The following is a 225,503-nucleotide window of genomic DNA, read 5'->3' on the forward strand; positions in this document are numbered from 1 at the left end:
CCCCGGGTGGCCGTGGCCCCACCGCGTCCGGCGGCACCTCCGCCACGCCCGGCGGCCCCGCCGCCTGCCGCCAAGAAGTGTCCGCCCAACCAGCCGAAGTGCTAGATGGTACGGCGGTACTGACGGAATAGGGGCCTTTCGCGGGCGAAAACCGCCCCCGAAAGGCCCTTATTTCCTTGCTTCTGGCCGAAATTGCGCTATAGAGCGCGCCATCTCACACGGAAACATGGCTCACAAGGCCGTCCGGTGGCAACCGGGGCGAGAAGGCTCCGTTTTGCTCACACGTTTCCGGAGGAACCAACCGGAGAATTAGAAACATGGCACTGCCCGATTTCACTATGCGTCAGCTGCTCGAAGCTGGCGTGCACTTTGGTCACCAGTCTCACCGCTGGAATCCGAAAATGGCTCCGTTCATTTTCGGCACCCGCAACAACATCCACATCGTCGATCTCGCCCAGACCGTGCCGATGCTGCACCAAGCCCTCCAGGCCGTCAGCGACACGGTGGCCAAGGGCGGCCGCATCCTGTTCGTCGGCACCAAGCGCCAGGCGCAGGACGGCGTTGCCGACGCGGCCAAGCGCTGCGCGCAGTATTTCGTCAATTCGCGCTGGCTCGGCGGCACGCTGACCAACTGGAAGACGATCTCGGCCTCGATCAAGCGCCTGCGTCACCTCGACGACGTGCTCTCGGGCGGCGAAGCCAATTCCTACACGAAGAAGGAGCGCCTCACGCTTCAGCGCGAGCGCGACAAGCTCGACCGCTCGCTCGGCGGCATCAAGGACATGGGCGGTCTGCCCGACCTGATCTTCGTGATCGACACCAACAAGGAAGACATCGCGATCCAGGAGGCCCAGCGCCTCAACATCCCGGTCGCCGCGATCGTCGACACCAACTCGGACCCGAAGGGCATCACCTATGTGGTCCCCGGCAATGACGACGCCGGCCGCGCCATCTCGCTGTATTGCGATCTCATCGCGCGTGCGGCCATCGACGGCATCTCGCGCGCCCAGGGCGATTCGGGCATCGACATCGGTGCTTCCGCTCGTCCGCTCGCCGAAGAGCTGCCGGCGGCGTCCTCGAGCGGCTTCCAGGGCCTCGCTGGTCCCCGCGGCACCGCCGACGACCTCAAGAAGCTCCCGGGCGTGTCGGGTGCGATCGAGAAGAAGTTCAACGACCTCGGCATCTTCCACTACTGGCAGCTCGCCGAGCTCGACCACGACACCGCGCACACGATCGGCGAAGAAGTCGGTCTGCCGAGCCGCGCGGATGCGTGGGTGGCCAAGGCCAAGGCGCTGACCGCGGAAGCGGAATAGTCAAAACGAGCGATGGGTTGGCCGGATAGGATCCGGCCACCATTTCAGTTGACGCGAATCCCTGAGATGGACCGCGGCGGGGCGATTGGATGCCACGCCGCGGCAAACCGGCAGGCACAAAGGATTTTCAACGATGGCAACGATCACAGCTGCGATGGTCAAGGACCTGCGCGAATCGACCGGCGCGGGCATGATGGACTGCAAGGCCGCGCTCACCGAGAACAATGGCGACATGGAAGCGGCGCAGGACTGGCTGCGCAAGAAGGGCCTGTCGAAGGCCGCCAAGAAGTCGGGCCGCGTCGCGGCCGAGGGCCTGATCGGCGCGCTCACCAAGGGCACCAAGGGCGTCGTGGTCGAGGTCAACTCCGAGACCGACTTCGTCGCGCGCAACGGCCAGTTCCAGGGCCTCGTCAAGATGATCGCCCAGGTCGCGTTCGACGCCGGTGCCGACGTCGAGAAGATCAAGGCCGCCAAGGTCGGCGACGTCACGATCGAAGCCGCCATCAATGATGCGATCGCCACCATCGGCGAGAACATGACCCTGCGTCGCGCTGCTGCCCTCGAGGTGAAGCAGGGCGTGGTGTCGCACTACGTCCATGGCGCGGTCATCGACGGCGCCGGCAAGATGGGCGTGATCGTTGCGCTGGAATCGCCCGGCAAGGCCGACGAACTCGCAGCGCTCGGCCGCCAGATCGCGATGCATGTCGCCGCCGCCAACCCGCTGGCGCTCGATCCGTCCGGCCTCGATCCGGCGGTGGTCAAGCGCGAGAAGGACGTGCTCGCCGACAAATATCGTCAGCAGGGCAAGCCCGAGAACGTGATCGAGAAGATCGTCGAGTCCGGCCTGAAGACCTACTACAAGGAAGTTTGCCTGCTCGAGCAGGCCTTCATCCACGACACCGGCAAGTCGGTGGCGCAGGCGGTGAAGGAAGCCGAGGGCAAGGTCGGCGGCGCAGTGAAGATCGCCGGCTTTGTGCGCTATGCTCTCGGTGAGGGAATCGAGAAGCAGGAAAGCGACTTCGCAGCCGAGGTCGCGGCGGCCAGCGGCAAGAAGTAAGCGCCGGAACGTTCCTTCCGGCGTGCCGCCGGAAGCGGCGCCCGGACAAGGAAAGTGCTCATGACTGATCCGGTCTATCGTCGCGTCGTGATCAAGCTGTCCGGCGAATATCTCGCGGGACAGCAGGGGTTTGGCATCGATCAGCCGACCGTGGACCGGGTTGCGGACGATCTGATCGCCGCCCGCAAGCTCGGCACCGAGGTGGCGGTCGTGATCGGCGGCGGCAACATGGTCCGCGGCGTCGAGGTCTCGTCCCGCGGGGTCTCGCGCACCACCGGCGACACCATGGGCATGCTCGCCACCATGATGAACTGCCTCGCGCTGGAAGCGGCGATCGAGCGCAAGGGCACGCCGGCGCGGACGCTGTCGGCCTTCGTCATGCCCGAGATTTCCGAGCTGTTCACCCGTACCGCGGCGCACAAATACCTCGCCGAAGGCCGGATCGTGCTGCTCGGCGGCGGGACTGGCAACCCGTTCTTCACCACCGATACGACCGCGGTGCTGCGCGCCGCCGAGATCGGCGCGGAGGCGGTCCTGAAGGCGACCAATGTCGATGGCGTCTACTCGGCCGACCCGAAGAAGGATCCGAGCGCCACGCGATTCGACCGGCTGACGCATTCGCAGGCGATCGAAGGCGGCTACAAGGTGATGGATGCGACCGCCTTCGCGCTTGCCCGCGAGACGTCGCTGCCTATCATCGTGTTCTCGATCGCGGAGCCGGGCTCGATCGGTGCGATTCTGCGTGGTGTCGGCCACGGAACCATCGTCGCCGGCTGACGGCTCAGCTGCCGTGCCTCAAGGGAAGGCACGGTGAGGTCGCCGGGATTTTGAAGGAGAAACGTGATGGCCACGGGTAATTTCGACCTCAACGAAGTGAAGCGCCGCATGCAGGGCGCCGTCGCCTCGCTCAAGCACGAGCTTGGCGGTCTGCGCACGGGGCGCGCGTCGGCCTCGATGCTCGATCCCGTGCAGGTCGATGCTTATGGCAGCCACATGCCGCTCAATCAGCTCGCCACCGTCAGCGTGCCCGAGCCGCGCCTGATCTCGGTGCAGGTCTGGGACAAGTCGATGGTCAAGGCGGTCGAGAAGGCGATCGTCGATTCCAATCTCGGCCTGTCGCCCGCGACCGAAGGCCAGGTGTTGCGCCTACGCATCCCCGAGCTCAACGAGGAGCGCCGCAAGGAGCTGGTGAAGGTGGCGCACAAATACGCGGAAGCCGCCAAGGTCGCAGCGCGCCACGTCCGCCGCGACGGTCTGGACGTCCTCAAGAAGCTCGAGAAGAATCACGAGATGTCGGAGGACGACCAGAAGCGTCATGCCGACGAGGTGCAGAAGGCGACCGACGGCACCATCGCCGAGATCGACCAGCTGCTCGCCGCCAAGGAAAAAGAAATCCTCACCGTTTGAGGCATCGCCTTCATGTCCAACGTCGCCGCGCCAGCAACGGAAGGGCCTGACCGGTCCGACGCGCCCGCGCATGTCGCCATCATCATGGATGGCAACGGGCGTTGGGCGGCCGCGCGCGGCCTGCCGCGTGCAGAGGGGCATCGCCGCGGCGTCGAGGCCCTGCGCCGCGTGGTGCGCGCCTCGCACGAGCTCGGCATCCGCTATCTCACCATCTTCTCCTTCTCGTCGGAGAACTGGTCGCGTCCGGCGAGCGAGATCGGCGATCTCTTCGGTCTGCTCCGCCGCTTCATCCGCAACGATCTGGCGAGTCTGCATCGCGACGGCGTCAAGGTCCGCATCATCGGCGAGCGGGACGGGCTCGAAAGCGATATCTGCGCGCTGCTCAACGAGGCCGAGGAGCTGACGCGCGACAACACGCGCCTCACGCTCGTCGTCGCCTTCAACTACGGCTCGCGGCAGGAGATCGCAAAGGCGGCGCAGAAGCTGGCGCGCGAGGTTGCCGAAGGCAAGCGCGATCCTGCCACGATCGATGCCGAGACGCTCGGCGCGCATCTCGATGCGCCCGACATTCCCGATCCCGATCTCATCATCCGCACCAGCGGCGAGCAGCGCCTGTCGAATTTCCTGATGTGGCAGGCCGCCTATAGCGAGCTCGTGTTCGTGCCGATCCACTGGCCCGATTTCGACAAGGCGGCGCTGGAGGGCGCGATCGCCGAATTTGCCAGGCGCGAGCGCCGTTTCGGCGGCCTGGTCGCGAAAACCGCCTCGTGAGCGAATCCGACACCGCACCGGCGGGCGCCAAGCCTGCCCCGAGCAATCTCGTGCTGCGCGTCCTCGCAGCGCTGGTGCTGGCGCCGCTGACCATTGCGATCGCCTATGCCGGCGGCTGGCTGTGGGCGCTTCTCGTCACCCTGGTCTCGATCGGGCTGTTCGCGGAATGGCTGATGGTGGTGGGCGCGGGATCAGCCGCGCTGACCGGGGCAGGGACGATCGTCATCGCCATGATGGGAGCCGCCGTCGCTTTTGGCGCGCTCAAGACCTCCGTCGTCACCGGCCTCATCGGCGGTGCGATCGTGATGCTGATCGCGCGGGGCAAGTTCTTATGGGCAGCCACCGGTTTCGCCTATGCATCGGCGGCGCTGCTGGCCTCGATCCTGGTGCGGAAGGACCTCGTCAACGGCTTCTCCGCACTGATGTTCGTGCTGCTCGTGGTGTGGGCGACCGATATCGGCGGCTATTTCGCAGGCCGCGGCATTGGCGGGCCGAAGCTGTGGCCGCGGGTGAGCCCGAAGAAGACCTGGGCCGGAGCCCTCGGCGGCTTTGCCGCCAGCCTTGCGGTCGCCACCGGCTTTGCGGCTTTCGGGGTCGGGAAGGCGATCCCGCTGCTGCTCGTCAGCGCCGTGCTCTCGGTGGTGTCGCAAGCCGGCGACCTGTTCGAATCCGCGGTGAAGCGGCGGTTCGGCGTCAAGGATTCCAGTCACTTAATTCCCGGCCATGGCGGGCTTATGGACCGCCTGGACGGCTTTGTTGCCGCCATCCTGGCGGCCTGGTTTATCGGCTTTCTCCGTCACGGTGTGCATAGCGCCGGAAGCGGTCTTATGGTTTGGTGAGGATATGAGCGCCGTTCCCTTGCGTAATAACAGGCTTGCTGCGTCCGACATTCGCAGCGTCACAGTCCTCGGTGCGACCGGTTCGATCGGCGACAGCACGATGGATCTGCTGCGCGCCTCGCCCGAGCGCTACCGCGTCGAGGCCTTGACGGCGAACGGCAATGTCGAGGCGCTGGCCAAGCTCGCGAAGGAATTCAACGCCCGCTTCGTGGCGATCGCGGACAGCTCAAAGCTCGGCGAGCTCAAGGCTCTGCTTGCGGGAACGAGCACCGAATGCGGCGCCGGTGAAAGCGCGGTGATCGAGGCTGGCGCGCGTCCCGCCGATTGGGTGATGGCAGCCGTCAGCGGCGCTGCCGGGCTGAAGCCGGCTCTCGCCGCAGTCGATCGCGGCGCGCATGTCGCGCTCGCCAACAAGGAATGCCTCGTCTGCGCCGGCGATTTCTTCATGCAGCGCGCGGCAAAAGCAGGCGCCTGCATCCTGCCGGCCGATTCCGAGCACAATGCGCTGTTCCAGGCATTGGCATCGGGCAATCGCGACGAGCTGGTCCGGGTCATCATCACCGCCTCGGGCGGCCCGTTCCGGACCTGGAAGCCGGCGGACATCGAGCAGGCGACGCTCGAACAGGCGCTGAAGCATCCGAACTGGAGCATGGGCCAGAAGATCACGATCGATTCCGCCTCGATGATGAACAAGGGCCTCGAGGTGATCGAGGCGTCCTATCTGTTCGCGCTCTCGCCCGACGAGATCGACGTGCTGGTGCATCCGCAGTCGATCATCCACGGCATGGTCGAGTTTTCCGACCGCTCGGTGATGGCGCAGCTCGGCGCGCCCGACATGCGCACCCCGATCGCCCACTGCCTCGGCTGGCCCGATCGCATCAAGGGCCCGGCCGCCAAGCTCGACCTCGCCAAGATCGGCCAGCTCACCTTCGAGGCGCCGGATTTCGAGCGGTTCCCGGGACTGCGGCTGGCCTACGATTCGCTGCGGACCGGGAAGGGGGCCACCACGGTCTACAATGCCGCCAACGAGGTCGCGGTCGCGGCCTTCATCGCCGGCAAGATTCGGTTCGGCGCCATTGCCCGGCTGGTCGAGGCGACCCTGGATGACTGGATCCGGGGCGGGAACCAGGCGCCCCTGACGTCAGCCGATGATGCAATCTCTGTTGACCATGTTGCTCGAAATAGAGCTGCCGCCCTATTGCCTCAAATTGCCTTAAAGGCATCCTAGTTGGTTCGGGGCCAGGGCCTTGCGGCGCTGGGTGAGGGAAATCGATGATCGACTTTTTTGTCCATAGTTTCAATGCATTGAGCCATGGGCTCCTCGGCTACGCGGTTCCCTTCCTGTTCGTCCTGACCATCGTGGTGTTCTTCCACGAACTCGGCCATTTCCTGGTCGCGCGCTGGGCGGGCGTTCGGGTGTTGACCTTTTCGCTCGGTTTCGGACCGGAGCTGATCGGTTTCAACGACCGCCACGGCACCCGCTGGAAGATCTCGGCGATCCCGCTTGGCGGCTACGTCAAGTTCTTCGGCGACGAGAGCGAAGCCTCGACACCGTCGGCCGAGACGCTTGCGGCCATGACGCCCGAGGAGCGTGCCGGCAGCTTCCACCATAAGAAGGTCGGCCCGCGCGCGGCCATCGTCGCGGCCGGACCGATCGCCAATTTCATCCTGGGCGCGCTGATCTTCGCCGGCATGGCCCTGTACTACGGCAAGCCGAGCACGATCGCGCGCGTCGACGGCGTCGTCGCCGATGGCGCGGCGGCGGCGGCCGGCTTCAAGATCGGGGACGTCGTCGTTCAGATCGACGGCAAGCCGATCGAGAGCTTTGCCGACATGCAGCGAATCGTCGCGATGAACGCCGGTTCGACACTTGCGTTCCAGGTGAAGCGTGACGGCGCCATCGTGTCGCTGTCTGCGACCCCGGCGCTGCTCGAGCGCAAGGATCCGTTCGGGAACAGCCACCGTGTCGGCGTGCTCGGCGTCGAGCACAAGACGCAGGCCGGCGAGGCCTCGACCGCACCCGTCGGTGTCGGTGAAGCGCTCAAGATCGGCGTGGAACAGGTCTGGTTCATCATCACCAGCACCTTCAAGTTCCTGGGCTCGCTGTTTGTCGGGCACGGTAACCCGAACGAGGTCAGCGGCGTCCTTGGCATCGCGAAGATGTCGGGGCAGGCGGCCAGCGCCGGGTTCCAGTTCGTGATCAACCTCTGCGCAGTGCTGTCGGTGTCGATCGGTCTCTTGAACCTGTTCCCGATCCCGCTGCTCGATGGCGGTCACCTTATGTTCTATGCGGCCGAAGTGGTTCGCGGCCGGCCCTTGTCCGAGCGGACTCAGGAGATGGGGTTCCGAATCGGGCTGGGTTTGGTGCTGATGTTGATGGTGTTTGCGACCTACAACGACATCCTGCGGATGGCAGCTTCCTGATAGGGGCTTTTTTGTGGCGTTGCTGTTGAGCAACGTCCTGGAATGAAATTGAAATTACGGCGCTTTCGGCCGTTTGCGGCGTCGGCGAAATTGGCTACAAGCGGCCTGAACTTGGGGAATCTCCAGACCGGCGTTGGGGTGGGTCTGGCACGGAATGATAAGGGCGCGTTGCGCATGAAGTTTGGACTGCGACTCCGGGGGGGCTTGCTCGCAACCCTGATCATGTTCGGCGCGCCGGTGGTTGCCCCGGTCGGGGCTGTTTTTGTGTCTTCGTCTGCGCTCGCTCAGACCGTCCAGTCGATTTCCGTCGAAGGAAATCGCCGCGTCGAGGTGGAGACGATCCGCTCCTATTTCAAGCCGGGTCCGGGCGGCCGCCTGGATCAGGGCGCCATCGATGACGGCCTCAAGGCGTTGATCGAGACCGGCCTGTTCCAGGACGTCAGGATCAACCGCGGCTCCGGCGGCCAGATCATCGTCTCCGTGGTGGAAAACCCGGTGATCGGGCGCATCGCCTTCGAGGGCAACAAGAAGATCAAGGACGAGCAGCTCACCTCCGAGGTCCAGTCCAAGGCGCGCGGAACCTTCTCCCGCGCCATGGTGCAGTCCGACACGCTGCGAATCGCCGAAATCTATCGCCGCTCCGGCCGCTACGACGTGCGCGTCACGCCCGAAGTCATCGAGCAGCCGAACAATCGCGTCGACCTCATCTTCACGATTGTGGAAGGCTCCAAGACCGGCGTGAAGTCGATCGACTTCGTCGGCAACGTCGCGTTCTCGTCCTACCGCCTGCGGGACGTCATCAAGACGCGCGAATCGAACCTTCTCAGCTTCCTCGCCAGTGGCGACATCTACGATCCCGATCGTGTCGAGGCTGACCGGGACCTGCTGCGCCGCTTCTATCTCAAGAACGGTTTCGCCGACGTCCAGGTCGTGGCCGCGCTCACCGAATACGATCCGGAGAAGAAGGGCTTCAACGTCACCTTCAAGATCGAGGAAGGCTCGCAGTATCGCGTCGGCGCGGTCGATTTCCGCTCCAGCATTCCGAACTTCGATCCGTCTTCGATGCGGGCCTATTCGCGCGTCGGTGTCGGTTCGCTCTACAACGTCGAATCGGTCGAGAAGTCGGTCGAGGAGATGCAGATCGAAGCCTCGCGCCGCGGCTATGCCTTCGCCGTGGTCCGTCCCGGCGGCGACCGCAATTTCGAGGCGCACACGGTGTCCGTCGTGTTCAACATCGACGAGGGCCCGCGCACCTATATTGAGCGCATCAACCTGCGCGGCAACACCCGCACACGCGACTACGTCATCCGCCGCGAGTTCGATATCTCCGAGGGCGATGCCTACAACCGCGCACTGGTCGATCGCGCCGAGCGGCGCCTGAAGAACCTCGACTATTTCAAGAGCGTCAAGATCACGACCGAGCCCGGCTCGTCGAGCGACCGCGTCATTCTGATCGTCGACATGGAAGAGAAATCGACCGGCGACTTCTCGATCTCGGGCGGTTACTCCACGACCGACGGCGCGCTCGCCGAAGTCTCGATCTCCGAGCGCAACCTGCTCGGCCGCGGCCTGTTCGCCAAGGCGTCGGTGACCTACGGCCAGTATGCGCGCGGCTATTCGCTGTCGTTCGTCGAGCCCTATCTGCTCGACTATCGCGTCGCGCTCGGCCTCGACCTCTATCAGCGTCAGCAGCTGTCCAACAGCTACATCTCCTACGGCACCAAGACGCTCGGCTTCTCGCCCCGTCTCGGCTTCTCCTTGCGTGAAGATCTGGCGCTCCAGCTGCGCTACTCGATCTATCAGCAGGAAATCACGCTGCCGTACTACCTGGCGAACTGTAACAACAATCTGGGCACGTCGGCATTCAACCCGAGCCCGGCCTTCGCCAATGCGCAGACGCCGCCGATCGACCTGAGCTCGACCAACGGCCTCGGCTGCTACTTCGACGGCGAGGCCTCGCTGCCGGTGCGCAAGGAGCTTGCCAACGGCAAGACCCTGACCTCGGCGCTCGGCTACACGCTGACCTACAACACGCTGGACAACAACAAGAACCCCACCGACGGTCTGCTCGTCGACTTCCGCCAGGACTTCGCCGGCGTCGGCGGCGACGTCTCCTACCTGAAGTCGGTGATCGACGCGAAGTACTACACCCCGCTGGTGTCTGACATCGTCGGCCTCGTGCACGTGCAGAGCGGCATGCTGAACAAGATCGGCAGCAACGATCTGCGCATGCTCGATCACTTCCAGATGGGCCCGAACCTCGTCCGCGGCTTCGCCCCGAACGGCATCGGTCCGCGCGACATCAACCCGTACGACACGCAGGACGCGCTCGGCGGCACCAAGTACTGGGGCGCTTCGCTCGAATTGCAGATGCCGTTCTGGTTCCTGCCGAAGGAAGTGGGTCTGAAGGGCGCGGTCTATGCCGACGCCGGCGGTCTCTACGACTACAAGGGACCGACGACGTGGAGTGTGACTAACGAAATGACCACGCCGTCCAACTCGGGCTGTACTCCGTCGACGACCAATCCGGCGACGCCCGGAACCTGTACCGGCCTGATCTATGACGACAGCAGGGTGATCCGCTCATCGGTGGGTGTCGGCCTGATCTGGCAGTCGCCATTCGGTCCGCTGCGCTTCGACTACGCCGTGCCGCTCAGCAAGGGCAAGTACGACCGTACCCAGGAGTTCCGGTTCGGCGGCGGCACCACCTTCTAATTCGAACAGCATGGCATGATCCGGCCCCTCAGTTTTCCTGGGGGGCCGATCTCTAAAAAGATCGTGCTCAGTCCATGAGATAAGGCATGATGCGGCCTGACCGCTTCATGCCGAAGCCGGACCGCGACGGGGTGGAATGGCGCAGCCGACCTTCTTCACAAAGCCGCCTGCCACAGCGTTGGCCGACATCGCCACGCTGACCAAGGCGCAATTGGTTGACCCCACGAGGGCCGGCCACGTCATCACGGGCCTGGCTTCGCTGGACGAAGCCGGCCCGATGCACTTGGCGTTCTTCGACAACCTCAAATACGTCGATCAGCTCAGGGCGACCAAGGCCGGGGCTTGTCTGGTGAGCCCGCGCTTCGAGGCCCAGGTACCTGCCCATGTCGCCGTGCTGCGGGTGGCGCAACCGTTCCGCGCCTTCGTCGGGATCGCCCGGCAGTGGCACGGCGATGCGCTGCGCCCGCAGTCCTGGTTCGGCAATGAGGGTATCGCACCGTCCGCCATCATCGACCCCTCCGCCCGGCTCGAGGATGACGTCGTCGTCGAACCGCTGACCGTCATCGGTCCAGATGTCGAGATCGGCAGCGGCACCGTAATCGGCGCCGGCGTGGTCATCGGCCCCGGCGTCAAGATCGGCCGAGATTGCAATGTCGGCGCCCGCACGGCCATCCAGTGCGCGCTGATCGGCAACGACGTGCTGATCCATCCGGGCTGCTCGATCGGCCAGGACGGCTACGGCTTCATCTTCTTCGGCCCCGAGGGCCACCTGAAGGTGCCGCAGACCGGCCGGGTGCTGATCCAGAACAACGTGGAGGTCGGCGCTGGCACCACCATCGATCGCGGTTCCTTGCGCGACACCGTGATCGGTGAGGGCACCAAAATCGACAATCAGGTCCAGATCGGCCACAATGTGACGATCGGCCGGAACTGCCTGCTGGCGGCCCAGATCGGCCTCGCGGGCAGCCTGACCATCGGCGACAACGTGGCGCTGGGAGCAAAGGTTGGCATCAACAATCACCTCAAGATCGGCGATGGCGCCCAGGTCACGGCGATGAGCGGGGTCAAGGACGACATCCCGCCGAACGGTCGCTGGGGTGGCTTCTTTGCCAAGCCGACCAAGCAGTGGTTCAAGGAAATTATCGCGGTGGAGCGCCTGGTACGCGACAGCAGGGCCGATCCGAAGGACGAGGGACGGGAATGACGGAGGAATCGCCTATCAAGTTCGAGCTGGTGGATATCAACGCGATCCTCCAGACGCTGCCGCACCGCTTTCCGATGCTGCTGATCGACCGCGTGATCAACATTCGCGCCGATTACAGCGGCATCGGCATCAAGAACGTCACCTTCAACGAGCCGGCCTTCCAGGGGCATTTCCCCGAGCGTCCGGTCTATCCCGGCGTCATGATGATCGAGGCGATGGCGCAGACGGCGGGCGTGATCGGCATCAAATCGGTCGAGGGCACCGAGAAGCCGCGCGCGGTGTATTTCCTCACGATCGACAAGTGCAAATTCCGCAAGCCCGTGCTGCCCGGCGATACCATCGAGTATCACATGCGCTCGCTCGGCCGCCGCAAGACCATGTGGTGGTTTCACGGCGACGCCAAGGTCAACGGCCAGGTGGTTGCGGAGGCCGACGTCGGCGCCATGCTGACGGATTGAGGGAGCAGCTTGCGCGAACGGATTCACGCGTGGCAGTCGTAGCGGCTGCCCGCGGTCGCGCGCCTGATATTTTGGTTGAAGAACTGGCCCATGGACGGTGCGCCCAGGAGGCGGTCGACCGTCTCGGCCGTGACGCCGCAATAGCGGTCATAGGCGCCGCCCGTCACGACGACGAGGTCCTGCCGCGCGCGATCGTAGCAGACCCGCTGGAGCACCGTGCTGCGGGTGATGTCGCGGCACTCGAATGTCCCGAGATCGACGCGGTGGCGCTCGCCGATCTCGATCGTCTCGGAGACAACAGGCGCAGCCGCGAGCTGCGCGAGCAGAACTGCCAGGGCCCTGACCATGATGACTTCAAGCTCCACATGAACACGTTGAAGGGCCGGGACGGCGGCCTCATCCGGCACTTGAAACACGACGAGATGATACGTCACTGGACAGATCGGGCATAGTCGCGCTAACCACCGGAAAACCGAGCGACTTCAACACATAAGCAGATCTTTTTGATGAGTAAGATTGATCCCACCGCACGGGTCGCGGACGGCGCCGTGATCGGCGAGGGCACCGAGATCGGGCCCTTCTGCATCATCGGCCCGAACGTCGTGATCGGCAAAAACTGCAAGCTGATCGGCCATGTGCACGTCACGGCTCAGACCACCATTGGCGACGATTGCACCATCTATCCCTTCGCCTCGCTCGGCACGCCGCCGCAGTCGCTCAGCTATCGGGGCGAGCTGACGAAGCTCAAGATCGGCGCAGGCTGCACCATCCGCGAATCCGTGACCATGAACGCCGGTACCGTCGCCGGCGGCGGCATCACCACGGTCGGTGACCGCGGCTACTTCATGAACTGCAGCCATGTCGGCCATGACTGCCATGTCGGCAACGACGTGATCTTCGCGACGTCGGCAACGCTCGGCGGTCACTGCGAGATCGGCGACTTCGTCTTCATCGGTGGCTTGTCCGCGGTCCATCAGTTTACCCGCATCGGGCCGCAGGTCATGGTGGGCGGCGTCTGCGGCGTGCGCGACGACATCATCCCGTTCGGGCTGGTCAACGGCCAGTATGCGGTGCTCGAGGGTCTCAACATCATCGGCATGAAGCGGCGCAAGTTCACCAAGCAGCGGCTCGCGACGGTGCGCGGCTTCTACCAGAAGCTCTTCCACGGCCCCGGCACGTTTGCCGAGCGGCTCGAGGCGGCGCGGCCGCTCGCAGGGGAAGATCCGGCCATCGCGGAAATCCTCGACTTCATCGGCAAGGGCAAGCGCCCGCTCTGTCTTCCCGCCATCGCGAAGTGAAACCGGGATGGCCGCGGACATGACATCGGCGGCTTCTGAGATTTCATCGCCGGTCGGCGTAGTTGCCGGCGGTGGCGCAATGCCGTTCGCCGTCGCTGAGTCGCTCGCCGCGCGCGGCATCACGCCGGTGCTGTTTCCGCTGCGCGGGGCCTGCGATCCGTCGCGGGTGGAGAAGTTTCGCCACCGCTGGATCTCGGTCGGCCAGCTCGGCCGCGCCATGCGGCTGTTCCGCGAGGAGGGCTGCCGCGACCTGATCTTCATCGGCACCCTGGTGCGGCCTTCGCTCTCCGAGATCCGGTTCGACATCAAGACGCTGCGCCTGCTCGGCAACGTCATCCGCGCGTTTCGTGGCGGCGACGATCATCTTCTCTCCGGTGTCGGCCGCATCCTGGAGCAGGACGGCTTTCGCATGGTCGGCATCAAGGATGTCGCGCCCGACCTCTTGATGCCCGAGGGCTCCATCAGTCGGGCCTGGCCGAACGACAACGCCAAGGCCGACATCGAGCGTGGGCGTGCCGTGCTGACGGCGCTCGGCCCGTTCGATATCGGTCAGGCTGCCGTCGTGATCGACGGCCATGTGGTGGCGGTCGAGGACATCGAGGGCACCGACGCGCTGCTGGCGCGCGTCGCGCGCCTGCGCGAGGAGGGCCGCATCCGCGCAGCCACCGGCCGCGGCGTGCTGGTGAAGGCACCGAAGAGCGGCCAGGATCTGCGCTTCGATCTGCCGACGATCGGCCCGCGCACCATCGAGGGCGTCGCCAAGGCCGGCCTTGCCGGCATCGCCGTCATCGCCGGCAACACGATTGCCGCAGAGCCGCAGGCGATGATCGCGATTGCCGACGCCAAATATCTCTTCGTCATCGGCCTGCCCAAATGATGCAGACTCGCGATCCCAAGCGGAAGATCTTCCTGATCGCGACGGAGGAGTCCGGCGACCGGCTCGGCTCGGCCCTGATGAAGGTGCTGCGCCAGCGCCTCGGCGACGGCGTGCAGTTCGAGGGCGTCGGCGGCCGCACCATGGCGCGCGAGGGACTGGAGACGCTGTTTCCGATCGAGGAGCTGTCGATCGTCGGCTTTGCCGCAGTGGTGCAGCAATTGCCAAAAATCCTGCGGCTGATCCGGCAGACCGTGGACGCCGTGACCGAGGCCGCGCCGGACGCGCTCGTCATCATCGACAGCCCCGACTTCACCCATCGCGTCGCCCGTCGCGTGCGCGCGAAGAATCCTGCGATCCCGGTCGTCGACTACGTCTCGCCGCAGCTCTGGGCCTGGCGGCCGGGACGGGCGCGGACCATGCTCGGCTATGTCGATCACGTGCTCGGCCTGTTGCCGTTCGAGCCGGAGGAATACCGCAAGCTCGGCGGTCCGCCCTGCAGCTATGTCGGCCATCCCCTGATCGAGCAGTTGGCGTCGCTGCGACCGAATGCGGAGGAGCAGGCGCGCCGCAATGGCGAGCCGCCGGTGCTGCTGGTGCTGCCCGGCAGCCGCCGCAGCGAGATCCGGCATCATCTCGACGTGTTCGGCGCAACGCTTGGACGGTTGCAGGCCGAAGGCCGCGCGTTCGAGCTGATGCTGCCGACCATGCCACATCTTGAAACCACCGTGCGCGAGGGCACCGCGAGCTGGCCGATCAAGCCGCGGATCGTGGTCGGCGAGAACGAGAAGCGCGCCGTCTTCCGCCTTGCGCATGCCGCGCTGGCAAAATCCGGCACCGTGACGCTGGAGCTCGCTCTGGCGGGCATTCCCATGGTGACGGCCTACCGTGTCGGCGCGATGGAAGCCTTCATCCTGCGCCGCGCGATCCGCGTTTCCTCGGTGATCCTCGCCAATCTCGTGATCGGCGAGGACGTCATCCCGGAGTATCTGCAGGAGGACTGCACGCCGGAGAAGCTCGCGATGGCACTGTCGGAGGTGCTGACCGACACGCCGCTGCGCAAGCGGCAGGTCGAAGCCTTCGCCCGGCTCGATCAGATCATGTCGACCGGCAACAAATCGCCGAGCGTGCTCGCTGCCGACGTCGTGCTGGCGACAATGCGGAAGGCACGGCGGTAAGCGACGGTCCCGTAGGGTGGGCAAAGCGCAGCGCGCCCACCATTCCCTGCCCGTTGCAGAGAGATGGTGGGCACGGCGCTTTGCGCCTTTGCCCACCCTACGATACCGCACCTGTTGCGCCAGCGCGGCCGGATCGTTCCTAGGCCAATCCGCCGTCGACCCGGAAACATTGACTGGTGATGCGCTGGCTCTCGTCGGATGCGAGAAACAGCGCCGTCCGCGCGATGTCCTCGGGCGTCACCGCATCGGGAATGGCCTGGCGGGTGCGAAATTCGGCGATGACCCGCTCGTCCGGGTACCACAGCCGGCGCTGGCGCTCGGTGATCACCATGCCCGGCGCGATCGCGTTGACGCGGATACGGTCGGGGCCGACCGACCGCGCCAGCGAGTTGGTGAAGCCGACGATGGCTGCCTTCGCAGCGGCATACACCGGCAGCGCCGGCGCGCCGCGCATCCAGGCGATCGACGACATGTTGATGATCGAGCCGCCGCCGCGCGCCTGCATCTGCGGCACCACGGCCTGTGCGGCAAAGAAGACGTGCTTGAGGTTGACGCCGATCGTCCAGTCGAACTCGGCGGGCGTCACGTCCGCGAGCACCTGACGCTGGTCGTTGGCGGCATTGTTGACGAGCACCGCGGCGTCCCCGAGCTTTCGGCGGACCTCGGCCATGGCGGTGTGCAAGGCATCGATGTCGAGGAGGTCGCAAGGTACGAACAGCGGCGCCGTGCCGGACGCGGCCGCCACGTCCGCCACCAGCGCCGCGCCGGCTGCTTCGTCGATGTCGAGGAATGCGATTCGGGCGCCCTGGCCAGCGAAGGCGCGCACGAAGGCGGCACCGATGCCGCTGGCGCCACCGGTAATCAGCACCACGCGGTCCGCGAGGCCGGCATAGCTCGTCATTGTCATGCGATCAGTCGCTCCGTCTCGGGGTCGAACAGGCAGATGCGGCGGGTGTCGAGCGCGAAGGGCGCCACGTCACCCGGCGCGGGGCGGACGTCCGGCGAGATGCGCGCCTGCGCGGGCTCGCCGCCCAGCCGCAGCAACACGATGGTCTCGGCCCCGGTCGGCTCGACCATCTCCACCGGTGCATTGACGAGGATGGGCGCCTCGCCGGAAAACACGCGGCCGCCCTCGGCGATGCATTCCGGCCTGATGCCGACGATCACGTCGCGGCCGACATAGGGCACCGCAACGTCATAGGCCTGGAGGCGCAGACGGACCTCGTCGGGCCGTCCCGCGCCGATCGCGGCCACCAGCCCGCCGGAATCGGTCTCGAGCCGTGCCGGTATCGTGTTCATCGGCGGCGAGCCCATGAAGCGGGCGACGAACAGATTGGCAGGATAACGATACACGGTGTCGGGATCAGCAAACTGCTGCACTACACCCCGATGCATCACGGCGATGCGCGTTGCCATCGTCATCGCCTCGATCTGGTCGTGGGTGACATAGATGATGGTGGCGCCGATACGCTGGTGCAGGCGCTTGATCTCCATCCGCATTTCGACGCGCAGCTTGGCATCGAGATTGGAGAGCGGCTCGTCGAACAGGAAGAGCAGGGGATTGCGCACCAGTGCCCGGCCCATCGCCACGCGCTGGCGCTGGCCACCGGAGAGCTGCGACGGCTTGCGGCCGAGCAATTGCTCGATCTGGAGCAGTTTGGCGACGTTCGCGACCGCCTTCTCCTGCTCGGCCTTGGCTACGCCTCGGCATTCCATGCCGAAGGTGATGTTCTGGCGTACCGTCATCGAGGGGTAGAGCGCGTAGGACTGGAACACCATGGCGATGTCGCGGTCTTTCGGCGGGACATCGTTGACCACGCGCCCGCCGATCTCGACGGTGCCCGCGCTCGGCCGATCGAGCCCGGCGACGATGTTGAGCAGGGTGGACTTGCCGCAGCCGGACGGCCCGACCAGCACGGTGAACTCGCCGCTCTCGATGTCGAGATCGATGCCCTTCAGCACCTCCAGATTGGCGTAGCGCTTGGACAGGGCGCGAATGCTCAGTGCTGCCATGGCAACTCCATTGACGGCAACTCCATCATTTCACGGCGCCGGCGGTGAGGCCGCGTACGAAGTACTTGCCGCCGATCAGATAGATCAGCAGGGTCGGCAGGGCGGCGATCATCACCGCGGCGCTTTGCACGCCATGCTGAGGGATATCGGCGACCGCGGCCGACAGCGCGATCAGCGCGGCGGTGACCGGCTGCTGCTGACCGGTGGTGAACGTCACGCCATAGAGAAACTCGTTCCAGATATGCGTGAACTGCCAGATCACGGTGACGACCAGGATCGGCGGCGAGAGCGGCAGGATGATGCGCCAGAAAATGCGAAAGAACCCCGCGCCATCGATACGCGCGGCTCTGATCAGCTCCTGCGGGATGGCAACGTAGTAGTTGCGGCAGAACAGGGTGGTAAAGGACAGCCCCTGGATCGTGTGGATCACGACCAGCCCCGTCAGCGTGTTCATCAGGCCGGTGTCGCGCAGTACGATGGTCCAGGGCAGAAGGCGCATCTGCTGCGGAAGGAAGATGCCGAGCGTGACGATACCGTAGATCCAGCTATCGCCGCGGAAGCGCCAGAGCGAAACCGCGTAACCGGCGACTGCGCCAAGCAGGGTGGAGAAGATGGTGGCGGGAATGGTCACGAGCGCGGAGTTCAGCATGTACGGCCGGATTCCCGCGCACGTCTCGGCGACGCAGAAACCGCTCCAGGCGGCGGCGTAGTTGCTCCAGGCCAGATGTTGCGGCCAGCCGATCATCGAGCCCTGTGCGATCTCCTCGTTGGTCCGGAGCGAGTTCAGCACGACAACAGCCAATGGCGCGAGCCATGCTGCCGCGATCAGCGAGACGATGAGATAGATCAGGATCCGGCCCGGGGCGAAGGTGTGCTCACGCATGGATCGCCCGCCGCCGCTGGACATAACGCCACGCTGCATACGGCAGCAAGACGGCGAGAAGAATGAGCAACATGAGGACTGCCGCCGCCGCTCCCCGTCCGAGCAGGCTGCGCTGGAACATCAGGTCATAGACGACGAGGGCCGGCAGCTGGGTCGCGATTCCGGGCCCGCCATTGGTGAGCGCGCGGACGAGGTCGAAGGTCGAAATCGCGAACTGCAGCTGGATGACGATGACGGTGATGGTGATCGGCCAAAGCGTCGGCAGGATGACGCGCCGGTACATTCGGATCGGTCCGGCGCCGTCGATCTGCGCGGCCTTGATCAGGTCCGCATCGACCGAGCGGAGGCCGGCGAGGAAGAGCGCCATGGCAAAGCCCGAGGATTGCCAGATCGCGGCGATGACGATGGTCCAGATCGCCATGTCACGGTCGATCAGCCAGTCGAACCGGAAGGAGGTCCAGCCGAGGTCGTGGACCAGCTTCTGGATGCCAAGGCCGGGATTGAGCAGCCAGCTCCAGACCGTGCCGGTGACGACGAACGACACCGCCAGAGGATAGAGGAAGATGGAGCGCAGTACGTTCTCGCCGCGAATGCGCTGATCGAGCAGGATGGCAAGGATCAGGCCGGTCGCCAGGCTCAGCAACACGAAAGCGCTGCCAAACAGCAGCAGATTGTCGAGGGCGATCTGCCAGTTGCGCGATGCCGCGACCGCTGAATAGTTGCGCAGACCCACCCAGCCCGTAACAGGGACCAGAGTGGATGGTGTGAACGATATCCAGATCGTCCACAGCGAGAACGCAATGAGATGCGCGGCGGACAACAGCAGCGGCACCCAGATCGTCAAATATTCGGGCAGCCGGCGGACCATTTCAGAAGCCGCCGGCCGGCCCGGTCTCGTCGAGACGGCGATGGTCAACGTGCGCTCTCGACGGCGTCGGCGAGGCGTGTGGCCGCCTGCTCCGGCTTGATGGTCTTGTTCTTCACGTACTCCGTGATCACGTCGTTCATCGCGGCGGTCATGCCGTTTTCCTGCGCCATGTTGTGCGCAAGACTGAGGACGGCCTGATTGCTGGCGATCGCGTCTTTGAGAGCTGCTGCGGTCCGCCGTTGGCCGTCCGACCAGCCTTCGCCGGACAGATCGACATCGGTGCGCACCGGGATCGATCCCGTGATCTGCGAATACATGGTCTGGATCGCCGGATCCATGACGAGCTGGGCCATCAGCGTCTGGCCGGCTTGCAGGTCCGCCTCCTTGCGCTGCCAGAAGATGAAAGCATCGGCATTCAGCAGGAAGACCGGCTTGCCATTGTCGCTCGGGCCCGGGGCGATCACGAAGTCCTCGAACTTGAAGCCGGCGTTGCGCAGCACGCCTTGCGCCCAACCGCCCATGATCATCATGCCCATGTCGCCGTCGACGAAGCGCTTCAGGTTGGTGGAAAAGTGCTGGGCGCCGACGTTGGGGTCCATCCAGTCGGCGATCTTGCGGACCTGCACGAACGCAGCCTTGATCTCGGGGCCCTCCAAGGCCTTTTTCTCGAGATTCATGATCGCTGCGCGGTACGCGGTCGGGCTGATGCCGGCGAGAGAGGCCTCGAACTTCTGCCCGTCGTCGGGGCGGGTGCCGCCGTTGGCGACGGGATAGGCGACGCCGCCCGATTTCATTTTTTCGGCGAGATCGTTGAACTCGGCCCAGGTGACGGGGATCTTGTCGGCCTTGGCCTTGTCCATCGCGCGTTTGGAGAGGAACAGCATGTTGGTGCTGTAGATCTGCAGCGGCAGCGCGATCCACTTGCCGGCCGGCCTGTGCAATTTGGCAAGGTCGGGCGCGACGACCTTTTCGTAACCGGCGGCCGCGACGACCGCGTCGAGATCGACGGTCGGGGCGATCTTCGACCAAGCCGCGATCTCCGGGCCCTTGAGCTGCGAACAGGCCGGCGGATCGCCGGCGATGATCTGGGCGCGCAGCTTGTTCATCATCTCGGTGGTGAAGCCGGGGACCGGCGAGTGCTGCCAGACCCCGCCTTTCTCCTCGAACTTCTTGCCGAGTGCCGTGATGGCCGCTCCGTCGCTGCCTGCGGACCATTGCGAGATCGCGGTCAAGCGTGGCTTGACCGCGCCTTGGGCACGGGCAAAGGACGGCAGCGCGAGCGCGGCAACGGATCCAGCGAGCAGACGACGCCTTGTTGTTGTGATCGGCATGGCAGTTCCTCCCGGTGTGAACTTTCGTGGCGCGTGCAGACGGCGCGGCTTTAGGGCATGTCAGGCAGCCTCCGTCGATGCGGCGGGCATGCCGCCGCTTCTGGCGAGGCAGAAGGCGGCGAAGGCAAGCGCGGCCTGCGGATCGTTGCCGGTCGAGGGCGGCACGAAGGCGAGGGACACTTGCGCCAGTTTGCGACCGCCCAGCAGGCAGGCGTCGATCCCCTCGACCACGGCCTTGCGTTCGTCCTCGGCGAGAAGCGACGGCCAGCCGCTGATCGCGACCCCGCCGCAAGGCTTCACGTTCAGCGTGTTGCCGATTGCAAGGCCGAGCCGGAACAGCCGCCGGCGCAACTCCTGGCGAACGCGCGATGAGAGCGGGATGGTGTTGACCCATTCGTGGCCGAGCTGAAGCAACTCGGTTTCGGAAACGCCAAGAAGATCGGCCAGGGCCGGCAGCGACGTGTAGGCCTCGACGCAGCCATGATGTCCGCAGCGGCAGCGCGGTCCATCCGGACCGAACACCATGTGGCCGAGCTCGATCGGCTGCAGGGCATCGCCTTCGGCCGGATCATCCATCCAGGCGCCGGCAACGCCTTGGCTCACAAGGACGAAGAGATGCGTATCGCCGAACGGATAGTTTTCCGTGCGACAGCGGTGAAAGGTGGCGTGCGCGACGACCGAATTGGTGAATTCAATCGGCACGCCCGCGAACGTCGCGCCGAGCATGTCGCCGATGCGCCCGACATCGCAGGGAATGATCGGATTGGCCGATATGCTCAACCGGCCGAGGCCTGGAATCGAGACGCCGATCTGCGCGAGGGTGATGCGGCGGCGGCGCGTCCAGTCGCGCAGCAATGTCATCGCCTCGCGAAACACCCGCCCGACGGACTCGACGGTCGGCGTTTTCGGCAGCGGTACACGCTCGGTGTAGTGCAGCTCGCCCGACAGGCTGCCAACGCCGACGCTGAGCCGCTGAGCGCTCAGCTCGAAAGCGGCGAGCGCCACCGAGCCATCGAGTGCGACGAGCGCCGTGGGGCCGCCGACGTAAGGGGCAGGGCGCCGCACTTCCTCGATCAGGCCTTCGGCCTTGAGGTCGAACAGGATGCGCGACAGGCTCGCTTCGGACAGGCGAACGGCCTTCGCCAGCGGCGGGCGAAACGAGCCGCCCGACTGAAGCAGATGAGTCAAAATGGCGGCGCGCGTCTGCCGCCGACTTCTCGGCTGCTCCGGCATTTCCATCCCTGTCGTCATTCTTACTTAGTGTAAGAATTTGCGCGCTGAGCGTTTCGACTGTCAAGCCTTTGCCGACGTGAGGCGGCGACTTGTTGTTGTGCGCGGCAGCAAAGGCGGAGAGAGTGACGCCACTCAGGACAGACGCGCGACGTCGACGATGATCCGTTTGCGGTTGTCGGGATCGACGAGGACAGGCAACTCGACCCCAGCGGCGGTGCGGCTCTTGCGTCGGCTTGAGCTGCTGAACGACATGCGCGTGACCGCGTCCCAGGCGGCTCCGCCGTTCGGGTCGTTCACCGCGACGGCGATGTCCCACGTCCCGCCCGTTGCACTGCTCGGTTGCACTTCACGCGCGCTCAGGACCTTCGCTGTCGTCGGAACCAGGCCGAGCGCGGCGGCGCCGCCAGCCAGCGCAATCTCCGTCTGCTGCGGCGTGAGCCCATAGATCAACGCCGGCGAGGACGCAGCATGTTCTATCTCGCGCCAGACGCGGGGAGACGGGCGACAACCCGGCGTGTCGGCTTGCTCCTCGCCACGCAGATCTGCCGCCAGCTTTTCGGCGACTTCGCGCCCGGTCGGCACCCGATCCCATTCGATCCTGAACCGCGTGGGATCGGCGAGGTCCACGGTCAGAGGAAGCATCATCCCGGGACGCGGCCATTTCGCCTTGGGAACGTCGTAGCCGCTGTATTGCACGGCAGCCGCCGCGAGGCGCTCCGCAGTCACCACCCCGTCAATGTCGCATCTGGGATGAAGCACCATCTCGCCGGCGGCATCGGGGAAGGGCGAACAGGCCACGACCTGCAACAATCCGTTGACCGGGTTCGTGATCCGCATCCGCTTGTCCTGCGCTCCGCTTGCTCTGTCGGACCCTGCCAAACAAAAACGGCGCCATCGTGAGAGGGCACCGTTTCGGACCGCTCGCTGTTTTGCGGATCATGGGGCGGCTGGCGGCGTGCCTTCCGGCCATTCCGGCAACTCAGCCTTCGGGTCGTACCAGTTGGCGGCGTCCGATCGCCAGATGTGGACCTCGGGCCGTTCTGCGATCGGTGTGTCCAGGCAACCCATTCGAAGCAGGACCGTGCTCTTGCCGTCGCGCGCGGCGACGATGTGCGATCCGCATTGCGAGCAGAAATAGCGGGTCTTGCCGGGTGAGGATTCGAAGCCGCGCAGCAGCTCTTCGCCCTTGGTCCAGCGAAAGCGATCGCGAGGGACATTGGTGACGGTGGAGAAGGCGGAGCCGTGCTTCTTGCGGCAGGTCCGGCAATGGCAGTGGACGATCATGCTCGGGGCGGCGTCGACCTCGTAGGCAACGCCTCCGCAGAGGCAGCTTCCGCTCAGCATCAGGGTGTCCTTTCCATTGGAGGCCGTAGGGTGGATTAGCCGAAGGCGTAATCCACCAGCTTTGTCGCCGCGCGAGAAGTGGTGGGGTGGGTTAGCCGAGCAGATGCGCTTCGCGCATCTGCAGGGCTAACCCACCCTACGAGGTCAGGGCACAAATAAAAACGGCGCCATCGTGAGATGGCGCCGTTTCGAAAGCCGTAATGGCCGGTTCTTACTTGCGATCCTTGATCGGCACGTAATCGCGCTTGGTGACGCCGGTGTAGAGCTGGCGCGGACGGCCGATCTTCTGCTGCGGGTCCTCGATCATCTCGCTCCACTGGCTGATCCAGCCGACGGTGCGGGCGACCGCGAACAGCACGGTGAACATCGAGACCGGGAAGCCCATCGCCTTCAGCGTGATGCCCGAATAGAAGTCGACGTTCGGGTAGAGCTTGCGGTCGATGAAGTACTGGTCGCTGAGCGCGATCTTCTCGAGCTCCATCGCCACCTTCAGCATCGGATCGTCGCCATGGCCGGTCTCCTTGAGCACGGCGTGACACATCTTCTGCATGATCTTGGCGCGCGGATCGTAGTTCTTGTAGACGCGATGGCCGAAGCCCATCAGGCGGACTTCGGAGTTCTTGTCCTTCACCTTGGCGATGAATTCGGGAATCTTGTCGACCGTGCCGATGTCGTAGAGCATGTTGAGCGCGGCTTCGTTGGCGCCGCCATGCGCCGGGCCCCAGAGGCAGGCGATGCCGGCGGCGATGCAGGCGAACGGGTTGGCACCCGAGGAGCCGGCGATGCGCACCGTCGAGGTCGAGGCGTTCTGCTCGTGGTCGGCGTGCAGGATGAAGATCTTCTCCAGCGCGTCGGCGAGAACCGGGCTGACCTTGTAGTCCTCGCAAGGCACCGCGAAGCACATGTTCAGGAAGTTCTCGGCAAAGCCGAGCGAGTTCTTCGGATACACGAAGGGCTGGCCGACGGTGTACTTGTAGGCCATCGCGGCCAGCGTCGGGATCTTCGCGATCATGCGCATGGAGGCGATCATGCGCTGCTTGGGATCGTTGATGTCGGTGGAGTCGTGGTAGAACGCGGCGAGGGCGCCGACCGCCGCCACCATGATCGCCATCGGATGGGCGTCGCGGCGGAAGCCCTGGAAGAAGCGGGCCATCTGCTCGTGCACCATCGTGTGATGGGTCACGCGGTAATCGAAATCCTTCTTCTGCTCAGCGGTCGGCAGGTTTCCGTAGAGCAGGAGGTAGCAGGTCTCCAGGAAATCGCCGTGCTCGGCCAGTTGCTCGATCGGGTAGCCGCGGTATTCCAGCACGCCGGCATCACCGTCGATATAGGTGATCTTGGACTGGCAGCTCGCGGTCGAGGTGAAGCCGGGATCGTAGGTGAACAGACCGGACTGGCCGTAGAGCTTGCCGATATCGACGACATCGGGCCCGACGCTGCCGCTGAGGATCGGGAGATCGTAGTTCTTGTTTCCGACCGTCAGCGTGGCGGTCTTTGGGCTTTCTTTAGCGTCCATCAGAGGTCCCCGATGTGTGGTGAAACGGGCCGGACCCGGAAGGCCCCGATGAGATGCCGGGGCAGGCCGGATGTTCCAGAAGGTACGGGGGAGATGGGTATATTATTGCTGTGTGCGCTGCAAGATCATGGCAGCCATGGCCTACCTACGTCGTAGACTGATCCTTGAGCCGCCCCAGGCTTTCCTGGCGTCCCAGCACGTCCAAAACCTCAAATATACCAGGCGATGTCGTCCGCCCGGTCAGCGCCGCCCGCAAGGGCTGGGCGACCGCGCCGAGCTTGAGACTATTTTCCTCGGCAAAGGCGCGCAGCGCAGCTTCCGCGCTGGCCGCACTCCAAGTCTCGACTTTCTCCAGCGCGGAATGAAGCTGGCCGATCAGCTTGCGGTTCTCGGGCGTCAGCAGCGCCTGTGCCTTGGGATCGAGCTGCAGCGGCCGGTCGGCGAAGATGAAATAGGCGCCGTCGATCAGCTCGAGCAGCGTCTTGGCGCGCTCCTTCAGGGCCGGCATGGCCTTGAGAAGCTGCGCCCGCGTGGTGTCGTTTAACTTCGCCTTAATCTCGTCGCGGCTGGGCACGACGTGGTCGAGCACGTCCTCGAACATCCTCACGAGTGATTGATCGTCGGCGTGACGGATGTAATGGCCGTTGAGGTTTTCCAGCTTGGCGAAGTCGAAGCGGGCGGCGGCCCGGCCGACGCTGGCGAGGTCGAACGCTTCGATCATCTCCTCGGTCGAGAAGATCTCCTGATCGCCATGGCTCCAGCCGAGGCGGACAAGATAGTTGCGGAGCGCGGCCGGCAGGTACCCCATGGCACGGTAGGCATCGACGCCGAGCGCGCCGTGCCGCTTCGACAGCTTCGAGCCGTCCGGGCCGTGGATGAGGGGGATGTGCGACATGCTTGGCAGCGCCCAGCCCATCGCGTCGTAGATCTGCTTCTGGCGGGCGGCGTTGATCAGATGGTCGTCGCCGCGGATGACGTGGGTGACGCCCATGTCGTGGTCGTCCACCACCACGGCGAGCATGTAGGTCGGATTGCCATCGCCGCGCAAAAGCACGAGATCGTCGAGGTTCTCGTTCTGCCAGACCACGCGGCCCTGGACCTGGTCCTCGATCACGGTCTCGCCGGTCTGCGGCGCGCGCAGGCGGATGGTGGGCTTGACGTCGCTCGGCGCCGTGGCCGGGTCGCGGTCGCGCCACATGCCGTCATAGAGACGGGTGCGGCCCTCCGCGCGGGCCTTCTCGCGCATGGCGGCGAGCTCCTCCGCCGTGGCGTAGCAGCGATAGGCCTTGCCGTCGGCGAGCAGCTGCTCGGCGACCTCGCGGTGGCGGGCGGCGCGGCTGAACTGGTAGATGACCTCGCCGTCCCAGCCGAGCTCGAGCCACTTCAACCCGTCGAGAATGGCGTCGATCGCCGCCTCCGTGGAGCGCTCCCGGTCGGTGTCCTCGATCCGGAGCAGCATCTTGCCGCCATGCTTCTTGGCGTAGAGCCAGTTGAACAGCGCCGTGCGGGCGCCCCCGATATGGAGGAAGCCGGTCGGCGAGGGGGCAAAGCGGGTGACGACGGAATCGGTCATTCTTGGCAGGGCCTATGCATTGGAGGCGGTGGTGTATAGCAGGACCGGAGCATAACTAAAGCCCGACGGCGGACGGCTGAAGGCCTTGGCGCGGCCTCCCGAATTTGGCAGAAGGACCGCTGATTTCCCTACAGGATTTTCGTAATGACAGAACCGGTGGCACCTGAGGTTGGGCGCGATTTCATTCGTGACATCATCCAGGCCGACCTCGATCAGGGCAAGTACAAGGAGATCGTGACCCGGTTCCCGCCGGAGCCGAACGGCTACCTGCATATCGGTCACGCCAAGTCGATCGCCCTCAATTTCGGCATCGCCCAGGAGTTTCCGGGTCGCTGCCACCTGCGCTTCGACGACACCAACCCGGTCAAGGAAGAGCAGGAGTACATCGATTCCATCCAGGCCGACGTGCGCTGGCTCGGCTTCGACTGGGGCAAGAACCTGTTCTTCGCCTCCGACTATTTCGACCGCCTGTACGAATGGGCGGAGAAGCTGATCCGCGACGGGCTCGCCTATGTCGACGACCAGACCCAGGAGGAGATCCGCACTTCGCGTGGCTCGCTGACCGAGCCGGGCAAGAACTCGCCGTTCCGCGACCGGAGCGTGGACGAGAACCTCGACCTGTTCCGCCGCATGAAGGCCGGCGAATTCCCCAACGGGGCGCGCGTGCTGCGGGCGAAGATCGACATGGCCGCGGGCAACATCAATCTGCGCGACCCCGTGCTGTACCGCATCCTGCATGCGCATCATCCGCGCACCGGCAACGCATGGTGCATCTATCCGAGCTACGACTATGCCCACGGCCAGTCGGACGCCATCGAAGGCATCACGCACTCGATCTGCACGCTGGAGTTCGAGGACCACCGGCCGCTCTATGACTGGTTCATCGAGAAGCTGCCGGTGCCGTCAGAGCCGCACCAGTACGAGTTCGCGCGGCTGAACCTGACCTACACGGTACTGTCCAAGCGCGTGCTGACCCAGCTCGTCCGCGACGGCCACGTCGCCGGCTGGGACGATCCGCGCATGCCGACGGTGGCGGGGATGCGCCGCCGCGGCGTGCCGCCGGCGGCGCTGCGTGAATTCGTCAAGCGCATCGGCGTCGCCAAGGCCAACAGCGTGGTCGACGTCGGCATGCTCGAATTCTGCATCCGCGAGGAGCTGAACCGCACGGCGCAGCGGCGCATGGCGGTGCTCAAGCCGCTCAAGGTCGTGATCGAGAACTACCCGGAAGGGCAGACCGAAGAGCTCGAGGCGATCAACCATCCCGACGACGCTAGCGCCGGCACGCGCAAGATCACGTTCGGCCGCGAGCTCTATATCGAGCAGGACGACTTCATGGAGAACCCGCCGAAGAAGTTCTTCCGCCTGTCGCCGGGCAACGAAGTGCGGCTGCGCTATGCCTATTTCGTCAAGTGCACCGGCGTGATCAAGAACGAGGCAGGCGAGGTGGTGGAATTGCGCTGCACCTACGATCCCGCGACCAAGGGCGGCAATGCGCCCGACGGCCGCAAGGTCAAGGCGACCATGCACTGGCTGCCGGCGGCGGCGTCGAAGCCGGCGGAGATCCGCATCTACAACCAGCTGTTCTCCAATCCGAGCCCGGACGCCTCGAACTTCGCGGCCGATCTCAATCCGAATTCGCTGGAGATCCTCTCCGATGCGCGGATTGAGGCTTCCGTGGCCGAGAGCAATTCGACGGAGCCGATGCAGTTCGAGCGCCAGGGCTATTTCGTGCGCGACAAGGACTCGACGCCGGGCAAGCCGGTGTTCTCGCGCACCATCGGCCTGCGCGACACGTTCGCGAAGGAAGTGGCCAAGGGCTGAGGCGGACATGAGCAGCGAAGCCGACGCCATCGTTTCCGTCATCATCGCGAAATGGTGCGCCGGCTTCGCGACGCTCGACGCGGCGGCGCTGTCGTCGCTGTATTCGAAAAACGCGTTCTTCTTCGGCTCCAACCCAAAACTCTATCGGGGCCGGGACGGCGTCGCCGATTATTTCAACGGCCTGCCGCGCTGGCGCAAGCCGAGCGCGGTGTTCTCCGAGGTGAACGCAGCGCAGGCCGGCCCTGATCTGATCAACATGGGCGCGACCATCTCGTTCGATCTTGCGGGCGAGCGGGACGATCTCGTCGTCAAGATGAGCTGGGTCATCATCCGCGAGGACGGTGACTGGAAGATCGTCAATCACCACGCCTCGTCGAAGGCGCCGCTGATCTAGCTAGATGTCGTAATACAAATGGAACTCGTAAGGATGCGGTCGCAGCCGGATCGGGTCGACCTCCTTCTTGCGCTTGTAGTCGAGCCAGGTTTCGATCACGTCGGCGGTGAAGACGTCGCCGCGCAGCAGGAAGGCGTGATCGCGCTCGAGCGCGTCGAGCGCCTGATCCAGCGATCCCGGCGTGGACTTCACCTCCTTCGCCTCCGCAGGTGGGAGGTCGTAGAGATTCTTGTCGATCGGGCTGCCAGGATCGATCCGCATGTCGATACCGTCGAGACCGGCCATCAGCATCGCGGCGAAGGCCAGGTAGGGATTGCAGGACGGATCGGGTGAACGAAACTCGACGCGCTTGGCGCGCGGATTCGGCGAATACATCGGGATCCGGCAGCAGGCGGAGCGATTGCGCTGGGAGTAGACGAGGTTGATCGGAGCTTCATAACCCGGCACCAGGCGCCGGTAGGAGTTCGTGGTGGGCGCGCAGAGCCCGCACAACGCCCAGGCGTGGCTCAAAAGCCCGCCGATATAGTAGCGCGCGAGCTGGCTCAGCTCGGCGTAGTCGCCCTTGTCGTAGAACAGATTGGTCTCGCCCTTCCAGAGCGACTGGTGAACGTGCATGCCCGAAGCGTTGTCCTCGAACAGCGGCTTCGGCATGAATGTCGCGGTCTTGCCGTGCTGATGCGCGGTGTTCTTGACCACGTATTTGTAGATCATCAAATTGTCGGCCATGCGGGTCAGCGTGGTGAAGCGCATGTCGATCTCGTTCTGGCCGCCGGTCGCGACCTCATGGTGATGGGCTTCGATCTGGATCCCCAGAGATTCCATCGTCATCACCATTTCGGTGCGTAGCGCCTGCATGCTGTCGGTCGGAGGAACGGGAAAGTATCCCTCTTTCGGGCGCGGCTTGTGACCGAGATTCGGTCCTTCATCCGTGCTGGTGTTCCAGCTGCCTTCGCTGGAGTCGATCGCGTGCATGGCGAAGTTGATGCCCTGGCCGTAGCGGACCTCGTCGAAGACGAAGAACTCGGCCTCCGGGCCGAAATAGCTCGTATCGGCACGCCCGGTACCCCCAAGGTAGGTTTCGGCCTTCTGGGCGATGTAGCGGGCATCCCGGCTATAGGATTGGCCGGTCACGGGGTCGCGGATGTTGCAGATGAGAACCAGCGTCTTGGCCGGACTATAGGGGTCGACGAAGGCCGTCGTCGGATCCGGGACGACGAGCATGTCGCTTTCCTGGATCTCCTGGAAGCCGCGGATCGATGAGCCATCGAATCCAATGCCCTCATTGAGTGCATCGGCATTCACCGCGCTCGGCGGGACGGAAAAATGTTGCCACACCCCTGGCAGGTCGGTGAACCGCAAATCGATCATCTGGACTTTCTCGTCCGTGATCGCCTTCAGGAGGTCTTCGGCTGTCGTACATTTCGCAACCATGGCTTCGCTCCCAGGTCAGCGTCCCGAGATCGCGTAGCCGTTCGGCCGCAACCTAGCGGCTCGCGACGGACTGTGGTCCACGTTCGGCGTTGTCGCCGCAGTCAGGCAAGCTTTCCGCGCGCCGGCAGTCAGCTTTGGTGTGGCCCGCGCATCATCTTCATCGCATCTTCGATGTGCCGCCAGGTTTTTGCCAATTCGAGCTCGCCCTTCTGCTCGAGGTCGATGGCGTTTTGAGCGGCTTCCGCAATGGCCTTGGGGCCATGGGCTTCCAGCAACTGCCGCGCATAGTCGTGGATTTCCATTTCTCGCATGGCGTCATCTCCCTCTGCTCCGGGCGCGAACTTCCGCGGCACCGGGAACGGTCGACATTGACACCTGTCAAGCGGCGACAGTCTGCATCCGGGTGCGCCGCACTCGCAAGGGCCCTCTCCGGGCATGGGCGGCCTGGCTTGGACGCCGGCTCTGGACCGGCCTTGGACCGGCGCTCGCGGCAACACAACGCAGGCCGGACGGATGGTTCATCACCGGTGCGCTCCCCATATGAACACCAGAAGGGAGGTGAGCATCATGCGCATCCAACATTGGCAAGACGCTGCCAGTCTGTTGGTGGGCATATGGCTGGTCCTGTCGTCCTTTGTCCTCGGCTTATCCGGGGCGGCGGTCTGGATCACCATCGCACTCGGGCTAGGCGTCATGCTGTTTGCCGTGGAAGCCTTTGTCATCCCGTCCGATCTAGAAGAATGGGGCGAAATGCTGCTGGGACTGGCTCTGGTGGCGGCTCCCTGGTCCGTCGGCTACGAGTCCGCATCCGCCACGGTCAGCAGCGTCGTGTCCGGCCTATTGGTGATCTTGCTCGCTGTCTGGGAATTGATGACCGATCGCAACTTCAGTGCCTGGTGGCACGATCACTGGCCTCACTGGCCTCACCGCGCCGGCTGAGGCGAGAAGGTTGCCGGCTCTTCTCCGACCGCCATCGTCTGGCGGCCGGAGGAGAGGCGATCACGTTACGATGCGGTTCTGGGCTCGACCGGTTGCCAGATGCTGATCTTGCGCGTCTCCGGCATCAGGAACAGCGCGAGCAGGAAGCACACCGCGGGGACCGCAATCGGGTAGATCAGCGCGTAGCCTATGCTTCCGGTCGCCGCGAAGGCCGCCGACGTGATGAACGGCACCAATCCGCCGCCCCAGCCGTTGCCGATGTGATACGGCACCGACACCGACGTGTACCTGATCCTGCCGGGAAAGAATTCCGCCAGGAACGCACCGACCGGCCCGTACACCATCCCGACGTAGCAAACGAGGATGAAGATGATGAAGATCGCGGTCGGATAGTTGATGTTGCCGGGCTGCGTGACCGCTCCCAGCCATAGATACAGCGGATAGTACGTGATCGCGGCGAGCAGCATGCCGCCCAGGATGACCGGCTTGCGGCCGATCTGATCCGACAGCCAACCGAAGAAAATCAGGCTCGGTGTGGCAATCAGCAGCGCTGTACCCACGATGTAGGCGGAGGTCAGCGCGTCCACCTTGGAGACCTGCTGCAGGAAGTACAGCGCCCAGAACTGACCGCTGTACCAGACCACGCCCTGACCGATCAGGACCACAACGGCAATCCCGATGTATTTGATGTTCGAGCTCAGGAAGGCCTCCTTCCAGGGGTTCCTGGTCATCTGCCCGCGAGCCTTGATCTCCTGGAAGATCGGCGTCTCCTGGAGCTGGAGACGGATATAGATGGCGATGGCGACCAGCAGGAAGGACACCAGGAACGGAACGCGCCACGCCCATTCGTCGAAGGCCTGATTGCCGAACCAGGTCCGTGTCAGGATGATCACGGCCAGGGACACGACGATGCCGAGAGTTGGCGAGGTCTGCAGCCAGCCGGTGTAGTAGCCGCGCTTGTCGTCCGGAACATGCTCTGCGACATAGGTGATGGCGCCGCCATATTCGCCGCCCAGACACAGACCCTGGATCATGCGCAAGCCGAATAAAAGGAACGCCGCCGTCAGACCGATGGACTGGTAGGTCGGGATCAACCCGATTGCCCCGGTGCCCAGTCCCATTCCGCTCAGCGTGATGAGGAACGTATATTTTCGTCCGACCCTGTCGCCCATCCATCCAAAGAGGAAGGCTCCCAGCGGGCGGATCAGGAAGCCCGCAGTGAACAGCGCAATCGTGCTGAGGAGGGCTGCAACCGGGTGGGACTGCTCGAAGAACTTGACCGACAGAACTGCGGCCAGGCTGCCAAAGATATAGAAATCATACCATTCGATGACGTTTCCCACCGACGCAGCAACAATCACGCGACGAAAATCGCTCGGTACTTGAACTGCCATGTGCTGCTCCTATCGAATTCAAACGCTACTCCTGGCGCTCTTCAGCGCCCATTCGCTCGCGGAGTACGTTTGGTGCGCGTCGCCACAGGCGAAAATTGCGAGTTGCGTCCGCAACGCCTAATCTCAGGGAGGCCTGAGCCATCTGAGAAGAGCTCCAGCGGTCACTTCGGTACCGCGAGCTATCACGACCTGCCCGTCTGCCGGGGAGGCGGTGAAGCAGTGTAATCCCGCCGGGGCTGGCGTCTTATGAGACTTTCGGCTCAATCGATCTAAATCGAGGCTGATCCGTCCTGAGATGGAACGGGCGCCCATCGTGCCGGGCAGTTTTGTCACGAACGAACGGAAAAGCCTCTCAGGCGTTGTGTGGGTCCAACCAGGAGCCCACTATGCAGAACATCGCAGAGCATATGGAAGTCATCGGCGCCGACGGCGTCCATGTCGGCACGGTCGACCGCGTCGAGGGCAACCGCATCAAGCTGACGAAGAAAGACAGCGGCGAGGGCAGCCACAAGGGCCATCATCACTTCATCGACAAGGGCCTCGTCGCCGGTGTCGAAGGCAACAAGGTCCGCCTGTCGGCCAAGGCGGCTGTCGCCGTGACGATGGAAGAGGAAAAGTAGGGCGCATCCCTCTTCGTTCCTGGTCTGTACCGCTATTCGGCCTCCTGCACGTTCCGGTAGCCTCTGCGCCTGTCGCGTATCTCAGGGGTTGCTAGGGAATGGCGGAGCCGGGCCGGCCGCAGCGTGTCTCGCAAGGGATCGCAGGAACCTGGCCGGCGGGCCGCACCGCGTCGGCGGGCGGCTTTGCACCGGTAGGCTTTGGTGCCTGGCCCGCGCTCGTCGAGACGCTGCGCCAATGGGCCAGCGCCGAGGCCGGCGCCGGGCGGCTGTTGCCGTGGGTGCCCATCGCTCTCGGCAGCGGCATTGCGCTCTACTTTGCGGCCGATCACGAGCCGGTGCTGTGGGTGACCGCCGCGACGGCTATCGCGCTGATGCTCGGCGCCGTCCTGTTGCGGCGAAGCCGGCTGTTTGCGCCTGCGCTTCTGATTGCGGCGGTCGCGGCCGGCTTTGCCATCGCGACCTGGAAGACGGCGCGCATCGCGCACACCGTTCTGGCGAAACCGCTCTATTCGGTGTCGTTGTCGGGCTTCGTCGAGACGCGCGACATCCGCGAGCGCACCGATCGCTTCGTGCTGCGCGTCACCGCGATGGAGGCGCAGCGCAGCGACGTCAAGCTCGAGCGCGTGCGCCTGTCGGTGCGCAAGGGGACCGCGCCCGAGGTCGGCAGCTTCGTGCAGCTCAAGGCGCGGCTGATGCCGCCGATCTCGCCGGTGCGCCCCGGCAGCTATGATTTCTCGCGCGACATGTTCTTCCAGGGCATCGGTGCCTCCGGCTTCGTAATGGGCGCGATCACGGCTGCAGTGCCGCCGGATGCCGGCGGCTTGCGGCTGCGCTATGCCGCCTTCATGCAGGGCCTGCGCGATGCGATCGATGCGCGCATTCGTGCCACGCTCGAAGGCGACAACCGCGCGATCGCGACCGCGCTATTGACCGGCCGGCGTGATGCGATCACTGCGCCCGTCAATGACGCGATGTTCGTCTCGGGGCTCGGCCATGTGCTGTCGATCTCGGGCTATCACATGGCGGTGGTCGCCGGCGTCGTGTTCTTCGCGGTACGCGCGCTGCTGGCCTTGATCCCGGGACTGGCGGTCGGCTTTCCCATCAAGAAATGGTCGGCGGCCGCGGCGCTGGTTGCCGCGGCGTTCTATCTGCTGCTGTCGGGTGCGGAGGTCGCGACGCAACGCTCGTTCTTCATGACCGCGGTGGTGCTGATCGCGGTCATGGTCGATCGCCGCGCCATCACGTTCCGCACGCTGGCCGTGGCCGCGCTCATCGTGCTCGCGGTCGCGCCGGAGGCGCTGGTTCATCCGAGCTTCCAGATGTCGTTTGCGGCAACGCTCGGGCTGGTGGCGCTGGTGCAGATCGGCATGCCGAACCTGTTTGCCTCGCCCGACCATTCCGCGACCGCGCGCATCGCGCTGTGGGGCGGCCGCGAGATCGCGATGCTGTTTCTTGCTTCGCTGATCGCGGGGCTTGCGACCACGCCCTATGCCGCCTTCCACTTCCACCGGGTCACGCCGTATGGCGTGCTCGCCAATCTCGGCGCGATGCCGGTGGTCTCGGCGCTGGTGATGCCGGCCGGATTGTTGGGCCTGCTGGCCGCTCCCTTCGGGCTCGATGGCGTGTTCTGGTGGCTGATGGGCTTCGGCATCGACTGGATGGTCGCGGTGTCGCGCTGGGTGGCGGCGCTGCCGGGCGCGGTCGGGCGCATCCCGGCGTTCGGCATCGCGCCGCTGATCGCGGCCAGTCTCGGCATCATTGTCATGGGCCTCTTGCGCACGCCGTTGCGCTGGTCCGGCGGGCTGGTGCTGCTGGCGGCGATCCTCTGGGGCCTGTCGGCGCGGCCGCCGGACGTCCTGATCGCCGGGGACGGCGCGAGCGTCGCGGTGCGGGGCAGGGACGGGCACCTCCACATGATCCGGGCGAGCAAGGACAGCTTTCTGCTGAAGGAGTGGCTGGCTGCCGACGCCGATCCGCGCGATGCGGGCAGTGCCTCACTGGCCGACGGCGTGTCGTGCGACGAGGCCGGCTGCGTGACGCCGCTCGCCGACGGTCGCCTCGTCGCGCTGGCTTTGCGCATCGATGCACTCGCGGACGATTGCAGCCGCGCCGCGCTGGTGGTGACGGCCCGGCCCGCTGCGCCGGATTGCGCGGCGATGGTGGTGGATCGGCAGCGTCTCGCCGCGCAGGGCGCGCTCGCGCTGACGCGGCGAGGCGACGGCTTTGCGGTCCAGGCCGTGAAGACTGGAGGCGCAGACCGCCCGTGGGCACCGGCAACCGCCGGCGAGGGTGATTACGGCGCGAGCCTTGCGCCGCCGGCGCCGGCTTCCCGCAGCCGGGATGCGACGCCGTCCGAGGCCGATATGCAGGCTGAGGATTGAGCGGACGGGCTACAGGTACCAGGCCAGCACGGCGTCGAGCCCGGCGCTCCCGATCACCGGCAGGGCCACCAACTGGCTCAGCCCGGACGCGCGGGCCTCAGCGGCCGCGATCGATTTGTCATGCGCGAGATCATCGTTGAGCGCGGGCATCCCGGTGGCCCAGGCGCCGCCGATGCTGCCGTCACTGCTGGCAATGGATTTGTCCGCATAGAGCGCGGCAAGGTCGGTCTGGGCGCTGCAATCGCCGGCGCGGAAGACCAGCGCAGAACGGGTCTCGTTCGGCACCCAGATCTCGAAGCGCCGTGCAATTGGCGTCGCCTGCGCGGAGAGGAAGGTCAGCACCCAGGTCTGGTCGGTGCCGGTCCGGTAGGGCACGCCGACGCCGAGATTGATCCCGACCTCGGCGGCGTCTTCCCAGCGCAGAAAGCTCTTGGCGTTGTGCAGGTCCTTGATGATCAGCGGCAGGCCGGCTTTCCAGGTGCGTCCGGGCAGGCCGAAGCCGCGCGGAAACCTGGTGTGACGGGAGTTGAACTCGAACATGTCGGCGGTGCCATAGTAACCGTCGACCAGTCCCATCTCGTGGGAGGTATCGGGGTCATTGTGCCAGAGCTCGATCGCGCCGACATGCGCCTCGTCGTCGCCGCAGAACAGCACCATCACGGCCTGCAGGAATTCGCCTGAGAACACCGGCACCGCCACGCCGCAGGTCAGGCCCGCCGCGAGCGCCTGGTCGGTCCGCTTGAAATAGGAGTTGGCGAATTTGGTGAGGATGACGGGATGGCCGGAAGCCCAGGCCTTGCCGGGAAGGCCCTCATCCCGACCGAAGCGCAGATCTTCGCTTGCGGCCCTGAACGCGGACAACCCTTCGCCGTAGAGGCCGCCGCCGAATTCCAGCCGCATGCGCGTCCGGTCGGGCACCCAGAGTTCAACGACGCGAATGAAGGTCTTCATCGAACGTGCCCGCTGCCTCAAGCCTCCTGGCAGCATCGGCCATTTGCCTGCAGAACGGACGTTCAAAATTCAGGCAGGGCAGCGCAAACTTCGTGCGACGGAGAACAGCGGCGGGCGAGCCGGCGAAGGTATTTTCGAAGATGCAAACCTCACCATCTCGCCGGCCGCGGCCGGCGATGGCGATTTCAATCTTGGCCCCGACCCGCGAGCCGGGGGGCAGCTAGGTCAGCCAATCGGCAGGCGTGTGATCGTCGGCCTGTCGGCGGTGATCTGCGGCTTGTGCTCGCGCTCGCCGAGTGGCTGGGTCACCGGCAATTGCAGCACGGTTGCGCGCTGGCCTTCCACGAGCTGAGTCACCAGCACGTATTTGCCGTCGGGGAATTCGATCGCATCGTGATGGCGATCCGGAATGTGCGGATCGATCTTGCCGAACTTGCCGACGCGCGAGTTGATGGTGCGCGTCCAGATCCAGCGATTGTCGTAGCGGACATTGTCGGCGAAGGCGAGCTCCGTTCCCGGCAGCAGGCATACCGCGACCGACATGTCGGCTTCGGAGGCGAAGCCGCGTGTCGAGGTGCCGCGGAAGGTTGTCGTGACGATCGTCTCGCCGACTTCGGCGGGACGCGTCGCGACGGCGTGCAGGCTGTAGTCACACATCGGGGTGCTCCTCATTCGAAGATAGCGACCCGCGCCTCCTGTCGAGGCACAGGCCTCTATCAGAGTGGAAGCATACAACGGTCTGCTTGGTTGTGGGCAAATCTGCGGCTTTGGGTCCGCAGGCCGCCATCACAATATCTTTTTCAGATGCACGAGGAACAAAGCCTGCTCCCGTGCATTCGGCATGCTTCGTCGTCAGCGGCCAGCAGGTGCCGACCAGCCTGAATACGGCCAGGCGGGTTGCGACGGCGCTGCAATGGCTCCGCGTGCGTTGCGGAATTGCTCGCTCGTCGTCGGCGGCGTCGCCTTGCGGACATGATGCGACTGTGCGGCGACGGCCTGTGACACTGACGTTGCGATCAGCGCCATCGTGACGATGCTCAAGACGATCTTGCGCATGGTTGTCTCCTCGGTTTCTCACAAGGCCTGCGAAGCGATGAGTGCTTCGTGCGGCGTGCCGAGGATCTAGCGCGGGAGAGGTGGCCGGATAATCTGTGCAGAACCAGAAAGACTATCCAGCCGGAGCGGACAATCGTCCGCTCCAACGCGTGTCGAACGATCGCGAGGTCAGCTCAGTACTTCCGGTACAGGCCGATCAGCTTGCCCTGAATCTTCACCCGGTTGGGCGGCAGGATGCGGACCTCATAGGCGGCGTTGGCGGGCTCGAGCGCGATCGAGGCGCCGCGGCGGCGGAAGCGCTTCAGCGTCGCTTCCTCGTCGTCGATCAGCGCCACCACGATGTCGCCGGTGTCGGCGCTCTCGTTGCGCTGGATCAGCGCCATGTCGCCGTCGAGGATGCCGGCTTCCACCATCGAATCGCCGCGCACTTCGAGCGCGTAGTGCTCGCCCGAGCCGAGCATGTCAGGCGGCACGCTGATGGTGTGGCTGCGGGTCTGCAGCGCCTCGATGGGCGTGCCGGCCGCGATACGGCCCATGACAGGCACGGCGACCGGACGCTCACCCTCGTCGGCGGGCGGGCTGGAGGTCGTGCGCACCTTGCCGAGATTGCCTTCGATGACGCTCGGCGTGAAGCCGCGACGGTTGCCGGCGGCCGCCTGAAGCTCGGGCAGCTTGATGACCTCGATCGCGCGGGCGCGGTTGGGCAGGCGGCGGATGAAGCCGCGCTCCTCGAGCGCGGTGATCAGGCGATGGATGCCCGATTTCGACCGCAGATCGAGCGCGTCCTTCATCTCGTCGAAGGAAGGCGGCACGCCGCTTTCCTTCAGTCGCTCGCTGATGAACCGCAGGAGCTCGTATTGTTTGCGCGTTAACATCTCGACCAAAATCCCCCGGTTGATGTCGTTCGATTCCGAGACGCTCAGTTCAGCGATAAGCCGCTGCATGCTCGAAACAAATCATGAACGGACACTATATGTTCGATACATGTTCCGCAACTGCTTAATTTACCGTGAACGCGACAAAGTTCGCGGAACGCGTGTGGTGACGGCGCTCAGACGGGCAGAGGCAGCACCTCGCATGGCGAGCCGGCTTCGGCCTTCGGCGCGAACGGTGCGCGCACGAGAAGTGCCTGTGCCGCAGCGAGATTCGCAAGCAGCGAAGAATCCTGGTGATCGACGGGAAGGGCGATCAGCGTGCCGTCGTCGCGCCGCTCCAGCCGTGCGCGCAGATAGTCCTCGCGGACATCGTTTGCGCCGAGGTCGCGGCCGAGCACGGCGCGCTCGCGCCGATGGTGAATCACGGCGCGGCCCGACAGCGCGCGAATCAACGGCACCATGAACAGGAAAGCGCAGACGTAGGACGACACGGGATTGCCGGGCAGGCCGATGACGCGCATCGCGCCGAGCCGGCCGTGCATCATCGGCTTGCCCGGCCGCATCGCGATCTTCCAGAACGACATCGCGATGCCCTCGGCCTTGAGCGCCTGCTGGACCAGGTCGTGGTCGCCGACCGAGGCGCCGCCGCTCGTGACCAGGATGTCGGCGCCGCTCTCGCGGGCCCGGCGTATCCCGGTGGCGGTGGCCTCCAGCGTATCGGCGGCCACGCCGAGGTCGACGGTATCGGCGCCCTCCTGGCGGGCGAGCGCGTGCAGGGCATAGCCGTTGGAGTAGACGATCTGACCGGGGCCGGGCATTGCGCCCGGCATCACCAGCTCGTCGCCGGTGGCGAGGACCGCGACCTTTGGACGGCGTTGGACGGGTAAATGCGGGTGATTCATCCCGGCGGCGAGAGCGAGATCGCGTTCGGTGAGCCGGGTTCCCTTGCGCAGCAGCACGTCGCCCTCGGCGAAGTCGATCCCGGCGCGCCGGATATGCCGTCCGGGAATCGCTGCTTCCTTGATCGTGATGCGCTTGCCGTCCGCGGCCGTGTCCTCCTGGATCACGACCGCGTCTGCGCCGGCGGGAACGACGCCGCCGGTGAAGATCCGGACTGCTTCGCCGGCGCCGACCGACCCGGCAAATGGCCGTCCGGCCGCAACCTCGCCAATGACCGTCAGCTGGGAATCGATCGTCGCCGCATCGGCCGCACGCACGGCATAGCCGTCCATCGCCGACATCGCCTCCGGCGGCTGCGTGCGCCGCGCCGCGACGTCGCGCGCGAGCACGCGATGGAAGGCTTGGTCGAGGGGGATCGTTTCCTCAGGCAGCGGCTCCGCGCCGGCGAGCACCGCGGCAAGCGCGTCAGAAACCGGCATCAAGGCCACGGCTGAAAACTCCTGCTGCGCACGTTCGGCAAATCGGCGGCCAGAGTTCTAGCCGAGTGCGGGCGCAGAGGCAAAACAGCGGAGGTGCGGGATGATTCAGCCTGCGTTGTCCGCTCTGTCCTGAAAGATGGACGTCAAATCCTCCGCGGCATGATCCGGAAGGCGAGGCAGACCGGCACAAGGACGGCCATGGCAAGCACGAGAAGAACGAGCGCCACGGCCAGCATCGGTCAACTCCTGGCCGGTTCGTCCGGACTGACGTCCGGCGCTTTGGGACCCTGGTCCTTGTCGGGCAGCGGGTCGGCCTGGGATTTCAGGTCGGCGGCCTTCCTGATCAGCTTGGCGGATAGGTCGGAGTCCGAAGTGATTCTTGCGAACTCGAGCAGCAGAGAGGCTTGCTTGGTGAGGTAGGATTTGCCCAGCACGTCGATCGGTCCAATGCAGAAGTCCCAACGGACTCAAGAGTCCGGAAGGGCCGATTTCGTTCCCGGAACTCCGTACAAAAATGCACAAAGTGATTTGGTTCCTCATTTTGGGCAAAAACCGGTTCCTGGAACCGCGTCCGCCAGGAGGCGGATCCGTTCAAATCCCGAGCTTCTTCAGCGCATCGCCGACGTCACGGGGCGAGGTCACATGCACCGCGGTCAATCCGCGCGCCCGGGCTCCTTCGATGTTTTCTGCGAGGTCGTCGAAGAAGACGATGCGGCTTGCCGGCACGCCCATCGCCGCCACCACGTGATCGAAGGCTTCCGCATCCGGCTTGCGCAGGCCGATGCTGGACGACAGGTAGAGCTCGCGGAAATGGCCGAGCAGGCCGGCATATTCCTTCGAGAAGTAGTCGACATGCGGCCGATTGGTGTTGGAGAAGGCGTAGACCGGCATCTGCTTGGCCGCACGCGGCAACAGCTCGGCGATGTCAGGCATCTCGCCGGCGAAGATCGCGTTCCAGCCCTCCAGGAACTGCGCATCGGAAATCGCGATCCCGAGCGATGAGCGAAGCGAGGCGAAATAGTCCTCGTCGCTGATCTTGCCGACCTCGTGCAGCCGGTAGGCTTCGCTGTCGCGCACATATCGCGCGACGATGGCTTCGGGCCGGCAGCCGGCATGTCCCGCCCAGCAGGCGATTGCCTTCGAGAAATCGATGTCGAGCACCACGCGCCCGAGATCGAACAGAAGCGCATCGGCGCTGCCGGGAGAGAGCGAGGTCACTTGTGTCCTTTCACTCAATATCGGTACGGGTCATGATCGAACAGCGGGAACGCGCTGAACACGCTCGGCGCGTTGGTCGCGGTTGCCGGGTGCAGGCAGGACTTGCCAACCTCGGCAAACGAGGTAGCGCCCAAGAGTCCGAGGCAGCGCAGCACTTCGTCTTCCAGCAGCTCCAGCATTCGCGTCACGCCGGCTTCGCCGGCCGCCGCCAGCGCCCAGCATTGCAGCCGGCCGATGCCGACGAGGTCGGCGCCTGCCGCAATCGCCTTGACGATGTCGGTGCCGCGGCAGAAGCCGCCATCGACCATGATCTTGGCGCGGCCTTTCACGGCGTCGACGATTTCAGGCAGCACATGCATGGCGCCGCGGCCGTGATCGAGCTGGCGGCCGCCATGGTTGGAAACGTAGATCCACTCGACGCCGTGATCGAGCGCGATCAAGGCATCCTCGGCGGTGGCGATGCCCTTGAGGATCAGAGGGATCTTGAACTTATCCTTGATCATCTTCACGGTCCGCCACTCCAGTCCCTTCTGGTAGTCGCCGCCGGTGGCGCGCAGGCGGCTCTCGCGAACATAGCGCTTGGCGATGTCACGTTCGCGACGGCTGTAATGGGCGGTGTCCACGGTCAGGCAGAAGGCGGCGTAGGCGTTCTTCTCGGCGCGGCTGACGACATCGGTGACGAAGGCGTCGTCGCCGCGCACATAGAGCTGGAACAGGCGCAGCGCATCGGGGGCGGCTTCGGCGGTTTTCTCCAGCCCGGGTTCGGTTACCGAGCTCAGCATGTGTGCCGCACCGAAGGCGCCGGCGGCGCGGGCGACGGCTGCCGCGCCGTGCGGGTCGAAGACTTCCAGCGCCCCGACCGGGGCCAGCACCACCGGCAGGCGCATCTTGCGGCCGAACTGCTCAACGGAGCCGTCGACCTCATGCACGTCGCGCAGCACGCGCGGGCGAAAGGCGATCTCGTCCAGCGCCATGCGGTTGCGGCGCATCGTGGTCTCGGTCTCGGCGGCGCCGACGATGTAATCCCAGGCGTTCTGGTTGAGGTTGGCGCGCGCCTTCTTGATGAATTCGTGCAGGTTCTGGAACGGCTCGTTGCTGGAGCCGAGTTCGACGTTCCGTTCCGGCCGGATGCGAGGCGCTTCGTTCATTGTTATCCTCCCGAGAATTTGAAGCCTTGTGTCATCGCCTAACCCGTCCGCCTCTCCAAAACCATCCTAAAATCGCATAGCTGCGAGGCGCGGACCGGCCGACCGATTCCCGCCTTTCGCGCGAGACGGTTTCGGAACGTTGCCAAAAGTTTAGGCCGGGACGAAGGGATTTTTGCAAGTGCCCCGCCGGCGTTGCGGGCCGGCCTTGAAGAAACCTGAATGGTATTGTGAGAACCGGGCTGGATCGCCATTTGCATGGCGGCTCCCGAGCCCCGAGCAAGAAGGCTAACCCATCCATGCGGAAATCCCTGCTGTTCCCCCTTGGCGCGCTCACCGGAGTGTGCCTGACCCTTCTGGTATCCGGTCCGCAGGGCGGGCTATGGGCGGCGAGGGCGGCGGCGGGCGCGGACGATGCTTATTCCAAGCTAAACCTGTTCGGCGAAGTGTTCGAGCGCGTGAAGGCCAGCTATGTCGAGAAGCCGGACAATTCCAAGCTGATCGAAGGCGCGATCACCGGCATGGTGACCGCGCTCGATCCGCATTCGCGCTACATGAACGACAAGGCCTGGACCGAGATGCAGGAGACCACCTCCGGCGAGTTCGGCGGCCTCGGCATCGAGGTCACGATGGAGGAGGGCCTCGTCAAGGTCGTCTCGCCGATCGACGACACGCCGGCCTCGAAGGCCGGCATCATGTCCGGCGACCTCATCAGCAAGATCGACGGCGAGGCCGTGCAGGGCATGACGCTCGAGCAGGCCGTCAACAAGATGAAGGGCCCGGTCGACACCAAGACCAAGCTCACCATCGTGCGCAAGGGCGCGGACGCTCCGCTCGACGTCGCGATCACGCGTGAGATCATTCATGTGCGCCCCGTCCGCTTCCATGTCGAGAATGGCGACATCGGCTATATCCGCGTCACCTCGTTCAACGAGCAGACCACCGACGGCCTGAAGAAGGCGATCGCGGCGATCTCCAAGCAGGTGCCGCAGGAGAAGCTGGTCGGCTACGTGATGGACCTGCGCAACAATCCGGGCGGATTGCTCGACCAGGCCGTGTCGGTGTCGAGCGCCTTCCTGCAGCGCGGCGAGGTCGTCTCGACGCGCGGCCGCAATCCGGAAGAGACCCAGCGCTTCACCGCGCATGGCGGCGACCTCACCAAGGGCAAGCCGCTCGTGATCCTGGTCAACGGCGGCTCGGCTTCGGCCTCGGAGATCGTGGCCGGTGCGCTGCATGACCACAAGCGTGCCACGATCATCGGCACGCGCTCATTCGGCAAGGGCTCGGTGCAGACCATCATCCCGCTCGGCTCCGGCAACGGCGCGCTGGCGCTGACCACAGCGCGCTACTACACGCCGTCGGGCCGCTCGATCCAGGCCCAGGGCATCGCGCCCGACATCGAGATCCTCCAGGACGTGCCGCCCGAGTTGAAGGGCCGGATGGACACCATGGCGGAGTCCCAGATGCGCGGCCATCTGCAAGCCGCCGACGGCACCGAGCAGACCGGATCGCAATCCTATGTCCCGCCGGAAGAGAAGGACGACAAGGCCCTGCACGCGGCTTACGACTTCCTGCACGGCGTCACCGCGAACGCAGTCGCCGCAAAGCCGGCGCCGAAGGCTGCGGTGCCGAACTAGAATCTTACGATCTCCAGACATCGATCGCCCGGGAGTGGATGACCGCTCCCGGGCGATTCTGTTTTGGGGGGCTGTCGCAGTGATCTGTAGCCCGGATGGAGCGCAGCGCAATCCGGGTCCCTGTCGCGGCGAACGATCGGCCCCGGATTACGCTTCGCTCCATCCGGGCTATGTTCGCGACATTCCGACCTAACCGGCCTCGCGCCGGCGGCTCTCGCTGCCTTCGCGCCGGGCGAGCCGGCTGCGATGCAGCGCGAACAGCTCCAGCATCTTGTCGGCGGGCTTGGCGGCACTGAACAGGTAACCCTGCATCTCGGAGCAGCCGAGCGCGCGGAGCAGGCGCTGCTGCTCCTCGGTCTCGACACCCTCGGCCGTGGTGGTCATGCGGCGCGCGGTCGCCAGGTTGACGACGGCCTGGACGATGCTGGCGGAGCCGTCGGGCCCGGCGATGTCGTCGACGAAGCAGCGGTCGATCTTGATCTTGTCGAACGGGAAGCGGTGCAGATAGCTCAGCGAGGAATAGCCGGTGCCGAAATCGTCGAGCGCGATACGCACGCCGATGGCGCGGAGCTGGTGCAGGATCGCAAGCGCCGTATCATCGTCACGAATCAGCACCGCTTCGGTGATTTCGAGCTCGAGCCGGCTCGCCGGCAGGTTGGAGGCGGCGAGCGCCGCCATGATCTTCAGCGCCAGCGTGCCGCTCTTGAACTGCACCGGCGAGACGTTGACGGCAAGGCGGATGTCGTCGGGCCAGCCGGCCGCATCCCGGCAGGCGGTCGCCAGCACCCATTCGCCGATCTCGTTGATGAGACCGGTGTCTTCGGCGATCGGGATGAACTCGGCCGGCGAGACCATGCCGCGCTCGGGATGGCGCCAGCGTACCAGCGCCTCGCAGCCGGTGATGCGGTCGTCCTTCAGGCCGAGACAGGGCTGGTAATAGACCTCGAGCTCGCCATGGGCGATGGCGTGGCGCAGGTCGATATCGAGCTGCCGCCGCTCGCGGACCTTGGCATCCATCTCGGGCTCGAAGAAGCGGTAGGTGCGGCGTCCTGCGGATTTGGCGGCGTACATCGCAAGGTCCGCGTTCTTCAGGATCTGGTCCAGCGCCGTGCCGTGTCCCGGCGCCAGCGCGATGCCAATGCTGGCGTCGCTGGTGAGATGATGACCCATGCAGTCGAACGGCGTGCGGATGGCCTGAAAGACCCGGGCGACGAGATCGTTGACCTGGTCCGGCGACGTCACCGCGCTCTGCACGATGGCAAATTCGTCACCGCCGAGCCGCGCCACGAAATCGGTCGGGCCGGCGCAGCGGCTGAGGCTGGTTGCGACCAATTTCAGCAGCTCGTCGCCGACGAGATGGCCGAGCGCGTCGTTGACGCCCTTGAACTCGTCGATGTCGATATAGTGCACCGCGACCTCTTCGCCGTCGGCGATGGCGGCCAGCTCCTGCCTCAGATGCTCGTGGAACATGGCGCGGTTGGGCAGATCGGTCAGCGCGTCGTAATGGGCAAGATGGATGATGCGCTCCTCGATGCGCCGGCGCTCGGTAATGTCCTCGTGCGTCGCCACCCAGCCGCCGTCCGCGAGCGGCTCGTTGAGAACCTGGATCGAGCGGCCGTCCGCGGTGTCCACCACCATGGAATTGCGCACATGGATGTCGCGCAGCACGCGTTCGACATATTGATCGACGTCGCCGGTGAACGAGCCGGTCGTCTTGCGATGGGCGATGATGTCGTGGAAGCTGCAGCCCGGCGTCACCACGGCGGCCGACAGGCCGTACATGTCGATATAGCGCTGGTTGCACACCACGAGCCGGCGGTCCGCGCCGAACAGCAGCAAGCCCTGGGTCATGTTGTTGACGGCGCGGTCGAGGCGTTGCTTCTCCAGCGTCAGCCGCTCCCTGGAGAGGCGGTGCTGCTCCAGAAGCTTGCGCACGATCGCGATCAGAACGCCGGCGATGGCGAGCGCGGAAGAGGCGGCGACCGAGATCAGGATGCCGATCTGCTCACGCCAGTCGGTCAAGGCCGCCGCGCGTGTCGTGGTGGCCATCATCAGGATCGGGAAGTGGGGCAGGGCGTGCGAGGCGATCAGGCGGTCGTCGCCGTCGATCGGGCTCATGAAGCGTCCTGCGAAGTGATCGAGCCCGAAGACCCGCTGCTGCGCGAAGGAACCGGTCTTGAAATTCCGCCCCATCAATTCGCTGGAATGGGGATAGCGGGCGAGCAGCGTGCCGTCACGATGCAGCATCGAGATCGTCGCGCCTTCTCCGAGCACGACGGACTCGAAGAACTTCTCGAAATTGGCAGGCTCGATGCCGCGGCCGACCACGCCCATGAACTCGCCGTTCGGGCCCACGATCTTGCGGACGAGCAGGATGGTCCAGGCGCCGGAGATGCGGCTGTGCAGTGGCTCGATCAGGACATCAGGCGAATAGGGATCGTACTTGAAGGTGCGGAAATAGGCGCGATCGGCGACGTTCACCTTGGGCGCCGGCCATGCCGTCGACGAGTTGATCACGTTGCCGTCGGCATCGATGATGTTGACGCCGCCGATGTAAGGCAGCGCCTCGATCTTCGAACGCAGCATCCGGTGGATGTCCTCACCCGAGAGACGCTTGCGATAGTCTTCCGCGCTGGAAACCCCGATCGCGCGGACGTGGCCGACGAAATCCTTCTGGATGACCGCGAAATCCTGCAATTGCTGATCGAAATGATGGGCCAGCATCAGCACGGTGTTTTCCAGCTCGCGGCCGGAATTGCGCAGCGCGCGTTCGCGGAAATTCTGCGCCATCAGCGTCGCGCCGACGGCAATTGCGGCGATCAGCAGCGCGCCGCCCACGACCAGCCAGCGGATCGGTCCGCTGCGCACGAAGGCCTGGTCAAAGAGGCGACTGCCGTATTTCGTCATCATGTCGATTGTTGCCGCGCACACGCCAGGATCAATTCTTGATCCTCAAGACATCCGTTGGTTTACGGGAACGGTATGGAGGCGAAGTTAGGAAGCGCGGTTAACGCGACATGAATCGCCGCACACAAAAGCGATCGATACGCGGCGTGCAAGCCGTGCAGGAATTGCCGCAAGACACCTGCGATGCCGGTCAGTTCCTGCCGGCTGGATCAAGTTCAACCAAGGCTTAACCATCTAAGGCGTTGGCGATCCTCAAGTCGCCATTGGCACGCGATTTGCGAACATGCCTGCCGACGACACAGTGAGGAGTTGATCATGAAAACCGTTTTGAAGAACTTCATTGCCGACGAATCCGGTGCGACCGCGATCGAATACGGCCTGATCGCCGCCGGCATCGCGCTTGCGATCATCGCCGTGGTCAACAATCTCGGCTCGACGCTGAAGCTGAAATTCGGATCGATCAGCACGTCGCTGAAATAGGCGTGCACCAGAGCGCTTCGAGCGAGTGCTAGGCGCGGTAATGGCCGGACTTGCCGCCGAGCTTCTCGACGAGATGGATGCCCTCGATGCGGACGCCGCGCTCGACTGCCTTGATCATGTCGTAGATCGTGAGGCAGGCGACCGACACGGCCGTGAGCGCCTCCATCTCGACGCCGGTCGGACCTGTCACCTTGACGCTGGCGCGCACGAGACATCCCGGCAATTTCGCGTCCGGCTCGATGTCGACGGTGACCTTGGACAGCGCGAGCGGATGGCAGAGCGGGATCAGCTCGGAGGTGCGCTTCGCGGCCATGATGCCGGCTATGCGCGCGGTGCCGAGCACGTCGCCCTTCTTGGCGTTGCCCGAGACGATCAGATCGAGCGTCGCCCTGGTCATGACGACACGGCCTTCAGCGACCGCGAGCCGCTCGGTCGCGGGCTTGGCCGAGACGTCCACCATCCGCGCTTCGCCGGAGGCGCCGATATGGGTGAGGGCAGGCCCGGCCTTGGTCTTCGATGGCTTGGTCGTGGAAGCCTTGCGCGCCATGTCAGCGCGTACCGGTCGCGCGCGCGCCGGTCTCGCGCGCGAGCAGCGTGCGCGTGGCCGCGGTGACGTCGGCCTGCCGCATCAGGCTCTCGCCGACCAGGAAGGTCGACATGCCGACGCGCTCGAGCCGGGCGAGATCAGCCGGGGTGAAGATGCCGCTTTCGCCGACCATCAGCCGCCCCTCGGGGATCAGCGGCGCCAGCGTCTCGCTGGTCGCGAGCGTGGTCTCGAAGGTGCGCAAATTGCGGTTGTTCACGCCGATCATCGGCGAACGCAGTTTTAGCGCGCGGTCGAGCTCGGCGCGGTCGTGGATCTCGATCAGCACATCCATGCCGTACGCGAGGGCCGCGTCTTCGAGGTCCTTGGCGGTGGCGTCGTCGAGCGCGGCCATGATGATCAGGATGCAGTCGGCGCCATGCGCGCGCGCTTCCGCCACCTGATAGATGTCGAACATGAAATCCTTGCGCAGCACCGGCAGCGAGGTCGCCGCGCGCGCAGCCACCATGAAGTCGAGATGGCCCTGGAACGAGGGCGTGTCGGTCAGCACCGAAAGGCAGGCGGCGCCGCCGGCCTCATAGGCCCTGGCGAGGAGCGGCGGATCGAAATCCGCGCGGATCAATCCCTTCGACGGCGAGGCCTTCTTGACCTCGGCGATCAGCGCGTAGTCGCCGTTGGCATGCTTGGCCCTGATCGCACGCACGAAGCCGCGTGCAGCGGGCTGCGTCTTGGCCTTCGCCTCCACCGCCGACAGCGGCTGCGCGCGCTTGGCGGCGGCGATCTCCTCGCGCTTGTACGCCTCGATCTTGGTCAGGATGTCCGACATGTCAGGCTCAGCCGTTGGAGACCGCGATCAGGTGCTTCAGCCGCGCGTTCGCCGCGCCGCTGTCGAGCGATTTTGCGCCGATCGCAACGCCCTCCTTGAGGTCCTTGGCACGGCCGGCCACGACCAGTGCGGCGGCGGCGTTCATCAGCGCCACGTCGCGGTAGGGGCTCGGCTTGCCGTTGAGCACGCTTTGCAGCGCGATCGCATTGGCGTCGGCGTCGCCGCCCTTGAGCGCACCGGTCTCGCAGCGCGAGAGCCCGGCTTCCTCCGGTGTCACTTCGAAATTCTTGATCTCGCCATTGTGGAGCGCGGACACGAAGGTCGGGCCGGTGAGGGTGATCTCGTCGAGACCGTCGGAGCCGTGCACCACCCAGGCGGATTCGGAGCCGAGGTTCTTGAGCACCTGCGCCAGCGGTTGCACCCATTGCCTGGAGAACACGCCGACCATCTGCCGCTTCACGCCGGCCGGGTTGGACAGAGGGCCGAGCAGGTTGAAGATGGTGCGCGTGGCGAGCTCGACCCGCGTCGGGCCGACGTTCTTCATGGCGGGATGGTGGGCGGGAGCGAACATGAAGCCGATGCCGCATTCACGTACGCAGCGCCCGACTTGCTCCGGCTTGAGGTCGATCTTCACCCCGAGCGAAGCCAGCACGTCGGCAGCGCCCGAGCGCGACGACAGCGCGCGGTTGCCGTGCTTGGCCACCGGCACGCCGGCGCCTGCAACGATGAAGGAGGCGCAGGTCGAGACGTTGACCGAGCCGGAGCCGTCGCCGCCGGTGCCGACGATGTCGACGGCGTCGGGCGGCGCCGTCACGGTCAGCATCTTGGAGCGCATCGCCGCGACCGCGCCGGTGATCTCGTCCACGGTCTCGCCGCGCACCCGCAGCGCCATCAACAGGCCGCCCATCTGCGAGGGCGTAGCCTCGCCCGACATCATGGCGTCGAAGGCGGAAGCGGCTTCGTCACGCGACAGGCTGGCGCCGGTCGCCACTTTTCCAATGATCGATTTCAGGTCGTCCATCGCGTGCTTTCAACTCACTGGTTCGCGCCGGTCACCTGCGCGAAGGCGGCCTGATTAATGGTGGTCCCGATGTCGGTTTCAAGCTTGTTGACGTAGGCGGCGACCTGCTCCTCGATCTGGGCACGGTCGAGGCTGTCCTTCAGCTTCTTGACCGCGTCGGAGGCGGCATCGACCGCGGGATCGATGATGTCGGTGACGCGGAACACGATCACCTCGCTGCCGCCGCTCACGGGCGTCTGTCCGACGCCGTCCTTGACGGTGCGGAATGCGGCCGCCACGACGGTGCCGGGCACGCCGGCGGGCGAGTCGTCGCGCTTGAAGCCGGTCGCGGTCTCGACCTTGGCGCCGATGGCGGCCGCCTCATCCGCGAGCTTGCCGCCCGCTTCGAGCTTCTGCACCATCTCGGTTGCCTTGGCCTTCAGCTTGGTCGCGATCTGGTCCTGGCGCCAGCGCGCCTCGACCTGGTCGCGGACCTCGTCGAGGTTGCGGTCGCGCGACGGCGTGATGGCAATCACGTCATACCAGACATAGCCGCCCTTGAACGAGATCGCGTCGTTGTCGACGCCGACATCGGTGTTGAAGGCCTGCGACACCACGTCGAGGCCCTGCGGGATGTTGGCCACCGGCTGGCCATTCGGGGCGCGGCCGGAGCGGTCGACGGCGTCGATGGTCACGGCGGTGAGGCCGAGCTTCTGCGCCGCGTCGATCACGCTGGAGCCGCCGCCGCGCTCGTCTTCCATCTTGTCGCGGAGTTCGGCGACCTTGACGCGCGCGCGGTCGGCCGCGATCTCGCGCTTGATGTCGCCGGCAAGCTTCGCATAGTCGGCCTCATTGCCCGGCTCGATCTTGTCGACCTTGACGATGGAGGTGCCAAGAGCGCCCTGGACCGGCTGGCTGATCTCACCGGCTGGAAGCGCGAAGGCAGCATTGCCGACCGCAGGGTCGAGCGCCGACTTGGTCACCAGTCCAAGGTCGACGTCGGAGGTGCTCAGCCCGCGCTCCTTGCCGAGATCCTCGAACGACATGCCGCCAGCGAGCCGCTCGCGCGCGGTCTTTGCCTCAGCTTCATTGGGAAACACGATCTGGTGGATCCGGCGCTTCTCAGGCGTGCCGAGCCGGTCCTTGCGCTGCTCGAACAGCTTCTTGGCGTCCTCGTCGGAGACCTCGGTCCATTTGCCGATCTCCTCCGGCGAGATCACGACGAAGGCGATCTTGCGAAATTCGGGCGCGCGGAACTGGACCTTGTGGTCCTCGAAATAGGCGGCGAGCGCCTCGGGCGAGGGCGCGTCGATGGTACCTGCCTGGGCGGTGTCGAGCCTGATGAACTCGATGGAGCGCTGCTCGTTCTGGAAGCGCGTCAGCACATCGATCATGGCCTTCGGCGGCTCGAGGCCAGCGCCGATCGTGCCGGTGATCTGCCGACGCAGCGACACCTTGCGCTGGTCGGCGACGTAGCGCTGCTCGGTGTAGCCGAAATTGCGGATCATGGCCTGGAAGCGGTTTGCATCGAAGTTGCCGCCGACGCCCTTGAAGTTGGGGTCGTTCATGATGACCTGGCGGATCTGCTCGTCGGACTGGCCGAGCCCGAGACGGCGCGCCTCTTCGTCGAGGGCGGCTTCAGCAATGGTCTGCTGCAGCACCTGCCGGTCGAGGCCGAAGGCACGGGCCTGGTCGGGCGTCAGCGGCCGGCCGAACTGGCGGCTGATCTGCTGCAGGCGGTCGGTGTAGATCTGCCGGAACTCGTTCAGCGAGATCTCGGTGCTGCCGATCTTGGCCACGGTGGACTGTCCGAAGCCCTTGAAGATGTCGGCGATGCCCCAAATGCCGAAACTGACGATCAACACGCCCATCACCACGGCCATAATGGTCTTGCCGAGCCAGTTCGATGAGGCCTTGCGCATTCCTCGAAGCATTTGGTCCAACTTGTTTGGTCAGGAGGGGAACGGGAGCGCGTCTTAATGCAGATTCCGCAAAAGCGCGTCACCAAATTGATAGATCATCATAAAGTGGCGGCTTTCCCCCCGCAACCTCAGGTCATGCGACGGCGAGAAGCTGCGGTTAAAAGCCCCAAAGCGTTTTCTGTCAGGAAAACGCGTCAGAACAAGAATCTGGAACTGCGGCAGGTCCTCTGCTAGCGCATGAACAAACCCTCATATCGCTGGAAATTGACATGACCGACGCCATCCGACCGCTGATCGCCGGCAATTGGAAAATGAACGGCCTGAAGGCCCAGGCTGCCGAATTCGACGCCATGCTCAATGGCGCGGCAGATGTGGTCGCCAAGGCCGACCTGCTGGTCTGCCCGCCGGCGACCCTGGTTGCCGCCTTCGCCGAGAAGGCACGCGGCAAGAAACTTGCGGTGGGGGCGCAGGACTGCCATCCGAAGGCATCCGGTGCCCATACCGGCGATATCGCCGCCGAAATGCTGGCGGATGCGGGCGCGACCGCCATTATCGTCGGCCATTCCGAGCGTCGCGCCGATCACGGCGAGGGTGACGCCCTCGTCAGGCAGAAGGCCGAAGCGGCCTGGCGGGCGGGGGTCACGGCGATCGTCTGTATCGGCGAGACGCAAGGCCAGCGCGACGCCGGCCAGACCCTGGACATCCTCCGCGGTCAGCTCCAGGGCTCGCTCCCGGATGCCTCGACCGCCGCCAATCTGGTCGTGGCCTATGAGCCGGTCTGGGCGATCGGCACCGGCCTGACTCCTACGGCCCAGGATGTCGAGCAGATTCATGGGTTTATCCGGGAACTCCTGACCTCCCGGTTCAAGGCCGATGGCGCCAGGATGCGGATCCTCTACGGTGGCTCGGTCAAGCCCTCGAACGCGGCCGAGCTGATGGCCGTGAAGAACGTCAACGGCGCGCTGGTCGGCGGCGCCAGCCTGAAAGCGGCCGATTTCCTTGCCATTGCCAAGGGCTGTCCCTAGCTAACCCAAAGCTTTGGCAGTCCTAAGCTAAGTCTTGGACCGATCGGGGGTGGCAATACCCCCTCCGATCGTGTAACACCGCGCAACTTCAGGAAAGCCCGCGAAGCGCGATCGGCCGCCGTCAGGCGCCGCCCGCTTGTGACGGAAGGACACTATGCAGACCGTTGTCATCGTCATTCACCTCATGATCGTCGCCGTCATGATCGGCGCCGTCCTGCTCCAGAAGTCGGAAGGCGGCGGCCTCGGCATGGGCGGCGGCGCGGGCTTCATGTCCAGCCGCGGCACCGCGAACCTCCTGACGCGGACCACCGCGATTCTGGCTGCGGGCTTCTTCCTGACCAGCATGTTCCTGTCCTGGCACGCGGGCTACAGCCGCGCGCCGTCGTCGATCATCGGCACGCCGGCGTCGCAGGGCCAGCCGGCCGGCGGATCGCCGATCGCGCCGCCGACCTCGGGCGGCATCCTGGATTCGCTGAAGAAGGCCGACGAGCAGCAGCAGGCGCCGGCTCCGACCGGCCCGCAGGTACCGCGCTCGCAATAAAGCAGGGGGGCCATGCAGGGCGGTGGCTACCGTCCTGCATCAACAATCCCCATCAAGGCACTGTCACCACTCTTAGTTCTGGCTCACCCACAGGCCCGCAAAATCTTTGGGGCGGAAGACGAATCGCTTTGGCGAATCGAATTCGAGGGATTAGAGGTTAAGTCCCATGGCGCGGTACATATTCATCACCGGCGGCGTGGTTTCTTCGCTCGGCAAGGGTCTGGCTTCAGCGGCACTCGGTGCCCTGCTGCAGGCCCGGGGCTACAAGGTCCGCCTCCGCAAGCTCGATCCCTATCTCAACCTCGATCCCGGGACGATGTCGCCGTATCAGCACGGCGAAGTGTTCGTGACCGATGACGGCGCGGAGACCGATCTCGACCTCGGTCACTACGAGCGCTTCACCGGCCGGCCGGCGACCAAGGCCGACAACATCACGACGGGGCGCATCTACCAGGACATCATCACCAAGGAGCGCCGCGGCGATTATCTCGGCGCGACCATCCAGGTGGTTCCGCATGTCACCAACGCCATCAAGGAATTCGTCCTCGACGGCAATGACGATTACGATTTCGTGCTGGTCGAGATCGGCGGCACCGTCGGCGACATCGAAGGCCTGCCGTTCTTCGAGGCGATCCGCCAGCTCAAGAACGAGCTGCCGCGCGATCACGCCGTCTATATCCACCTGACGCTGCTGCCGTACATTCCGAGCGCCGGCGAATTGAAGACCAAGCCGACGCAGCACTCCGTGAAGGAGCTGCGCTCGATCGGCATCCAGCCGGACATCCTGCTCTGCCGTACCGATCGCGAGATCCCGAAGGAGGAGCGGCGCAAGCTCGGCCTGTTCTGCAACGTGCGCGAAAGCGCCGTGATCGAAGCGCGCGACGCCGACAGCATCTACGCTGTCCCTGAGGCCTATCACAACGCAGGCCTCGACGACGAAGTGCTTGCCGCCTTCGGCATCGGATCGCGGATCCCGCCGGTGCTCAAGAGCTGGCAGCAGATCAACGAGCGCATCCGCAATCCCGAAGGCAACGTCACCATCGCCATCGTCGGCAAGTACACCGGCATGAAGGATGCGTATAAGTCGCTGATCGAGGCGCTCTCGCATGGCGGCATCGCCAACAAAGTGAAGGTCAATCTCGACTGGATCGAGAGCGAGATCTTCGAGAAGGAAGATCCCGCGCCGTTCCTCGAGCACGTCAACGGCATCCTGGTGCCGGGCGGATTCGGCCAGCGCGGTGCGGAGGGCAAGATCAAGGCGGCGCAGTTCGCACGCGAGCGCGACGTGCCGTATTTCGGCATCTGCTTCGGCATGCAGATGGCGGTGATCGAGGCCGCGCGAAACCTCGTCGGCATCGAGGATGCCAACTCCACCGAGTTCGGCCCGACCAAGGAGCCGCTGGTCGGCCTGATGACGGAATGGCTGCGCGGCAACGAGCTCGAGAAGCGCTCGCAGGCCGGCGATCTCGGCGGCACGATGCGGCTTGGCGCCTATCCCGCCGCGCTCAACCGCGGCAGCCGTGTGTCGCAGGTCTATGGCGGCGCGACCGAGATTTCCGAGCGCCACCGCCACCGCTACGAAGTGAACACCGCCTACAAGGATCGCCTCGAGCAGCATGGCCTGAAATTCTCGGGTCTCTCGCCCGACGGCGTGCTGCCTGAGATCGTCGAGTACGAGGATCACCCCTGGTTCATCGGCGTCCAGTTCCACCCCGAACTGAAGTCGCGGCCGTTCGAGCCGCACCCGCTGTTTGCCTCGTTCATTCAGGCGGCGATGGTGCAGAGCCGGCTGGTGTGATGGTTCAGCGCGCGGCGGAGTAGTCGCACGCGTGATGCATCGGCGCCAGTGCGACCCGCGCTGACGGTTCAGGCGCAAACGATCCCGTGATCAGCTTCATCTGCGGCCGTCGCGTCAGCCTGTAGACGGCCGCTGGCGGCACGTTCAGCAAGGCGCGATCCACCAGCTTTGCGCGCAGGCCGAGCCGATCGAGCATGGGCCGCGGCACCGGGCAGTTCATGCCATAGGTGAACTGGTAGAAGGCGCCACCGGGACGGACATAGCTGAACGCGCCGCTGAGGATCGAGATAACCTTGCGCCTGGACATGTTGAGCAGCGGCAGGCCGCTCACGACCGCGCCCACGGGAGCACCGTCATAGAGGCGCTCGGCCGCGAGCCGCGCCGCGTCCATCCACAGCACGCGCGACCCGGGAAAGCGCATCTGCAGGAGCTTCATGAAGTCGGAGCCGTATTCGATCAGCGTGAGATCCTGCGGCCGGACCCCTCGTTTGAGCAGCTTGTAGGTGAATGCGCCGGTGCCGGGACCGAGCTCGAGAATTGGCCCCGTCGTTGCACTGATCTCGCGCGTGATGAGGTCGGCGAGCGCCGCACCCGATGGTGCGATCGCGCCGACCCGACGCGGGGACGACATCCAGGACAGGAAGAACGAAAGGAAATCGTTGGGCATGCGCACTCCGGCATCTTGGTTTGCACCTCAAAGGAGGTGCGACGGATGCAGTGTCGCGGGAGCGCATTGCGACAGCATTGCGCTATGAGGCGCGAATGCGAATTGAATCAGCTCTGCCGCACTTCCGGCAGCGTCATCCGGAAACAGGCGCCGCCTTCCGGCCCGTCCGCCACCGAGACGTGGCCGCCATGCAGCTGCACGATCTCGCGCACCATGTTGAGGCCGAGGCCTGCACCGCGATCGAGCGGGGTCAGCCGATAGAACGGCTCGAAGATCTGCTCGCGCTGATCGGCGGGAATGCCGGCGCCTTCATCGGTGACCTCGATGCACGCAGGGCCGCTGACGCGAATCCCGATCGTGCCGCGGCGCGGGCCATGCTGGATCGCATTCTGCACGAGATTGGTCAGTGCGCGTTCCAGCGCCGCCGCATCGCCGATCGTCTCGACCGGTGTCGCCGGCGCATCGAGCGCCAGCTCGTAACCGGCGGCGATCGCCAGCGGGGCGAGGTCCGCGGCGACGCTTTGCGCAACGGCGGCGAGATTGACGCGCGTGAAGGGATGGCCGCAGCGATCGAGCCGCTGGATATCGAGCAATTGCTCGGCAAGCGTCGCAAGCCGCGCGGCATCCTCCAGCAGGCGGGTCTTGTCCGGACCGGGGCTAAGCGACTCCAGCCGCGTGTTCAGGATCGCGATCGGCGTGCGCAGCTCATGTGCGGCGTCCGCGACGAAGCGCTTGTGGCGGGCATAGCCCTGGTCGAGCCGCGCCAGCGCATCGTTGATCGCGGTCACCAGCGGCACGACCTCCAGCGGGATGCGCTCGACGGGGAGCCGCGCGCCGCGCTGGTGGATATCGATGCGTCGCGCCTCGTTCGCCGCGGTATCGAGCCCCCTGAACGCGCGCTGCACGATCATCGGCGTCGCGATGAACGTTGCCGTTCCCATCAGGAGCAGGCCGGGCAGGGCGATGCCGAGGAACGCAAGGGATGTCGTGAACAGCGCCTTGGCGCCGGTCAGACGTCCTTGTGTCGCCGTGATGATCTGCACATTGCCCGCATCGGTGTCGACCCGCTTCAGCCGCGCAGCCGGCTTGCGCGGATCGTCCTCGAACAGTTGCCAGCCGAGCCGCGCCTGGCTGATCTGGTCGAGGCCGCTGCCGATCGCGGCGAATTCTGCCGGCACGTTGCCTTCGCTGAGCGAATGTCCCTGCTTGTCGCGGACCAGGAACCAGAGGTCGGGTGTCTCGTTGCGCAATTGCTGCAGCTCGGCGGTCGGTCGCAAGATCAGTCCGCCTTGCGCCTCGCGCGCGAGCGCGCGCTGGACGACATCGATGACGCGGTCCTCGTCGCGCTCGGCCAGCACGAAGCCGGAGGCGCACAGCCCGGCCAGGACGACCGCAACCAGCGCGACCAGGATCGCGGCCTGGAGCGAGAGCAGGCGCCAGCTCAAGCGCGAGCGCAGGCAATAGGGATCGTCGTGTTTGCTCATTTAGCTTCTTCAGGCTGGCAGTTTCTTGAGGAGATAGCCGACGCCGCGAATGCCGTGGATCTCGATGCCCGCGTCGGCGTCCGCGAGCTTGCGCCGCAGACGCGAGACATGCGTGTCGAGCGCGTTGGACTGGATCTCGTCGTCGAAATTGTAGACCGCCGCTTCCAGTGCCGAGCGCAGCACGGTCCGGCCCATGCGGCGGACCAGGGCTTCGAGCACCAGCAGCTCGCGGCGGGGCAGCTCGAACGGCGCGCCGTCGATGCTGGCTTCGCGATGACCGAGGTCGAAGGCGAGGCGGCCGGCACGGATGATTTCGGGGGAGAGGCCCGCGGGCCGCCGCAGCACGGCGCGCAGCCGCGCCAGCAGCTCCTCGACCGCAAACGGTTTTGCCAGATAGTCATCGGCGCCGCCGTCGAGCCCGGCGATGCGGTCGGCGAGCTCGCCGCGCGCAGTCAGGACGATGATCGGCACGCCGTCGGCGCGCGCGCGGAGCTTTGGGATCAGAGCGAGGCCATCGCCGTCAGGAAGCTGGCGGTCGAGCAGGACGGCGGCATGGACGTCGGCCGAAATGGCCTCCTCCGCCTCGGCCAGCGTCGGCGCATGGTCCACCACCATGTCGTAGCGCTTCAGCGCCGAGGCCAGCGCGCAGGCCATTTCCGCTTCATCTTCGACCAGCAAAATCCGCATGTGACAGGCACCTGAACCGCAACTGAGCCTTTCTAGCGGCCCGATCATTGCGGCAGCATTGCGGGAGTCTGGCGCAGCGCCGGGAGCTCAAGCCATGCGCAGAACGCCACAGGGGCAGCCGGGCGGGGCTCAAGACGCCGTGGGGGCCAGCCGCTATAACCGCCGGGCCTGTTCAGGGAGGAACATGAATGATCTACGAAATGCGTCAGTATCGCTGCGTGCCGGGCCGCCTGCCGGCGCTCTTGAAGCGGTTCGAGACGGTGACGCTGAAGCTGTGGGAGAAGCACGGCATCAGGCAGGCCGGGTTCTTCACCACGCTGATCGGCGAATCCAACCAGGAGCTCACCTATTTCCTGGCCTGGGAGTCACTCGCCGAACGCGAGACGAAGTGGGGCAAGTTTATGACCGATCCGGACTGGATGAAAGCGCGCGCCGAGAGCGAAGCGGACGGCCAGATCGTCGGCAATATCGTCAGCCAGCTCCTGACGCCGACTGCCTTCTCGGCGGTGAAGTAGGAACCTGTCACTGCAAGGGCGGCGCCGGGAGCCCCGGCGCAACCCTGATATTCGGATGGCCCGGGCCGAATAGGGTTGATCCGACCCTCGTGGCGGCTATGGTCGCGCCGAAACGAGGGATTTGCCTTGAGCTCTTCGAATTCAGCTGCGCCGGTCGTGACCATTGGCCGGGTCAAGTTCGGCAATGATCTGCCGATTTCGATCATTGCAGGACCCTGCCAGCTCGAAAGCCGCCAGCATGCTCTGGAGGTGGCCTCCGCGCTGAAGGAGATCGCGGCGCGGCTTAACATCGGCCTCGTCTACAAGACCTCGTTCGACAAGGCCAACCGTACCAGCGCCTCGGCGGCGCGCGGGCTGGGCCTCGCGCAGTCGCTGCCGATCTTCGCCGAAATTCGATCCTCGCTCGGCCTGCCTGTTCTGACCGACGTGCACGAGGCCACGCAATGCGCCGAGGTGGCGCAGGCGGTGGACATCCTGCAGATCCCGGCCTTCCTGTGCCGGCAGACCGATCTGCTGCTGGCGGCGGCCGCGACCGGCAAGGTGGTCAACGTCAAGAAGGGGCAGTTCCTGGCACCCTGGGACATGGCGAACGTCGTGACCAAGATCACCAGCGCCGACAATCCCAACGTGCTCGTCACCGAGCGCGGTGCGTCCTTCGGCTACAACACGCTGGTCTCCGACATGCGCGCGCTGCCGATCCTGGCGCGCACCACTGGCGCGCCCGTGATCTTCGACGCCACCCATTCGGTGCAGCAGCCGGGCGGGAAGGGCACGTCCTCCGGCGGCGAGCGCGAATTCGTGCCGGTGCTGGCGCGCGCGGCAGTCGCGGTCGGCGTTGCCGGCGTCTTCATCGAGACCCATCCCGATCCCGATCGCGCGCCCTCCGACGGTCCCAACATGGTGCCGCTGCGCGAGTTCGAGGGACTGGTCGCCCGGCTGATGGCGTTCGACGCGCTGGCCAAGAGTACGTCAAAGAGCGCGTCAAAGGGCACCACGCGCTGATGCACCAGCCTGTGACCAGGCCGTCGTCCGACCAGAAATTTCCGCCCGCGATCAACATCATTGCGCTCGCCGGTTTCTCGGCCGCACTGTCGACGCGTGCGCTCGATCCCGTCCTGCCGCATGTCGCGGATGATTTCGCGATCAGCATCACGACGGCCGCGAGCATCGCAGCCGGTTTCGCCTTGATCTACGCGCTGGTGCAGCCAGCGATCGGAGCGGCCGCCGATCTGTTCGGCAAGGCGCGATTGATGACAGCGTGCCTGGCGCTGCTCGGCGTCGCCTGCATCCTGGGCGCGCTCGCCACCTCTTTCACCGGGTTGTTCGCAAGCCGCATCCTCGCCGGCATCGCCGCGGGCGGCGTGTTTCCGGTCGCGCTCGGCCTCACCTCCGACCTCGTTGCGCCCGCCAAGCGGCAGGTTGCGATCGGACGCACGATGGCGGGCTCGATGACCGGCAATCTGCTCGGCTCATCCGCCAGCGGAATCATTGGCGATTTCATCGGCTGGCGCGGCGTGCTCGTGATCCTCGGTGTGCTTGGCCTGATTGCGGCCGTGGCGGTTGCGGCAGGCTTTCGCGGTGTTCCGTTGACGGCGCCTCCGAAGACCAACCTGAAGACCTTGCGGCAGGGCTACCGCACCATCTTTGCCAATCCGAACACGCGCTTCTGCTACTCGGCCGTGTTCATCGAGGGCTGCTGCGTGCTTGGCCTGTTTCCCTTCATCGCCGCGTTCCTGTTCGATCTCGGCGAGAAATCGCTCTCAATCGCGGGTATCGTGATTGCGGGGTTTGCGGTCGGCGGGTTGCTTTACACCCTCACCGTATCGCGCATGCTGCCGCGGCTCGGCGTCAAGGGCATGATGATCGCGGGGGCGAGCATCGTGGGGCTGCAGCTCTGTGCGCTCGCTTTTGGTTTCGGCTGGAAACTGCAATTCGTCAGCATGCTGCTGATGGGCTGGGGCTTCTACATGATCCATGGCTGCTTGCAGGTGTTCGCCAGCGAGCTGTCGATCGGCGCGCGGGCGACCGCCATGTCGCTGCATTCGTTCTTCTTCTTCATGGGGCAGACGGTCGGGCCGCTCGCCTACGGCTTCGGCCTCCACCATGCCGGCAAGGAGCCGACCCTGCTCGCCAGCGCCGCGATCATGGTGGTGCTGGGCCTCGCCTGCGCGCGGCTGCTCAAGCAGCGGGCGCCCACCGACGCGCGCTGAAGTCCATTCGGTGACCTAAGCGGGGCGACGTCCCTCATCATGACACCACTGCCAGCGTATGCATGGCACGCGAATTGCTTTGATTTTGGGCAAATCGAGGTGTGAGATCGTGGACGCCCAGACCAGCCGTTCCGCCAGCGCAGCCAGCTCGCCCCGCTTGACCGGGTATCTCACCAAGCCACCGCTGCGGCGTTTCCTGACAGATTGCCACGCCGAATTCCGGACCGACAATTCCGGCGAGCTCGCCGACTACATCCCCGAGCTGAAGCGCGCCAATCCCGATCATTTCGGCATCGCGCTCGTCACCATCGACGGCCATGTCTACGAGGTCGGCGACAGCGACGTTCCGTTCACGATCCAGTCGGTGTCCAAAGCCTTCGTCTTCGCGCTGGCGCTGGAGATGGTCGGTGAGGAGCGCGTCGCGGCCACCATCGGCGTCGAGCCGAGCGGTGAAGCCTTCAACTCGATCCGGCTCACCAACGACAACCGTCCTTTCAATCCCATGGTCAATGCCGGCGCGATCGCCTGCTCGGGCCTGATCTATGAGGTGGACGGGAAAGGCGCTTTCGAGCGCGTCCGCGCCAAGCTCAGCCAGTTCGCCGGCCGCGAGCTCGGCGTCGACGAGGCCGTGCATGCCTCGGAGACCGCGACCGGCAACCGCAACCGCGCGATTGCCTGGCTGCTGCGGAACTATGCGGTGCTGCCCGACGACGTCGATGCCGTGCTCGACGTCTACTTCCGCCAATGCGCGATCCTGGTCACCGCGCGCGACCTCGCCGTGATGGCGGCAACGCTCGCCAACCGCGGCATCAATCCGGTTACGGGCGTTCAGGTCATCACGCCGAACATCGTCGCGCGCACGCTGTCGGTGATGACGAGCTCGGGCATGTACGATTATGCCGGCGAGTGGACCTATCGCGTCGGCATCCCCGCCAAGAGCGGCGTCGGCGGCGGCATCGTCGCGGCGCTGCCCTCGCAGCTCGGGCTCGGCACCTTCTCGCCGCTGCTCGACAATCATTTCAACAGCGTGCGCGGCCTGAAGGTCTGCGAGGCGCTGTCGGCGCGGTTCGACCTGCACATGCTCAACCGCAACGCGGACGTGCGCACCAGTATCATGGCGGACTACGACGTCTACGGCATCTCTTCCCGCCGCAGCCGCCAGCCGCACGAGCAGCAGATCCTCGATGAGCGCCACAGCGACATCCGCGTGCTCGAGCTGGTCGGTGCGATGAATTTCGGCACGATCGACTACGTCACACGAAGGCTCACCAACGAGCCGCCGAACGCGCCGCTGCTGATCATCGATTTCCGCCGCGTCCCCGACATCACCGCGGCCGGCGCGGAGCTGCTCGGCGAGACACTGACTGCGCTCGGCAATGCCGGCGTCACCGCCATTCTGTCCGGCTTCGAGGAGAGCTCCGCGGTGTGGAGTGCGATCGCCGCGCGCACGGCCGAGCCGCGCCGGCTGCGCCACTTCGCGCTGCTCGATGATGCCGTCGAGTGGGCCGAGGACCAGGTGATCTATCGCTTCGGCGGCTTCACCGACGTCAAGGAGAGCGCGCATCTCGGCGAGCAGGCGCTGCTCGCCGAACTCGACGCGGAGGAGATCGCCGAGATCGTCAAGCTCTCGACCACGCGGCACTACGCGGCCGGCCAGCGCATCATCGCCAGCGGCGAGCCTGCCAATTCGCTGTTCTTTCTCCAGAGCGGCATGGTCAGCGTGAAGCTGCCGAGCGGCGTGCGGCTCGCCTCGCTCGGCCCCGGCATGGAGTTCGGCGAGATGGCGATCCTGGAGCAAAGCCGCAGCGCCGACGTTCTCGCCGATACGCCCGTCACCTGCCTCGAACTGCCGCTCGACAGCTTTGCCGACTACCGCCGCCTGCACCCGGAGACGTCGCTGAAGATCATGCGCAACCTCGCCGCGATCCTGGCGCGGCGGCTGGTTGCGGCCAACGCGAAGGTCGATCTGCTCAGCGCATATTAGGGCGCACCGAGAGCTGCGCTATTTCGTTCCAACAGCCGGGATCGGCTCCATCCCGCTCGCGACGATCGCTTCGCGCGCGGCGGGGGAGGCGAGGAAGTTGATCAAGGCGCGGCCAGCCTCGGGCTCCTTCGATCCGGTCGCAATCCCGGCCGAGAAGATCGTGATCTTCTGCAATTCGTTCGGCAGGGGACCTACGATATCGATGCCCTTCACGGGCTTCAGTTCGCTGATCTGCTGAAAGCCGAGCTCGGCCTCGCCGTGCGCGACGATTTCGCCGACGGGCGTTGCCGGAATCTTGCGCGCCTTGTCCTTCATGATTTCGGCGATGCCGAGCTTGTCGAACATCTCGGTCGAGACGTAGACGCCGCTGGCGCTGTCGGAATAGGCGATCGTCTTCGCCGCCAGCAGCGCGCGCTTGACCGCCTCGACCGAGCTGATGTCCGGCCTCGGCGCGCCCGATTTGACGGCGATCCCGATCGGCGATTTGGTGAGATCGACCTGGCTGCCGGCAACGACCTTGCCCTTGCTCGCGAGGTCGTTGAGGGCATAGCCCACCATGATCAGGACGTCGGCCGGTTCGCCGCGCTCGAGCCGCACGGGAATCGCGTTGGTGGTGGTCCCCATCGACGGCCCATATTCCGTCAGCACCTTGTTGCCGGTGGCTTTCTCGAACTCCGGCACGAGCGCCTTGTAGGCCGCCGTCAATCCACCCGAGATCATCACCCGGACTTCGGCAGCATCGGAGGCGCCGGTAAGCCACAGGGCGCCCAGAACGCCCAGGGCGACGTTGCGGACTGTTGCTGACATCGTTTTCATTGTTGTTCTTCTCCTGTTAGCCCCGCCCGCGATAGGGCGCGACGCCTTGCTCGGGCACCCACAGGCCCTTCGGCACGCGGCCGGTCTGCCAGAACACGTCGATCGGGATGCCGCCGCGCGGGTACCAGTAGCCGCCGATGCGGAGCCATTTCGGCTTGATCTCGCTCGCGATGCGCTTTCCGATCATCACGGTGCAATCCTCGTGGAAGGCGCCGTGGTTGCGAAAGCTCGCGATGTAGAGTTTCAGCGACTTCGACTCCAGCAGCCATTGGCCCGGCGCGTAGTCGATCATCAGATGCGCGAAATCCGGCTGGCCCGTGACCGGGCAGAGCGAGGTGAATTCCGGCGCGGTGAAGCGCACCAGATAGTCCGTGTCCTTTTGCGGATTGGGCACGCGGTCGAGCTGGGCTTCTTCCGGCGTGTGCGGCCATTCGACCGCACGGCCGAGCTGGAGGGATTTTTTCGCCATCGTCGTCACATCCTTTTACGGATGTCGGGATGGACGCAATCGCGGCCGTCGTCAACCCGAGGCGATCGTCTGGATCATGACGATCCGGTCGTTACCGGACTCGCAGCCCCACAGCTCGCCCGGGCGGCCGTCGAGCTGACGGATATTGGCGTTGGCCTTGTCGCTGGCGAAGACGTTGAACTTCTCAGTGGCGGGATCGAAACGCACGATGGCATTGGCCGAAAAATCCGTCAGCCACACCTTGTCCCTGTCGTCGACATAGACCGCGTAGGCGCGGGGACGCTCGCCCGGCAGCTTCCATGTCTTCCAGGATCCGTCAGCGGGATCGTGCACGGAGACGTGGCCGCTGTTCCACTCGCTGACCCAGATCCGGCCCTTCGAATCCGACCAGACCCGCCGCGCACCCTGGTTCGGTGTCGGCGGCTCGACGACATGGGCGTTGCCCGTCGCAAGGTCGATCCTGGCGATATGGCTGCCGGCGAGCGAGGCATACCAGACATCGCCCTTAGGCGTCACGGTGATGCCGTAGGGTCCGATGCCCTTCGGTGCCCTGAACACGTCCATCTCGCCCGACTTCGGTGCGAGGCGGCCGTAATATCCAGACAAGCCCGTGAACCAGTAGATACCAGTCTTGTCGAACACGCCGGTGTTGAGATTGGCGGAGGCGAACTTTTCCGGCAGGCGGAACAGCGTGACCTTGAGATCGCCGGGATCGACCCGCGCGATCGCGTTCTGGCCGCCTTCGGTGATCCAGGGGGCGCCGTCGGGGCCCATCGTCACGCCGTGCGGGGCAGCGCCCTGGCCGAGGCTGACCGTCTTGAAACTGCCATCCCGGGGATCGAGCCTGCCGAGCAGGCCCTTGCCTTGGGCCGTGAACCAGATCGTGCCGTCAGGGGCGGGCGTGAGATCGTGCAGGCCAATGCCGGTGCTGATCGGGAAATATTTCGTCCGGAACGGGGGCTCCTGCGCAAGACTTGGGCGGGCGGCAAGGACGACGGCGCTCGAAGCAAGAAACTGGCGGCGATTCATGGCGTTACCTCGGCTTCTTGGAATTGAGGATGGACGCGCAGACCCGGCGTTCTCAAGTTTAGTCCTGGGTGCTTCACGCGTCAGCCGAAGCCGGGCGCCCAAGCGTTCACATTTGCTTGCGGCCCGTGTAAGACCCGCGGCACCGATCAGCCCTAACGAACGGAAGTGCACATCATGACCGCCATCATCGACATCATCGGCCGCGAAATTCTCGATAGCCGGGGCAATCCCACCGTCGAGGTCGACGTCGTGCTGGAAGATGGCGCGCTCGGCCGCGCCGCCGTGCCCTCTGGCGCCTCGACGGGTGCCCATGAGGCGGTGGAACTGCGCGATGGCGACAAGGCCCGCTATCTCGGCAAGGGCGTCACCAAGGCGGTCGGCGCCGTCAACGGCGAGATCTTCGAGGCCCTGAGCGGCCTCGACGTCGAGCAGCAGGCCCAGATCGACCAGATCATGATCGAGCTCGACGGTACGCCGAACAAGAGCCGGCTCGGCGCCAATGCCATCCTCGGCGTCTCGCTGGCCTGCGCCAAGGCGGCCGCGAACTCGCTCGACATGCCGCTCTACCGCTACGTCGGCGGCACCTCGGCGCGGCTGCTGCCGGTGCCGATGATGAACATCATCAATGGCGGCGTGCATGCCGACAACCCGATCGACTTCCAGGAATTCATGATCCTTCCGGTCGGCGCGTCCTCTTTCGCCGAAGGCCTGCGCTACGGCGCGGAGGTGTTCCACACGCTGAAGTCGGAGCTCAAGAAAGCCGGCCACAACACCAATGTCGGCGACGAGGGCGGCTTTGCCCCGAACCTGCCGTCGGCGGACGCCGCGCTCGAGTTCGTCATGAACGCGATCGGCAAGGCCGGCTTCAAGGCGGGCAACGACATCGTGCTCGGCCTCGACTGCGCCTCGACCGAGTTCTTCAAGGACGGCAAGTACGTCTATGAAGGCGAGGGCAAGACCCGCTCGATCTCCGAGCAGGCCAAGTATCTCGGCGATCTCGTCTCGCGCTATCCGATCGTGACCATCGAGGACGGCATGTCGGAAGACGACATGGATGGCTGGAAGGAGCTCACCGACCTCATCGGCAAGAAGTGCCAGCTCGTCGGCGACGACCTCTTCGTCACCAACGTCAAGCGCCTCGCCGAAGGCATCAAGGCCGGCCGCGCCAACTCGATCCTGATCAAGGTCAACCAGATCGGCACGCTGACCGAGACGCTGGCCGCCGTCGAGATGGCGCACAAGTCGGGCTACACCTCGGTGATGTCGCACCGCTCCGGCGAGACCGAGGATTCCACCATCGCCGACCTCGCGGTCGCCACCAATTGCGGTCAGATCAAGACCGGCTCCCTTGCGCGTTCCGATCGCACCGCCAAATACAACCAGCTCCTGCGCATCGAGCAGCAGCTCGGCAAGCAGGCGCTCTACGGCGGCAAGGCGGCACTGAAGGCGCTGGCATAAGCCAGCGTCACCGCGCGAAAGCACGAAAAACAGGGACAGGGGAGGATCGACATGAGCGACGGCAAGACCGGACTGCAACTGCGTTCGCTGATCAAGAAGAGCGGTGAGCTCGAGATCTCGCTGATCGACGTGCCGACCCCCGAGCCTGCGGACGACGAAGTCGTCGTCCGCGTCGAGGCGGCGCCGATCAACCCGTCCGACCTCGGCCTGCTCGTCGGCGCCGCCGACATGAGCACGGCCAGGGCCTCGGGCACGAAGCAGGCGCCGGTCATCACCGCAACTGTCCCGCAAGGCGCGATGCGCGCGATGGGGGCGCGCCTCGACCAGTCCCTGCCGGTCGGCAATGAAGGTGCCGGCGTCGTCATCAAGACGGGCTCGTCGGACGCTGCGAAGGCCCTGATGGGCAAGACGGTCGCGATGATCGGCGGCGCCATGTATTCGCAGTACCGGACGATGAAGGTCAGGGATTGCCAGCCGCTGCCCGAGGGCACCACGGCGGCGGAGGGCGCGTCCTGGTTCGTCAATCCGCTCACTGCGCTTGGCATGACCGAGACCATGCGGCGCGAGGGCCACAAGGCCCTGGTGCACACCGCGGCCGCCTCCAATCTCGGCCAGATGCTGAACAAGATCTGCCTCGCCGACGGCATCGCTCTGGTGAACATCGTGCGCAGCCAGGAGCAGGCGGAGATCCTGAAGAAGATCGGCGCCAAATACGTCGTCGATTCCAGCAAGCCGACCTTCCTGGACGATCTCACCAATGCGCTGGTCGAGACCGGCGCCACCATCGCCTTCGACGCCATCGGTGGCGGCAAGCTTGCCGGCGACATCCTCAACTGCATGGAAGTCGCGATCAACAAGACCGCCAAGGAATACAGCCGCTACGGCTCCAGCGTGCACAAGCAGGTCTATGTCTATGGCGCGCTCGATATCCGTCCGATCGAGCTGCCGCGCGGCTTCGGCATGGCCTGGGGCGTCGGCGGCTGGCTCTTGACCCCGTTCCTCCAGAAGATCGGTCCGGCCGATATCGGACGGCTGCGCCAGCGCGTCGTGAATGAACTGAAGACCACCTTCGCCAGCCATTACACCAAGGTGGTGTCGCTTCCCGAGGCGCTCGATCCCGCCAACATCGCGGCCTACGCCAAACGCGCCACCGGCGAAAAATTCCTCATCAACCCAAATAAATAATCGTGATCCGCAGCGACGGATCACCGAAAGAAGGTCTTGCCTTCTGAGCGAGGCGGGGGATTATTCCCGCCGCCGTTGAAAGCGGAAAAACCGCAAAGGCGCTCAGAAGGGGACTTCATTCCATGGCTGATCTCAATCGTCGTCACCTGCTCGCAGGCGTCGCCGCCGTCAGCGCGGCTGCCGCCACCGGACTTCGCCCGACCGTTGCCAATGCCTCATTGCCGCAAGCCGGGACCCAGGCGCCGGGCTTCTATCGCTACAAGGTCGGCAGCTACGAGTGCACCTCGATCAACGACGGCGCGCGCACCTTCCCGATGCCCGACAAGTTCGTCGTCAATGTGCCGAAGGAGGAAGCTGCGGCCGCCGGCGAAGCCGCCTACATGCCCAAGGGCATGGTCACGGTGCCGTTCAATCCGCAGCTCATCAACACCGGCTCCAAGCTGGTGCTGATCGACACCGGCAACGGCGTCGCCAATCTCGAGCCGAGCAAGGGCGCCGTCGGCCGCACCCTGCAAAACCTTGCCGCCGCTGGCGTCGACCCGAAGAGCATCGACGTCGTGCTGCTGTCGCATCTGCATCCTGACCACACCAACGGCATCCGTCTCGCCGACGGAGCGCTCGCGTTCCCGAACGCCGAGATCATGGTGCCGGGCAAGGACTGGGAGTTCTGGACCAGCGAGGACAACGCCGCCAAGGCTGAGTCCAATCCGATGATGAAGAACTACTTCGCCAACGTGAAGAAGACCTTCGCCGGGCTCGAGTCCAAGGTCACCAAGTACGAGTGGGGCAAGGAGGTCGCGCCCGGCATCACCTCGATCGCGACGCCGGGCCATACGCCGGGCCACACCTCGTTCGCGGTCGCCTCGGGCGATGCGAAGGTGCTGATCCAGTCCGACGTCACCAACATTCCGGAATTTTTCCTGCGCAATCCGGACTGGCACGTGATGTTCGACACCGACGCTGCGATGGCGCAGGCGACGCGCCACAAGTTCTACGACATGGCGGTGGCGGAGAAGGCCAAGGTGATCGGCTTCCACTTCACCTTCCCCTCGGTCGGCCACGTCGAGAAGGACGGCGCCAAGTATCGCCTGATCCCGTCGGCCTGGAATCCGACGATCTGATCCGGGCTCGAGGTTTGCGCGAAAGATCGGGCCGCCTCTTGGCGGCCTGATTGTTTTGCAGCGTAGCCCGGATGGAGCGCAGCGTAATCCGGGATCGTGCCATAAGCTACATGGGTCCCGGATTACGCTGCGCTCCATCCGGGCTACGGTAGCCGGGCCTCAACATCTGCTTTCGCGAAACGCAGCGTTTCCAAATCGGACCGGTTCATGCACTTGCATCCATCGATCCGGATCGCTTAAGTGCCGCGCGGCACTTCCCTCAAGGTTTCAAGGACAATCCATGGCCTACAACATCGTCGTTATCGCCGGCAGCCTGCGCAAGGACAGCTTTTCGCTGAAGATCGCCAATGCGCTCGCCAAGCTCGCGCCGGCCTCGCTCAAGCTCGAGGTCATCACGCCGGCGGGCATCTCCCACTTCAATCAGGACCTGGAGGGCGCGCCGCCCGCGGACTGGCTGGCCTTCCGCGACAAGCTGCAGAAGTCGGACGGCGTCATCTTCGTCACCCCCGAATACAACCGCGCCATTCCGGGCGCACTGAAGAACGCCATCGACGTCGCCTCGCGGCCCTATGGCAAGAGCTCGTTCAACGGCAAGCCGGTCGGCATCATCTCGAACTCCCCGGGACCGCTCGGCGGCGTCAGCGCCGCCAAGACGCTGCAGAACATCCTGCCCGGCATTGCCGGCCCGATCATGCAGCAGCCCGAGACCTACCTGAACGCCGTCGGCGATGCCTTCGATGCGGAGGGCAACCTCGCCAAGGACTCGCTCAAGGGTGTGCTGCAGGCCTATATCGATGCCTTCGCCGCCCACGTGGCGAAGCATCACGGCTGAGCAAGCGCTCTCGTCATGGCCGGGCTTGACCCGGCCATGACTACGACACGGGTAGGGTCGGGCGCGTTAGCGCTCCCTTAACCAAGCTGCCCCATCTTCCCGGGATGGTCTCCCGCGCGCGCCTGAAATCGATCCTGACCGGTCTTGCCCTCTATGCGATGGCGGTCGCCATCGTCGGCTATTTCGGCGTCAACGCCTATACCGGCAAATACGGCCTCAACGCGCGCCAGGAGCTCGATCAGGAGATCATCGCGCTGACGAGCGAGCTGGCGCAGCTCAAGCGCGAGCGTGCCAGAAGCGAGCAGCGCGTCTCGCTGCTGCGCACCTCGAGGATCGATCCCGACATGCTGGACGAGCGGGCGCGGTTCCAGCTCGACTACGTCAATCCGCATGACCTCGTTCGGATGATCCCGCAGAAGTAGCGCTTTCCGCGCGTTTCGAAACCGGCATCGAAATCACTCGAAGGTCGCAAGCGACCGCCGCTTTGCCGCCTTGACGGGGCTGCGCCGGCGGGGGCATGGCTTGTGCGGCGCGCTGCCCCCAAAATTGACGAAGATCAATCCGGCCGCGACGGCACGCCTTAAGAATGCCACCCGGAGGAAACGGTGATGAATGGGCAAGCCCCCCAGCATCACGCGGCCCGTGTCGAGGCCGCCATTGCATCAGGCCAGGCGGCTCGTTCCGCGCTCGTGGCCTCCTGGCGTCGTTCCTCCCGATTGCATCATCTAGACCCGTCCGGCCGCGGCCTGCCGAAGCGGCTGACGGAGGTGGAACTCCGCGCGGCGCGCGAGCGCATCGCGCCGCTGCTGGCCGCTGCCCAAGGCGCCATGGACCGGCTCTATCAGGCAGTGGGCGCGGCCGGTTGCTGCGTGCTGCTCGCCGACGGCGAGGGGGTGCCGGTCGACCGTCGCGGCACGCCCGCGGACGATGCGACGTTCCAGTCCTGGGGCCTTTGGACCGGCGCGCTCTGGAGCGAGGAGCACGAGGGCACCAACGGCATCGGCACCTGTGTCGTCGAGCAGCGGCCGCTGACGATCGATCGCGACCAGCATTTCTTCACCCGCAACACGCTCCTGAGCTGCACCGCCGTTCCGATCTACGACCACGAGGCGGCCTTTGCCGGTGTGCTCGACGTCTCCTCCTGCCGCGCCGACCGGACCGACGCGTTTTCCAGCCTGATCGCGCTGGCGGCGGGCGAGGCGGCCAAGCGCATCGAGGCCGACCTGTTCCGCCGCGCCTTCGCCCATGCCCGCATCGTGCTGACGCCGGCCGCGGACGGCCAGTGCGGCGGCCTCGTCGCGGTCGATGCCGACGATCTCGTGATCGGCGCGACCCGCTCCGCCCGGGTCGGACTTGGCATTGGGCTTGGGATCGCGCCCGGCCGCCCGTTGCGGCCGGTGCCCGCGGCCGATCTGCTCGGCGGCGATGTCGCGCATGACCACCTTGCCGGCGGTCAGCGCGCGGTGTTGCAGCGGGCGCTGCTCCGCGCAGGCGGCAATGTCTCCGCCGCCGCCAAGGCCCTCGGCGTCAGCCGCGCCACGCTGCACCGGAAGCTCAAGCGGTTCGAGCTGAATCACTGAGCTCTATCCCTCATGGTGAGGAGACCGCGAAGCGGTCGTCTCGAACCATGCAAGCCCCCACTGCATCTGCAGCCATCCTTCAAGACGCGCGCAAGGGCGCGCTCCTCAGCGATGAGGAATGAGCACGCTGGTGCAGCCATATGACTGTCGCAGAACTGCGACAGGTCCGCTCCGCCATCGCTCGCCCCCGGGCTGACAGAAAACGCCTCCCGCATCATCGTCTGCGCAAGTCGTGAACACGCGACGACAAGCGCAAACAGCAACATCGGGAGTGATCAATGAACAAGGTGGAATTCCTGGGCGTCACCCAGCATCCCTTCGCCGAACGCTATGACAATTTCATCGGCGGCAAGTTCGTCCCGCCGGCTGCCGGCAAGTATTTCGACAATGCCTCGCCGGTGAACGGCCAGATCGTCTGCAAGATCGCGCGCTCCGACGCGCAGGACGTCGAGGCAGCCCTCGACGCTGCGCATGCCGCCAAGGGCGCCTGGGGCCGCGCCAGCGTCGCCGAGCGCGCCGCGATCCTGAACAAGATCGCCGACCGCATGGAAGAGAATCTCGAGCGCCTCGCGGTCGCCGAGACCTGGGACAACGGCAAGCCGATCCGCGAGACCCGTGCCGCCGACCTGCCGCTCGCGATCGATCATTTCCGCTATTTCGCCGGCGTGGTGCGCGCCCAGGAAGGCTCGATCGGCGAGATCGACCACGACACCATCGCCTATCATTTCCACGAGCCGCTCGGCGTGGTCGGCCAGATCATTCCCTGGAACTTCCCGCTGCTGATGGCCTGCTGGAAGCTTGCGCCTGCGCTGGCCGCCGGCAATTGCGTGGTGCTCAAGCCCGCCGAGCAGACCCCGGCCTCGATCATGGTCTGGGCCGAGATCATCGCCGACCTGCTGCCCGCAGGCGTGCTCAACATCGTCAACGGTTTTGGCCTCGAGGCGGGCAAGCCGCTGGCGTCCAGCCCGCGCATCGCCAAGATCGCCTTCACCGGCGAGACCTCGACGGGCCGGCTGATCATGCAATATGCCAGCCAGAACCTCATCCCGGTTACGCTCGAGCTCGGCGGCAAGTCGCCCAACATCTTCTTCAAGGACGTCACCGCCGAGGACGACGACTTCTTCGACAAGGCGATCGAGGGCTTCGTCATGTTCGCGCTGAACCAGGGCGAGGTTTGCACCTGTCCGAGCCGGGCGCTGGTCCACGCCGACATCTACGACCGCTTCATGGAGCGGGCGCTGAAGCGCGTCGCCGCGATCAAGCAGGGCGACCCGCGCGTGGCCGACACCATGATCGGCGCGCAGGCCTCGAGCGAGCAGCTCGCGAAGATCCTCTCCTATATCGACATCGGCAAGCAGGAGGGGGCCAAGGTGCTGGCCGGCGGCGGTCGTGCCGAGCTCGGCGGCGACCTCGCCAGCGGCTTCTACGTCCAGCCGACGGTGTTCGAGGGCCACAACAAGATGCGCATCTTCCAGGAGGAGATCTTCGGCCCGGTCGTCTCGGTCACGACCTTCAAGACCGATGACGAGGCGCTCGCGATCGCCAACGACACGCTCTATGGCCTCGGGGCCGGCGTCTGGAGCCGCGATGCCAACCGCTGCTACCGCTTCGGCCGGGCCATCCAGGCCGGCCGGGTCTGGACCAATTGCTACCATGCCTATCCCGCGCATGCGGCCTTCGGCGGCTACAAGCAGTCGGGCGTCGGTCGCGAGACCCACAAGATGATGCTCGACCACTACCAGCAGACCAAGAATCTGCTGGTCAGCTACAGCCCGAAGAAGCTCGGCTTCTTCTGATCGGCAGGATCTGATCGGAGGAGAGGGCGGCGCCGTTTCGGCGTCGCCCGTTCCAAATGTCGGGACTTGGTTGACCCGGCGTTTCTTGACGTGGCCACGAATCTGCGCGTGCTGTCCCCCGGCAGAGATTTGTTGCCCGATCGGCGCCAAACATTTTGCAATATTACGATCACGTTGCAGTGCGGCATAATGAAAGTCGTGCCATGCCGCCGCGGTGCTTTCCAAGGGCGTTTGACTTGGGTTAGAGAGGGCGAAAGTTTTCTCTGACCCGGAATTCCCATGGCCGCACCCAAGAAAGCCGCCGCAGGCGCTGCACAGGACAAAACCGACGGCGGTTCGCCCCCGGAATTCACGAGGGAGCAGGAGCTCAAGGCGCTCCGCGAGATGCTCCTGATCCGGCGGTTCGAGGAAAAAGCCGGCCAGCTCTACGGCATGGGCGCCATCGGCGGCTTCTGTCATCTCTATATCGGCCAGGAGGCCGTGGTGGTCGGCATGCAGATGGCCCTGAAAGAGGGTGATCAGGTCATCACCGGCTATCGCGACCACGGTCACATGCTTGCGACCGGCATGGATGCCAACGGCGTCATGGCCGAGCTCACGGGACGCCGCGGCGGCTATTCCAAGGGCAAGGGCGGCTCCATGCACATGTTCAGCAAGGAGAAGCACTTCTACGGCGGCCACGGCATCGTCGGCGCGCAGGTTTCGCTTGGCACGGGTCTCGCCTTCGCCAACCACTATCGCGGCAACGGCAATGTCAGCGTCACCTATTTCGGCGACGGTGCGGCCAACCAGGGCCAGGTCTATGAGAGCTTCAACATGGCGGAGCTCTGGAAGCTGCCGGTGATCTACGTCATCGAGAACAACCGCTACGCCATGGGCACCGCGGTCTCGCGCGCCTCCGCCCAGCAGGATTTCTCCAAGCGCGGCGTGTCCTTCAACATCCCCGGCAAGCAGGTCGACGGCATGGACGTCCGCGCCGTCAAGGCCGCGGGTGAGGAGGCGGCAGCCTGGTGCCGCGCCGGCAAGGGCCCCTTCATCCTGGAAATGCAAACCTACCGCTATCGCGGCCACTCGATGTCCGATCCTGCAAAATATCGCACGCGCGAGGAGGTCGAGAAGGTCCGCCACGACCAGGACCCGATCGAGCAGGTGCGCAATCGCCTGCTGGCGGCCAAGGTGAGCGAGGCCGATCTGAAGGCGATCGACGCCGAGGTGCGCGACATCGTCAACGCCTCCGCCGACTTTGCCCAGCATGATCCCGAGCCGGATGCCGCCGAGCTCTGGACCGACGTTTACCGCTGAACGCGCGCAAGCTTTCTTTTGGAGTCGATATGCCAATTCAAGTGCTGATGCCCGCGTTGTCGCCCACCATGGAGAAGGGCAACCTCGCCAAGTGGCTGAAAAAAGAGGGCGAGACGATCAAGTCGGGTGACGTGATCGCCGAGATCGAGACCGACAAGGCGACCATGGAGGTCGAGGCGACCGACGAGGGGACGCTCGGCAAAATCCTGATCCCCGAGGGCACCGCCGATGTCGCAGTGAACACGCCGATCGCGACGATTCTCGCCGATGGTGAGAGCGCGGCTGATCTTGCGAAAGCACCCGCACCGGCCGCGAAGGCTGCCGAGTCCGCGCCGCCCGCCGCTGCTAAGGCCGAGGCGCCTGCGCCAAAGGCTGCGCCCGCCCCGCAGGCCGTCGCCGAACCCGATCCCGAAGTGCCCGCCGGCACCGAGATGGTGACGCAGACCATCCGCGAAGCGCTGCGCGATGCGATGGCCGAAGAGATGCGCCGCGACGCCGACGTCTTCGTGATGGGTGAAGAGGTCGCCGAATATCAGGGCGCCTACAAGGTCACCCAGGGCCTGCTCCAGGAATTCGGCGCCAAGCGCGTCATCGACACCCCGATTACCGAGCACGGCTTTGCCGGTGTCGGCGTCGGCGCCGCCATGACCGGCTTGAAGCCGATCGTCGAGTTCATGACCTTCAACTTCGCCATGCAGGCGATCGACCAGATCATCAACTCCGCGGCCAAGACGCTCTACATGTCCGGTGGCCAGATGGGCTGCTCGATCGTGTTCCGCGGGCCGAATGGTGCCGCTGCGCGCGTCGCGGCCCAGCACAGCCAGGACTATTCGGCCTGGTATTCGAACATCCCGGGCCTCAAGGTCGTCGCGCCGTTCTCGGCCGCCGACTACAAGGGTCTGCTCAAGGCCGCGATCCGCGATCCCAATCCGGTGATCTTCCTCGAGAACGAGGTGCTCTACGGCCATTCCGGCGAAGTGCCGAAGCTCGACGACTTCATCGTTCCGATCGGCAAGGCGCGCATCGTGCGCTCCGGCAGCCACGTCTCCATCATCTCCTGGTCGAACGGCATGACCTATGCGCTCAAGGCCGCCGACGAGCTCGCCAAGGACGGCATCGAAGCCGAGGTGATTGACCTGCGCACGCTGCGCCCGATGGATACCGAGACGATCATCAACTCGGTCAAGAAGACCGGCCGTGCCGTCACGGTGGAAGAGGGCTGGGCCCAGAGCGGCGTCGGCGCCGAGATCGCTGCGCGCATCATGGAGAACGCCTTCGACTATCTGGATGCGCCGGTCGCGCGCGTCTCCGGCAAGGACGTCCCGATGCCCTATGCCTCGAACCTGGAGAAGCTCGCGCTGCCCTCGGCGGCGGAAGTCGTCGAGGCCGCCAAAGCCGTCTGCTACAGGTAGACCATGGCGGGCCCGAAGGAGCAGCCACTACCGCCCGACGTCATGACCCGCGACGACGCGGTCGAGATCCTGCGCGTGTTCGTGCTGGACGGCGGGCTGTCGATGGCGTTCCAGCGTGCGTTCGAGGAGCCCGACATGTGGGGCCTGCTGCTCGTCGATCTCGCCCGCCACGCCGCGCGCGCCTATGCGCGCGAGAGCGAATATACCGAGGAGGACGCGCTGAACCGGATCCTCGACATGTTCCAGGCCGAGATCGAGCGTCCCACGGACACCGGCACCACGACGCCGCGCGGGAAGGGGCACTGAAAGTGGCGATCGAATCCTATCACTTCGACTTCATGCTGGAGGCGATCCGCGAGGCGGAAGCCTCGATCGCGCAGGGCGGCCTGCCGATCGGCGCCGTGCTGACGCGCGACAACAAGATCATCGCCCGCGGTCACAACAACCGCGTCCAAGAAAACAATCCGATCCTTCATGGCGAGATGAGCTGCCTGCGCGAGGCTGGCGCGATCTCGTTCCACGATACCGTCATGTACACGACGTTGTCGCCATGCTCGATGTGCGCGGGCGCGCTCGGGCTGTTCAAGGTGAAGCTGGTGGTGATCGGGGAATCCGTCACCTTCGAGGGATCCAAGGACATTCTCGACAAGTTCGGCATCCCCTGGATCGATCTTGCCGACGACCGCTCCATCACCATGATGAAGAATTGGCGTTCCATCCCTGCCAATGAGCGCCTGTGGCAGGGCGACATCGGCAACTAAACCTGGTCTGTTCGTCTCCGCTGTCGGGGGCGACGTTTTGCAAAGTTCTTCTTGAGGTCAGCATGCCCATCAACATCCTGATGCCCGCTCTCTCGCCGACGATGGAGAAGGGCAACCTCGCCAAGTGGCTGAAGAAGGAAGGCGACAAGGTCAAATCCGGCGACGTCATTGCCGAGATCGAGACCGACAAGGCGACCATGGAGGTCGAGGCGATCGACGAGGGCACGATCGCCAAGATCCTGGTGCCCGAGGGCACGCAGGATGTCCCGGTCAACGACGTCATCGCGGTGCTCGCCGGAGAAGGCGAGGACGTGAAGGCCGCAGGTAGCGCCAAGCCCAGCGCTTCGGCCGCGCCGCCGAAGGCTGCCGAAGCTCCCGCTGCTGCTCCGGCGCCCGCGCCTGCTGCGCCCAAGGTCGCACCGCCGCCTGCCGCCGCAGCTGCGCCGCAGGCCGCCGCACCGGCTGCGCAAAGCAACGGCCATGGCGGCCGCGTGTTCTCCTCGCCGCTGGCTCGCCGCCTCGCGAAGGACGCCGGCATCGACGTTGCGATGGTCACCGGCACCGGTCCGCACGGCCGCGTGGTTGCGCGCGACGTCGAGCAGGCCAAGTCCGGCAAGGGCCTCAAGGCGCCCGCCGCGGCGCCGTCAGGTGCGCCCGCGATCGCGCCGACCATGTCGGACAAGCAGATCCTGTCGCTGTTCGAGCCGGGCTCCTACGACATCGTCCCGCATGACGGCATGCGCCGTACCATCGCGCAGCGCCTGACCGCGTCGATCCAGAACGTCCCGCATTTCTATCTCACCATCGACTGCGACATCGGCAAGCTGCTCGCCGCGCGCGAGGAGATCAACGCCGCCGCACCGAAGGACAAGGAGAAGAAGCCGCTCTACAAGATCTCGGTCAACGACTTCGTCATCAAGGCGATGGCGGTGGCGCTGCAGAAGATCCCGAACTGCAACGTCAGCTGGACCGAAAGCGGTATGGTCAAGCATCACCATTCCGACGTCGGCGTTGCGGTGGCGATGCCCGGCGGCCTGATCACGCCGATCATCCGCAAGGCCGACACCAAGACGCTCTCGACCATCTCCAACGAGATGAAGGATTTTGCCGCGCGCGCCCGCTCGCGCAAGCTGAAGCCCGAGGAATACCAGGGCGGCACCACCGCCGTCTCCAACCTCGGCATGTACGGCATCAGCCACTTCACCGCCGTGATCAACCCGCCGCATGCGACCATTCTCGCGGTCGGCACCAGCGAGGAGCGTCCCGTCGTGCGCGGCGGCAAGATCGAGATCGCGCACATGATGAGCGTGACCCTATCCTGCGATCACCGTGCCATCGACGGCGCGCTCGGCGCCGAGCTGATCGGCGCGTTCAAGCAGCTGATCGAAAACCCCGTCATGATGATGGTCTGACGCGGCGGCAGAGGGCGCAACGTTGCATGTCCGTACCCGCTGGCCATGGATATCGCTGCTGCTTGGAGCCGTCGTCGCGCTCAACCCGGTTGGGCTCGAATTTCTTCACTCTGCGTTCTTTGCCGGCGAGCAACTGGCACGGAACATCGCCCAGCCCATCGTGCTCACCGCGTTGGCCATCACGGTCCTGGCGGTGCTGCTCGAATGGCTGGTGAGGTCTTTTCTGGTCAAGCGCCGCGCCCGCGGCGCCTCTTGAGTTGAACGGGAGCCGCCATGGCCGATACATCCTTCGACGTCATCATCATCGGCTCCGGTCCCGGCGGCTATGTCACCGCGATCCGCGCCGCGCAGCTCGGCTTGAAGACGGCGATCGTCGAAAAATCCTATCTTGGCGGCATCTGCCTGAACTGGGGCTGCATCCCGACCAAGGCGCTGCTGCGCTCGGCCGAGATCTATCATTACATGCAGCATGCCAAGGATTACGGCCTGTCGGCCGAGAAGGTCTCGTTCGATCCGAAGGTCGTGGTGCAGCGCTCGCGCGGCGTCTCGAAGCGGCTCAACGACGGCGTCGGCTTCCTGATGAAGAAGAACAAGGTCAGCGTGATCTGGGGCGCGGCCTCGATCGATGCGCCCGGCAAGGTCACCGTGAAGAAGTCTGACGTCGAGGGCCCGAAGGGCGCGCTGGGCGAGGGGACCTACCAGGCCAAGCACATCATCGTCGCGACCGGCGCGCGGCCGCGCGTGCTGCCCGGGCTCGAGCCCGACAAGAAGCTGATCTGGACCTACTTTGAAGCGATGGTGCCGGAACGGATGCCGAAATCGCTGCTGGTGGTCGGCTCCGGCGCGATCGGCATCGAGTTCGCCTCGTTCTTCCACACCATGGGCTCCGACGTTACCGTGGTCGAGGTGCTGCCGCAGATCCTCCCGGTCGAGGACGCCGAGATCGCCGCCCTTGCCCGCAAGCGCTTCGAGAAGCAGGGCATCAAGATCATGTCCTCGACCAAGGTGACCAAGCTTGAGAAGAAGGCCGACAGCGTCGTCGCCACCATCGACGACGGCAAGGGCAAGCCTGTCACCACCGAGTTCGAGCGCGTGATCTCGGCCGTCGGCGTCGTCGGTAACATCGAAAATCTCGGCCTCGAAAAGCTCGGTGTCAAAACCGACCGCGGCTGCATCGTCATCGACGGCTACGGCAAAACCAACGTTCCCGGCATCTACGCCATCGGCGACGTCGCGGGACCTCCGATGCTTGCGCACAAGGCCGAGCATGAGGGCGTGATCTGCGTCGAGGCGATCAAGGGCCTGCATCCGCATCCCATGGACAAGAACATGATCCCGGGCTGCACCTATTGTCATCCGCAGGTCGCCTCCGTGGGCCTCACCGAAGCCAAGGCCAAGGAGAACGGCCGCGAGATCCGCGTCGGACGCTTCCCCTTCGTCGGCAACGGCAAGGCGATCGCGCTCGGCGAGGACCAGGGCCTCGTCAAGGTCATCTTCGACAAGAAGACCGGTCAGCTGCTTGGCGCCCACATGGTCGGCGCCGAGGTCACCGAGCTGATCCAGGGCTACGTCGTCGCCATGAACCTGGAGACCACGGAAGAAGAGCTGATGCACACGGTGTTCCCGCATCCGACCCTGTCGGAGATGATGAAGGAAGCCGTGCTGGATGCGTATGGACGGGTGTTGAATATCTGAGGGCGCCGCCCTCGCATCTGCCTGTTCCGTCATCCTGACGTGCGAGTTCGGCGGTGCACCGCGCCGCCGAGCGAGCCTCGAAGGATGAGGGCCAAGATGCAGCAGCCGGGCTGTCGCCCTTCGAGGCTCTCCATGTGGCGCGCTGCGCCGCATGGCTCGCACCTCAGGGGGACGGGATAGAGACTGAGAACACGAGAACAAGAACGAGGGAATGAACCCATGCACGACAACGACAACCTCACCATCGAGCGCCCGACCTTTGTCACCCATCTCGAATGCGCGATGGAGGGCGACCACTACGCGGCCGACCAGGTCCACAATCTCTCCAAGGCCGGCAAGCCGCTTCTTGTGCGCTACGACCTCGCCGGCGTGAAGAAGGCGCTGACCAAGGACGCGCTCAGCAACCGGCCCGGCGACATGTGGCGCTACCGCGAGCTGCTGCCGGTGCGCAAATGCAAGGACATCGTCTCGCTCGGCGAAGTCACGACGCCGCTGATCCGGCTGCCGAAGCTCGGCAAGAAGCTCGGCGGCGGCGAGATCATCGTGAAGGACGAGGGGCGCCTGCCGACGGGCTCGTTCAAGGCGCGCGGCCTCGTCATGGCGGTGTCGATGGGCAAGGCGCTCGGCATCAAGCACATGGCGATGCCGACCAACGGCAATGCCGGCGCGGCGCTGGCGGCCTACGCCACCTCCTGCGGCATCAAGACCACGATCTTCTGCCCGGCCGATACGCCCGAGGTGAATGTCAGCGAGATCGAGCTCCAGGGTGCGACCGTCTACCGCGTCAACGGCTATATCGACGATTGTGGCAAGATCGTCGGCGAGGGAAAAGCGAAAGTCGGCTGGTTCGACACCTCGACGCTGAAGGAGCCGTACCGGATCGAAGGCAAGAAGACGATGGGTCTCGAGCTGGCCGAGCAACTCGGCTGGGACGTGCCCGACGTGATCTTCTATCCGACCGGCGGCGGCACCGGCCTGATCGGCATGTGGAAGGCGTTCGACGAGCTGGAGAAGATCGGCTTCATCGGCTCAAAGCGCCCGCGCATGGTCGCGGTGCAGGCCTCCGGCTGCGCACCGATGGTGCGGGCCTATGAAGCCGGCACCGAGCACGCCACGCGCTGGGAGGATGCCCACACCATCGCATCAGGCATCCGCGTGCCGCAGGCGATCGGCGATTTTCTCATTCTGCGCGCGGTGCGCGAGAGCAAGGGCTTTGCCATTGCGGTCGACGACGACAAGATCTCGTCGGCCCTGAACGAGGTCGCGCGCGAGGAGGGGCTGCTGCTCTGTCCCGAGGGCGCGGCCACCTACGCCGCCTACAAGGAGAGCCTTGCCGACGGCCGCGTCAGCAAGACCGATCGCGTGATGCTGTTCAACTGCGCGACCGGCCTGAAATACCCGCTGCCGCCGGTCACCCGCACGCTCGACCGCCACAAGCCGATCGACTACTCGCAGTTCTAAGTACGACCAGACCGCCGGAGCGCGATCATCGCGCTCCGGCGCGTCATTTCGTCTCTTCACGACCGATCCCTCTTCCCGTACGCGGGAAGGGATAAAAAAGAACAAAGACATCGCTGGGGAGAAGACAATGAAGAAGGCCGTCTGGGCCGGACTGATCGGTATTCTCGCTCTTGCAGGCGCAGCGCGCGCCGACGACTATCCTTCGCGCCCTATCACGATCATCGTTCCCTTCGCAGCCGGCGGTCCCTCGGACGCGATGGCGCGCGTGCTCGCGGAGCGGATGCGGGCCTCGCTCGGCCAGCCCCTGGTGATCGAGAACGTCACCGGCGCGGGCGGCTCGATCGGCGTCGGGCGCGCCGCACAATCGCCGCCGGATGGCTACACCATCTCCTTCGGTCATCTCGGCACTCACGTCGCCAACGGCGCCGTCTACAAGCTCAGCTACGATCTCGTCACCGACCTCGAACCCGTGGTGCTGCTGCCGAGCAATCCGATGATCGTGGTCAGCAAGAACGCGGTGCCCGCGACCTCGCTGAAAGAACTGATCGAATGGCTGAAGGCGCGGCCGTCGCCGCCGACTGCCGGCACCGCCGGTGCAGGCTCCGGCAGCCACATCGCCGGCGTCTATTTCGAGAGCGTTTCCGGCATCAAGCTGCAATACGTTCCGTACCGCGGCACCGCGCCTGCGCTGAACGATCTGATCGCCGGCCAGATCGATATCATCGTCGACCAGACCTCCAATTCCATCAACCAGGTCCGCGCCGGCACCATCCGCGCCTATGCCATCACCGACAGCAAGCGCCTCGCGTCCGCGCCCGATATCCCGACCGCGGAGGAGGCTGGCCTGAAAGGCTTCAACATGACGCTGTGGTCGGGAATGTGGGTGCCGAAGGGCACGCCGAAGGAGATCGTGACCAAACTCAATGCCGCGGCCGTGGAGGCACTGAACGATCCCGCCGTGAAGAAGCAGCTCGAAAACCAGGGCCTGGAGATGACGCCGCAGGATCAACTCACCCCGCAGGCGCTTGGTGCGCGGCAAAAGGCCGAGATCGCAAAATGGTGGCCGATCATCAAGGCCGCCAACATCAAGGTGGATTGAGTGCTTCGCTTTGGCCGCAGCGCGCAGGGCTTGCCCTGAGGACCGGCGGGGCGCGGCGCCGCCGCATCACATCGTGGCGCCGCCGGCGTCCGAAAGTGCCGTCTCCAGGCACTCGATCAGGGCTCGTGTTGAAAACGGCTTGGCGAGAAAGCCGATCGCGCCGGCCTTCAGCGCGCGGTCGCGCACGGCCTCGTCCGGAAAGGCCGTCATGAAAATGAAGGGGGTGATGCGCCCGAGGCCGCGCATATGCGTCAACAGCTCGACGCCGCTCATGGCCGCCATCTGCACATCCGCGATCACGCAGGAGGTCGCCTCCAGTTCGGCGGATTGGAGAAATTCGTGAGCGGAGCCAAAGGTGTAGACCGTGTATCCGCGCGACGTCAGGAGGTTGTTCGTCGCAAGGCGAACCGAGGCATCATCATCAATGACGGAAATGATCGAAGGCACTGACAAGATGATCGCTCCTGAACGGGGAGCCGCCGGCCGCGGTTCAGCCGCTTCAGGGAAAGTGGGCCACCAGAGCGCGCTTGGAAAGCATACTTAGGTTTGCAGGTGACCCCTATTGCGCGGGATTCCGAGCGCGTCGGTCATCCTGACGAGATCGGCCAACGACTTCGCCCCCATTTTCCGCATGATCTGCCCGCGATAGATCTTCACGGTGATTTCGGCTAATCCGAGCTCGGCGGCGACCTGCTTGTTCATCAGGCCGGATGCAACCAGGGAGAGGACATCGCGCTCGCGTGGTGTCAGCCCCTCGAAACGGGATCGCACGCCCGAGATCGACTTCTCGGCATCGCGCCGCTTGCGATCTCGTTCGATCGCCGCTTGCACCGCGTCCAGCATGTCCTGGTCGCGCACCGGCTTGGTCAGAAAATCGACGGCACCGCTCTTCATGGCTCTCACCGTCATGGGGATATCGCCGTGACCGGTGATGAAGATAATGGGCGTGTGAATATTGGCCTTGGCGAGGTCGGCCTGGAGGTCGAGGCCGCTCAAGCCAGGCAGGCGGATGTCGAGCACGAGGCAACTGGGGACCGCGGGCGGTTTGGCCTCCATGATCTCAGCCGCCGAACTGAAGGCTTCGACCTTGAGACCGACCGATTGAAAGAGATTGGTCAGCGCGCGGCGCATCGACGGATCATCATCGACGATCAGGACGACCGGATCACCGGCGCTCGCCTGGGGCTGCTTTTCATGGTCAGTCACGACGAGTCCTTGTGCGGCAAGGGCAGGGCGATCTGGAATGTTGCACCGCGCCCCTCATTTTGAAAGGCCGAAAGCCGGCCCGCGTGAGCCTCGATGATCGATCGGCAGATCGACAGTCCCATTCCCAGACCGCTCGATTTCGTCGTGAAGAAGGGAGTGAAGATGCGCTCCTTGACGTCTTTGCCGAGGCCGACACCGCGGTCCGTCACGGTGAGTAGGAGGCGGTCGTCATCGTCGGCCCGGCGCGAGCGGATCGCCAGTTCGCGCGGGAGGTCCACATTGCCCTGCATGGCTTCGATGCCGTTCATCACCAGGTTGATCAGCACCTGCTGGAGCTGGATCCGGTCGCCGCAGATCCGGGGCAGCTCGGACGCCAGCTCCATGCGCACCGATACCGCGTGGGTCGCGAGCTCGCGCCGAACGAGCGCCACAGCCTCCCTGACGACCTGGTTGACGTCGAGTGGAACGACCTCGATCTCGGTCTTCTTCGCGAGCGCCCTGATCCGGCGGATCACCTCGGTTGCCCGATTGGCGTCCTCGACGATCCATTCGGCGGAACGGCGCGCGGCCTTCAGATCGGCCGGTTCGCGGTCGAGCCAGGCGATGCAGGCGTCCGCATTGGAGATCACTGCGGCAAGAGGCTGGGTGATTTCGTGGGCAATCGAGGTGGTCAGCTCGCCGAGCGTCGTGACGCGCGTGACATGGGCGAGTTCGCTTTGCGCCTTGCGCAGCGCCTCTTCCGCCTGCTCGACGCGGATCGCCGCCGTGACGTCGCTGCTGACGCCGCGATAGCCGAGAAAATTGCCTTGCGCATCATGGAAGGGCTTGCCGCTGGTGCGCACGTAGATCGGCGAGCCGTTACGATCCCTGCTGCGGTAGATCAGATCGCGGAACGGAACGTGGGCATCGAGCGCCGCGCGATGCTGCTCCCATTTGTCCGGCTCGAGCTCGGCGTCGGGTGGGATGTCCCAGCGGGTCAGGCCGATCAAGCCCGTCGGCGGCGCGGTGGAGGTATCGGCATGTTCGGATATCCGCGTGATGCGGTGGTCAGGCCCGGTCTCCCAGAACCAGTCCGATGCGGTTTCGGCATAGTCGCGGAAGCGCTGCTCGGATGCCTTGAGCTCGTCGAACGCCTTATGCAGGGCATCCTTGGCCGCGTACTGCTCGGTGACGTCGACATGCGTGCCGATGATTTCCATCACCTCGCCGTCGCGGCCTATCACGGGATGCCCTTCGCTGTGAACGCGTCTGATCGAACCGTCGGGGCGCACAATCCGGAAGTCGATCTGAAAGGGCTGCTTCTGCCTGATAGCTTCGCGCTCCATCTCGATAATCCGCTGAAAGTCCTCCGGCAAGATGCGTTGCTGGAAAGCCTTGGCCGGGACATCGATCTGGTCCGGCTCAAACCCGAACAGACGATAGAGTTCAGTCGATCGGTAGGCGAACTCCTGACGATGGACGTCCCAGGCCCAGCTGCTCGTTTGGCTGAGGCGCTGGGCTTCAGCCAGATAGGCTTCACTGCGGCGCAGCCTCTGTTCCGCTTCCTTGGCGCTCGTGACATCGGTCACCGCTCCGGCAAACTCGATGCGGCCGGATGTGTGTCGCACCGCGCGTGCCACGGAATGGAGATATTTTATCGATCCGTCCGGCATCAGCAGGCGGTATTCGTGGTCGTAATTCTCCGCCAGGCGGTAGGCCCGATCAAGGGTGCCGCGGACCGTATCGCGATCCTCCGGATGGATGCGCTGAAAGACGAAGCTCAGGGTCGGCTTCGTCGCCGGATCACATTGGAAGATGCGGAAGGTCTCCCTCGACCAGACCGCCTCGCCGGTCACAAGGTTCAAGCCGAAGCTGCCGGTGTGGCTCAATTCCTGAGCCTGGGCGAGATAGGCCTCGCTCTGCCGCAGCGCATCCTCCGTCTCCTTGCGCTCGGTGATGTTCTCGCAGGCGATCAGCAGGATCGGCGTGCCGTCGCTGCGCAGCATCGCCTTGGCGTTTTCACGGACCCAGAGCACTGACCCGTCCTTGCGGAACTTGCGAATCTCCCAGGTGTGCGACTGGTCCAAGGTCGTGAGGCACAAATCGACGCATTGACGAACGAAGTCGTGGTCCTCCTCGAAGAAGACGTTCAGCACGGATTGGCCGATCAGCTCGTCCGTCGCGTAGCCCAATTGTGCGGCACCGAACGTATTGACGTTGAGCACCGTTCCGGCCGGATCGACCATGAAGTACATGACCGGATTGTGCTCGAACACCTCGCGCCATTGCTTCATGGCGTCACGCAGATCGGTGTTCTGCCGTGCGGCGTCTGCGACCGCAGGCCCGTCCTTCTCGCCGTTGCCGAATGATCGAAGCGCCGCGAGGCCGCCGAGCAGGAATTGTGCGGCCGAATTCCCGATTTTCATGATCTGGCCAGGCATCATCGCAAGCGTCCCGGCTCGCCAGCGTCAAGGCGAGTAGAGCACTTTGCAATAACAGGGGCAATTCCCTCCGACTAAAGTCGGATTCGCGGCAGAATTCCCGATTGCCGTGCAGCTTGCGCGCGTTGCGCCGTCTCGTTGCGGGTGGACGGTGTCCGGAAAACTACGGCACAAACCTACGTATAGCTCGCACAATCCTAGTTCTAGCGCGCATTTACCTCCGTACAATTGAGCGGTGCGTTGCAGGGAGCCTAGTCTTGCGGCCAATCGAGAAGACGATTGCGGAGCACAAATTGCCGAAAAGCTCGGCGTGTTGCCTCCAAAGAGCCTGGCTCTGCGTCCGCCGCCCTGACTTGCCGGATGAATCAGGCGGTCACGATTGAGAAGCCGCATTTTCCGTGACGACCATGGCGCCTCCTGCATTTGCGCACGAGGAAGCCAGGACCCAAAGAGGTCAAGAGGAGAGGACGATGTGCGATAGCCCCGAGTACTCAGAGCGCCGTTCCGATTCCAAAGGCTGTGCCGTCTGTGCCGGCAAGTTTGGCCTGATCCGATACTACTCCTGGCGTACGCCGCTCTGCTCGCGGAAATGTCTCGACCGGTTCAGGGCGCGTCGCGAACGCGACCGCCTGTGGCTGTTCCGATGTCAGGCGGCATGAAGATCGGCTGCCGCACCTAGCCCGTCAGGCCATTTCTTCGTCCGGAGGCTGTGAGTTGAACCGTGGCTGCAAGCTCCTGTTGGCGATCGCGCTGCCGCTTCCGCTGGTGACGGGCGTGAAGGCCGAGGAAATCGTACGGGATGGTTCGCATCGTCACCATCCGCCTCAGGATCAGCTGCTGCACGAGAAATTCTATTCGGGCTGGCGCATGCCGGACAACCCGGTTCTGAGTTGCTGCAACAATGCGGATTGCTACCCGACCGAGATACGCTACGTCGACGGCAGGATCTACGCGCGGCGCCGGGAGGACGGGAAATACATCCTGATTCCGTCGCAGAAGGTCGAGCGCAACCGCGACAATCCCGATGGCCGCAACCACATCTGCGCGCCGCCGCCGTCCGCCTCTCTGATCGACACGGTCTACTGCTTCGCGCTGGGAGGTGCCACGTGAGATTCATACTGGTGAACGGCAGGACCCCGTTTCGCAAGACCTCGTGCCTGTGGTGCTGCGAGGAGATCGAGGCTGGATATCTGCGCGACGCCAGGACGCTGCTGCGCTACTGCGGCTACGAATGCTACGCGATTCACCAGGAGAAGGCGCCGTTGATCGAGGGGCGTGCGCGCGCGGCATCCTGAGCAGAGAGGCCGGCGGGACGTATCGGCGGATATTCCATCGGCAGGAAAGGACACGGCATTGAGATTCATGCTCGTCAATCAGGAACATCCCTGCCACGGCACGGTCTGCAGCGCATGCGACCGGCCGCTGGGTTCGAGTTACGTCCGGCACGTGTCCAAGCAAGAGCGGTATTGCGACTACGATTGCTACAGCCAGCAGACGGTCATCGACATGCTGTGGCCCCGCCGCGGCCCGTTCGAGGCGATCGCGGTGCTGACCGCAGTTGCGGGCTGGAGCTGGGTATTTCAGATGGGCGCGCTGTCGCGCTCACTGGCCGAAGCCTATCTGCGCGAGTACGACCTTCTGACCCCGGAAGGAGGTGACCGCTAGCTGCTCGATGCCGGCCGCGCAGAGAAGTCGGCCGCAGTCACCTCGTCCAGCCCGCGCCGCGTCCAGCCCCGGCGGTCGCGAGGCTAGGGCGATGGGGCTGCGGCCGATGCCGTTGGCTCCGCGCTCACTTCCTGCGTCGTGACGCGGTGCTCGGATTTCGACGCGACCATGCCGCTGCTCTCGAACCGGGCGCGGTAGACCAGCACGTTCTCCATCACGCGCTGCACGTAATTGCGCGTCTCCGACAGCGGGATGCGCTCGACCCAGTCGACCGGATCGACATTCGGATCCCTGGGGTCGCCGCGCGCCTGCACCCATTCGCGCACCCGGCCACGGCCGGCATTGTAGCCGGCGAAGGTCATGATCTGGTTGCCGCGATATTCCGACAGCAGCGCGCTCAGCTCGGCTGCGCCCATCTGCGTGTTGTAGACGGGATCGGAGACCATCCTGTCCCAGTCATAGGTCAGGCCGAAGCGCTTTGCGGTGTCGCGGCCGGCTTCCGGCGTCACCTGCATCAGCCCGACCGCATTGGCGGGCGACTTGTCGCGCTGGTCGAACGAGCTCTCGGTGCGTGCCACCGAATAGATCACGCTGGTCTCGATCGGCGGGGCGAGCTGCTTGTGCTCGGGGATGCCAATGGTCGGGAAGGCGTAATGGTCGAGCGCGAGCCCGCGCGCCAGCGCCGTCTTGCCGACCTCCAGCATGACGCGCGCATCGTTGCGCCGACCGGCGAGCTCGCCGAGCGCTTCGAGCGCTGCGACGTCGGTGCTCTCCTTGGCGAAATCCTCGGCGTAGTAGAACACCATGTCACGCTCGCCGATCCCGTAGAGCATGTCGGCGGCGCGCACGCGCTCGTCGGCAGGAGGTGTGTCGGCGGAGGCCAGAACGGGCGAGGGCGCACGCAGCTCGATGCGGTCGAGCCCGAGCTTGGCGCGGGCGAGCTGCCCGTAATAGGCGGTCGAATAGCGCGCCGCCGCCTTGTAGCTCATGCGCGCATCGGCGATCGCACCCATGGCTTCCGCCGTGCGGCCGCGCCAGTAATGTGCGCGCGACAGCGCGATCGGATTGGCCGAGCCTTCGTCGATCGCGGCGAAATGCACCATCGCCGTCCTGGGGTCGTCGAGGTAGCGCAGCGCGATCCAGCCGCACATGAAATGATAGTCGACGCGGTAGACTTCCTTCTCGGGAACCGCCGCCATGCGCACCACGTCGTACGCGGTCTTGAACTTGCCCTGGTCGAGCAGCTTGCGTGCCAGCAGGCGGCGCTCGCGCCACCAGGCATCGGTGTCCTGCGCGGCCATCGTGTCGGGCGCGGCGGCGAGGATCACCTCGGCCGCATCGTCGATACGGTCCTTCTGCAGATGCCATTGCGCGCGGCACAGCACATAGCCGAGATCGCGGCGCGCCTCGCTCGCGACATCGTCGAGATAGTCCTTGGACTTGTTCGCCTTGCTGGTGACGGCGGCGCACGCCTTGACGATCGCGAGCTCATCCTCGCCGAGCCGTTTGGCCGCGCGCCTTGCGCCGGCGTAGTCCTTGGCGCCGAGCCGCTTGTCCATGCGGGCGCGATGATCGTCGGCGTTCAGCAGATCGCGGAACGTCTCGTAGGAGTCTTCCTCGCTGCGCTCGGACAATTCGTCCGTGCGCCAGGCCTCGCGCACCAGCCGCGCGGCCCTGTCGGTCTCGCCTTCAGCAAGGAGCACGCGGGCAAGCGCGAACTTGCCCTTGGCGCTGGTCGGGCGGTCCATCGTGAATTTGTGCACGGTGGCGGCGTCGGCCTTCTCCTGCCACAGCCGCGCCTCGGCGCGGCGGCGCAACAGCGCGCTGCTCGGCCAGTCCGGGTTGGCGGCGAGGAAGCCGGCGTAGCGCTTGAAATTCGCGGTGCTCTCGGAATGGCGCAGCATGAACCAGTCGGCGAGCTTCTGCCCGGCGGGATCGGCGATGCGATCCCGCGCCGCGCTCGCGTCGTCGGTCTTGCCCTTGCGCGCGAGATCGATCGCGTCCTTCAGCGCGGCGAGATCGCCGGTGAGCGGCGGCGCGGCGGGCTTGTCCGCGGGCGCGTCGTCCTGCTTCTTCGACTTGCGTTTGGCCTCGGCATGCTTGCCGTGACGGGATTTCGCCGCGGCATGGCGCGGCTTGCCGGCCTTGCCAGTGGCTTTCGCCTCATGCGTCTTCTTCGACGCAGACGATCTATGACTGCTCTTCGCTGCCAGCTCCGACGGAAGGAGGGCCAAAGCGGCCACGGCAACGACACACGCGAGCGAGCGTAGGCACTGGTTCATTGGATGGTCCCCCTGCGAAACCACTACAAACCAAGGTCCGCGATCGTATGCGGCTCGAGAATCAAGACACCGAGAACGATGCCACGGCATCGTCTCGCATTTGTCACGCTGTCGCAACAATGCGGCAAAATACGGATGGCGCAAGGGAACTTCCGCAAATGAGAAAAGGGCAGACGCTTTAACCTTTGTTAACGATTTGGGCTCGCGCGACGGTTGTGCGCGGTCTGCAGCGTCGCAGCAGCCAGATTGCGCGTGTTCCCCGGCCGAAATCCGGTATATTGAGTTCCTCAATCCGTCCTTTAGCCTTTGCCCCGCACCCATGCCGATTTTCAACCAGTCGATCCGGCGCAAGATCGTCGGCATCGCCCTCGGATTGATCGTCCTGATGCTGGTCACCTCGATCCTGTCGATGGTGATGTCGAGCCAGGTCGGAGTCCTGCTGGACGAGCTGACGAACCGCTACATCCCGGCCTATGGCGATCTGGCGCGCGCCAACATCCGCTCGCTGGAGCGGGCGGTGGCGCTGCGGCGCATGGTCATGATGAGGATGCAGTCGCCGACGGACGAGGAGGCCTATGCGGCGCGCCTGCGCGAGTTCGAGGCAGCGGACCGCAAGATCGAGGAAGAGGCCGAGAGCGCGCGCAAGCTGATCAACGCGATCATCAACGATACCAGGACGCCGTCCGACAATGCCGCCCTGGCGCGGATCGATATCCGCATCGAGACCGCCGTCAGCGAGCTGCGGCGCGACCAGGACGAGGATCACGCAAAGCTGCTCAAGCAGATCGATGCCAAGCAGATGGCGGAGGCCCGCAACACGCTCGAGCACATCGACCTGTTACGCGACCAATTCAACCAGAAGATCGACGCCATTCGCGCCGACATGCTGAAGCAGGTGTTTGCCTCCACGGCGACGGTGATCGGTCATCAGCATCAGGCGATGATCATCTCTGGCCTCGTCACCGCCCTCGCCGCCATTGTGGGCTTTGTCTTTGCGTTGCTGGTCTCCAGCGGCATCACGCGTCCGGTGCGGCTCCTGCTCGCCGGCACCCGCGAGGTCGAGGCGGGTCGGTTCGACAAGCCCATCACGGTCTCGACGCAGGACGAGATCGGCGAGCTCGCCGCCGCCTTCAACCGCATGATCGAGCAGCTCAGGCACAACGAGCGCATCCGCGAGACCTTCGGCCGCTACATCGATCCCAAGGTGGTGCAGGGCCTGATCGACCGGCCGGAGGTCGCCATCGACGGTCAGCGTCGGGTGATGACCATCATGTTCTGCGACATGAGCGGCTTCACCTCGATGAGCGAGGGCATGACCCCGCGCGGCCTCGTCAAGGTGATGAACCACTACTTCACGGTCATGTCGGGCCCGATCAGGAGCAATCGCGGCGTCATCGACAAATATATCGGCGACGCCATCATGGCCTATTGGGGCCCGCCCTTCATCGAGGAGGACGAGCCGGCGCTGCTCGCCGGCCTGGCCGCCATCGAGATGGCCGACCAGGTGCCAGCGCTGCAGAAGCAGCTGCCGGATCTGCTCGGCATCCGCGCCATGCCGGGTCCCTGCGACCTGCGGATCGGCATTGCCACCGGCGAGGTCCTGACCGGCAGCATCGGCTCCGAGCTGATGATGAGCTTCACCGTGATGGGCGACGCCGTGAACCTCGCCTCGCGGCTCGAGGCGGTCAACAAGGTCTACGGCACCCGCATCCTGATCTCGCAGGCGACTGCTGATGCGATCGGCCCGCAGCTCGATCTGCGTGAGATCGATCGTCTCGCGGTCGCCGGCCAGAGCGCGCCGCAGCCGATCTTCGAGGTGTTGGGCAGGGCAGGCGCGCTGACCGAAGCGCAAGCGAGCCTGCGACGGCATTATGCCGAAGGTCTCGCCGCCTATCGCGCCTGCCGCTTCACCGAAGCTCGCACCGCCTTCAACGCGGCGCTCGAAGCCGTCCCTGGCGATGGTCCCTCGCGCGTGCTGCTCGATCGCATCGCGCAGTTCGAGGCCAATCCGCCGGAGGCGGGCTGGGACGGCGCCTGGCGGCTGGAGCAGAAATGAGCCGCAGCAGCGTCGTCGCAGCCTGCGCCGACGAAAATTGATGCTACCCCATAACGATGTTCGCCGTGACCTATTTCCCGGGCTTAGGTTGATTGTCCTTGAGGCGTTTGATGGGGACACGCCGATGACAGAACTTGAGGACAGGCTGGAACGGTTCGAGACGCTCACCGCCGAATGCGAGCTGATCGCCAAGCTCGCCACCGACAGCACCAAGCGCGAATTCTATCTCAAGCTCGCCGAGCACTATTACCAGCTCGCGAACGAGACGCGCCGAGCGGTCGCGACCAGGGCTGCGGCCTGAGGCGACGGTTGGGGCACAAGCTTGAGGCAAGGACTTGCGGCAAGGCGCGGACCTTCGCGCCGCGCTTGAGGTGCGGAACTCTCGCGACACCGCGGGTCCGCGGCTGAAAGCCGTTCTTAACGTTTCTCGCGCATGCTTGATGCTGATGCGAAGGGATGCCGTGCGGCTTCCTCGCAATGGGAGTGCCGGGGCCCGTTGCGGCGCAGTGTGCCTCGTGGTCGTCGCTTTGATGGTCCTTCTGCAGGCGATCCCATGCGTGTTCTTGCGTTACTTGTCCTCGCGTTCACGATGACGGCCTGCAACCAGGAGCAGGACATCACGGGCTCGACCTCGATCTGCCCGATGCGCAACTACAGCTCCTATAACCCCCGCGACATGAACCAGTGCGTGGCCGCCTGCAAGGCGTGCGACCGCGGCAATACGGTCACCTGCTCTACCTCCTGCACCCTCAAGGGCGCGCACTGACCGGCCGGCGGTTTGCAAGGGTCGCAACGGCGTCATCTCTTGTGGCCATCGTCCCGGTGAGCCGCCGCCAAAGGCTGACGGTGCCAAGGCACCGGAACGATTCACATGGGTTAATCATTGAAGGGGCGGGCAGGACTCGGAGTCCGATGGAATGGGTATGCTTGATCCCGGCCGGTTTCTGGTGTCGTGCTCGAAATGCAAGACTTGGCCGATGGCGGCCAATGTGAAGCGATCGAGCTGGTCGGCGTCCCCGCATGAGGTTCGCTTCGTGTGCCCGCGCTGCCGCCGCGAGGAAACCGCGATCATCTCCGCTTCTGGCGAATTGACCCCGATCCGGCGTATTGATGTTCCGCCGCGCGACGTTGCCGTGGCGTGGGCGCAGGCCCAGCGTCCGAGAGGCCGGACGTAGCGGGCTGGGCACGGCTCGTTTCCGTTTTTGGAACCCGGCCGATCGCTGAAGCGTTTCCGCCACCGACATCAACGCGATCGAGGTTCTGGGAATGATCAGCGAGCATTTCGACACCCGCACCCGGATCAACATGAAGCTGGCGCTGGATCGGGTCTGCCGCAGTCGTCCGCGCGGCGAGGACCACGGCTTCCGCAGATCGGTCGCCGAAAACATCATCCGCTGTGCGCTCGCAGGCCGGACCGGCATCAGTCAGCTCGTCGACGCCGGCGAGCGGGCGGTGATCCGGACGCCTCCGGAGAAAGAGCCCGCCTAGGTCCGGCTGCGGCCGCGGCTCGCGTTCGTGCCCTATCGAGGCCCCTCGGCACATGTGCTAGGATCGCCGACGGAGATCCATGATGCCTGCCGAGATGCTTTCGCCCGACGCCCATCGTTTCCGCCTTCACCCCGTCGCATCGCGCTTTGCGCCGATGTTCTGTCTTGCCTTGCTGACCGCGTCATGCGCGCTGGCAAGCCTCGCGCTCGCCTGCGCAACACCGTTCGCAGCCTTCGCCGTCGTCGCAGCCGCGATGCTGCCGCTGCGCTCCGCGCTGCTCGTCGTCACCGGGGCCTGGCTGGTGAACCAGAGCATCGGGTTCGGCGTGCTGCATTATCCGGTCGATGGCAGCACGCTCGCCTGGGGCTTTGTGATCGGTGCCGCTGCGCTGATGGCGACCGCGGCGTCGTCCGCGCTGCTTCGTGCGCTGCCGCAGGGGCGCACGCCACTGATCCTGGCCGTCACGCTTGTCGCGGCCTACGCGACCTACGAATTCGTGTTGCTCGCCGCGACGCCATTTTTGGGCGGAGAGGGCGCCTTCTCCGCCGCCATCGTGACGCGGCTTGGGCTTCTCAGCGCCATCTGGCTCGCCGGTCTCGTCGCTGTCTGCGAGATCGCCCGCCTGGCCGCTCCGCTCGGGCGCAAGGGAGCGATGTCGGCCTGAGCGGCCACTCATAGCCCGGATGAGCGCAGCGATACCTGGGAAGTCACTCGTGGAGATCCCGGATGTCGCGGAGCCTGTCATCGGGCGGCGCTTCGCGCCGACCCGTGGGCTCATCCGGGCTCCGGGACCGGGCTGTGTCGCCGGCTGTCAACGCCTTCCCATGAAAATATTCCACTTTACCGAAATTCGGATTTGCCGTATGTGTCGCCCATCCCGGCTCATCGGGAGGGGCGATCATGTTGTCGTCACGATACGCGAGCCGGGCTTGCGGTGGACGCGGCAGCGTCGGCACGAATAGGTGGCGGGCAGGGCGGGTAGTCCCTGTAGCCGCGTGCGGATGAGCGGCGCTGTGAGTTCGTCGCGCCAACATTTCGATGGCAACGTGCACAAGGCCGTCGAACCCTGTGGCGTCAACGAACGCGCGTACGGCAAAACCGTGTGGTCCTGGCCGTCGTTGCTACGGTCAAGCCTTTCGCGAAGATGCGCGCGAGCCCAACCGGGCAGACGGCATCGTCAATTCGCGAGGCGAGGGAGGCCAGAGGGAATTCGGCTCCCGGGAGAGCACGGCATAAGCCGTCCGACCATCGCGCAGGGAAGGCCGTGTGTTGGGCTTCACCTGTATGCTGCTGTGCGGTTCCTTTGCGCTACATCTTCGCGCAGCGGACCGCGGGTGCTAGCCGGCACCCAGCCTTCCCTGCGCCCTCTTGGCTCAGAGGGTGGAGAGACGAAGCAAAGCTCGGGCGAAATCAGCCGCGAGGATGCGAAGGCATGTCTGCAAGTCGAAATGCAAGCCGAACGAGCGACGCTGCTGCCCCATGCTCCGTCATTGCGAGCGCAGCGAAGCAATCCAGAATCCCTCCGCGGAAAGCCACTGGATTGCTTCGCTGCGCTCGCAATGACGACTTGGAGAGAGCGTGCGCCACACTCCGCACTCGTGCCCCGGACGCAGCGCGGCGTCCCTTCGACGGTGTGCTGCCGAGCCGGGGACGCGAGCGATGCCGCTCGTTCCGCGAGGGGCGGCCCGCGACTCACTCCGTGGGTGTGCCCGCCCGTCGGACCAAACCGCGTGCGTTGTCTTTGTCGCAAAATCTCAAGCTGTGGATTGTCATCTTCGCGGTGGTACCGGAGTAGCTGTCTCCGTGTCTTCCCGGTAACGATTGTGCTGTCTGCGCAACACCCATTCCGGATTAAGCCCTCATCGCCAGTCGTTCGCATCACCGCCGCTTTTTGGCCACACCCGAACATGAATAAAATCGCTCTAAGTTTTTCAGCGGGAGCGGCGGTCCGCGAAGGCGACGGGAAATCCCAAGGTCGATTCAAATCTTGGCTCTGATTTTTCGGGTCTGAAAGGGTTGACCGGGGAAACTGGTTGCGATGGACGCGAAGACTAACATCAAGCAGAGGCTGCCGAGCCGTCACGTGACGGAAGGCCCTGCGCGCGCGCCGCACCGGTCCTACTTCTACGCCATGGGTCTGACCACCGAGCAGATCCACCAGCCCTTCGTCGGCGTCGCCTCTTGCTGGAATGAAGCCGCTCCCTGCAACATCGCCCTGATGCGCCAGGCACAGGCGGTGAAGAAGGGCGTCGCGTCGGCCGGCGGCACGCCGCGCGAGTTCTGCACCATCACCGTGACCGACGGCATCGCCATGGGCCATGACGGCATGCGCTCCTCGCTGCCGTCGCGCGAGTGCATCGCCGATTCCGTCGAACTGACCGTGCGCGGCCACGCCTACGACGCGCTGGTGGGCCTTGCCGGCTGCGACAAATCGCTGCCCGGCATGATGATGGCGATGGTCCGCCTCAACGTGCCCTCGATCTTCATCTACGGCGGCTCGATCCTGCCCGGCAATTTCCGCGGGCAGCAGGTCACCGTGCAGGACATGTTCGAGGCCGTCGGCAAGCACTCGGTCGGCGCCATGTCGGACGAGGACCTCGACGAGATCGAGCGCGTGGCGTGCCCCTCCGCGGGCGCCTGCGGCGCGCAGTTCACCGCCAACACCATGGCGACCGTCTCCGAGGCGATTGGCCTTGCGCTGCCGTACTCGGCCGGTGCTCCGGCACCCTATGAGATCCGCGACGCCTTCTGCATGACCGCGGGCGAGAAGGTGATGGACCTGATCGCCGAGAACCTGCGGCCGCGCGATATCGTCACCCGTAAGGCATTGGAAAACGCGGCGGCGGTCGTCGCTGCCTCCGGCGGCTCGACCAATGCTGCACTGCACCTGCCGGCGATAGCCCATGAGGCGGGCATTAAGTTTGACTTATTCGACGTCGCCGAAATCTTCAAAAAGACACCATATGTCGCGGATTTGAAGCCGGGCGGCCGTTATGTCGCCAAAGACATGTTTGAAGTAGGTGGCATACCGCTTCTGATGAAGACGCTGCTCGACAACGGATTTCTCCACGGTGACTGCATTACGGTCACCGGTCGAACGATCGCCGAAAACCTCAAAAGCGTGAAGTGGAATCCGCACCAGGACGTGGTGCACCCGGCAGACAAACCCATCACCGTCACGGGCGGTGTGGTCGGTCTGAAGGGCAATTTGGCGCCAGAAGGTGCGATCGTGAAAGTCGCGGGAATGTCCAACCTCAAGTTTACCGGTCCGGCCAGGTGCTTTGACCGGGAGGAGGACGCGTTCGAGGCGGTCCAGAACCGCACCTACAAGGAAGGCGAAGTCATCGTCATCCGCTACGAGGGCCCCAAGGGCGGCCCCGGCATGCGGGAAATGCTCCAGACCACCGCGGCGCTGACCGGCCAGGGCATGGGCGGCAAGATCGCGCTCATCACCGACGGCCGCTTCTCCGGCGCCACCCGCGGCTTCTGCATCGGCCATGTCGGGCCCGAGGCCGCCGTCGGCGGCCCGATCGGGCTGCTCGAGGACGGCGACATCATCGAGATCGATGCGGACGCCGGTGCCCTTAACGTAAAATTGAGCGACCAGGAGCTTGCCCAGCGCAAGACCAAATGGACCGCTCGCGCGACTAACCACACGACGGGCGCGCTCTGGAAATATGCTCAGCAGGTTGGACCAGCGGTCGGGGGGGCTGTGACCCATCCGGGCGGCGCGCACGAGAAACAGTGCTATGCGGACATCTAGGCGTGCCATAGTTGCGTTTGTGTTGGGGGCCAGTGCGCTGGTCGCGCCCGCGCTCGCCTTTGACGGCGCGCCGGTCAACCAGAAGGACGCGACCATCCCCGTCGTGACCACGCTGCCGGGCGCCGCGGGCGCGGTGCGCGGCAAGGTGCCGCCGGCGACCCAGGAAACCTCGCTCAGCGCCCTGCAATATGCCGCCGAGGGCGGTCATCCCATCGCGCAGTGGAAGCTCGGCCGCATGTACGCCAATGGCGACGGCGTCGCCCAGGACGACATGCGGGCCTTCGAATATTTCAGCCGGATCGCGAACGCGCACGCCGAGGACAGCCCGTCGGCGCCGCAGGCGCAGGTCGTGGCCAACGCCTTCGTCGCGCTCGGCCGCTACTATCTGAGCGGTATCCCGAACTCGAAGATTAAGGCCGACCCGGAGCGGGCGCGGGAGATGTTCTCCTATGCGGCCTCCTATTTCGGCAATGCGGACGCCCAGTACGATCTCGCCAGGCTGTACCTGAAGACGCCGGACGCCTCGCGCGAGGACTTCCGCTATGGCGCCCGCTGGCTCGGCCTTGCCGCGCAGAAGGGCCAGCACGAGGCCCAGGCGCTGCTCGGCCAGATGCTGTTCAACGGCGACCGCCTGCCGCGGCAGGCCGCGCGCGGCCTGATGTGGCTGACGCTGGCGCGCGACAGCGCAGGTAGCGACGAGACCTGGATCAAGGAAAGCTACAACCGCGCCTTCGCCAAGGCCTCCGACGACGACCGCGCCATGTGCCTGCAAATGCTGGAACAATGGGTGCAGGGCCGCCGCGAGTAGGTCACCAGTGCAGGTGCCGTAGGGTGGGCAAAGGCGCCTTGGCGCCGTGCCCACCATCTCTCTCCGCGATTACGAGTGGTGGGCACGCTTCGCTTTGCCCACCCTACGGCAGTTGCGACTGCCGCTCGCTCCGACCACCTCCGCGTAAGACCTACGCCGCCTCGAGATCCAGATCCGCCCACACCGGCACGTGGTCCGACGGCTTCTCCCAGCCGCGCACATAGCTGTCGATTCCGACATTGGCGAGCTTGTCGCTGGCCTGTGGCGACAGCAGCAGATGATCGATGCGCAGGCCCTGATTCTTCTGCCAGGCGCCGGCCTGGTAATCCCAGAAGGTGTAGAGTCCCGGCTCGTCGGTCACCGCCCGCAGGGCATCGGTGAGGCCGAGGCCGAGCAGGGACTGGAAGCTCTCGCGCGTCTCGGCCTTGAACAGGGCGTCCTCGGTCCAGGCGGCAGGATTGGAGACGTCGCGGGCATGCGGGATGACGTTGAAGTCGCCTGCGAGGATCAGCGGCTCCTCGGTCTTGAGGCGCTCCTTCGAATACTCAAGAAGCCGGGACATCCATTTGAGCTTGTAGGGATATTTGTCGGTCCCGACCGGATTGCCGTTGGGCAGATAGAGGCAGGCGATCCGCATCACGCCGGACTTGAGCGTCACCACGCCCTCGAGGAAACGGGCATGGGCATCCTCGTCGTCGCCGGCGAGCCCCGACTTGGTCTCGTCGAAGCGCAGCTTCGAGAGCAGGGCGACGCCGTTGAACGTCTTCTGTCCGTGCGTGACGACGTTGTAGCCCAGCGCCTCGATCTCCAGCCGCGGGAAGGCCTCGTCGACGCATTTGATCTCCTGGAGGCAGACGATGTCCGGCTGGCACTCCCTGAGCCAGGTCAGGAGGAGATCGATCCGCTGCCGGACCGAATTCACGTTCCAAGTGGCAACTCTGATGGGCATTGGGGGAGGGCTCCAGGCAGGGGCCATGGTTAGAACAAAATGCAAACGTGCCCGTCAAGGACGCCGCAAAATCTCCCACAAAATTAACCCGGCTTAAGCGCGCCGCAGGCCATTGATACGGAAAAGGTTCCGCTGGAATGGGATGGCCGGTCAAGACTTCACAATGCACTGAGCCGCGCGACGGCCTCGTCGGCGCGTTCCTGTATTGGCTCGGCGGCTTCGAGATCGAGGACGGCCTGACCGCCGATCTCAGCGAACGGCAGATGCGCCGCATCCGCGCCAAGCAGATCGACGCGGTGACACGGCTGATCCCGGTGACGATGGCCGTCACCATGCTCAACGTCGCCATCGTGCTGATCCTGTTCTGGGGACGGGGCTGGAACGACTTCCTCGCGATCTGGGGCATGACCCTTGCCGTGACCGCTTCGCTTGCGGTGCGGGCCTGGCGCCGGTCGCATCAGAATCCGCCGCAGGAAGCCTCGCCCCGCGCCGCGCGGCAGATGATGCGGCAGGCGTTCTTCCTCGCCGCGATCTGGGCCACGCTGCCGCTGGCGCTGTTCAGCCGCATCGAGCCGACCAGCCAGCTCCTCCTGGCCTGCCTGATGGTCGGAATGATGTCGGGCGGCGCCTTCACGCTGTCGACCTTCCCGCGTGCCGGGCTCGTCTATCTCGCCACCATGACGGTCGGCTGCGCCGGCGCACTGCTGCTGTGCGGCACCGGGCCATATCTGGTGACCGCGGTGTTCCTGCTGCTGTTCGCATTCTTCATGGCGCGCAACATCGTCTCGCAAGGCAATCTGTTCCTCGGCAATCTCAAGGCCCAGCTCGAGCTCGAGCGGCAGACCGAGATCATCTCGCTGCTGCTGAAGGATTTCCAGGAGAACGCCAGCGACTGGCTTTGGCAGACCGATGCCGAGGGGCATCTGGTCGACGTGCCCCAGCGCTTCGCCGATGTCGCGCAGTTGCCGCTTCCGCTGCTGAAGGGCTCACATTTCGCCGACGTGCTCGACATGCTCTGCCCCGAGGACAAAGCGGCGGCCTACAACATCGTCGGCCTGATGGAGCATGCCGAACCGCTGCACGAGATGAACCTCAAGGTCGTCGCCGGCGGCGAGGCGCGGCTGTGGTCGCTGACGGCGAAACCGGCCTATGACCGCGACGGGCAATTTTTGGGCTATCGCGGCTTCGGTCGCGACGTCACCGAGCGCTGGCGCGCCGAGAAGGCCGAGGCCGAGAGCCGCGCCAAGTCCGACTTCCTCGCCGTGATGAGCCACGAGATCCGCACGCCCATGAACGGCGTGCTGGGGCTTGCCAGCATGCTGCTGGAAACGAAGCTCGATCCGGAGCAGCGCGAGGCCGTCACCACGATCCGCGAGTCCGGCGACAATCTCCAGCGCATCCTCAACGACATTCTCGACCTGTCCAAGCTGGAGGCCGGTCGCTTCCAGTTCGAGGCGATCGACTTCGCGCCGCAGGCACTGGTCGACACGGTTGCGACGGTGGTGCGCGTGAGCGCCAAGAGCAAGGGGCTCACAGTCAAGGTCGAGCTCGATCCGAACCTGCCGCCAACGCTGCGCGGCGACGTCGCCCGCATCCGCCAGGTGCTGCTCAATCTCGCCTCCAACGCGGTGAAGTTCACCGACGAAGGCGAGGTGACGATATCGGCGACCTGCCAGTCGCGCCGCGATCTGCTGGCGACCGTGGAGTGGACCGTCACCGATAGCGGCATCGGTATCGCGCCCGAGAAGCTCGGCCTGCTGTTCAGCGACTTCGCCCAGGCCGACGCCTCGATCAGCCGCCGCTTCGGCGGCACTGGCCTCGGCCTTGCGATCTCCCGGCGCATCATCGAGCAGATGGGGGGAACCATCGGAGTCACCTCGGCGCCGGGCGAGGGCTCGACCTTCCGCTTCACGCTGGTGCTGCCCTGGAGCCAGGCGCAGGCTTCCGATGCGACGGCCGAGCGCGATGAGGCAGAGGAGCTGAAAGCCCGTATCGCCGGCCTCGATCGGCCGCTCAAGGTGCTGGTCGCGGAGGACGACGCCGTCAACCGTATGGTCGTGAGCAAGATGCTGGGGGCCTTCGAGGTCGAATTGCGCGTCGTCACCGACGGCGTCGAAGCCGTCGCGGCAGTCTCCGAAGCCGACTACGACGTGGTGCTGATGGACGTGCGCATGCCCGACATGGACGGCCTGGCCGCGACCCGCGCGATCCGTGCGCAGGGCGGCCGCTTCGAGGTCCTGCCGATCACTGCGCTCACGGCCAACGCCTTCCCCGAAGACGTCAGGATCTGCCGCGAGGCCGGGATGTCGGATTTCCTGGCCAAGCCGCTGCGCAAGCCGGCGCTGGTCGCAGCCTTGCTGCGTGCGCTGGACGGCCACATGGTGTCGGAGGACGCACCGCTTCAACCCGCGCTATTGCCGGGCGACGTCGAGTGGACGGACGAGGAAAGGCAGATGACCGGCGTCTGACCGGTCAGACCGAGAAGCTGGTGCCGCAGCCGCAGGACGCCGTCGCGTTCGGATTGTTGACGCGGAACGAGGCGCCGATCAGATCGTCGACGAAATCGACCTGCGAACCCGCAAGGAATGGCTGGGAGGCGGAATCGACCAGCACCACCGCGTTGTCCTGCTCGATCACGAGATCGTCGTCGGTGCGTGCGCGATCGATGTCGAACTTGTACTGGAAGCCGGAGCAGCCGCCGCCCTCGACCGAGATGCGCAGCATCGCGCCCGATCCTTCGCCCTTGAGGATCTCCCCAATCCGGCGTGCGGCCCGGTCACTTATGGTCACGGCAGTCGTCATTGCTGGTCTCCGATAGTCCCGCGTCATACCCAATTCATTTGGTATCCCGCGCCTGACATAGTTAAGTGCCACCATACGCAGAATCAAATGGATAGGGACTAAATTCGCCGTGTCCGTCGGAATGGCAGCCCCCCGCGCGCCCTATGCCTGCGACCCCGATCGCAGCCGTGGCCGGCTGGTCGCCGAGCCCCCGAGCCGGACCCGCAGCCCGTTCCGGCGGGATTGCGACCGGGTGATCCATTCCACCGCGTTCCGCCGCCTCAAGTACAAGACCCAGGTGTTCGTGTTCCATGAGGGCGACCACTACCGCACCCGGCTGACCCATTCGCTGGAGGTGGCGCAGATCGCCCGCGCCCTGGCCCGTCAGCTCGGACTGGACGAGGACCTCACCGAAACCCTGGCGCTCGCCCATGACCTCGGCCATCCGCCGTTCGGCCATGCCGGCGAGCGGGCGCTGGACGCCTGCCTGAAGGAGTTCGGCGGCTTCGACCATAATGCCCAGGCCTTGCGCGTCGTTGCTGCGCTGGAGCATCGCTACCCCGAATTCGACGGGCTGAACCTGACCTGGGAGTCGCTGGAGGGCATCGTCAAGCACAACGGGCCGCTGGCCGATCGCAGCGGCGCGCCGGTCGGCCGATATTGCGAGCACGGCATTCCCGTCGGGATCGCCGACTATATCAAGGTCTATGATCTCGAATTGTGGAGCTTCGCCTCGCTCGAAGCCCAGGTCGCCGCGATCGCCGACGATATCGCCTATGACGCCCACGACATCGACGACGGCCTGCGCGCGGGCCTGTTCGATCTCGACGATCTCAAGGTCATGCCGCTGACCGCCGAGATCATTGCCGGCATCGCTGCCCATTATCCCGATCTTGAAGACGTCCGGCGAGGTGCCGAGTTGGTGCGCGAGCTGATCTCGCACCTGATCGGCGCGGTGTTTGCCGAAGCGCAGAAGAACCTCGCCGCCACCAAGCCGCAATCGGCCCAGGACGTCCGTCAGCAGAGCCGGGCGCTGATCGCGTTCCCCGCGGAGGTCGCCGGGGAGGAGGCCGCCATCAAGGGCTTTCTGTACCAGCACATGTACCGCCACAAGCGGGTGATGCGGGTGATGGGGGAGGCCGAGCAGATCCTGTTCGACCTGTTCGCGAAATACCTGAAATCTCCCAGCGAGCTGCCGCCGGAATGGCTGCTCGGGGCGGAGGCGGACGACGAGGGCGACCGGGCCCGGCGGATCGGCAATTTCATTGCCGGAATGACCGACCGTTTCGCCCTGACCGAGCACCAGCGGCTTTTTGACTCGACCCCGGATTTGCGTTAGGCGGCGCCCATGCCCCAGACATCCTCATCCCTGCATCTGTTCGCCGATGTGCTCGCACGCGTGCACGCCGCCTGCCGTGCGCTTGCGACGGAAGCCAACTGGCCCGAGGGCATCGATTTCTCCCGCGTGGTGGTCGAGCCGCCGCGCGACGCCACCCATGGCGACATGGCGACCAACGCCGCGATGGTGCTTGCGAAAGAGGCAAAGGCAAAGCCGCGCGATCTCGCCGAGCAGATCGCCGAACGGCTGCGTGCCGATGCGCTGATCGCCAAGGTCGATGTCGCCGGTCCCGGCTTTATCAATCTGACGCTGAAGCCGGCCGCCTGGGCCGAGGCGCTGCGCACCGTGCTGCGCGAGGGCGCCGATTACGGCCGCGTCCACGGCGGCTCCAAGGTCAATGTCGAATACGTCTCGGCCAATCCGACCGGGCCGATGCATGTCGGCCATTGCCGCGGCGCCGTGTTCGGCGACGCGCTGGCGAGCCTGCTCCAGTTTGCAGGCCACGACGTCACCCGCGAATATTACATCAACGATGCCGGCGCCCAGGTCGACGTGCTCGCGCGCTCAGCGTTCCTGAGATATCGCGAGGCGCTCGGCGAGGACATCGGTGCGATCCCGGAAGGCTTTTATCCCGGTGACTATCTGAAGCCGGTCGGACAGGCGCTGGCGAAAGAATATGGCGACAAGCTGCTCGCCAAGAGCGAAGCCGAATGGCTGCCGACCGTGCGAGCCAAGGCGATCGCGATGATGATGGACGAGATCAGGGACGATCTCGCCGCCCTCAACATCCGCCACGACGTGTTCTTCTCGGAGCGCTCGCTGATCGAGACCGGCAACAACAAGGTTGCCGAGACCATCGATTTCCTGAAGGCCAAGGGCGATATCTACGAAGGCCGCCTGCCGCCGCCGAAAGGCGCGCCGGTCGAGGATTGGGAAGACCGCGAGCAGTTGCTGTTCAAGGCGACTGCCTACGGCGACGACGTCGATCGCCCGCTGATCAAGTCAGACAATTCCTACACCTACTTCGCTTCCGACATCGCCTACCACAAGAACAAGTTCGACCGTGGCTTTGCGGAGATGATTGACGTCTGGGGCGCCGATCACGGCGGCTACATCAAGCGCATGCAGGCGGCGGTGAAGGCGACGACCTCGGGCAAGGGGTCGCTCGACGTCAAGATCGTCCAGCTCGTGAAGTTGTTGCGTAACGGCGAGCCCGTGAAAATGGGCAAGCGAGCCGGCAACTTTGTCACGCTTCGTGATGTGGTGGATGAAGTCGGCCAGGACGCTGTTCGTTTCATGATGCTGTACCGCAAGAACGACGCGGTGCTGGACTTCGACCTCGCCAAGGTCATCGAGCAGTCGCGCGACAACCCGGTGTTCTACGTCCAGTACGGCCATGCCCGCGGCCACTCGATCTTCCGCAACGCCCGGGCCGAGGTGTTCCCGAATCTCCCCGAAGATGCCGGCGAGCGCATCGCCTGGCTCAGCGAGTCGGCCATGGAGCGGCTGTCGGACCCCGTGGAACTCGATCTTCTTAAGCGCCTCGCAATTTATCCGCGCATGCTGGAAGCCTCTGCCGCGGCCCATGAGCCGCACCGAATTGCCTTTTATCTCTATGACTTAGCGAGCGAATTTCACGCGCTTTGGACGAAGGGGCGCGATTTGCCCTATTTACGCTTCATTATCAATAATGATGCAGATCTTACACAGGCGCGACTGGCCATGGTCCAGGGCGTCGTCTCTGTCCTGGCATCGGGCCTCGCCATCCTCGGCGTCCATGCTCCGGACGAGATGCGGTAGTTTGGGGCGAACTACTTAATGGGAATTCGGGGGTAACCGGCAGAAGCCGGATCGCTTAGACTTGGTTGAAAGCCTTGTGGGTCGAAAGCCGTGCCTTGGTCGAGGGGCGCGCGGCTTTCCCGAAGGGACGCATCATCACGATGGCCGAACGATATCACGACAGACCGTTTCCTTCCGATGACTATGGTCGCGGCGGCGATCAGCATGGGAAGGCGGAAAACGATCCGTTGGCCGAACTCGCCCGCCTGATTGGCCAGACCGATCCGTTCGCCGCGCAGGGCCGTCCTGCCGCGCGCCCGCCGGCAGTGCCCGCCCAGAGCCATCAGGACGACGGCTACGGTCAGGACGATTTTCAGCAGGACTATGCCGAGCCGGCTCCGGCGCCTCCCTCCGGGCCGCCGTCATGGATGCGTCGCGCCAACGTGCAGCCGCAGCCGACACCCGCGCCGGAGCCCGACTACCCCGTTTCTGTAAGCCCGGTTCATCCGTTGCACCGCTATTCCGCCCAGCCGGCCGCGCCCGAGCCTGATTTCCATCAGCCGCAGGCCTATCAGGATCACGCGTATCAGGATCAGGCTTATCAGGCCCAGGCTTATCAGCAGGAACAGGCCTACCAGGAGCCGCACCAGCAGCCCGATCCGTCGCGCTATGACGATGCGCTGTACGGCCGCCTTGAGACGGGCGAGCAGGACTTTCAGCGCGATCCGGCCTATCCGGACGATCCCTACGCGTTCCAGAGCGACTATCCCGAGGCCGACCTCGACGAGCCGAAGAAGCAGCGCGGCGGCATGATGACGGTTGCGGCGATCCTTGCGCTTGCGGTGGTCGGCACCGGTGGGGCCTTCGCCTACAAGACCTATGTGGGCTCGCCCCGCAGCGGCGAGCCGCCGATCATCAAGGCCGACAACACCCCGACCAAGATCGTGCCGGCGCCGACGGATTCCTCGGCCAAGGTGCCCGATCGCATGGTCACCGGTGACGGCACCGAGAAGATCGTGCCGCGCGAGGAGGCGCCTGTCGACGTCAACGCCAGGGCAAGCGGTCCCCGCGTGGTGTTCCCCCCACTGAATCAGAATGCGAATCCGCCATCGGTGGCGAGCGTGTCGCCGTCTGCGGTGCCGCCGCCGACCGCGGGGCCGACCCCGAGCAACGGCACGATGCCGAACAATTCACCGCGCCCGATCAGGACCGTGGCCGTGAAGGGCGATCAGACCGACAGCGGGTTGCCGCAATCGGCCGCTGCCAAGTCGGCAGCAGCTGCGCCAAAGCCTGTTGCCGCGCCCGCTGCACCGGCCGCGCCGCGCAATCCACCGACCTCGGCCAATGCCAGCGCCAACCAGCCGCTCTCGCTCGCGCCGCAATCAACGCCTGCGGCCGAGCCGCCGCAGCGGATGGCTGCGACCAATCCGACGCAGATCGCGCCCGCCAGCAGTGGCGGTAGTGGGTTCATCGTGCAGGTCTCCTCGCAGCAGAGCGAGGACAGCGCACACGCCTCCTACCGGGTGCTTCAGAGCAAGTACGGCAGCGTGCTTGGATCGCGCTCACCGGTGATCAAGCGGGTCGATCTCTCCGACAAGGGCAAGGGGATCGTCTACCGCGCGTTCGCTGGTCCCTATGCGTCGGCCGAGGAAGCGACGCAGGCCTGCAACAGCCTGAAGGCTGCCGGCTTGCCGACCTGCTTCATCCAGAGGAATTAACGGCCGTTTCCTTGACCCCCTCGCGGGGCAGGGTTAATCGGCCGTTATGAGCACGCGGGCCTTCATTACCGGCGTATCCGGAACCGAACTGACCGCCGCCGAGCGGGAGTTCATCCGTGCCGAGCGCCCATGGGGCTTCATCCTGTTCAAGCGCAATGTCGCGACCCCGGCGCAAGTTGCTGCACTGGTTGCAGAATTGCGTGCGGTTGCAGGCGCCTCCGACGCACCGGTCCTGATCGACCAGGAGGGCGGACGGGTGCAGCGGCTGGGCCCGCCGCACTGGCCGGTCTACCCGCCGGGCGCCGTATTCGCGACCTTGTACGACACTGATTCGGCGCTCGGGCTCACCGCGGCGCGGCTCAGCGCCCGGCTGATCGCGGCCGATCTCGCCGATCTCGGCATTACCGTGGATTGCTTGCCGCTGGCTGACGTGCCGGTGCCGGGCGCCGACGCCGTGATCGGGAACCGGGCCTACGGCACCTCACCAAACAAGGTCGCAGCGATCGCCCGCGCGGTCACCGAGGGCCTGGAGCAGGGCGGGGTGCTGCCGGTGCTCAAGCACATTCCCGGGCATGGGCGCGCCACCGCCGACACCCATTTCAAGCTGCCGACAGTTGATACGTCGATGGACGAGCTCGATCGGACCGACTTCGCCGCATTTAAGCCGCTGGCGGATCTGCCGATGGCCATGACTGCACATGTTGTGTTTAGCGCGGTCGACCCCGCCCATCCGGCGACGACATCTGCGACAATGATTGCTCAGGTGATTCGCGGCGCAATCGGGTTCCAGGGTTTGTTAATGAGTGATGACGTGTCGATGAACGCGCTGGCGGGAAGCATCGCCGATCGGACCCGCGCCATCTTCGCGGCCGGTTGCGACGTGGCCCTGCATTGCAACGGCAACATCGAGGAGATGCGCGAGGTCGCCGGCCAGACACCCGAATTGTCGGGCAGGGCGCTGGAACGGGCGACAGCCGCGCTCGCCGCGCGCAAGGCGCCGCAGCCGTTCGATCGGGCGGCCGCGCGCACTGAGCTGGACGCATTGATCGCACGGGCAAACACGGCATCCGCATGACCGCAGAAATCCTATCGTTTGAAACCGGGCGGCCCGCAGAGCTCGCCGAGGGTGAGCCGGCGTTGGTGGTCGACGTCGAGGGCTATGCAGGCCCGCTCGATTTGCTGCTCGCGCTGGCGCGGCAGCAGAAGGTCGACCTCGCCAAGATCTCGATCCTGGCGCTGGCCGACCAGTATCTCCACTTCATCGAAGCCGCGCGAAAGATCCGGCTTGAGCTCGCTGCCGACTATCTGGTCATGGCGGCCTGGCTCGCCTTCCTGAAATCGCGCCTGCTGCTGCCGGAGCCGCCGAGTGCGGAAGGGCCGAGCGCCGAACAGATGGCGACCGCGCTCGCCAACCGGCTGCGCCGTCTGGAAGCCATTCGCGAAGCCGCCAACCGGCTGATGAACCGGCCGCAATTGCAGCGCGACATCTTCCCGCGCGGCGAGCCCGAGCAGATCGCCGAGATCAAGCATCCGAAATACACCGCAACGCTCTACGACCTGCTGACCGCCTATGCCTCGCAGCGGCAGTCGCGCGTGCTGGCGAGCGTGCATCTGGCCAAGCGCACGGTGTGGTCGCTTGCGGAAGCGCGCGCCACGCTGGAGCGGCTGGTCGGCAGCATCACCGAGCAGGACGACTGGGGCGTTCTCGACGACTTCCTGATCCGGCACGTCGCCGATCCCACGCAGCGCGCGACGGTGTTCGCCTCGAGCTTCGCCGCCGCGCTCGAGCTGGTGCGCGAAGGTCAGCTCGAGCTGAACCAGAAAGAGGCGTTTGCGCCCATCTATTTCCGGAAGGGGCGCCCTAAACCGGTTCCGGACGCAGCTCCTGCGCCCGACGCGCCGGTCGCTTAAGTGCAAGAAGGAGAGTCTGTCATGGCAAGCCTGGCTGAAGTGCGGGTAGAAGAGGCCGAGCCGATGGAGAACGAGACCCAGGCACGTCCCGAAGAGCTACGGCTGCTGGAAGCGCTGCTGTTCGCTTCGAGCGAGCCGCTGGATACCGCGACGCTGTCCAAGCGGATGCCTGATGGCGTGGACGTCAAGGCCGCGCTCGAGCAGTTGCAGGCCGACTACGCCTCGCGTGGTGTCAATCTCGTGCGAGTTGCCAACAAATGGACCTTCCGCACCGCCGGCGATCTCGCCTGGCTGATGACGCGCGAGAGCACCGAGACCCGCCGCCTGTCGCGCGCGGCGATCGAGGTGCTGGCGATCATCGCCTATCACCAGCCGGTGACGCGCGCCGAGATTGAGGAGATCCGCGGCGTCGTCACCTCGAAGGGCACTCTCGACGTGCTGCTGGAGACCGGCTGGATCAAGCCGCGCGGCCGTCGCAAGACGCCGGGCCGTCCGCTGACCTTCGGAACCACCGAGGACTTCCTGTCGCAGTTCACCCTGGAACAGCTCGGCGATTTGCCGGGTCTGGAAGAGCTGAAAGGCACGGGTCTGCTGGATTCGCGTCTGCCGACGGGCTTCAGCGTTCCGACGCCATCGGACGATCCGGCGCTGCGTGAGGACGAGGATCCGCTGGAACCGGGTGAGGACCTCGATCTCGCGCTGGCGCCTGCGGTCGAGCCGGAGGCGCCGGAAGGCGGCAATGAGGGCGGCGGCGAGGGTGGCAGCGAAGGCGGCGCCGAGGACTGACGTACCGTCCGTTTACGGGCCCCTGCGACCAGTTAACACTAGCAAGATTACGTAGCGCCAACAGCGAATTGGCGCTGCCTTGGTCCTTGTTTTTGACACCCGCCAAGCCTAGGTTTCGGTGAAGATCGGCCGGGTCCCCGGCCATGCGCGTTTGGAGGGTTGCAGGATGGGTTCACTCAGCATTTGGCACTGGATCTTGGTGATCGCAGTGGTCCTGCTGCTGTTCGGCCGCGGCAAGATTTCGGATCTGATGGGCGACGTGGCGCAGGGCATCAAGGCGTTCAAGAAGGGCATGCAGGACGACGACAAGCCTGCCGAGAAGCCCGAGCCGGCCAAGTCCATCGAGCACAACGCCGCGCCGACCGCGGCTCGGTCCGACGTCGGCAGCAAGGCCGTCTGAGCCAGAGAGCACGCGAGACGCGGGTAGCGGCCCCGATCCTGCGCGCAAGGGATTGGGCCGGGTGCGGCTTCGCGTGAACGGAAGACCTCATGTTCGACATCGGGTGGAGTGAACTGGTCCTGATCGGGGTCGTGGCCCTGATCGCCATCGGCCCGAAAGAGCTGCCGGGCGTGCTGCGCATGGTCGGGCAGTGGATGGGCAAGGCCCGCAAGATGGCCGCCGAATTCCAGGGTCAGTTCCAGGAGGCGATGCGCGAGGCCGAGATGGCCGACCTCAAGAAGAGCTTTGATGAGGTCAAGGAAGCCGCCACCGGATTCAATCCGCTGACCTCGCTCCAGAAGGACGTCAGCGACGCGCTTCGCGTCGATGCGCTGGACAAGCCGGCCGAGACGCCTGCGACGGCTGCCGAACCGGCGACTTCAATTGAAGCGCCGGCTACTCCGACCACCCCAGAAGCCCCGACGCCGGAGACTTTCGTGGAAGCCGAGGCGCATGCGGCTGTGAACGAGCCGCTCGCCATCACCCGTGAGGTCGAGCAGGCAAAGGTCGCGCAGGACACCGCGCCATCCGAAGCGATCAAGGACGCCAAAGCGTCATGACCGACGCCGATATCGAAGCCAGCAAAGCCCCTCTGATGGACCACCTGATCGAGCTGCGCTCGCGGCTGATCAAGGCGCTTCTCGGCTTTGGCGTGGCCTTCATCTTCTGCTTCTTCTTCGCCAAGCAGATTTTCAACGTGTTGGTCTGGCCATATGTCTTGGCCGTCGGCGATCCCGGAAACGCCAAGCTCATTTACACCGCGTTCCTGGAATATTTCCTGACCCAGCTGAAGCTGGCGATGTTTGGCGCGGCCTTCATCTCGTTCCCAATCGTGGCGGGGCAGGTCTACATGTTCGTGGCGCCCGGGCTCTACAAGCACGAGAAGCAGGCCTTCCTGCCGTATCTGGTCGCGACGCCGTTCTTTTTCGTGCTGGGTGCGACACTGGTCTATTTCGTTGTGTTCCCGATGCTGGCGCGCTTCTCGCTGGGCATGCAGCAGCTCGGCAGCGACGAGACCGCAAAGATCGAGCTGTTGCCGAAGGTCGGCGAATATCTGTCGCTGATGATGTCGTTGATCTTCGCTTTCGGCATTGCCTTCCAGCTTCCGGTCATCCTGACGCTGCTCGGGCGGATCGGCATCATCACCTCGAAGATGCTGCGCGAGAAGCGGCGCTATTTCATCGTCATCGCCTTCGTCATCGCGGCCGTGCTGACGCCGCCCGACGTTATCAGCCAGTGCTCGCTGGCGATTCCGCTGATGGCGCTCTATGAGGGCTCGATCATCGCGGTGGCGATGGTGGAGAAGAAGGCGGCGGCGTCGCAGGCTGCCACCGGCACTGATGTGACGACACCGGCCAATCCGGCCGAGTAGGGCGCTACAGCCTCCGGTGTCATTCCCCGCCTTGTGCGCAATTGCGCACTGGAGCGGGGAATCCAGTACGCCGCGGCCTTTCGAGGAATCTCCCCCGTCTCTGGAATACTGGATCATCCGCCTTCGCGGATGATGACAGCTGTGCTAGGGGAGGCGCGCCAATGTAAGTTGTCAGCATAGATGTTGACTATTTACGCGCTGACCCAGGACCACGGCCATGCACGACATCAAATCGATCCGCGACAATCCGCAAGCCTTCGACGCCGGCCTCGCCCGGCGCGGTCTGAAGCCGCTGTCGGAGTCGCTGCTGGCGATCGACGAGAAGCGGCGGGCGGCGATCCTGGCCTCGGAGCAGGCGCAGGCGCGGCGTAACGCGGCTTCGAAGGAAATCGGCGACGCCAAGAAGGCGAAGGACGAGGCGCGCGCGGCCAAGCTGATGGCCGAGGTCGCCGAGCTCAAGACCACGATGCCGGAGCTCGAGGCTGCCGCGAAGGCTGCCGACGAGGAGCTGACCAAAGAGCTGTCCGCGATCCCGAACATTCCGTTCGACGAAGTGCCCGATGGTGTCGACGAGCACGGCAACGTGGAGCACCACGTGTTCGGCAACAAGCGCAATTACGGCTTCGCGCCGAAGCTGCACGACGATCTCGGTACCGCGCTCGGCTACATGGATTTCGAGGCGGCGGCAAGACTCTCCGGCGCGCGCTTCGTCGTGCTGAAGAAGGGGCTGGCGCGGCTCGAGCGTGCGATCGGCCAGTTCATGCTCGACCTGCACACGACCGAGCATGGCTACACCGAGATCAATCCACCGCTGCTGGTGCGCAACGAGGTGATGTTCGGCACGGGACAATTGCCGAAATTCGAGGACGATCAGTTCTGGGCGATCAAGGGCGAGCTGCTTGCCTCGCCAGATCATGAGCGGCTAAAGACCGAGCGCCTCGGCCTCATTCCGACCGCAGAAGTCTCGCTCACCAACCTCGCGCGCGAATCCATTCTCGACGAGAAGCAATTGCCGATGCGCCTCACCGCGCTGACGCCATGCTTCCGCGCCGAGGCTGGCGCTGCCGGCCGCGACACCCGCGGCATGATCCGCCAGCACCAGTTCACCAAGGTCGAGCTGGTCTCGATCACGACGCCCGAGACCAGCAAGGACGAACTCGAACGGATGCTGTCCTGCGCCGAGCAGGTGTTGCAGAAGCTCGACCTGCATTATCGCGTGATGACGCTCTGCGCAGGAGACATGGGCTTTTCGTCGCAAAAAACCTACGACATCGAGGTCTGGATGCCCGGGCAGGGCGACGGCGGCATGTTCCGCGAGATCTCGAGCTGCTCGGTCTGCGGCGACTTCCAGGCACGCCGCATGGATGCGCGCTCGCGCGGGCCCGACGGCAAGCCGCGCTTCGTGCACACGCTGAACGGCTCCGGCACCGCAGTCGGCCGCGCGCTGATCGCCGTGATGGAAACCTATCAGCAGGAGGACGGCTCGATCGCGGTCCCCAGCGTGCTCCAGCCCTATATGGGCGGACTGAAGGTGGTCGCGCGCGACTGATCGTGTTGCCCGCTTGAAACGCAGAAACGTTTGGTTGCGAAGATCGGGCGGCCGGTTATCCTGCCGGCCACCTGTCAATGCGAACTGACCGTCCATGGCCTTGCATCGCGATATCTTCTGGGTCGGCAGACAATGGGCGGTGACAGGTGCCGGCATCCAGGCCGTCGATCAGCGTTTGCGCGGTGTGCTCGACATCGAGATCGCGCGGCTCTGGGACGACGATCTCGTGCACAGCCGGCGGGCGAAGCCCGGCGTGAATGCGGCTGATTTCGAGAAGGCATTGACGGTGGCACGCGAACGTTTTCCGCAGACGCCGGATCCTATCGTTGCACAGCTGGAGGCGCTCGGCGTGGTCGAGGCGCCCGCTGCAAGCCCGGTCGTGCCGGCGATGGTGCTGCGTGTCGAAGGCCGGCTGGCGCGCTTCCTGCCGCAATGGCGCGTTCGCCGGTAACGGGACGGGAGAGGGAACCGATCCGGCCCCGAAATTGGCCCGGTTTGCCTGATGGGCCAGAGCCGGTTAAGACGGCTCGGACCCTGCTTTCTGGAATCGATCTCTCGCATGCGCATTCTCTGCACCAATGACGACGGCATCCACGCTCCCGGCCTCAAGGTCGTGGAGGAGATCGCGCGTGCATTGTCCGACGACGTCTGGGTGGTGGCGCCCGAGCTCGACCAGTCCGGCGTGTCGCATTCGCTGTCGCTGAACGATCCCCTGCGCCTGCGCGAGGTCGGTCCGCGGCACTTTGCGGTGCGCGGCACCCCGACCGACTGCGTCATCATGGGGGCGCGGCACATTCTCGGCACCAAGCCGCCCGACGTCGTGCTGTCGGGCGTCAACAAGGGCCGCAACGTCGCCGAGGACGTGGTCTATTCCGGCACCATCGCCGGCGCGCTCGAAGGCACCATCCTCGGACTGCCGTCGTTCGCGCTGTCGCAGGAGTTCAGCGTCGAGACCCGCGAACGGCCGCCGTGGGACACCGCGCGCAAGTTCGGCCCCGACATCCTGCGCAAGGTGATCGCCGCAGGCATCCCGAAGGACACCGTCATCAACGTCAACTTCCCGTCCTGCGCGCCGGAAGATGTGCTCGGCATTCGCGTCACCCGTCAGGGCAAGCGCAATCTCGGCTTCCTCAGGATCGACGAGCGCAAGGACGGACGCAACAATCCCTATTTCTGGATCGGCTTCGAGCGCGCGGCGATGATGGATACGCCGGCCGACGGCACGGATCTCGCCGCGCTGCGCGATCGCTATGTCTCGGTCACGCCGCTCAGGCTCGATCGCACCAACGAAGCGTTCTCGGAAGAGCTGAGCGCGACGTTGAAGTAAGAAGATTTGGAAGTAGCGGCTAGCCGCCGCGCAGGGCCGCTTCGATGGTCTTGCCGAGCGCGTCGAGCTGGAACGGCTTCTGCAGGGCCGGCCGGTCGCGATATTGCTCGGGCAGGCCCGAAGAGCCGTAGCCGGTGGCGAAGATGAACGGGCAGCCCTTCGCCCTGATCACATCGGCGACCGGCGAGATGACCTTGCCGTTGACGTTGACGTCGAGGATGGCGATGTCGAACTCGGTGGCCTGGGCGAGCCGCATCGCCTCGGTGATATCGCCGGCTTCGGCTGCGACCTTGTAGCCGAGCTCTTCGAGCATGTCCGCGACCATCATCCTGATCATCACCTCGTCCTCGACGAGGAATACAGAGCGGCCCGAAAGCCCTGTCGCCGTCATTGTCGGTGAGTCCTTGCCCATTTGCGAAAACGTTCGCAGATAACACGAATCGACGCAATGCGCGTTTCGGCGAACGAGCGCCCGAAAATGGCCTTCGCGGCCAGACCGCTGCAGGCCAACTTGTGGTCAAATATAGCGGCGAAAGGCTATCATGGGTTCCTGGGCAGGAACAAGATTCTCGCCCCGGGCCTTGAGCTATGCAAGGCAACGATCCCGACCTGACGAGACGATACAAGCAGCGATGACCCCCAATCAGCATCCGCCGGAAAAGATGATGTTTCAGCTCACGCTGAGGCGTCGGGGCATCAGCGATCAGGCGGTGCTGAGGACCATGGAGGAGGTGCCGCGCGAGCTTTTCGTCGACGAGGCCGATCGCGAGGGCGCCTATCGCGATAGCGCGCTGCCGATCGCGTGCGGGCAGACCATCAGCCAGCCCTTCGTCGTCGCCTACATGACCGAGCAGCTCCAGCTCCACAAGCGGCACCGCGTGCTCGAGATCGGAGCGGGCTCCGGCTATCAGGCGGCGGTGCTGTCGCGGCTCGCAGGCCAGGTGCTGACCGTAGAGCGCTATCGCAAGCTGGCCGACGCCGCACGCGCCAGGCTCGAAAAGCTCGACTGTCACAATGTCGAGGTGATGCTCGGTGATGGCCTCAACCTGCCGCCCAATATCGGGCCGTTCGACCGCATCATCGTTACCGCCGCGATGGAGCAGATTCCGGAGAACCTGATCGAGCGGCTCGAGGTCGGCGGCATCCTGATCGCCCCGGTCGGGCCGCATCAGGGCGTGCAGACGCTGATCCGCCTGACCCGGACCGAAGCCGGGATCGAGCGCAAGGAACTCGTCGAGGTCCGCTTCGTACCGGCACTGCCGGGCGTGGCGCGGGAGCTGTAGATTTCCGGATTGGCTGTTCCGCCAACATCTTATTGGGAGGGTTAAGCCGTTATTTACTCGGCGCGTGTTTACTTAAAACACCAGTTCTGTTGCGTACGAGTGAGTAACCATGTCTGTCGTCGCCGAGTTGCTTTACTCGCGCCGCGTGCCGCAGGTCGCGGTGCTGGCGCTGATCTCCTTCAGCTTCGCAGGGTGCAGCGCCGACATGTCGTCGCGGTTGTCCCAGTCGAATTTCTCCAATCCCTTCGCGTCCGACCAGACCGGTTCGGTGCAGCAGGCCCCGCCGCCGCAGCAGCAGCCGCGTGAGCTGCCGCAATATGCGCGGCCGCAGACGCAGCCCGGTTATTACCAGTCGCAGCCCTTGCCGCCGCCGGCGGTATCCGCGCCGCAATCCTATCCGGTCACGGGAGGCGGCGGCGTGTCCGGAGGCGGGCGCGGCGTCAGCTCCTATGCGCCCCCGGCGCAGCCGCACCTGGACACCACGGCCACCGTGCCGCCGCGCTCGGTCGCCGCCGCCCAGCCGGCCGGTGGAACCAAGATCATCGTCGGTACCAGCGATACGCTCGATGTGCTGGCCAAGCGCTATCGCGTCACGCCGCAGGCGATCCTCGCCGCCAATGGCTACAAGGGCCCGCGCGCGCTCTCGCCCGGTCAGCAGCTGATCATCCCGCATCCGGCCACGGCCGCTGCGCCCGCGCCTGCGATGGCTCCTGTCGCCGCGGCTCCGGCGATGGCGCCTGCTGGCAAGCCGGTTGCTGCCGTCGCTGCGCCTCCGAGCACTCATTTCGTCAATCGTGGCGACACGCTCGCCAGCATCGCCCGCAAGAACCATATCTCGGCGGCCGAGCTCGCGCGGGCCAACGGTCTCGATTCGTCGGCCAAGCTCAAGCTCGGCACCAAGCTGACCGTGCCCGGCGCAAAGACCGCTGCGGTTGCAGCGCCGGTTGCCGCCGCGCCCGTCGCAGCGGCCCCGGTCGCCGGAACGCTGCAACCCATTGCGGCTGCCCCGGCACCGGCTCCTGCCACCAAGATGGCCGCTGTCGTGCCCGTGCAGAGCGCGCGCCTGGCGCAGGCCACGGCGAACGTCGAAGAGAAGCCCGCCGAGACGCCGGCGAAAGCTGCGGAAGCCACCGGCGCGCTGCCGACCTTCCGCTGGCCGGTGCGCGGCAAGGTGGTCACGAGCTACGGTGCCAAGACCAACGGCAAGTCCAACGACGGCATCAATCTCGCGGTACCGGAGGGGACGCCGGTCAAGGCGGCTGAAGACGGCGTCGTCGCCTATTCCGGCAACGAGCTGAAGGGTTACGGCAATCTGGTCCTGGTTCGGCACTCCAACGGCTACGTCACCGCATATGCCCATGCGAGTGAGCTGCTGGTGAAGCGCGGCGATACCATCAAGCGCGGTCAGGTCATTGCCAAGTCGGGTCAATCCGGTGAGGTGGCGTCGCCGCAGCTCCACTTCGAGATCCGCAAGGGATCGAGCCCGGTTGACCCGCTTCAATTCCTGAACGGGGCGTGAGGCGCGGGCCCACAGAGTTGGGCGCGCAACCACCACGAATATGCTGTCATCGCCCGCCTTGTGCGCATGGCGCACCAGAGCGGGCGATCCACTATTTCCAGGGGCGGCGGTCGCCAGGCCGAGAAGTTGCCTCGTTTTGGGTCTGCTTCGGTTTTGACGGCGCAGCGGATCTGGCTGGGCTTGCCAGCGACCCAGCGCCGGCGTGAACGACCCAACCCCGAACCTTTGATCTAAATCAACCTGGAAGAGTGACGTTCGGTTTCCGTAGCGGCGCAGGCCAATGACGCTCGGGTCCGGGAGATCGGCATGAAGCTGGCTGATGCGACGTCGTCGCCTGATTCCGGACAATCGTTCCAGCATCAAGCAGGTGAGGGGATGCTGTACGTGCCGGGCGGCACGTTTCGCATGGGTTCGGATCGACACTATCCGGAGGAAGCGCCGGTCCACCGCGTCACCGTGGATGCGTTCTGGATGGATCGCCATCCAGTGACGAACCGGCAATTCAAGGCGTTCGCCAGAGCTACCGGCCACGTCACCGTTGCCGAGATCACGCCCGATCCAAAGGATTACCCCGGAATTCTCCCGCATATGATCTACGCGGGTTCGCTGATGTTCTCTCCGCCCGCGTATCCCGTCAGTCTCCGGGACTTCAGCCAGTGGTGGACCTTCGCCAAAGGCGCGGACTGGCGGCATCCCTACGGGCCGGGCAGCGACATCCGTGGGCTGGACGATCATCCCGTCGTGCATGTGGCGTTCAGCGACGTGATCGCCTACGCAAGATGGGCCGGCAAGGATTTGCCGACCGAGGCGGAATGGGAATTCGCGGCGCGCGGCGGGCTGGACGGCGCCGAGTTCGCATGGGGAGATGAATTTACGCCCGAGGGCCGTCACATGGCCAACACCTGGCAGGGCGAATTTCCACGCCAGAACACTGGGGACGACGGCTACGAACGGACATCGCCGGTCACCGCGTTTCCGCCGAACGGATACGGGCTGCACGATATGATCGGCAACGTCTGGGAGTGGACGTGCGACTGGTACTCGCCTCGGCATGAGGCCGACGCTGCAAAAGCCTGCTGCATTCCAGAGAACCCGCGCGGCGGCCGCGAGGCCGATAGCTACGACCCCAGAACGACCAACGTCAAGATTCCACGCAAGGTCATCAAAGGCGGCTCGCATTTGTGCGCGCCGAATTACTGCCGGCGCTACCGGCCGGCTGCGCGGCATGCGGAGCCGGTCGACACATCCACAAGTCATCTTGGATTTCGGTGCATCAGACGAGGTGTCTCTAACGCATCATAACGGGAGAGCAATGCCATGTTGAATTGCGTATTCAAGGACAAGCTTTCGGTTGCAACGCCGCGCAAGACGCAAAGTTGGATCAAGCGGTCCCGTCTAGCGCTGCTCAGTGCGACGATGATAATTCCATCCTCAGGGTTGATCAGCACTCCGGCAGCCGCCCAGCAGCCGGCGCAAAAGCCCAACATCCTCTTCATCATGGGCGACGACATCGGCCTGTATCAGCCGAGCATCTACCATCGCGGCCTGATGGTCGGCGAGACGCCCAACATCGATCGCATCGGCAACGAAGGAGCGATCTTCACGCATTACTATGCCGAGCAGAGCTGCACCGCCGGCCGCAATGCCTTCTTCACCGGCATGCATCCGCTGCGAACGGGAATGATTCCTCCGCAACTGCCCGGCAGCCCGTCCTATTTGCGGCCCGGCACCCCGGCGCTCGCCAAGTTCCTGCTCGATCTCGGCTACAACACCGGCGAGTTCGGCAAGAACCATCTCGGCGATCACACCGACGCGCTGCCGACCGCTCACGGCTTCCAGGAATATTGGGGCTATCTGTATCATCTCGATGCGATGCAGGGCGTGAGCTTCCCGGACATCAACAAGTCCCCCACCCAGCAGACGGTTGCCCCACCGTGCAAGAACACGCCGATCCCCGGCCTCGCGGAGGTACCGGGCGCGGTCGATCCGAAAACGACGGTTTGCCTGACGCCTCCGCGCAACGTCCTGTCGTGCAAGTCGGACGGTACAGGCAGGACTCAGCAGTGCATCGACCAGGGCCCGCTGACACTCGAGCGATCGAAGGGGGTCGACGAGGAAATCTCGGCCAAGGTTATCGACTTCATCGATCGCAACGATCCGAAGACGACGGGCAAGCCTTTCTTCGTCTGGTACAACCCTGCGCGCATGCACATCACGACTGTGCTGAATGACAAGTACCTGAGCATGGTCGGCGAGGCGGGCGGCAAGGACTGGGGCCTCAACGAAGCCGGCATGAAGCAGATGGATGACAACATCGGCGTGGTGCTCAAGAAGCTCGAAGACATGGGCCAACTCGACAATACGATCGTCGTGTTCACCACCGACAACGGTGCCGAAACCATCACCTTTCCGGACGGCGGCACCACTCCGTTCAAGGGCGGCAAGCTGAGCACCTGGGAAGGCGGCATGCGCGCGCCGGCCCTCGTTCGCTGGCCGGGCGTCATCAAGCCCGGTACCGTCAAGAACGAAATGTTCGCAGCGCTCGACTGGCTGCCGACGTTTGTCAACATCGGCGGCGGCGCCAAGGGCGACCAACTGAAGAGGCGCATCGAGGCCGGCCAGTATCCCGGCATCGTGAAAACCACGCTCGATGGCGTCGATCAGACCGAGTACCTTTCCGGGCGTTCGGAAAAGTCGGCACGCGATACCTTCTTCTACTACTCGGGCAAGGATCCGTCGGCGGTCCGCTACAAGAACTGGAAGATCTACTTCACGATGGTCTCCGACGCCCCACAGGGCTTTATTGCCGGAGCGCTTCCCTATCACTGGGCCCAGGTCGTCAATATCAAGCGAGACCCGTTCGAGACCTCGATCGGTTCACAATACAAGACACTCATGGGCTTGGGTGGCGTAATCGGATCTCCTTCTACAGCCTACGTCTATGACTGGAACATGCTGCCGATCGGGCAGGCGCTCTGGCTGAAGGAACTGGAGAGCTATATTGCGTACCCGCCGCTGCAGGACCCGGCGAGCTACAACCTCGAACAGGTGATACAGCAGATCAAGCAGGCCAAGACGGCCGGCCGCAGCGACTAATCGCTGGATACTGCATTGGCGGGCGTCACTTTCGGCGCTCGCCAATCCACTGCGGTCAGAATCCAACCGCTCGCGAAGCAGCATATAGGCAAGCGTGCGACGAACGGCAGCGATACACCAGCCTCGCACGTACCTTCAATGTTGACCGATAGGGACCGCACAATCGAAGCGGGTCGACAATGAAACAGATCATGCGATTTCCACGCCTTGACCGGCGCGCACTGCTATCGTCTCTGGCGATGCTTCCGTTTCTATCTGCCGCCCTGCGTTCCACGTCGGCCATGGCCCAGACGCAAGCCGGACCTCTGCCATCTTGGAATGAGGGCCCGACGAAAGCTTCGATCGTCGACTTCGTCGCACGGGTCACGGAGAGCGGCGGGCCCTATTTCGTAGCGCCCGATCAACGCATCGCGACCTTCGACAACGATGGGACGCTTTGGATCGAGCAGCCGATGTATGTGCAGCTCGCTTTTGCGCTGGATCGCGTGAAGGTTCTTGCGCCCATGCATCCGGAATGGAAGGACAAGCAGCCCTTCGCGGCAGTGCTGAACGGGGACCTGAAGGCGCTCGCGGCTTCCGGAGAAAAGGGCGTGGCCGAGCTGATTGCGGTGACTCACGCCGGCATGACGACAGCGGAGTTTGAGAAGATCGTCGCAGACTGGCTTGCGACCGCGCGTGATGCTCGCTTCAAGCGCCCCTACACCGAACTCGTGTACCAGCCTATGCTCGAACTGCTCGCTTACCTCCGCGCCAACGGCTTCAAGACCTTCATCGTGTCAGGCGGGGGCATCGAATTCATGCGGCCATGGACCGAGAGGATTTATGGAGTGCCTCCCGAGCAGGTCGTCGGATCGTCAATCAAGACCCGCTATGAAATGCGCGACAGCACGCCGGTTCTATTTCGCCTGCCCGAGGTCGATTTCATCGACGACAAGGCCGGCAAGCCGATCGGGATCAATAGCCACATCGGCCGGCGTCCGATCGCCGCATTCGGTAATTCCGATGGCGACCTCGAAATGCTGCAATGGGCGACGCTCGGTGCCAGCGGCGCGCGGTTCGGCCTGATCGTCCACCATACCGACGCGGAACGTGAATATGCCTACGATCGCCAATCACATTTCGGCAAGCTCGATGTCGCTCTCGATGCCGCAGCGCTGAACAGGTGGACCGTTGTGGACATGAAGAGGGACTGGAAGAGGATCTTTTCGTTTGATTAGAGGCGAGATCGTAAGGCTTCTGGCCGCGCGAATGCGGTGCGAAGCAACCGTCACGCTAAACGCACGCTATTGAGCAGAGCCCGTCAACTAAGTTCAGTTGTGGCCATTTCACAACGGACATCGGGCCTCGAACATGGCCTACGCACCCGTCGCTCCCGGTCTACCTCCATAAGCGGACAATTCTGAGCCGGTTGGTCTGTCTCAAACGGGCCAAAAGCGGCCTATGCGGTAAACACCCAGCTGATCGATATTCTCGCCGGATGTGTCCCGTAAGAGACAGTCAAAAATAACCAATTGTAGTTGTATGAGCATGCGACGGGAGAATTTGGCAACATCGTTACCCCATATGGGAGCGTGCCATGAAGTCGTTCTTTGCGACTCTGCTTGCTATCTTGGTGAGCGTCACTGCGCGCGCTGCGGATATGCCGGTGAAGGCTCCGACCGCTCTTCCGCCGCCATACAATTGGTCAGGGTTCTATGTTGGCGCAAATGTCGGTGGGGCCTGGGCCAGCGGCAGCCTGAACATTCCAGGCAACAATTTATATGGCGGGCTGACGGAATTCATCGGTGGCGTTCAGGCCGGCTACAATTTCCAGGCCGGCCATCTTTTGTTTGGCGTGGAAGGTGATTTCGATGGGGCGACATTTGGTCATCCCGTGCTTCCGACTCCTACGCTCGGCTCGGTGAGCCAGAACTGGATCGGAACGGTGGCAGGCCGCGTCGGCCTCGTGGAAGACCGCTGGCTTTTTTACACCAAGCTTGGCGGTGGCTGGGTGCAGAGCAATGCCTCGCTGAACTTCTCCGGCGTCACTTGGCAGGGGTCCAATACCAGCTCTGGCTGGCTGGCTGGCGTCGGTATCGAGTACGGCTTCAAGGCGAATTGGACGCTCAAGCTCGAATACGATTACATTGGGCTGGGACATTGGACTTCGCCCACCGTCCCGTCGATCCCGCTGAACCGCGACCTTCAGATGGTCAAGTTTGGTGCGAACTACAAATTCGAGAGCGGGCTTCCCGAAACGATCGCGCCGATAAGAACCAGACATTCTGCTGAACATTCCGAAGACGAAGACCTCGCCAAAAAATCGCAGAATCCTATCGCCGATCTCGTCAGCGTTCCGTTCCAAAGCAATACGAATTTCAACGCCGGGCCGTTCAATCGCACCCAGGAAGTCCTCAACATTCAGCCAGTCATACCGCTGCGCATCAACGCGGACTGGAATGTGATCTCGCGCACCATCATGCCCGTGATCAGTCAACCTAGTCCGTTTTTTAACAACAACACGAATGGAATTGGCGACATTACCCAGCAGTTCTTTTTCACCCCCACCCATCCAGGCACTCTGATCTGGGGCGTCGGTCCCGTCTTCACTGTTCCGTCCGCGACCGATCCGATTCTCGGAACCGGTAAGGTGTTGTTCGGTCCGACCGCCGTTGCCCTCGTGACGCCCGGACATTGGGTGATCGGCGTGCTGGTCAACAATCAGTGGTCAGTCGGCGGCAATCCATTGCGGCCGCCCGTAAACGCATTTCTCGCGCAACCGTTCGTCAACTACAACATGGCGCACGGGTGGTACCTGACAAGCTCACCTGTGATCACCGCGAACTGGCTGGCGGCGCCGGGCCAGCAGTGGACCGTACCGATCGGTGGCGGTTTCGGCCGAATCTTCAAGATCGGCGACCAGCCAGTGAGCGCAAATATAGCCGGCTATTACAACGTCGTTCGTCCAACCGGCACGCCGAGTTGGCAGTTGCGGGCCGAATTGTCACTGCTCTTCCCCGAGAGGTGAGAGGTGAGAGGTGTCTGCTTCGAGATTCGGAAACTTCTGGTCACGCAACCCCGCTCCGTTGCAGACCGTGAAAGGATGGGAGATCCGCGATGAAGAGCAGGAAATTGACACCAAGGACTGGTTTCGTTTGTCGGCTGGGCGCGGCGGCAATTGCCACCTTACTCGCGCTCCCTAATGATGCGGCGCGAGCCGATGAAGGCGGTGTCAGCTTCTGGATACCCGGCTTCTTTGGCAGCCTCGCGGCCGTCCCCGCGCAGGCGCCCGGCTGGTCGGTGACCTCGATCTATTATCATACCTCGGTTTCCGCCGGCGGCGACGTGGCGCGGGCACGAGAGATCACGATCGGTCGCATTCCCGCGAATCTGAACGTCAATCTGGACGCCAGAGTCAATGCGAATGTGGATCTTGGCCTTCTAGTCGGGACCTACACCTTTGCGACACCGGTGCTGGGCGCGCAGGCCCAAGCCTCCCTGTTGGGAGTCTACGGGTCCAACTCGACGTCGCTGGCGGGATCGCTGGTGGGGACAGTGACGGGACCAGGCGGCGGAGTATTGCCATTCTCGCGCTTCGACAGCATCGACAGCTCGATCATTGCATTTGGCGATCTGCTCCCGATGTTCCAGCTGAAATGGAACGCCGGTGTCCACAACTACATGACCTACGTCACCGGGGACATCCCGGTCGGCGCCTATCAGTCGGACCGTCTTGCGAATTTGGGGCTTGGGCATTGGACAATCGACGCTGGCGGCGGCTACACCTATTTCGATCAAAAGACCGGGCGAGAAGCATCGGCGGTGCTGGGATTTACCTACAACTTCGTAAACCCTGCCACCCAGTATCAGAGTGGCGTCGACATGCACTTCGACTGGGGCGCGTCGCAATTCCTCACCAAGCAGTGGCAGGTCGGCCTCGTGGGTTACGCCTATCAGCAGCTCGGCTGCGACAGCGGCTCCGGCGATCGCGTCGGCTGTTTCCGGTCGCGGGTGCTCGGCGTCGGACCGCAGGTCGGCTACATTTTCCCGGTCGGAGACATGCAGGGATATCTGAACCTGAAGGCCTACGGCGAATTCGCCAATGAGAATCGGCCAGCGGGCTGGAACCTCTGGCTGACGTTCAATCTTTCGCCCGCGGCGGCAACGCCGCCGACACCCTCGAGGCGCATTTTTACTAAGTAGGATCAGCGATGCCCTTACGGCAAATCGCGCCTATTATACGGATCACGTTCCAACGTATCGAGCCCCGGCGCGATTGTGGTTGCAGCTCTCGCGTCTTCCCCGCAAATCGCTAACGCCGATGAGAGCGGCATCTCGTTCTGGGTCCCGGGGCTGTTCGGCAGTCTGGCAGCCGCACCCGCCCGGCTGGCCCCTCGGGACCATCTACTACCACACCAGTGTGCCCCCTCCGACGCTGCTGCGAGCCAGAGATTCCCCGCCTTCGGGGAAAGACAGCCGTAACGGGGTTGCAATCCCGACCGCTACGTCGCCGCCAGCTTCACGCCGAGCCGTCCCGCCAGCTCCTGCACGAACTGCCAGGCGACGCGCCCCGAGCGGGAGCCGCGCGTGGTCGACCATTCCAGCGCCTCGCGCTCCAGGGCTTCGTCCTCGACCTTGATGCCGAAATGGCTGCAATAGCCGCGCACCATGGCGAGATATTCGTCCTGGCTGCAGCGGTGGAAGCCGAGCCAGAGGCCGAAGCGGTCCGACAGCGAAACCTTCTCCTCGACCGCTTCGCCGGGATTGATCGCGGTCGAGCGCTCGTTCTCGATCATGTCGCGCGCGAGCAGGTGACGGCGGTTGGAGGTGGCGTACAGGATGACGTTGTCGGGCCGGCCCTCGATGCCGCCTTCGAGCACGGCCTTGAGCGATTTGTAGGACGCGTCATTGCCGTCGAAGGATAGGTCGTCGATGAACACGATGAAGCGGAAGCTGGCGTCGCGGAGCTTCTCCATCAGCATCGGCAGCGTTTCGATGTCTTCGCGGTGGATCTCGATCAGCTTCAGCCGGTCGGCGGCCTTGCGGTCCGCGTTGATGCTGGCATGTGCCGCCTTCACCAGCGACGACTTGCCCATGCCGCGCGCGCCCCAGAGCAGGGCGTTGTTGGCGGGCAGGCCGCCCGCGAAGCGCTCGGTGTTCTCCATCAGGATGTCGCGCATCCGGTCGACGCCCTTGAGCAGGAACAGCTCGACGCGGCTGACCCGCGGCACCGCCGAGAGGCGGCCGTCGGGGTGCCAGACATAGGCATCGGCCCGTTCGAACGACTCGGGCTCGACGGCCGGGCTGCCCTGGGCGGCGAGGTGCGCCGCAATGGTCTCCAGCGCGCGGACGAGGCGCTCCTGGGAGAGGTTCGGGGCCGCCTTGACGGCCTCCGTGGGGCGTTTTGCCGCGACGCGGGCGGGCTTGCTGGCAGGGGTACGGGGGCCTTTGCCGGCCGGGCTTTTGCTTGGTTTTTTGGGCATGTCCGAAGTTCCTGAGAATGCAGCCTTATCGGGCCTGACGCCGCGCCGCAAGGTGGCCAAATCGACGGTCTGGCAGCGTTGCAATTGGGGCGGTGGCCGCTATAGTCCGCGCGAATTTGACCGAGCCGGTCGGCCTTCAGGGCCTGACCGGCTTTCCCCCGTTCTCACGAGGATCGTCCGAATGTTGATTACCCCTGCGTATGCCCAGGCTGCGGGCGCCGGTGACACCAACAGCATGTTGATGTCGCTGCTGCCGTTCGCGCTCATCTTCGTGATCATGTACTTCCTGATTCTGCGTCCGCAGCAGAAGAAGGTCCGCGACCACGCCGACCTCGTGAAGAACATCCGCCGCGGCGACACCGTCGTGACCTCGGGCGGCCTCGTCGGCAAGGTCACCAAGGTCGTCGATGACGACCAGATCGAGTTCGAGATTTCCGACGGCGTGCGCGTTCGCCAGATGCGCCAGATGATCTCCGGCGTGCGCGCCAAGGGCGAGCCGGCGAAGGAATCCAAGGATAGCGCGAAGGAAACCGCCAAGGACGACGCCGCGTCGAAGTGAGTGCTTCCGCGGCTCGTTCAAGTTTCCTGCAAGTCTCCTGATCTGACAGGTCCAGTCGATGTTGTATTTCACGCGGTGGAGGGCGCTCGGGATTATCCTGACAGCGCTGATCGTGTGCCTCTGCGCGGTCCCGAATTTCTTCCCGGAGGCGACGGTCAAGACCTGGCCGGCCTGGGCACAGCGCCGGCTCGTGCTCGGCCTCGATCTTCAGGGCGGCTCCTATCTGCTGCTCGAGGTCGATTCCAGCTACGTGAAGAAGGAACGGCTGGACCAGATCCGCGACGACGTTCGCCGGACGCTGCGCGATGCCAAGATCGGCTTCACCGGCGGCGTCACCGTGCGCAATGACGCGGCCGAGGTTCGCATCACCAAGGAAACCGACGTGCAGCCGGCGCTCGCCAAGCTGCGCGAATTGTCCCAGCCGCTTGGTGGTCTGATGGGATCCAGCGGCCAGCGCGACCTCGAGGTGACGGACGCCGGCGGCGGCGTGATCCGCCTGAGCATCCCGCAGGCTGCGATGCTCGACCGCATGCGCAAGACCATCGAGCAATCGATCCAGATCGTCGAGCGCCGCGTCAACGAGCTCGGCACCGTCGAGCCGGTCATCCAGCGCCAGGGCAACGATCGCATCCTGGTGCAGGTCCCCGGCCTGCAGGACCCGACCCGCCTGAAGGAGCTGCTCGGCAGGACCGCGAAGATGGAATTCCGCATGGTCGACACCTCCGTGCCGCCGGATCAGGCGCAGCAGGGCAGGTTGCCGCCGGAATCCGAGCTGCTGATGAGCGCCTCGCCGCCACCGACGCCCTATGTGGTCAAGAAGCAGGTGCTGGTTGCCGGTGGCGATCTGACCGATGCCCAGGCGAGCTTCGACCAGCGCACGGGTGAGCCGGTCGTGAGCTTCAAGTTCAATACGTCGGGCGCGCGCAAATTCTCGCAGGCCACCACCGAGAATGTGGGGCTGCCGTTCGCGATCGTGCTCGACAACAAGGTGATCTCGGCGCCCGTCATCCGCGAACCCATCACCGGCGGCCAGGGCCAGATCTCCGGCAATTTCACCGTGCAGTCTGCCAACGATCTCGCCATCCTCTTGCGCGCCGGCGCGCTGCCGGCGCCGCTCACGGTGGTCGAGGAGCGCACCGTCGGTCCGGGCCTCGGCCAGGATTCGATCGAGAAGGGCGAGCTTGCGGCCTATGTCGGCTCGATCCTCGTCATTATCTTCATGCTCGTGACCTACCGGCTGTTCGGGGTGTTCGCGAACGTCGCAGTGGCCATCAACGTCGCCATGATCTTCGGCCTGCTGTCGCTGCTCAACGCCACGCTGACGCTGCCCGGCATCGCCGGCATCGTGCTCACCGTCGGCATCGCGGTGGACTCCAACGTGCTGATCTACGAGCGCATCCGCGAGGAGCTGCGCGGCGGCCGCAACGCGATCTCGGCGATCGACGCCGGGTTCAAGCGGGCGCTCGCCACCATCCTCGATTCCAACATCACCACCTTCATTGCCGCCGCGGTGCTGTTCTACATCGGCACCGGCCCGGTGCGCGGCTTCGCCGTGACGCTCGGCATTGGCATCATCACCACGGTGTTCACCGCCTTCACCCTGACCCGGCTGATCGTCGCCGGATGGGTGCGGTGGAAGCGGCCGCAGAGCGTGCCGATCTAGGAGCCTGATCGTGACTCACACCGTTCTCATCGGGCTCGGCGTCCTCATTGCCATCCTCACCGTGGTCGCGGCCCTCGGCCTGTTGCCATCGCTGCGCATCGTTCCTGACAACACGCATTTCGACTTCACGCGCTTCCGCCGCATCAGCTTCCCGATCTCGGCGGCGCTCTCGATCGTCGCGATCACGCTGTTCTTCACCCATGGACTGAACCTCGGTATCGACTTCAAGGGCGGCACGCTGCTGGAGGTGAAGGCGAGGTCCGGCACCGTGGACATCGCGGCGATGCGCACCAGGCTCGACGCCCTCGGTCTCGGCGAAGTCCAGTTGCAGCAGTTCGGCGGCCCCGAGAACGTCCTGATCCGCGTTGCGGAACAGCCGGGTGGCGACGCCGCACAGCAGGCAGCCCTGCAGAAGCTTCGTGGCGCGCTCGGAGATAACGTCAGCATTGAGCGCACTGAGGTGATCGGTCCGCGCGTCGCCGGCGAGCTGCTCGCCTACGGCATGCTCGGCCTGATGCTCGCGATCGTCGCGATCCTGATCTATCTCTGGTTCCGGTTCGAATGGCAGTTCGCGCTGGGCGCCATGATCGCCAACGTGCACGACATCGTGCTGACGATCGGCTTCATGTCGATCAGCCAGGTCGATTTCGACCTGACCAGCATCGCGGCGCTTTTGACCATTCTCGGCTATTCGCTCAACGACACCGTCGTCATCTACGACCGCATCCGCGAAATGCTGCGGCGCTACAAGAAGATGCCGATGCCGCAGCTGCTCAACGAGTCCATCAACTCGACGCTGTCCCGCTCGATCATCACCCACGTCACGGTGACGCTGGCGCTGCTCGCGCTGCTGCTGTTCGGCGGCCACGCCATCCACAGCTTCACGGCGGTGATGATGTTCGGCGTTGTGCTGGTCGGTACCTACACCTCGATCTTCATTGCGGCGCCGATCCTGATCTATCTCGGCGTCGGCGAGCATCGCGAGGATGCGCCCGATACGGCTACGCCGGCGAAGAAAAACAAGGCATGATCCGAACTGCAGGCCCTCGCAGGCGTTTGCGAGGGCAATAGGCTCATTCGGACGAACCAGATGGCCGGCGATCCCAACGCACCGCATTTCCCGCGCTCGGCGCCGATCGATGCCTATGGCAAGGGCGGCTTCGCCTTTGCCGGCATGTCGCATCGGGGATCGCTGTTGTGCCTGCCCGACGCAATCTGGGCCTGGGACGTGAGCGATCCCGCAAAGATCGACCGCTATTCGCTGGATCGGGTGTTCGCGGCCGCCAACAGCATCGACACGCTCCTGGTCGGCACCGGAACCGGGTTCTGGCTGCCCCCACCGGAGCTGCGCCAGGCGCTCAAGGCGGTGAGGGTGGTGCTGGACACGATGCAGACCGGCCCGGCCGTGCGCACCTACAACATCATGATCGGCGAACGGCGGCGCGTCGCCGCCGCGCTGATCGCCGTGCCATGAGCAGCGCTTCGCCGCCGTCCGATTCGGCTGCCTTCTGCGCCGATCTCGTGCGCAGCCACGATTTTCCGCGCTATGTCGCCACCCTGTTCGCGCCGGCTGCCGAGCGCCGCGCGCTGCTGGCGCTCTATGCCTTCAACGTCGAGATCGTCCGCGTCCGCGACCAGGTGAGCCAGCCTTTGCCCGGCGAAATCCGCCTGCAATGGTGGACCGACATGCTCTCGGGCCATGTCCATGGCAGCGCCGAGGGCAATCCGGTCGCGGCCGAGTTGCTGCGCGCGATCCGCGATTTCGACCTGCCGGTCGAGCCGCTGTCGCTGCTCGCCGACGAGCATCAGTTCGATCTCTACAACGATCCGATGCCGACCATGGCGGCGCTGGAGGGCTATCTGGCCGCGACCTCATCGGCGTTGTTCGGTCTGGCAGCCCTGGTTATGGGGCCGCCGTCGGAGGCGGCTGAGCATCTCGCGAGGCACGCCGGGCTGGCGCAGGGCATCGCGCAAATCATTGCCAATCTGCCGCGTGACGCAGCGCACCGGCAATTGTTCCTGCCGCAGCAGGTGCTGGCGAGCCATGGCTGCAGCATGGAGGATGTCTTCGCCGGCAAGGAGATGCCGGGCCTGCGCGCCGTGCTGGACCAGCTCACCGGCGAGGCGCAGCAGCATTTGACCACGGCCTTGTCGCTGCTGGCGCAGCTGCCGCCGTCGGTGCGGCCGGCGTTTCTGCCGCTGAGCCAGGCGCGCGCCGACCTCAAGCGCCAGTCGCAGCCCGGGCGCAATCCGTTTGCTCCGCAGCCTTCGTCGCGGCTGCGGACACTGTGGACGCTATGGCGGGCTTCGCGTTCCCGGGAATTTACCAAATAGCGGTTGGCTTATCGCCCGGGCCTGCCAAATGCTCTATGCTGTCCCATGGCTGAGTTGTCCCAAACTACGTCCCCCGATCTCAGCGGCCTTGCGGTCGCGCCTGATGACATTCACGCCGCCGCCGAGACCATCCGGGGCGCCGTCGTCGAGACGCCCTGCAGCTACAGCCGCACGCTGAGCAGCATCTGCGGCTGCGACATCTGGCTCAAATTCGAGAACCTCCAGTTCACCTCCTCGTTCAAGGAACGCGGCGCGTTGAACCGGCTCACCGCGCTGACGCCAGAGGAGCGCGCGCGGGGCGTGATCGCGATGTCCGCGGGCAATCACGCGCAGGGCGTCGCCTATCACGCCAGGCGGCTCGGTATTCCCGCCACCATCGTGATGCCGATCGGCACACCCATGGTGAAGGTCGAGAACACCAGGCACCACGGCGCGGAAGTCGTCGTCACTGGCACGACGCTGGAGGAGGCGGCCGCCTTTGCGCGCAGCCACGGCGAGGCCCGCGGCATGATCTTCGTCCATCCCTACGACGATCCGCTCGTCATCGCCGGGCAGGGCACCGTTGGCCTCGAAATGCTGAAGGCCGTGCCGGAGCTCGACACGCTGGTCGTCCCGATCGGCGGCGGCGGGCTGATCAGCGGCATCGCCATCGCCGCGAAGTCGATCAAGCCGTCGCTGCGGATCCTCGGTGTCGAGGCCTGGCTCTATCCGTCGATGTACAATGCGATCCATGACGGCAATCTCCCGGCGCGCGGCGACACGCTGGCCGAAGGCATCGCGGTGAAATCGCCGGGCAAGATCACGACCGAGATCGTCCGCCGCCTCGTCGATGACATCGCGCTGGTCAACGAAGCCGAGCTCGAGCGCGCGCTGGCGACCCTGATCTCGATCGAGAAGACCGTTGTCGAAGGCGCCGGCGCCGCCGGCCTTGCCGCGCTGATGTCCGATCCGTCCCGTTTCGCCGGCCAGAAGGTCGGCCTCGTCCTGAGCGGCGGCAACATCGACACAAGGCTGATCGCCTCCGTCCTGACCCGCGAGCTTGCGCGCGAGGGGCGCCTCACTCAGCTCTCGCTCGACATTCCCGACAGGCCCGGTCAGCTGGCCGCCGTGGCGGCGCTGCTGGCCGAAGCCGGCGCCAACATCATCGAGGTCTCGCACCAGCGGACCTTCTCCGACCTGCCGGCCAAGGCCACGCTGCTGCAGCTGGTCATCGAGACCCGCGACAGCGCGCATCTCGACGAGGTCATGGCGAGGCTCAGCGCATCCGGACTGAGCGCGCGCTGCACGTGAGTGGCGCCTAGCCCGTTATCGCGGCGCCAAGCCCGTGAGGTGATCGATCAACCGGTCGATCTCCGCTTCCGTATTGTAGTAATGCGGGGATGCGCGCACGAGCGGCGGCAGCGCGCGGAGTTCGGCGTCGATGCGGGTGCTCGCCGGATCCGAAGCGCCGATGGCGATGCCTGCCGCAGCGGCGCTCCGAACGATGGCGTCAGCCTCATGCCCTTCCATCGTGAAGCTCACGATAGCGCCCGGCGTGCGGCCGAGGTCGCGAAGGGTGATGCCGCGAATGGAGGCGAGGCCGCTGCGAAGACGGCCCGCCAGCATCTGGCAGCGCTGCGCGATATGTCCCATGCCGATATCGAGTGCATAATCGATGGCAGTGCCGAGCCCGAGCCGGGCCGCGTAATTATTCTCCCAGGTCTCGAAGCGGCGCGCATCGTCGCGCAGCCGATATTGATCGCGCGAGACCCAGGGCGCCGCAAAATGGTCGATCATCGGCGGTTCGAGCTGCTGCAGCAGCGTGCGGCGGACATAGAGAAAACCAGTGCCGCGCGGGCCGCGCAGGAACTTGCGCCCCGTCGCCGACAGCATGTCACAGCCGATGGCTTCGACGTCGACGGCCATCTGGCCGACCGCCTGGCAGGCGTCGAGCAGATAGGGAATGCTGTGCGCCCGCGCGATCTTCCCGACGGCTGCAGCGGGATTGACCAGCCCGCCATTGGTCGGGACCCAGGTGATGGCGATCAGCTTCACGCGCGCGTCGATCATGCGTTCGAGCGCCTGGATGTCGAGTTCGCCCGTTGCGTCGCTCGGCACCACGTCGATGATCGCGCCCGTACGTTTGGCGACTTGCAGGAACGCGACATAGTTGGCCGCGTACTCCGCCTCGGCGGTCAGGATGCGGTCGCCCTTGCGGAACGGCAGCGCGTAGAACGCCATCTGCCAGGCAACCGTCGCGTTTTCCACGAGGGCGATCTCGTCAGGCGCGGCGTTCAGCAGACGGGCGACCGAGCCGTAGACCGCTTCGAGCCGATCGGACTCGCGGTCGGCAGCGGCATAGCCGCCGATTTCGGTTTCGAGATCGATATGCTGCTTCATCGCCGTGGCAACGGGCGCCGGCATCAGAGCTGCGCCGGCGTTATGCAGGTACGCGAGCCGCGAGGCGGCCGGCGTCTCGGCGCGTATCCGGTCGATGTCGATCACTTGCGCCTCCGCTTCTCGCATCTTCGAGCATCAATTAGACGCGTCGAAGAGCGCGAGCAAGACGGCCCGGCTTGGTCTCAGATGCAGAGGCTGAGCAGCTTGATGTGGCAGCTACTGGATTTCGGCTTGCTGGCAGGCGCCGCGTCGCGCTTCACGGCAACCAGCGGCCACCGTCCTTCTTCTTGCCCTTGCCTTTGCCCTTCGGTTCATAGTCGCCGGCAATGACCATCGCCCAATAAGTACGCTTGCCGCTGGCGTTCCTGGCACTCGCGATGCCGACGCGGGAGGCGTTGTGCAGCAACAGGTTCTTGCGGTGCCCGGAGGAGTCGATCCATTGGCCCAGCGTCTTCTCGAAATTGTCGTAGCCATAGGCGATGTTCTCGGCGGCGCGTCCCGCACCGGCCGGGGCGACGCGGCGGTTGAACGGGCCGAGCGCGTCGTGGCTGAGATCGTCCTTCGCCGCCATCGCGCGGGCCTGGTCCATGGCGATGCGGTCGAGCGTGGCATCGCGGACGACGCGGACTTCACCGTGCTTGAGGCGGAAGCCCGAGATCAGCTCGGCCGGGGATTCGGCCATTGCGGGGGCGGCCGCAAGCAGCAGAACGCCGGCGATCAGACCGCCAACCGTACGCTGCATCGTCATCCCCCGAGTGCCCATGACCCCGCCAAGGCTGAATTATCCGACCGCTTCTCTATCGCCAATGTGGACGCTTCAAGGCACGGTCCGCCGGACTAGCCGGCCGGCAGGTCTGCCTCGAAATTGAAGCGGTCGCGCAGGTTCTTGCGCTGCTCCAGAATGTCCTTGAGGAAGGCGCGGTCCTGGTCGTTCCTCATCATCGGCTCGATCAGGTCGAGCTGGTTCATGGCGACCAGTTGCAGAATCTCGGTGCGCGGCTTGCCGCTGGTGTCGCGCGGCAGCGCGTGGACCACCTGGATGTGCTCCGGTGGCTTCGGACCCCTGGCCGCCGAAAGCTCGCTCCGGAGCTGGCCTTCGAGCGTGGCCTGATCCGCTTCGACGAAGGCATAGAGGCCGACGCCGGAGCGCCGATCGGCAAAGGCCACGATGGCGGTGTCGCGCACGGCCGGATTCTTCCGGATCAGCTCGGCCAGCACCGGCGCGTCGTTGACGAGCCGGCGGCCGCCGCCTTCGCGGTCGGTGAAATTGAACAGGCCGCGGGTGATGGCGCGGTAGACCTTCTTGCCCGTGACAAGCCACAGGCTTGCAGCAAACGACTTCTTCGCCAGGATTTTTCGCTCGCGCGGCGTCAGCGCCTCCGGCGCATAGGAGCGTTTGTGCTTGAGCAGGTGGCGGAGATCTTCGTAGGCAAGGATGCGGTAAAGCCGGCCGCGGCGCGCAAAGCAGGCGGCGAGCTGGAAGTCGGTCACATAGGCGCGGCCGTCGCGGCCGACCAGCCAGTTCTGCTCCTTGGCAAGATCGTTGTGGCAGATGCCGGCGCGGCGCAGCCGGCGCAGCGCAGCCTTGGCCGAGCGGAAATAGGCGAGGTCGCCATGAGGCTTTGCCAGATGCAGCGCGACGCCGTCGACGAAGCCGCGCACCAAGGCGCGGCGGCCGGCCCAGAGCAGCTCGGGACCGACGTTCAGACCCTTCGCGAGCGCGAGCGCATGCTTCTCGCGCGCGAACAGATGACGCGCCAGCAGGTACGACCACCACGGCACTTCGTCCAGCCGGCGCAGCACCGCGTCGACCTCGCCGGTCCCGGACCGGAAGCGGCCGCGTTCGACGGTCGAGAACACGTCGCGCTTGAGCAGCACGCCCTCGGTCCAGCGCGCCGAGAGCTCTGCGGCGTCGTCTTTGGGGAGGCTCATCGGAAACTCACGCAGCGGCGGCGATGCGCAGGTGATCGGCGATCCAGCGATCGAGATCGGCAAGCGCCCGCGCACTCATCGCCTGCTTCTTGGCCACCGTCTTCTCGTTGCCGCGCAGCCGCGTACCGTCGGGCTTCTTGGTCGGTGCGCTCGCGAGCGGCGGGAATAGACCGAAATTGATGTTCATCGGCTGGAACGAGCGCGTGCCCGGCTCGATGGTCTCGATGTGGCCGCCGGTGATGTGGCCGAGCAGCGATCCCAGGGCGGTCGTGCCCGGCGGGCTCTCTAGCGTCTCGCCGCGTGCATCCGCGGCCGCATAGAGGCCGGCGATCAGGCCGACGCTGGCGGATTCCACATAGCCCTCGCAGCCGGTCATCTGGCCGGCAAAGCGCAGCCGCGGCTGCGCGCGCAGGCGCAACTGGCCGTCGAGCAGCTTTGGTGAGTTGAGGAAGGTGTTGCGATGCAGGCCGCCGAGGCGGGCGAATTCGGCCTTCTCCAGCCCGGGAATGGTGCGGAAGATGCGCTGCTGCTCGCCGTACTTCAGCTTCGTCTGGAAGCCGACGATGTTGTAGAGCGTGCCGAGCTTGTTGTCCTGGCGCAGCTGCACGATGGCGTAGGCCTTGGTGGTCGGATCGTGCGGATTGGTCAGGCCGACCGGCTTCATCGGACCGTGGCGCAGCGTCTCGGGGCCGCGCTCCGCCATGACCTCGATCGGCAGGCAGCCGTCGAAATAGGGCGTGTTGGTCTCCCATTCCTTGAACTCGGTCTTCTCGCCGGCGATCAGCGCGGCGACGAAGCCGTCATACTGCTCCTTGGTCATCGGGCAGTTGATGTAGTCGGCGCCGTTGCCGCCGGGGCCGACCTTGTCGTAGCGCGACTGGAACCAGGCCACCGACATGTCGATGGATTCGCGATGCACGATCGGTGCGATCGCGTCGAAGAAGGCGAGGGCGTTCTCGTCGGTCAGTTCGCGGATGGCATCGGCCAGCGGAGCGGAGGTGAGGGGGCCGGTCGCAACGATGACGTTGCTCCACTCGGCCGGCGGCAGGCCTGCAACCTCGCCGCGGGCGATCTCGATCAGGGGATGGTCGTTCAGCGCCTTGGTGACGGCCGCGGAGAAGCCCTCGCGGTCGACCGCAAGCGCGCCGCCGGCGGGCACCTGGTTGGCGTCGGCCGCGCGCATGATCAGCGAGTCGAGACGACGCATCTCGGCGTGCAACAGGCCGACGGCGTTGTTGGCAGCGTCATCCGAGCGGAACGAATTGGAGCAGACGAGCTCGGCGAGCCCGTCAGTGCGGTGCGCCTCGGTCATGCGGTCCGGCCGCATCTCGTGCAGCACCACGGGCACGCCGGCTTTGGCGACCTGCCAGGCGGCCTCGGAGCCGGCAAGGCCTGCGCCGATCACGTGCACACTATTGGAATGGGTGGAATGGGGTCCTGTCATGGGGCGGACAGGTAGCGCTTTTCGGCGAGAAGTGGAATCGCCGAGATCGAGTTTTCTGCCTCCGGAAACGACAACGCCCGCACGAGGCGGGCGCTATCGGTCCGTTCCGGTGAAGGGCTGAACGATATCAGCCCTGATACTGGCCGGCGGCAACGCGCGGGATGTCCGAGCGATCGAGGCCGATGTCGGCCAGTTCGCGATCGCTGAGCTGGGACAGCTCGGCAACATTGCGCTGATAATCCCGGAAGGCCTGGATCATGCGGATGAGCGAGAGCAGCATTGGTAGTCTCCTGTAGTTCGATTCAGCCTTTGCCTAGGCGTCATCGTTGAAATGAATATAGGTGGGAGTAGTGCAGTGCGAAAGTTCCGATGTTGCGATGCAGCTAAGCGGAGAGCGCATAGCATCGGTAAGGGGCGATTAACCTCTTGGCAGTCCCGCCCAAGCGCTGGGCGGGAGAGATCGCTTTCTGCAATAAAAGACCGTGAAATCACGGACTTATAGTAAGCGATGCGGTTCCGACGAGGACTGAAATATGTTGCATGTCCGTGATCCGCAACACCATGGGGTAGCTTGTAAGCCCAAGTCTCGCATGCGCGAATCGCATGAATCGATCGGTATAAAAATGAATATATATTCGAATTTTGAGGTGTGACGTGGCGCTTGCGCGATTCGTCGGTGCTGCCCGGCAGGATTGCTCTCACGACCTTCGGCGAGCTCGGTCGCATCCAGCGCCAATGGGGTCTGGGGCTGGCCACCGTCCATTGATGCGGTGCACACACGCCAAGGGTGCGCGCCCTGATTACCAAGTTGTAATGAAAATCAGAATTTTCGCATGCGGCTCTGCGCAGCGCGCAACATCACGCAATTCTCGCGGGGAATTTATTGCGGCAAGTTGCCGCAACCGGAGGAAAGTCATGCCGCAGATTCCGGCAATCTCGCTGGTTCTGTCCCAAGAACAAGAGAAGGAAAGTAACATCATGACGAAGTTACTCGGGGTTATCGCAATCGCTGCCGCCGCATTCGCCGTCGCGCCGGCCCAGGCCGCCAAGCACGCCATGGGCGGCTGCAGCGGGGCCAATCTGGAGAAGACGGAGACCGCGATCGAGAACATGGCCGACGGCGACAGCAAGTTCGTCGCGCAGAAGGAGATCGCTGCGGCTCAGGACTCCCTGCTCAACGGCAAAATGGGTGCGTGCGGCGCGCATCTGAACAAGGCGATGCAGGCCACCTTGGGCAAGTGAACGCTACCCAAGAGAGGGCCGGTCGCCTTGCGATCGGCCCATGCGTTTTGTCACGCGAGATCTAGGGAGCGCGTGCGAGCTGGGCCGCAAAATAGGCGACGGTCTTCGAATAGACCTCGCTCTTGTTCCATTGCTGCAGCACTGAGAAGTTCGGGCCGCCCGGCTGCCAATCCTTACCCCTTTGCCAGCCGTAGCCGGCGAGATAGTTGGCAGTGGAGGCGAGCACGTCGGGCGCATTGTGCAGCAGGTCGCGCTTCCCGTTGCCGTCGAAATCGACGGCATATTTCATCCAGGACGAGGGCATGAACTGGGTCTGGCCGAGCTCTCCGGCCCATGCGCCCTTCATGTCGCCCGGTGCGAGGTCGCCGCGCTGGACGATGCGCAGCGCATCCATCAGCTCGCCGCGAAACTGGTCGGAACGACGGCAGTCATAGGCCAGCGTCGCCAGCGAGCGGATGGTGGCGAACTTGCCGGTGTTGACGCCGAAATCGGTCTCCAGACCCCAGATCGCGACCAGCACCTCGCCGGGCACGCCGTAGGTCTGCTCGATGCGCGACAGCACCGAGCCGTATTGCTTCATCATGTTGGAGCCGCGCGTCATGCGCGGCGGGACCATGCGGCCGGAAAACTCCTCGAAAGTCTGGGTGAAGACCTTCTGCGAGCGGTCGCGCTTGAGCACGCTCTCATCGAGCGTCACACCTGCGAGCCCGGCGGCGATGGCCTGCTGCGAGATGCCCTTGGCTGCGGCATCGGTCTTGAAGTCCGCAAGCCAGGCGTCGAAATTGCCCGAGCCACAGGCAACAGCGGAAAGCGCTGGCTGGGCGGACAGAATGGATGCGGAGAGGGCGAGGGCTGCGAGAGCGAGACGAGAAATCGTCGGGGTCATCAGATGAAATGGATTCCGTGAAGTGATCTGACCGGCCCGCGCAATCTCGGTCGGAACCGCGGCCAAAGCAAGGCGCATGACGGTGCCCGATCCTGCCCGCAGCCGGGCAGGATCGGATGTCACGAGATCGTTAAGCGTCCGTTCGATTCCGCCACGGGAACAGGTTGGCCGGGAAGTCGGCGGCCGGCTTGCGCGGACGATGCGGCGGGGGCGGTACGGGCCGCGCGCCGGGATCGCAGGCGATCACCTTACGGTAGAGATGCCAGGTGGCGTGGCCGAGCAGAGGGATCACGACGGCGAGGCCGAGGAAGGCCGGGATCGTGCCGAGCGCCAGCAGCACCGCCACGATCAGACCCCAGACCGCCATCGGCACAGGGTTCTTCGCCACGACGCGGAGCGAGGTGACCATGGCCTCGAACGCGCCGGCATGGCGGTCGAGCATGAGCGGGAACGACACGACGCTGATGCAGAGTGCGGCGAGAGCGAACAGGAAACCCGTGCCGCAGCCGACCACGATCAGCCACCAGCCTTGCTGGGTCGTCAGCACGCGCGTCAGGAAATCCGAGATCCCGGTGACGCCCTCATAGCCGAACGCCGCAACATAGATCGCCTGCGCGGTCGCAACCCAGGTCACGAACAGCGCGAGCAGCAGCGTGCCGAGGCCGAGCATCGCGCCGAACGAAGGCGAGCGCAGCACCTCAATGGCATCCCAGGCGCTGGCCTCCTCATAGCGTTCGCGTCGGCTCGACAGCTCGTAGAGGCCAAGGGCTGCGAACGGGCCGATCAGGGCGAAGCCCGCGGCCAGCGGAAACAGCAGCGGTAGTACGGAATAACCCATCACCACGCGGGCGAGCACGAGGCCCAGCACGGGATAGATCACGCACAGGACGATGGCGTGGCTCGGAACGGCCTTGAAATCCTCCCAGCCGCGCCGGAGCGCCTCGTGCAGGTCGGACAGTTGGATGGTTCGGATCACAGGTCCAGCCGCATCCGCAGGCTGGGCCGTCGTGGGTACATTGCCCTGGTAGAGTGTGGCCATGGTCGCTAGCTCCCTTGCCGGGCAGCCGCACTCGTCGCCGGCAAACGGCGCAAGCGGCCGCTCTTCTCTGAATTTCGCGATTCCAACCAGACGCGAATTCCGGACGGGGATCGCGAGTTGAACCGTGAGGCTACTCCCAATTCCGAGTCCTGTCCCTCACGCCTGGGTGAAATTTGATGCCGCAGTGCAACCTCAATGATGTCATTCGGTCGTCATTTCGCCGCAGATAAGCTCATGCTGTTTGTTGGTTCGCAGAACTCCGCGGGCGCAACGCAGTGACTTCGTCTATAAGGGGCCACTCAAGGCCCTTCCAACGGATCTTTTTCGGGGAACAGACATGAGCATTTTCGGGAAAATCATGGGCGCGATCTTCGGCAGCCATCCGGCTTCCGCCGCGCCCGCCGGTGGCGCAGCGCCGGACAGTGCCCCCGCGGGGGCCGCGCCGGGCGCATCGGCACCGGCATCAGCGCCGATGGCGGCCGTCGATGTCGCCGCCATCGTCGACAAGGCGGTGGCCGCGCACAAGGGCGAGAAGCTGGAATGGCGCACCTCGATCGTCGACCTCATGAAGGCGCTCGACATCGACTCCAGCCTGGCCGCGCGCAAGGACCTCGCCAAGGAGCTCGGCTACAGCGGCGACATGAACGACTCGGCCAGCATGAATGTCTGGCTGCACAAGCAGGTGATGTCCAAGCTCGCCGCCAATGGCGGCAAGCTGCCGCCTGAGATCAAGCACTGACCGATCTTTCCGGTCGTCGCCGAGGGATCGACAAGGGCCCGCGATCGCGCGGGCCCTTTTGCGTTCAGGCGACGAGGTCCGCATCCTCCGGATGCTTGTCGAGATAGTCGACGACGAAGCCGCAGCCGGCGATCACCTTCCTGCCGTCGTGGCGGATCAGATCCAGCGCACCCTTGACCAGCTCGGAGGCGATGCCGCGGCCGCGCAGCGCGCGAGGCGTCTCGGTGTGGGTGATGATCACCGCCGACGGCGTCAGCCGGTAATTGGCGAAGGCGATGTCGCTGCCGACATCGAGCTCGAAGCGGCTCCTGTCCTTGTTGTCGCGTACCGATGCCGTCATGGCTGATCCTTCTGCAGCGAATGCTTACTCCCTGATCTAGGCGCCTGAACCCGCCATTGCCAAGGCGCGACCAAGGGAGGTTGCCGCAGGGGAGATATCTGCAAAATGCGCGTCCAGCTCAGTCTAGCGGCCTTGCTTGCCGTGCTCGCTTCGGCAGCTCCGGTCCCAGCCGCAGCCGAAGGCGGTCCCGCCTGGGACGCCTGCTTTGCGCTGACCAGCACGCCGGATGAGCGGGTGACGGCCTGCTCGACCGTGATTGACACCAAGAGCGAGACTGGCCGCAGGCTCGCCGGTGCCTATTGCAGCCGCGGGCATGGCCTCACCGAGAAGCGCGAGCTCGATGCAGCGCTGTCCGATCTCGACGAAGCGGTCAGGCTCGATCCTGATTATGCCTGCGCCTACAACAATCGCGGTCGCGTCTATAACTTCAAGCGCGATTATGATCGCGCCATCGCCGATTACGACCAGGCCATTAAGTTCGATCCCTCGCTGGCGCTCGCCTACAACAATCGCGGCGACTCCCGTTACAACAAGGGCGACCTCGACGGCGCCATCGCCGATTTCGACGCGGCGATCAAGCGCAATCCGAGCTATGCCCGCGCTTACGCCAATCGCGGCTACGTCTACGCACGCAAGCACGATACGGCGCATGCGCTCGCCGACTTCAGCACGCGGATCAAGCTCGCCCCGGACCTGATCGCCTATATCGACCGCGGCAACGTCTATCGTGACGCCGAGCAGCTCGACCGTGCGGCCGCCGATTATGGCGAGGCGATCCGGCTCGCGCCCACGGATGCGCGCGGCTGGCGCAATCGCGGCATGATCCGGCTCTACCAGGGCGACAACAAGGGTGGCGTTGCCGACTACGATAAGGCGCTGCAATACGATCCCTCGGACGTGTTCTCCTGGAACAACCGCGGACAGGCTAAGCTGCGGCTCGGCGACAAGCGGGGTGCTATCGCCGATTTCAGGAAGGCGCTGGAATTGGAGCCGGGCCTGCAGCCGGCGCAGGAGTCGTTGAAGCGGCTCGGGGCGCTCTAGCTGCGGTGCGATATGAGTTGATGGCCGGCCAACATCGCGCGGCCATCGAAATAATCCTCGCTCCCGCCCTTGTGCGGTCGCCGGCGGTTCCCACGTGTTCCCTAGGACATACGTCCGAATGCGGCAGGCAGGGTCGCCAGACATTCGGAAGTCGTGATCGCCAGCCGCCGACGTGTGCCTCTGTCAGAGGAGGGTACGATGTCGGGCTTTGGTTTCTTGAATACTCATCGCACATGGGAAGACTGGTCCGGGATGCTGCTCGGCGCGCTGATTGTCGTCTCGCCATGGTTTCCCATTCAGGATCAGCCCGCGATCGTTGGAGACCCAACGGTCATCCTGAATGCAGTCGCAGTCGGCCTGATCGTGTTTGGCATCAGTCAGCTCGAATATGTCGCGCTGCAGCGCTGGCAGGAGGTGGCGACGATCCTGGTCGGGTTGTGGCTCATCGCCTCGCCCTATTTCCTCGGCTATTCCGGTGAAGGGTTCCTGCGCATCTACCACACGAGCCTCGGCGCGGCTGTGGTTCTCCTCGGCGTGCTGCTGCTGTGGCAGGACTGGGACCTGAGTGACCAGGACATGCTCAAGCACGGGCAATAGCCCGTAGATGTCGCGAGGCCCGCCAGGCTACGGGCGGGCCTGCACGGTCATCATTTCACCAGATCCTGATAGTCCGGGTGCTTCTCGATCCACGCCTTCACGAACGGGCATTGCGGGATCAGCTTCAATCCGGCGGCGCGGACCTGGTCGAGCGCGCCTTGCACCAGCTTGGAGCCGACCCCCTTGCCGCCGAGCTCTTTCGGCACCTCGGTGTGCTCGAAGGTGATGACATTGCCGTCGAGCTTGTAATGCTCGGTCGCAAGGTGGCCCTCGACCTCGAGCTCGAAGCGGTAGTGGGCCCTGTTGTCGATGACGTCACTCATGTCGTCTCCGGTCAGCTCTTGAGCGAGTCCGTCAGCATCTTGCGGATCGACCAGGGTTCGCCGTCGGAGGAGCCCCTGATGTCGTCGATCCGCCAGCTACCCGCCTCGCGCACGAAGTCGTAACGCACGACCAGATCAGTGGGTTTCCGGTCGTTGCGGTGGCCGGTGATGGTCACCGCGACGGTCGCCTTGTCCGCCTCCATCTTCTCGGCGTCAACCTTGAACGACTTCACGTCCGGTTCCTGCGAATTGGTGACCGGATCGAAATCGACCGGCCCGACATCGCCCTTCAGCGTATGCGCATCCGCCTTGGCCCACAGCGCGACCAGTGCCTTGGAGAGATATTTGGCCTTGGCCGCCTTGTTCTCGATGATGAAGGCGCCGCCGCCATCGCCCTTGCCCTTGGCGGCGCGGGTATAGATCGCAGTCAGGATGGCGAGGGGATCGCTCGCGGCTGGGGTCTGGGCGAATGCTGGCGAGATGCCGGCTAGCAGAGAAGCGGCGACGAAGGAGCGACGGGTGAGCATGAGATGTCCCTGAGATGATGGCGGACGGCGGCGGGCCGGGGCCGCAGCGCATCTCTGTAGACCGTGGTGAAGGCAGTTCGGTTCAATCACTCGCTTTGGCGAGCCTGGAATCTTCGGCCTGCGGCTGCGGGCGGAGGCAGCCCTGGCAGATGACGAGGGAGCGATTGACCCTGGCGTCCTGCTCGGCCTCGATGCCGTCCTGCGCCTGCCACCATTCCTTCGAATAGGGCTGAAGTCCGGCCTGCGACCTGGTGCGCTCGGACGCGGCACGCGTCGTTCGCGATGGTCCGGAGGCAGCGCGCGGCTGATTGGGATCCTCGCCGGCGCCATCCCAGGCAAAGCGTGCAGGCTTGACGGCGGGATCAGAGGCCAGATGCACTTGCGGGGCCATGGCACATCCGGCGAGCGCCAGCGACAACAGGAGGACGGCGGGCGCTTTGACCATGATGCGCACTCTGTACGCGAGAACTGAGCGAGGTTGCGCCGATCATGTTTAAAATTCCCTGAACGATCGCGGGCCAGCGCGCGACCAACGCGAATGCGATATCTGCTCCTGCTGACTTTCCTTGCCACGGCTGCGCGCGCCGACGACGCAAAGCCGTTCAATCCGGCCGACTATCCGCCCGGCGTGCAGAAGGCGCTGCGTTACGCCAACGAGGAATGCGAGAGCCAGGACGGAGGGGCGGTGACCTTCGCTCCGGACACGGTGCGCAAGGTCGACCTGACCGGCGATGGCCGCGACGATTACATCGTCGATTTCCGTGACACCAAGTGCGGGGAGCGCGAGACCACCTATTGCGGAACCGGCGGCTGCGTCATGAACATCCTGGTCACGCTGCCTGATGGCAGCGTCCGTCCGGTGTTCGACGGCTATGTCCGCAGCTACAAGATCGTGGCGCCGCCGATGAAGCGCGGCGCCGCGCGCGTTGTCCGGTTCGATCCGCACGGGAGCTATTGCGGCGGTTTTGGCGCGCAGGCCTGCTCCAAGGAGAAGGCGATCACCGCAACCCCGTTTGCGTTCAGGCAGCCGTAGGGCAGATGTGCGGCGGACGGCCTTGCGGGGGCGCTGGTGATGGCGATAAATGGGCTGCAATGAGCGGGCGGCTTGCGCGTCGTCCGCGCTCGAAGAGGAAGCCCGATGCAGCCTTTGCGCATGTCCCGCCGCGTCATGAATCTCGCCTATATGCTGACCCAGAATGCGCGGCGGCATGGATCGCGTCCCGGTTTCGTTTGGGGCGACAGATCCTGGACCTGGCGCGAGATCGACGCGCAGGTCTCGGCGCTGGCCGCTGCGCTCGCCGCGCGCGGTATCACGAAAGGCGACCGCATCCTCGTCCATTCCAAGAACGGCGACGAGATGTTCTTCTCGATGTTCGCCGCGTTCCGGCTCGGTGCGGTCTGGGTTCCCACCAACTTCCGCCTGATGCCCGATGAGGTCGCCTACCTCGCAGACGCCTCGGGCGCGAAGGCGTTTCTGTGCCATGTCGATTTTCCCGAGCATGCGGCGGCGGTGAAGGGCGGCGCGCTGCAATTCACCTGGAGCCTCGACGGCAAGGCCCCGTTCGGTGAGCGCTCGGTGGCCGATGTCATCGCCGCGCAGGCCGGCGCCGATGTCGCGAATGCCGAGGTCGAATATGACGACCCCTGCTGGTTCTTCTTCACCTCCGGCACCACCGGGCGATCCAAGGCGGCGGTGCTGACCCACGGCCAGATGGGATTTGTCATCACCAACCATCTCGCCGATCTCACCCCCGGCGTGACCGAAGCGGATGCCTCGCTGGTGGTCGCGCCGCTGTCGCATGGCGCCGGCGTGCACCAGCTGGTGCAGACCGCGCGCGGCGTGCGCACCGTGCTGCTGCCGACGGAAAAATTCGACATCAACGAAGCGTTCCGCCTGATCGAGGCGCACCGCGTCAGCAATCTCTTCACGGTGCCGACCATCCTGAAGATGATGATCGAGCATCCCGCCGTCGACAAATACGATCATTCCTCGCTGCGACAGGTGATCTATGCGGGCGCGCCGATGTATCGCGAGGACCAGAAGGCGGCGCTGACGAAGCTCGGCAAGGTCATCGTGCAGTATTTTGGCCTCGGCGAGGTCACCGGCAACATTACCGTGCTGCCGGCGGCGCTGCACGATCCCGAGGACGGCCCGCATGCGAAGATCGGCACCTGCGGCTTCGAGCGCACCGGCATGGAGGTCTCGATCCAGGATGACGAGGGCCGCGAGCTCAAGGCGAACCAGAGCGGCGAGATCTGCGTGATCGGACCTGCGGTATTCGCCGGCTACTACGACAACCCTGAAGCCAACGCCAAGGCATTCCGCAACGGCTGGTTCCGCACCGGCGATCTCGGCCATATGGACGAGGAGGGGTTTGTCTACATCACCGGCCGCGCGTCCGACATGTACATCTCCGGCGGCTCCAACATCTATCCGCGCGAGATCGAGGAGAAGATTCTGACGCATCCCGCGGTCGGCGAAGTGGCGGTGCTCGGCGTGCCCGACGCGACCTGGGGCGAGGTCGGTGTTGCCGTCTGCGTCGCGCGGGAAGGCGCGAAGGCCGTGAGCGAGGCCGAGATGGCGGCGTTCCTCACGCCGAAGGTGCCGCGCTACAAGATGCCGAAGCGCTTCTTCTTCTGGGAGGCGCTGCCGAAATCCGGCTATGGCAAGGTGCCGAAGCGCATGGTGCGCGACGAGCTCGAGGCGCGCGGGCTGCTCGACCTCGACAAGATCAAGGCAGGCTGAGCGTCGGTGATGCGAAATATCAAGCAGCCCGGCGCGCCCGTCGCCGAACGCATTCAATGGGTGGAGGCGAGGGGACTGGCCTTCTCCTTCACGCTTCAGGCAGGCGTGCCGCTGCTGGAGGCCGCGCGCCGGGGCTTTGCCGCGGAGGGATTTGCCGGTGGCGTGCTGAATTTTTGCGGTGGCGCGCTCGGGCCGTTCGGCTATGTCATGCCGGCACTGTCGAAGACCGGCGAGAATGCCGCGTTCTACAGCGACACCTATCGGCCCCAAGGCATCACGCGCTCGAAGCTCGGCAGCATGACGCTCGGCATGCGCGACGGCGCGCCGTTCTTTCATTGCCATGGGCTCTGGACCGAGGCCGACGGCAAGGCAAGCGGTGGCCACGTGCTCCCCGACGAGACCATCGTGGCCGAGCCGTTCGAGGTCGAGGCGTTCGGCATCGACGGCGCGACGTTCACGGCCGAGCCCGACCCCGAGACCAATTTCAAGCTGTTCGGGCCCGTTGCCGCTGCGAGCACCGGCGCGCGCACGACCAGCCGCGCCTTTGCGCTCCGGCTGCGCCCCAACCAGGACTTTGCCGCCTGCCTCGAAGACTTTTGTCGCACGCACGGCATCGCGCGCGCGAAGATTCATGGCGGCGTTGGCTCGACCATCGGCGCGCGCTTCACCCATGGCGGCGTGACCGAGCCGTTTGCGACGGAGCTGGCGATAACGGCCGGGGCGATCGGGCCGGGCTCTTCGGGTACGCTCGAAGCCACGCTCGATGTTGCCCTGATCGACTACACCGGCGGCATTGCAGAGGGGCGTCTGATCCGTGGCGACAATCCCGTGCTGGTGACCATGGAGCTGGTGCTCGAGGTGTTGGGCTAGGATCGGCGAGCGATCATCAATGAGTACGTAGCTTGGCGATGGCCAAGTACGTCGAGTCACTTATCCCAGAGCTCGATCCCTGGAAGAGGTTGAGCAAGGGGGATTGTCCCTGGCCGATGCTCTGGCTGTTTTTGACGTCATACATGGCGGAGAAACGGCCCAGCAGCTTTTCGACCTTCGCGGGATCGGAGAGATCCTTGATCTTCATGAATTTGTCCACGAACTTGGCCTGCTGATCGATCGGCATCGCCGCCATCGAGTCGGGCAGATTGAAGGTGGTCCTGAACACCTCCGAGAGAGCCTTGTCGGCAAGGATGTCGTATGCGGACGTGATTTCTCCCGCCTTTCGCTGGAAATAGAGCGCCAGGCGCACGCCGGGATTCGTATCCCCCTGCTGCTGCTCGAGGCTTTGCTGGAGGTAGTTCGCCTGTGTTTCCCGCAACTGGACTTGCTTCTGAGGACCAATCATCGCAAGGCGCGCGACGTCGCCCTTGCTGTCGAAATTGAACGACGCCGCGATTTCGGCAAAGCGAGGATCGCTCTCGGTGTTCGCGAAGCTCCTTGGATTGTTCAGATCGGACGCGAAGATCTTCTTGAGATAGTCGGTGCTGACCTTCTTGGGGTCCAGGCCCTTGGCGACGAGAATGAAATCGACCATCTTCCGGTTCGCAAGCAGATCGGAAACGCTGTCTATGCCTGCGATGGCTTCCTGATAAGCCGTCGCGTCTTTCTGGGCCTGTTCCCGAACTGCTTTCTGCTGGTCGGTACTTGCCTGTCTCACCGCTACAATGACGTAGTTCTTCGCAATATCGAGGACTTTGGCCGGGTCCTGAGCCACCAGGGGCGTCGTCAGATTGCCCCTTGCGTCGAAGTTGAAGGCACGCGCGAGCTCGACGTAGCGATCGTCCTTGAGCGTATAGACGTAGCTCTTGGGATCGCTGAGATCGCTTTCGAGGACGGCCTTGACGGTGTCCTGCGAGACTTCTTCGGGATCGAGGCCGACGGCGCCCAGCGCAAAATCATATACGGCTGGAGTCGAGACCAAGGCCTGCACTGACTTGATGTTGAGGATGGCGTTTCTGAACTGCCTGATTGCCAGAGCTTCGTTCAGCGGGCTTGCCGCCGCATAGACGGCGGACTTGCTGTCATCGAACCGCTTTGTCGTGAGCGTGACGTTTGCGGCAGTCTGCGCAGACACGCCCGAGGGCAGCGACCCGTCAGGCGAAAACTCGAATGCGCCGGCCAGGTCTACAAAGTTACCTATCGTCGCTATCTGGTCGCTGAGGTCGGATACGCTCTTCGTGTACGACTCCAGGTGATATCTTTCGACCAGGATCTGGACGTTCAACTGGGCCACGTCAGCGCCCGGTTGCGAGAGCTGGGCCGTGTAGTCGGCGATTTTCGTATTGGTGGCGCTGACGTCCGATTTCGCTTGCGCGAGCTGGGCGTTGAGGCCGCTCAACTGAGACGCGAAGGTGGTGTTGACGTAGCTGTTTGGATCGGATGGATCGCTGCGCAGGACCTGACTTATCGTGTCGCTCGGCCACTTGCTTTGATCGATCCCGAATGCCGAATAGACATAGTTGCGGAGACGATCGTTGTTCAGCAGCTGGTCTGCACTGCTGATGCTGCCGATCTGTGCGCTGTAGTATTTCGTATCGTCCGCAAGTGCATCGACCTGGCTCTTCTTGGTCGCCGTGTACAGACCGATCATCTCGTCGATCTGGTCCTCCGATTGCGCAACCGGCGTTGTAGTGCCCGTGAAGGAGAATGCCGCGGCAAACTCCTGGTAACGCTTGTCGACCAGCTTGTTGACGAAGCTCGTTGCGTCGGAGAGGTCGCTCTCCAGCACCTTTTTCATGAAAGCCTTGGCATACGCCATGTCTTCCAGGCCATATGCCTTCATCGCATAGTGATAGAGGCGATAGTCCTTCATGAAATCGTCAACGGTCTTCACCTTGCCGATGTTGGCCTTGTAATAGGCGGCCTCTCGCGCGACGTCGGCTTGCTGTTCAACCCGCGTCAGGGACTGCTTGAGATGGCGCGAAATGTAGTTGTAGCTGAAATACGTTGATACCATCGCGCATTCCTCGCGGCTTCGTACGGTCCCGGACTTCCGTCAATCATTGCGGGGTCGCGAGGGAGGTGGGGGCTGGCCTCATGCCGTCGGCTGTCTCACGGCTGCGTTCTCTCGGGGGCATTCTGAGACCGCAATCTCAGGTCTTAATTTTGGTCAAGTAACGCATGTCGGGTTTTGTTGCTGTTTGTTTCCATATGTTTCTCAAATGCAGCTTGCGCGAAGGTGGTGTTCCTGATGTGTTCCAATCAAAAGATGGGTTGGGAGGCGGGCATGAGCCGAACAGGCACGCGGCTTCGCATTCTCGCGGCAGATCGTGCCCGAGGTTCATGGCAATCATCGCCCCAGGAGTGCCGAGGGCGCAGGGAAGGCCGGGTGCCGGCTGGCACCCACGGTCCACTGTGCGAAAATTGCGCTACGAGAAGCTGCACAGCGGCATACAGATGAAGCCAAACATCCGGCCTTCCCTGCGCAGTGGTTTGACGGCTTATGTCGTGCTCTCCCCGGGGAGCGATGCACTATTGCCCCCGTTGCCCTGCGGATGGCTGATACGCGCGCCCGGTTGGGCCGCAGCATCACAGCAGGACTTGGCGCACAGACCCCGGGCGCCAGGACCACACGATTTTGCCGTACGCGGGCGGCACCGGTCGTGTGCGCGAAAGCCGTTGCTCACGGCGTGAGCCGCCCTGCAAACCACCTTCGCGCCGACGCCGCCCGCGTCCACCACGTCCCCGCCCGCGTGTCGTGACGATCGCGATACGCCCCTCGGACCAGGCTGGGATGGCCGCAACATGCGATAATTCCGAATTCGCGTAAAGCGAATTATTTTCATCATGGCGCATTGACCCGGGTCTGGTGTGTTTTGTCCGTCTTGCAGCGCAAGGGATGGTGCGGACGGGCGAGCGCCTCCGCCACAGCCGTGCCGCGAACCGGTCTCGCCACGGTCCAAAAATGCGCTACCATGGTCTCAGCGCGCCTCAAGTCGCGCAGATCCAAGAGTGAGGAAACGGTATGAGGATGAGAAGCGGAACGGCGATCGCCGGGGTGGCGGCGCTGGCGGTGGTGGGGATGGCCCTGACGACGGCGTTCGAGCCGGCCTGGGCCCACGGGCCGACCCGGCAGAAGGTCCGGGAATCCATCGAGATCAACGCACCCCCGGCCAAGGTGTGGGCCGTGATTGGCAATTTCCAGGACATGAGCTGGCTGCCGCCCGTGACCAAGACCGAGGGCGAGAAGGGCAACGAGATCGGCGCGACACGGAAGCTGACGCTGACCGGCGGCGCCACCGTGGACGAGGAGCTCTACAAGTTCGACGCCGCCGCGATGACTTATTCCTACCGGATCACCAACGTCGACGTGAAGGTGCTGCCGGTCACCAACTATTCCTCGACGCTGACGGTGACGCCGAGCGCCGACGGCAAGGGCGCGACGCTGGAATGGGCCGGCGCGTTCTACCGCGGCTTTCCCAACAACGACCCGCCGCCGGAGCTGAGTGACGAGGCCGCCAAGACCGCGGTGAGCGGGCTTTACAAGGCCGGCCTCGAGGCGCTGAAGAAGAAGATCGAGAGCGGAAGCTGACCGTGCGGGTCCTGGTCCTGGCGGTGCTCGCCGCCAGCCTTGCTTGCCCGGGCTGCGCCTCCGCCGAGGAGGCGTTCGTCACCAACCAGCTCAGCGACGATCTGATGGTCGTCGACCTCGCGATCTCGCGTAGCGTTGCGACCATCCCGATCGGCGGCAAGCCGGCGGGCGTAGCCGTCAGCGCCGACGGGCGCTTCGCCTATGTCACGAGCCCGGACGCCAAGGCGGTGACGGTGGTGGATGCCGCCACGCGGCAGGTCGCTGGCCGGATCGAGGTTGGCGGCGGGCCGCTCGGCATCGCGGTCGCCCCCGACGGCAAGACGATCTATGTCGCGGACTGGTATGCGGCGGCGGTGCGGGTGATCGATGCCGCGAGCCTCAGCGTCACCGCCAGCATCGTGGTCGGTGCCTCGCCGTCGGGCCTGGCGGTGACGCCTCACGGCAAGCTGCTGCTCTCGGCCGACCGCGACGACGACAGCGTCTCCGTCGTCGATACGGCGACGCGCCAACGCAAGGCGACGATCAAGGTCGGCACCCGCCCGTTCGGCGTCACCATCGATGCCGAGGGAAGGCGCGCCTATACCGCCAATGTCGGCTCCGACGATGTCTCGGTCATCGATATCGCGGAAGCGCGCGAGATCGGCCGCGTGCCCGTCGGGATGCGCCCCTATGCGGTTGCGCTGACGCAAGGGCGCGGCTTCGTCACCGACCAGTATGGCGGCACCGTCAGCGTGTTCGACCTGGCAAGCCTGAAGCCGGTCAAGAGCATCAATGTCGGCGACTACCCCGAAGGCATCAATGCGACCGCCGACGGCAAGCGCGTCATCGTCGCCTGCTGGGAAAGCAACACGCTGAGCATTATCGATGCGGTCGAATTGAAGGTGATCGGCGAGATCAAGACCGGCGACGGCCCGCGCGCGTTCGGGGCGTTCTTGCGCAGGACGGAGTAGGGGATGTTTTGCCGTAGCCCGCATGAGCGGAGCGACATGCGGGACTCGCTTCAGGCGCGGAAGGTCCCGGATGTCGCTCCGCTCATCCGGGCTACGGACTCATTTCGATCCGGCAAACGCCTGCAGCTTCACGAAAAAGTCCTTCAGGATTGCGTTGCGGTCCACATACGTCACGTAGCGGATCGCATGCCGCCGGCGGTCGATGCTCCAGGTCATCTGATCGGTAAGAACCGGGGCCGGGATGATCACGCTCGGTGCCCACGCAGGGTTGAGCAGCCAGCCGACCGGCGCCATGTCCCAGATTTCCTTGGCCCAGCCCATGTGGTCGGACGAATATTCCTTGAAGCGCATGGCGAGAAACGCGCCGATGCTGCCGTGGGGTTCGACGTAGCGTTCGATCTCCGGCACCGTCGCGTGAAGACGCGAGGTGACGCCCATGCACGGGACGAGGACGAGCGGCACGCCGCTGTCGAGCAGCACCTGCGCGCCGCCGACGTCCTGCTTCAGATTGAACTCGACCGTGTGGGGCCATTCCAGCGCATGGCCGCCGAGCCAGACCACGACGATCCGGTCGATGATGTCGGGCGCCCTCAGCAGCGCCGAGGCGACGTTGCTGATGGCGCCGATGGCGACCACGTAGAGCGGATTGTCCGGCGTGCCCGCGCGCGCCTGGGCGATGAGGTCGTCGACGGCGGGTGCCGTCCGCGCCGTCTTGCCGGGGCCGACATAGTCGGTGACGCCGCGATGAACCAGGCCTTCCGGCGCGACGTTCAGGCGGTCCAGCAGGCGCAGGATTTCCTGATAGCTCAGCTCCATGCCGTGGCCGGGACTGTCGGCGCGCGCATTGAAGAACGGCGCGGCGTAGATCGCCTCGACTGAGAGGCGGTCCTTCGACAGCAGCATCTGCACGAGCGCGAACTGGTCGTCGATCTCGTTATAGGTGTCGGTGTCGAGCACGACCCGCAGCCGGCCGACCGGCGGCTCCAGGAGCTTGAGGCGGCTTGCATCCGTGAGTGTCATCGGCGTTCCTCGAAAAGTTCGTAGGTGGGTTAGCCCGCAGATGCGCAAAGTGCATCGGCTCGGCATGCCCCACCGCGTCTGTTTCTGCGGATGCGAACAGTGGTGGATTACGCTTCGCTAATCCACCCTACGTTTCCGCGTAAAGTATCCGCGATGTCGCGCATCTGTTCGAACATGTGGTCCGGCCCCAGCGCCCGCAACGCCGCCGGCGCCGCATAGCCCCAGCTGACCGCGCCGCAGGCAACGCCTGCGGCCCGCGCCGCCTCGATATCGCGGACCTCGTCGCCGATCGCGATGACGCGGCCGGGGTCCACGCCGGCGCGGCGGACGACCCGGCGGAATTTCGCGGCCTTGCCAAACAGCGATGCCGAGCAGTCGTAATGCGCGAACAACGCCGCGGCCTCGCCGAGCTTCTCGCGCGCATTGGCTTCGCTGTCGGAGGTCACCAGCGCGAGCTGCACGCCGTTCTCGGCCAGCGTCCGCAGCATCGTCTCGACGCCCGCAAACAGCGCAATCTCGCTGGCTGCCTCCGCCTTCAGCCGCCGCGCATGCCGCGCGATCGCCGGCAGCTTCCACAATGGCACCTCGAGCCGGGTGAGGATTTCGCGGCTCGAAGCGTGCCGCAGCCCCTCGATGTCCTCATCGGCGACCCGGCGAAAGCCGAAGCGATCGGCGACGTCGTTGATGGTGCGCAGGAACCAGGGAAAGCTGTCGGCGAGGGTGCCGTCGAGATCGAAGATGGCGAGGGAGTAGAAGGACAAGTTTAGTTTGCTGCTTCCTGCCTAGTTCTTAATGATACGATCAAAACTAGTCGCTCGCGCGGTCAAGCCACTGGAGACAATTCTAGATTCTTTAGAAGCTCAAGCGCCTGTTTGTCACGCCCATCTTGTGTTTTTGCGCCCTTCCGGCGGACCAATTCCTCTTTCCAATCTCGCCGTGCTTCAACATAGGCAAGCCAATGAATCGTGGCCGCTAACTCTAAAACGGTCGCTGAACAGCGCTGCATTTCAAAGAGAGCCGACTTAATCTGATCCAATGGAAGATGTTGATCGACTCGATCTCCGTCACCAGCTTTGCTCGCGCGATAGATGACATATGGAACACCATCGCTCACCCGTCGCCCGGAGTTCGCGTTAAGGCGTCCAAAGATGACATCATCTTCGACCTGTTCAGCCAATTCCTCAGAGTAGGGACCGTAGTGATGATACTCGAAGGAAAACCCGCTTCTCAATCCAATCTGATCAAGCAAGTATACTTCTTTTTGAAGGCGAATCTTGCCTACAATCTCGCCTCCAGCCAGCTGAATCAAGCTCGGGACATCTTTCTTCATGGTCGTTTCCCACCAATTGCTTCGATTGCTTCATGCGCTTTCTTGCAATCTGCTTCATTGAGGAAATAGTAGCGCTCGAATGGCCTTTCTCTGTCGGATGCAGCTATAGTCGCATCCACAAAATCGGTAATCTCCTTCAAGTCGCCATTAGCAAATTGAATCATGAGTCGTTTCTGAGCTCGATTGTCGTCCGCGCCGATAGCGCCGTACAAGCTGAGTTTGGCTGAGTCGCGAAATACGGTCTTGCCAAGATCAGCCTTAAACGATTCGTCCAAGCGATGTTTTAATCTCCGCTGCCTTTCAACGTCAGATGGGAAGGTAATCTGAACATCAACGCACGCGGGAAGTTTGCGATTCAGAATGCGACTCGCCAACGCATTACACATACCGTCGCCGCTTCGAGCGAGAGAGTGAATGGCGCCCCAGATAAGGTCATCATCAAGAAGACGATAATTCTCAAGTGTTTCGCCGTTGGGCGAAAAGAAGCGAATTACGGGGTTATCAGCATCAAGTCCCTTGATCTCGGTGCCGGCCGCAACTTGCCGCGCAATCTCGCGGAAAAGAGAGCTAACAAGCTGTTCGATGCCTCTGGTAGCCTTGTGGAAATAGACGTTCGTATAAAGCCGATATCTTGCAAGCAAAAAGTCTTCGGCCGCGTCGCGAGCCTTGTAGAGCAAGCAGAAGCTATGCCGATAAATGGCATCTTTTTCTGCGTCAGCAGGAGACACGTCTATTTCGGCAACGCGGACGTTATCCATTAGCCATTCAATGTCGATCGCTCCTGCTCCAACTCCAGTCATGTACCGGTCGCGCTCGAGGTAATCGAGTCGATCTGCATCGAAGGAGCTAGACACGATGGCGTGGTACATGTCCGTCGCCGTTTCAGCTCGAATTAGATCCGCAACTTCCTTCGCTTCTACTTTTGCCTCAGCCAGGATCGACGCTATTGCACCTTTCTCGTCTTCGACCATCTCTGCCGTGAACGCTTCGTGCTTTCGAATTTTCGCTTTTGCGTTCCCGTCGCCGCGTTCCTCGGCAATGCTCTTTCGTGCTTCCTCGAAGGCGTGACTAAACGGGCCGTGTCCGATGTCATGCAGCAAAGCTGCCAGTACGGCGACTCCAGCACGATGTGGATCGAAATCGCCAACAACCCTTTTCAATTTAATCTCGCGTTCGATAATTCTGACGAGTCGCCTTGCGTTGTGAAACACACCGACAGAATGAGCGAAACGCGTATGCGTGGCCGACGGGTATACGAATTCAGAGACGCCCAGCTGCTTTATGCGGCGAAGCCGCTGGAAGTCTGGCGTCTCCAATAGACTCCAAGCCGTCATATCGAGCGGCTCCTCCGCCCGGAACACGATCATGTCGTGGAGCGGGTCGCGGATGCGTTCAGTTTTACTGCCGTTACCGTGACGGTCTGGCATGAGAACAAATAGAGAACATTTTGCCGAATGTCCAGAAAAGAATCAGTTTTCGACACTAGAGTGTCGGCGGATGGTTAATGAAATGCAACCGTAGGTGTGCGGTGCCCTTTTAGAGGTCCACTGAACCTACTCCGCCGCCTCGCTGGTGCTCCGCCGCTTCGGCTTCCGCGCCTTCTTCAGCACCGGCTCCAAAAACTTGCCCGTATAGCTCCGCGGCGCTTTGGCGATGTCTTCCGGCGGGCCCCAGGCGACGATCTCGCCGCCGCCGTCGCCGCCTTCGGGGCCGAGGTCGATGACCCAGTCGGCGGTCTTGATGACTTCGAGATTGTGCTCGATGACGACGACCGTGTTGCCTTGCGCGACCAGCTCGTGCAGCACCTCCAGCAGCTTCTTGACGTCGTGGAAGTGCAGGCCGGTGGTCGGCTCGTCCAGGATGTAGAGCGTGCGGCCGGTGGCGCGTTTTGACAATTCCTTCGCCAGTTTGACGCGTTGGGCTTCGCCGCCTGAGAGCGTGGTCGCCTGCTGGCCGACGTGAATGTAATCGAGCCCGACGCGGTGCAGGGTCTGAAAAGTCTCGCGTACGCGCGGCACCGCTTTGAAGAATTCGGCGGCTTCCTCGACGGTCATGTCGAGCACGTCGGCGATGCTCTTGCCCTTGAACAGGACTTCCAGCGTCTCGCGGTTGTAGCGCTTGCCCTTGCAGACGTCGCAGGTGACGTAGACGTCAGGCAGGAAGTGCATCTCGATCTTGATGACACCGTCGCCCTGGCAGGCCTCGCAGCGGCCGCCCTTGACGTTGAAGGAGAAGCGGCCGGGCTCGTAGCCGCGCGCCTTCGCCTCGGGCAGGCCGGCGAACCACTCGCGGATCGGCGTGAAGGCGCCGGTGTAGGTCGCCGGATTCGAGCGCGGCGTGCGGCCGATCGGCGACTGGTCGATGTCGATGATCTTGTCGATGTGCTCGAGGCCCTCGATGCGATCGTGAGGAGCTGCGCCTTCGCTGGCGCCGTTCAGCTTGCGGGCGATGGCGCGGTAGAGCGTGTCGATGAGCAGCGTGGACTTGCCGCCGCCGGAGACGCCGGTGACGCAGGTGAACAGGCCGAGCGGAATCTCCGCCGTGACGTTCTTGAGGTTATTGCCGCGCGCGTTCACCACCTTGATGGTGCGGCGATGGTTCGGCGGGCGCCGCTCCGGTACCTCGACCTCGAGCTCGCCGGTGAGATACTTGCCGGTCAGCGATTTCGGGTTGCGCATGATCTCGGCTGGCGTGCCTTCGGCGACGATGTTGCCGCCATGCATGCCGGCGCCGGGGCCGATATCGAGCACGTAGTCGGCGAGGCGGATGGCATCCTCGTCATGCTCGACCACGACCACAGTGTTGCCGAGGTCGCGCAGGCGCTTGAGCGTGTCGAGCAGGCGGGCGTTGTCGCGCTGGTGCAGGCCGATCGAGGGCTCGTCCAGCACGTAGAGCACGCCCGTGAGGCCCGAGCCGATCTGCGAAGCCAGGCGGATGCGCTGGCTCTCGCCGCCGGACAGTGTGCCAGAGGAGCGGGAGAGGGTGAGGTAGTTGAGGCCGACGTCGAGCAGGAAGGTCAGGCGCTCGCGGATTTCCTTCAGGATACGGCCGGCGATCTCGTTCTGCTGCTTGTTCAGCGCCTCCGGCACGGTCTCGAACCACTCGCCGGCGCGCTTGACCGACAGCTCCGAGATCTCGCCGATATGCTTGTCCCCGACCTTGACGCAGAGCGCCTCGGGCTTCAGCCGAAAGCCCTTGCAGCCCTCGCAGGGCACGTCGTGGAAATACTTCGCCAGCTCCTCACGCGCCCACTCGCTCTCGGTCTCGCGATAGCGGCGGTTGATGTTGGTGATGACGCCTTCGAACGGCTTCTTGGTGTCGTAGGAGCGCACGCCGTCCTGGTAGGAGAACTTGATCTCGTCCTCGCCGGAGCCGTAGAGGATGGCGTCCTTGGTCTTCTTGGCGAGATCCTTCCACTTGGTGTCGAGCGTGAACTTGTAGTGCTTGCCCAGCGCGGTCAGCGTCTGCTCGTAATAGGGCGAGGACGACTTGGCCCAGGGCGCGATCGCGCCCTTGCGCAAGGACAGCTCCTTGTCGGGAATGACGAGGTCCTCGTCGACATGCTGCTCGACGCCGAGGCCGCCGCAGGCCGGGCAGGCGCCATAGGGATTGTTGAACGAGAACAGGCGTGGCTCGATCTCGGGAATGGTGAAGCCGGAAACCGGGCAGGCGAATTTTTCCGAGAACAGGATGCGCTCGGGGCCGCTCTTGTCGTGGATTTTTGCCGTCTTCTTTTTCTCTTCCGCAGGCGCGGCTGCCGGCGCGTCGGCGAACTCGACGACGGCGAGGCCCTCGGCGAGCTTCAGCGCGGTCTCGAAACTTTCGGCGAGGCGCTGGCCGATGTCGGCGCGCACCACGATGCGGTCGACCACGACGTCGATATCGTGCGGGAATTTCTTGTCGAGCGTCGGAGCTTCCGCGAGCTCATAGAAGGTGCCGTCGATCTTGACGCGCTGGAAGCCCTTCTTGAGCCATTCGGCGAGCTCTTTCCGGTACTCGCCCTTGCGGCCGCGCACGACCGGGGCGAGCAGATAGAGGCGGGTGCCCTCGGGCAGCGCCAGCACGCGGTCGACCATCTGCGAGACGGTCTGGCTCTCGATCGGCAGGCCGGTGGCCGGCGAATAGGGCACGCCGACGCGCGCCCAGAGCAGGCGCATGTAGTCGTAGATCTCGGTGACGGTGCCGACGGTGGAGCGCGGGTTCTTCGAGGTTGTCTTCTGCTCGATCGAGATCGCCGGAGACAGTCCGTCGATCTGATCGACATCGGGCTTCTGCATCATCTCCAGGAACTGGCGGGCATAGGCCGACAGCGACTCGACGTAGCGGCGCTGGCCTTCGGCATAGATGGTGTCGAAGGCGAGCGAGGATTTGCCGGAGCCGGAGAGGCCGGTGAACACCACCAGCTTGTCGCGGGGGATCTCGACGTCGATGTTCTTGAGGTTGTGCTCGCGCGCGCCGCGGATCGTAATTGCGCGCAGGCTGGAGCCCGCGTTCTGTTGTTGGCGCTTCGCCTTGATCACTTCATCCATCCGAGTTGCCCTCAAGGAGCCCAAAGGTGCGCGATCGCGCCAACAAAAAAGGCGCGCTTCGCCCGGAACCGGGATCGGCGCCGATGGGTGTGGCAGCGAACGTAGGAAGAACGGAGACGGATTTCCAGAGGGAGTTGCGAATCGTCAACGGAATGTTGGCGCGCTGGCGGCATCTGGCAGCAGAAGGGTGGGCGGAACTGCTCTGGAACGTGCCGCCAAACAAAAAGGCCGGCGCACGGCCGGCCTTTCGTAACGCGAGGGCGTTGGAGCGAAGACTAGTACTTCGCCACCACCGGGCCGCCGAAGGTGTAGTTGAGGCGGACGGTGCCCATGTCGACGTCCTGCTTGATACGGTCGATACGGTCGTTGATGCCGACAATCGTGAACGAGTTGTTGCGCTTGCCCATGAACAGATGGTCGTACTCGATCGCAACGGACCAGCCCGGCGCGAAGCCGAATTCGAGGCCGGTGCCGACCGCGCCGCCCCAGCGCGTCTCGCTTGCGCTATCGAGGACGACGCCCCCCACCGTACCGTTGTACTTGGCGTGCGTGACGGCCGCGCCACCCTTCACGTACCAGAGCACGTTGTTCCAGGCATAGCCGACCTGGCCGGTGAACAGGCCAAGCGCGTCGATCTTGGTCTCGTTGACCAGCGGTGCGAGCACCAAGCTCGTGTTCGAGCCCTTCAGGTTGGCCCAGTCACCCTGGGCTTCAAGGCCGAACACCCAGCTGGCCGATTGCCAGCGATAGCCGATTTGGCCACCGACGACGCCGCCGGTCGCATTGTGACAGCCTTCAGCCGTGTCCGGACCCGCAACGCCGAAGATATTGTTGACGTCCCAGCAATTGCGGCTCGAGGCGCCACCGGCGTTGGCACCGATATAGAATCCGCTCCAGTTGTAAATCGAGGCCACCGCGACCGGCGCCTTGGTGTAGGGGCGGGCCGCAAGATCGGCCGCCGAGGCCGGTGTCAACGCGCTGAGTACGAACAGACTGGCCGAAGCCAGCAAAATCTTCTTCATCTGATTCCCCAGTTTCCGTTTCTCTTTGTTGCCTTCCGCAAGGAAGAGCAGCGGAGCCTATGACCCAACTGACGTCACAGCTTTACACTATGGAAGCCTAAGGTTGTGTCACCGGAGAGCCACATCTCTTCGAAAACGTGAGTGGCGGGCTGAGGTATATTGCTACGCGTGAAGACAACAAAAAGGCCGGCGCGAGGCCGGCCTTTCGTAACGCGGGTAGCGTCGGAGACGAAGCTTAGTACTTCGCGACGATCGGGCCGCCGAAGTGATAGTTCACGCCGACCTGCACGGTGTGGAAGTTGAGCGAGCCAGAAGCCACCGGAACGCCGATGTTTCCGAAATAGGTTTCGCTGCCGAGGCTGCGATAGAGGTACTCGCCCTTGACCGACCACTGCGGAGCGAAGAACGCCTCGACGCCCGCACCGACGGTCCAGCCCGAGTGGAACTTGCTGTCGGAGATGGTCACGCCGAGCGCGCTGGCGCTGAGCTTGTTGTCGATCCAGGCGTAGCCGCCCGTGCCGTAGAACAGAACGTTGTTGACGGCCCAGCCGATGCGGCCACGCACGGTGCCGAGTGCATCGGTCTTGGAGGTCGCGGTGATGCCGAGCGCGGTCGCCGAGGCGCTGACGTCAGCCCAGGCGGCATCCGCCTCGAGGCCGAACACGACGTTGCCGGTCTGCCAGTTGTAGCCGGCGGTGCCGCCGACGAAGCCACCCTTCATCTTCGGATCGGAGTCGGCCTGCCAGGCGCCGCCGCCGACGATACCGAGGTAGAAGCCGGTCCAGTTGTAGACCGAAGCCACAGCGACCGGAGCCTTGGTGTACGGGCGGGCCGCGAGATCAGCCGCCGACGCAGGGGCAGCCAGAGCGAACAAACAGGCCGAAGCCAACAAAACCTTCTTCATTTTTAACCTAATCCCAGTCCCAGTTTCTGTTGTTGCCTTCCGTGAACGGAAGGGCATCGGACGCCGTGGTCCAACTGGCGTCGTGCTTACACCAACGAAGCCGCAAGTTGTGTACCCGAAAAGCCACAACAGTCACAAAACGTCATAATCGCTGACTGATTAGCCCCTTCGCGCGCAGCAGGCAGCAAAAAGGCCGGCGCGAGGCCGGCCTTTCGTCAGAAGAGATTAGGCTTGCGATCAGTACCTGGCGATCCCCGGGCCGCCCCAACGGTAGTTCAAGCGGATGAGGGCGAGATCGACGTCCTGACTGACGCGTTCGGTCTGAACGAAGGCTCCGCCGAAGGTGAAGTCGACGTTTCGGTTGCCGAGGAAGATGTGATCGTACTCGAAGCCCACCGACCAGTTCGGGGCGAAGCCAAATTCGACTCCCGCGCCGACCGTTCCGCCCCAACGTGTTCCGTTGGCCGAACCGAAGGTCGTGCCAGCACCAACAAAGCCCGGCGCGATGATGAGGTCGTATCTGTCGTCCACTACGGCGGCGCCGCCCTTGACGTAGACCAAAACGTTATTCCAGGCATAACCGACCTGACCGGTAATCAAGCCGAAGGCGTCGACCCGCGTACGGTTCTGCTGACCTGGCGCGGTCGGGCTGATGTTTCTTCCACTGAAGTCAGCCCAGTTGCCTTGGCCTTCCACGCCAAACACCCAATTGGCCGACTGCCAGCGATAGCCGACCTGACCACCGACTGTGCCGCCCGTTGCGTTATGGCAGCCGTCATCGATCAGCGTACCGGTGACCGGCGTCACGAAGTCCCAGCAATTGCGGCTCGAGCCCCAGCCGCCGTTGATGCCGATGTAGAAACCGCTCCAGTCGTAGATGGTCGCGACCACCGGGGGTGGAGCCTTGGTATAGGGACGCGCCGCCATATCCGCCGCGCTTGCGGGAGCCGACAGGCCCAACGCCACTACACCGATTGTACCAATCAAAATCTTATTCATTGCAGTCTCCCCAGGTAAGGTCCGCTTCTTGTTATCCCCGAAGCGGCCAATCAGGCGCGACGCCCATATGAACTTAATTCCGAGGCAACCGTAGCCTAAGCAGCAGGCAGAGTCCGTCTCCGAAATGCAACACTCGCAGGACAAGTGTGCGGCGTGTAACTTTATGAATGTTAAGTGCTTTTTGCCGATTGCGGGAACCTGAAAAAGTTCCATCCGGTGCGCACTATTTGAGCGACTGCAGGCACCGCCCGAACGGAACATCCGCGCCCGCCGGGAAAGAACAAATCTGGAACAAGCCGGAAGGCGATGCTATATATGGGGATAACCTGAGGGCTGGTGGGCTGTTCGGTCCGCGCAAGCGTATAGGGTCGCCTCAATCAGGTTGCAGGGGACCGCGGGTGCGCGGCGCGGCCTTGCGAATGCGGCCTTACGAATTCATGGCATTTGGAGTGGAGAGCGGCGATGGCGGGAAGCGTCAACAAGGTCATTCTGGTTGGAAATCTCGGCAAGGATCCTGAAATCCGCCGCACCCAGGACGGGCGGCCGATCGCGAATCTGAGCATCGCGACCTCGGAAACCTGGCGCGACAAGAACAGCGGTGAGCGCAAGGAAAAGACCGAGTGGCACCGCGTCGTCATCTTCAATGAGGGTCTCTGCAAGGTCGCCGAGCAGTATCTGAAGAAGGGCGCGAAGGTTTACATCGAGGGCGCGCTCCAGACCCGCAAATGGACCGACCAGAGCGGCGTCGAGAAGTACTCGACCGAGGTCGTGCTCCAGGGCTTCAACTCGACGCTGACGATGCTCGATGGCCGCGGTGGCGGCGGAGGCGGCAGCTTCGGCGACGAGCCGGGCGGCGATTTCGGCTCCTCCGGTCCGGTCAGCAGTGCGCCGCGCCGTCCCGTTGCCGCCGGCGGCGGCCGCAACAACGACATGGACGACGACATCCCGTTCTAGGGCTTGGAAAGGGGCGGCTCGGCCTGGCGCAGATAACGGCCAGCCCGGTTTTCAAGGATCCGGACAAGGACAGGGTCCATGAATTCGTAGTCGTCCGGAATGTCGAGGCAGATGACCCGCTTGTTGTTCAAGCTGGATCGGAATTTCCGGTTCAGCTTGTTCCGGTGGGCCTTCGCCATGACGAAGATGATGTCGGCCCATTCGATCTGTTCGGTGGACAGCAAGACGTCCGCGTCGTTCGAAATGCCGGCCGAGTCGGTCTCGATTCCCGGCCAAGTCGAAAACACCTGCTCGGCGGTCGGGCTGCGGAGGCGATTGGCGCTGCATATAAAAAGGACGTTGGTCACTTACCGCTTCTCGGAGTGATCGATCAGGTGTCCGCGAGAAGAATGCTCGGTGCCTTGCGGGCAGGCTTCCCAGAGTTCCTGCTACATAAATGCCGTTCATTGGTCGATGGAATCGACGACATTCCGATCTGACGCGAGGTCGGAACTGTCCACTCACGTGAAGCGACAGGATTTCTTACCAATTATCGGGTAGGGCTCGGGTTTTTCGCCCTTGCCTCATGTGCTGCCTCAAGTCTTTGACGGGATGAGATGTGAATGGTATTAACTTCATGTTAATCGTATTCACATCGGTCGCCGCCTCGACCCGAGGAAGTCCCGCATGAGTTTTGCGCCGCTGCTTGAGGCCGCTCCCGCCATCCCGCTGCATGCCTTTGCCGCAATGGGAGCGTTCGTGCTCGGCCTCGTTCAGTTCTCCGCCCCCAAGGGCACGCTGCCGCACCGGACAATCGGCTGGATCTGGGTCGTCCTGATGGTGGTCGTGGCGGCGTCGTCGTTCTGGATCCACCAGATCCGCCTGTTCTTCGCCGGCGCGCTGGTGGTGGCGGGCCTGTTCACGCTGGTGCCGGGGCGCATCATGCACCGGGTGATTTTCGGGGCGTGAGAGCCGGTTCCATCCGGTCCGTTCCGACCCTGTCCTGGGCGATGCCGGGAAGGGCGTAAGTCTCTGGAAAAACAGTCGGAAAAAGCGCTTCCCGAAGCCCGGCAAGGGTGGTTATCAGGGGTGTGATGCGCTATATGATTCCCAGACAAAAACTCACCGGATTCCCCCTTGGCTGACGACGACAACAAGCCCGGCGACCAGCCGGCGCAACCCTCGGACATTCGCCCCGTCTCCATCCTCGACGAGATGAAAAAGTCCTATCTCGATTACGCCATGAGCGTGATCGTATCGCGTGCGCTGCCCGATGCGCGCGACGGTCTGAAGCCGGTGCATCGCCGCATCCTGTTCTCGATGAACGAGCAGGGATTCACGCCCGACAAGAAGCACAAGAAGTCCGCCGGTATCGTCGGCGACGTCATGGGTAAATATCACCCGCACGGCGACCAGGCGATCTACGACGCGCTGGTGCGCATGGCGCAGGACTTCTCGCTGCGTGAGCTGCTGGTGGACGGGCAGGGCAATTTCGGCTCGGTTGACGGCGATCCGCCAGCGGCCATGCGCTACACCGAGTCGCGCCTCACCAAGATCGCGCTCAAGCTGCTCGACGACATCGACAACGAGACGGTCGACTTCCAGGACAATTACGACGGTTCCGAGAAGGAGCCGGTGGTCCTGCCGGCGCGTTTCCCGAATCTGCTCGTCAACGGCGCCGGCGGCATCGCGGTCGGCATGGCCACCAATATCCCGCCGCACAATCTCGGCGAAGTCATCGACGCCTGCCTGGCATTGATCGACAATCCGTCGCTGACCATCGACGAGCTCAACAACATCATCCCGGGCCCGGATTTCCCGACCGGCGGCATTATCCTCGGGCGCCAGGGCATCCGCAGCGCCTATCATCTCGGCCGTGGCTCGATCGTGATGCGCGGCAAGGTGACGTTCGAGACGATCCGCAAAGAGCGCGAGGCGATCGTTATCACCGAGATCCCGTATCAGGTGAACAAGGCGACGATGGTCGAGCGCATCGCCGAGCTCTACAAGGAAAAGAAGATCGAGGGCATCTCGGATCTGCGCGACGAGTCCGACCGCGACGGCTACCGCGTCGTCGTCGAGCTCAAGCGCGACGCCGTGCCCGACGTCGTGCTGAACCAGCTCTACAAGTTCACGCCGCTCCAGACCTCTTTCGGCGTCAACGCCGTCGCGCTCGATAGCGGCCGTCCGCAGACGATGAACCTGAAGGACCTGCTGACGATCTTCGTCGGCTTCCGCGAGCAGGTCGTCACCCGCCGGACCAAATACAAGCTGCGCAAGGCGCGCGAGCGCGCGCATGAGCAGGTCGGCCTCGCCATCGCGGTCGCCAATATCGACGAGATCATCCGCGTGATCCGGACCTCGCCGACTCCGGCGGCTGCGCGCGACACCCTGATGACGCGCGACTGGCCGGCGCGGGACGTCGAGGACATCATCACGCTGATCGACGATCCCCGCCATCGCATCAACGAGGACGGCACGATCCGCCTGTCGCTGGATCAGGCGAAAGCCATCCTGGAGCTGCGTCTGGCGCGCCTCACCGCGCTCGGCCGCGACGAAATCGGCGAAGAACTCGGAAAACTCGCCGGCGAGATCGGCGACTATCTCGAGATCCTGCGCTCGCGCGCCCGGATTCTCGACATCATCAAGACCGAGCTGACCGAGGTGAAGACGGAATTCGCCACGCCACGCCGCACCGTGATCATGGAGCAGGAAGGCGAGGTCGAGGACGAGGACCTGATCCAGCGCGAGGACATGGTCGTCACCGTCTCGCACGCCGGCTACGTCAAGCGCGTGCCGCTGTCGGCCTACCGGGCTCAGCGCCGCGGCGGCAAGGGCCGCTCCGGCATGCAGACCCGCGACGAGGATTTCGTCAGCCGCCTGTTCGTAGCCTCCACGCACACGCCGGTGCTGTTCTTCTCCTCGCGCGGCCAGGTCTACAAGGAAAAGGTCTGGCGGCTGCCGATGGCCGCGCCGAACGCGCGCGGCAAGGCCATGATCAACATCCTGCCGCTGGAGCAGGGCGAGCGCATCACCACCATCATGCCGCTGCCGGAGGATGAATCGACCTGGGGCCAGCTCGACGTGATGTTCGCCACCACGGGCGGCAACGTCCGTCGCAACAAGCTGTCCGACTTCGTCGACGTCCGCCGCTCCGGCATCATCGCGATGAAGCTCGACGACAACGAGGCGATCGTCGACGTGCAGATCTGCACCGAGCGCGACGACGTGCTGCTGACGGCTGCTGGCAGCCAGTGCATCCGCTTCCCCGTCACCGACGTGCGCGTGTTCACCGGGCGCACCTCGATGGGCGTGCGCGGCATTGCGCTCGGCGAGGGCGACAAGGTGATCTCGCTGGCGATCCTGCGCCACGTCGAGACCACCTCGGACGAGCGCTCGGCGTATTTGAAGATGCGCCGCGCGGTCGCGGGCGAGGCCGCTACGGACGAGGCTCCGGCCGATGCCGAGGCCGAGGAGACCTCCGGCAGCTTCCAGCTCCCGCAGGAGCGCTATGTCGAGATGTCCGCGCAGGAGCAGGTCGTGCTGACCGTCTCCGTCAACGGCTATGGCAAGCGGACCTCGTCCTACGAGTACCGCACCACGGGCCGCGGCGGCAAAGGCATCGTCGCCATGAGCGTCAACAACCGCAACGGCAACCTCGTGGCGTCCTTCCCCGTGGAGGAGGCCGATCAGATCATGCTGGTCACCGACAAGGGCCAGCTGATCCGCTGCCCCGTCGAAGGCATCCGCATCGCCGGCCGCTCGACCCAGGGCGTGATCGTGTTCGACACCGCCGAGGACGAGCACGTGGTGTCGGTGGAGCACATCACCGAAGAGGCCGAGAGCGGGAACGGCGAGAACGGGAATGGAGCGTGACGCCCCGTTCTATGCGGCATTTGCAAGCTCCTTGGTAAGATCGGCAAGCACCTCTCGCTTGCCGATCTGGGCCATCCAGCACCAGAGCTCCAACGTGCAATACATGTGGTAGAGCGCGAGCGTCTGCTCCCAGTCGGGGCGCGCGATCGTGCCATAGCCGGCGAGTAATCCGTCGCGCTTGGGCGCATCCTTCGGCGTGAAATAGTACAGCGCTTTCGCGATATCCATCAGCGGATCGCCAGATGTCGCATTCTCGAAATCGACGATGCCCGTCAGATGCGGTTCGCCCTCCCGCGTCACCAGCACGTTGCCGGCGTGGAAATCGTAGTGGCACAGGCGAGGGGTGACGGCTGCCTCGAACAGATGCTGCCGAGCTGCAACACTGTCCCGCAGGCGCGCGGCCAGCGTGGGATCACCGCCGCGTGTGCAGAACTCCGTCAGCTTCCTCTCGAACTGCGCGGACATGTAGGCATGGTTGCTCGGATGCACCGTCCAGACGCCGTTGGGGCCGATATAGCCAAAGCTGTCGAGGACGACGTCGTTGATCCGGCGCAGCGCCGCGCCCATCTCGGCATAGATCGCAAACAACTCGGCCTCCGACAGCGTCGCCTCGCGTCGGCCGAGCACCGTGCCGTCGAGCCTGGTCATGAGCAGATAGTTCAGATCGATTGCCGTTCGCGTGTCGTCGGCAAGCAGGATTTTGGGAATGGACGTGCTGAGGTCCCGCAGGAGCCCCAGGACGTAAACCTCCTTCGCCATCTTCCACTGCAGCGATTCCGGATAGACCTTGAGGATGCAGGCGGGCGCATTCGCCAGCGTGATCTCGAGCACGGTGCTGATCTCCCCGCCATGTAGCTCGGTGATGCCGAGCAGCGATGCCTGCGGCGATATCCGGCGGATGATCGCTTGCGCCTGATCGACCGAAACCGACAGGCGGGGCTTTAGCTGCAAGGGTGGAGCGTCACTGGTTGCCATGGCTTCAAGGTCAGGCTCGTAGCCCGGATAGAGTGCAAGCGTAATCCGGGACTCTGTGCGCGCGGCAAGAAACCCGGAATGCGCTGCGCTCCATCCGGGCTACGCACTTTGCCTAGATCTCCAGCTCTGTCCCGAACTCCACGACCTGCTTGGTCGGCACGCCGAAGAACGCGGCGGAGCGTTCGGCGTTGCGCTGGAGGAAGGCGAATACGCCTTCGCGCCAGACCCACATGCCCGGGACATCCTCGCGCGGGATGATGGTCTCGCGGCCGACGTAATAGGTGATGTCGGCGAGGTCGATGCCGGGCAGCTTGCCCTGCCGGCACGTGAGAGTCAGCCCTTCGTAGATGGTCGGGTTCTGCATGAAGCCGTAATGCAGGATCACGCGGGTGATGCCCGGAATGATCTCATGCACGTCGGCGCGTTCCTCGTCGGGAATGTGCGGGGATTCCTCGATCAGCACTGTGACCAGCAGCACGCGTTCGTGCAGCACGCGGTTGTGCTTGACGAACTGGGTCAGCGCGAGCGGCACGCCACGCGGCGCAGAGGCCAGGAACACGGCGGTGCCGGGAAGCCTTGCGCTGCACTTGTTGACCGCGGTCTCGATCAGATCCTCCTCGGGCTGGCGCAGCCGGCCGCGTGCCGCTTCGACCAGCTTCACGCCGGCACGCCAGGTCAGCATCATGAAGGCGACGAGCGCGGCGAGCAGCAGCGGAAACCAGCCGCCCTCGAACAGCTTGACCGAGTTGGCCGAGAAGAAGATCACATCGATCACGAAGAAGAAGCCATTGACCGCGACCACGAGCCAGGGCGAATAGCCCCACTGGATCGCCACTAGGGCTGCGAGCAGCGTGGTGATCGCCATCAGCAGCGACACCGCGATGCCGTAGGCGCCGGCGAGCGCGTCCGAGGTGCCGAAGCTCAAGACCGCGCCGAGCGTTCCCGCCGCCAGCAGCCAGTTCACCAGCGGCACGTAGATCTGGCCGATCGCATCGCTGGTGGTGTGGCGGATCTGCATGCGCGGCAAAAAGCCGAGCTGGATCGACTGCTGGGTCAGCGAGAACACGCCGGAGATGATCGCCTGCGAAGCGATCACGGTCGCGATCGCGGAGAAGGCGACCAGCGGATAATGCAGGGCGTCCGGGCAGAGCTGGAAGAAGGGATTCTCGATCATGGCGGGATCGGTAATCAGCAGCGCGGCTTGCCCGAAATAGTTCAGCACCAGCGCGGGCAGGCAGATCGCGAACCAAGCCAGCCGGATCGGCATGCGGCCGAAATGCCCCATGTCGGCATACATGGCTTCGCCGCCGGTCACCGCGAGGAAGGCCGCGCCGAGAATTCCGAACGAAATGTGGAAGTCCTGGTGGATCAGGAAGTTGAAGGCATAGAACGGGCTGAGCGCGGCCAGCACCGCGGGCGCCTTGACGATGCCGTGGATGCCGAGCGCGGCGAGCACGACGAACCAGGCCAGCATCACCGGGCCGAAGATGCGACCGATGAAGCCGGTGCCCTGCTTCTGCATCATGAACAACCCGATCAGAATGGTGACGGTGATGGGCACGACCACCGGCGCGAGCGAGGGCGCATCGACCTTGAGGCCCTCGATGGCGCTGAGCACGGAGATCGCCGGCGTGATCGCGCCGTCGCCATAGAGCAGGGCGGCGCCGACGAGGCCTACCACGAGCAGATGCGCCCGCCAGGTGCCGGGTTGCGCGTTGCGCGCGTGGAGCAGGGCCAGGAGGGCAACGATGCCGCCCTCGCCGCGATTATCCGCGCGCAGGATCAGCAGCGCATATTTCAGCGAGATGATCAGCAGCAGCGCCCAGAGGATCAGCGAGGCAACTCCCAGGACAGCGTCGTGGCTTAACGTGCCGCCATGGGCAGCCGCCTTGGCGGCTTCCTTGAGGGCGTAGAGCGGGCTGGTGCCGATATCGCCATAGACGACCCCGAGGGCGCCCATGGTCATGGCAAGCGGCAGTGGATCGGGATGATGGCCGGAAGCGACTGCGGGCGTACTGGACAATGGCAACCCCCCGATGGGATCGCGCCCGGCGGGCCATTCCGACGGGCGCGAGCATCACGCAGTCTGCGACGAGACGTCGCAAATATCCATGGGGTTTATTTTGGGGTTTATTTTGTGGGGCTTAGCTGACGCGAAACTGACAGATCCGACTACGGCGTGCGGTCGGCAGTCACGAGGCGGGCCTCGCGGACATCGGCCTTGGTGCCGGCGCGGCGCAGGCACGATGCTTCGAAATTCGGCCAGGCCTGCTGCGAGCAGTCACGGCCGATGGTGCGGATATCAAGCCGGTCGCTCTTGGCGAGCGGCTGCGGCACGCTGGCTTCGACGGTCGGCGCAAAGCCGGGCAGGAGGGTGAGGGCTGCGGCAACACACGCAGAGAGTGCGATCGCTGAAAGAGCCTTGATCATTGACTGTCCCCTGTGATGCGGCCGCCTACGCCCAGTATGCGGCCCGTCATTCGTTGGCCGGAGTAGTAACCATGACCAGTTTCCGGACGTCTTCGCGGAGGCTGGAAATGGTTTCGTTCGCGCTCTGTTTTGTTTCGTGGCCGCCCCCAGGACGAAACAAACCGGCCATGGCCGACACCTCCAGCGGACATTTCCGGCAAACGGGCAGGAAACGGACAAGGAACCAGCCCGGCTTGCCGGGCCGGGCCGGGCGCGGTAGGAGGTGGCCATGCCGCGCATCGCCTTCTATCCGGGTTCCTTCGACCCCATCACCAACGGCCATCTGGACGTGGTCCGGCATGCCGTTCCCCTGTGCGACAGGCTGGTGGTCGCGATCGGCGTCCATCCCGGCAAGAAGCCGCTGTTCTCGACCGAGGAGCGCCTGCAGATGCTCCAGGACGTCTGCGGTCCGATCGCGGCCCAGGCCGGCTGCGTGCTCGAAGCCGTGACGTTCGACGATCTGTCGGTGACCGCGGCGCGCAAGCACGGTGCGACCATCATGATTCGGGGTCTGCGCGACGGCACCGACCTCGACTACGAGATGCAGCTTGCCGGCATGAACGAGGCCATGGCGCCCGAGGTGCATACGGTCTTCCTGCCGGCCTCTCCCATGGTCCGCCCGATCACCGCCACTTTGGTGCGCCAAATCGCTGGGATGGGCGGAGATGTCTCGACCTTCGTGCCGCCGCTCGTTGCCACCCTGCTCAAGGCCAAATTCGCCGGATAACGGCGCGCTGCTTCATCTCACCAGATCCGGAGTTTTCATGATCCGTCGTCTCGCAATTCTTGCCACGATCTTTGCCGCGCTCTTCAGCGCGGTCCCGGCGGTGGCGCAGCAGCTTCCGGCGAACCTCGACAAGGCCAACGCGCTGGTCATCGACACCACCAAGGGCCGTATCGTCATCAAGCTCAGGACCGATCTGGCGCCGCAGCACGCCGAGCGCCTCAAGCAGCTGGCGCGCGAGGGCTATTACAACAACGTGCCGTTCCACCGCGTGATGGACGGCTTCATGGCGCAGACCGGCGACGGCGAGAAATTTAACGGCACCGGCGGCTCGAAATATCCGAACCTGAAGCAGGAATTCTCCAAGGTGCACTTTGCCCGCGGCATCGTCGGCATGGCCCGGCGCGGCGACAGCGTCGACACCGCCAACTCGCAGTTCTTCATCATGTTCGCGGACGGCGGCAGCCTCGATGGCCAGTACACCGTGATCGGCGAGGTCGTGCAGGGCATGGACGTCGTCGACAAGCTGAAGAAGGCGCCTGCCGGCTCGCCCAGCGGCACCGTCACCGATCCCGACAAGATGGTGAAGGTGCAGGTCGCTTCCGACATCAAGTAGGGAAACGCGATGGCGCGCTGCGGCAACAGGCTTCTGCTCGCTGCCGCGGTGCTGCTGCTCGGTGTCGCAGGCGCGAAGGCCGAGGACGCACAGGTCAACACCATCCAGGATGTCTTCCGGCATCTGCGCACCTGCTGGAAGCCGCCGCCGCCCGCCAAGGCCCGCCCACTCGACATCACCGTCGTCGTGAGCTTTAACCGGGCCGGAAACATTCTGGGCCATCCGAGGATTACCTATGAATCCGCGGAGGCCTCCGACAATGACCGGCTGCAATACCGGATCGCGGTGATGGAGGCGTTGCAACGCTGCACGCCGATGCCATTTACCGATGCGATGGCCGGCGCTGCTGCGGGGCGTCCGTTCGCGATCCAGTTCCGTAACCGGAAGACTTCACCCCCAACGCAAGAGAGACGAGTATGAGCGTCACCGAAAACACATTGATCCTCGAGACCACCCAGGGCCCCGTCACCATCGAGATGCGGCCCGACCTCGCGCCCGGCCATGTCGCGCGCATCAAGGAGCTGGTCCGCGAGGGCTTCTACGACGGTATCGTGTTCCACCGCGTGATCGAGGGCTTCATGGCCCAGACCGGCTGCCCGCACGGCACCGGCACCGGCGGCTCCGGCAAGAAGCTGAAGGCCGAGTTCAACAAGGAGCCGCATGTGCGCGGCACCGCCTCGATGGCGCGCGCCGCCAATCCCGATTCCGGCGACAGCCAGTTCTTCATCTGCTTCGACGATGCTCGCTTCCTCGACAACCAGTACACGGTGTGGGGCAAGGTCACCGAGGGCATGGAGAACGTCGACAAGATCAAGCGCGGCGAGCCGGTGCAGAACCCGGACAAGATCGTCAAGGCGCGGATGGCCGCGGACAAGGAATAGTCACCCGTCATTCCGGGGCGCTGCGACAAAATCGGCGCACGGCGTCGATTTTGCGCTGACAGCGCGAACCCGGAATCTCGCACCACAATCTCGGGATTCCGGATCGCCGCGCTCGAAGCGCGGCGATCCGGAATGACGGTGCTAGTGAGACATGCGCACCGATCTCTTCGATTTCAACCTGCCCGCCGAGCGCATCGCCTTGCGCCCGGCGAGCCCGCGCGACTCCGCGAAGATGCTGGTCGTCGAGAACGCCGCGCTGCGCGACCAGGTCATTGCCGACCTGCCGCAATGGCTGAGGCCCGGCGACCAGCTCGTCGTCAACGACACCAAGGTGATCGCGGCGCAATTGAAGGGCCGCCGCATGGGCCGCGAGACCGAGCCGAAGATCGAGGCGACGCTGATCAAGCGGCTCGACGGCTCGCGCTGGCAGGCGCTGGTGAAGCCGGCGAAGAAGCTGGTTGCCGGCGACCGCATCCGTTTCGGCAATGAAGGCAAGGTCTGCCTGCTCGGCCATCTCGACGCCGAGGTCGAAGCCAAGGGCAGTGAGGGCGAGGTGACGCTGTCGTTCTCGTTCCACGGCCCGGCGCTGGATCAGGCCATCGCCGACCTCGGCAGCCCGCCGCTGCCGCCCTACATCGCCTCCAAGCGCACGCCTGACGATCAGGATTTCGCCGACTACCAGACCATGTTCGCGGCGAATGAAGGTGCGGTTGCGGCTCCAACCGCAGGCCTGCATTTCACGCCCGCGCTGGAGCAGGCGCTGCGCGCACGCGACGTCGGGATCAACCGCGTCACGCTGCATGTCGGGGCAGGGACCTTCCTGCCGGTCAAGGTCGACGACACCGAGGGCCACAAGATGCATGCCGAGTGGGGCACGATCTCGGCCGAGACGGCCGAGCGGCTCAACTCCGCGCGGAAGAACGGTGGCCGCATCGTCGCGGTCGGCACGACGTCATTGCGTCTGATCGAAAGCGCGGCGAGCGAAGACGGCACGATCCAGCCATTCGCCGCCGAGACCTCGATCTTCATCACCCCCGGCTATCGTTTCCGCGCCGTCGATATCCTGATGACAAATTTCCACCTGCCGAAGTCGACGCTGTTCATGCTGGTGTCGGCATTCTCCGGGCTCGAGACGATGAAGCAGGCGTACGCGCACGCGATTGCGAACGGATACCGGTTTTATTCGTATGGGGATGCGTGCCTGTTGTTCCGAGCGGGCGACTAGCACCGGCGCCGTAGGGTGGGCAAAGCGAAGCGTGCCCACGTCTTTCTCGAATACGGAGAAGAAAGGTGGGCACGGCGCTAGCGCGCCTTTGCCCACCCTACGATACTGTCCGAGTGGACTGTAAAGAGGTGGATTACGCCTTCGGCTAATCCACCCTACATCTCCCTCTGTTAAGCCATCACCCGCTGCGGCAGGAGCTCCGCGATCTGCACCGCATTCAGCGCCGCGCCCTTGAGCAGCTGGTCCGCCGCCACGAACATCGAGATCGAATGCCCTGAGGGATCGCTGAGGTCCTTGCGGATGCGGCCGACCAGGACGTCGTCCTGGCCCGAGGCGTCGATGGGCATCGGGAAGTAGTTCTTGACGCGGTCGTCGACGACCTTCACGCCGGGGGCCTGCGCCATGATGGCGCGGACCTGGTCCTCGCTGATCGGCTTCTCGCATTCGAAGGTGATGGCCTCGCAATGGGCGCGCAGCACCGGCACGCGGACGCAGGTGACGCCGACCGCGATGCTCTCGTCCTCGAAGATCTTGCGGGTTTCCTTGATGACCTTGGTCTCTTCGTCGTTGTAGCCGGTCTCGGGATCGACCGCAGTGTTGTGGTTGAAGAGATTGAAGGCGTAGGGGTGCGGCATCACCTTCGGCGTATAGACCTGCCCGTTGAGATTGGCGCGGGTGGACTCGACGAGCTCCTCCATCGCAGCAGCACCGGCACCGGAGGCGGCCTGGTAGGTCGAGATGATGACGCGCTTGATGCGGTTCTTCTGGTGGATCGGCCAGAGCGGCACGAGCGCGGTGATCGCGGCGCAGTTCGGGTTGGCAATGATGCCCTTGTGGTCGCGGATGCGGTTCGCGTTGATCTCGGGGATCACCAGCGGCACGTTGGGATCCATGCGGAAGGCGGAGGAATTGTCGACCACGACGGCGCCCGACTTGACCGCGATCGGCGCGAACTTCTTGGAGATGCTGCCGCCGGCGGAGAACAGGGCGATGTCGACGCCCTCGAAAGCGCGCTCGGTCAGTTCCTCGATGACGACGTTCTGGCCGCGGAACGACACCGTCTTGCCGGCGGAGCGGGCGCTCGCCAGCGCCTTGAGCTTGCCGACGCGAAAGCCGCGCTTGTCCATGGTGGCGATGAATTCGGCGCCCACCGCACCGGTGACGCCGACAATCGCGACGACGGGATCGTTACTCACTTTGTCCTCCATTGCATTTGAGATTTAGACAACAAAAAAGCCCCGGACCATCGAGGGCGGGGCTTCGGTAGAGCTGATGCGTTTAAGTCGACGACCTACGCGCGCACGCCTCCCCGGGCCCCTGGGGCCGTGGTGGTTTTGGTCGTGCGTTTGGTGGTCGTGAACATGGCGGCGACTTATGCGGGAGAGTCTTGCGCCCGTCAATGGCTTTTCGGCGGGAATGTGGCCGCGCGAGGGACCCGCTGCTATTTGGCCCGGGCGCCCGGCGGCTCCAGGATGACCTCCTTGAGGTCGTCGCCGCTGATCACGACGATCGCGAAACTGAGCCGGCCGCGTTCGCGCACGAGGCCACCGCTGATGGCCTTGCCCGAGGCTGCGCGCTCGGCGACGCTTACGGCGTCGGCAAGGCGGTGCCTGATGGCGCCGAGCGCTGCGAGATTGCTGCGGTCCTCATGGTCGAGCTCGGCGAGGGGCAGGGCGGCTTCGCCGCCGACGAGCTCGCCGGTCGCCGCATTGATGGTGTGGCGCCAGATGCGGTCGTTGTGCAGGGTCTTCACCCGGTAGACCGGCACGCGGGCAGCCCCGTCGAAACTCACATCTGCCGTCGTGGCGCCGGCGTGGCGGGCCTCGGCAATCGCCATGGCCTGACTGATCGAAATCGACGAGCTGCGGAAGCGCTCGATCTCGCGGCTGACTGCTTGGCGGTCGGCCTCGGCGTCACCATCTGTGTCGCTGTGAAGGGCGGTGGGTGTGCTTCCGGCCGAGACGATCGCCTGCGCCGGCGCTGCGACGAGCAACGCCGACAGGGCGACCGCGAAAAACGTCCAGGGGTATTGCCGTGCTGCCTTCATGCTCGAAACCCTCGGCCAGCGAGTGTGCCGGATGATCGTAAAGAATTCGCGGCCGACCTTGGGCAAAGGCCGGCCGCGGAGCGTCGTGGCGGGCTGTACCCGCCGCGGCGATCGAAGCGGTACTGACCTCTTTTGGGGCTGGTGAAAAAAGCGGCCCGTACCAACTTATAACTAAACCATACCGTATCGTTTTATTTTGGTCAACGACACCCCGCAGGGAAAACTCGCGGGCTCACGGAATTGTCAGCGGGCGGGGCGGCGCCGCGGCACGCCCTTGGCGGCGTCCTTGACACGGTCGGCGGGGCCCAGCGCGCCGGCCAGGAACAGCTTGATTGCGGTGCGCATCCGCTTTTCCGCGGACTTCATCTCGAGCGCCGTTCCGAACGTCGCCATGCGATGGGTGTGGCCGACGACGACGTCGAGAAACACCTCGGCCGCGATGGTGGTGTCTTCGATGTCCAGCGCGCCTTGCGCCACCAGATGGTCGAAGAAGCGCGCCGTGGTGGCGACGGCCTTGAGCCAGCCTTCCTCCTTGCCGAGCTTGGCGACGTCAGGGAAGTTGATGGCCTGCGACGTCATCATGCGGCTGAAGGCGACGGCATCGGGCCCGCAAGTAAAGTTCAGCATCTCGCGCCCGACCTCGACCAGCCGCTGCTCCACCGAAATGTCCGCGGCGCTGGAGAGCTGCGTTTCCGCGGCAGCCGACAGCGGCGCAAGCCAGCGTTCGATCTCGCGCCTCAGCACGGCCGCAAACAGGCCGCGCTTGTCGCCATAGCGGGAATAGACGGTGGGCTTGCTCACCCGCGCCGCCTCCGCAACCGCATCGAGCGAGGTCGCGTCAAAGCCGCGGTCCAGGAAGAGGCGGGTGGCGACCTCGATCAGCCGCTGGTCGCGCTCGATGGCGGCGGTCTTGGTCGGCCGGCCGCCACGCGATTTCGGCACCTCGCGCCGCGGCGTTGCCGGTCTTGTCCTGGTCGCAGTCAATCCCATGCCCAATGATTCCTGCGCGTTGCCTGTCATTCGCTCTATATCGCGCAGGAGCCTGGGCGTCATCGCGAATCTGGCCGAATTGGCCGTATCGTCAACGGTTTCAATAGCGCGTCGTTCCGCCACCAGCGTCACGGCAGCGTCGAAGTCCAGGCCTGGCCCGCCGCGGCCTTCTCATACCCGTATTGATAGAGCTCCCTCATATAGCCGGTGTCGAACCCTTCCGAGGGCGGGGCCGGATAGTCGCGCGCGATATAGGAGAGATGGAAGCCAAGGCGGTTGCGCTTGGCGAAATCGTAGGTCGAGAAGATGATCGAGCGGGTCTGCGACTGGGTGATCGCCGACAGGCTGCGCGAGGCGACGTCGATCGTGCTGTTGGACACCAGCTCGAAGTTGCGCTCGATCTTCTTGTTGACGAGGATGTAGATGTCCATCTTCGCTGTGCCCGGCAGGCGGCTGCCCTGGAACAGCAAGGCTTCGGGCAGCGTCAGCACCGGTGCCGTCACGCCGCCGTCGACATGCATCTCCTGAAACCGGCGGCCCTGGCCTTCGGCGTCGATCATGATGGGCGGAAACACCAGGGGAATGCTGGCGGAAGCCGCCATCACGTCGCGAAACAGCTTGAGCGCCTCGGGCGTGCCGATCGCCGCGATCTTGCCCATATCCCAGATGGCAGTGCGCTGGGTGTCGAGATCGGTCGTCACGATCAGCAGCCTGCGGCCCCTGGCGTTCTCATGCGCGACCTGGGCCATGATCTCCGGCCCGACATAGCGGGCAACGAGTTCGCGCAGGCGCGTGTTGCCGAACAGGCCGGAGCCGAACAGCACGCGCATGATGCTGGGATCGTTCAAGAGGCTCTCCGCGATGCCGCTGGTGTAGACCTCCTTCAGCGTGTCGTCATATTGGGAGCCGAGAAATGCAAACGGCGCGATCAGGCCGCCGGTGCTGACGCCCGAGACCACCGAGAAGATGGGACGGGTTCTGGCGGCGGTCCAGCCGTTGAGCACGCCGACGCCGTAGGCGCCGTCGGCGCCGCCGCCGGAGAGTGCCAGATAGGTTTTCGTCGCCGTGCTGGTGTCCTTCTCGAAGCTGAACTTCGTGACGGGCTCGTCGGCGTAGCGGCGGAGGCCGTCGATATCGAGCACGCGCGAGGCCTGGGCTTCAGCGGCCGTGTAGGGCGTGCGGGGCAGGGAGGTGCAGGCGCCGAGCGCCAGCCCCAAGGCCAGCACAAGGAGTCCGGTCAGCCAGGCGGCTGTTTGCCGGATCCGGCCTTGCGACGGGCCGGACATTTCGGTCGAAGATGAAGTGGAGGGCATTGTCGGCGGCTGGCGATCACGCAAATACGGCCGCCGGTACATTCACCGCGGCATCCCGTCCAGCCCCACGGTAAAACTACACTGTATCGTTTTATTTGGCAAGCCGGGCGGAACCTCAGGTCCGCGTCAAATCTGTCCCAGTCTGAGGCATCGTAGGGTTCGGGCGGGTTGATCGGTCTCGCCCGGCACGCAATAAGCACGGCCATGAATCGTCCCGACACTGATCTACCCAATCATTTCGAACTGCTTGCCACCGATGGCGCCGCGCGTACCGGCCGCCTGAGCACGCCGCATGGCGTGGTGCGCACCCCGGCCTTCATGCCGGTCGGCACCGCCGGCGCCATGAAGGGCATGCACTGGCGCGAGGTGCGCGAGGCCGGCGCCGACATCGTGCTCGGCAACACCTATCATCTGATGCTGCGCCCGGGCGCCGAGCGGATCGCCGCGCTCGGCGGCTTGCAGCGGTTCACCGGCTGGAACGGGCCGATGCTGACGGATTCCGGCGGCTTCCAGGTGATGTCGCTGGCTGACTTGCGCAAGGTCAGCGAGCACGCCGTCACCTTCCGCTCGCATATCGACGGCGCCAAGGTCGAGCTGTCACCGGAGCGCTCGATCGAGGTGCAGCGCTTCCTCGGCTCCGACATCGCCATGCAGATGGACGAATGCGTGCGGCTGCCCGCCGAGCGCGACGACATCGACCGCGCGATGCGGCTGTCGCTGCGCTGGGCCGAGCGCTCAAAGCGCGCCTTCGAGAGCGCACCCGACGGCTACATGCTGTTCGGCATCGTGCAGGGCGGCGATATCCCGCAGCTTCGTCACGCGAGCGCCCAAGGCCTCGTCGAGATCGGCTTCCACGGCTACGCGATCGGCGGTCTTGCGGTCGGCGAGCCGCAGGAGGTGATGCTGGCCATGATCGACGAGACCGCGCCGCTGCTGCCGAAAGAACGGCCGCGCTATCTCATGGGTGTCGGCACGCCCGACGACATCCTCGAAGCGGTGAAGCGCGGCATTGACATGTTCGACTGCGTAATGCCGACACGCAACGGCCGGCATGGCGTCGCCTTCACGCGTTTCGGTCAGGTGAATCTGCGTAACGCGCGCCACGCCGACGATCCGCGTCCGCTCGATGAAGAGAGCTCATGGCCGTCGACGCGCAACTGCGCGCGCGCCTATCTCCATCATCTCGTCAAGGCCGGCGAGACGCTGGGGGCGATGCTGCTGTCCGAGATCAATATCGCCTACTATCAGTCCCTGATGCAGGGCATCAGGGACGCGGTCGCACACGGAACGTTCGAAGATTTCTATCAGCGTACGCGCGAGGACTGGGCGAGGGGCGATATCGCCCCACGCTGATCAGCGTCAATTGCAGACAATCCGCTGCTTGACGGCATGCTTGGTCACGAAACCATAGCCGCAATTGTCGCAGGTCCAGAGATAGCTGATCATGTGGTCAGAGACGTAGGCGGATGCTTCGGCGGCGACCATGGAGTCGGCGCAGACGGGACAGGTGGGCAACTCGCTGCAACGCGGATCGCGGTTCAGCGCGACGGTCGACATCACTTCAGCAACTGCTGACATCGTGGTGACCTCCCTGCTTTAAGACGTAAGTCTAACATAAGCAGAAGTACTTGACGAGGTCGCAACACAAATGCGCTGGCTTTTATAAAATTGCCGTCACCACGACGTGTTCGCTGACCATTTCGCAGCCTCGGTGTCGCAGCGCAAACAATCCGTGTGCATTGCGATAATTCGTCGCGCGGCTTCGCGCGTCATGACATTCGATTTACTGCGCCGCACCCTGCCGTCCGAGAGCCGGCTCGAGCGCGAGCGGCGTGCTGCGATCCGAACGGAGCCTGCGTGCGAATGAAATCCAGGGCTTCTCGACGAGGGAGTATGTCATCCAGCTGACAAATATCGACGACGTCAGGACCTCCGCGACGAAGACGAGCCATGCCAGCGGACCGTCGCCAGGCCAGGCGTAATGATGGATCCAGACCATTGCGAACGGCGACATCAGGTAGACCGAGTAACTGATGAGGCCGACGAACGCGAGCGGACGCCAGGCCATCCGCTCGCCGAACGCGGCAAACACGATGAAAACGACGGCGGCGCTGACATAGGCTGCCCCGATCGAATAGCTGTAGAAGAAATTGTCCTCGTACGCTCCGCCATAACGCCTGCCGGCCAGCGTGATCGCGAAGATGGCGTAAAGCGCCGTGCAGACGGCGACATGCCGCCATCGCAGTGTTCCGCCGACGACGGTGTCGCGAATGATCTTGCCGAGGAACATCGCCGAGAGGTTCAGCCCGATCTCCATCATCACCCAGGCTGCCCGTTCCTCCACCAGGACGGCCACGGCCGTCCCGGCCAGCGCGGTCGCAACGACGATCGCAACGGCTGTGAGCCGCCGGGTCAGCAGTCCTGCCGTGAAGAGGATGATGCAGACAACGTAGAACATCAGCTCGATCGTCAGCGTCCAGTAGAAGTCCCAGAGGTGTCGTACCTCCAGGACGCTCTGGAACATCGTGACGTTGGCGACGATCTGCGACAGGGGATAGGTCCTCAATTCCACCGCCTGCATCGTGACGAGCCCGATCGCGATCGAGGCCCAGTAGGCCGGATAGAGGCGGAAGAAGCGACTGACCGCGAAGTCATTCACGGGAGACGGGCTGGCGGGAAAGCTGAAGGGAATGACGAAGCCGCTGACGAAGAAGAACAGCGCGACGCCGAACCGGCCGAAATTCATGTAGTAGCCGATCGCGTCGTGAAAGATCGAATGGTATGCGTCGGTCGGGTGTTCCCGCACGATCACCTCGAGCGCGTGCTGAACGACCACCGACAGGACGGCGATGCCGCGCAGGGTATCGATGAAGGCGAGCCGTCGATGCATCAGGCGTTCTCTGCGCTCCCGCCGCCCGCAACGGACGTCGCCTGCCGGGAGGGTATTTGGCTAAGGCACAAGCGATGATCAGAAGGCTGGACGCTGGTCCGGCAGTTCAGCATGCCAATCGTGAACAGATTGACAACGGCAACGGGTAGGGCGGTAAACTCGGGCCTCCTGCAAATGGCCGCCGGGTCACGTGATTGCCGCTTGCGTGTCGCCGCAAGCTGTCTGTAACTGCGGAACGGCTGCGACAGCGGTACAAATCGTCGCCAAAGGGAGTTCATGATGGACGCATCGTCCAAAACGAGTGCAGCGCACCAAGCCGGCCGCGGCCGGATCTACTCTTCGATCGTCGAGGCTTTTGGCGACACGCCGATCGTGCGCTTGCAGCGCCTGCCTGGCCAGCATGGGGTGAACGCGACGATTTTGGCAAAACTTGAATATTTCAATCCGGCCGCGAGCGTGAAGGACCGCATCGGTGCGGCCATGATCATCGCGATGGAGAAGGCCGGCATCATCAAGCCTGATACGGTGCTGATCGAGCCGACCTCCGGCAATACCGGCATTGCGCTCGCCTTCGTGGCGGCTTCGCGCGGTTACCGGCTCAAGCTGGTGATGCCGGAATCCATGTCGATCGAGCGGCGCAAGATGCTGGCCTTTCTCGGCGCCGAGCTGGTGCTGACCCCGGCCGCGCAAGGCATGAAGGGCGCGATCGCTGCCGCCGAGGAGCTCTTGAAGACGACGCCGAACTCCGTGATGCCGCAGCAGTTCAAGAACCTTGCCAATCCGGAAGTTCACCGCCGCACCACCGCCGAGGAGATCTGGAACGACACCGGCGGCAATATCGACTTCTTCGTCGCCGGCGTCGGCACCGGGGGCACGATCACAGGCGTCGGCCAGGTGCTCAAGCCGCGCAAGCCGTCGTTGCGGGTGATCGCGGTCGAGCCGGAGGAGAGCCCGGTGCTGTCGGGCGGCCAGCACACGCCGCACAAGATCCAGGGCATCGGCGCCGGCTTCGTGCCTGACATCCTCGACCGCTCGGTGATCGACGAGATCGTGAAGATCAACTCGACCACCGCGATCGAGACCTCGCGCGCGCTGGCGCGGCATGAGGGCATTCCGGGCGGCATCTCCTCGGGTGCGGCGATCGCCGCCGCGCTCCAGATCGGCAAGCGGCCGGAAGCCGCCGGAAAGACCATTCTGGCGATCGTGCCGTCCTTCTCCGAGCGGTATCTTTCGACGGCTCTGTTTGAAGGAATCTAGGACATGGCGGATCAACCACCGAGGCGGCCGCGCACGCTTGGCGATGCCAGGACCGAAGCTGAGGCGGCGTTCAAGAAGGTGACGGCCAAGGTCGCCGCGGCGCCGCCGAAGCAGAACGCCGTTCCCGGCATCAAGGAGCAGGTCACGCTGCGTATCGACCAGGACGTGCTGGAGTTCTTCCAGGCGGGCGGCCCCGGCTGGCAGGACCGCATCAACGAGGCGCTGCGAAAGGCGACGGGGAAGTAGGCAGAGAGCTGTTGAGGGCGCCGCAAGTCGCCACCTGCGAATTCAGAGGACCTGCGACAGGAACCGCTGCGTTCGTTCGTCCTTGGCCGCCGTAAAGAATGTTTCCGGCGGCCCGTGCTCGACGATCACACCGCGGTCGGTGAAGTAGACATGATCGGCGACCTCACGCGCGAAGTTCATTTCGTGGGTGACAAGGATGCATGTCATCCCATCCTCGGCGAGCTCGCGGATGGTGACGAGGACTTCCTTGACCGTCTCCGGATCGAGGGCGGCCGTGACTTCGTCGAACAGCATGATGTCCGGTCGCATCGCCAGTGAACGGGCGATGGCCACGCGTTGCTGCTGTCCGCCTGAGAGTTCTCCGGGATAGGTGTCCTCCTTGCCCGCGAGCCGTACCTTGGCGAGCAGCGCCCGGGCGCGCGCTTCGACCTCGGCCCGCTTCTGGCCGAGAACATGGATCGGCGCCATCATCACGTTCTGGAGCGCGGTCTTGTGCGGGAACAGGTTGTACTGCTGAAACACCATCCCGACCTTGCGGCGTAGTGCCAGCTTGTCGAGCCTGGGATCGGACACCTCGATGCCCTCGATCTGAATGCTGCCGGAGGTGATCGGCTGAAGCGCGTTGATGCAGCGGATCAGCGTGGATTTCCCCGATCCGGACGGGCCGATGATGCAGATCACCTCGCCCTTCCTAACCGACAGGCTGATGCCCTTGAGGACCTCGAGAGCGCCGAACGACTTTCTGACGTCGACGCATTGAACGATGGGCTGATCCGGCGTCCAGCTCGTGGCCATGCTCAGCATCCTCAGCGTACGCGGAAACGACGCTCGAGACGAGCGGTCCAGATGTTGATCGGATAACAGTAGAGAAAGAAGCAGAGTAGCGCGAAGCCGTAGAGCGGCGCGAACAGCTCCGGCCTGCCGCCCTCGGCGGCATGCACCTGCGCCGTCAGGGTGAGCATTTCCGAAACGCCGACGATCGATGCGAGCACCGTCGACATCGCGACGATCGCATAGATGTTCATCCAGGGTGGCAGCATGCGCTTGATGCATTGCGGCAGCATGATTAGCCACATGGTCTGGCGCCGCGTGAAGGAGAGCGACTCTGCCGCCTCCCATTGCGTCGATGGAATGGAGCGGACGGCCCCGCGCACGACCTCGGCGACATTCGCCATGACGGGCAGGGCGAAGCCGACCGTCGCCTTGATCCAGTCCGGCAACGGGATGGTTGTCTTGAACATTGTGACCTGGAAGGGCACCAGGAACATCACGAAGAACAGCAGCACCAGCCAGGGCGCGTTGCGGAAGAATTGCGTGACGAGCCAGCTGACGGCGGCGAGCAGCCGGGACTCCGACAGCAAAGCGAGGCCCAGGCCAAGCCCGGCGATGGTCCCCAACAGCATAGACAGCAGGGAGATCAGGATGTTGAAGGCGAACCCGCGCAGCAGCAGCGGCGACCATTTCACGATGACTTGCAGCGGCGACAGTATCGCCGGCCCGGTCTGCGCCCACGCCGTGGATGCGGCCATGATGGCGCAGAAGCAGAGAAGCGCAGCAGGCAGCGGGCTAATCCGAACGGACATCCGGACCGGTGCGGGGCGATACGGCAGAAGGACGGCAAGCCTGTGCCCGGGCTCGGCGGTCTTCATCGCGCATATCCGGGGATGTGCATCGCCCGCTCCCAGCGATGCATCAGCCAGACGAGGACCCCGACAAGGATGCCGTAGGTTGCGAGCAATACGACCATCATTTCGAACACGTTCTGCGATTCCGACCAGATCTGCTTGACCGCATACAGTGTCTCGGGAACGGCGATCGCGTAGGCGAGGGTGGTGGTCTTGAGCAGGTTGACGAGGTTGTTGTTCAGCGCGGGAAGGCAGACGCGAATGGCCAGCGGAAGCACGATATGGATGTAGGCCTTGAGGCGCGTGTATCCGAGCGCCTCAGCGGCTTCCAGCGTCGTCCTCGGCACCGCCTCGATGCCGGAGCGGAAGATTTCCACGTTGAAGGCACCTGCGAACAGCGACAGCGAAATGATCGCCCACTGAACGTTGCTCAGCAGCGGCACGCGCATGCCCGCCGCCTCGACGGCCGGAAGCATGGTGCCGAGGCCGAAATAGAAAAAGAACAGCTGGACCAGCGGCGGCGTGTTGCGAAACATCACCACGAAAGCGTTGACGGGCAGTCGCAGCAGCATCGACGGACTGCCCTGCAGCAAGGCGCCGATCGCGCCGATGACGAGGCTCAGCAGGATGGTCGTGACACTCAACAGCAGCGTCATCTTGAGGCCGCTGAAATAGCGGCCCCAATCGTAGGCGTCGTAGAAGACGGAGAAATTCAGCCCCGTCGTCTCGTAGAGGTGCTGAAACCAGTCGCCGATGGCCTGCATGTTGCGCGACACCGAAGTGTTGAGGCGATGCCTCGTATCAGTGCATTGGTTCGACCTGTTCGGAGCGCAGGACCGTTCCGGCGCTCCGCCTCACGGGCTCATTTGCCCTTGAATTGCTCGTACATGGAGAGCGAATACTCGGTCGGCGCAATGCCCCACTTCTTTTCCGCGGCCACGATGAAGCCGGTCTTCATCCAGTCCTTTGTCGTGTCTTCGAGCAGCTTCTGAAGACTGCTGTTTTCGAGCGCGACGGCGATCATCCATGGCGATGGCAGAACGCCTTTGAGCGGAAGGTCGTAATCGGCCTTCCACTCGTCCTCGAGCAGTTTGCCTTGCAAGAATGTCTGATCGTAGACATAGCCGATGCAGTTGCCCTGCTTCATGGCGAACAGGGGCTTCTCCGAGCCGTCAAAGGCAACAATTTCGGGGCCATAGGATTTGGCGACGTCCTTGTTGTACCAGGCTCCCGACGTGGCGCAGACGGGCTTTCCCTTGAGGTCGGCCCAGTCCTTGATGCCGGCCTTCTTGTTGAGAAGGATGTTCACATAGTCCGAATAATACAGTGGCTCGATGGCTTGAACGACGCGGCGGCGTTCCGGCCTGTCCGACATGGTCGCGATCAGCAGGTCAACCTTGCCTTGCTGCAGAAACTCGATCCTGTTAGAGGCTGCGACCGGAACGAGCTCGAGTTTGACGCCAAGGCGCTTGGCGATATCAGCGGCAAGATCCGGCTCGATGCCGACCACATTGCCGGTCGGATCGCGGAAACCGAAGGGCTTGTAGTCGGCCTTGACGCCGACATTCAACGTGCCGCGCTGCTTGATGGCATCGACACCATCGGCTGCCTGGGCGCTGCCCAGCATCAGCAGCAGCGTGGCAGCTGTCATCGTGGAATGGAGCAGATTTTTCATCGGATGACACCTCCAGAATTGCAATCACGACACGCGTCGTTCTTCGCTACAAAGTTCGTGCCAAATCTCACGAAAATCGGGACATCGAGAATGGGCTGAGGTCGATTGCGCTTCGACCCTCGGTCACCATCCCCGCCACGGCGTTGCCGATCCCTGCCGAGTGCTTGAAGCCGTGCCCCGAGCACGCCGAGACGACGAAGACTCTGTCCTGGTCGGGATGCCGGTCGATGATGAAGCCCCGATCGGGTGTCACCGTGTAGATGCAGGCGGCTGCCTGCGCGACGCGCGGCGTGGCGCCGGCGAGCCGCCCTTCGACGTGCCTCCGGTACATGTCCGCCGACTCCCTGGGATCAACGGTGCGGTCGATGGTGTCGGCCGTCGTGCTGGTCTCGTACTGCTCGGTCGCGACCTTGAGGCGATGGTCACCGGGCGGGGGCGGGAAGCCGTAGAGGTAATCGACGTCGGTCGCGCCGTGCATCCAGATGAACACGGGGGCGTTGGCGCGATACGCGCTGGTGTCGTCGAGCTCATACCAATGCAGCACCTGACGCTTCACGGTGAGCACGCGGTCAAACGGCGCGCCGAGCAGGTGCGCATTCCAGCCGCCGGCCGACACCACCACCTGATCAGCTTGGAATGTACCAGAGGACGTTTCCACCCGAACGGCGGAGCCTCTCTGCACGATCGAGAGGACCTCGACGCCCGTGCGTATTGTGGCACCGAGGTGCTCGGCACGCGTCAGCTGCGCCTTGATGCAACGCTCAGGAAAGACGTAGCCCCCGCCGGGCTCGTAATAGGCCTTCTCGTTGCCTTCGAGGTTCAGGAATTGCGGGAAGCGGTGAGCCACCTCGCGCCCGTCGATCACTTCATGCACGATGCCGAAATCACGCGCAGCCGCAATCGAGCGTGCGACGAAATCCGGCTTGCCGTGGTGCGAGGTCTCGCCAACGCCGGGCGCCATGACGACGAGGCCGCATGGGTTCAGCAGCTCGGCGGACGTCTCGGCTTCGAGCTCGTGCCAGATCCGGTGCGTATCGAGTACCAGGGGGACGTAATCACGGCCTTCGCCGACCGCCTGCCGGGTGATGCGGGTTTCGCCGTGGCTGGATCCCATCGTGTGGGGAGGGGCAAAGCGATCGAGGCCGACCGCCTTCACCCCTCGCTTGGCCAGTTGATAGAGGGCCGCGCTGCCCATGGCACCGAGGCCGATCACCAAAATGTCCGCTCGTTCGCTCATCGATGAAAATTGCTCAATTATTAGGACAGTCTGAATTCTGCTTTCAGATGCAGCTCGCCTACAAGGATAATTCATGTAATGAAGCAAATTTGCATTCTCATATGACTTTTGCTTAAGTCGTGGGGATGCAGCCGCCCGTCCCAGACCTGCGAAGCCTACAGATCGTCGCCGCTGTCGCGGACTCCGGCAGCATGCTGGAGGCGTCGCGACAATTCGGGATGACGCAATCCGCCGTCTCTCAGGCTGTCCGGCGCGCCGAGGCCGCGGTCGGTGTCGCATTCTTCAATCGGACCCGCAGGCCGCTCACGCCGACCCGGGCGGGACGCATCCTTGCGGACCGCGTCCTCGATCTGAACCGCGATCTTGACGTGCTTCTCGGCATGCTGCGGGCCGCGGCCGAACAGTCCGAGCGCATTGATCTTCGGCTCGGCCTCGTCGACTCCTACGCAGGCACCGTCGGCGCGCACCTCGTCAAGGAGCTGATGTCGGGGTCGATCGCGCTGAGCCTGTCGGCATGGTCGGGTCTTGCCCATTCTCATGCAGAGGCGCTGGTTCGTCGCATGATCGACGCGGCGATCACGTGCGATGCCATGGACGATCTCTATGACGTCGAGCGTTTTCCGTTCTACCGCGAGCCATATCTGCTCGTGGTGCCGCGCGGATTGGAAGCTGAATTTGCCGATCTTGATTTGCGCGAGATTCTCGTCCGGCATCGTCTGGTCCGGCATAGCGAACGCTCTTATGTCGGTGCACAGGTCGAACGCCATCTGAGCCGTCTGGGCATTCGTCCTCCACGGGCCTTCGAGTTTGATACCTCGGACAGCCTGGTCGCCATGGTCGCGACCGGCATGGGCGTGGCGATCACCACGCCGCTGTGTCTGTTGCAGGGGCTTGCCCACGCGGCTCAAGTCAGCGCGGTTCCTTTGCCGGGCCCCGGATTTTTCCGTGAACTGCTTCTGGTGACCCGCCGCGGAGATCTTTCGTCGCTGGCGCCACGCATCGCAGAGATGGCGCGAACGAGCATTACGACGCAGGCGATGCCGCGCATCCTCACGCTCGTCCCCTGGTTCACCCAGGAATATTAGCAACGAAAAAGCCCGGCGTGAGCCGGGCTTTTGTTGTTTCAGCTGCCGTCCCGTCTCAGCGGCGGAACATGCCGCCCATCATGCCACCGACGACGCCGCCAACGAAGGCCGCACCGGCCGCATCGCCGGGGCTGCTGCGCTGCTGGGGAGCCGGTGCCGGCGCGCTGCTCGGAGCCGGGGCGCTGGCACGTCGGGCCGCCTTCTGGCTGCTATCGCTTGTGGTCGGCGGAGTGGCCACGACCTCGGAGAGCAGAGCCTTGTGCTGGTGCTTATTGAGATAGCCGGACGACGGATAGCCGCGCGCGGCCTGCCAGCGTTTGATCACCGTTCGGGTCTCGTCGCTGAACGCCCCGGTCTGCTTGGTATCGAAGCCGAGCCCGGTGAGCCGGCGCTGCACGTCGCGACGTCCGTTCTTGTCGAGGCCGATCTGGTCCTCGGTGAGCTGAGTGGCCTCGTCGGTGAAGGTCGCAGGATCGACGCCGGCGTTGAGCGTACGGGTAGCGGTCGAGGGGCCGCTCTTGATCGCAGCGAGGCGTGCCAGCGCCAGCGCCTTGAACTGACCGTTGGGATAGGCGGTGAGATAGGCGTTGAGCTCTTCCGGCTTGTTCGACTCCTTCACCGAGCGCCAGTATTCGAGCTCGACACCGTCCGAGCTCCCGGTCGCGGCCGGCACGCTGCCAGCCGCCGTCGGCGCCGCGTTGGCAACCTGCGCCGTCGGGGCCTGATTGAGATAGACGGAGCCCGTCAGGTTGGTGTGGCCCCAGGGCAGCTGGCCTTTGCGCGTCTCTTCATTGACCTGGGCGCGCACCGCCGTCATCGCCTGCTGGATCTCGACGCCGGGCTTGGTGATGTTGTCGATCAGCGCGCGGGTGAACGGGCTGTTGTTGCCCTCCTGGCCGTCGAGCGCGGTCTGGCCCGGGCCGGTCGCGAACGCGATCAGCGTGCCTTCGCCGGACTTCATCTCGGCAAGGCCGCTCTGCACGTTGACGCTGCGGGTCGCCGAGTTCGACTTGATCTTGGCGGCGAACGGATTGTCACGGCAGGCATCGAGGAAGACGAGCTTGACCTTGGCATCGCCCATGGTCTGCTCGAGCGTCAGGTCGATATTGATGGCAGCGCCCAGCTTGACGTCCATCTCCGATTTGATGTCGGCATCGACAGGCAGGAGATAGTTGGTGCCGCTGACGGCAATGCCGTGGCCGGCATAGTAGAACAGCGCGATATCGGAGCCCTGCGCCTTGCGGCCGAAATCGAGCAGCTTCTCCGTCATCTGGTCGCGGGAGAGATTGGAGCCCTCGATCACCTCGAAGCCGACGTTGCGCAGCGTGGATGCCATCGCCTTGGCGTCGATCGGCGGGTTCGGCAATTGCGCGACGTTCTTGTAGGAGCCGTTGCCGACGACGAAGGCGACGCGGCGGTCGGCTTTCGCGGCACTGACCGACAACGCAACGCACATCAGCGAGGCGAGCAGGGTGAGATAGCGCATTCTGAAATCCCCAGAATCGAATTGCAGGCAGCAACAAATTGGCAACGAACCTACACGAAGTGCCCGACTTCGCGCCACCAAAACGGCGGTACGTCGCGTTCAACCCGTTGCTGTGTGGCCGAATGTGCACGATGGAGGATCTCTCCAACGTGATCCAAATCACACGGCCACTTGGTTTTGTCGCGCGAGGCGGCGCGAGGTTCACTGCGCGCGGGCGGGAACCGGCGCCGGCTTCAAGTTCAGGAGATTGCCGCACAGGATCAGCGCCGCGCCGAGCACGGTCCAGGCGTCCAGCCGCTCCGAATACAGCAGCCAACCTGCGGTTGCGGTCAGCGGAACCCGGAGGAAATCCATGGGCACCACGATCGTCGCATCGGCATAGCGCATCGCGCTGGCGAGGCAGTAGTGCGAGAACGTGCCGCAGACGGCGATGACGCCGACCCAGGCCCAGGCATAGGTCGACGGCCAGGTCCAGACCAGCAGCGTCGGCACGAAGCCCGCCACCGACTGCACCACCAGCATCCAGAACAGGATCGACAGCGCGCTTTCGGTGCGGGTCAGCGATTTCACCAGCGCCATCGACACGCCAAATCCCATGGCGGCCCCGAGCGCGATGAGCTGGCCCGGATTGATCTCGCCAGTGGCCGGCCGCACGATCACGATCACCCCGACGAGGCCGAGCACGATGGCGGCGATCTTCCACGGCGTCATGCGTTCGGAGAGGAAGCTTGCCGCGAGGATCGCGGTCCAGATCGGCATGGTGAACTCGATCGCCACGACCTGGCCGATCGGGATCAGTGTCAGCGCAAAGAACCAGCCGAGCTGGGCAGCATAGTGCACGAGGTTGCGCGCGACGTGGTGTTGCAGGCGCGATGTCCTGAGCACCTTGAAGCCGCCGGCGCGATAGATGATCGGCGCCAGCAGGACGAAGCCCGCCAGCGACCGGATCTCCATGATCTCGAAGACGTTGAGCTCGCGTGCGGTCTCGCGCCCGGCCACCGCCATGACCAGCGTGAGCGAGAGCCAGCCGGCCATCCACAGTGCAGCCATCGTTTTGGACGGTGTCGTGCTCATTGCGGCGGACACGGGAAGGGTGGAATTCGAAGGGACGGCCGGTATCGGCGACATCGCCGCCGTTTGCAACGGCCAAATCTGCGGATGCAGCGATGCAGGGCGGCGTGTTAAGGCATCAGCGAACAACGAGAAAATCGGGAGATATTGCTCATGCGCATCTTGCAGCCGGCCGAGTGGAAAAAACCGCGCGGCTTTTCCCATGGCGTCGTGGTCGAGGGGCCGGGCCGGTGGGTGGTGCTCGCCGGCCAGACCGGCGGCGACGAGGCGGGCAATTACGCGCCTGACATGGCCTCGCAGGTCGGAGCCGCGCTGCAGCGGATCATCAAGCTTTTGGGCGAGGCCGGCGCGGGTCCCGAGCACATCGTCCGTCTGACCTGGTACCTGACAAGCCGCAGCGAATATGAGGCCGCGGGCGCCGGCATCGGCGCGGCCTGGAAGGAGACGCTCGGGCGCAATTTCCCGCCTTCGACGCTGCTCTATATCGGCGGCCTCGTGGACGAGCGGGCCAAGGTCGAGATCGAGGTCACGGCGTTCGTCCCGGGCACATAAAAAAATCGACCCGGCGAGGTCGCCGGGTCGATGGTCGTGTCACCTGGTGTCTTACTTCGTCAGCGAGATGTTCGCGCCGCGGAACTGGCTGTCCGCGCGCATCGAGACGCTCTGCTTGTTGCCCGATGTCTTGAGCGAGATGTTGGCGTTGAAGCCGGCAGTCGAGGCGAGCAGCTCGTAATTGCCGCCGGCGCCACGGCCCTGGAGCGATCCGGAGATGTTGCGGCTCGCCTCGGACCAGCTGCCCGCAATGGCGCTGCCCTCAGCCTTCACGTTGGCGCCGAGGTTGAACTTGTAGGCATCGCTGGCACAGGTTAGCGACATCTCCATGGTCGGTCCGATCGGGGCGTATTTGGCCCGGCAGCGGATCCGCTCGGTCGAGCCGTCATCCAGCGTAACGGTGCCGCTGCCGCTCCAGGTGCCCGCCAGCGGGGCGAACGGGCCGGACTGGGCCTTGCTTTCAGAGCTGACGAGCCCCGCCGCAAACAAAACGGCGGCCGCAATCAGCAGCCGCCGGTTCCGGACGCGAGCCTCGACTGGTTTATTGGCGCGATGCTTCCCACCGCCCGCTGCACGGTATGCCTGCAGATGCTCCATTCCACTTCCCCGATCCGGCGTTGCCGTTGAGTTGACCGTTGGCATATGCACCATTGATCGAAACTTTCACAAGTCCCCCACTGCCGATGGTGCCGGAAACGTTAGCGCCGGGTGCGGTGATCTTGCCGTCGGCAACGGTCAGCATCGAGCTCGCGGTCGGCTCGCACGAGCCGCTCTTGGTCACGATGGTGACCTGCCAGTTGCCGTCATAGGGGCTCTGGGCGAAGGCGGGAGCGGCGAGGGTGCCGGTGAAAACTGAAGCGGCACAGAACGCCGCGATGCGAGCAAAACGCATGAATTCCGTCCTTGAGTATGTCTGATATGCTGTCGCTTATTCGGACAAAATGTGACGGAAATTTGTTGCGCTGCCGAATCGAAAATTGTTCCTGTGGAAACAATGGTTTATTTGCGATTTTGATTCCGATTTTTCAAGCAAAATCAATGCGGCCTGACGTTAATCGTTAACGTCAGGCCAGACTCGGCGCCGAGGTCGCGAACTGCTCGTCCTGGACCTTGGACGGCAGCGCCTTGTGAACCTTGATATAATCGATCACGTCGGCCAGCAATTTGAGCCCGAGCGGGGCGAGCGCGCGCTCCCAGAGCTCGCGGGCGGTCTCGCCCTTCTTGACGAAGCACCAGTCCTGCGCGGCGATGGCGCCGGCATCCATGCGGTCAGCGAGTTGATAGATGGTACCGCCGGCGATCGGATCGCCTTCCTTGATGGTCCATTCCACGGCGGCCTTGCCGCGGTGGCGGGGCAGCAGCGAGGGGTGGTAGCCGATCCCGCCGTACGTGGCGGCGGCGAGCGCATCCTTGCCGATCCGGGCATGGCTATGGGCCGTGATGATCAAATCTGTGCCGGGGGCGATCTCGGAGGCCACCACCAGCTTCGGATTGGCCTGGACCACGACCTCGATGCCGGCGGCCTTGGCCGCTGCGGCCAGGCGATCCTCGGCGTCGGCCACGACGACCCCTGCGATCGAGACGCTGTGCTCCCGGAGCATGTTCAGGGTGGTCACACCGAAATGGCGGGAGCCGACGAGGGTAATGCGCATGGGGGTCCGATCCGTCTCGCAACTGCGTCATACCCCCGATAACACGTCCGGGCGCCGTGTCACCATCCGCGGGCCGTTTGCGCCGGTTATCAACAATGCGCCGGGCGCGGGGCAGCTGAACTCCATGATTGCACAGCCAGCCGTCCCGGTGCTTCCATGTGCGCCTTGCGGCGTCTCAGGAGCGAGGACATGCGAAGCGTGTGGTTTTTTCTGCTCGCGACATTGATTGCGGCCGCGCCGGCCCACGCAGGCGGGCCGTACCCGGCCGTGCCGCCCGAGATCGGGGTGGCGCCGTTTATCGGCCCGACCTGGGATGCCTATCGCTGCGCTGAAGGACTGCCCTACAATTTCTACCACGACGCCTATTATGGCGAGGAGCCGCCGGCGATCTATCGCGGCTATGCCTACAGGCAGTATTACCGCTACAGCGCCTATCGCAGGCTGCCGCGCAAGTATTTTTGCGTCACGGACTAGCGTTGCCGCGCAGCCACGGTCGGCAGCAAAGGATGGCGGCCCCCGATCCTCCGTGTCATTTTTAACAGAAGGAATCCGTTGTGTGCGGCTAGAACCTGCACCAACCGGGGCTGGTAACATTTCAATCCGGATCCGTTTTCGAACCCGGCTATGGCCGCTGGCGTAATCGCCAGCGGCTTTTTCATGCCGTGCGTCACGAAATCATCTGACGGTAATACGTTCTCAACCAGCTTGTCGTATCGACGAATCCGTCGCGGATTTGTATTGCGTACCGCGACACCGAAAATGTCCCGCCGGCGTGGGTGCGCCGCGCGGGCTTTTTCGCCGGGACCGATTTCATGCCGAGCGCGATTGAGCAGATCGTGGACGCCTATGTGCGTCTGAAGAACCGTCGCGGGCTCGACCAGTTGATGATGCACAGGCAGCGGCTCGCGGTCGATCTGAAGAGCAGGTCCGGCTATGATTTCAGCCTGCCGATCAGCCAGATCGACGAGGAGATCGCGATCATCGAGGCGGGTCTCAGCCGGCTGAAGGCGGCGAATTCCACGGCAGCGTAGCGCGGCTCGGCGAGGTGAACTCTTGCGCGGACTGAGGTGCTCCGCATCGTCGCTGTTCGATCCCGGTTCATGCAAGGTTCAGCCCCGCCATGCCCCAATCAGCAGGTCGTTTTGCGGGACACGAATTCTGTTAGGGTTGTCCCCGACATTGGAGGAGACGTCATGATTGGACTCGCGCTGGCCGGCCTGATTGCGTTTGCGAGCGTGCCGGCGGCATCGCCGGAGCCGCTGGTCGAGCAAGTTCAGTTCCGAGGCGGTCCGGGAGGGCAATGTCCCCACGGCTATGATTACAATCACTCGAACGGCCGCTGCTATCCCAACGACTATCATGCGCCAGGTTACTACAACAGGCCCGAGCCGACTTACCAAGGCCGTCGGGGCGGACTCTGTCCGGACGGTTACGACTACAATTACTCGAACGGCAATTGCTATCCGAACCGTGCGCGGGCGCCCGGCGCCTACGGCGCTCCTGACTATTACGGACGCCGCGGCGGCCTCTGTCCCGACGGCTACGACTACAATTATTCGAGCGGGCAGTGCTACCCGAATCGCGCACGCGCGCCCGGCATGTACGGGCGCTAGGACGCCCTAGGAGGATTTGCCGCCGTCGATCACCGTGAACAATGGTCGGGCCTTGGTCGGCTCGACCAGCAGTTCCTCGACCATGGCACTCGCGGCCTCGACATATTTCCGCGTGGGCTTGTCGAGGGGGCGCTGCGCCTCGTCATCGAGTGCGACCTTGGCGGCCTCGACCAGCTTGCGCATGCGCTCGGCATGGTCGTCGCCTGCGGTCAGTGTCGCGCGCGCCAGCGAGCGCAGCACGAACAGCTCGCCCTCGAGGCGGAGCAGGCGGTCGTTGAGACGGGCAAGGACGGCGTTGAGGTCGGCCATGTCAGCTGTTCGGCACAGAGGATCCGTTCCGATCTAGCGGCGATCGGTGAACGGAGTCCAAACGGCATCCGCGCAATTGGGCTGATCGTCCGCCTGTCGCGGTGCCGCCGTTGTGACCGGTCGTGACGTCGCCTATGCGTGGGCACAGCATGGTTCCCGCACCACATGTCAGCCCGGGTGGGCGTTTGGAGCCCATGCGATGCGGTTTATCCCGATTGTGATCCTCTTGATGTCGGCATGCGCGGCTGCCGCCGCGGCGCCGGCGCACCACGCCCGCCAGCACCACCCCGTTATCGCCCGTCCGTCCGAGGACGTGCCGGTGCCGCCCGGCTGGTACAAATTTCCCGGATGGCCGCCGATCCCGCCGTCGGAGAACAGGAATCTCGATCCCTCAAATTTCGGCGGAGGCTGATCGAAACTACGCCGCGGTCCGCGCCAGATAGTCGCGGGCGAAGGCGAGGTACCAGTCGAGGCAGGCCGGGTTGGCCATCGCCTCCTTGTTGATGACCTTCTCGACGGGCTGACCGAGCAACAGCTTCTTGATCGGCAGCTCCTGCTTCTTGCCGGACAGCGTGCGCGGGATCTCGGCGACTGCGAAGATTTCATTCGGCAGGAAGCGGCGTGACAGGCCGGCCTCGATCGCCTTGTTGATCTTGGCCTGCAACGCGGCGTCGAATGCGACGCCCTCGCGCAGCACCACGAACAGCGGCATGTAGCTGTCGCGGCCGAGATATTCGAGGTCGACGACGAGGCTATCGAGCACCTCCGGCAGCGCCTCGATCGCGGAATAGAGCTCGCTCGTGCCCATGCGCAGGCCGTGCCGGTTGATGGTGGCATCGCTGCGGCCGTAGATGATGCAGGAGCCGTCCGGATTGACCTTGAGCCAGTCGCCGTGTCGCCACACCGGCCCGCGACCGCTGCCGTCGAAATTATCCGGATAGGTCTCGAAATAGCTGGCGCGATAGCGCGCGCCGTCCTTGTCGTTCCAGAAGTAGAGCGGCATCGACGGCATCGGCTCGGTGCAGACGAGCTCGCCGACCTCGTCCGTGACGGCGCGGCCCTGTTCGCTGAAGGCCTCGACGGCCGCGCCGAGCAGGCGGCACTGCATCGCGCCCGGCGTCTGCGGCAGCTCGCGGTTGCCGCCGATGAAGGCGCCTGCGAAATCGGTGCCGCCGGAGATGTTCGCCCACCAGATGTCGGCCTGCGCCTTGCTGCCGTTGGTCTTCGACAGGCTTGCGAAGCGCGCGTTGAACCAGGCTTGCGTGTCGGCGCTGAGCGGTGAGCCGGTCGAGCCGAGGCAGCGCAGCCGCGACAGATCGCCGGCGGCGGCAAGATCGATCTCGGCCTTGGTGCAGTTGGCGAAGAACGCCGCGCCTGCCCCGAAGAAGGTCGCCTTCGACTGCGCCACGAAGCGCCAAAGGGTGGTCCAGTCCGGCTTGTCCCTGGTGCCGCCGGGGCTGCCGTCGAAGATGCAGCAGGTGGTGCCGCTGAGCAGGCCGCCGACCTGGCTATTCCACATGATCCAGCCGGTCGAAGAGTACCAGTGATAGCGCTCGCCGAACGAGTTTGGGTGATAGGAGCAGCCGATGTCGTTGTGCAGGCCGAGCAGCGCCAGCACCACGATGACGATGCCGCCATGGCCGTGCACGATCGGTTTCGGCAGGCCGGTGGTGCCGCTGGAATAGACGATCCAGAGCGGATGATCGAACGGCAGCCACATCGGCTCGAACGCGCCGATCGCGGCATCCGTCCTTGCAAGGATATCGGACAGCAGGGCGTCCGGCGCGGCCAGCGCACCAGCCTCGCTGTGCAGGATGACGTGCTCGACGGTGGGGAGCGATCGCCGGAGCTCGGCCAGCACATCGTGCCGGTCATGGCGCCGGCCGCTATAGGTGACAGCGTCGCAGGCGATCAGCACTTTCGGCTCGATCTGCTTGAAACGGTCGATCACGGCGGGCGCGGCCATGTCGGGCGCGCACACGCTCCAGACCGCGCCGATGCTGGCGCTGGCGAGAAAACCGATGATGGTCTCGGGGATGTTGGGCAGATAGGCCGCAACGCGGTCGCCGGGCTTGACGCCCTTCTCCTTCAGATGCAGCGCGAGCGCCGCGGCCTTGCGCCGCAGCTCCGGCCAGCTGGTTTCCCTGAGCTTGCCGTCCTCGCCGCTGCTGACGATCGCGGGCAGGCCGGCGGCATCGGCTGCCTCGACATGCCGAAACACCTGCCGGGCGTAGTTCACCTGCGCACCCGGAAACCAGACCGCGCCCGGCATCTTGCGCTCGTTGATGACGACCGCAAACGGCGTCGGCGATTGCAGGTCGTAATAATCCCAGATGCTGCGCCAGAAGCCGTCGAGATCGCGCACCGACCATTGCCGCATGTCCTCGTAGGTTGCGAAGGAGAGGCCGCGCTGTTCAGCCAGCCAGTTGCGGTAGAGGGCGATCTGCGGAAGGAAAGGAGCGGTCATCACGTTTCGGCTTCAGTTGCGGGGAGGGGAGCTTAGCCCGCGCCGCAGGGGAGCAGAAGCCATCGTTCGTGCAGACCGCAATGACCGCCTTCAGCCTACCACTCCACGCCCGCCCAGCGGCGTCCGAACACCGGCGGCTTCGTCTTCACCGCCTGCCAGCCGAAGAAGTGATGCTTGCCGGACCAGCTGTGCACCATGCTGCTGCAGATGTTGCACCTGAAGTGGCCGACATGCGCCTCGGTGTGCTCCTCCCGTGTCGCGGTGTAGTTCATGCTGCAACCGGTGCAGGTGAATTCTTCGATCGTCCAGATGCTGTTGGCCATTGCACGTGCTGTTTCTTGGGACCTCGATGCAGGGTAGGAGCGGGCCTTTGCATCGACGTAAACCGGCCCAGGGAAATCCGGTTAATCGCCGTTAGCCAAACCGCGCCGGCGTCATGGCGGGATCAGCCCTCGGTCCGGCCCGGCCGCATGTCGCGGTCGATGCGCATCTGCACGCGCCGGATGGCGAGCTGCGGCAGCCTGCCTTGCACCCGGCCGGTGCGGACCTTGTCAGCGATCGCGTAGGCATAGTGCCAATAGCCGGGAGCGCCGTTTCGCTTGATTGAAAAGCGGATGCCGCGGTGAATTCCCGCATGCTGATCGGGCTCTCGGGGGCGGCGCGGCATTGTCTCGGAATGCATTTGGGCCCGAGGCGTTCCTAAACCGACGGCCGGCAGGTCCCGAACGCGCGGGCGGTCGTCTTGACGCCCGCCCCGGGGCTGGCAATAACGGCTGCCCGTGCAAGTGCCGGAACCCGCGTCGATGCCGCAAGGAAGGTCGTGCCCGTGAAAAGCCTCCGCCAGCTCCTCACGGGTGAGGACATCATCCAGCTCGTGATCCGGCTCGGCCTGCTGGCCCTGCTGATCATCTGGACTTTCCTGATCATCCGTCCGTTCGTGCCGATCCTGGCCTGGAGTGGCGTGCTCGCGGTGGCGTTCTACCCGGCCTTCAGCTGGGTCGCCAAAATCCTCGGTGGACGTCCCAAGACTGCGGCGGCAATCCTCACCCTCATCACGCTCGGCATCGTCATCGGCCCCGCGACCTGGCTCGGCATCAGCGCGGTGGACGGTGTGCGCGAGCTGGCGCACCAGCTCGGCACCGGCGACCTCGCGCTGCAGTCGGCGCCGGAGCAGCTCAAATCGTGGCCGCTGGTCGGTCCCTGGCTCTATGAGCTCTGGGACCAGGCCTACACCAACATCCGCGCAGTGCTGCGCGAGGTGGCGCCGTATCTTCAGCCGTTGGCGGGGCCGCTGCTGTCGCTCGCGGGCGATGCCGGCGTCGGTACGCTCCAGTTTCTAGTCTCGGTGTTCGTGGCCGGTTTCCTGTTTCCGCATGGGCCGCGGCTGGTCGCGGCTGGCCGCGGCTTCCTGTTCCGCATCGTGCCCGAGCAGAGCGAGCATTTCCTGTCGCTCGCGGGTGCGACCATCCGCGCCGTGGCGCAAGGCGTGATCGGCGTCGCGATCGTGCAGGCCCTGCTCGCCGGCATCGGCTTCAAGCTTGCGGCGGTGCCGAGCGCGGGTCTGCTCGCCTTCATCGTGCTGCTGCTCTCGATCGTGCAGATCGGCGCCTTCCTCGTGCTGCTGCCCGTCATCATCTGGATCTGGACCGCCAAGGACGTCACCACGGCGCTGGTGCTGACGGTGTTTCTGGTCCTGGTCGGCTTCATCGACACCATGCTGAAGCCGCTGGTGATGGGACGCGGCCTGACCACGCCGACCATCGTGATCTTCGTCGGCGTGATCGGCGGCACGCTCGCGCACGGCATCGTCGGCCTGTTCATCGGGCCGATCATCCTGTCGGTGGCCTGGGAGATGATGATGGCCTGGATCAGGACGGAGGATCAGGCGGAGGCAGGGGCGGGCGCCGGCGAAGGCTGATATCGCGGCTCGAGCGGCGCGATCCTGCGCTCTTCGGTCGGCCCGGCCTGACGGTCCGCAGCCTGTGGTCAAGACGCGCCCCGAACTTGTCTATCCAACTAGACAAGTTACGATCGGGACGATTCTATTCTCGATTGCGACAGCAATGGCGAAGTCTTCCAAGCTGGTTGCCGCGAAGCGCGGCAAGGTATTGTTGGTCAGACGCCGGTCGGACGGCCTGTGGATGTTCCCGGGCGGCCGCAAGCGCGCGCGCGAGTCCGAGAAGGATTGCCTGCGGCGGGAGATCAAGGAGGAGCTGCCCAAGCTGAAGCTCGGCAGGATCAGCCTCTGGAAGGAAGTGAAGGCCAGGAACAAGCGCTCCGGTCGCAAGATGAGCGATGCGATCTTCATCGCCAAGGGCGCCAAGGGCAGGCTGGCGATCGGCGACAAGAAGGAGATCGACCGTGCCGCCTGGCAGAAGCCGCGCGGCATTCGCCTGACGCCGACCTCGCGCTACATCCGCGACCGCCTGTTTCCGAGGAAGCGGCGGCGGAGCTGAGCTAGTCCTCTCGCTCCGCCGATTGCGTCCGCCCGGTGAACGACCTCGACTGCGCCAGGCGCGGCTCCGGCGCGGCGCGCCTCACGGCCTCGGCCTCGCGCTGCTCCTTGCGGACCTTGCGCGCATTGCGCATCGCGCGCTTGACGAAGGGGTGCTGGGAATCCTCGGCGAAGAACAGCACCACCTCGCAGCTCGGACATTGTCTGGAATAGCCGTCCTGCAACCGCGCGGCGCGATCGCGGAACACGTTCTTGCAGCGCGTGCACTGAATCTGGACGGAGCCCATGCGCGATCGACAATGACTGATGGAAATGCATCGTCATGCTGATCGCAAATGTCTGAAGAAAGCCTGAAGGGCTTCTGCGGATTCACCGCCAGCCTGCCGCAAGCCGATGCAGCGGACGCGAGCATGTCGGCGATGCTCGCGTCACGCGCGCGGCGAAGCTATTGCTTGGCCGCCATGGTCTCCAGGCACTGATTGAGAAATGCGGTGCGATCTCTCGGCAGCACCTTCTCGAGATCCGCTTTCAGCGCGCATTCGCGCTGCCGGATCTGCTCGGCACGGCGCTTCTCGGCAGCTTCACGAAATTCGGGCGCGACCTTGCTGGGATCGACCAGCGCCTGTGAGCGGGCGGGTGTGGTTGCAAGCAACACGATGGCAGCGATGAAAATGAATGGTTTCAAATGAGCCTCCGAAAAAAAGCATCCTAGCGCGCGGCGTGCCAACGCTCAAATCGGAGCCCCCGCGGTACCCCGTTCCGCCGCAGCTGCGCTGACAGTGCGTGTGAACCAGTTCACAAGCGCTCGATCAGTTCGCTGCTATGAAGGCACATTGCTTGACCAAATCATTTTTTGACGAAACGCCCCGGCGTCCAAGCGCCGGGGTTTTTCGTGCTGGCGATGCGGTCTTCGATCGCATCAGCCTTTCCCGCAAATGAAGCACGATCCCGCGCCGCGTTATATGCTTCGGAACGGGGCCCGGTTCCCGTCCGTGGATGCACGGAACGTTGCCGCAAGGCGTGCGTTCGCCGGGCAAATCCCATATGGATGGCGGCGCGTCGCCGAATCGAAACGAGAGCGGCGCGTGTTCAGTTGGCGGCGGTTTACGACCAGAAACGGATTCACGTGAGGCTTGCAAAGAAGGCGCGGGCGGCCAAGGCATCGCCAAAGAGGGCATCGCCAAAGACCACGATATCGCCCAAGTCCAGGACATCGCTCAAAGCCAAGACGCTTAAGACCAAGACGCTTAAGACCAAGGCATCGCTCAAGACGAAGGCGTCGCCAAGGAAGAGCGAGGGGGCGCAGCGCGCCGCGATCTCGTCGTCGTCGCCCCTCGGTTCGATGGCGCTTCACCTGCTCGCGCAATGGAAGCAGTCCGGACCCAGCGGCATCGTGTTTCTCGCCGAGAACGAGAGCAGGGCGGAGCGGCTGGGCAGCGTCATTCATGCGCTCGATCCGTCCTGCGAGGTGCTGGTGTTTCCGCGGCTGAACACCTTGCCGTTCGATCAGCTCGAGCCCTCGCACGAACTCGCAGGGCGCAGGGCCTCCGTGCTGCGGCGCCTTGCAAGATCCAAGAGGCCGCTGTTTCTCGTCTCGACCGCGGAAGCCGTGATGGAGCGCCTGCCGCCACCGGCGAGCCTGTTGCGTCTCAGCCTCAGCTTGAAGGTCGGTGGCGCGTTTTCCGAGCGGGAGCTCGAGAGCCGCCTCGAATCCCTCGGATACGATCTCGACGACGAGCCGGACTATCCGGGCGGGGCGCTGTTTCATGGACAGACCTTCGAGATATTTCCCGCAGGCGCGCTCGGCCCGTTCCGCATCGAGCATTCCGATCGCGCGATCGACCGGATCGTGGCGTTCGACCCGAAGGAGCACGACATCATCTTCGAGACGAAGGAGCTCGTGGTCGATCCGATGTCGGAGCGGCTTGGCTTTGCCGGCAGGGGCGGCAAGCGCGCGCGCCTGTTCGACTATTGCGGACGCGCCAAATGGATCGCCGATGCAGGCGTACCGGCGCATGCCGACGGCTGGCTTGATACGATCGAGGAGGCCGCGCCGCGGGCGGAGCGGGAGCGCGAATATCTCGGACGTCGCGACTGGAAGCAGCTCTCCAGGGGCATGAAGGTGTTGCCGCGGACGGCATCGTTCCAGGCCGTGCCCGAATTCTCGAAGCTGACATCCGCAAGGAAAGCGCTGCGTGCCTTCGTCGAGGAGACGCGGCGGGCCGGTTCGCGATTGATCCTCGTCGCAGCGCAAGAGGACGATCTGCGCGTGATGGAGCGGATGAGCGGCGTCAAGACGCAGCGCTGCGAGGATTGGGACGAGGCGACGCGCGGGGGAAGCGGCGAGGCGGCACTTCTGGCCGATCTCGATGCGGGCTTCGTCGTGCCGGGGCGAAAGCCTCTCGTCGTCGTGACGGCGTCCGACGTGCTCGGCAGCCGGGCGCATCATGCGCAGCCGATGGCGCGCGCCTGGAGCGCGGCCTTCGACCATGCCGATGTGCCGGAGCAGGGCACGGTGGTCGTTCATCTCCAGCGCGGCCTTGCCGTGCTCGACGGCTTGCAGACGGTCAACACCGGCGGCGGCGCAATGCGCGAGATGATCCGCCTGAAGTTCGCGGGCGACAATGCGGTTCTGGTGCCGCCGACTGATCTGGCGCTGATGTGGCCTTACGCCGCCGAGCTCGGCAAGCTGGCGCTCGACAAGGCGGACGGCAGCACATGGTGGGCACGGCGCAGCGAGGCCGAGCGCGAGATCCAGATCGCGGGCAAGGTGCTCGCCAAGCACATCAGCCAGCGCCGCCGGCGGCGCGCGGAAAAGCTGGTGCCGCCGGGATCGGCCTACGAGAAGTTCGTCGCGCGATTTCCCTATTTCACGACAACAGACCAGGCCAAGGCGATCCACGATGTGCTGGATGATCTCGCGTCCGGTCACCCGATGGACCGGGTGGTCTGCGGCGATGTCGGATTTGGCAAGACCGAGGTGGCGCTGCGCGCGGCGGCCGCCGTGGTGCTGTCCGGCAAGCAGGTGGCGATCGCGGTGCCGACGACGGTGCTGGCCCGGCAGCATGTCGCAACGTTCAGCAAGCGCTTCGCCCCGTTCGGCATCGAGGTCGGGAATTTGTCGCGGGCTACCTCCGGCGCGGAGCTGCGCGAGACCAGGGAGGGCCTGCGCAGCGGCCGGATCAAGGTCGTGGTAGGGACGCAGGCGCTTACGGCGAAGGACGTGAAGTTCGATGATCTCGGCCTCGTCATCATCGACGAGGAGCAGCATTTTGGCGCGGCCGAAAAGGCAAAGCTCGCCGGCCTCGCCAAGAATGTCCATGTGCTGATGATGAGCGCGACGCCGATCCCGCGGACGCTTGCCGCTGGCCTTGCCGGCTTCCGCGATCTCAGCGTGATCGCCTCGCCGCCGGTGCACCGGCTTCCGGTCGCGACCAGGATTGCGCCGCTCTCGGATGCCGCCATCGCCTCCGCGCTGCTGCGCGAGCAGCGCCGCCACGGACAGAGTTTCCTGATCTGCCCGCGCATCCAGGATCTCGATCCGATGCTGGCGCGGGTGCAGGCGGTGGCGGGCGACCTCCGCATCGTCTGCCTGCATGGCAGACTGGCGGCGGACGAGATCGACGACCGCATGATGAGCTTCGTCGAGGGCAGGGCCGACGTCCTGCTCGCGACCAACATCGTCGAGAGCGGCCTCGATATTCCCCGCGCCAACACCATCGTGGTGTGTTGGCCCGAAAAATTCGGCCTCGCCCAGCTGCACCAGCTGCGCGGGCGGGTCGGGCGCGGCGGCATCCGCGCCTTCGCCCATCTCTTGACCGAGACGGCGTCCGGGCATTCCGAGAAGCGGCTGGCCGTGCTCGAGGAGTTCAGCCGGCCGGGCGCGGGCTTTGCCATCAGCGAGCGCGACCTGGACCTGCGGGGTGCGGGCGATCTGTTTTCGGAGCAGCAATCAGGCCATGTCCAGGTGTTCGGGCCCGTGCTCTACAGCCACCTCCTGAAAATGGCCTCGGAGAAGGTCGACGAGGAGCGTGCCGCGGTGTGGGTGCCCGACCTCAACCTGCCGGTCGGAGACATGCTGCCCGAGACCTATGTGCAGTCCGAGCCGGTGCGGCTCGAGCTCTATGCGCGCGCCGCACGATGCAGCAACGAGGACGATCTTGACGACCTCGAGGAGGAAACCTCCCGCCGCTTCGGACCCTTGCCGAAGGTTGCGCGCGATTTCTTCTCCGCGGCCAAGCTCAGGATCGAATGCAAGCGACGCGGCATCATCCGCCTCGACGTCGGCCCCGGCGCGGTGGCCGCGACGTTCCTGCCCGGACGGTTGCGGAAATCGAGAGGAAAGTCACTCCAGCGCGACGGCGATCGCGTCGTCTATCACAGCCCGATGCGCGATGCGCCGTTCGAACGGGTGGAGGAATTGTTCGAGGCGCTGGACGACGCGTGAAAACGGCACCGGCCTTCGGTTTCAAATAGGCGCCGCATCAGATTGCGGCGGGATGGCTGGCGCATCACATGAAGCCGGACCGTTGCCCGATCGGAAACCGATACGATGCGCGCCTTACTGGCCATGGGCCTTTTGATCGTCCTGTGCGCCGCTGCGGACGCTGCAGCGGCGCGTGACTCACGCATGCGTCCTCCGCGCGATCCCGCGGCCGGCCGTCCCGGCGCGGATATGCATCCCCGGGCGCGCTTCGCGGTCCCGGGCTGGAGCGATGAGGCCACGCAGCGCTGGCTGAATAACGCCTCGTCCAATGTCGGCCGTGGCGGATAGCTGGTGCAGAGCAACTGAGGCAGGGCGGTTAGGCGGCCTGCTCCTCGAATGAGGTGTAGACCCGGCCGTTTGGATCAACGATCTGGACGTCCCAGCACCCGTCCGCGACGAGCTCCCTGGCTTTCTTCAGGGCGGCGGCGAGCGACAGCCGCTTGAGGCTGACGACGCCTGCCGTGTCGAAACCGTTGATTTCGAACATGCCGTTCCTCCCATTTTCCTGAATCCTACATCATCTGAGGGCGTTGTCTGCAGCTTTTGTTGCGCCTCGAAGCAGGTGCCCATTCCTGGTTCCATTGCATTGACCCCGTAATCGGCCGGGGTAGATGGGGCCATCGGCCGGCCGGGCCGCTAACTTGGAATTAATCAGAAAAGCCCACAATTTTAGGCAGTTGTGTATGGGTGCTGCGTAAAGGAGGCGTCGCGACGACGTTCCGGCGACGGCTTCCTTTTGCTCGCTCATGAGGTCAATGCTGATGACCACGACATCCGAAGCGCAAGGCCTTGTCGAACAATTCGACCCCGCAGCACTTGCAGCTGCCGCAGCCCCCGAACCCGAAGCCCCCGAAATTCCTGTGCCGACCAGGCGGTCGAGCCGCAAATCGATCCTGGCCCTGTCGGTGTGTGCCCTCGCCATCAACGGTTCGGCGGCCATCTACACATGGCCTTCCGATCTTCCGTCGCTGAATGTCCGCAAGTTCGCCGAACTTTTTCCACGCCCGGAATCGTCCGCGCCAAAGCCGGATCCGGTCGTCGCTGCATTGAGGGATATTCAGTCGACCCAGCAGCAACACACGGCGTCACTGCAGGAGAGCAACAACGCCTTGCAGCAAAATGCAGCTTTGCTGCAGCAGGATTCAATGGTGCTCTTGTCCCTGAGACAGAGCATCACGGACGAGCGGGTCGATGTGAGGAAGATATCTTCGCAGCTGTCTACGCTGATCGCGAAGGTCGACTCGCTGCAAAGTGTGATGATGTCGGACGTGACGTCCTCCATTCGACGAGCGAATGCGCGCTATGGACTGTCTGCAGCGATGCGCAAACGGCTGGCGCGGGAATCGAAGCCCTTAGGGCCTGTTTCGGTTGGAGGAGCCCCGCTGAGCGTGCCGGCCGCGCCGCCGGCTCCGGAGAGCTGAAGGCGGGTCAAGCGGATCGCCTGGCACTGTGCCCGCGCCAAACCGGCGCCGCCGGACGACCCGGGGCTCGCCTGTTTCAGGCCCGGTGCGCTTCCTCTGTCTTTCAACTTTCGACCGCTGAACCGGATCCGGTACGCTCGTTCTGCTTTTCCTTTGATCGGGAAAAACAGGCATTATGCCGCGCGATGTTCCCGTCCGGAACACATCGCCGAATGTGCTGAAGCGAACAGAGCAGCGCTTCGATCTATGAGTAAGCTCGCATCTGCTCGGCCTTAAGGTCGAGCGCCTCCGGCGGCCCCGGCCTTACCCCCATTAGCCCCCCACGGCCGGGGCCGTCTTGCGGCTCAGTTGTGTCAGCGGTGAGGGGCCTTCGCCAAGTCTTCCCCCGCAAGCAGGTCTTCGTCCGCAAGCTGGATTGACTCTGCAGTTTCCCTATCCAACTATTCGGGAAAAAGTGGCAATTGGGCAATGGGCGATGAAAGACTACCAGGCTCAGCTAGAGAAGTTGCGGACGGACGCGGCCGAGTGCGCACTGATCCGCGATCTTGCGACCGACAAAGCCAAGCGCGAGCTGTTTGATCGGCTGGCCAATCATCTGACTGTGCTCGCGGAACACATCGAGCTGGCGATGCTGGAGCGACAGAAAGGCGCCGGAACGTAAGGCCCCTTCGGCAGCCGGGTGGATGGCCGAGGGCGAGCGCAGGGGTTACCGGGTCGGAGCTGCCTTCCATCCGTAGGACTGACGCGCGATTTGGCCGGTGACGTCGAGATCCTTCTCGTCAGAGAGGCGCCAGGCTGCCACCCCGAAGCAGACGGTCAGAACGACGGCGGCCACTAGCAGCAGCATCGATAGAAACTGGCTCACACCTACACCCCTGAACGCGACGCATCAGCGGAGCGACCACGGAACGTCGATTCGGAAAATGCAGACGCGCTGACCCATCGCCGATTTTCCCCCATCACTCACACCGGACCAAAAGCGCTCACGAGTCCGATCGTGATCGGGACCAGCGCCACGACGGTCCATAGGACGGGCGAGCTAGAGGAAAGGCCAGCGATGAGTATCCAGGCACCGAAGCCCACGAGGAGCACTGCGATGGCATAGGCAATGGTTTTTTCCATCGTTCGATCCACGAGCAACATAGGACCGATTGCGACAGTAAGATTCCCCGCGCTTGGAAATGTTCCTATTCCTATGCGCCGCGGCGAGCGCGAGGGATGGGGCGGGGGGCAACACGCTTAAGCACGCCGATGTTCGTTACCGGACCGGCGATGAAGGCGCTCTGTCAGTTCTCTATCGAATAGCCAGGGTGATAAGTCAGGCGTGCAGGTACTCTCGACCTCGACGGTGCGCATCTTGCAGCCGCATCCCAAGCTCGATTGCTGGCAAGCAAAATGGGCAGGCGCCGGCGATCGGGTTGCTGATCTTTTTGGTGAGCGCGCTGGGGCTCGAACCCAGGACCCCGTGATTAAAAGTCACGTGCTCTACCGGCTGAGCTACGCGCTCCCATGGCCGCGGATGGCTTCGATAAAGAGATCGCCATCGTCTTCGGACATTCGAGAAGCATGTCTTGCCGCCACGCTGAACTCGCGTCGCGGGGAAAACCGGCTGTTTCCGGATCATGCTTTCGGCCCGCGCTGTGTAGGGGGAGTGGCTGCGGAGGTCAATAGCGGGGGTGGTTGCCGAAACTCGCGGCAGCAGCGGGGATTTGCTTGCGGCGTCCGCACCTTAAGGAGGAATTTTCAACCCGATTGGCGGGCCGTCATCCACGCCGAACTGCCTTATGGGGCCGCCGGCGCGGGGGCTCGCCCGCGCCGCGACGTCTTGGGTCCGTCAGTTCGCCTCGCGCCGGACCTCGTTCGGCACCGGCTGCGGCGTGCCGGCGGGGGTCGGCAGGGCGACCGGGCGCAGGCCGATCAGCTCGGCGGTGCGGATCGCGCTGTCGCGCCAGAACTGGAACGAGTTGATGCGGCTGAGCTCGAGGATGGCGATCGCCACGGCGGCGAGGAACGGCAGGCTTTGCAGCACCAGCACGCCGGCGAAGACGTAGATCTCGGTGATCTGCCGGAAGCTGTTGGAGGCGACCAGCACGCCGGCGCCGATCAGGAGCAGGGTGCCGATCACGGCCTCCCAGAACGCCTGGAACTCGATCGACATCCGGCTAAGGCCGCCCTTGGAGGTGCGGGCAAAGGCGATGTGCTCGGTGATCAACCCTTGCGCCACCGCGCGCGACACCGTCCACTGCACGCTCATCGCCGCGATCATGGCGCCGAGCATCTGACCCGGCTTGATCGCGACGCGGGCGCGGTACATCGACAGGAAGTGCACCAGCGAGACGATGAAGGCGCCGATGATCGGCAGCGTCAGGATCTTGTCGGGAATGGCGATGTCGGCAAAGGCGACGATCGGCACCCAGACGAGGTTGAGCAGCGCCACGACGACGCCGAGGCTTTCGGCGCCCAGCCAGTTCAGCCAGCCGAGGCCGTATTCGCGCTTCTGGTCGGAGGTCAGCCGGCTCGCGCCCGGCAGGAAGCGGCGCCAGTGCTTCTTCACGATCTGGAGGCCGCCATAGGCCCAGCGATGGCGCTGCTTCTTGAAGGCCTCGTAGGTGTCGGGCAGCAGGCCCTGGCCGTAGCGGTGGTTGGTGTAGTGCGTGACCCAACCGAGCTCCTGGATCGCAAGGCCGAGATCGGAGTCCTCGCAGATCGTGTCGCTTGACCAGCCGCCGGCCATGTCCATCGCGGCGCGACGGATCAGGCACATCGTGCCGTGCACGATGACGGCATTGAGCTCGTTGCGCTGGACCATGCCGATGTCGAAGAAGCCGGCATATTCGCCGTTCATGATGTAGTGCATGATCGACAGGTCGCCGTCGCGATGCTCCTGCGGCGCCTGCACCAGGCCGACGCGCGGGTCGGCGAACGCCGGCACGAGGTCCTTCAGCCAGTCGGGCTCGACCACATAGTCGGCATCGAGGATGCCGATGATCTCGGCATCGACGGCGGTGCGGTCCATCGCGATCCGCAGCGCGCCGGCTTTGAAACCCTGCACCTTCTCAGCGTTGATGAACTTGAAGCGTTCACCGAGCGCGCGGCAATGGTCCTGGATCGGCTGCCAGAAGGCGGGATCGGGCGTGTTGTTGATGATGACGACGCATTCGTAGTTCGGATAGTTCAGCCGCGACAGCGCATCCAGCGTCTGCTTCAGCATGTCGACCGGCTCGAAGTATGCCGGGATGTGGATCGACACCTTCGGATAGTAGTTCTCCGGCACGTTCTCGACCGGCTTGCCCTTGGCGAGCAGCCGCTGCGGCGCGCGGCCGAAGGCGACCGCCGCGATCTCGTCGATGCGCGCCATCGCGATCAGCACCAGCGGAACAAGCAGGATCATGCCGAGCGTCAGCGCGAAGGCCGAGCCGAAGATGAAATAGTGGCTGTTCCAGAACGCGAACACGGTCGCCGTCCAGGCCCCGACGCCGTTGGCGGTCGCCGAGAGCAGGAAGGCCTGCTTCGCGGTCGGCTTTTCGAGCCGCAGGATCGGCAGCGACAGGAGGACGCCGACCAGGAGCGCGATTCCCATCAGCTTCCAGTAGTCGGGGTTCTCAACCGGACCGGTCCAGGCGAATTTCGGCTCGCGGCTGGCGTCGAGGATGCCCCAATACGGACCGACGCCGCCTTCGAAGAACTTCCAGGGCTGATCGATGGCCTCGACGATGTTGTATTCCATGCCGATGGCTTCGGCGCGGCTGACGAAGTTGCGCAGGGTCAGCGCCTGCTGGAACGGACCGGGGTCGGCGTTGCGTAAGTTGTAGCCCTGGCTCGGCCAGCCGAACTCGGCGATCACGATGCGCTTGCCGGGGAACAGGTTGCGCAGCAGGTTGTAGCGGTCGACGGCCTGGTCGACCGCCTGGTCCGAGCGGAAGTTTTCCCAATAGGGCAGCACGTGGGCGGCGATGAAATCGACGTTGGAGGCAAGGTCGGGATTGTCGCGCCAGATGTTCCAGATCTCGCCGGTCGTAACGGGCACGCGGACCGAGCCCTTGACCTTCTTGATCATGTCGATGAGGTCTTCGACCTTCTGCTCGCCGCGGTAGATCACCTCGTTGCCGACCACGACGCCGACGACGTTGCTGTTCTTGCGGGCAAGCTCGATGGCGGCCTTGATCTCGCGCTCGTTGCGATCCTTGTCCTTGTCGATCCAGGCGCCGACGGTGACCTTGAGGCCGAACTCGGCCGCGATCGGCGGCACCAGCTCCACGCCGCCCGTGGACGAATAGAGGCGGATCGCCCGCGTCATCGTCGACAGCGTCTTCAGGTCGGCGCGGATTTTCTCGACGCTCGGGATGTTGTCGATGTCGGGGTGGGCCGAGCCTTCGAACGGCGCGTAGGAGACGCTGGGCAACAGACCCCTGAAATCGGGAGCGGGTTCCTTGTCGCGCAAGACTCCCCAGAGCCCAGCATGAAGCGCGGAAACGAGCAACAGAACGGCGGCGACAACGCGCATCGCGGCTAAACCAAAAGGGGCTGAGGTGGCAGGGAAGCGGATCCGACCCCGAGATCCGACCGAGTCCGCGGCAAATGGAGCATACCTCTGCCGCGCGGTTTCACAACTGTCATGGGCTCATGTCCTTATGAGGGCATGGGCTTTTCGAGCAACGCGTGGCAGTGCCAACCGCTTCTATGGCCGATCGTTCCTGAACGAGAGCTGAAACGACCAGCAGCTATTTCTGGGGCGCCGGTGTCGGACTTGCCGCAGGCGAGGGGCTCGCGGCCGGCTGCGGGGCAGGCGCATTGCCGGCGGTCGGTGCTGCCGGCTGGGAGGCCGCGGCGGCTGCCTGCTGCGGCTGGGAGGCCGGGTTGATCCAGCAAGCATGGACACGGCTGTCCAGGGTCTCGGCGACCTTGGGATCGATCTGGCCGCCGAAGCGGGTCAGGCAGCGGAAAGCCGCCTGGATATGGCCGCCGGGGCAGCCGAAGCGGTCGTAGAGGTCGAGATGGCGGAATGCGGTATCGAGGTCATCCCGCCACATCAGTCGCACCACGCGCCGGCCGAGCCAGACGCATTCGGGATTGCCGGCCGGGCCGTTGATGACCTGGGCGGCTTCGGCAAACTCGTCGGTGCGGCGCTGGTTCTGGGCGGCGTCCTTGGCGGCGTCGGCGGGCTGGGCGGCGGCCTTGCCCTGGTCGGGGGCGGGCGTGCCGCTCTGGGCGGAGGCACCATTAAGGCCGGCCAGACCAAGAAGGGCGGAGACGGCCAAGGTGGCGGCGAACTGCCGCAGGACCGCATTTCGTGACTGACGCACCCGTTGCCGCATGAATTCCCCAACTTCTCCACTGACCGCCCGCGTCAGGATCCCGCGGACGCGTCCTGATGGCGTCCAAATGGGTCTCCAATACGGCGGAAAATTCCCGCCGAGTCCCATGACCTGTATTTCGAATTTTGTCCAGCAAAGTCACGATCCTAGGGCTCTGTCGAACGGCCGCAGGTAAATTCATTGGGGGAGCGGGGGATCCATCCGGAGTGCCCCCTTGGCAGACGGCGTGCGAGCAGGTAATCGACGGCCCTTCGCGGAGGACGGAACCGATTTCTCTTCGTACGCCACTGGCGCTTCTGCTCGTTTCACTGGGGGTGATTGCTGCCGTGTGGTGGTGGCTGGCCACGCCGATCACGCTCGCGCGCGCCCCGATCGATCCCGCCGACAAGGTTCAATGCGTCTCCTATGCGCCATTCCGCGGCGAGCAGTCGCCGCTGAACGCATGGACGCATATCGAGGCCGACCAGATCGAGCAGGATTTGCGCCAGCTCAAGGAGATCACCGACTGCGTCCGCACCTATTCCATGGAGAATGGGCTCGACCAGGTTCCGGCGATCGCCGCCAAGGTCGGCGGGCTGAAGGTGCTGCAGGGCATCTGGCTCTCCAGCAACCGCACCAAGAATTTCGAGCAGGCCGCGCTCGCCGTCCGCCTTTCGAAGGAATTCCCCGGCACCGTCACCAGCATCATCGTCGGCAACGAGGTGCTGCTGCGCGGCGAGATGACGACCGCCGACCTCGTCTCCATCATCCGCTCGGTGAAGGCGCAGGTCAGCGTCCCCGTCACCTATGCCGACGTCTGGGAATTCTGGCTGAAGAACCGCGAGGTCTATGACGCCGTCGACTTCGTCACCATCCACATCCTGCCCTATTGGGAGGATTTCCCGGTCAAGGCGAAATTCGCCGCCTCGCATGTCGAGGCGATCCGCGAGCGCATGGCGGTGGCATTCCCCGGCAAGGAGATCCTGATCGGCGAGACCGGCTGGCCGAGCGCGGGGCGCATGCGCGAGGGCGCGCTGCCGTCGCGCACCAACCAGGCGCGCGTGGTCTCGGAAATCCTGAGCCTTGCGAAGGCGCAGAAGTTTCGCGTCAACCTGATCGAGTCCTACGACCAGCCCTGGAAGCGCAAGCTCGAAGGCACCGTCGGCGGCTATTGGGGTCTCTATGATTCCGTGCGCCGGAACCTGAAATATCCGCCGGGGCAGCCGATCAGCAATTTCCCGTTCTGGAAATGGTACATGGGCGCCGGCATGGGTCTGTGCGTGCTGGTGTTCGCGGTGGCGCTGATTACGCTGCGCCGGCGGCCGTGGACGCCGCGCTTCTCGGCCTGGCTCGGTGTCGCCATCTCGGCGACGTCGGCCGGCATCCTGCTCGGCATCGGCGCCGACAAGATGTACTACGAGAGCTACGGCATCGGCGGCTGGCTGCTCTGGGGGGCGCTGCTGCTGGCCGGCATCCTGTCGCCGATCTTCTGCGCCCAGGCGATGGTGATCGGCCGCAGTCTTCCGACCTTCCTCGATCTGCTCGGCCCGCGCGAGGGCCGCAAATGGTCGAAGCTCACCGCAGTGCTCGGCCTGACGCTGGCGGTGACCGCGGTGATCGCGGCGCAGACCGCGCTCGGCTTCGTGTTCGATCCGCGCTACCACGACTTCCCCTACGCCTCGCTGACGATGGCGGTGGTGCCGTTCGCGCTATTGATGCTGAACCGGCCGCAGATCGGCCAGCGCCCGATCGCCGAAGCGGTGTTCGCCGGCGTGCTGACGCTGTCGGCGATCTACGTGCTGTTCAACGAGGGCCGCGACAACTGGCAGTCGCTGTGGACCTGCTCGATTTATCTTCTGTTCGCGCTCACGCTGTGGCGGGCGCGGGCCGAGCAAATCCAAGAATGAACAGGCCGATCGCAAGGCCCGACAGCACGACATTGTAGAGCACGATGCCAAGGCCGGCGGCGATGATGCCGACGGTCAGAAGCACGATCGACGGCCGCATCAGGTTGAGCGTCGCCACCACCAGCGCGACGATGCCGAACACCGAATTCTTGAACAGCACGGTCGACACCGCGCGCGCCTTGCAGATCAGCGTCTGCAGGCCGGCGTCGCAGGCGAGCCCGACGGTCGAGAGCTCGATGCCGAGATAGCGCAGATAAAGCGCATAGCCGACGGATGCGAAGCCGACGACGATCAGGAACTGCACCTGGTAGGGCGTGAGGCGGAAGGGCTTTTTTGTCATGGGCGCAATATGGTCGGGATGAAGGGAGGGGGCAACAGGGGAGGTGGAGGTTTTCGGCAAGTCTGCCTGAGAAAATCCGGAACAAAATTCGCGGTGCGAATCTGTTGCCGTCGCCAGCTCTTCGACTTTCTGCTTCCTGAGAGGGAGGCTCTTTACCGCCTGAAGAACGACGTCAGCGTCGATCCCGCCGACGCCGCCTCCGGCTTTGCCTGCGGCGCGGGCTGCTGCGGCGCCGGTGCAGGCGCGGGCTCCTCGCGCTTCGATGAGCGCTTGGAGGAGTAGCTGCGGCGGCGCTTGTCCGGTTTTGCAGTTGGCGCGGGCGCCGGCGCAGTCTCGGCTTGCGGCGCGGTGTCCTGCGTCTTCTCGGAGTTGTTCTCCTGAACCCGGTCCTGGGACTTCTCTTGACCCTTCTCTTGCGCCTTCTCCGAACTGCCACGCATCGACAGCCGCTGGCCGTCGAACACGGTGGTCTCGCAGTGACGGTTGCTCTCGGATAGCCCGGCGCAGAGCTTTGCGGCGGCGGCGGCATTGATCAGCGGGCCGGCCCCTAAGCGCAGCTGCATGCCGAGGCCGTTGCCGCCTTCCTTGATCATGATGATCGGACGCAGCGCTGCGACTTCCGGATTGGATTTGGTCAAGCCGCGCCAGAGCGCGCGCAGGCCGTCGATCGAGTTGGCCCCGCCGAGGTCGATCGCAAAGCGCGTCTGCTGGACCGCGATCGCCGGCGCCTCGCTTTCAGCGGCCTCCGGCGGCTTGGCCGGTGTGGCCGCGGCCACTTCGGTCGGGGCGGGCGGCGCCTCGGGCTTCTTCTCGGTTGCCTCGGGCTGAGCCAGTTTGGATGCGGCGGGATCGGGCGGCGCCATGATCGACTTGGACGACACCAGCGGAAGCATCGGCAGCGCCGAGGTCGTTGCCGGTGCTTGCGAGACCAGCGAGGCGGCAGCCGCGGTCTGCGGCGGCGGATTTGCCGGCTCCTTCGCTGCGTCCTTTGCGGGCTCCTTCGCCTGGTCCTTGGCAGCAGAGCGCGGCTTGTCGCTCGATGGCGCCGGCACCGAGGCCACCGGCCCGACGCTGGGCGCAGCCGCCGCGGGCTGTGCCTCAGGGGCCGGCGCGTCCTGCGGCTTCGCGCTCTGCCTGGCGATCGCGCCGGTGACGGAGTCGAGCCCTTGCTCCAGCACCGTGACGCGCGAATAGAGCCGGTCGCGATCGGTGTTCAGCGTCTCGATGGCGGCGGCGAGGCGGCGGGCCTCGTTCTGGCTTTCCTTGGTCAGCAGCTGCAGCCGGTCGGCCTGGCGCGCGAGATCGGCTGAGGCAACCTGGTCACGGCGCCAGCCGAGCTGGGCCTGGTTGGCCATCACGGCGACGACGACGGCGCCGACGGCAGCCGCGCCCCACGAGCCCAGCCGCCACATCATGCGGCGGTCGAACGCGCTTTCCTCGGCCAAAAGTCCGGAGAACAGCCCGCCGGTCTCCTTCGTGCCGAAGGCGTCCGCCAGTGGGTCGGAATCCTTTGCCATGAACGTTAAATGCCCAGCCCTGTCCGGCTTCCCCGAATCAATCAGGGAACATTAACAGGAAAACTCGGTCGCACTTGAATTCCGGGCGTTTGCGGGGGTAGCAAGGCGGCAGCTTACGAGGGCGGCCTGCCGCCTGCCGCGCCAATTGATTCGGCCGTATCTGACAGGATTGCGATGACCGCCCGTTCCAGCCTTACGATCGTGCTCGCCGCCGGTGAAGGCACGCGGATGCGATCGAGCCTGCCGAAGGTGCTGCATCCTGTCGCTCACCAGAGCCTGCTCGCCCATGTGCTCGCCGCCGCGCCGAAGGGAACCGGCACCTCGCTCGCCGTCGTGATCGGTCCGGACCATCAGGCGGTGGCGGATGAGGCGAAGCGCATCCGCCCCGACGCGCTCACCTTCGTGCAGGGCGAACGCCTCGGCACTGCGCATGCGGTGCTGGCGGCACGCGAGGCCATCGCGCGCGGCGCGGATGATCTGTTGATCGCGTTCGGCGACACGCCGCTGATCTCGGCCGAGACCTTTGCGCGGCTGCGTGCGCCGCTCGCGAAGGGTGCCGCGATCGCCGCGCTCGGTTTTCGCGCCGCCGATCCCACCGGCTATGGCCGCTTCATCGTCGAGGGCGACCGCCTGGTCGCAATCCGCGAGCAGGCCGATGCCAGCGAAGCCGAGCGCAAGATCGATCTGTGCAATGCCGGCGTCATGGCGATCGACGGACGCCGTGCGCTCGACATCCTCGAGAAGATCGGCAATGGCAATTCCAAGGGCGAATATTATCTGACGGACGCGGTTGAAATCGTCCGCAAGCAGGGATGGGAGTCCGTGGTGATCGAAACCAGCGAGGACGAAGTGCGCGGCATCAACACCAAGGCGCAGCTCGCCGAGGCCGAAGCCGTGATGCAGGCGCGTTTGCGCAAGGCTGCGATGGAGGCCGGTGTCACGCTGATCGCGCCGGAGACAGTTTATCTCTCCGCCGACACCGTGTTCGGCAAGGACGTAACCATCGAGCCGTTCGTCGTGATCGGCCCGGGCGTGTCGATCGCCGACGGCAGCGTGATCCATTCCTTCTCGCACATCGTCGAGACCACGCTCGGCAAGAAAGTCTCGATCGGCCCCTATGCGCGGCTTCGTCCCGGCACCTCGCTCGGCGACGGTGCGCGCATCGGCAATTTCGTGGAGACCAAGGCCGCGACGCTCGAGGCCGGCGTCAAGGTCAACCATCTCTCCTACATTGGCGATGCCACCGTCGGCGCCAATTCCAACATCGGCGCCGGCACCATCACCTGCAACTACGACGGCTTCAAGAAGCACAAGACCATCATCGGGCAGGGCGCCTTCGTCGGCACCAACTCCTCGCTGGTCGCGCCGGTCAGAATCGGCAACGGCGCCTATATCGGCTCCGGCTCGGTGATCACGAAGGACGTGCCCGACGACGCCATGGCGCTGGAGCGCAACCAGCAGACCATCCGGGAAGGCGGCGCGGCGCGCTATCGCGAGATGAAGACGGGCGGCAAGAAGCCGGAGAAATAGGACGCGCTATTCGTCGTCGGCGAATTCGGAGAAGATCGCGCGGGTCAGGCGCCAGCCGCGCGGCTTGGCGCGCTTGGCCGGTTCGCCTTGCTTATGCTTGATGAAGACGGGCTTGCTTTCCTTGCCGCGCTGGGGCGGCGGCCAATGGGCGAGGTTCGTGCCCGAGGTCTCGCTGGCACGCAGATACAACGACGACAGACCTTTGCGGTCGGATGAGCCTTTCATGGCCTTGTTCTCCTGGCCGGAATCGTTGGTCAAACGTGTTGACAACAAGTTAACGTCCGGGATTAAAGGCCGGCCACATCGACGCAGGCTTGGCGTGTTGCAGGCGAACGCTGTCTCAATCAGCAATAATTATTGAGTATATGGTTCCCTCGGAATTTCGCTAAAAACTGAGCGCGTCGTTTTGGCGATTTTTCGACGATTTGGGGGATATTGATCCGCATGTGCGGGATTGTCGGCATTCTCGGGCGCGAACCGGTTGCAGAGCAATTGGTGGATTCGCTCAAACGTCTTGAATATCGCGGCTACGACTCCGCGGGCGTCGCCACGCTCGAAGGCAAGCATCTCGAGCGCCGCCGCGCCGAGGGCAAGCTGAAGAATCTAGAGAAGCGGCTGGAAGCCGAACCGCTCAAGGGCACGACCGGCATCGGCCACACCCGCTGGGCCACCCACGGCAAGCCGACCGTCAACAACGCCCATCCGCATGCGACCGAACGCGTCGCCGTGGTCCACAACGGTATCATCGAGAATTTCCGCGAGCTGCGCGAGGAGCTCGAGAAGAAGGGAACGGTGTTCCACACCGAGACCGACACCGAGATCGTGCTGCATCTCGTCGACGATCTCCTGACGCGCGGCAACAAGCCGGTGGAAGCGGTGAAGCTGGCGCTGGGACGCCTGCGCGGCGCCTTCGCGCTCGGCTTCATCTTCGCCGGCGACGACGACCTCATGATCGGCGCCCGCAACGGCCCGCCGCTCGCGATCGGCTATGGCGACGGCGAGATGTATCTCGGCTCCGACGCCATCGCGCTCGGTCCGTTCACCGACACGATCAGCTATCTCGAGGACGGCGACTGGGCCGTGCTGACCCGCAAGAGCGCCACCATCTTCGACAAGGACGGTCACGCCGTCCAGCGCGAGAAGATCAGGCACGCCGCTTCGACCTCGCTGGTCGACAAGGCCAACTACCGCCACTTCATGGCCAAGGAAATCCACGAGCAGCCGGAGGTGGTCGGCCACACGCTGGCGCGCTATGTCGACATGGCGACCGAGCGCGTCTCGCTGCCGGTCAAGCTGCCGTTCGACTTCAAGACCATCCAGCGCATCAACATCACGGCCTGCGGCACAGCGAGCTATGCCGGTTTCGTCGCAAAGTACTGGTTCGAGCGCTTTGCGCGCGTGCCGGTCGAGGTCGACGTCGCCTCCGAATTCCGCTACCGCGAGGCGCCGCTGCGCAAGGGCGATCTCGCCATCTTCATCTCGCAGTCGGGCGAGACCGCCGACACGCTGGCGGCGCTGCGCTACGCCAAGGCCGAGGGTGTGCACACGATCGCCGTCGTCAACGTGCCGACCTCGACCATCGCGCGCGAGAGCGAGACCGTGCTGCAGACGCTGGCCGGCCCGGAGATCGGCGTCGCCTCGACCAAGGCCTTCACCTGCCAGCTCATGGTGCTGGCGAACCTCGCCATCGCCGCCGGCAAGGCCAGAGGCGTATTGTCCGACGAGGACGAGACCAAGCTGGTCCATGGCCTCGTCGAGGTCCCGCGTTTGATGTCGGATGCCCTCACCACCGAGCTGCAGATCGAGAAGCTCTCGCGCGAAATCGCGAAGTCGCGCGACGTGCTTTACCTGGGCCGCGGCACCAGCTTCCCGCTCGCGCTGGAAGGCGCGCTGAAGCTGAAGGAGATCTCCTATATCCACGCCGAGGGCTACGCCGCCGGCGAGCTCAAGCACGGCCCGATCGCGCTGATCGACGAGACCATGCCGGTCGTCGTCATCGCGCCCTATGACCGGGTGTTCGAGAAGACCGTCTCGAACATGCAGGAGGTCGCCGCCCGCGGCGGCAGGATCATCCTGATGACCGACGCCAAGGGCGCGGAGGAGGCGACTGTCGAATCGCTCGTCACCATCATCATGCCCGACATGGCGGCGGCGTTCACGCCGATGGTCTATGCCGTCCCGGTGCAGCTGCTCGCCTATCATACGGCTGTCATCATGGGCACCGACGTCGATCAGCCGCGCAATCTCGCGAAATCGGTGACCGTGGAATAGGCAGAAGGGATCGGGGCTGCACTCTTCCAAAACCTGCTAGAAGACCCTAGCTTGAGTGCAGCGACTGACCTGGAACCCGAATGACCACCCGCGACGACGTCCCCGCGCCGCTTGATCCCGCTCCGGAACCGCATACCGGCCTGATGGGCCGCTTTCGCAACTATTTTCTGACCGGCCTCGTGGTGACGGGGCCGATCGCGATCACCCTCTATCTGGTCTGGTGGTTCGTCACCTGGGTCGACGGCGTGGTGCGGCCGTTCGTGCCGCTGGCCTATCGGCCCGAAACCTATCTGCCCTACGGCGTCCCCGGCTGGGGACTGATTGTCGCATTCTTCACGCTGACGCTGGTCGGCTTCCTCGCGGCGAACCTGATCGGCCGGACGCTGGTCGATGTCGGGGAGACCTTCCTCGGCCGTATCCCGGCGGTGCGCGCCATCTATCGCGGCCTGAAGCAGGTGTTCGAGACGCTGTTCTCGGGCAAGGGCTCGAGCTTCCGGAAAGTCGGCCTCGTCGAGTTTCCATCGCCGGGCATGTGGTCGATCGTACTGATCTCGCAATCGCCGAGCGAGGACATCGCCCGCAGCCTGCCGGGGCAGGAAGAGCATGTCTCGGTGTTCCTGCCGTGCTCGCCGAACCCGACCACCGGCTTCTTCTTCTACGTGCCCAAGAGCAAGATCATCGAGGTCGACCTCAGCGCCGAGGACGCCGCAACGCTGATCATGTCGGCCGGCGTGGTGCAGCCGGGCTCGGCGCCCGACCCGAAGAAGGCGGCCGCGCTCGCGGGCATGGCCAATGCCGCGCGCATTGCCAACGCTTCGACGCTCAAGCCTCAGCCTGCGAAGGTGGAGTAGGGCCATTCCGCTGCGGGATGGCCGCGTTCACGCAAGCACTCGCATCCTCTGCTAGTCTTCCGGTCGAGTTGAGCGTCTCGCTCGCAATTCGACCTGGAGTGCACGATGTCCAAAACGATCGCGATCCTCGCACCCGGCGCCATGGGCAGCGCCGTGGCCCGCCGCCTCGGCGAAAACGGCGCGCGGGTGCTGACCTCCTTGAAAAGCCGCAGCGAGGCGACGCTGAAACGGGCTGCCGACGCCGGCATGATCGGCGCCGAGGACGAGGCGATTGCCGACGCCGACATCATCCTCTCGATTGTGCCGCCGGGCGAAGCCGTCGCGCTCGCCGAACGCCTGGCCGCGTTGATCGTCCGGCGTGCGAAGAAGCCGGTCGTGATCGATTGCAACGCGGTCAATGTCGACACCGTGCAACGGATCGAAGAGATCATCGGCTCGGCCCAGGCGCCCTTCGTCGACGGCGGCATCATCGGCTTTCCGCCGCAACCCGGTGGCAAGAGCCCGGCCTTCTACATGTCCGGCGAGCACGCGAAGGACGTCTTGGTGCTCAGGGATCTCGGCCTCGACGTGCGGATCGTCGAAGGCCCGGTCGGTGCCGCCTCCGCGCTGAAAATGTCCTACGCCGGCATCGTCAAGGGCCTCGCCGGCATCGGCTCGGCCATGGTGGTGGCGGCGACGAAAGCGGGCGCGGCCGATGCGCTGCGCGACGAGCTGGCGCTGAGCCAGCCTGCGATCCTCGCGCGGCTCGAAGTGGCGCTGCCCGATATGATTCCAAAAGCGTATCGCTGGGTCGCGGAGATGCGGGAGATTTCCGGCTTCCTCGGAGCTGATCACCCGGCCAGCCAGATCTACGAGGGTTTTGCACGCTGGTTCGAGCACCTCGCGGAGGATGCGAATGGCGAGTCTGTGGATGCCGCGCTGATGAAGGCCTTCGCTGCAAGCATCGCGCAGAAGAAGGCCTAGTCGTCCGGAGCTGCCGAAACCGACTCCGGAAAGCCCTGGATGTCCCGGTCGTCTCAAGCGTACAACGTGTGCCGAGCTCCACCCACATCGTCATTGCGAGCGAAGCAATCCAGAATCTTTCCGCGAAGGGACTCTGGATTGCTTCGCTTCGCTCGCAATGACGGAGACGTCGCGATCCCCATCTGTTAGTATTCTGCGAAAGCAGGCGCATGGGAGTTCGAATGAGAGTGGTTGTCATCGGCGCGGGGGCGCTCGGCGGCTATTACGGAGCTTGCCTCGTCCGAGCGGGCCGCGACGTGACCTTTCTGGTGCGCGAGAAGCGGGCCGAGCAATTGCGGCGGGATGGACTACAGGTCGTAAGCCCGCACGGCGACTTCGCCGTGCAGCCGAAGATCGTTCTGGCCAGCGATCTCAAGGAGCCGTTCGACGTCGTGCTCGTCGGCGTGAAGGCCTACTCGCTCGACGACGCCGTGAGCCAGTTTGCGCCCGCCGTCGGCCCCAACACGATGATTCTTCCCATCCTGAACGGATTGAAACATCTCGATGCCCTGGCCGCGAGGTTCGGCGCGGCGCACGTCCTCGGCGGGCTCGCGAATGTCAGTGCCGGGCTCGATGCGGATGGCCGTGTCGTCCAGTTCATGGCCAATCAGACCATCGTCTTCGGCGAGATCGAGGGTTCGCTCAGCGAGCGTGCGCTCGCCCTGGAAAAGCTGCTCCAGGTCCCCGGCATCGACGTGCGCGCCAGCGAAGCGATCATGCAGGACATGTGGGAGAAATTCGTCCAGCTCAGCACGCTCGCCGGCATCACCTGCCTGATGCGCGCGAGCATCGGAGACATCCTGGCCGTGCCCAACGGCGAGCAGTCGATTTTCCGCCTGTTTGCGGAATGCTGCACTGTTGCGACGGCTTCAGGCTTCGGGCCGCGTGCGCCGTTCATCGAGTTCGACCGAAAACTGTTCACCACCCTCGACTCGCCGCTGAAGGCCTCGATGCTGCGCGACATCGAGCGCGGCTCGATCACCGAGGCGGAGCATATCCTCGGTGACATGGCCAATCGCGCCCGCACGCTCGGCATCGACACGCCGTTGCTGGATCTCGCCCGCGCGCATGTGGCGGCGTACGAGATCGGGCGGCGAAGGGCAGGGGGCTAACCCGCGCCGATCAGCGGGATCGCCTCGTCGCGCTCATACAGATACAGCAGGCACCGTAGCGCCTCGCCACGCTCGCCCTTCAGCTTCGGATCGTCCTTGAGGATGCGCAGCGCCTCGTCTCTAGCCTGGGTGATGAGCTGGTCGTGCACCTCCGAGCGCGCGATGCGATAGCCGGGCAGGCCGCTCTGGCGTACCCCTAATACGTCGCCTTCGCCGCGCAGCTTCAAATCCTCCTCGGCGATGCGGAAGCCGTCGGTGGTCTCGCGGATCACTTTCAGCCGTGCCTTCGACATCTCGCCGAGCGGCTCGCCATAGAGCAGGATGCAGGTCGAGGCTTCCGAGCCGCGTCCGATGCGGCCGCGCAGCTGGTGCAGCTGGGCAAGGCCGAACCGTTCGGCGTTCTCGATCACCATGATGGTTGCGGCGGGGACGTCGACGCCGACCTCGACCACGGTGGTCGCGACAAGCAGCCCGACCTCGTGGGCGGCGAACCGGCCCATCACGCGGTCCTTCTCGGTGCCCTTCATCTGGCCGTGGACGAGGCCGACGCGGTCGCCAAAGCGTTTCTGCAGGCTCTCGAACCGCTTGGTCGCGTTGGTCAGGTGCTCGGTGCCCTCGGCCTCGGATTCCTCGACCAGCGGGCAGATCCAATAGACCAGCTTGCCGGCTTCGAGTGCGCGGCCGACACCTTCCATGACCTCGCTGATCCGGCTCATCGGCACCGCGCGGGTGTCGATCGGCTGCCGGCCGGCCGGCTTCTCGCGCAGCTCGCTGATATCCATGTCGCCGAAATAGGTCAGCACCAGCGTGCGCGGAATCGGTGTTGCGCTCAGCACCAGCACGTCGACGGCTTCGCCCTTGGACGTCAGCGCGAGGCGCTCGCGGACGCCAAAGCGATGCTGCTCGTCGACGATGGCGAGCGCGAGGTCCCTGAAGATCACGTCGTCCTGGATCAGCGCATGGGTGCCGACGAGCAGATCGATCTCGCCTTCGGCGAGCTGGGCGATGATCTCGCGCCGCTCCTTGCCTTTTTCGCGGCCGGTGAGGATTGCGACGCGCAGGCCGGCGCGTTCGGCGAGCGGCGCAATGGTCTTGATGTGCTGACGTGCCAGGATTTCGGTCGGCGCCATCAGCGCGGCCTGCTTGCCGACTTCGGCCACCGCGGCGGCCGCGAGCAGCGCCACGACCGTTTTGCCCGAGCCGACGTCGCCCTGAAGCAGGCGCAGCATGCGCACCGGCTGCTTCAGGTCCTCGGCGATGGCGGCCGCGGCGCTGCGCTGGGAGGGTGTGAGCGCGTAAGGAAGGGCGTCGATGATCTCATTGCGCAGGTGCCCGTCGCCGGCATTGCGCACGCCGGCCGGCCGGCGCAGCTGCGCGCGGATCAGGGCGAGTGCGAGCTGGCCGGCCAGAAGCTCGTCGAAGGCGAGGCGCGACCAGAACGGCTGGTCGGGCAGGATGTCCGTGAGCTCGACCGGCTGGTGCACGCGGGTGAGGGCCTCAGCGATTGGCGGGAAGTGGCAGCGGCGCAGCACCTCGGGGCTGATCCATTCCGGCAATGCGGGGAGCTTCTGCAGCGCCTGCGCGATCGCGCGGCGGAGCGAGCCGAGCGCGAGGCCTTCCGTCAGCGGGTAGATCGGGTCGATGCCGGAGAGCTTTGAGATCGCCTCCTCGTCGAGGACGCGGTCGGGATGCACGATCTGCGGAATGCCGTCATACATCTGCAGCGTGCCGGAGACGTAGCGCTTCTCGCCCATCGGCAGCAGCTTCTCGACATAGCCGGGCTTGGCGCGAAAAAACGTCAGCACGACATCGCCGGTATCGTCGCTGGCATAGACCAGATACGGCGCGCGCGAATTGCGCGGCGGGGGCGGGCGGTGGCGATCGACGGTGACCTCCAGCGTCACCATGGTTCCAACGGCCGCATCGCGGATCTTCGGCCGGGCGCGGCGGTCGATGACCTGGCTCGGCAGATGCAGCAGCAGATCGACCAGTCGCGGCGTCTCGCTCCGGCTGAGCAGATATTGCAGCAGCTTGTCCTGCTTCGGACCGACGCCGGGCAGGCTGGTCACGGGAGCAAACAGCGGATTGAGCAGGCTGGGGCGCATTGGCGAAAACTAGAACTGTTCGTGACCGTGATGGCCAGTTTTGTGCGGGACGTCCACGGCTTTATTCCGTCCCGGCCATGATGGGGCCGCCTGGACCGGCAGAACGCTGCCGATCCAGGTTTGGCGACGCTATGCGGCTCGAAACGCGGCGCCTTTGAACCGCTTGACCGGCCGGCCGCGCTCGAGCTGATCGTGTGCCGCGTGGGTCTCGTTCCGGGCGGCGATCGCGGCCAGTTCGCCTTGCAGCCTGAGCAGGGCCGCCAGCCGCTCCAGTGCCAGCGCCTTGTTCCGATGTTGCGAACGTTCTTCGCGCGCCACGACCGCAAGCCCGCTTGGAACGTGGACGGCCCGCACGGCGCTTTCGGTCTTGTTCTGATGCTGGCCGCCCGGGCCACCGGCCCGGAAGGCTTCAAAGCGAACATCCTGGGCGCTGATGGCTTTCGGCGCGTCGGGCAGCGCTGGAAGCTCGAAAACGCCGATGAACCAGTTCTTTCGCTTGTGATGCGGCCTGAGCGGGCTTTGCGCCGTCCATTGGACCGCACCAATCCACGGGCGCGCAAAGGCGGCTGCGCCATCGCCATGGACGACAACGAGCGCTGATGCCGGACCGTGCTTGTCGGGACTGGGTCCTTCAAGATGGTCGGTGTCGAATCCAAGCGAGGTCGCTTCGGCGACGAGAGCTGCAACTGCATTGGCGACCGCGATCCGGCATTCCGCCGGGCCGCGTCCGCTGGTGAACAGAAGCCGGATCATCGGCGATCCTCCTTCCAGCTCTTGTCGCGCTTGCCGCTCGCGGCGGCGCTGGACTGGGCCTTCTTGAAGGTCAGCAGCGGCCGGAAGGTGGCCACCACGCGCGCGAGGCCGAACTCCACGAGGTCGGCGATGACGCGCTCGATGCTCTTGTAGGCGTCCGGCGCTTCCTCCGCGAGCAGGCCGCGATCTCCGCAGACGACGATGCCGCCGAACGGATTGCGTTCCAGCCTTGCGATGTCGGACCGCTTGACCCGGACGCGACCGTGCATGGACGCACGGTCGTACTTGCGGCCTGCTCCGTGCGCGAGCGATGCGAGCGCTTCGGCCTGCATGTCCGCCAGAGGCTCGACCAGGTACGACAGCGTTCCGCGCGATCCTGGCACCGGCACCAGTCCGCGATCCGCGGCAGCCGCTCCCTTGCGATGCAGTGCCAGGACATCACCCGTTGCGGCACGCCGATACTCGACCATGTTGTGCGCGAGGTCGCTCACCGCACGCAGGCCGGCGCGCGCCGCCGCGGCGGTCCGCTCGGCGATGATGCGGCGATTGAGCTTCGCCCATCGCACGGCGTGATCATGTTCTGCCAGATAGGCCTCTCCTTCGTCGCTGCCGATGGAAAGGGGGGCCTGTTCGCCCCGCAAAGCCCGCTCCAGGATCGAGAAGCCAAGGCCTCGCGAGCCGGAATGAACCAGGACGTACGCGAGGCTCCGGTCGAGGCCAGCTCTCGCGGCTGCCTCCGGCGCAAGGATTTCGTCGATGGCTTGCAGCTCGCAGAAATGATTGCCGCCGCCGATGCTGCCGAGCGCGGCATCGAAGGTGGTGGTCCCGAGGTCTGCATCGGCCAGCGCGTTTTCCACGTCGCCATTCCAGGGGTGGTCGAGCGCGTGCATGCGTTCGGCAAGATGATCGAGCCGCAGCTTGCGCGCCGCGATGTCCAGTTCGAACAGGCCCATGCCGCAGCCGATGTCGGAGCCGACCAGTTGCGGGTGAATCCGGTCTGACAGAATGGCGCAGCCGACCGGACCATATTTGCCCGGATGAAGATCAGGCATGGCGGCAACCGCCCGGACTCCAGGCAGCCCAGCGACGTGTTCAAGTTGAAGCGTTGCGTTGCCTTCGATCCACGTTTTGGACGAGGCGAAGATGTGGATCGGCGCGCGGCCGTCCACGTTGGGAAAAGTGCCCATTAAAAAGCTTTCAGAAGGTAGGGATGTCGACACGCGCAGGGACGCGCGTGGTTTCCCTAACGGCGCGGCCAACGCACGCGCAGTTTAGGCGATGCCCTCGACGGGGCGGCGAGACATGATCGTCATCGAGCCTTCTCCCTGATGGTCGCACGAATAGGGGCGACGGAACCGGCAAGACACATAGCGGCGAAATCGAAAAGCCGCAAGTCACGGGTCAAATCACAGGTGATGACGCTGGCCGGGTGGAGTCCGGCTGGAGGCGGAGCACGCCTGATCGGGCCTGCAAGCCACACCCCTTATTTTTGCACGGACTGGCGCGGGGAATGCTGCTGACTTTCCAAGGCGCAGGGCCTATATCAGCCCCGCCCGGCACGTCCGGGCTTTCTGCGTTTGACTGGATTTGAGACATGACGGGAACGACACGATCGAGCAGCGGGCTGGATGACCGCCGCAAGCGGCTTCTGTTCCGCTGCTGGCACCGCGGCACGCGCGAGATGGACCTGATCCTCGGCCGCTTCGCGGATGCCGAGATCGGCAACCTGTCCGACGCCGAGCTTGATCAGCTCGAGGCCCTGCTCGAGGTCAACGACCCCGATCTCTATGCCGCCATCACCGGCGACAAGGTGCTGCCGGCCGACGTTACCGGCGCGCTGTTTTCCCGCATCAAGGCGTTTCCGATCGCGGACGGCAACGCATGAAGCAGGGGATGAAATCTCCGGCCGAGCTGCTCACGCCCGGCCGCGCGCTGACGCTCGCCAATGTCGCGGAGGGCGCGGAAGGCCTCGTCGTCTCCGATCTCGCCCGTGCCATCGCGGCGCGGCCGAAGAAGCCGGCCGTCAGCCTCGCCGTGGTCTGCCGCGACGGCGGGCGCATGCAGCAGCTCGAACGCGCGCTGCGGTTCTTCGCGCCCGATCTGCCGGTGCTGACCTTTCCGGCCTGGGACTGTCAGCCCTATGACCGCGTCTCGCCGCATGGCGGCATTCTCGCGCAGCGCCTGACCACGCTGGCGCGGCTCGCCTCGCTCACCGGCAGCGACAAGCCGCTGATCGTGCTGACCACGGTGAACGCGGTGGTGCAGCGCGTGCCCGCGCGCGAGCTCGTCGCCGCGCAGGCGCTGTCCGTTGCCCCGGGCAATGTCGTGCCGATGGACACCGTCGTCGCCTGGCTCGAGCACAACGGCTACAACCGCTCCTCCACCGTGCGCGAGCCCGGCGAATACGCCGTGCGCGGCGGCATTCTGGACCTGTTTCCGGCCGGCCTCGAGCAGCCGGTCCGCTTCGACTTCTTCGGCGACAGCCTGGAATCGATCCGCTCCTTCGATGCCGAGACCCAGCGCACGCTGCTCGACATGCGCTCGCTTGACCTCGTGCCGGTCTCCGAATTCCAGCTCGTCACCGACACCATTCGCCGTTTCCGCATGGGCTACGTCGCCGAGTTCGGCGCGCCCGAGCGCGACGATGCGCTGTACGAGGCGGTCAGCGAGGGCCGCCGCCATCCCGGCATGGAGCACTGGCTGCCGCTGTTCCAGGACCGGATGGACACGCTGTTCGATTATCTGCAAGGGGCCGCCGTTGCGATCGAGCCGCAGGCCGAGGATGCAATCCGCGAGCGCTTCAAGCAGATCCAGGACTATTACGAGGCCCGCCGCGACGCCATGGAGCATCCCGGCGGTGGCGCTATTTACAAGCCGCTGCCGCCGGACCGGCTCTATTTGACCGACGAGGAGTGGACCAAGCGCGAAAGCGGGATGCCGCTGGTGCGGTTGACGCAGTTCTCGGTCCCGGCGGACGGGACGAGTGTCGTCGATGCCGGCGCGCGCAAGGGCCGCGACTTCGCGCCGGAACGCAATGACACCACCGTCAACGTGTTCGAGTCCGTCGTCAGCCACGTCATGGCGCTGCAAGCCCAGCGCAAGAAGGTCGTGATCGCGCTCTGGACGGAAGGCTCGCGCGATCGCATGACCTCGATGCTGCGCGACCACAAGCTTGCCCATACCACCAGCGTCAACAGCTGGCGGACGGTGCAGGCGACCCCGCGCAACGAGACCATGCTCGCCGTGCTCGGCCTGGAGAGTGGTTTCGAGACCGACGAGATCGCGCTCATCAGCGAGCAGGACATTCTGGGCGACCGCCTGGTGCGGCCCCGCAAGGCGAGCCGCAAGCTCGACAATTTCATCTCGGAGGTGACGAGCCTTGCCGCCGGCGACATCGTCGTCCATGTCGAGCACGGCATCGGCCGCTTCATCGGCCTGCAGACCCTCGATGTAGCCGGCGCGCCGCATGACTGCCTCGAGCTGCATTATGCCGCCGAGACCAAGCTGTTTCTGCCGGTCGAGAACATCGAGCTGCTGTCGCGCTACGGCTCGGACCAGACCACGGTCGAGCTCGATCGTCTCGGCGGCTCCGGCTGGCAGACGCGCAAGGCGAAGCTCA

At 64.7% G+C, this 225,503-nt stretch carries 216 protein-coding genes, 1 tRNA gene and 1 pseudogene (1 of these 218 running past the window's edge); 119 read left to right on the top strand and 99 right to left on the bottom strand.

All coding sequences use genetic code 11. From position 1 onward, the window contains the following. The first annotated feature begins 317 nt into the window (after nt 1–317). The 11 genes from XH79_RS05520 (at nt 318) to fabZ (ending at nt 12,188) form a co-directional block, all read left to right on the top strand. The gene (locus XH79_RS05520; RefSeq protein ID WP_211411005.1) at nt 318–1,313 is read left to right on the top strand and encodes a 30S ribosomal protein S2; all 996 of its coding nucleotides are present in this window, start codon (nt 318–320) and stop codon (nt 1,311–1,313) included. A 133-nt stretch (nt 1,314–1,446) separates the two neighbouring features. Further along, nucleotides 1,447–2,370 carry a translation elongation factor Ts gene (gene tsf, locus XH79_RS05525; RefSeq protein WP_212336033.1) on the top strand — a complete coding sequence of 308 codons (924 nt, stop codon included), beginning with the start codon at nt 1,447–1,449 and terminating at the stop codon, nt 2,368–2,370. A gap of 60 nt (nt 2,371–2,430) precedes the next feature. Further along, nucleotides 2,431–3,147, top strand: coding sequence for a UMP kinase (gene pyrH / locus XH79_RS05530; RefSeq protein WP_211411007.1), 717 nt, complete (start codon nt 2,431–2,433; stop codon nt 3,145–3,147). Nucleotides 3,148–3,213: 66 nt separating this feature from the next. Next, nucleotides 3,214–3,777 (top strand): ribosome recycling factor, encoded by a 564-nt coding sequence (gene frr / locus XH79_RS05535; RefSeq protein ID WP_057756077.1) that lies wholly within the window; start codon nt 3,214–3,216, stop codon nt 3,775–3,777. A gap of 12 nt (nt 3,778–3,789) precedes the next feature. Beyond that, a complete protein-coding gene (locus tag XH79_RS05540) occupies nt 3,790–4,548 on the top strand; it encodes an isoprenyl transferase (protein WP_271580987.1) in 759 nt (252 codons plus the stop codon). Beyond that, a complete protein-coding gene (locus tag XH79_RS05545; RefSeq protein ID WP_271580988.1) occupies nt 4,545–5,387 on the top strand; it encodes a phosphatidate cytidylyltransferase in 843 nt (280 codons plus the stop codon). The genes XH79_RS05540 and XH79_RS05545 overlap by 4 nt, the downstream gene beginning before the upstream one ends. A gap of 4 nt (nt 5,388–5,391) precedes the next feature. Continuing rightward, nucleotides 5,392–6,615 carry a 1-deoxy-D-xylulose-5-phosphate reductoisomerase gene (gene dxr / locus XH79_RS05550; RefSeq protein WP_212336037.1) on the top strand — a complete coding sequence of 408 codons (1,224 nt, stop codon included), beginning with the start codon at nt 5,392–5,394 and terminating at the stop codon, nt 6,613–6,615. A 44-nt stretch (nt 6,616–6,659) separates the two neighbouring features. Beyond that, the gene (gene rseP / locus XH79_RS05555; RefSeq protein ID WP_271580989.1) at nt 6,660–7,811 is read left to right on the top strand and encodes an RIP metalloprotease RseP; all 1,152 of its coding nucleotides are present in this window, start codon (nt 6,660–6,662) and stop codon (nt 7,809–7,811) included. A gap of 174 nt (nt 7,812–7,985) precedes the next feature. Next, complete coding sequence (bamA, locus tag XH79_RS05560; RefSeq protein WP_212336039.1) at nt 7,986–10,526, top strand: outer membrane protein assembly factor BamA; 2,541 nt, start codon at nt 7,986–7,988, stop codon at nt 10,524–10,526. 136 nt (nt 10,527–10,662) lie between these two features. Further along, nucleotides 10,663–11,730 carry a UDP-3-O-(3-hydroxymyristoyl)glucosamine N-acyltransferase gene (lpxD, locus tag XH79_RS05565; RefSeq protein WP_271580990.1) on the top strand — a complete coding sequence of 356 codons (1,068 nt, stop codon included), beginning with the start codon at nt 10,663–10,665 and terminating at the stop codon, nt 11,728–11,730. After that, nucleotides 11,727–12,188, top strand: coding sequence for a 3-hydroxyacyl-ACP dehydratase FabZ (gene fabZ / locus XH79_RS05570; protein WP_183238958.1), 462 nt, complete (start codon nt 11,727–11,729; stop codon nt 12,186–12,188). Before lpxD ends, fabZ begins: the two co-directional genes overlap by 4 nt. A 23-nt stretch (nt 12,189–12,211) precedes the next feature. On the opposite strand, the gene XH79_RS05575 is transcribed toward fabZ, so the two are convergent. Next, nucleotides 12,212–12,535 carry a KTSC domain-containing protein gene (locus tag XH79_RS05575; RefSeq protein ID WP_271580991.1) on the bottom strand — a complete coding sequence of 108 codons (324 nt, stop codon included), beginning with the start codon at nt 12,533–12,535 and terminating at the stop codon, nt 12,212–12,214. 159 nt (nt 12,536–12,694) lie between these two features. On the opposite strand from XH79_RS05575, the gene lpxA reads away from it, so the two are divergent. The 3 genes from lpxA to lpxB are packed head-to-tail and all read left to right on the top strand — an operon-like array spanning nt 12,695 to nt 15,538. Then, the gene (gene lpxA, locus XH79_RS05580) at nt 12,695–13,486 is read left to right on the top strand and encodes an acyl-ACP--UDP-N-acetylglucosamine O-acyltransferase (protein ID WP_271580992.1); all 792 of its coding nucleotides are present in this window, start codon (nt 12,695–12,697) and stop codon (nt 13,484–13,486) included. Nucleotides 13,487–13,505: 19 nt separating this feature from the next. Next, the gene (locus XH79_RS05585; RefSeq protein WP_271581132.1) at nt 13,506–14,363 is read left to right on the top strand and encodes an LpxI family protein; all 858 of its coding nucleotides are present in this window, start codon (nt 13,506–13,508) and stop codon (nt 14,361–14,363) included. Beyond that, entirely contained in the window at nt 14,360–15,538 is a 1,179-nt protein-coding gene (gene lpxB, locus XH79_RS05590) for a lipid-A-disaccharide synthase (RefSeq protein WP_271580993.1), read from the top strand. Before XH79_RS05585 ends, lpxB begins: the two co-directional genes overlap by 4 nt. Before the next feature lie 139 nt (nt 15,539–15,677). Here the strand turns inward: lpxB and XH79_RS05595 are convergent, their stop codons facing one another. The 10 genes from XH79_RS05595 to gltX all read right to left on the bottom strand — a co-directional run bounded on the left by XH79_RS05595 (nt 15,678) and on the right by gltX (nt 26,299). Beyond that, nucleotides 15,678–16,445: an SDR family NAD(P)-dependent oxidoreductase gene (locus XH79_RS05595; protein WP_271580994.1), complete on the bottom strand. Its 768-nt coding sequence runs from the start codon at nt 16,443–16,445 to the stop codon at nt 15,678–15,680. After that, nucleotides 16,442–17,551 (bottom strand): ABC transporter ATP-binding protein, encoded by a 1,110-nt coding sequence (locus tag XH79_RS05600; protein WP_271580995.1) that lies wholly within the window; start codon nt 17,549–17,551, stop codon nt 16,442–16,444. The genes XH79_RS05595 and XH79_RS05600 overlap by 4 nt, the downstream gene beginning before the upstream one ends. 25 nt (nt 17,552–17,576) lie before the next feature. After that, nucleotides 17,577–18,434 (bottom strand): carbohydrate ABC transporter permease, encoded by an 858-nt coding sequence (locus XH79_RS05605; protein WP_271580996.1) that lies wholly within the window; start codon nt 18,432–18,434, stop codon nt 17,577–17,579. Beyond that, a complete protein-coding gene (locus tag XH79_RS05610; RefSeq protein ID WP_271580997.1) occupies nt 18,427–19,350 on the bottom strand; it encodes a carbohydrate ABC transporter permease in 924 nt (307 codons plus the stop codon). The genes XH79_RS05605 and XH79_RS05610 overlap by 8 nt, the downstream gene beginning before the upstream one ends. Then, complete coding sequence (locus XH79_RS05615) at nt 19,347–20,633, bottom strand: ABC transporter substrate-binding protein (protein WP_271580998.1); 1,287 nt, start codon at nt 20,631–20,633, stop codon at nt 19,347–19,349. Before XH79_RS05615 ends, XH79_RS05610 begins: the two co-directional genes overlap by 4 nt. Before the next feature lie 60 nt (nt 20,634–20,693). After that, complete coding sequence (locus XH79_RS05620; protein WP_271581133.1) at nt 20,694–21,872, bottom strand: ROK family transcriptional regulator; 1,179 nt, start codon at nt 21,870–21,872, stop codon at nt 20,694–20,696. Between the two features lie 126 nt (nt 21,873–21,998). Continuing rightward, nucleotides 21,999–22,703 (bottom strand): hypothetical protein, encoded by a 705-nt coding sequence (locus XH79_RS05625; RefSeq protein WP_271580999.1) that lies wholly within the window; start codon nt 22,701–22,703, stop codon nt 21,999–22,001. Nucleotides 22,704–22,802: 99 nt separating this feature from the next. Then, on the bottom strand, nt 22,803–23,210 hold the full coding sequence (locus XH79_RS05630) for a GFA family protein (protein ID WP_271581000.1): 408 nt from the start codon (nt 23,208–23,210) through the stop codon (nt 22,803–22,805). A 211-nt stretch (nt 23,211–23,421) separates the two neighbouring features. Beyond that, on the bottom strand, nt 23,422–24,726 hold the full coding sequence (gene gltA / locus XH79_RS05635; RefSeq protein WP_018642295.1) for a citrate synthase: 1,305 nt from the start codon (nt 24,724–24,726) through the stop codon (nt 23,422–23,424). Between the two features lie 145 nt (nt 24,727–24,871). Next, complete coding sequence (gltX, locus tag XH79_RS05640) at nt 24,872–26,299, bottom strand: glutamate--tRNA ligase (RefSeq protein ID WP_271581001.1); 1,428 nt, start codon at nt 26,297–26,299, stop codon at nt 24,872–24,874. 144 nt (nt 26,300–26,443) lie between these two features. Between gltX and XH79_RS05645 the strand changes: the two genes are divergently transcribed. Together XH79_RS05645 and XH79_RS05650 are read left to right on the top strand one after the other, a co-directional pair. Beyond that, a complete protein-coding gene (locus XH79_RS05645; RefSeq protein WP_271581002.1) occupies nt 26,444–28,120 on the top strand; it encodes a glutamine--tRNA ligase/YqeY domain fusion protein in 1,677 nt (558 codons plus the stop codon). Between the two features lie 7 nt (nt 28,121–28,127). Continuing rightward, nucleotides 28,128–28,514: a nuclear transport factor 2 family protein gene (locus XH79_RS05650; RefSeq protein ID WP_271581003.1), complete on the top strand. Its 387-nt coding sequence runs from the start codon at nt 28,128–28,130 to the stop codon at nt 28,512–28,514. Here the strand turns inward: XH79_RS05650 and glnA are convergent, their stop codons facing one another. Together glnA and XH79_RS05660 are read right to left on the bottom strand one after the other, a co-directional pair. Then, nucleotides 28,515–29,945 carry a type I glutamate--ammonia ligase gene (gene glnA / locus XH79_RS05655; RefSeq protein WP_212336053.1) on the bottom strand — a complete coding sequence of 477 codons (1,431 nt, stop codon included), beginning with the start codon at nt 29,943–29,945 and terminating at the stop codon, nt 28,515–28,517. 128 nt (nt 29,946–30,073) lie between these two features. Then, nucleotides 30,074–30,256 (bottom strand): hypothetical protein, encoded by a 183-nt coding sequence (locus XH79_RS05660; RefSeq protein ID WP_026311880.1) that lies wholly within the window; start codon nt 30,254–30,256, stop codon nt 30,074–30,076. A gap of 256 nt (nt 30,257–30,512) precedes the next feature. On the opposite strand from XH79_RS05660, the gene XH79_RS05665 reads away from it, so the two are divergent. Beyond that, complete coding sequence (locus tag XH79_RS05665; RefSeq protein WP_212336054.1) at nt 30,513–30,884, top strand: SPW repeat protein; 372 nt, start codon at nt 30,513–30,515, stop codon at nt 30,882–30,884. Between the two features lie 65 nt (nt 30,885–30,949). Here XH79_RS05665 and XH79_RS05670 read toward each other — a convergent pair whose 3' ends face one another. Continuing rightward, nucleotides 30,950–32,278 carry an MFS transporter gene (locus XH79_RS05670; protein WP_212336055.1) on the bottom strand — a complete coding sequence of 443 codons (1,329 nt, stop codon included), beginning with the start codon at nt 32,276–32,278 and terminating at the stop codon, nt 30,950–30,952. A gap of 386 nt (nt 32,279–32,664) precedes the next feature. Between XH79_RS05670 and XH79_RS05675 the strand changes: the two genes are divergently transcribed. Both XH79_RS05675 and XH79_RS05680 read left to right on the top strand, forming a co-directional pair. Then, on the top strand, nt 32,665–32,898 hold the full coding sequence (locus tag XH79_RS05675) for a DUF2171 domain-containing protein (protein WP_212336056.1): 234 nt from the start codon (nt 32,665–32,667) through the stop codon (nt 32,896–32,898). 98 nt (nt 32,899–32,996) lie between these two features. Further along, nucleotides 32,997–35,279: a ComEC/Rec2 family competence protein gene (locus tag XH79_RS05680; RefSeq protein WP_271581004.1), complete on the top strand. Its 2,283-nt coding sequence runs from the start codon at nt 32,997–32,999 to the stop codon at nt 35,277–35,279. A 9-nt stretch (nt 35,280–35,288) separates the two neighbouring features. Here XH79_RS05680 and XH79_RS05685 read toward each other — a convergent pair whose 3' ends face one another. From XH79_RS05685 to XH79_RS05720, 8 genes are all read right to left on the bottom strand, one after another. Next, nucleotides 35,289–36,230 (bottom strand): GAF domain-containing protein, encoded by a 942-nt coding sequence (locus XH79_RS05685; protein ID WP_271581005.1) that lies wholly within the window; start codon nt 36,228–36,230, stop codon nt 35,289–35,291. A 225-nt stretch (nt 36,231–36,455) separates the two neighbouring features. Continuing rightward, on the bottom strand, nt 36,456–36,887 hold the full coding sequence (locus tag XH79_RS05690; RefSeq protein WP_183238978.1) for a hypothetical protein: 432 nt from the start codon (nt 36,885–36,887) through the stop codon (nt 36,456–36,458). Nucleotides 36,888–37,082: 195 nt separating this feature from the next. Beyond that, nucleotides 37,083–37,286 carry a hypothetical protein gene (locus XH79_RS05695; RefSeq protein WP_271581006.1) on the bottom strand — a complete coding sequence of 68 codons (204 nt, stop codon included), beginning with the start codon at nt 37,284–37,286 and terminating at the stop codon, nt 37,083–37,085. 173 nt (nt 37,287–37,459) lie between these two features. Further along, nucleotides 37,460–38,161 carry a transcriptional repressor LexA gene (gene lexA / locus XH79_RS05700; RefSeq protein WP_027559402.1) on the bottom strand — a complete coding sequence of 234 codons (702 nt, stop codon included), beginning with the start codon at nt 38,159–38,161 and terminating at the stop codon, nt 37,460–37,462. A gap of 176 nt (nt 38,162–38,337) precedes the next feature. Beyond that, a complete protein-coding gene (locus XH79_RS05705; RefSeq protein WP_271581007.1) occupies nt 38,338–39,549 on the bottom strand; it encodes a molybdopterin molybdotransferase MoeA in 1,212 nt (403 codons plus the stop codon). A 230-nt stretch (nt 39,550–39,779) separates the two neighbouring features. Beyond that, nucleotides 39,780–39,974, bottom strand: coding sequence for a hypothetical protein (locus XH79_RS05710; protein WP_271581008.1), 195 nt, complete (start codon nt 39,972–39,974; stop codon nt 39,780–39,782). Nucleotides 39,975–40,131: 157 nt separating this feature from the next. Continuing rightward, nucleotides 40,132–40,758 (bottom strand): HAD family hydrolase, encoded by a 627-nt coding sequence (locus XH79_RS05715; protein ID WP_271581009.1) that lies wholly within the window; start codon nt 40,756–40,758, stop codon nt 40,132–40,134. A gap of 14 nt (nt 40,759–40,772) precedes the next feature. Further along, nucleotides 40,773–41,906 carry an alpha-hydroxy acid oxidase gene (locus tag XH79_RS05720; protein WP_212336063.1) on the bottom strand — a complete coding sequence of 378 codons (1,134 nt, stop codon included), beginning with the start codon at nt 41,904–41,906 and terminating at the stop codon, nt 40,773–40,775. 296 nt (nt 41,907–42,202) lie between these two features. On the opposite strand from XH79_RS05720, the gene XH79_RS05725 reads away from it, so the two are divergent. After that, the gene (locus tag XH79_RS05725; protein WP_271581010.1) at nt 42,203–43,540 is read left to right on the top strand and encodes a S41 family peptidase; all 1,338 of its coding nucleotides are present in this window, start codon (nt 42,203–42,205) and stop codon (nt 43,538–43,540) included. A gap of 189 nt (nt 43,541–43,729) precedes the next feature. Here XH79_RS05725 and XH79_RS05730 read toward each other — a convergent pair whose 3' ends face one another. Continuing rightward, nucleotides 43,730–46,450, bottom strand: coding sequence for a bifunctional diguanylate cyclase/phosphodiesterase (locus XH79_RS05730; RefSeq protein ID WP_271581134.1), 2,721 nt, complete (start codon nt 46,448–46,450; stop codon nt 43,730–43,732). A gap of 312 nt (nt 46,451–46,762) precedes the next feature. On the opposite strand from XH79_RS05730, the gene XH79_RS05735 reads away from it, so the two are divergent. Then, entirely contained in the window at nt 46,763–46,927 is a 165-nt protein-coding gene (locus XH79_RS05735; protein ID WP_026311877.1) for a Flp family type IVb pilin, read from the top strand. A gap of 28 nt (nt 46,928–46,955) precedes the next feature. Here XH79_RS05735 and moaC read toward each other — a convergent pair whose 3' ends face one another. The 4 genes from moaC to XH79_RS05755 are packed head-to-tail and all read right to left on the bottom strand — an operon-like array spanning nt 46,956 to nt 51,231. Continuing rightward, nucleotides 46,956–47,474 carry a cyclic pyranopterin monophosphate synthase MoaC gene (gene moaC / locus XH79_RS05740; RefSeq protein ID WP_018642268.1) on the bottom strand — a complete coding sequence of 173 codons (519 nt, stop codon included), beginning with the start codon at nt 47,472–47,474 and terminating at the stop codon, nt 46,956–46,958. A 1-nt stretch (nt 47,475) separates the two neighbouring features. Beyond that, the gene (gene trpC, locus XH79_RS05745) at nt 47,476–48,297 is read right to left on the bottom strand and encodes an indole-3-glycerol phosphate synthase TrpC (protein WP_271581011.1); all 822 of its coding nucleotides are present in this window, start codon (nt 48,295–48,297) and stop codon (nt 47,476–47,478) included. Nucleotides 48,298–48,304: 7 nt separating this feature from the next. Next, the gene (gene trpD / locus XH79_RS05750) at nt 48,305–49,318 is read right to left on the bottom strand and encodes an anthranilate phosphoribosyltransferase (RefSeq protein WP_271581012.1); all 1,014 of its coding nucleotides are present in this window, start codon (nt 49,316–49,318) and stop codon (nt 48,305–48,307) included. Nucleotides 49,319–49,332: 14 nt separating this feature from the next. After that, nucleotides 49,333–51,231 carry a SurA N-terminal domain-containing protein gene (locus XH79_RS05755; RefSeq protein ID WP_271581013.1) on the bottom strand — a complete coding sequence of 633 codons (1,899 nt, stop codon included), beginning with the start codon at nt 51,229–51,231 and terminating at the stop codon, nt 49,333–49,335. Between the two features lie 257 nt (nt 51,232–51,488). Here XH79_RS05755 and tpiA point away from each other — a divergent pair, with 257 nt between their 5' ends. From tpiA to XH79_RS05770, 3 genes are all read left to right on the top strand, one after another. Continuing rightward, a complete protein-coding gene (gene tpiA, locus XH79_RS05760; protein WP_271581014.1) occupies nt 51,489–52,244 on the top strand; it encodes a triose-phosphate isomerase in 756 nt (251 codons plus the stop codon). Between the two features lie 154 nt (nt 52,245–52,398). Beyond that, on the top strand, nt 52,399–52,785 hold the full coding sequence (gene secG, locus XH79_RS05765; RefSeq protein ID WP_028136194.1) for a preprotein translocase subunit SecG: 387 nt from the start codon (nt 52,399–52,401) through the stop codon (nt 52,783–52,785). 166 nt (nt 52,786–52,951) lie between these two features. Further along, a complete protein-coding gene (locus XH79_RS05770) occupies nt 52,952–54,583 on the top strand; it encodes a CTP synthase (RefSeq protein ID WP_212336069.1) in 1,632 nt (543 codons plus the stop codon). Nucleotides 54,584–54,587: 4 nt separating this feature from the next. Here the strand turns inward: XH79_RS05770 and XH79_RS05775 are convergent, their stop codons facing one another. The 3 genes from XH79_RS05775 to XH79_RS05785 form a co-directional block, all read right to left on the bottom strand. Further along, on the bottom strand, nt 54,588–55,250 hold the full coding sequence (locus XH79_RS05775; protein ID WP_271581015.1) for a class I SAM-dependent methyltransferase: 663 nt from the start codon (nt 55,248–55,250) through the stop codon (nt 54,588–54,590). A 107-nt stretch (nt 55,251–55,357) separates the two neighbouring features. After that, complete coding sequence (locus tag XH79_RS05780; protein WP_271581016.1) at nt 55,358–56,734, bottom strand: sensor histidine kinase; 1,377 nt, start codon at nt 56,732–56,734, stop codon at nt 55,358–55,360. Between the two features lie 9 nt (nt 56,735–56,743). Then, nucleotides 56,744–57,421, bottom strand: coding sequence for a response regulator transcription factor (locus XH79_RS05785; RefSeq protein WP_271581017.1), 678 nt, complete (start codon nt 57,419–57,421; stop codon nt 56,744–56,746). 188 nt (nt 57,422–57,609) lie between these two features. Between XH79_RS05785 and XH79_RS05790 the strand changes: the two genes are divergently transcribed. From XH79_RS05790 to glsA, 4 genes are all read left to right on the top strand, one after another. Then, nucleotides 57,610–57,936 carry an NIPSNAP family protein gene (locus XH79_RS05790; RefSeq protein WP_271581018.1) on the top strand — a complete coding sequence of 109 codons (327 nt, stop codon included), beginning with the start codon at nt 57,610–57,612 and terminating at the stop codon, nt 57,934–57,936. Nucleotides 57,937–58,062: 126 nt separating this feature from the next. Continuing rightward, a complete protein-coding gene (gene kdsA, locus XH79_RS05795; protein ID WP_271581019.1) occupies nt 58,063–58,938 on the top strand; it encodes a 3-deoxy-8-phosphooctulonate synthase in 876 nt (291 codons plus the stop codon). Continuing rightward, on the top strand, nt 58,938–60,146 hold the full coding sequence (locus tag XH79_RS05800; protein ID WP_212336075.1) for an MFS transporter: 1,209 nt from the start codon (nt 58,938–58,940) through the stop codon (nt 60,144–60,146). The genes kdsA and XH79_RS05800 overlap by 1 nt, the downstream gene beginning before the upstream one ends. A gap of 109 nt (nt 60,147–60,255) precedes the next feature. Continuing rightward, nucleotides 60,256–62,130, top strand: a complete 1,875-nt coding sequence (gene glsA / locus XH79_RS05805; protein ID WP_271581020.1) for a glutaminase A — start codon at nt 60,256–60,258, stop codon at nt 62,128–62,130. A gap of 18 nt (nt 62,131–62,148) precedes the next feature. Here glsA and XH79_RS05810 read toward each other — a convergent pair whose 3' ends face one another. From XH79_RS05810 to XH79_RS05820, 3 genes are read right to left on the bottom strand one after another with little or no spacing between them, the layout of a single operon-like run. Further along, entirely contained in the window at nt 62,149–62,946 is a 798-nt protein-coding gene (locus tag XH79_RS05810; protein ID WP_212336077.1) for a substrate-binding domain-containing protein, read from the bottom strand. Between the two features lie 16 nt (nt 62,947–62,962). Further along, complete coding sequence (gene queF, locus XH79_RS05815; protein WP_212336078.1) at nt 62,963–63,415, bottom strand: preQ(1) synthase; 453 nt, start codon at nt 63,413–63,415, stop codon at nt 62,963–62,965. Between the two features lie 51 nt (nt 63,416–63,466). Beyond that, a complete protein-coding gene (locus tag XH79_RS05820) occupies nt 63,467–64,444 on the bottom strand; it encodes a Vgb family protein (RefSeq protein ID WP_271581021.1) in 978 nt (325 codons plus the stop codon). A gap of 174 nt (nt 64,445–64,618) precedes the next feature. On the opposite strand from XH79_RS05820, the gene eno reads away from it, so the two are divergent. From eno to XH79_RS05900, 16 genes are all read left to right on the top strand, one after another. Further along, a complete protein-coding gene (gene eno / locus XH79_RS05825) occupies nt 64,619–65,902 on the top strand; it encodes a phosphopyruvate hydratase (RefSeq protein WP_212336080.1) in 1,284 nt (427 codons plus the stop codon). A gap of 51 nt (nt 65,903–65,953) precedes the next feature. After that, the gene (locus XH79_RS05830) at nt 65,954–67,087 is read left to right on the top strand and encodes a zinc-binding dehydrogenase (protein WP_271581022.1); all 1,134 of its coding nucleotides are present in this window, start codon (nt 65,954–65,956) and stop codon (nt 67,085–67,087) included. 122 nt (nt 67,088–67,209) lie between these two features. Next, nucleotides 67,210–68,208 carry an MBL fold metallo-hydrolase gene (locus XH79_RS05835; protein ID WP_271581023.1) on the top strand — a complete coding sequence of 333 codons (999 nt, stop codon included), beginning with the start codon at nt 67,210–67,212 and terminating at the stop codon, nt 68,206–68,208. 280 nt (nt 68,209–68,488) lie between these two features. Continuing rightward, nucleotides 68,489–69,040 carry an NADPH-dependent FMN reductase gene (locus XH79_RS05840; protein WP_271581024.1) on the top strand — a complete coding sequence of 184 codons (552 nt, stop codon included), beginning with the start codon at nt 68,489–68,491 and terminating at the stop codon, nt 69,038–69,040. A gap of 104 nt (nt 69,041–69,144) precedes the next feature. Next, on the top strand, nt 69,145–69,462 hold the full coding sequence (locus tag XH79_RS05845) for an FtsB family cell division protein (RefSeq protein WP_212336084.1): 318 nt from the start codon (nt 69,145–69,147) through the stop codon (nt 69,460–69,462). 186 nt (nt 69,463–69,648) lie between these two features. Continuing rightward, on the top strand, nt 69,649–70,620 hold the full coding sequence (locus tag XH79_RS05850; RefSeq protein WP_271581025.1) for a GAF domain-containing protein: 972 nt from the start codon (nt 69,649–69,651) through the stop codon (nt 70,618–70,620). 278 nt (nt 70,621–70,898) lie between these two features. Beyond that, on the top strand, nt 70,899–72,416 hold the full coding sequence (adh, locus tag XH79_RS05855; RefSeq protein WP_212336086.1) for an aldehyde dehydrogenase: 1,518 nt from the start codon (nt 70,899–70,901) through the stop codon (nt 72,414–72,416). A 279-nt stretch (nt 72,417–72,695) separates the two neighbouring features. Then, the gene (gene pdhA, locus XH79_RS05860) at nt 72,696–73,718 is read left to right on the top strand and encodes a pyruvate dehydrogenase (acetyl-transferring) E1 component subunit alpha (protein WP_212336087.1); all 1,023 of its coding nucleotides are present in this window, start codon (nt 72,696–72,698) and stop codon (nt 73,716–73,718) included. A gap of 29 nt (nt 73,719–73,747) precedes the next feature. Beyond that, entirely contained in the window at nt 73,748–75,130 is a 1,383-nt protein-coding gene (locus XH79_RS05865; RefSeq protein ID WP_271581026.1) for a pyruvate dehydrogenase complex E1 component subunit beta, read from the top strand. Between the two features lie 3 nt (nt 75,131–75,133). Further along, nucleotides 75,134–75,436, top strand: coding sequence for a DUF5076 domain-containing protein (locus XH79_RS05870; RefSeq protein WP_008547332.1), 303 nt, complete (start codon nt 75,134–75,136; stop codon nt 75,434–75,436). Between the two features lie 2 nt (nt 75,437–75,438). Further along, complete coding sequence (locus XH79_RS05875; RefSeq protein ID WP_194393784.1) at nt 75,439–75,891, top strand: nucleoside deaminase; 453 nt, start codon at nt 75,439–75,441, stop codon at nt 75,889–75,891. A 62-nt stretch (nt 75,892–75,953) separates the two neighbouring features. Further along, on the top strand, nt 75,954–77,303 hold the full coding sequence (locus XH79_RS05880; protein WP_271581027.1) for a pyruvate dehydrogenase complex dihydrolipoamide acetyltransferase: 1,350 nt from the start codon (nt 75,954–75,956) through the stop codon (nt 77,301–77,303). A 22-nt stretch (nt 77,304–77,325) separates the two neighbouring features. Beyond that, complete coding sequence (locus XH79_RS05885; protein ID WP_271581028.1) at nt 77,326–77,559, top strand: hypothetical protein; 234 nt, start codon at nt 77,326–77,328, stop codon at nt 77,557–77,559. A gap of 17 nt (nt 77,560–77,576) precedes the next feature. Further along, entirely contained in the window at nt 77,577–78,998 is a 1,422-nt protein-coding gene (lpdA, locus tag XH79_RS05890; protein ID WP_271581029.1) for a dihydrolipoyl dehydrogenase, read from the top strand. Between the two features lie 219 nt (nt 78,999–79,217). After that, nucleotides 79,218–80,459, top strand: a complete 1,242-nt coding sequence (locus tag XH79_RS05895; protein WP_212336092.1) for a threonine synthase — start codon at nt 79,218–79,220, stop codon at nt 80,457–80,459. A gap of 127 nt (nt 80,460–80,586) precedes the next feature. After that, nucleotides 80,587–81,558, top strand: a complete 972-nt coding sequence (locus tag XH79_RS05900; protein ID WP_271581030.1) for a tripartite tricarboxylate transporter substrate binding protein BugD — start codon at nt 80,587–80,589, stop codon at nt 81,556–81,558. 66 nt (nt 81,559–81,624) lie between these two features. Here XH79_RS05900 and XH79_RS05905 read toward each other — a convergent pair whose 3' ends face one another. From XH79_RS05905 to XH79_RS05915, 3 genes are all read right to left on the bottom strand, one after another. Further along, a complete protein-coding gene (locus XH79_RS05905; protein ID WP_212336094.1) occupies nt 81,625–82,011 on the bottom strand; it encodes a response regulator transcription factor in 387 nt (128 codons plus the stop codon). Between the two features lie 87 nt (nt 82,012–82,098). Continuing rightward, nucleotides 82,099–82,764, bottom strand: a complete 666-nt coding sequence (locus tag XH79_RS05910) for a response regulator transcription factor (RefSeq protein ID WP_212336095.1) — start codon at nt 82,762–82,764, stop codon at nt 82,099–82,101. Further along, complete coding sequence (locus XH79_RS05915; RefSeq protein ID WP_212336096.1) at nt 82,761–85,187, bottom strand: PAS domain S-box protein; 2,427 nt, start codon at nt 85,185–85,187, stop codon at nt 82,761–82,763. Before XH79_RS05915 ends, XH79_RS05910 begins: the two co-directional genes overlap by 4 nt. A 735-nt stretch (nt 85,188–85,922) precedes the next feature. Here XH79_RS05915 and XH79_RS05920 point away from each other — a divergent pair. The 3 genes from XH79_RS05920 to XH79_RS05930 all read left to right on the top strand — a co-directional run bounded on the left by XH79_RS05920 (nt 85,923) and on the right by XH79_RS05930 (nt 86,849). Then, the gene (locus XH79_RS05920) at nt 85,923–86,294 is read left to right on the top strand and encodes a hypothetical protein (protein ID WP_271581031.1); all 372 of its coding nucleotides are present in this window, start codon (nt 85,923–85,925) and stop codon (nt 86,292–86,294) included. Further along, entirely contained in the window at nt 86,291–86,479 is a 189-nt protein-coding gene (locus XH79_RS05925; RefSeq protein ID WP_212338276.1) for a hypothetical protein, read from the top strand. The genes XH79_RS05920 and XH79_RS05925 overlap by 4 nt, the downstream gene beginning before the upstream one ends. 67 nt (nt 86,480–86,546) lie before the next feature. Further along, on the top strand, nt 86,547–86,849 hold the full coding sequence (locus XH79_RS05930) for a hypothetical protein (RefSeq protein ID WP_271581032.1): 303 nt from the start codon (nt 86,547–86,549) through the stop codon (nt 86,847–86,849). Between the two features lie 83 nt (nt 86,850–86,932). Here XH79_RS05930 and XH79_RS05935 read toward each other — a convergent pair whose 3' ends face one another. Then, nucleotides 86,933–89,131, bottom strand: a complete 2,199-nt coding sequence (locus XH79_RS05935; RefSeq protein ID WP_271581033.1) for a lytic transglycosylase domain-containing protein — start codon at nt 89,129–89,131, stop codon at nt 86,933–86,935. A 319-nt stretch (nt 89,132–89,450) separates the two neighbouring features. On the opposite strand from XH79_RS05935, the gene XH79_RS05940 reads away from it, so the two are divergent. From XH79_RS05940 to XH79_RS05970, 7 genes are all read left to right on the top strand, one after another. Further along, nucleotides 89,451–91,187 carry an adenylate/guanylate cyclase domain-containing protein gene (locus tag XH79_RS05940; protein ID WP_271581034.1) on the top strand — a complete coding sequence of 579 codons (1,737 nt, stop codon included), beginning with the start codon at nt 89,451–89,453 and terminating at the stop codon, nt 91,185–91,187. A gap of 124 nt (nt 91,188–91,311) precedes the next feature. After that, entirely contained in the window at nt 91,312–91,488 is a 177-nt protein-coding gene (locus tag XH79_RS05945) for a hypothetical protein (protein ID WP_212336099.1), read from the top strand. A 252-nt stretch (nt 91,489–91,740) separates the two neighbouring features. Beyond that, nucleotides 91,741–91,953, top strand: a complete 213-nt coding sequence (locus XH79_RS05950; RefSeq protein WP_212336100.1) for a hypothetical protein — start codon at nt 91,741–91,743, stop codon at nt 91,951–91,953. A 500-nt stretch (nt 91,954–92,453) separates the two neighbouring features. Then, on the top strand, nt 92,454–92,675 hold the full coding sequence (locus XH79_RS05955; protein WP_212336101.1) for a hypothetical protein: 222 nt from the start codon (nt 92,454–92,456) through the stop codon (nt 92,673–92,675). A gap of 79 nt (nt 92,676–92,754) precedes the next feature. Then, nucleotides 92,755–93,339, top strand: coding sequence for a hypothetical protein (locus XH79_RS05960; RefSeq protein ID WP_442869915.1), 585 nt, complete (start codon nt 92,755–92,757; stop codon nt 93,337–93,339). 1,374 nt (nt 93,340–94,713) lie between these two features. Then, entirely contained in the window at nt 94,714–96,438 is a 1,725-nt protein-coding gene (gene ilvD / locus XH79_RS05965; protein ID WP_271581035.1) for a dihydroxy-acid dehydratase, read from the top strand. Then, nucleotides 96,425–97,246 (top strand): tetratricopeptide repeat protein, encoded by an 822-nt coding sequence (locus XH79_RS05970; RefSeq protein ID WP_212336104.1) that lies wholly within the window; start codon nt 96,425–96,427, stop codon nt 97,244–97,246. Before ilvD ends, XH79_RS05970 begins: the two co-directional genes overlap by 14 nt. Before the next feature lie 151 nt (nt 97,247–97,397). Here XH79_RS05970 and xth read toward each other — a convergent pair whose 3' ends face one another. Continuing rightward, complete coding sequence (gene xth, locus XH79_RS05975) at nt 97,398–98,195, bottom strand: exodeoxyribonuclease III (protein ID WP_271581036.1); 798 nt, start codon at nt 98,193–98,195, stop codon at nt 97,398–97,400. A 137-nt stretch (nt 98,196–98,332) separates the two neighbouring features. Between xth and XH79_RS05980 the strand changes: the two genes are divergently transcribed. After that, nucleotides 98,333–100,663 (top strand): hybrid sensor histidine kinase/response regulator, encoded by a 2,331-nt coding sequence (locus tag XH79_RS05980; RefSeq protein ID WP_271581037.1) that lies wholly within the window; start codon nt 98,333–98,335, stop codon nt 100,661–100,663. Between the two features lie 4 nt (nt 100,664–100,667). Here the strand turns inward: XH79_RS05980 and erpA are convergent, their stop codons facing one another. Continuing rightward, complete coding sequence (gene erpA / locus XH79_RS05985) at nt 100,668–100,997, bottom strand: iron-sulfur cluster insertion protein ErpA (RefSeq protein WP_024342679.1); 330 nt, start codon at nt 100,995–100,997, stop codon at nt 100,668–100,670. 109 nt (nt 100,998–101,106) lie between these two features. On the opposite strand from erpA, the gene XH79_RS05990 reads away from it, so the two are divergent. The 12 genes from XH79_RS05990 (at nt 101,107) to surE (ending at nt 113,196) form a co-directional block, all read left to right on the top strand. Then, nucleotides 101,107–102,315, top strand: a complete 1,209-nt coding sequence (locus tag XH79_RS05990) for a deoxyguanosinetriphosphate triphosphohydrolase (RefSeq protein ID WP_271581038.1) — start codon at nt 101,107–101,109, stop codon at nt 102,313–102,315. A 9-nt stretch (nt 102,316–102,324) separates the two neighbouring features. After that, nucleotides 102,325–104,115, top strand: a complete 1,791-nt coding sequence (gene argS / locus XH79_RS05995; RefSeq protein WP_271581039.1) for an arginine--tRNA ligase — start codon at nt 102,325–102,327, stop codon at nt 104,113–104,115. Nucleotides 104,116–104,255: 140 nt separating this feature from the next. Next, entirely contained in the window at nt 104,256–105,812 is a 1,557-nt protein-coding gene (locus XH79_RS06000; RefSeq protein WP_271581040.1) for an SPOR domain-containing protein, read from the top strand. A 46-nt stretch (nt 105,813–105,858) separates the two neighbouring features. Next, nucleotides 105,859–106,887, top strand: coding sequence for a beta-N-acetylhexosaminidase (gene nagZ / locus XH79_RS06005; RefSeq protein ID WP_212336109.1), 1,029 nt, complete (start codon nt 105,859–105,861; stop codon nt 106,885–106,887). Next, nucleotides 106,884–107,723, top strand: coding sequence for a segregation and condensation protein A (locus XH79_RS06010; RefSeq protein WP_271581041.1), 840 nt, complete (start codon nt 106,884–106,886; stop codon nt 107,721–107,723). The genes nagZ and XH79_RS06010 overlap by 4 nt, the downstream gene beginning before the upstream one ends. Nucleotides 107,724–107,744: 21 nt before the next feature. Next, entirely contained in the window at nt 107,745–108,509 is a 765-nt protein-coding gene (gene scpB, locus XH79_RS06015) for an SMC-Scp complex subunit ScpB (protein WP_271581042.1), read from the top strand. A 166-nt stretch (nt 108,510–108,675) separates the two neighbouring features. Further along, nucleotides 108,676–108,909: a twin-arginine translocase TatA/TatE family subunit gene (locus XH79_RS06020; protein WP_018642198.1), complete on the top strand. Its 234-nt coding sequence runs from the start codon at nt 108,676–108,678 to the stop codon at nt 108,907–108,909. Nucleotides 108,910–108,998: 89 nt separating this feature from the next. Continuing rightward, on the top strand, nt 108,999–109,508 hold the full coding sequence (gene tatB, locus XH79_RS06025) for a Sec-independent protein translocase protein TatB (RefSeq protein ID WP_212336111.1): 510 nt from the start codon (nt 108,999–109,001) through the stop codon (nt 109,506–109,508). Further along, complete coding sequence (gene tatC / locus XH79_RS06030; RefSeq protein ID WP_212336112.1) at nt 109,505–110,320, top strand: twin-arginine translocase subunit TatC; 816 nt, start codon at nt 109,505–109,507, stop codon at nt 110,318–110,320. Before tatB ends, tatC begins: the two co-directional genes overlap by 4 nt. 217 nt (nt 110,321–110,537) lie before the next feature. Next, the gene (gene serS, locus XH79_RS06035) at nt 110,538–111,869 is read left to right on the top strand and encodes a serine--tRNA ligase (protein WP_271581043.1); all 1,332 of its coding nucleotides are present in this window, start codon (nt 110,538–110,540) and stop codon (nt 111,867–111,869) included. A gap of 94 nt (nt 111,870–111,963) precedes the next feature. Next, nucleotides 111,964–112,320: a hypothetical protein gene (locus XH79_RS06040; protein WP_271581044.1), complete on the top strand. Its 357-nt coding sequence runs from the start codon at nt 111,964–111,966 to the stop codon at nt 112,318–112,320. A 108-nt stretch (nt 112,321–112,428) separates the two neighbouring features. Continuing rightward, complete coding sequence (surE, locus tag XH79_RS06045) at nt 112,429–113,196, top strand: 5'/3'-nucleotidase SurE (protein WP_271581045.1); 768 nt, start codon at nt 112,429–112,431, stop codon at nt 113,194–113,196. Between the two features lie 19 nt (nt 113,197–113,215). On the opposite strand, the gene XH79_RS06050 is transcribed toward surE, so the two are convergent. Beyond that, entirely contained in the window at nt 113,216–113,587 is a 372-nt protein-coding gene (locus XH79_RS06050) for a response regulator (RefSeq protein ID WP_258766807.1), read from the bottom strand. Nucleotides 113,588–113,828: 241 nt separating this feature from the next. Between XH79_RS06050 and XH79_RS06055 the strand changes: the two genes are divergently transcribed. The 7 genes from XH79_RS06055 to XH79_RS06085 all read left to right on the top strand — a co-directional run bounded on the left by XH79_RS06055 (nt 113,829) and on the right by XH79_RS06085 (nt 123,276). Further along, nucleotides 113,829–114,479 (top strand): protein-L-isoaspartate(D-aspartate) O-methyltransferase, encoded by a 651-nt coding sequence (locus XH79_RS06055; protein ID WP_271581046.1) that lies wholly within the window; start codon nt 113,829–113,831, stop codon nt 114,477–114,479. A 109-nt stretch (nt 114,480–114,588) separates the two neighbouring features. Further along, complete coding sequence (locus XH79_RS06060) at nt 114,589–115,998, top strand: peptidoglycan DD-metalloendopeptidase family protein (RefSeq protein WP_271581047.1); 1,410 nt, start codon at nt 114,589–114,591, stop codon at nt 115,996–115,998. Nucleotides 115,999–116,304: 306 nt separating this feature from the next. Next, nucleotides 116,305–117,300 carry a formylglycine-generating enzyme family protein gene (locus XH79_RS06065; protein ID WP_271581048.1) on the top strand — a complete coding sequence of 332 codons (996 nt, stop codon included), beginning with the start codon at nt 116,305–116,307 and terminating at the stop codon, nt 117,298–117,300. A 114-nt stretch (nt 117,301–117,414) separates the two neighbouring features. Then, complete coding sequence (locus tag XH79_RS06070; RefSeq protein ID WP_271581049.1) at nt 117,415–119,094, top strand: arylsulfatase; 1,680 nt, start codon at nt 117,415–117,417, stop codon at nt 119,092–119,094. 239 nt (nt 119,095–119,333) lie between these two features. After that, nucleotides 119,334–120,311: an HAD family hydrolase gene (locus XH79_RS06075; protein ID WP_271581136.1), complete on the top strand. Its 978-nt coding sequence runs from the start codon at nt 119,334–119,336 to the stop codon at nt 120,309–120,311. 359 nt (nt 120,312–120,670) lie between these two features. Further along, a complete protein-coding gene (locus XH79_RS06080) occupies nt 120,671–122,101 on the top strand; it encodes an outer membrane protein (RefSeq protein ID WP_271581050.1) in 1,431 nt (476 codons plus the stop codon). A gap of 89 nt (nt 122,102–122,190) precedes the next feature. Next, on the top strand, nt 122,191–123,276 hold the full coding sequence (locus XH79_RS06085) for a SphA family protein (RefSeq protein WP_271581051.1): 1,086 nt from the start codon (nt 122,191–122,193) through the stop codon (nt 123,274–123,276). Nucleotides 123,277–123,575: 299 nt separating this feature from the next. Here XH79_RS06085 and XH79_RS06095 read toward each other — a convergent pair whose 3' ends face one another. Continuing rightward, nucleotides 123,576–124,556 carry an ATP-binding protein gene (locus XH79_RS06095; protein ID WP_212336122.1) on the bottom strand — a complete coding sequence of 327 codons (981 nt, stop codon included), beginning with the start codon at nt 124,554–124,556 and terminating at the stop codon, nt 123,576–123,578. Nucleotides 124,557–124,737: 181 nt separating this feature from the next. On the opposite strand from XH79_RS06095, the gene yajC reads away from it, so the two are divergent. From yajC to XH79_RS06125, 6 genes are read left to right on the top strand one after another with little or no spacing between them, the layout of a single operon-like run. Next, entirely contained in the window at nt 124,738–125,115 is a 378-nt protein-coding gene (gene yajC, locus XH79_RS06100) for a preprotein translocase subunit YajC (protein ID WP_028171851.1), read from the top strand. Nucleotides 125,116–125,173: 58 nt separating this feature from the next. After that, the gene (gene secD, locus XH79_RS06105) at nt 125,174–126,778 is read left to right on the top strand and encodes a protein translocase subunit SecD (RefSeq protein ID WP_212336124.1); all 1,605 of its coding nucleotides are present in this window, start codon (nt 125,174–125,176) and stop codon (nt 126,776–126,778) included. Nucleotides 126,779–126,788: 10 nt separating this feature from the next. Then, complete coding sequence (gene secF, locus XH79_RS06110) at nt 126,789–127,808, top strand: protein translocase subunit SecF (protein ID WP_271581052.1); 1,020 nt, start codon at nt 126,789–126,791, stop codon at nt 127,806–127,808. Nucleotides 127,809–127,868: 60 nt separating this feature from the next. Then, complete coding sequence (locus XH79_RS06115; RefSeq protein WP_271581053.1) at nt 127,869–128,252, top strand: Mth938-like domain-containing protein; 384 nt, start codon at nt 127,869–127,871, stop codon at nt 128,250–128,252. Next, nucleotides 128,249–129,112, top strand: a complete 864-nt coding sequence (locus XH79_RS06120; protein ID WP_271581054.1) for a phytoene/squalene synthase family protein — start codon at nt 128,249–128,251, stop codon at nt 129,110–129,112. Before XH79_RS06115 ends, XH79_RS06120 begins: the two co-directional genes overlap by 4 nt. Before the next feature lie 45 nt (nt 129,113–129,157). Next, on the top strand, nt 129,158–130,402 hold the full coding sequence (locus XH79_RS06125) for a threonine ammonia-lyase (protein ID WP_212336130.1): 1,245 nt from the start codon (nt 129,158–129,160) through the stop codon (nt 130,400–130,402). A 15-nt stretch (nt 130,403–130,417) separates the two neighbouring features. Here XH79_RS06125 and XH79_RS06130 read toward each other — a convergent pair whose 3' ends face one another. The 5 genes and pseudogenes from XH79_RS06130 to XH79_RS06150 form a co-directional block, all read right to left on the bottom strand. Continuing rightward, nucleotides 130,418–131,596 carry an aminotransferase class V-fold PLP-dependent enzyme gene (locus tag XH79_RS06130; RefSeq protein ID WP_271581055.1) on the bottom strand — a complete coding sequence of 393 codons (1,179 nt, stop codon included), beginning with the start codon at nt 131,594–131,596 and terminating at the stop codon, nt 130,418–130,420. Between the two features lie 77 nt (nt 131,597–131,673). Then, nucleotides 131,674–132,233, bottom strand: a pseudogene (locus XH79_RS06135) (CAP domain-containing protein). A gap of 95 nt (nt 132,234–132,328) precedes the next feature. Further along, nucleotides 132,329–133,423, bottom strand: a complete 1,095-nt coding sequence (locus XH79_RS06140) for a serine/threonine protein kinase (protein ID WP_271581056.1) — start codon at nt 133,421–133,423, stop codon at nt 132,329–132,331. Between the two features lie 7 nt (nt 133,424–133,430). Then, nucleotides 133,431–134,867 (bottom strand): methylenetetrahydrofolate--tRNA-(uracil(54)-C(5))-methyltransferase (FADH(2)-oxidizing) TrmFO, encoded by a 1,437-nt coding sequence (gene trmFO / locus XH79_RS06145; RefSeq protein WP_271581057.1) that lies wholly within the window; start codon nt 134,865–134,867, stop codon nt 133,431–133,433. Between the two features lie 127 nt (nt 134,868–134,994). Continuing rightward, nucleotides 134,995–135,147, bottom strand: a complete 153-nt coding sequence (locus tag XH79_RS06150; protein ID WP_007590701.1) for a DUF1127 domain-containing protein — start codon at nt 135,145–135,147, stop codon at nt 134,995–134,997. 635 nt (nt 135,148–135,782) lie between these two features. Here XH79_RS06150 and XH79_RS06155 point away from each other — a divergent pair. Then, a complete protein-coding gene (locus XH79_RS06155; RefSeq protein WP_212336140.1) occupies nt 135,783–136,109 on the top strand; it encodes a hypothetical protein in 327 nt (108 codons plus the stop codon). Nucleotides 136,110–136,170: 61 nt separating this feature from the next. Here XH79_RS06155 and XH79_RS06160 read toward each other — a convergent pair whose 3' ends face one another. Next, the gene (locus XH79_RS06160) at nt 136,171–136,995 is read right to left on the bottom strand and encodes a lytic murein transglycosylase (protein WP_212336142.1); all 825 of its coding nucleotides are present in this window, start codon (nt 136,993–136,995) and stop codon (nt 136,171–136,173) included. A gap of 130 nt (nt 136,996–137,125) precedes the next feature. Then, complete coding sequence (locus XH79_RS06165; RefSeq protein WP_271581058.1) at nt 137,126–138,034, bottom strand: DUF2189 domain-containing protein; 909 nt, start codon at nt 138,032–138,034, stop codon at nt 137,126–137,128. A gap of 337 nt (nt 138,035–138,371) precedes the next feature. On the opposite strand from XH79_RS06165, the gene XH79_RS06170 reads away from it, so the two are divergent. Beyond that, nucleotides 138,372–138,773 (top strand): DUF3597 domain-containing protein, encoded by a 402-nt coding sequence (locus XH79_RS06170; RefSeq protein WP_271581059.1) that lies wholly within the window; start codon nt 138,372–138,374, stop codon nt 138,771–138,773. A 64-nt stretch (nt 138,774–138,837) separates the two neighbouring features. Here XH79_RS06170 and XH79_RS06175 read toward each other — a convergent pair whose 3' ends face one another. Continuing rightward, nucleotides 138,838–139,113 carry a GNAT family N-acetyltransferase gene (locus XH79_RS06175; RefSeq protein ID WP_271581060.1) on the bottom strand — a complete coding sequence of 92 codons (276 nt, stop codon included), beginning with the start codon at nt 139,111–139,113 and terminating at the stop codon, nt 138,838–138,840. A gap of 105 nt (nt 139,114–139,218) precedes the next feature. Between XH79_RS06175 and XH79_RS06180 the strand changes: the two genes are divergently transcribed. Further along, nucleotides 139,219–140,154, top strand: coding sequence for a tetratricopeptide repeat protein (locus tag XH79_RS06180; protein ID WP_271581061.1), 936 nt, complete (start codon nt 139,219–139,221; stop codon nt 140,152–140,154). Nucleotides 140,155–140,352: 198 nt separating this feature from the next. After that, the gene (locus XH79_RS06185; RefSeq protein ID WP_271581062.1) at nt 140,353–140,751 is read left to right on the top strand and encodes an SPW repeat domain-containing protein; all 399 of its coding nucleotides are present in this window, start codon (nt 140,353–140,355) and stop codon (nt 140,749–140,751) included. A gap of 50 nt (nt 140,752–140,801) precedes the next feature. Here XH79_RS06185 and XH79_RS06190 read toward each other — a convergent pair whose 3' ends face one another. The 3 genes from XH79_RS06190 to XH79_RS06200 all read right to left on the bottom strand — a co-directional run bounded on the left by XH79_RS06190 (nt 140,802) and on the right by XH79_RS06200 (nt 142,046). Further along, entirely contained in the window at nt 140,802–141,074 is a 273-nt protein-coding gene (locus XH79_RS06190; RefSeq protein ID WP_271581063.1) for a GNAT family N-acetyltransferase, read from the bottom strand. 11 nt (nt 141,075–141,085) lie between these two features. Further along, a complete protein-coding gene (locus XH79_RS06195) occupies nt 141,086–141,601 on the bottom strand; it encodes a DUF3828 domain-containing protein (RefSeq protein ID WP_271581064.1) in 516 nt (171 codons plus the stop codon). Between the two features lie 82 nt (nt 141,602–141,683). After that, nucleotides 141,684–142,046 carry a hypothetical protein gene (locus XH79_RS06200; protein ID WP_271581065.1) on the bottom strand — a complete coding sequence of 121 codons (363 nt, stop codon included), beginning with the start codon at nt 142,044–142,046 and terminating at the stop codon, nt 141,684–141,686. A 93-nt stretch (nt 142,047–142,139) separates the two neighbouring features. Between XH79_RS06200 and XH79_RS06205 the strand changes: the two genes are divergently transcribed. The 3 genes from XH79_RS06205 to XH79_RS06215 all read left to right on the top strand — a co-directional run bounded on the left by XH79_RS06205 (nt 142,140) and on the right by XH79_RS06215 (nt 145,217). Next, on the top strand, nt 142,140–142,634 hold the full coding sequence (locus XH79_RS06205) for a hypothetical protein (protein ID WP_271581066.1): 495 nt from the start codon (nt 142,140–142,142) through the stop codon (nt 142,632–142,634). Nucleotides 142,635–142,739: 105 nt separating this feature from the next. Continuing rightward, nucleotides 142,740–144,347: an acyl-CoA synthetase gene (locus tag XH79_RS06210; protein WP_271581067.1), complete on the top strand. Its 1,608-nt coding sequence runs from the start codon at nt 142,740–142,742 to the stop codon at nt 144,345–144,347. Between the two features lie 9 nt (nt 144,348–144,356). Next, nucleotides 144,357–145,217, top strand: a complete 861-nt coding sequence (locus XH79_RS06215; RefSeq protein ID WP_271581068.1) for a PCC domain-containing protein — start codon at nt 144,357–144,359, stop codon at nt 145,215–145,217. Between the two features lie 16 nt (nt 145,218–145,233). Here the strand turns inward: XH79_RS06215 and XH79_RS06220 are convergent, their stop codons facing one another. Continuing rightward, nucleotides 145,234–147,297, bottom strand: coding sequence for a DUF1217 domain-containing protein (locus XH79_RS06220; RefSeq protein WP_271581069.1), 2,064 nt, complete (start codon nt 147,295–147,297; stop codon nt 145,234–145,236). Between the two features lie 1,008 nt (nt 147,298–148,305). On the opposite strand from XH79_RS06220, the gene XH79_RS06225 reads away from it, so the two are divergent. Next, on the top strand, nt 148,306–148,872 hold the full coding sequence (locus XH79_RS06225; protein WP_212336164.1) for an SRPBCC family protein: 567 nt from the start codon (nt 148,306–148,308) through the stop codon (nt 148,870–148,872). 2 nt (nt 148,873–148,874) lie between these two features. Further along, nucleotides 148,875–149,822 carry a YVTN family beta-propeller repeat protein gene (locus tag XH79_RS06230; RefSeq protein WP_271581070.1) on the top strand — a complete coding sequence of 316 codons (948 nt, stop codon included), beginning with the start codon at nt 148,875–148,877 and terminating at the stop codon, nt 149,820–149,822. Nucleotides 149,823–149,921: 99 nt separating this feature from the next. Here the strand turns inward: XH79_RS06230 and XH79_RS06235 are convergent, their stop codons facing one another. The 8 genes from XH79_RS06235 to XH79_RS06270 form a co-directional block, all read right to left on the bottom strand. Further along, complete coding sequence (locus XH79_RS06235; RefSeq protein WP_271581071.1) at nt 149,922–150,842, bottom strand: nucleoside hydrolase; 921 nt, start codon at nt 150,840–150,842, stop codon at nt 149,922–149,924. Nucleotides 150,843–150,949: 107 nt separating this feature from the next. Next, complete coding sequence (locus XH79_RS06240; RefSeq protein ID WP_271581072.1) at nt 150,950–151,603, bottom strand: HAD family hydrolase; 654 nt, start codon at nt 151,601–151,603, stop codon at nt 150,950–150,952. Nucleotides 151,604–151,665: 62 nt separating this feature from the next. Beyond that, entirely contained in the window at nt 151,666–152,172 is a 507-nt protein-coding gene (locus XH79_RS06245) for a hypothetical protein (RefSeq protein WP_271581073.1), read from the bottom strand. Further along, nucleotides 152,169–153,599 carry an HD domain-containing protein gene (locus XH79_RS06250; protein ID WP_271581074.1) on the bottom strand — a complete coding sequence of 477 codons (1,431 nt, stop codon included), beginning with the start codon at nt 153,597–153,599 and terminating at the stop codon, nt 152,169–152,171. Before XH79_RS06250 ends, XH79_RS06245 begins: the two co-directional genes overlap by 4 nt. Before the next feature lie 126 nt (nt 153,600–153,725). Then, nucleotides 153,726–156,701: an excinuclease ABC subunit UvrA gene (uvrA, locus tag XH79_RS06255; RefSeq protein WP_271581075.1), complete on the bottom strand. Its 2,976-nt coding sequence runs from the start codon at nt 156,699–156,701 to the stop codon at nt 153,726–153,728. A 275-nt stretch (nt 156,702–156,976) separates the two neighbouring features. Next, entirely contained in the window at nt 156,977–157,723 is a 747-nt protein-coding gene (locus XH79_RS06260) for an outer membrane protein (protein ID WP_271581076.1), read from the bottom strand. 235 nt (nt 157,724–157,958) lie between these two features. Beyond that, nucleotides 157,959–158,627: an outer membrane protein gene (locus XH79_RS06265; RefSeq protein WP_271581077.1), complete on the bottom strand. Its 669-nt coding sequence runs from the start codon at nt 158,625–158,627 to the stop codon at nt 157,959–157,961. Nucleotides 158,628–158,864: 237 nt separating this feature from the next. Continuing rightward, nucleotides 158,865–159,626 (bottom strand): outer membrane protein, encoded by a 762-nt coding sequence (locus XH79_RS06270; RefSeq protein ID WP_212336180.1) that lies wholly within the window; start codon nt 159,624–159,626, stop codon nt 158,865–158,867. 462 nt (nt 159,627–160,088) lie between these two features. On the opposite strand from XH79_RS06270, the gene XH79_RS06275 reads away from it, so the two are divergent. Beyond that, complete coding sequence (locus XH79_RS06275) at nt 160,089–160,580, top strand: single-stranded DNA-binding protein (RefSeq protein WP_271581078.1); 492 nt, start codon at nt 160,089–160,091, stop codon at nt 160,578–160,580. Here the strand turns inward: XH79_RS06275 and XH79_RS06280 are convergent. Next, entirely contained in the window at nt 160,577–160,927 is a 351-nt protein-coding gene (locus tag XH79_RS06280; protein ID WP_271581079.1) for a low molecular weight protein tyrosine phosphatase family protein, read from the bottom strand. The genes XH79_RS06275 and XH79_RS06280 overlap by 4 nt on opposite strands. Before the next feature lie 319 nt (nt 160,928–161,246). On the opposite strand from XH79_RS06280, the gene XH79_RS06285 reads away from it, so the two are divergent. Both XH79_RS06285 and gyrA read left to right on the top strand, forming a co-directional pair. Beyond that, a complete protein-coding gene (locus XH79_RS06285; RefSeq protein ID WP_271581080.1) occupies nt 161,247–161,528 on the top strand; it encodes a hypothetical protein in 282 nt (93 codons plus the stop codon). A 168-nt stretch (nt 161,529–161,696) separates the two neighbouring features. After that, nucleotides 161,697–164,435 (top strand): DNA gyrase subunit A, encoded by a 2,739-nt coding sequence (gene gyrA, locus XH79_RS06290; protein ID WP_271581081.1) that lies wholly within the window; start codon nt 161,697–161,699, stop codon nt 164,433–164,435. A 9-nt stretch (nt 164,436–164,444) separates the two neighbouring features. Here gyrA and XH79_RS06295 read toward each other — a convergent pair whose 3' ends face one another. The 3 genes from XH79_RS06295 to XH79_RS06305 form a co-directional block, all read right to left on the bottom strand. Further along, a complete protein-coding gene (locus XH79_RS06295) occupies nt 164,445–165,410 on the bottom strand; it encodes a phosphotransferase family protein (RefSeq protein WP_271581082.1) in 966 nt (321 codons plus the stop codon). 112 nt (nt 165,411–165,522) lie between these two features. Beyond that, nucleotides 165,523–167,376: a potassium transporter Kup gene (locus tag XH79_RS06300; RefSeq protein WP_271581137.1), complete on the bottom strand. Its 1,854-nt coding sequence runs from the start codon at nt 167,374–167,376 to the stop codon at nt 165,523–165,525. 206 nt (nt 167,377–167,582) lie between these two features. After that, the gene (locus XH79_RS06305; protein WP_211411166.1) at nt 167,583–167,840 is read right to left on the bottom strand and encodes a hypothetical protein; all 258 of its coding nucleotides are present in this window, start codon (nt 167,838–167,840) and stop codon (nt 167,583–167,585) included. A 268-nt stretch (nt 167,841–168,108) separates the two neighbouring features. Between XH79_RS06305 and coaD the strand changes: the two genes are divergently transcribed. The 5 genes from coaD to queA all read left to right on the top strand — a co-directional run bounded on the left by coaD (nt 168,109) and on the right by queA (nt 171,325). Further along, the gene (gene coaD, locus XH79_RS06310) at nt 168,109–168,606 is read left to right on the top strand and encodes a pantetheine-phosphate adenylyltransferase (protein WP_271581083.1); all 498 of its coding nucleotides are present in this window, start codon (nt 168,109–168,111) and stop codon (nt 168,604–168,606) included. 37 nt (nt 168,607–168,643) lie between these two features. Further along, a complete protein-coding gene (locus tag XH79_RS06315; protein ID WP_271581084.1) occupies nt 168,644–169,219 on the top strand; it encodes a peptidylprolyl isomerase in 576 nt (191 codons plus the stop codon). A 9-nt stretch (nt 169,220–169,228) separates the two neighbouring features. Further along, complete coding sequence (locus tag XH79_RS06320) at nt 169,229–169,639, top strand: hypothetical protein (RefSeq protein WP_212336193.1); 411 nt, start codon at nt 169,229–169,231, stop codon at nt 169,637–169,639. Next, a complete protein-coding gene (locus XH79_RS06325; RefSeq protein ID WP_018642141.1) occupies nt 169,636–170,100 on the top strand; it encodes a peptidylprolyl isomerase in 465 nt (154 codons plus the stop codon). Before XH79_RS06320 ends, XH79_RS06325 begins: the two co-directional genes overlap by 4 nt. A gap of 151 nt (nt 170,101–170,251) precedes the next feature. After that, complete coding sequence (queA, locus tag XH79_RS06330) at nt 170,252–171,325, top strand: tRNA preQ1(34) S-adenosylmethionine ribosyltransferase-isomerase QueA (protein ID WP_271581085.1); 1,074 nt, start codon at nt 170,252–170,254, stop codon at nt 171,323–171,325. 170 nt (nt 171,326–171,495) lie between these two features. Here queA and XH79_RS06335 read toward each other — a convergent pair whose 3' ends face one another. The 4 genes from XH79_RS06335 to XH79_RS06350 form a co-directional block, all read right to left on the bottom strand. Next, on the bottom strand, nt 171,496–172,533 hold the full coding sequence (locus XH79_RS06335) for an aspartate-semialdehyde dehydrogenase (RefSeq protein WP_271581086.1): 1,038 nt from the start codon (nt 172,531–172,533) through the stop codon (nt 171,496–171,498). A gap of 233 nt (nt 172,534–172,766) precedes the next feature. Then, nucleotides 172,767–173,372, bottom strand: coding sequence for a PepSY domain-containing protein (locus XH79_RS06340; protein ID WP_212336199.1), 606 nt, complete (start codon nt 173,370–173,372; stop codon nt 172,767–172,769). A gap of 243 nt (nt 173,373–173,615) precedes the next feature. Beyond that, nucleotides 173,616–174,362: a TetR/AcrR family transcriptional regulator gene (locus tag XH79_RS06345; protein ID WP_271581087.1), complete on the bottom strand. Its 747-nt coding sequence runs from the start codon at nt 174,360–174,362 to the stop codon at nt 173,616–173,618. Between the two features lie 128 nt (nt 174,363–174,490). Next, nucleotides 174,491–175,648, bottom strand: a complete 1,158-nt coding sequence (locus XH79_RS06350) for a patatin-like phospholipase family protein (RefSeq protein WP_271581138.1) — start codon at nt 175,646–175,648, stop codon at nt 174,491–174,493. 231 nt (nt 175,649–175,879) lie between these two features. Here XH79_RS06350 and tgt point away from each other — a divergent pair, with 231 nt between their 5' ends. After that, complete coding sequence (gene tgt / locus XH79_RS06355; RefSeq protein WP_271581088.1) at nt 175,880–177,028, top strand: tRNA guanosine(34) transglycosylase Tgt; 1,149 nt, start codon at nt 175,880–175,882, stop codon at nt 177,026–177,028. Between the two features lie 6 nt (nt 177,029–177,034). On the opposite strand, the gene XH79_RS06360 is transcribed toward tgt, so the two are convergent. Further along, nucleotides 177,035–177,253: a hypothetical protein gene (locus XH79_RS06360; protein WP_018642135.1), complete on the bottom strand. Its 219-nt coding sequence runs from the start codon at nt 177,251–177,253 to the stop codon at nt 177,035–177,037. Nucleotides 177,254–177,458: 205 nt separating this feature from the next. Further along, nucleotides 177,459–178,565, bottom strand: coding sequence for an acyltransferase family protein (locus XH79_RS06365; protein ID WP_271581089.1), 1,107 nt, complete (start codon nt 178,563–178,565; stop codon nt 177,459–177,461). Between the two features lie 279 nt (nt 178,566–178,844). On the opposite strand from XH79_RS06365, the gene cysK reads away from it, so the two are divergent. Next, nucleotides 178,845–179,822, top strand: a complete 978-nt coding sequence (gene cysK / locus XH79_RS06370) for a cysteine synthase A (protein ID WP_271581139.1) — start codon at nt 178,845–178,847, stop codon at nt 179,820–179,822. Between the two features lie 3 nt (nt 179,823–179,825). Then, nucleotides 179,826–180,068, top strand: coding sequence for a BrnA antitoxin family protein (locus XH79_RS06375; protein ID WP_212336211.1), 243 nt, complete (start codon nt 179,826–179,828; stop codon nt 180,066–180,068). Nucleotides 180,069–180,110: 42 nt separating this feature from the next. Here the strand turns inward: XH79_RS06375 and XH79_RS06380 are convergent, their stop codons facing one another. The 5 genes from XH79_RS06380 to solA all read right to left on the bottom strand — a co-directional run bounded on the left by XH79_RS06380 (nt 180,111) and on the right by solA (nt 184,605). After that, entirely contained in the window at nt 180,111–180,863 is a 753-nt protein-coding gene (locus XH79_RS06380; protein ID WP_245003354.1) for an amino acid ABC transporter ATP-binding protein, read from the bottom strand. An 11-nt stretch (nt 180,864–180,874) separates the two neighbouring features. Continuing rightward, nucleotides 180,875–181,717 carry an amino acid ABC transporter permease gene (locus XH79_RS06385; protein ID WP_212336213.1) on the bottom strand — a complete coding sequence of 281 codons (843 nt, stop codon included), beginning with the start codon at nt 181,715–181,717 and terminating at the stop codon, nt 180,875–180,877. After that, entirely contained in the window at nt 181,714–182,457 is a 744-nt protein-coding gene (locus XH79_RS06390; protein ID WP_271581140.1) for an amino acid ABC transporter permease, read from the bottom strand. The genes XH79_RS06385 and XH79_RS06390 overlap by 4 nt, the downstream gene beginning before the upstream one ends. Before the next feature lie 98 nt (nt 182,458–182,555). Next, nucleotides 182,556–183,368: a transporter substrate-binding domain-containing protein gene (locus XH79_RS06395; protein ID WP_212336217.1), complete on the bottom strand. Its 813-nt coding sequence runs from the start codon at nt 183,366–183,368 to the stop codon at nt 182,556–182,558. A gap of 67 nt (nt 183,369–183,435) precedes the next feature. Beyond that, nucleotides 183,436–184,605, bottom strand: a complete 1,170-nt coding sequence (gene solA, locus XH79_RS06400) for an N-methyl-L-tryptophan oxidase (RefSeq protein ID WP_271581090.1) — start codon at nt 184,603–184,605, stop codon at nt 183,436–183,438. Nucleotides 184,606–184,730: 125 nt separating this feature from the next. On the opposite strand from solA, the gene XH79_RS06405 reads away from it, so the two are divergent. Next, entirely contained in the window at nt 184,731–185,690 is a 960-nt protein-coding gene (locus XH79_RS06405; RefSeq protein ID WP_271581091.1) for a LysR family transcriptional regulator, read from the top strand. Between the two features lie 55 nt (nt 185,691–185,745). Here XH79_RS06405 and XH79_RS06410 read toward each other — a convergent pair whose 3' ends face one another. Both XH79_RS06410 and XH79_RS06415 read right to left on the bottom strand, forming a co-directional pair. Next, on the bottom strand, nt 185,746–187,176 hold the full coding sequence (locus XH79_RS06410) for a caspase family protein (RefSeq protein ID WP_271581092.1): 1,431 nt from the start codon (nt 187,174–187,176) through the stop codon (nt 185,746–185,748). 201 nt (nt 187,177–187,377) lie between these two features. Further along, entirely contained in the window at nt 187,378–188,250 is an 873-nt protein-coding gene (locus XH79_RS06415; protein ID WP_212336225.1) for a DMT family transporter, read from the bottom strand. 150 nt (nt 188,251–188,400) lie between these two features. Here XH79_RS06415 and XH79_RS06420 point away from each other — a divergent pair, with 150 nt between their 5' ends. After that, a complete protein-coding gene (locus tag XH79_RS06420) occupies nt 188,401–188,799 on the top strand; it encodes a RidA family protein (protein ID WP_271581093.1) in 399 nt (132 codons plus the stop codon). A 51-nt stretch (nt 188,800–188,850) separates the two neighbouring features. Here the strand turns inward: XH79_RS06420 and XH79_RS06425 are convergent, their stop codons facing one another. The 3 genes from XH79_RS06425 to XH79_RS06435 all read right to left on the bottom strand — a co-directional run bounded on the left by XH79_RS06425 (nt 188,851) and on the right by XH79_RS06435 (nt 190,451). Then, entirely contained in the window at nt 188,851–189,396 is a 546-nt protein-coding gene (locus XH79_RS06425; RefSeq protein ID WP_271581094.1) for a hypothetical protein, read from the bottom strand. Beyond that, a complete protein-coding gene (locus XH79_RS06430) occupies nt 189,341–189,691 on the bottom strand; it encodes a hypothetical protein (protein ID WP_080648034.1) in 351 nt (116 codons plus the stop codon). Before XH79_RS06430 ends, XH79_RS06425 begins: the two co-directional genes overlap by 56 nt. Nucleotides 189,692–189,863: 172 nt before the next feature. Then, nucleotides 189,864–190,451 (bottom strand): formyltransferase family protein, encoded by a 588-nt coding sequence (locus XH79_RS06435; RefSeq protein ID WP_271581095.1) that lies wholly within the window; start codon nt 190,449–190,451, stop codon nt 189,864–189,866. Nucleotides 190,452–190,640: 189 nt separating this feature from the next. On the opposite strand from XH79_RS06435, the gene XH79_RS06440 reads away from it, so the two are divergent. The 3 genes from XH79_RS06440 (at nt 190,641) to XH79_RS06450 (ending at nt 192,064) form a co-directional block, all read left to right on the top strand. Further along, nucleotides 190,641–190,925, top strand: coding sequence for a hypothetical protein (locus XH79_RS06440; RefSeq protein ID WP_212336233.1), 285 nt, complete (start codon nt 190,641–190,643; stop codon nt 190,923–190,925). A gap of 338 nt (nt 190,926–191,263) precedes the next feature. Beyond that, nucleotides 191,264–191,482, top strand: a complete 219-nt coding sequence (locus tag XH79_RS06445) for a hypothetical protein (RefSeq protein WP_212336235.1) — start codon at nt 191,264–191,266, stop codon at nt 191,480–191,482. A 162-nt stretch (nt 191,483–191,644) separates the two neighbouring features. Beyond that, nucleotides 191,645–192,064 carry a hypothetical protein gene (locus XH79_RS06450; protein WP_212336237.1) on the top strand — a complete coding sequence of 140 codons (420 nt, stop codon included), beginning with the start codon at nt 191,645–191,647 and terminating at the stop codon, nt 192,062–192,064. A gap of 6 nt (nt 192,065–192,070) precedes the next feature. Here XH79_RS06450 and XH79_RS06455 read toward each other — a convergent pair whose 3' ends face one another. Further along, nucleotides 192,071–192,373 carry a hypothetical protein gene (locus XH79_RS06455; protein ID WP_212336239.1) on the bottom strand — a complete coding sequence of 101 codons (303 nt, stop codon included), beginning with the start codon at nt 192,371–192,373 and terminating at the stop codon, nt 192,071–192,073. 199 nt (nt 192,374–192,572) lie between these two features. On the opposite strand from XH79_RS06455, the gene XH79_RS06460 reads away from it, so the two are divergent. Continuing rightward, nucleotides 192,573–192,785, top strand: coding sequence for a hypothetical protein (locus XH79_RS06460; protein ID WP_271581096.1), 213 nt, complete (start codon nt 192,573–192,575; stop codon nt 192,783–192,785). Nucleotides 192,786–192,791: 6 nt separating this feature from the next. Here the strand turns inward: XH79_RS06460 and XH79_RS06465 are convergent, their stop codons facing one another. From XH79_RS06465 to XH79_RS06475, 3 genes are all read right to left on the bottom strand, one after another. Beyond that, a complete protein-coding gene (locus XH79_RS06465) occupies nt 192,792–194,840 on the bottom strand; it encodes an acetoacetate--CoA ligase (protein ID WP_271581097.1) in 2,049 nt (682 codons plus the stop codon). A gap of 95 nt (nt 194,841–194,935) precedes the next feature. Next, on the bottom strand, nt 194,936–195,163 hold the full coding sequence (locus XH79_RS06470) for a hypothetical protein (protein WP_271581098.1): 228 nt from the start codon (nt 195,161–195,163) through the stop codon (nt 194,936–194,938). A gap of 122 nt (nt 195,164–195,285) precedes the next feature. After that, nucleotides 195,286–195,507, bottom strand: coding sequence for a hypothetical protein (locus XH79_RS06475; protein WP_212336247.1), 222 nt, complete (start codon nt 195,505–195,507; stop codon nt 195,286–195,288). Nucleotides 195,508–195,660: 153 nt separating this feature from the next. On the opposite strand from XH79_RS06475, the gene XH79_RS06480 reads away from it, so the two are divergent. Both XH79_RS06480 and XH79_RS06485 read left to right on the top strand, forming a co-directional pair. Next, a complete protein-coding gene (locus XH79_RS06480; RefSeq protein ID WP_271581099.1) occupies nt 195,661–196,758 on the top strand; it encodes an AI-2E family transporter in 1,098 nt (365 codons plus the stop codon). A 145-nt stretch (nt 196,759–196,903) separates the two neighbouring features. Beyond that, on the top strand, nt 196,904–197,296 hold the full coding sequence (locus XH79_RS06485; RefSeq protein ID WP_183239114.1) for an NUDIX hydrolase: 393 nt from the start codon (nt 196,904–196,906) through the stop codon (nt 197,294–197,296). Between the two features lies 1 nt (nt 197,297). Here XH79_RS06485 and XH79_RS06490 read toward each other — a convergent pair whose 3' ends face one another. Both XH79_RS06490 and XH79_RS06495 read right to left on the bottom strand, forming a co-directional pair. Further along, complete coding sequence (locus XH79_RS06490; RefSeq protein WP_212336251.1) at nt 197,298–197,582, bottom strand: hypothetical protein; 285 nt, start codon at nt 197,580–197,582, stop codon at nt 197,298–197,300. A gap of 158 nt (nt 197,583–197,740) precedes the next feature. Beyond that, nucleotides 197,741–197,980 (bottom strand): hypothetical protein, encoded by a 240-nt coding sequence (locus tag XH79_RS06495; RefSeq protein WP_212336253.1) that lies wholly within the window; start codon nt 197,978–197,980, stop codon nt 197,741–197,743. A gap of 363 nt (nt 197,981–198,343) precedes the next feature. On the opposite strand from XH79_RS06495, the gene XH79_RS06500 reads away from it, so the two are divergent. Continuing rightward, nucleotides 198,344–201,742: a DEAD/DEAH box helicase gene (locus XH79_RS06500; RefSeq protein WP_442869919.1), complete on the top strand. Its 3,399-nt coding sequence runs from the start codon at nt 198,344–198,346 to the stop codon at nt 201,740–201,742. 355 nt (nt 201,743–202,097) lie between these two features. Here XH79_RS06500 and XH79_RS06505 read toward each other — a convergent pair whose 3' ends face one another. Continuing rightward, nucleotides 202,098–202,268, bottom strand: coding sequence for a hypothetical protein (locus tag XH79_RS06505; protein ID WP_212336255.1), 171 nt, complete (start codon nt 202,266–202,268; stop codon nt 202,098–202,100). 268 nt (nt 202,269–202,536) lie between these two features. On the opposite strand from XH79_RS06505, the gene XH79_RS06510 reads away from it, so the two are divergent. Continuing rightward, nucleotides 202,537–203,202, top strand: coding sequence for a hypothetical protein (locus XH79_RS06510; protein WP_271581100.1), 666 nt, complete (start codon nt 202,537–202,539; stop codon nt 203,200–203,202). A gap of 475 nt (nt 203,203–203,677) precedes the next feature. Further along, complete coding sequence (locus XH79_RS06515) at nt 203,678–203,863, top strand: hypothetical protein (protein WP_212336260.1); 186 nt, start codon at nt 203,678–203,680, stop codon at nt 203,861–203,863. A gap of 45 nt (nt 203,864–203,908) precedes the next feature. Here XH79_RS06515 and XH79_RS06520 read toward each other — a convergent pair whose 3' ends face one another. The 5 genes from XH79_RS06520 to XH79_RS06540 form a co-directional block, all read right to left on the bottom strand. Beyond that, complete coding sequence (locus XH79_RS06520; RefSeq protein WP_161495442.1) at nt 203,909–204,067, bottom strand: hypothetical protein; 159 nt, start codon at nt 204,065–204,067, stop codon at nt 203,909–203,911. A gap of 98 nt (nt 204,068–204,165) precedes the next feature. Continuing rightward, a complete protein-coding gene (locus XH79_RS06525; protein ID WP_271581101.1) occupies nt 204,166–204,324 on the bottom strand; it encodes a hypothetical protein in 159 nt (52 codons plus the stop codon). A gap of 309 nt (nt 204,325–204,633) precedes the next feature. Beyond that, a tRNA-Lys gene (locus XH79_RS06530) sits at nt 204,634–204,709 on the bottom strand. Nucleotides 204,710–205,036: 327 nt separating this feature from the next. Next, nucleotides 205,037–207,706, bottom strand: a complete 2,670-nt coding sequence (locus XH79_RS06535; protein ID WP_212336306.1) for a glycosyltransferase — start codon at nt 207,704–207,706, stop codon at nt 205,037–205,039. 217 nt (nt 207,707–207,923) lie between these two features. Then, a complete protein-coding gene (locus XH79_RS06540) occupies nt 207,924–208,517 on the bottom strand; it encodes a beta-1-3, beta-1-6-glucan biosynthesis protein (RefSeq protein ID WP_212336308.1) in 594 nt (197 codons plus the stop codon). A gap of 326 nt (nt 208,518–208,843) precedes the next feature. On the opposite strand from XH79_RS06540, the gene XH79_RS06545 reads away from it, so the two are divergent. Continuing rightward, nucleotides 208,844–210,403, top strand: coding sequence for a glycoside hydrolase family 17 protein (locus XH79_RS06545; protein WP_271581102.1), 1,560 nt, complete (start codon nt 208,844–208,846; stop codon nt 210,401–210,403). On the opposite strand, the gene XH79_RS06550 is transcribed toward XH79_RS06545, so the two are convergent. Next, the gene (locus XH79_RS06550) at nt 210,363–210,743 is read right to left on the bottom strand and encodes a hypothetical protein (RefSeq protein WP_080138510.1); all 381 of its coding nucleotides are present in this window, start codon (nt 210,741–210,743) and stop codon (nt 210,363–210,365) included. The two genes, XH79_RS06545 and XH79_RS06550, sit on opposite strands and share 41 nt — an antisense overlap. 152 nt (nt 210,744–210,895) lie before the next feature. After that, entirely contained in the window at nt 210,896–212,260 is a 1,365-nt protein-coding gene (locus XH79_RS06555; protein WP_271581103.1) for a hypothetical protein, read from the bottom strand. 174 nt (nt 212,261–212,434) lie between these two features. Between XH79_RS06555 and glmU the strand changes: the two genes are divergently transcribed. Beyond that, complete coding sequence (gene glmU, locus XH79_RS06560; protein WP_271581104.1) at nt 212,435–213,790, top strand: bifunctional UDP-N-acetylglucosamine diphosphorylase/glucosamine-1-phosphate N-acetyltransferase GlmU; 1,356 nt, start codon at nt 212,435–212,437, stop codon at nt 213,788–213,790. Nucleotides 213,791–213,796: 6 nt separating this feature from the next. Here the strand turns inward: glmU and XH79_RS06565 are convergent, their stop codons facing one another. Continuing rightward, entirely contained in the window at nt 213,797–214,015 is a 219-nt protein-coding gene (locus XH79_RS06565) for a hypothetical protein (protein WP_212336313.1), read from the bottom strand. A gap of 219 nt (nt 214,016–214,234) precedes the next feature. Between XH79_RS06565 and glmS the strand changes: the two genes are divergently transcribed. The 4 genes from glmS (at nt 214,235) to panE (ending at nt 219,026) form a co-directional block, all read left to right on the top strand. Then, nucleotides 214,235–216,061, top strand: coding sequence for a glutamine--fructose-6-phosphate transaminase (isomerizing) (gene glmS / locus XH79_RS06570; protein ID WP_271581105.1), 1,827 nt, complete (start codon nt 214,235–214,237; stop codon nt 216,059–216,061). A gap of 80 nt (nt 216,062–216,141) precedes the next feature. Further along, nucleotides 216,142–216,912 (top strand): DUF502 domain-containing protein, encoded by a 771-nt coding sequence (locus XH79_RS06575; RefSeq protein ID WP_271581106.1) that lies wholly within the window; start codon nt 216,142–216,144, stop codon nt 216,910–216,912. 105 nt (nt 216,913–217,017) lie between these two features. Further along, complete coding sequence (locus XH79_RS06580) at nt 217,018–217,875, top strand: NAD(P)-dependent oxidoreductase (RefSeq protein WP_271581107.1); 858 nt, start codon at nt 217,018–217,020, stop codon at nt 217,873–217,875. A 221-nt stretch (nt 217,876–218,096) separates the two neighbouring features. Further along, the gene (panE, locus tag XH79_RS06585; protein WP_271581108.1) at nt 218,097–219,026 is read left to right on the top strand and encodes a 2-dehydropantoate 2-reductase; all 930 of its coding nucleotides are present in this window, start codon (nt 218,097–218,099) and stop codon (nt 219,024–219,026) included. Here the strand turns inward: panE and recG are convergent. From recG to XH79_RS06600, 3 genes are all read right to left on the bottom strand, one after another. Further along, nucleotides 219,023–221,131 carry an ATP-dependent DNA helicase RecG gene (gene recG, locus XH79_RS06590; RefSeq protein WP_271581109.1) on the bottom strand — a complete coding sequence of 703 codons (2,109 nt, stop codon included), beginning with the start codon at nt 221,129–221,131 and terminating at the stop codon, nt 219,023–219,025. The genes panE and recG overlap by 4 nt on opposite strands. Nucleotides 221,132–221,260: 129 nt before the next feature. Continuing rightward, nucleotides 221,261–221,884: a peptide chain release factor H gene (prfH, locus tag XH79_RS06595; protein ID WP_212336323.1), complete on the bottom strand. Its 624-nt coding sequence runs from the start codon at nt 221,882–221,884 to the stop codon at nt 221,261–221,263. Beyond that, nucleotides 221,881–223,071: an RNA ligase RtcB family protein gene (locus tag XH79_RS06600; protein WP_271581110.1), complete on the bottom strand. Its 1,191-nt coding sequence runs from the start codon at nt 223,069–223,071 to the stop codon at nt 221,881–221,883. The genes prfH and XH79_RS06600 overlap by 4 nt, the downstream gene beginning before the upstream one ends. Nucleotides 223,072–223,478: 407 nt before the next feature. Here XH79_RS06600 and XH79_RS06605 point away from each other — a divergent pair, with 407 nt between their 5' ends. Both XH79_RS06605 and mfd read left to right on the top strand, forming a co-directional pair. Further along, a complete protein-coding gene (locus tag XH79_RS06605; protein ID WP_271581111.1) occupies nt 223,479–223,769 on the top strand; it encodes an FAD assembly factor SdhE in 291 nt (96 codons plus the stop codon). Further along, nucleotides 223,766–225,503: the 5' portion of a transcription-repair coupling factor gene (gene mfd / locus XH79_RS06610; protein ID WP_271581112.1), read on the top strand. The gene runs 1,781 nt beyond the window's last position; only the first 1,738 of its 3,519 coding nucleotides appear in the window; the start codon lies at nt 223,766–223,768; its stop codon lies beyond the right edge, outside the window. Before XH79_RS06605 ends, mfd begins: the two co-directional genes overlap by 4 nt.

It is taken from the genome of Bradyrhizobium sp. CCBAU 45389, assembly GCF_028128625.1.
GTDB classification, from domain to species: domain Bacteria; phylum Pseudomonadota; class Alphaproteobacteria; order Rhizobiales; family Xanthobacteraceae; genus Bradyrhizobium; species Bradyrhizobium liaoningense_B.

Coding starts and splice junctions, on each gene's coding strand:
- XH79_RS05520 (WP_211411005.1), top strand. CDS start 318: ATGGCACTGCCCGATTTCACTATGCGTCAGCTGCTCGAAGCTGGCGTG.
- tsf (WP_212336033.1), top strand. CDS start 1,447: ATGGCAACGATCACAGCTGCGATGGTCAAGGACCTGCGCGAATCGACC.
- pyrH (WP_211411007.1), top strand. CDS start 2,431: ATGACTGATCCGGTCTATCGTCGCGTCGTGATCAAGCTGTCCGGCGAA.
- frr (WP_057756077.1), top strand. CDS start 3,214: ATGGCCACGGGTAATTTCGACCTCAACGAAGTGAAGCGCCGCATGCAG.
- XH79_RS05540 (WP_271580987.1), top strand. CDS start 3,790: ATGTCCAACGTCGCCGCGCCAGCAACGGAAGGGCCTGACCGGTCCGAC.
- dxr (WP_212336037.1), top strand. CDS start 5,392: ATGAGCGCCGTTCCCTTGCGTAATAACAGGCTTGCTGCGTCCGACATT.
- rseP (WP_271580989.1), top strand. CDS start 6,660: ATGATCGACTTTTTTGTCCATAGTTTCAATGCATTGAGCCATGGGCTC.
- bamA (WP_212336039.1), top strand. CDS start 7,986: ATGAAGTTTGGACTGCGACTCCGGGGGGGCTTGCTCGCAACCCTGATC.
- lpxD (WP_271580990.1), top strand. CDS start 10,663: ATGGCGCAGCCGACCTTCTTCACAAAGCCGCCTGCCACAGCGTTGGCC.
- fabZ (WP_183238958.1), top strand. CDS start 11,727: ATGACGGAGGAATCGCCTATCAAGTTCGAGCTGGTGGATATCAACGCG.
- XH79_RS05575 (WP_271580991.1), bottom strand. CDS start 12,535: ATGGTCAGGGCCCTGGCAGTTCTGCTCGCGCAGCTCGCGGCTGCGCCT.
- lpxA (WP_271580992.1), top strand. CDS start 12,695: ATGAGTAAGATTGATCCCACCGCACGGGTCGCGGACGGCGCCGTGATC.
- XH79_RS05585 (WP_271581132.1), top strand. CDS start 13,506: ATGACATCGGCGGCTTCTGAGATTTCATCGCCGGTCGGCGTAGTTGCC.
- lpxB (WP_271580993.1), top strand. CDS start 14,360: ATGATGCAGACTCGCGATCCCAAGCGGAAGATCTTCCTGATCGCGACG.
- XH79_RS05595 (WP_271580994.1), bottom strand. CDS start 16,445: ATGACAATGACGAGCTATGCCGGCCTCGCGGACCGCGTGGTGCTGATT.
- XH79_RS05600 (WP_271580995.1), bottom strand. CDS start 17,551: ATGGCAGCACTGAGCATTCGCGCCCTGTCCAAGCGCTACGCCAATCTG.
- XH79_RS05605 (WP_271580996.1), bottom strand. CDS start 18,434: ATGCGTGAGCACACCTTCGCCCCGGGCCGGATCCTGATCTATCTCATC.
- XH79_RS05615 (WP_271580998.1), bottom strand. CDS start 20,633: ATGCCGATCACAACAACAAGGCGTCGTCTGCTCGCTGGATCCGTTGCC.
- XH79_RS05620 (WP_271581133.1), bottom strand. CDS start 21,872: ATGGAAATGCCGGAGCAGCCGAGAAGTCGGCGGCAGACGCGCGCCGCC.
- XH79_RS05625 (WP_271580999.1), bottom strand. CDS start 22,703: ATGCGGATCACGAACCCGGTCAACGGATTGTTGCAGGTCGTGGCCTGT.
- XH79_RS05630 (WP_271581000.1), bottom strand. CDS start 23,210: ATGCTGAGCGGAAGCTGCCTCTGCGGAGGCGTTGCCTACGAGGTCGAC.
- gltA (WP_018642295.1), bottom strand. CDS start 24,726: ATGGACGCTAAAGAAAGCCCAAAGACCGCCACGCTGACGGTCGGAAAC.
- gltX (WP_271581001.1), bottom strand. CDS start 26,299: ATGACCGATTCCGTCGTCACCCGCTTTGCCCCCTCGCCGACCGGCTTC.
- XH79_RS05645 (WP_271581002.1), top strand. CDS start 26,444: ATGACAGAACCGGTGGCACCTGAGGTTGGGCGCGATTTCATTCGTGAC.
- XH79_RS05650 (WP_271581003.1), top strand. CDS start 28,128: ATGAGCAGCGAAGCCGACGCCATCGTTTCCGTCATCATCGCGAAATGG.
- glnA (WP_212336053.1), bottom strand. CDS start 29,945: ATGGTTGCGAAATGTACGACAGCCGAAGACCTCCTGAAGGCGATCACG.
- XH79_RS05660 (WP_026311880.1), bottom strand. CDS start 30,256: ATGCGAGAAATGGAAATCCACGACTATGCGCGGCAGTTGCTGGAAGCC.
- XH79_RS05665 (WP_212336054.1), top strand. CDS start 30,513: ATGCGCATCCAACATTGGCAAGACGCTGCCAGTCTGTTGGTGGGCATA.
- XH79_RS05670 (WP_212336055.1), bottom strand. CDS start 32,278: ATGGCAGTTCAAGTACCGAGCGATTTTCGTCGCGTGATTGTTGCTGCG.
- XH79_RS05675 (WP_212336056.1), top strand. CDS start 32,665: ATGCAGAACATCGCAGAGCATATGGAAGTCATCGGCGCCGACGGCGTC.
- XH79_RS05680 (WP_271581004.1), top strand. CDS start 32,997: ATGGCGGAGCCGGGCCGGCCGCAGCGTGTCTCGCAAGGGATCGCAGGA.
- XH79_RS05685 (WP_271581005.1), bottom strand. CDS start 36,230: ATGAAGACCTTCATTCGCGTCGTTGAACTCTGGGTGCCCGACCGGACG.
- XH79_RS05690 (WP_183238978.1), bottom strand. CDS start 36,887: ATGTGTGACTACAGCCTGCACGCCGTCGCGACGCGTCCCGCCGAAGTC.
- XH79_RS05695 (WP_271581006.1), bottom strand. CDS start 37,286: ATGCGCAAGATCGTCTTGAGCATCGTCACGATGGCGCTGATCGCAACG.
- lexA (WP_027559402.1), bottom strand. CDS start 38,161: ATGTTAACGCGCAAACAATACGAGCTCCTGCGGTTCATCAGCGAGCGA.
- XH79_RS05720 (WP_212336063.1), bottom strand. CDS start 41,906: ATGAACGAAGCGCCTCGCATCCGGCCGGAACGGAACGTCGAACTCGGC.
- XH79_RS05725 (WP_271581010.1), top strand. CDS start 42,203: ATGCGGAAATCCCTGCTGTTCCCCCTTGGCGCGCTCACCGGAGTGTGC.
- XH79_RS05730 (WP_271581134.1), bottom strand. CDS start 46,450: ATGATGACGAAATACGGCAGTCGCCTCTTTGACCAGGCCTTCGTGCGC.
- XH79_RS05735 (WP_026311877.1), top strand. CDS start 46,763: ATGAAAACCGTTTTGAAGAACTTCATTGCCGACGAATCCGGTGCGACC.
- moaC (WP_018642268.1), bottom strand. CDS start 47,474: ATGGCGCGCAAGGCTTCCACGACCAAGCCATCGAAGACCAAGGCCGGG.
- trpC (WP_271581011.1), bottom strand. CDS start 48,297: ATGTCGGACATCCTGACCAAGATCGAGGCGTACAAGCGCGAGGAGATC.
- trpD (WP_271581012.1), bottom strand. CDS start 49,318: ATGGACGACCTGAAATCGATCATTGGAAAAGTGGCGACCGGCGCCAGC.
- XH79_RS05755 (WP_271581013.1), bottom strand. CDS start 51,231: ATGCTTCGAGGAATGCGCAAGGCCTCATCGAACTGGCTCGGCAAGACC.
- tpiA (WP_271581014.1), top strand. CDS start 51,489: ATGACCGACGCCATCCGACCGCTGATCGCCGGCAATTGGAAAATGAAC.
- secG (WP_028136194.1), top strand. CDS start 52,399: ATGCAGACCGTTGTCATCGTCATTCACCTCATGATCGTCGCCGTCATG.
- XH79_RS05770 (WP_212336069.1), top strand. CDS start 52,952: ATGGCGCGGTACATATTCATCACCGGCGGCGTGGTTTCTTCGCTCGGC.
- XH79_RS05775 (WP_271581015.1), bottom strand. CDS start 55,250: ATGCCCAACGATTTCCTTTCGTTCTTCCTGTCCTGGATGTCGTCCCCG.
- XH79_RS05780 (WP_271581016.1), bottom strand. CDS start 56,734: ATGAGCAAACACGACGATCCCTATTGCCTGCGCTCGCGCTTGAGCTGG.
- XH79_RS05785 (WP_271581017.1), bottom strand. CDS start 57,421: ATGCGGATTTTGCTGGTCGAAGATGAAGCGGAAATGGCCTGCGCGCTG.
- XH79_RS05790 (WP_271581018.1), top strand. CDS start 57,610: ATGATCTACGAAATGCGTCAGTATCGCTGCGTGCCGGGCCGCCTGCCG.
- XH79_RS05800 (WP_212336075.1), top strand. CDS start 58,938: ATGCACCAGCCTGTGACCAGGCCGTCGTCCGACCAGAAATTTCCGCCC.
- XH79_RS05810 (WP_212336077.1), bottom strand. CDS start 62,946: ATGAAAACGATGTCAGCAACAGTCCGCAACGTCGCCCTGGGCGTTCTG.
- queF (WP_212336078.1), bottom strand. CDS start 63,415: ATGGCGAAAAAATCCCTCCAGCTCGGCCGTGCGGTCGAATGGCCGCAC.
- XH79_RS05820 (WP_271581021.1), bottom strand. CDS start 64,444: ATGAATCGCCGCCAGTTTCTTGCTTCGAGCGCCGTCGTCCTTGCCGCC.
- eno (WP_212336080.1), top strand. CDS start 64,619: ATGACCGCCATCATCGACATCATCGGCCGCGAAATTCTCGATAGCCGG.
- XH79_RS05830 (WP_271581022.1), top strand. CDS start 65,954: ATGAGCGACGGCAAGACCGGACTGCAACTGCGTTCGCTGATCAAGAAG.
- XH79_RS05835 (WP_271581023.1), top strand. CDS start 67,210: ATGGCTGATCTCAATCGTCGTCACCTGCTCGCAGGCGTCGCCGCCGTC.
- XH79_RS05840 (WP_271581024.1), top strand. CDS start 68,489: ATGGCCTACAACATCGTCGTTATCGCCGGCAGCCTGCGCAAGGACAGC.
- XH79_RS05845 (WP_212336084.1), top strand. CDS start 69,145: ATGGTCTCCCGCGCGCGCCTGAAATCGATCCTGACCGGTCTTGCCCTC.
- XH79_RS05850 (WP_271581025.1), top strand. CDS start 69,649: ATGAATGGGCAAGCCCCCCAGCATCACGCGGCCCGTGTCGAGGCCGCC.
- adh (WP_212336086.1), top strand. CDS start 70,899: ATGAACAAGGTGGAATTCCTGGGCGTCACCCAGCATCCCTTCGCCGAA.
- pdhA (WP_212336087.1), top strand. CDS start 72,696: ATGGCCGCACCCAAGAAAGCCGCCGCAGGCGCTGCACAGGACAAAACC.
- XH79_RS05865 (WP_271581026.1), top strand. CDS start 73,748: ATGCCAATTCAAGTGCTGATGCCCGCGTTGTCGCCCACCATGGAGAAG.
- XH79_RS05870 (WP_008547332.1), top strand. CDS start 75,134: ATGGCGGGCCCGAAGGAGCAGCCACTACCGCCCGACGTCATGACCCGC.
- XH79_RS05880 (WP_271581027.1), top strand. CDS start 75,954: ATGCCCATCAACATCCTGATGCCCGCTCTCTCGCCGACGATGGAGAAG.
- lpdA (WP_271581029.1), top strand. CDS start 77,577: ATGGCCGATACATCCTTCGACGTCATCATCATCGGCTCCGGTCCCGGC.
- XH79_RS05895 (WP_212336092.1), top strand. CDS start 79,218: ATGCACGACAACGACAACCTCACCATCGAGCGCCCGACCTTTGTCACC.
- XH79_RS05900 (WP_271581030.1), top strand. CDS start 80,587: ATGAAGAAGGCCGTCTGGGCCGGACTGATCGGTATTCTCGCTCTTGCA.
- XH79_RS05915 (WP_212336096.1), bottom strand. CDS start 85,187: ATGATGCCTGGCCAGATCATGAAAATCGGGAATTCGGCCGCACAATTC.
- XH79_RS05930 (WP_271581032.1), top strand. CDS start 86,547: ATGCTCGTCAATCAGGAACATCCCTGCCACGGCACGGTCTGCAGCGCA.
- XH79_RS05935 (WP_271581033.1), bottom strand. CDS start 89,131: ATGAACCAGTGCCTACGCTCGCTCGCGTGTGTCGTTGCCGTGGCCGCT.
- XH79_RS05940 (WP_271581034.1), top strand. CDS start 89,451: ATGCCGATTTTCAACCAGTCGATCCGGCGCAAGATCGTCGGCATCGCC.
- XH79_RS05945 (WP_212336099.1), top strand. CDS start 91,312: ATGACAGAACTTGAGGACAGGCTGGAACGGTTCGAGACGCTCACCGCC.
- XH79_RS05950 (WP_212336100.1), top strand. CDS start 91,741: ATGCGTGTTCTTGCGTTACTTGTCCTCGCGTTCACGATGACGGCCTGC.
- XH79_RS05955 (WP_212336101.1), top strand. CDS start 92,454: ATGATCAGCGAGCATTTCGACACCCGCACCCGGATCAACATGAAGCTG.
- XH79_RS05960 (WP_442869915.1), top strand. CDS start 92,755: ATGATGCCTGCCGAGATGCTTTCGCCCGACGCCCATCGTTTCCGCCTT.
- ilvD (WP_271581035.1), top strand. CDS start 94,714: ATGGACGCGAAGACTAACATCAAGCAGAGGCTGCCGAGCCGTCACGTG.
- XH79_RS05970 (WP_212336104.1), top strand. CDS start 96,425: ATGCGGACATCTAGGCGTGCCATAGTTGCGTTTGTGTTGGGGGCCAGT.
- xth (WP_271581036.1), bottom strand. CDS start 98,195: ATGCCCATCAGAGTTGCCACTTGGAACGTGAATTCGGTCCGGCAGCGG.
- XH79_RS05980 (WP_271581037.1), top strand. CDS start 98,333: ATGGGATGGCCGGTCAAGACTTCACAATGCACTGAGCCGCGCGACGGC.
- erpA (WP_024342679.1), bottom strand. CDS start 100,997: ATGACGACTGCCGTGACCATAAGTGACCGGGCCGCACGCCGGATTGGG.
- argS (WP_271581039.1), top strand. CDS start 102,325: ATGCCCCAGACATCCTCATCCCTGCATCTGTTCGCCGATGTGCTCGCA.
- XH79_RS06000 (WP_271581040.1), top strand. CDS start 104,256: ATGGCCGAACGATATCACGACAGACCGTTTCCTTCCGATGACTATGGT.
- nagZ (WP_212336109.1), top strand. CDS start 105,859: ATGAGCACGCGGGCCTTCATTACCGGCGTATCCGGAACCGAACTGACC.
- XH79_RS06010 (WP_271581041.1), top strand. CDS start 106,884: ATGACCGCAGAAATCCTATCGTTTGAAACCGGGCGGCCCGCAGAGCTC.
- scpB (WP_271581042.1), top strand. CDS start 107,745: ATGGCAAGCCTGGCTGAAGTGCGGGTAGAAGAGGCCGAGCCGATGGAG.
- XH79_RS06020 (WP_018642198.1), top strand. CDS start 108,676: ATGGGTTCACTCAGCATTTGGCACTGGATCTTGGTGATCGCAGTGGTC.
- tatB (WP_212336111.1), top strand. CDS start 108,999: ATGTTCGACATCGGGTGGAGTGAACTGGTCCTGATCGGGGTCGTGGCC.
- tatC (WP_212336112.1), top strand. CDS start 109,505: ATGACCGACGCCGATATCGAAGCCAGCAAAGCCCCTCTGATGGACCAC.
- serS (WP_271581043.1), top strand. CDS start 110,538: ATGCACGACATCAAATCGATCCGCGACAATCCGCAAGCCTTCGACGCC.
- XH79_RS06040 (WP_271581044.1), top strand. CDS start 111,964: ATGGCCTTGCATCGCGATATCTTCTGGGTCGGCAGACAATGGGCGGTG.
- surE (WP_271581045.1), top strand. CDS start 112,429: ATGCGCATTCTCTGCACCAATGACGACGGCATCCACGCTCCCGGCCTC.
- XH79_RS06050 (WP_258766807.1), bottom strand. CDS start 113,587: ATGACGGCGACAGGGCTTTCGGGCCGCTCTGTATTCCTCGTCGAGGAC.
- XH79_RS06055 (WP_271581046.1), top strand. CDS start 113,829: ATGACCCCCAATCAGCATCCGCCGGAAAAGATGATGTTTCAGCTCACG.
- XH79_RS06060 (WP_271581047.1), top strand. CDS start 114,589: ATGTCTGTCGTCGCCGAGTTGCTTTACTCGCGCCGCGTGCCGCAGGTC.
- XH79_RS06065 (WP_271581048.1), top strand. CDS start 116,305: ATGAAGCTGGCTGATGCGACGTCGTCGCCTGATTCCGGACAATCGTTC.
- XH79_RS06070 (WP_271581049.1), top strand. CDS start 117,415: ATGATAATTCCATCCTCAGGGTTGATCAGCACTCCGGCAGCCGCCCAG.
- XH79_RS06075 (WP_271581136.1), top strand. CDS start 119,334: ATGCTTCCGTTTCTATCTGCCGCCCTGCGTTCCACGTCGGCCATGGCC.
- XH79_RS06080 (WP_271581050.1), top strand. CDS start 120,671: ATGAAGTCGTTCTTTGCGACTCTGCTTGCTATCTTGGTGAGCGTCACT.
- XH79_RS06085 (WP_271581051.1), top strand. CDS start 122,191: ATGAAGAGCAGGAAATTGACACCAAGGACTGGTTTCGTTTGTCGGCTG.
- XH79_RS06095 (WP_212336122.1), bottom strand. CDS start 124,556: ATGCCCAAAAAACCAAGCAAAAGCCCGGCCGGCAAAGGCCCCCGTACC.
- yajC (WP_028171851.1), top strand. CDS start 124,738: ATGTTGATTACCCCTGCGTATGCCCAGGCTGCGGGCGCCGGTGACACC.
- secD (WP_212336124.1), top strand. CDS start 125,174: ATGTTGTATTTCACGCGGTGGAGGGCGCTCGGGATTATCCTGACAGCG.
- XH79_RS06115 (WP_271581053.1), top strand. CDS start 127,869: ATGGCCGGCGATCCCAACGCACCGCATTTCCCGCGCTCGGCGCCGATC.
- XH79_RS06120 (WP_271581054.1), top strand. CDS start 128,249: ATGAGCAGCGCTTCGCCGCCGTCCGATTCGGCTGCCTTCTGCGCCGAT.
- XH79_RS06125 (WP_212336130.1), top strand. CDS start 129,158: ATGGCTGAGTTGTCCCAAACTACGTCCCCCGATCTCAGCGGCCTTGCG.
- XH79_RS06140 (WP_271581056.1), bottom strand. CDS start 133,423: ATGAGCCTCCCCAAAGACGACGCCGCAGAGCTCTCGGCGCGCTGGACC.
- trmFO (WP_271581057.1), bottom strand. CDS start 134,867: ATGACAGGACCCCATTCCACCCATTCCAATAGTGTGCACGTGATCGGC.
- XH79_RS06150 (WP_007590701.1), bottom strand. CDS start 135,147: ATGCTGCTCTCGCTCATCCGCATGATCCAGGCCTTCCGGGATTATCAG.
- XH79_RS06155 (WP_212336140.1), top strand. CDS start 135,783: ATGCCGCAGATTCCGGCAATCTCGCTGGTTCTGTCCCAAGAACAAGAG.
- XH79_RS06160 (WP_212336142.1), bottom strand. CDS start 136,995: ATGACCCCGACGATTTCTCGTCTCGCTCTCGCAGCCCTCGCCCTCTCC.
- XH79_RS06165 (WP_271581058.1), bottom strand. CDS start 138,034: ATGGCCACACTCTACCAGGGCAATGTACCCACGACGGCCCAGCCTGCG.
- XH79_RS06170 (WP_271581059.1), top strand. CDS start 138,372: ATGAGCATTTTCGGGAAAATCATGGGCGCGATCTTCGGCAGCCATCCG.
- XH79_RS06175 (WP_271581060.1), bottom strand. CDS start 139,113: ATGACGGCATCGGTACGCGACAACAAGGACAGGAGCCGCTTCGAGCTC.
- XH79_RS06180 (WP_271581061.1), top strand. CDS start 139,219: ATGCGCGTCCAGCTCAGTCTAGCGGCCTTGCTTGCCGTGCTCGCTTCG.
- XH79_RS06185 (WP_271581062.1), top strand. CDS start 140,353: ATGTCGGGCTTTGGTTTCTTGAATACTCATCGCACATGGGAAGACTGG.
- XH79_RS06190 (WP_271581063.1), bottom strand. CDS start 141,074: ATGAGTGACGTCATCGACAACAGGGCCCACTACCGCTTCGAGCTCGAG.
- XH79_RS06195 (WP_271581064.1), bottom strand. CDS start 141,601: ATGCTCACCCGTCGCTCCTTCGTCGCCGCTTCTCTGCTAGCCGGCATC.
- XH79_RS06200 (WP_271581065.1), bottom strand. CDS start 142,046: ATGGTCAAAGCGCCCGCCGTCCTCCTGTTGTCGCTGGCGCTCGCCGGA.
- XH79_RS06205 (WP_271581066.1), top strand. CDS start 142,140: ATGCGATATCTGCTCCTGCTGACTTTCCTTGCCACGGCTGCGCGCGCC.
- XH79_RS06210 (WP_271581067.1), top strand. CDS start 142,740: ATGCAGCCTTTGCGCATGTCCCGCCGCGTCATGAATCTCGCCTATATG.
- XH79_RS06215 (WP_271581068.1), top strand. CDS start 144,357: ATGCGAAATATCAAGCAGCCCGGCGCGCCCGTCGCCGAACGCATTCAA.
- XH79_RS06220 (WP_271581069.1), bottom strand. CDS start 147,297: ATGGTATCAACGTATTTCAGCTACAACTACATTTCGCGCCATCTCAAG.
- XH79_RS06225 (WP_212336164.1), top strand. CDS start 148,306: ATGAGGATGAGAAGCGGAACGGCGATCGCCGGGGTGGCGGCGCTGGCG.
- XH79_RS06235 (WP_271581071.1), bottom strand. CDS start 150,842: ATGACACTCACGGATGCAAGCCGCCTCAAGCTCCTGGAGCCGCCGGTC.
- XH79_RS06245 (WP_271581073.1), bottom strand. CDS start 152,172: ATGAAGAAAGATGTCCCGAGCTTGATTCAGCTGGCTGGAGGCGAGATT.
- XH79_RS06250 (WP_271581074.1), bottom strand. CDS start 153,599: ATGCCAGACCGTCACGGTAACGGCAGTAAAACTGAACGCATCCGCGAC.
- uvrA (WP_271581075.1), bottom strand. CDS start 156,701: ATGGATGAAGTGATCAAGGCGAAGCGCCAACAACAGAACGCGGGCTCC.
- XH79_RS06260 (WP_271581076.1), bottom strand. CDS start 157,723: ATGAAGAAGATTTTGCTGGCTTCGGCCAGTCTGTTCGTACTCAGCGCG.
- XH79_RS06265 (WP_271581077.1), bottom strand. CDS start 158,627: ATGAAGAAGGTTTTGTTGGCTTCGGCCTGTTTGTTCGCTCTGGCTGCC.
- XH79_RS06270 (WP_212336180.1), bottom strand. CDS start 159,626: ATGAATAAGATTTTGATTGGTACAATCGGTGTAGTGGCGTTGGGCCTG.
- XH79_RS06275 (WP_271581078.1), top strand. CDS start 160,089: ATGGCGGGAAGCGTCAACAAGGTCATTCTGGTTGGAAATCTCGGCAAG.
- XH79_RS06285 (WP_271581080.1), top strand. CDS start 161,247: ATGAGTTTTGCGCCGCTGCTTGAGGCCGCTCCCGCCATCCCGCTGCAT.
- XH79_RS06295 (WP_271581082.1), bottom strand. CDS start 165,410: ATGGCAACCAGTGACGCTCCACCCTTGCAGCTAAAGCCCCGCCTGTCG.
- XH79_RS06300 (WP_271581137.1), bottom strand. CDS start 167,376: ATGACCATGGGCGCCCTCGGGGTCGTCTATGGCGATATCGGCACCAGC.
- XH79_RS06305 (WP_211411166.1), bottom strand. CDS start 167,840: ATGATCAAGGCTCTTTCAGCGATCGCACTCTCTGCGTGTGTTGCCGCA.
- coaD (WP_271581083.1), top strand. CDS start 168,109: ATGCCGCGCATCGCCTTCTATCCGGGTTCCTTCGACCCCATCACCAAC.
- XH79_RS06315 (WP_271581084.1), top strand. CDS start 168,644: ATGATCCGTCGTCTCGCAATTCTTGCCACGATCTTTGCCGCGCTCTTC.
- XH79_RS06320 (WP_212336193.1), top strand. CDS start 169,229: ATGGCGCGCTGCGGCAACAGGCTTCTGCTCGCTGCCGCGGTGCTGCTG.
- XH79_RS06325 (WP_018642141.1), top strand. CDS start 169,636: ATGAGCGTCACCGAAAACACATTGATCCTCGAGACCACCCAGGGCCCC.
- queA (WP_271581085.1), top strand. CDS start 170,252: ATGCGCACCGATCTCTTCGATTTCAACCTGCCCGCCGAGCGCATCGCC.
- XH79_RS06335 (WP_271581086.1), bottom strand. CDS start 172,533: ATGGAGGACAAAGTGAGTAACGATCCCGTCGTCGCGATTGTCGGCGTC.
- XH79_RS06340 (WP_212336199.1), bottom strand. CDS start 173,372: ATGAAGGCAGCACGGCAATACCCCTGGACGTTTTTCGCGGTCGCCCTG.
- XH79_RS06345 (WP_271581087.1), bottom strand. CDS start 174,362: ATGGGATTGACTGCGACCAGGACAAGACCGGCAACGCCGCGGCGCGAG.
- XH79_RS06350 (WP_271581138.1), bottom strand. CDS start 175,648: ATGTCCGGCCCGTCGCAAGGCCGGATCCGGCAAACAGCCGCCTGGCTG.
- tgt (WP_271581088.1), top strand. CDS start 175,880: ATGAATCGTCCCGACACTGATCTACCCAATCATTTCGAACTGCTTGCC.
- XH79_RS06360 (WP_018642135.1), bottom strand. CDS start 177,253: ATGTCAGCAGTTGCTGAAGTGATGTCGACCGTCGCGCTGAACCGCGAT.
- XH79_RS06365 (WP_271581089.1), bottom strand. CDS start 178,565: ATGCATCGACGGCTCGCCTTCATCGATACCCTGCGCGGCATCGCCGTC.
- cysK (WP_271581139.1), top strand. CDS start 178,845: ATGGACGCATCGTCCAAAACGAGTGCAGCGCACCAAGCCGGCCGCGGC.
- XH79_RS06375 (WP_212336211.1), top strand. CDS start 179,826: ATGGCGGATCAACCACCGAGGCGGCCGCGCACGCTTGGCGATGCCAGG.
- XH79_RS06380 (WP_245003354.1), bottom strand. CDS start 180,863: ATGGCCACGAGCTGGACGCCGGATCAGCCCATCGTTCAATGCGTCGAC.
- XH79_RS06385 (WP_212336213.1), bottom strand. CDS start 181,717: ATGAAGACCGCCGAGCCCGGGCACAGGCTTGCCGTCCTTCTGCCGTAT.
- XH79_RS06390 (WP_271581140.1), bottom strand. CDS start 182,457: ATGCAGGCCATCGGCGACTGGTTTCAGCACCTCTACGAGACGACGGGG.
- XH79_RS06395 (WP_212336217.1), bottom strand. CDS start 183,368: ATGAAAAATCTGCTCCATTCCACGATGACAGCTGCCACGCTGCTGCTG.
- solA (WP_271581090.1), bottom strand. CDS start 184,605: ATGAGCGAACGAGCGGACATTTTGGTGATCGGCCTCGGTGCCATGGGC.
- XH79_RS06405 (WP_271581091.1), top strand. CDS start 184,731: ATGCAGCCGCCCGTCCCAGACCTGCGAAGCCTACAGATCGTCGCCGCT.
- XH79_RS06410 (WP_271581092.1), bottom strand. CDS start 187,176: ATGCGCTATCTCACCCTGCTCGCCTCGCTGATGTGCGTTGCGTTGTCG.
- XH79_RS06415 (WP_212336225.1), bottom strand. CDS start 188,250: ATGAGCACGACACCGTCCAAAACGATGGCTGCACTGTGGATGGCCGGC.
- XH79_RS06420 (WP_271581093.1), top strand. CDS start 188,401: ATGCGCATCTTGCAGCCGGCCGAGTGGAAAAAACCGCGCGGCTTTTCC.
- XH79_RS06425 (WP_271581094.1), bottom strand. CDS start 189,396: ATGGAGCATCTGCAGGCATACCGTGCAGCGGGCGGTGGGAAGCATCGC.
- XH79_RS06430 (WP_080648034.1), bottom strand. CDS start 189,691: ATGCGTTTTGCTCGCATCGCGGCGTTCTGTGCCGCTTCAGTTTTCACC.
- XH79_RS06435 (WP_271581095.1), bottom strand. CDS start 190,451: ATGCGCATTACCCTCGTCGGCTCCCGCCATTTCGGTGTGACCACCCTG.
- XH79_RS06440 (WP_212336233.1), top strand. CDS start 190,641: ATGCGAAGCGTGTGGTTTTTTCTGCTCGCGACATTGATTGCGGCCGCG.
- XH79_RS06445 (WP_212336235.1), top strand. CDS start 191,264: ATGCCGAGCGCGATTGAGCAGATCGTGGACGCCTATGTGCGTCTGAAG.
- XH79_RS06450 (WP_212336237.1), top strand. CDS start 191,645: ATGATTGGACTCGCGCTGGCCGGCCTGATTGCGTTTGCGAGCGTGCCG.
- XH79_RS06455 (WP_212336239.1), bottom strand. CDS start 192,373: ATGGCCGACCTCAACGCCGTCCTTGCCCGTCTCAACGACCGCCTGCTC.
- XH79_RS06460 (WP_271581096.1), top strand. CDS start 192,573: ATGCGGTTTATCCCGATTGTGATCCTCTTGATGTCGGCATGCGCGGCT.
- XH79_RS06465 (WP_271581097.1), bottom strand. CDS start 194,840: ATGACCGCTCCTTTCCTTCCGCAGATCGCCCTCTACCGCAACTGGCTG.
- XH79_RS06470 (WP_271581098.1), bottom strand. CDS start 195,163: ATGGCCAACAGCATCTGGACGATCGAAGAATTCACCTGCACCGGTTGC.
- XH79_RS06475 (WP_212336247.1), bottom strand. CDS start 195,507: ATGCCGCGCCGCCCCCGAGAGCCCGATCAGCATGCGGGAATTCACCGC.
- XH79_RS06485 (WP_183239114.1), top strand. CDS start 196,904: ATGGCGAAGTCTTCCAAGCTGGTTGCCGCGAAGCGCGGCAAGGTATTG.
- XH79_RS06490 (WP_212336251.1), bottom strand. CDS start 197,582: ATGGGCTCCGTCCAGATTCAGTGCACGCGCTGCAAGAACGTGTTCCGC.
- XH79_RS06500 (WP_442869919.1), top strand. CDS start 198,344: ATGGCGGCGCGTCGCCGAATCGAAACGAGAGCGGCGCGTGTTCAGTTG.
- XH79_RS06505 (WP_212336255.1), bottom strand. CDS start 202,268: ATGTTCGAAATCAACGGTTTCGACACGGCAGGCGTCGTCAGCCTCAAG.
- XH79_RS06510 (WP_271581100.1), top strand. CDS start 202,537: ATGCTGATGACCACGACATCCGAAGCGCAAGGCCTTGTCGAACAATTC.
- XH79_RS06515 (WP_212336260.1), top strand. CDS start 203,678: ATGAAAGACTACCAGGCTCAGCTAGAGAAGTTGCGGACGGACGCGGCC.
- XH79_RS06525 (WP_271581101.1), bottom strand. CDS start 204,324: ATGGAAAAAACCATTGCCTATGCCATCGCAGTGCTCCTCGTGGGCTTC.
- XH79_RS06535 (WP_212336306.1), bottom strand. CDS start 207,706: ATGCGCGTTGTCGCCGCCGTTCTGTTGCTCGTTTCCGCGCTTCATGCT.
- XH79_RS06540 (WP_212336308.1), bottom strand. CDS start 208,517: ATGCGGCAACGGGTGCGTCAGTCACGAAATGCGGTCCTGCGGCAGTTC.
- XH79_RS06550 (WP_080138510.1), bottom strand. CDS start 210,743: ATGACAAAAAAGCCCTTCCGCCTCACGCCCTACCAGGTGCAGTTCCTG.
- XH79_RS06555 (WP_271581103.1), bottom strand. CDS start 212,260: ATGGCAAAGGATTCCGACCCACTGGCGGACGCCTTCGGCACGAAGGAG.
- glmU (WP_271581104.1), top strand. CDS start 212,435: ATGACCGCCCGTTCCAGCCTTACGATCGTGCTCGCCGCCGGTGAAGGC.
- XH79_RS06565 (WP_212336313.1), bottom strand. CDS start 214,015: ATGAAAGGCTCATCCGACCGCAAAGGTCTGTCGTCGTTGTATCTGCGT.
- glmS (WP_271581105.1), top strand. CDS start 214,235: ATGTGCGGGATTGTCGGCATTCTCGGGCGCGAACCGGTTGCAGAGCAA.
- XH79_RS06575 (WP_271581106.1), top strand. CDS start 216,142: ATGACCACCCGCGACGACGTCCCCGCGCCGCTTGATCCCGCTCCGGAA.
- XH79_RS06580 (WP_271581107.1), top strand. CDS start 217,018: ATGTCCAAAACGATCGCGATCCTCGCACCCGGCGCCATGGGCAGCGCC.
- panE (WP_271581108.1), top strand. CDS start 218,097: ATGAGAGTGGTTGTCATCGGCGCGGGGGCGCTCGGCGGCTATTACGGA.
- recG (WP_271581109.1), bottom strand. CDS start 221,131: ATGCGCCCCAGCCTGCTCAATCCGCTGTTTGCTCCCGTGACCAGCCTG.
- prfH (WP_212336323.1), bottom strand. CDS start 221,884: ATGATCCGGCTTCTGTTCACCAGCGGACGCGGCCCGGCGGAATGCCGG.
- XH79_RS06600 (WP_271581110.1), bottom strand. CDS start 223,071: ATGGGCACTTTTCCCAACGTGGACGGCCGCGCGCCGATCCACATCTTC.
- XH79_RS06605 (WP_271581111.1), top strand. CDS start 223,479: ATGACGGGAACGACACGATCGAGCAGCGGGCTGGATGACCGCCGCAAG.